Annotated in this window: 226 protein-coding genes, 8 tRNA genes and 2 pseudogenes (1 of these 236 only partly in view); 79 read left to right on the forward strand and 157 right to left on the reverse strand. The window is 56.7% G+C overall.

Going from position 1 to position 226,341, the window contains the following annotated elements; genetic code table 11:
• The 13 genes and pseudogenes from ACTQ33_RS04150 to ACTQ33_RS04210 all read right to left on the reverse strand — a co-directional run.
• A pseudogene (locus tag ACTQ33_RS04150) lies at nt 1-307 on the reverse strand (hypothetical protein); the annotation flags it as partial.
• 947 nt (nt 308-1,254) lie between these two features.
• The gene (locus ACTQ33_RS04155) at nt 1,255-1,731 is read right to left on the reverse strand and encodes a hypothetical protein (protein WP_441462472.1); all 477 of its coding nucleotides are present in this window, start codon (nt 1,729-1,731) and stop codon (nt 1,255-1,257) included.
• A gap of 1,205 nt (nt 1,732-2,936) precedes the next feature.
• Nucleotides 2,937-4,250 (reverse strand): DNA adenine methylase, encoded by a 1,314-nt coding sequence (locus tag ACTQ33_RS04160; protein WP_441462473.1) that lies wholly within the window; start codon nt 4,248-4,250, stop codon nt 2,937-2,939.
• Entirely contained in the window at nt 4,247-4,933 is a 687-nt protein-coding gene (locus tag ACTQ33_RS04165) for a hypothetical protein (RefSeq protein ID WP_441462475.1), read from the reverse strand. Before ACTQ33_RS04165 ends, ACTQ33_RS04160 begins: the two co-directional genes overlap by 4 nt.
• Nucleotides 4,934-5,462: 529 nt before the next feature.
• Nucleotides 5,463-5,720: a hypothetical protein gene (locus ACTQ33_RS04170; RefSeq protein WP_140400355.1), complete on the reverse strand. Its 258-nt coding sequence runs from the start codon at nt 5,718-5,720 to the stop codon at nt 5,463-5,465.
• A 40-nt stretch (nt 5,721-5,760) separates the two neighbouring features.
• The gene (locus tag ACTQ33_RS04175) at nt 5,761-6,072 is read right to left on the reverse strand and encodes a hypothetical protein (protein WP_087233774.1); all 312 of its coding nucleotides are present in this window, start codon (nt 6,070-6,072) and stop codon (nt 5,761-5,763) included.
• Nucleotides 6,072-6,314 carry a hypothetical protein gene (locus tag ACTQ33_RS04180; protein ID WP_087233772.1) on the reverse strand — a complete coding sequence of 81 codons (243 nt, stop codon included), beginning with the start codon at nt 6,312-6,314 and terminating at the stop codon, nt 6,072-6,074. Before ACTQ33_RS04180 ends, ACTQ33_RS04175 begins: the two co-directional genes overlap by 1 nt.
• Complete coding sequence (locus ACTQ33_RS04185) at nt 6,289-7,173, reverse strand: hypothetical protein (protein WP_087233769.1); 885 nt, start codon at nt 7,171-7,173, stop codon at nt 6,289-6,291. Before ACTQ33_RS04185 ends, ACTQ33_RS04180 begins: the two co-directional genes overlap by 26 nt.
• Nucleotides 7,170-7,733 carry a metallophosphoesterase gene (locus ACTQ33_RS04190; RefSeq protein WP_087233765.1) on the reverse strand — a complete coding sequence of 188 codons (564 nt, stop codon included), beginning with the start codon at nt 7,731-7,733 and terminating at the stop codon, nt 7,170-7,172. Before ACTQ33_RS04190 ends, ACTQ33_RS04185 begins: the two co-directional genes overlap by 4 nt.
• On the reverse strand, nt 7,730-8,974 hold the full coding sequence (locus ACTQ33_RS04195) for a hypothetical protein (RefSeq protein ID WP_087233762.1): 1,245 nt from the start codon (nt 8,972-8,974) through the stop codon (nt 7,730-7,732). Before ACTQ33_RS04195 ends, ACTQ33_RS04190 begins: the two co-directional genes overlap by 4 nt.
• Nucleotides 8,955-9,317: a hypothetical protein gene (locus tag ACTQ33_RS04200; RefSeq protein WP_087233760.1), complete on the reverse strand. Its 363-nt coding sequence runs from the start codon at nt 9,315-9,317 to the stop codon at nt 8,955-8,957. Before ACTQ33_RS04200 ends, ACTQ33_RS04195 begins: the two co-directional genes overlap by 20 nt.
• Complete coding sequence (locus tag ACTQ33_RS04205) at nt 9,314-10,033, reverse strand: metallophosphoesterase (RefSeq protein ID WP_087233757.1); 720 nt, start codon at nt 10,031-10,033, stop codon at nt 9,314-9,316. The genes ACTQ33_RS04200 and ACTQ33_RS04205 overlap by 4 nt, the downstream gene beginning before the upstream one ends.
• Nucleotides 10,034-10,187: 154 nt before the next feature.
• Nucleotides 10,188-10,571 carry a helix-turn-helix domain-containing protein gene (locus ACTQ33_RS04210; protein WP_087233754.1) on the reverse strand — a complete coding sequence of 128 codons (384 nt, stop codon included), beginning with the start codon at nt 10,569-10,571 and terminating at the stop codon, nt 10,188-10,190.
• A 158-nt stretch (nt 10,572-10,729) separates the two neighbouring features.
• Between ACTQ33_RS04210 and ACTQ33_RS04215 the strand changes: the two genes are divergently transcribed.
• Nucleotides 10,730-11,074, forward strand: coding sequence for a helix-turn-helix domain-containing protein (locus ACTQ33_RS04215; protein ID WP_441462479.1), 345 nt, complete (start codon nt 10,730-10,732; stop codon nt 11,072-11,074).
• Nucleotides 11,075-11,115: 41 nt separating this feature from the next.
• Here the strand turns inward: ACTQ33_RS04215 and ACTQ33_RS04220 are convergent, their stop codons facing one another.
• A complete protein-coding gene (locus tag ACTQ33_RS04220; RefSeq protein ID WP_087233748.1) occupies nt 11,116-11,409 on the reverse strand; it encodes a helix-turn-helix domain-containing protein in 294 nt (97 codons plus the stop codon).
• 53 nt (nt 11,410-11,462) lie between these two features.
• Nucleotides 11,463-11,774, reverse strand: a complete 312-nt coding sequence (locus ACTQ33_RS04225; protein WP_308541976.1) for a hypothetical protein — start codon at nt 11,772-11,774, stop codon at nt 11,463-11,465.
• 449 nt (nt 11,775-12,223) lie between these two features.
• On the opposite strand from ACTQ33_RS04225, the gene ACTQ33_RS04230 reads away from it, so the two are divergent.
• Genes ACTQ33_RS04230 through ACTQ33_RS04255 form a run of 6 tightly spaced genes read left to right on the forward strand, consistent with a single transcriptional unit; the run spans nt 12,224 to nt 17,709 of the window.
• Complete coding sequence (locus tag ACTQ33_RS04230; protein WP_087233742.1) at nt 12,224-12,829, forward strand: recombinase family protein; 606 nt, start codon at nt 12,224-12,226, stop codon at nt 12,827-12,829.
• Complete coding sequence (locus ACTQ33_RS04235) at nt 12,822-14,702, forward strand: recombinase family protein (RefSeq protein ID WP_087233739.1); 1,881 nt, start codon at nt 12,822-12,824, stop codon at nt 14,700-14,702. The genes ACTQ33_RS04230 and ACTQ33_RS04235 overlap by 8 nt, the downstream gene beginning before the upstream one ends.
• Nucleotides 14,703-15,488: a hypothetical protein gene (locus ACTQ33_RS04240; RefSeq protein ID WP_195450674.1), complete on the forward strand. Its 786-nt coding sequence runs from the start codon at nt 14,703-14,705 to the stop codon at nt 15,486-15,488.
• A 10-nt stretch (nt 15,489-15,498) separates the two neighbouring features.
• Complete coding sequence (locus ACTQ33_RS04245; RefSeq protein WP_087233736.1) at nt 15,499-15,906, forward strand: hypothetical protein; 408 nt, start codon at nt 15,499-15,501, stop codon at nt 15,904-15,906.
• A complete protein-coding gene (locus tag ACTQ33_RS04250) occupies nt 15,887-16,840 on the forward strand; it encodes a hypothetical protein (RefSeq protein ID WP_087233733.1) in 954 nt (317 codons plus the stop codon). The genes ACTQ33_RS04245 and ACTQ33_RS04250 overlap by 20 nt, the downstream gene beginning before the upstream one ends.
• On the forward strand, nt 16,840-17,709 hold the full coding sequence (locus ACTQ33_RS04255) for a DUF6551 family protein (RefSeq protein WP_087233730.1): 870 nt from the start codon (nt 16,840-16,842) through the stop codon (nt 17,707-17,709). Before ACTQ33_RS04250 ends, ACTQ33_RS04255 begins: the two co-directional genes overlap by 1 nt.
• Here ACTQ33_RS04255 and ACTQ33_RS04260 read toward each other — a convergent pair.
• The 13 genes from ACTQ33_RS04260 to ACTQ33_RS04320 all read right to left on the reverse strand — a co-directional run bounded on the left by ACTQ33_RS04260 (nt 17,610) and on the right by ACTQ33_RS04320 (nt 27,561).
• Nucleotides 17,610-17,969: a HipA domain-containing protein gene (locus ACTQ33_RS04260; RefSeq protein ID WP_328245458.1), complete on the reverse strand. Its 360-nt coding sequence runs from the start codon at nt 17,967-17,969 to the stop codon at nt 17,610-17,612. The genes ACTQ33_RS04255 and ACTQ33_RS04260 overlap by 100 nt on opposite strands.
• Nucleotides 17,970-18,021: 52 nt before the next feature.
• On the reverse strand, nt 18,022-18,732 hold the full coding sequence (locus ACTQ33_RS04265; RefSeq protein ID WP_087233727.1) for a hypothetical protein: 711 nt from the start codon (nt 18,730-18,732) through the stop codon (nt 18,022-18,024).
• 295 nt (nt 18,733-19,027) lie between these two features.
• Complete coding sequence (locus tag ACTQ33_RS04270) at nt 19,028-20,287, reverse strand: type II toxin-antitoxin system HipA family toxin (protein ID WP_087233725.1); 1,260 nt, start codon at nt 20,285-20,287, stop codon at nt 19,028-19,030.
• 3 nt (nt 20,288-20,290) lie between these two features.
• Complete coding sequence (locus tag ACTQ33_RS04275) at nt 20,291-20,611, reverse strand: helix-turn-helix domain-containing protein (RefSeq protein WP_087233722.1); 321 nt, start codon at nt 20,609-20,611, stop codon at nt 20,291-20,293.
• Nucleotides 20,612-20,677: 66 nt separating this feature from the next.
• Nucleotides 20,678-20,806, reverse strand: a complete 129-nt coding sequence (locus tag ACTQ33_RS04280) for a hypothetical protein (RefSeq protein WP_441462484.1) — start codon at nt 20,804-20,806, stop codon at nt 20,678-20,680.
• A gap of 36 nt (nt 20,807-20,842) precedes the next feature.
• Nucleotides 20,843-22,324: a recombinase family protein gene (locus ACTQ33_RS04285; RefSeq protein ID WP_441462486.1), complete on the reverse strand. Its 1,482-nt coding sequence runs from the start codon at nt 22,322-22,324 to the stop codon at nt 20,843-20,845.
• Nucleotides 22,281-23,186, reverse strand: a complete 906-nt coding sequence (locus ACTQ33_RS04290) for a recombinase family protein (protein WP_087233717.1) — start codon at nt 23,184-23,186, stop codon at nt 22,281-22,283. Before ACTQ33_RS04290 ends, ACTQ33_RS04285 begins: the two co-directional genes overlap by 44 nt.
• Before the next feature lie 17 nt (nt 23,187-23,203).
• The gene (locus ACTQ33_RS04295; RefSeq protein WP_087233714.1) at nt 23,204-24,745 is read right to left on the reverse strand and encodes a recombinase family protein; all 1,542 of its coding nucleotides are present in this window, start codon (nt 24,743-24,745) and stop codon (nt 23,204-23,206) included.
• Between the two features lie 193 nt (nt 24,746-24,938).
• Nucleotides 24,939-25,097 carry an SHOCT domain-containing protein gene (locus tag ACTQ33_RS04300; protein ID WP_140400354.1) on the reverse strand — a complete coding sequence of 53 codons (159 nt, stop codon included), beginning with the start codon at nt 25,095-25,097 and terminating at the stop codon, nt 24,939-24,941.
• Nucleotides 25,098-25,652: 555 nt separating this feature from the next.
• Nucleotides 25,653-26,261, reverse strand: coding sequence for a hypothetical protein (locus ACTQ33_RS04305; protein ID WP_235396398.1), 609 nt, complete (start codon nt 26,259-26,261; stop codon nt 25,653-25,655).
• A gap of 66 nt (nt 26,262-26,327) precedes the next feature.
• Nucleotides 26,328-26,576, reverse strand: coding sequence for a hypothetical protein (locus ACTQ33_RS04310; protein WP_071430685.1), 249 nt, complete (start codon nt 26,574-26,576; stop codon nt 26,328-26,330).
• The gene (locus tag ACTQ33_RS04315; RefSeq protein WP_071430687.1) at nt 26,573-27,307 is read right to left on the reverse strand and encodes an ImmA/IrrE family metallo-endopeptidase; all 735 of its coding nucleotides are present in this window, start codon (nt 27,305-27,307) and stop codon (nt 26,573-26,575) included. Before ACTQ33_RS04315 ends, ACTQ33_RS04310 begins: the two co-directional genes overlap by 4 nt.
• A 2-nt stretch (nt 27,308-27,309) precedes the next feature.
• A complete protein-coding gene (locus ACTQ33_RS04320; RefSeq protein WP_071430689.1) occupies nt 27,310-27,561 on the reverse strand; it encodes a hypothetical protein in 252 nt (83 codons plus the stop codon).
• A gap of 263 nt (nt 27,562-27,824) precedes the next feature.
• Between ACTQ33_RS04320 and ACTQ33_RS04325 the strand changes: the two genes are divergently transcribed.
• The 12 genes from ACTQ33_RS04325 to ACTQ33_RS04380 all read left to right on the forward strand — a co-directional run bounded on the left by ACTQ33_RS04325 (nt 27,825) and on the right by ACTQ33_RS04380 (nt 35,352).
• Entirely contained in the window at nt 27,825-28,247 is a 423-nt protein-coding gene (locus tag ACTQ33_RS04325) for a helix-turn-helix domain-containing protein (protein WP_071430691.1), read from the forward strand.
• Nucleotides 28,248-28,318: 71 nt separating this feature from the next.
• Nucleotides 28,319-28,834, forward strand: a complete 516-nt coding sequence (locus ACTQ33_RS04330; RefSeq protein ID WP_071430693.1) for an ImmA/IrrE family metallo-endopeptidase — start codon at nt 28,319-28,321, stop codon at nt 28,832-28,834.
• A gap of 43 nt (nt 28,835-28,877) precedes the next feature.
• Nucleotides 28,878-29,183, forward strand: a complete 306-nt coding sequence (locus ACTQ33_RS04335) for a carboxylate--amine ligase (RefSeq protein WP_071430695.1) — start codon at nt 28,878-28,880, stop codon at nt 29,181-29,183.
• The gene (locus ACTQ33_RS04340) at nt 29,180-30,166 is read left to right on the forward strand and encodes an SEC-C metal-binding domain-containing protein (protein ID WP_071430698.1); all 987 of its coding nucleotides are present in this window, start codon (nt 29,180-29,182) and stop codon (nt 30,164-30,166) included. The genes ACTQ33_RS04335 and ACTQ33_RS04340 overlap by 4 nt, the downstream gene beginning before the upstream one ends.
• 4 nt (nt 30,167-30,170) lie before the next feature.
• Complete coding sequence (locus ACTQ33_RS04345; RefSeq protein WP_071430700.1) at nt 30,171-30,587, forward strand: UPF0158 family protein; 417 nt, start codon at nt 30,171-30,173, stop codon at nt 30,585-30,587.
• A 37-nt stretch (nt 30,588-30,624) separates the two neighbouring features.
• Nucleotides 30,625-31,203: a flavodoxin family protein gene (locus tag ACTQ33_RS04350; RefSeq protein WP_071430702.1), complete on the forward strand. Its 579-nt coding sequence runs from the start codon at nt 30,625-30,627 to the stop codon at nt 31,201-31,203.
• A gap of 24 nt (nt 31,204-31,227) precedes the next feature.
• Nucleotides 31,228-31,611, forward strand: coding sequence for an MmcQ/YjbR family DNA-binding protein (locus ACTQ33_RS04355; protein ID WP_071430704.1), 384 nt, complete (start codon nt 31,228-31,230; stop codon nt 31,609-31,611).
• A gap of 27 nt (nt 31,612-31,638) precedes the next feature.
• Complete coding sequence (locus ACTQ33_RS04360) at nt 31,639-33,147, forward strand: Y-family DNA polymerase (protein WP_087233708.1); 1,509 nt, start codon at nt 31,639-31,641, stop codon at nt 33,145-33,147.
• A complete protein-coding gene (locus ACTQ33_RS04365; protein WP_071430708.1) occupies nt 33,144-33,803 on the forward strand; it encodes an endonuclease/exonuclease/phosphatase family protein in 660 nt (219 codons plus the stop codon). Before ACTQ33_RS04360 ends, ACTQ33_RS04365 begins: the two co-directional genes overlap by 4 nt.
• Before the next feature lie 14 nt (nt 33,804-33,817).
• A complete protein-coding gene (locus ACTQ33_RS04370) occupies nt 33,818-34,240 on the forward strand; it encodes a hypothetical protein (protein ID WP_087233705.1) in 423 nt (140 codons plus the stop codon).
• A 435-nt stretch (nt 34,241-34,675) separates the two neighbouring features.
• Nucleotides 34,676-34,993 carry a helix-turn-helix domain-containing protein gene (locus ACTQ33_RS04375; protein ID WP_071430711.1) on the forward strand — a complete coding sequence of 106 codons (318 nt, stop codon included), beginning with the start codon at nt 34,676-34,678 and terminating at the stop codon, nt 34,991-34,993.
• 131 nt (nt 34,994-35,124) lie between these two features.
• Complete coding sequence (locus ACTQ33_RS04380) at nt 35,125-35,352, forward strand: sporulation initiation factor Spo0A C-terminal domain-containing protein (RefSeq protein ID WP_071430713.1); 228 nt, start codon at nt 35,125-35,127, stop codon at nt 35,350-35,352.
• 64 nt (nt 35,353-35,416) lie between these two features.
• On the opposite strand, the gene ACTQ33_RS04385 is transcribed toward ACTQ33_RS04380, so the two are convergent.
• The 58 genes and pseudogenes from ACTQ33_RS04385 to ACTQ33_RS04670 form a co-directional block, all read right to left on the reverse strand.
• Nucleotides 35,417-35,656: a hypothetical protein gene (locus tag ACTQ33_RS04385; RefSeq protein WP_071430715.1), complete on the reverse strand. Its 240-nt coding sequence runs from the start codon at nt 35,654-35,656 to the stop codon at nt 35,417-35,419.
• Between the two features lie 12 nt (nt 35,657-35,668).
• Nucleotides 35,669-36,637, reverse strand: coding sequence for a hypothetical protein (locus ACTQ33_RS04390; protein WP_071430717.1), 969 nt, complete (start codon nt 36,635-36,637; stop codon nt 35,669-35,671).
• A 20-nt stretch (nt 36,638-36,657) separates the two neighbouring features.
• A complete protein-coding gene (locus ACTQ33_RS04395; protein ID WP_071430719.1) occupies nt 36,658-37,320 on the reverse strand; it encodes an SIMPL domain-containing protein in 663 nt (220 codons plus the stop codon).
• On the reverse strand, nt 37,320-37,496 hold the full coding sequence (locus ACTQ33_RS04400; protein WP_172724600.1) for a hypothetical protein: 177 nt from the start codon (nt 37,494-37,496) through the stop codon (nt 37,320-37,322). The genes ACTQ33_RS04395 and ACTQ33_RS04400 overlap by 1 nt, the downstream gene beginning before the upstream one ends.
• 70 nt (nt 37,497-37,566) lie before the next feature.
• Nucleotides 37,567-38,691 carry a cysteine desulfurase family protein gene (locus ACTQ33_RS04405; RefSeq protein WP_235821954.1) on the reverse strand — a complete coding sequence of 375 codons (1,125 nt, stop codon included), beginning with the start codon at nt 38,689-38,691 and terminating at the stop codon, nt 37,567-37,569.
• Nucleotides 38,692-38,700: 9 nt separating this feature from the next.
• Complete coding sequence (locus ACTQ33_RS04410) at nt 38,701-38,898, reverse strand: hypothetical protein (RefSeq protein ID WP_071430723.1); 198 nt, start codon at nt 38,896-38,898, stop codon at nt 38,701-38,703.
• The gene (gene brxL / locus ACTQ33_RS04415; protein ID WP_076944459.1) at nt 38,888-40,339 is read right to left on the reverse strand and encodes a BREX system Lon protease-like protein BrxL; all 1,452 of its coding nucleotides are present in this window, start codon (nt 40,337-40,339) and stop codon (nt 38,888-38,890) included. The genes ACTQ33_RS04410 and brxL overlap by 11 nt, the downstream gene beginning before the upstream one ends.
• A gap of 12 nt (nt 40,340-40,351) precedes the next feature.
• Nucleotides 40,352-42,682, reverse strand: coding sequence for a BREX-4 system phosphatase PglZ (pglZ, locus tag ACTQ33_RS04420; RefSeq protein ID WP_441462494.1), 2,331 nt, complete (start codon nt 42,680-42,682; stop codon nt 40,352-40,354).
• An 11-nt stretch (nt 42,683-42,693) separates the two neighbouring features.
• Nucleotides 42,694-46,899 carry a hypothetical protein gene (locus ACTQ33_RS04425; protein ID WP_071430727.1) on the reverse strand — a complete coding sequence of 1,402 codons (4,206 nt, stop codon included), beginning with the start codon at nt 46,897-46,899 and terminating at the stop codon, nt 42,694-42,696.
• A gap of 13 nt (nt 46,900-46,912) precedes the next feature.
• Nucleotides 46,913-49,273, reverse strand: coding sequence for a phosphoadenosine phosphosulfate reductase domain-containing protein (locus tag ACTQ33_RS04430; RefSeq protein WP_071430729.1), 2,361 nt, complete (start codon nt 49,271-49,273; stop codon nt 46,913-46,915).
• Between the two features lies 1 nt (nt 49,274).
• Complete coding sequence (locus ACTQ33_RS04435) at nt 49,275-51,764, reverse strand: hypothetical protein (protein ID WP_441462497.1); 2,490 nt, start codon at nt 51,762-51,764, stop codon at nt 49,275-49,277.
• Between the two features lie 6 nt (nt 51,765-51,770).
• Nucleotides 51,771-52,013 (reverse strand): helix-turn-helix domain-containing protein, encoded by a 243-nt coding sequence (locus ACTQ33_RS04440; protein WP_071430733.1) that lies wholly within the window; start codon nt 52,011-52,013, stop codon nt 51,771-51,773.
• 384 nt (nt 52,014-52,397) lie between these two features.
• On the reverse strand, nt 52,398-52,655 hold the full coding sequence (locus tag ACTQ33_RS04445) for a helix-turn-helix domain-containing protein (RefSeq protein ID WP_071430735.1): 258 nt from the start codon (nt 52,653-52,655) through the stop codon (nt 52,398-52,400).
• Nucleotides 52,652-54,502 (reverse strand): type IV secretory system conjugative DNA transfer family protein, encoded by a 1,851-nt coding sequence (locus ACTQ33_RS04450; RefSeq protein WP_071430737.1) that lies wholly within the window; start codon nt 54,500-54,502, stop codon nt 52,652-52,654. The genes ACTQ33_RS04445 and ACTQ33_RS04450 overlap by 4 nt, the downstream gene beginning before the upstream one ends.
• The gene (locus ACTQ33_RS04455; RefSeq protein WP_071430738.1) at nt 54,484-55,407 is read right to left on the reverse strand and encodes a DUF3991 and toprim domain-containing protein; all 924 of its coding nucleotides are present in this window, start codon (nt 55,405-55,407) and stop codon (nt 54,484-54,486) included. Before ACTQ33_RS04455 ends, ACTQ33_RS04450 begins: the two co-directional genes overlap by 19 nt.
• 12 nt (nt 55,408-55,419) lie before the next feature.
• The gene (gene mobP3 / locus ACTQ33_RS04460) at nt 55,420-57,378 is read right to left on the reverse strand and encodes a MobP3 family relaxase (protein ID WP_441462500.1); all 1,959 of its coding nucleotides are present in this window, start codon (nt 57,376-57,378) and stop codon (nt 55,420-55,422) included.
• 3 nt (nt 57,379-57,381) lie between these two features.
• Nucleotides 57,382-57,786, reverse strand: coding sequence for a hypothetical protein (locus ACTQ33_RS04465; RefSeq protein WP_071430742.1), 405 nt, complete (start codon nt 57,784-57,786; stop codon nt 57,382-57,384).
• Between the two features lie 310 nt (nt 57,787-58,096).
• Entirely contained in the window at nt 58,097-59,131 is a 1,035-nt protein-coding gene (locus ACTQ33_RS04470) for a hypothetical protein (RefSeq protein ID WP_071430744.1), read from the reverse strand.
• Nucleotides 59,128-59,385, reverse strand: coding sequence for a DUF6103 family protein (locus tag ACTQ33_RS04475; RefSeq protein ID WP_071430746.1), 258 nt, complete (start codon nt 59,383-59,385; stop codon nt 59,128-59,130). Before ACTQ33_RS04475 ends, ACTQ33_RS04470 begins: the two co-directional genes overlap by 4 nt.
• A 14-nt stretch (nt 59,386-59,399) precedes the next feature.
• Nucleotides 59,400-60,593: a hypothetical protein gene (locus tag ACTQ33_RS04480; protein WP_087233696.1), complete on the reverse strand. Its 1,194-nt coding sequence runs from the start codon at nt 60,591-60,593 to the stop codon at nt 59,400-59,402.
• Nucleotides 60,593-62,425: a VirB4 family type IV secretion system protein gene (locus ACTQ33_RS04485; RefSeq protein ID WP_071430750.1), complete on the reverse strand. Its 1,833-nt coding sequence runs from the start codon at nt 62,423-62,425 to the stop codon at nt 60,593-60,595. Before ACTQ33_RS04485 ends, ACTQ33_RS04480 begins: the two co-directional genes overlap by 1 nt.
• A 13-nt stretch (nt 62,426-62,438) precedes the next feature.
• Nucleotides 62,439-63,020 (reverse strand): hypothetical protein, encoded by a 582-nt coding sequence (locus ACTQ33_RS04490; RefSeq protein WP_071430752.1) that lies wholly within the window; start codon nt 63,018-63,020, stop codon nt 62,439-62,441.
• Nucleotides 63,017-63,418, reverse strand: coding sequence for a hypothetical protein (locus ACTQ33_RS04495; protein WP_071430754.1), 402 nt, complete (start codon nt 63,416-63,418; stop codon nt 63,017-63,019). The genes ACTQ33_RS04490 and ACTQ33_RS04495 overlap by 4 nt, the downstream gene beginning before the upstream one ends.
• Nucleotide 63,419: 1 nt before the next feature.
• A complete protein-coding gene (locus tag ACTQ33_RS04500) occupies nt 63,420-63,677 on the reverse strand; it encodes a hypothetical protein (RefSeq protein WP_071430756.1) in 258 nt (85 codons plus the stop codon).
• A 60-nt stretch (nt 63,678-63,737) separates the two neighbouring features.
• Complete coding sequence (locus ACTQ33_RS04505; protein WP_071430758.1) at nt 63,738-64,073, reverse strand: hypothetical protein; 336 nt, start codon at nt 64,071-64,073, stop codon at nt 63,738-63,740.
• A gap of 117 nt (nt 64,074-64,190) precedes the next feature.
• A pseudogene (locus tag ACTQ33_RS04510) lies at nt 64,191-66,141 on the reverse strand (DNA cytosine methyltransferase).
• Between the two features lie 98 nt (nt 66,142-66,239).
• Nucleotides 66,240-67,139: a conjugal transfer protein TrbL family protein gene (locus tag ACTQ33_RS04515; RefSeq protein ID WP_071430760.1), complete on the reverse strand. Its 900-nt coding sequence runs from the start codon at nt 67,137-67,139 to the stop codon at nt 66,240-66,242.
• Between the two features lie 95 nt (nt 67,140-67,234).
• Nucleotides 67,235-67,660 (reverse strand): hypothetical protein, encoded by a 426-nt coding sequence (locus ACTQ33_RS04520; RefSeq protein ID WP_071430762.1) that lies wholly within the window; start codon nt 67,658-67,660, stop codon nt 67,235-67,237.
• 9 nt (nt 67,661-67,669) lie between these two features.
• A complete protein-coding gene (locus ACTQ33_RS04525) occupies nt 67,670-68,017 on the reverse strand; it encodes a DUF3852 domain-containing protein (protein WP_071430764.1) in 348 nt (115 codons plus the stop codon).
• A 24-nt stretch (nt 68,018-68,041) separates the two neighbouring features.
• On the reverse strand, nt 68,042-69,796 hold the full coding sequence (locus tag ACTQ33_RS04530) for a hypothetical protein (protein WP_071430766.1): 1,755 nt from the start codon (nt 69,794-69,796) through the stop codon (nt 68,042-68,044).
• 77 nt (nt 69,797-69,873) lie between these two features.
• Entirely contained in the window at nt 69,874-70,461 is a 588-nt protein-coding gene (locus ACTQ33_RS04535; RefSeq protein WP_071430768.1) for a DUF6550 family protein, read from the reverse strand.
• An 86-nt stretch (nt 70,462-70,547) separates the two neighbouring features.
• Nucleotides 70,548-71,081, reverse strand: coding sequence for a hypothetical protein (locus ACTQ33_RS04540; protein WP_235396415.1), 534 nt, complete (start codon nt 71,079-71,081; stop codon nt 70,548-70,550).
• Nucleotides 71,078-71,473 (reverse strand): DUF4320 family protein, encoded by a 396-nt coding sequence (locus ACTQ33_RS04545; protein WP_071430772.1) that lies wholly within the window; start codon nt 71,471-71,473, stop codon nt 71,078-71,080. The genes ACTQ33_RS04540 and ACTQ33_RS04545 overlap by 4 nt, the downstream gene beginning before the upstream one ends.
• 11 nt (nt 71,474-71,484) lie before the next feature.
• A complete protein-coding gene (locus ACTQ33_RS04550; protein ID WP_071430774.1) occupies nt 71,485-72,357 on the reverse strand; it encodes a secretion protein F in 873 nt (290 codons plus the stop codon).
• A gap of 4 nt (nt 72,358-72,361) precedes the next feature.
• Nucleotides 72,362-73,291 carry a type II secretion system F family protein gene (locus ACTQ33_RS04555; protein ID WP_071430776.1) on the reverse strand — a complete coding sequence of 310 codons (930 nt, stop codon included), beginning with the start codon at nt 73,289-73,291 and terminating at the stop codon, nt 72,362-72,364.
• Nucleotides 73,288-74,784: a type II/IV secretion system ATPase subunit gene (locus tag ACTQ33_RS04560; RefSeq protein WP_071430778.1), complete on the reverse strand. Its 1,497-nt coding sequence runs from the start codon at nt 74,782-74,784 to the stop codon at nt 73,288-73,290. Before ACTQ33_RS04560 ends, ACTQ33_RS04555 begins: the two co-directional genes overlap by 4 nt.
• Nucleotides 74,784-75,590 (reverse strand): AAA family ATPase, encoded by an 807-nt coding sequence (locus ACTQ33_RS04565; protein WP_071430780.1) that lies wholly within the window; start codon nt 75,588-75,590, stop codon nt 74,784-74,786. The genes ACTQ33_RS04560 and ACTQ33_RS04565 overlap by 1 nt, the downstream gene beginning before the upstream one ends.
• Nucleotides 75,587-76,417, reverse strand: coding sequence for a Flp pilus assembly protein CpaB (gene cpaB, locus ACTQ33_RS04570; RefSeq protein ID WP_071430782.1), 831 nt, complete (start codon nt 76,415-76,417; stop codon nt 75,587-75,589). The genes ACTQ33_RS04565 and cpaB overlap by 4 nt, the downstream gene beginning before the upstream one ends.
• Before the next feature lie 10 nt (nt 76,418-76,427).
• On the reverse strand, nt 76,428-76,832 hold the full coding sequence (locus ACTQ33_RS04575) for an A24 family peptidase (RefSeq protein ID WP_071430784.1): 405 nt from the start codon (nt 76,830-76,832) through the stop codon (nt 76,428-76,430).
• Nucleotides 76,832-77,086, reverse strand: coding sequence for a DUF6133 family protein (locus ACTQ33_RS04580; protein ID WP_071430786.1), 255 nt, complete (start codon nt 77,084-77,086; stop codon nt 76,832-76,834). Before ACTQ33_RS04580 ends, ACTQ33_RS04575 begins: the two co-directional genes overlap by 1 nt.
• Before the next feature lie 143 nt (nt 77,087-77,229).
• Entirely contained in the window at nt 77,230-77,736 is a 507-nt protein-coding gene (locus tag ACTQ33_RS04585) for a YodL domain-containing protein (protein WP_441462506.1), read from the reverse strand.
• Between the two features lie 80 nt (nt 77,737-77,816).
• Nucleotides 77,817-78,176, reverse strand: coding sequence for a SpoVG family protein (locus ACTQ33_RS04590; protein WP_076944460.1), 360 nt, complete (start codon nt 78,174-78,176; stop codon nt 77,817-77,819).
• Between the two features lie 22 nt (nt 78,177-78,198).
• The gene (locus ACTQ33_RS04595) at nt 78,199-78,924 is read right to left on the reverse strand and encodes a DUF3849 domain-containing protein (RefSeq protein ID WP_071430790.1); all 726 of its coding nucleotides are present in this window, start codon (nt 78,922-78,924) and stop codon (nt 78,199-78,201) included.
• A complete protein-coding gene (locus tag ACTQ33_RS04600) occupies nt 78,917-79,360 on the reverse strand; it encodes a hypothetical protein (protein ID WP_071430792.1) in 444 nt (147 codons plus the stop codon). The genes ACTQ33_RS04595 and ACTQ33_RS04600 overlap by 8 nt, the downstream gene beginning before the upstream one ends.
• 2 nt (nt 79,361-79,362) lie before the next feature.
• Nucleotides 79,363-80,343 carry a DNA adenine methylase gene (locus tag ACTQ33_RS04605; protein WP_207738183.1) on the reverse strand — a complete coding sequence of 327 codons (981 nt, stop codon included), beginning with the start codon at nt 80,341-80,343 and terminating at the stop codon, nt 79,363-79,365.
• The gene (locus ACTQ33_RS04610) at nt 80,340-80,678 is read right to left on the reverse strand and encodes a hypothetical protein (protein WP_071430794.1); all 339 of its coding nucleotides are present in this window, start codon (nt 80,676-80,678) and stop codon (nt 80,340-80,342) included. The genes ACTQ33_RS04605 and ACTQ33_RS04610 overlap by 4 nt, the downstream gene beginning before the upstream one ends.
• Nucleotides 80,679-80,827: 149 nt before the next feature.
• Nucleotides 80,828-81,865 carry a hypothetical protein gene (locus tag ACTQ33_RS04615; protein ID WP_071430796.1) on the reverse strand — a complete coding sequence of 346 codons (1,038 nt, stop codon included), beginning with the start codon at nt 81,863-81,865 and terminating at the stop codon, nt 80,828-80,830.
• The gene (locus ACTQ33_RS04620) at nt 81,865-83,034 is read right to left on the reverse strand and encodes an antirestriction protein ArdA (RefSeq protein ID WP_328245464.1); all 1,170 of its coding nucleotides are present in this window, start codon (nt 83,032-83,034) and stop codon (nt 81,865-81,867) included. Before ACTQ33_RS04620 ends, ACTQ33_RS04615 begins: the two co-directional genes overlap by 1 nt.
• A gap of 1 nt (nt 83,035) precedes the next feature.
• A complete protein-coding gene (locus ACTQ33_RS04625) occupies nt 83,036-84,133 on the reverse strand; it encodes a DUF4314 domain-containing protein (RefSeq protein WP_139193380.1) in 1,098 nt (365 codons plus the stop codon).
• Nucleotides 84,134-85,144 carry an LPD28 domain-containing protein gene (locus tag ACTQ33_RS04630; RefSeq protein WP_071430800.1) on the reverse strand — a complete coding sequence of 337 codons (1,011 nt, stop codon included), beginning with the start codon at nt 85,142-85,144 and terminating at the stop codon, nt 84,134-84,136.
• Nucleotides 85,145-85,407: 263 nt separating this feature from the next.
• Nucleotides 85,408-86,529: a DUF6329 domain-containing protein gene (locus ACTQ33_RS04635; protein WP_071430801.1), complete on the reverse strand. Its 1,122-nt coding sequence runs from the start codon at nt 86,527-86,529 to the stop codon at nt 85,408-85,410.
• The gene (locus ACTQ33_RS04640; RefSeq protein WP_071434940.1) at nt 86,526-87,719 is read right to left on the reverse strand and encodes an antirestriction protein ArdA; all 1,194 of its coding nucleotides are present in this window, start codon (nt 87,717-87,719) and stop codon (nt 86,526-86,528) included. Before ACTQ33_RS04640 ends, ACTQ33_RS04635 begins: the two co-directional genes overlap by 4 nt.
• Before the next feature lie 2 nt (nt 87,720-87,721).
• Entirely contained in the window at nt 87,722-88,417 is a 696-nt protein-coding gene (locus tag ACTQ33_RS04645; RefSeq protein ID WP_087327425.1) for a hypothetical protein, read from the reverse strand.
• 72 nt (nt 88,418-88,489) lie between these two features.
• Nucleotides 88,490-89,182: a hypothetical protein gene (locus ACTQ33_RS04650; protein ID WP_087233670.1), complete on the reverse strand. Its 693-nt coding sequence runs from the start codon at nt 89,180-89,182 to the stop codon at nt 88,490-88,492.
• 356 nt (nt 89,183-89,538) lie between these two features.
• Nucleotides 89,539-89,615: transfer RNA gene (locus ACTQ33_RS04655), tRNA-Met, on the reverse strand.
• Nucleotides 89,616-89,832: 217 nt separating this feature from the next.
• A complete protein-coding gene (locus tag ACTQ33_RS04660) occupies nt 89,833-90,243 on the reverse strand; it encodes a hypothetical protein (RefSeq protein WP_441462512.1) in 411 nt (136 codons plus the stop codon).
• A 143-nt stretch (nt 90,244-90,386) separates the two neighbouring features.
• Nucleotides 90,387-91,661: a hypothetical protein gene (locus ACTQ33_RS04665; RefSeq protein WP_441462514.1), complete on the reverse strand. Its 1,275-nt coding sequence runs from the start codon at nt 91,659-91,661 to the stop codon at nt 90,387-90,389.
• An 83-nt stretch (nt 91,662-91,744) separates the two neighbouring features.
• Nucleotides 91,745-92,893, reverse strand: a complete 1,149-nt coding sequence (locus tag ACTQ33_RS04670) for a D-alanyl-D-alanine carboxypeptidase family protein (protein ID WP_441462516.1) — start codon at nt 92,891-92,893, stop codon at nt 91,745-91,747.
• Between the two features lie 130 nt (nt 92,894-93,023).
• Here ACTQ33_RS04670 and mtaB point away from each other — a divergent pair, with 130 nt between their 5' ends.
• The 8 genes from mtaB to ACTQ33_RS04710 all read left to right on the forward strand — a co-directional run bounded on the left by mtaB (nt 93,024) and on the right by ACTQ33_RS04710 (nt 100,992).
• On the forward strand, nt 93,024-94,316 hold the full coding sequence (gene mtaB, locus ACTQ33_RS04675; protein WP_441462518.1) for a tRNA (N(6)-L-threonylcarbamoyladenosine(37)-C(2))-methylthiotransferase MtaB: 1,293 nt from the start codon (nt 93,024-93,026) through the stop codon (nt 94,314-94,316).
• 87 nt (nt 94,317-94,403) lie between these two features.
• Nucleotides 94,404-94,479 (forward strand) — tRNA-Met (locus ACTQ33_RS04680).
• A 3-nt stretch (nt 94,480-94,482) separates the two neighbouring features.
• Nucleotides 94,483-94,557 (forward strand) — tRNA-Glu (locus ACTQ33_RS04685).
• 317 nt (nt 94,558-94,874) lie between these two features.
• Complete coding sequence (locus ACTQ33_RS04690; protein ID WP_441462520.1) at nt 94,875-95,963, forward strand: MGDG synthase family glycosyltransferase; 1,089 nt, start codon at nt 94,875-94,877, stop codon at nt 95,961-95,963.
• A complete protein-coding gene (locus ACTQ33_RS04695; RefSeq protein WP_441462522.1) occupies nt 95,960-96,970 on the forward strand; it encodes a lysylphosphatidylglycerol synthase transmembrane domain-containing protein in 1,011 nt (336 codons plus the stop codon). The genes ACTQ33_RS04690 and ACTQ33_RS04695 overlap by 4 nt, the downstream gene beginning before the upstream one ends.
• A gap of 68 nt (nt 96,971-97,038) precedes the next feature.
• Complete coding sequence (locus tag ACTQ33_RS04700) at nt 97,039-98,682, forward strand: S-layer homology domain-containing protein (RefSeq protein ID WP_441462524.1); 1,644 nt, start codon at nt 97,039-97,041, stop codon at nt 98,680-98,682.
• A 131-nt stretch (nt 98,683-98,813) separates the two neighbouring features.
• The gene (locus tag ACTQ33_RS04705) at nt 98,814-99,722 is read left to right on the forward strand and encodes an AAA family ATPase (RefSeq protein WP_441462526.1); all 909 of its coding nucleotides are present in this window, start codon (nt 98,814-98,816) and stop codon (nt 99,720-99,722) included.
• On the forward strand, nt 99,679-100,992 hold the full coding sequence (locus ACTQ33_RS04710; RefSeq protein WP_441462528.1) for a VWA domain-containing protein: 1,314 nt from the start codon (nt 99,679-99,681) through the stop codon (nt 100,990-100,992). Before ACTQ33_RS04705 ends, ACTQ33_RS04710 begins: the two co-directional genes overlap by 44 nt.
• Nucleotides 100,993-101,168: 176 nt before the next feature.
• Here ACTQ33_RS04710 and ACTQ33_RS04715 read toward each other — a convergent pair whose 3' ends face one another.
• The 3 genes from ACTQ33_RS04715 to ACTQ33_RS04725 are packed head-to-tail and all read right to left on the reverse strand — an operon-like array spanning nt 101,169 to nt 106,521.
• Nucleotides 101,169-104,522 carry an ATP-binding protein gene (locus ACTQ33_RS04715; RefSeq protein WP_441462530.1) on the reverse strand — a complete coding sequence of 1,118 codons (3,354 nt, stop codon included), beginning with the start codon at nt 104,520-104,522 and terminating at the stop codon, nt 101,169-101,171.
• Nucleotides 104,461-105,129: a DUF4194 domain-containing protein gene (locus ACTQ33_RS04720; RefSeq protein ID WP_441462532.1), complete on the reverse strand. Its 669-nt coding sequence runs from the start codon at nt 105,127-105,129 to the stop codon at nt 104,461-104,463. Before ACTQ33_RS04720 ends, ACTQ33_RS04715 begins: the two co-directional genes overlap by 62 nt.
• 3 nt (nt 105,130-105,132) lie before the next feature.
• Nucleotides 105,133-106,521 (reverse strand): Wadjet anti-phage system protein JetA family protein, encoded by a 1,389-nt coding sequence (locus ACTQ33_RS04725; RefSeq protein ID WP_441462773.1) that lies wholly within the window; start codon nt 106,519-106,521, stop codon nt 105,133-105,135.
• 302 nt (nt 106,522-106,823) lie between these two features.
• Here ACTQ33_RS04725 and ACTQ33_RS04730 point away from each other — a divergent pair, with 302 nt between their 5' ends.
• Nucleotides 106,824-107,018 carry a small, acid-soluble spore protein, alpha/beta type gene (locus ACTQ33_RS04730; RefSeq protein ID WP_441462534.1) on the forward strand — a complete coding sequence of 65 codons (195 nt, stop codon included), beginning with the start codon at nt 106,824-106,826 and terminating at the stop codon, nt 107,016-107,018.
• Between the two features lie 55 nt (nt 107,019-107,073).
• On the opposite strand, the gene hydF is transcribed toward ACTQ33_RS04730, so the two are convergent.
• Genes hydF through ACTQ33_RS04750 form a run of 4 tightly spaced genes read right to left on the reverse strand, consistent with a single transcriptional unit; the run spans nt 107,074 to nt 111,030 of the window.
• Nucleotides 107,074-108,267, reverse strand: a complete 1,194-nt coding sequence (gene hydF, locus ACTQ33_RS04735) for a [FeFe] hydrogenase H-cluster maturation GTPase HydF (protein WP_441462536.1) — start codon at nt 108,265-108,267, stop codon at nt 107,074-107,076.
• Nucleotides 108,268-108,276: 9 nt separating this feature from the next.
• The gene (hydG, locus tag ACTQ33_RS04740; RefSeq protein ID WP_441462538.1) at nt 108,277-109,692 is read right to left on the reverse strand and encodes a [FeFe] hydrogenase H-cluster radical SAM maturase HydG; all 1,416 of its coding nucleotides are present in this window, start codon (nt 109,690-109,692) and stop codon (nt 108,277-108,279) included.
• Nucleotides 109,693-109,733: 41 nt separating this feature from the next.
• Nucleotides 109,734-110,783, reverse strand: coding sequence for a [FeFe] hydrogenase H-cluster radical SAM maturase HydE (hydE, locus tag ACTQ33_RS04745; RefSeq protein WP_441462540.1), 1,050 nt, complete (start codon nt 110,781-110,783; stop codon nt 109,734-109,736).
• Nucleotides 110,776-111,030, reverse strand: a complete 255-nt coding sequence (locus tag ACTQ33_RS04750; RefSeq protein ID WP_441462542.1) for a TM1266 family iron-only hydrogenase system putative regulator — start codon at nt 111,028-111,030, stop codon at nt 110,776-110,778. The genes hydE and ACTQ33_RS04750 overlap by 8 nt, the downstream gene beginning before the upstream one ends.
• A gap of 257 nt (nt 111,031-111,287) precedes the next feature.
• Here ACTQ33_RS04750 and ACTQ33_RS04755 point away from each other — a divergent pair, with 257 nt between their 5' ends.
• Nucleotides 111,288-112,814 carry an ASKHA domain-containing protein gene (locus ACTQ33_RS04755; RefSeq protein ID WP_441462544.1) on the forward strand — a complete coding sequence of 509 codons (1,527 nt, stop codon included), beginning with the start codon at nt 111,288-111,290 and terminating at the stop codon, nt 112,812-112,814.
• A gap of 77 nt (nt 112,815-112,891) precedes the next feature.
• Here the strand turns inward: ACTQ33_RS04755 and ACTQ33_RS04760 are convergent, their stop codons facing one another.
• From ACTQ33_RS04760 to ACTQ33_RS04805, 10 genes are all read right to left on the reverse strand, one after another.
• The gene (locus ACTQ33_RS04760) at nt 112,892-113,350 is read right to left on the reverse strand and encodes a GNAT family N-acetyltransferase (protein WP_441462546.1); all 459 of its coding nucleotides are present in this window, start codon (nt 113,348-113,350) and stop codon (nt 112,892-112,894) included.
• Nucleotides 113,351-113,393: 43 nt separating this feature from the next.
• Complete coding sequence (locus tag ACTQ33_RS04765) at nt 113,394-113,840, reverse strand: GNAT family N-acetyltransferase (protein ID WP_441462548.1); 447 nt, start codon at nt 113,838-113,840, stop codon at nt 113,394-113,396.
• 110 nt (nt 113,841-113,950) lie between these two features.
• Nucleotides 113,951-115,027, reverse strand: a complete 1,077-nt coding sequence (locus ACTQ33_RS04770; RefSeq protein WP_441462550.1) for a 6-phosphofructokinase — start codon at nt 115,025-115,027, stop codon at nt 113,951-113,953.
• A 91-nt stretch (nt 115,028-115,118) separates the two neighbouring features.
• Nucleotides 115,119-115,862 carry an ABC transporter ATP-binding protein gene (locus tag ACTQ33_RS04775; protein ID WP_441462552.1) on the reverse strand — a complete coding sequence of 248 codons (744 nt, stop codon included), beginning with the start codon at nt 115,860-115,862 and terminating at the stop codon, nt 115,119-115,121.
• Nucleotides 115,859-116,629, reverse strand: coding sequence for an ABC transporter ATP-binding protein (locus ACTQ33_RS04780; RefSeq protein WP_441462554.1), 771 nt, complete (start codon nt 116,627-116,629; stop codon nt 115,859-115,861). The genes ACTQ33_RS04775 and ACTQ33_RS04780 overlap by 4 nt, the downstream gene beginning before the upstream one ends.
• Nucleotides 116,630-116,640: 11 nt before the next feature.
• Complete coding sequence (locus ACTQ33_RS04785; RefSeq protein ID WP_441462556.1) at nt 116,641-118,188, reverse strand: ABC transporter substrate-binding protein; 1,548 nt, start codon at nt 118,186-118,188, stop codon at nt 116,641-116,643.
• Nucleotides 118,185-119,015, reverse strand: a complete 831-nt coding sequence (nikC, locus tag ACTQ33_RS04790) for a nickel transporter permease (protein ID WP_441462558.1) — start codon at nt 119,013-119,015, stop codon at nt 118,185-118,187. Before nikC ends, ACTQ33_RS04785 begins: the two co-directional genes overlap by 4 nt.
• Nucleotides 119,012-119,968, reverse strand: coding sequence for an ABC transporter permease (locus tag ACTQ33_RS04795; protein WP_441462560.1), 957 nt, complete (start codon nt 119,966-119,968; stop codon nt 119,012-119,014). Before ACTQ33_RS04795 ends, nikC begins: the two co-directional genes overlap by 4 nt.
• A 93-nt stretch (nt 119,969-120,061) precedes the next feature.
• Nucleotides 120,062-120,811, reverse strand: coding sequence for a class I SAM-dependent methyltransferase (locus ACTQ33_RS04800; RefSeq protein ID WP_441462562.1), 750 nt, complete (start codon nt 120,809-120,811; stop codon nt 120,062-120,064).
• A gap of 80 nt (nt 120,812-120,891) precedes the next feature.
• Nucleotides 120,892-121,443, reverse strand: a complete 552-nt coding sequence (locus tag ACTQ33_RS04805; protein WP_441462564.1) for a phosphoribosyltransferase family protein — start codon at nt 121,441-121,443, stop codon at nt 120,892-120,894.
• 325 nt (nt 121,444-121,768) lie between these two features.
• On the opposite strand from ACTQ33_RS04805, the gene ACTQ33_RS04810 reads away from it, so the two are divergent.
• Entirely contained in the window at nt 121,769-123,166 is a 1,398-nt protein-coding gene (locus ACTQ33_RS04810; RefSeq protein WP_441462566.1) for an NCS2 family permease, read from the forward strand.
• 154 nt (nt 123,167-123,320) lie between these two features.
• Here ACTQ33_RS04810 and ACTQ33_RS04815 read toward each other — a convergent pair whose 3' ends face one another.
• Nucleotides 123,321-124,142 (reverse strand): hypothetical protein, encoded by an 822-nt coding sequence (locus ACTQ33_RS04815; protein ID WP_441462568.1) that lies wholly within the window; start codon nt 124,140-124,142, stop codon nt 123,321-123,323.
• Entirely contained in the window at nt 124,139-124,807 is a 669-nt protein-coding gene (gene rpe / locus ACTQ33_RS04820) for a ribulose-phosphate 3-epimerase (protein WP_441462570.1), read from the reverse strand. Before rpe ends, ACTQ33_RS04815 begins: the two co-directional genes overlap by 4 nt.
• A gap of 291 nt (nt 124,808-125,098) precedes the next feature.
• Between rpe and ACTQ33_RS04825 the strand changes: the two genes are divergently transcribed.
• The 4 genes from ACTQ33_RS04825 to pdxR all read left to right on the forward strand — a co-directional run bounded on the left by ACTQ33_RS04825 (nt 125,099) and on the right by pdxR (nt 129,353).
• Nucleotides 125,099-125,755: a 5-bromo-4-chloroindolyl phosphate hydrolysis family protein gene (locus tag ACTQ33_RS04825; RefSeq protein ID WP_441462572.1), complete on the forward strand. Its 657-nt coding sequence runs from the start codon at nt 125,099-125,101 to the stop codon at nt 125,753-125,755.
• 6 nt (nt 125,756-125,761) lie between these two features.
• Nucleotides 125,762-126,892 carry a toxic anion resistance protein gene (locus tag ACTQ33_RS04830; protein ID WP_441462574.1) on the forward strand — a complete coding sequence of 377 codons (1,131 nt, stop codon included), beginning with the start codon at nt 125,762-125,764 and terminating at the stop codon, nt 126,890-126,892.
• Nucleotides 126,893-126,930: 38 nt separating this feature from the next.
• Nucleotides 126,931-127,914, forward strand: a complete 984-nt coding sequence (locus ACTQ33_RS04835) for a TPM domain-containing protein (RefSeq protein ID WP_441462576.1) — start codon at nt 126,931-126,933, stop codon at nt 127,912-127,914.
• Between the two features lie 68 nt (nt 127,915-127,982).
• Nucleotides 127,983-129,353 carry a MocR-like pyridoxine biosynthesis transcription factor PdxR gene (gene pdxR, locus ACTQ33_RS04840; RefSeq protein ID WP_441462577.1) on the forward strand — a complete coding sequence of 457 codons (1,371 nt, stop codon included), beginning with the start codon at nt 127,983-127,985 and terminating at the stop codon, nt 129,351-129,353.
• A 53-nt stretch (nt 129,354-129,406) separates the two neighbouring features.
• On the opposite strand, the gene ACTQ33_RS04845 is transcribed toward pdxR, so the two are convergent.
• From ACTQ33_RS04845 to ACTQ33_RS04855, 3 genes are read right to left on the reverse strand one after another with little or no spacing between them, the layout of a single operon-like run.
• A complete protein-coding gene (locus ACTQ33_RS04845) occupies nt 129,407-129,853 on the reverse strand; it encodes an RbsD/FucU family protein (RefSeq protein ID WP_441462579.1) in 447 nt (148 codons plus the stop codon).
• A 21-nt stretch (nt 129,854-129,874) separates the two neighbouring features.
• The gene (locus ACTQ33_RS04850; RefSeq protein ID WP_441462581.1) at nt 129,875-131,680 is read right to left on the reverse strand and encodes an L-fucose isomerase; all 1,806 of its coding nucleotides are present in this window, start codon (nt 131,678-131,680) and stop codon (nt 129,875-129,877) included.
• Between the two features lie 44 nt (nt 131,681-131,724).
• Nucleotides 131,725-132,699 carry a LacI family DNA-binding transcriptional regulator gene (locus ACTQ33_RS04855; protein ID WP_441462583.1) on the reverse strand — a complete coding sequence of 325 codons (975 nt, stop codon included), beginning with the start codon at nt 132,697-132,699 and terminating at the stop codon, nt 131,725-131,727.
• Between the two features lie 379 nt (nt 132,700-133,078).
• On the opposite strand from ACTQ33_RS04855, the gene ACTQ33_RS04860 reads away from it, so the two are divergent.
• Nucleotides 133,079-133,954 carry an SDR family NAD(P)-dependent oxidoreductase gene (locus ACTQ33_RS04860; RefSeq protein ID WP_441462585.1) on the forward strand — a complete coding sequence of 292 codons (876 nt, stop codon included), beginning with the start codon at nt 133,079-133,081 and terminating at the stop codon, nt 133,952-133,954.
• Between the two features lie 250 nt (nt 133,955-134,204).
• Nucleotides 134,205-135,380: a PHP domain-containing protein gene (locus ACTQ33_RS04865; protein WP_441462587.1), complete on the forward strand. Its 1,176-nt coding sequence runs from the start codon at nt 134,205-134,207 to the stop codon at nt 135,378-135,380.
• Between the two features lie 54 nt (nt 135,381-135,434).
• Here ACTQ33_RS04865 and ACTQ33_RS04870 read toward each other — a convergent pair whose 3' ends face one another.
• The 14 genes from ACTQ33_RS04870 to ACTQ33_RS04935 form a co-directional block, all read right to left on the reverse strand.
• Nucleotides 135,435-135,902 carry a MarR family winged helix-turn-helix transcriptional regulator gene (locus tag ACTQ33_RS04870; RefSeq protein ID WP_441462589.1) on the reverse strand — a complete coding sequence of 156 codons (468 nt, stop codon included), beginning with the start codon at nt 135,900-135,902 and terminating at the stop codon, nt 135,435-135,437.
• 13 nt (nt 135,903-135,915) lie between these two features.
• Nucleotides 135,916-136,350, reverse strand: coding sequence for a 3-hydroxyacyl-ACP dehydratase FabZ (gene fabZ, locus ACTQ33_RS04875; RefSeq protein ID WP_441462775.1), 435 nt, complete (start codon nt 136,348-136,350; stop codon nt 135,916-135,918).
• Between the two features lie 9 nt (nt 136,351-136,359).
• Complete coding sequence (gene fabF / locus ACTQ33_RS04880) at nt 136,360-137,601, reverse strand: beta-ketoacyl-ACP synthase II (RefSeq protein ID WP_441462591.1); 1,242 nt, start codon at nt 137,599-137,601, stop codon at nt 136,360-136,362.
• Nucleotides 137,602-137,615: 14 nt separating this feature from the next.
• Complete coding sequence (gene fabG / locus ACTQ33_RS04885; protein ID WP_441462593.1) at nt 137,616-138,362, reverse strand: 3-oxoacyl-[acyl-carrier-protein] reductase; 747 nt, start codon at nt 138,360-138,362, stop codon at nt 137,616-137,618.
• The gene (gene fabD / locus ACTQ33_RS04890; RefSeq protein ID WP_441462595.1) at nt 138,359-139,288 is read right to left on the reverse strand and encodes an ACP S-malonyltransferase; all 930 of its coding nucleotides are present in this window, start codon (nt 139,286-139,288) and stop codon (nt 138,359-138,361) included. The genes fabG and fabD overlap by 4 nt, the downstream gene beginning before the upstream one ends.
• 6 nt (nt 139,289-139,294) lie before the next feature.
• Nucleotides 139,295-140,218, reverse strand: coding sequence for a nitronate monooxygenase (locus tag ACTQ33_RS04895; RefSeq protein WP_441462597.1), 924 nt, complete (start codon nt 140,216-140,218; stop codon nt 139,295-139,297).
• Nucleotides 140,219-140,221: 3 nt separating this feature from the next.
• Nucleotides 140,222-141,178, reverse strand: coding sequence for a 3-oxoacyl-ACP synthase III family protein (locus ACTQ33_RS04900; protein ID WP_441462599.1), 957 nt, complete (start codon nt 141,176-141,178; stop codon nt 140,222-140,224).
• Nucleotides 141,165-141,980, reverse strand: coding sequence for an acetyl-CoA carboxylase carboxyltransferase subunit alpha (locus tag ACTQ33_RS04905; protein ID WP_441462601.1), 816 nt, complete (start codon nt 141,978-141,980; stop codon nt 141,165-141,167). Before ACTQ33_RS04905 ends, ACTQ33_RS04900 begins: the two co-directional genes overlap by 14 nt.
• Nucleotides 141,977-142,840 (reverse strand): acetyl-CoA carboxylase, carboxyltransferase subunit beta, encoded by an 864-nt coding sequence (gene accD, locus ACTQ33_RS04910; RefSeq protein ID WP_441462603.1) that lies wholly within the window; start codon nt 142,838-142,840, stop codon nt 141,977-141,979. The genes ACTQ33_RS04905 and accD overlap by 4 nt, the downstream gene beginning before the upstream one ends.
• On the reverse strand, nt 142,837-144,219 hold the full coding sequence (gene accC, locus ACTQ33_RS04915; RefSeq protein ID WP_441462605.1) for an acetyl-CoA carboxylase biotin carboxylase subunit: 1,383 nt from the start codon (nt 144,217-144,219) through the stop codon (nt 142,837-142,839). Before accC ends, accD begins: the two co-directional genes overlap by 4 nt.
• Nucleotides 144,212-144,637 (reverse strand): acetyl-CoA carboxylase biotin carboxyl carrier protein, encoded by a 426-nt coding sequence (locus tag ACTQ33_RS04920; protein WP_441462607.1) that lies wholly within the window; start codon nt 144,635-144,637, stop codon nt 144,212-144,214. The genes accC and ACTQ33_RS04920 overlap by 8 nt, the downstream gene beginning before the upstream one ends.
• A 4-nt stretch (nt 144,638-144,641) precedes the next feature.
• Entirely contained in the window at nt 144,642-144,872 is a 231-nt protein-coding gene (locus ACTQ33_RS04925; protein ID WP_441462609.1) for an acyl carrier protein, read from the reverse strand.
• Nucleotides 144,873-145,945: 1,073 nt separating this feature from the next.
• Nucleotides 145,946-146,833 carry a ribokinase gene (locus ACTQ33_RS04930; protein WP_441462611.1) on the reverse strand — a complete coding sequence of 296 codons (888 nt, stop codon included), beginning with the start codon at nt 146,831-146,833 and terminating at the stop codon, nt 145,946-145,948.
• A 50-nt stretch (nt 146,834-146,883) separates the two neighbouring features.
• Entirely contained in the window at nt 146,884-147,876 is a 993-nt protein-coding gene (locus ACTQ33_RS04935; RefSeq protein ID WP_441462613.1) for a LacI family DNA-binding transcriptional regulator, read from the reverse strand.
• Nucleotides 147,877-148,170: 294 nt separating this feature from the next.
• On the opposite strand from ACTQ33_RS04935, the gene ACTQ33_RS04940 reads away from it, so the two are divergent.
• Nucleotides 148,171-149,016 carry a YitT family protein gene (locus ACTQ33_RS04940; RefSeq protein WP_441462615.1) on the forward strand — a complete coding sequence of 282 codons (846 nt, stop codon included), beginning with the start codon at nt 148,171-148,173 and terminating at the stop codon, nt 149,014-149,016.
• Nucleotides 149,017-149,136: 120 nt separating this feature from the next.
• Here the strand turns inward: ACTQ33_RS04940 and nagA are convergent, their stop codons facing one another.
• The 8 genes from nagA to ACTQ33_RS04980 all read right to left on the reverse strand — a co-directional run bounded on the left by nagA (nt 149,137) and on the right by ACTQ33_RS04980 (nt 157,763).
• Nucleotides 149,137-150,258, reverse strand: coding sequence for an N-acetylglucosamine-6-phosphate deacetylase (nagA, locus tag ACTQ33_RS04945; protein ID WP_441462617.1), 1,122 nt, complete (start codon nt 150,256-150,258; stop codon nt 149,137-149,139).
• Entirely contained in the window at nt 150,255-150,998 is a 744-nt protein-coding gene (gene nagB, locus ACTQ33_RS04950) for a glucosamine-6-phosphate deaminase (protein ID WP_441462619.1), read from the reverse strand. The genes nagA and nagB overlap by 4 nt, the downstream gene beginning before the upstream one ends.
• A 33-nt stretch (nt 150,999-151,031) precedes the next feature.
• Complete coding sequence (locus tag ACTQ33_RS04955) at nt 151,032-151,940, reverse strand: dihydrodipicolinate synthase family protein (RefSeq protein WP_441462621.1); 909 nt, start codon at nt 151,938-151,940, stop codon at nt 151,032-151,034.
• Between the two features lie 157 nt (nt 151,941-152,097).
• Entirely contained in the window at nt 152,098-152,940 is an 843-nt protein-coding gene (locus ACTQ33_RS04960; RefSeq protein ID WP_441462623.1) for a carbohydrate ABC transporter permease, read from the reverse strand.
• Nucleotides 152,941-152,952: 12 nt separating this feature from the next.
• Nucleotides 152,953-153,882 (reverse strand): carbohydrate ABC transporter permease, encoded by a 930-nt coding sequence (locus tag ACTQ33_RS04965; protein WP_441462625.1) that lies wholly within the window; start codon nt 153,880-153,882, stop codon nt 152,953-152,955.
• Between the two features lie 102 nt (nt 153,883-153,984).
• Nucleotides 153,985-155,361, reverse strand: coding sequence for an extracellular solute-binding protein (locus ACTQ33_RS04970; RefSeq protein ID WP_441462627.1), 1,377 nt, complete (start codon nt 155,359-155,361; stop codon nt 153,985-153,987).
• A 267-nt stretch (nt 155,362-155,628) separates the two neighbouring features.
• Nucleotides 155,629-156,486: a MurR/RpiR family transcriptional regulator gene (locus tag ACTQ33_RS04975; protein ID WP_441462629.1), complete on the reverse strand. Its 858-nt coding sequence runs from the start codon at nt 156,484-156,486 to the stop codon at nt 155,629-155,631.
• Between the two features lie 65 nt (nt 156,487-156,551).
• Nucleotides 156,552-157,763, reverse strand: a complete 1,212-nt coding sequence (locus ACTQ33_RS04980) for an AGE family epimerase/isomerase (RefSeq protein WP_441462631.1) — start codon at nt 157,761-157,763, stop codon at nt 156,552-156,554.
• Nucleotides 157,764-157,973: 210 nt separating this feature from the next.
• Here ACTQ33_RS04980 and ACTQ33_RS04985 point away from each other — a divergent pair, with 210 nt between their 5' ends.
• The 3 genes from ACTQ33_RS04985 (at nt 157,974) to ACTQ33_RS04995 (ending at nt 161,141) form a co-directional block, all read left to right on the forward strand.
• Nucleotides 157,974-159,347: an ROK family protein gene (locus tag ACTQ33_RS04985; RefSeq protein ID WP_441462633.1), complete on the forward strand. Its 1,374-nt coding sequence runs from the start codon at nt 157,974-157,976 to the stop codon at nt 159,345-159,347.
• Nucleotides 159,348-159,350: 3 nt separating this feature from the next.
• Nucleotides 159,351-159,989, forward strand: a complete 639-nt coding sequence (locus ACTQ33_RS04990; protein WP_441462635.1) for a YesL family protein — start codon at nt 159,351-159,353, stop codon at nt 159,987-159,989.
• Between the two features lie 213 nt (nt 159,990-160,202).
• Entirely contained in the window at nt 160,203-161,141 is a 939-nt protein-coding gene (locus tag ACTQ33_RS04995; protein ID WP_441462637.1) for a hypothetical protein, read from the forward strand.
• Between the two features lie 71 nt (nt 161,142-161,212).
• Here the strand turns inward: ACTQ33_RS04995 and ACTQ33_RS05000 are convergent, their stop codons facing one another.
• Nucleotides 161,213-162,451, reverse strand: coding sequence for a 6-phosphofructokinase (locus tag ACTQ33_RS05000; protein WP_441462639.1), 1,239 nt, complete (start codon nt 162,449-162,451; stop codon nt 161,213-161,215).
• A gap of 162 nt (nt 162,452-162,613) precedes the next feature.
• Between ACTQ33_RS05000 and fba the strand changes: the two genes are divergently transcribed.
• Nucleotides 162,614-163,582 (forward strand): class II fructose-1,6-bisphosphate aldolase, encoded by a 969-nt coding sequence (fba, locus tag ACTQ33_RS05005; RefSeq protein WP_441462641.1) that lies wholly within the window; start codon nt 162,614-162,616, stop codon nt 163,580-163,582.
• Nucleotides 163,583-163,727: 145 nt separating this feature from the next.
• Here the strand turns inward: fba and ACTQ33_RS05010 are convergent, their stop codons facing one another.
• The 3 genes from ACTQ33_RS05010 to ACTQ33_RS05020 are packed head-to-tail and all read right to left on the reverse strand — an operon-like array spanning nt 163,728 to nt 166,633.
• Nucleotides 163,728-164,927, reverse strand: a complete 1,200-nt coding sequence (locus tag ACTQ33_RS05010) for a homoserine dehydrogenase (RefSeq protein ID WP_441462643.1) — start codon at nt 164,925-164,927, stop codon at nt 163,728-163,730.
• Between the two features lie 28 nt (nt 164,928-164,955).
• Nucleotides 164,956-166,176: an iron-containing alcohol dehydrogenase gene (locus ACTQ33_RS05015; protein ID WP_441462645.1), complete on the reverse strand. Its 1,221-nt coding sequence runs from the start codon at nt 166,174-166,176 to the stop codon at nt 164,956-164,958.
• Between the two features lie 22 nt (nt 166,177-166,198).
• A complete protein-coding gene (locus ACTQ33_RS05020) occupies nt 166,199-166,633 on the reverse strand; it encodes an ACT domain-containing protein (protein WP_441462777.1) in 435 nt (144 codons plus the stop codon).
• A gap of 300 nt (nt 166,634-166,933) precedes the next feature.
• Here ACTQ33_RS05020 and infC point away from each other — a divergent pair, with 300 nt between their 5' ends.
• From infC to rplT, 3 genes are read left to right on the forward strand one after another with little or no spacing between them, the layout of a single operon-like run.
• Nucleotides 166,934-167,482, forward strand: a complete 549-nt coding sequence (gene infC, locus ACTQ33_RS05025; protein ID WP_441462647.1) for a translation initiation factor IF-3 — start codon at nt 166,934-166,936, stop codon at nt 167,480-167,482.
• A 26-nt stretch (nt 167,483-167,508) separates the two neighbouring features.
• Entirely contained in the window at nt 167,509-167,706 is a 198-nt protein-coding gene (gene rpmI, locus ACTQ33_RS05030; protein ID WP_441462649.1) for a 50S ribosomal protein L35, read from the forward strand.
• Between the two features lie 42 nt (nt 167,707-167,748).
• Nucleotides 167,749-168,102 carry a 50S ribosomal protein L20 gene (rplT, locus tag ACTQ33_RS05035; protein WP_441462651.1) on the forward strand — a complete coding sequence of 118 codons (354 nt, stop codon included), beginning with the start codon at nt 167,749-167,751 and terminating at the stop codon, nt 168,100-168,102.
• A 408-nt stretch (nt 168,103-168,510) separates the two neighbouring features.
• Here rplT and ACTQ33_RS05040 read toward each other — a convergent pair whose 3' ends face one another.
• The 5 genes from ACTQ33_RS05040 to ACTQ33_RS05060 all read right to left on the reverse strand — a co-directional run bounded on the left by ACTQ33_RS05040 (nt 168,511) and on the right by ACTQ33_RS05060 (nt 173,286).
• Nucleotides 168,511-169,500, reverse strand: coding sequence for a Gfo/Idh/MocA family protein (locus ACTQ33_RS05040; RefSeq protein WP_441462653.1), 990 nt, complete (start codon nt 169,498-169,500; stop codon nt 168,511-168,513).
• A gap of 57 nt (nt 169,501-169,557) precedes the next feature.
• Nucleotides 169,558-171,111 carry an S-layer homology domain-containing protein gene (locus ACTQ33_RS05045; protein ID WP_441462655.1) on the reverse strand — a complete coding sequence of 518 codons (1,554 nt, stop codon included), beginning with the start codon at nt 171,109-171,111 and terminating at the stop codon, nt 169,558-169,560.
• Nucleotides 171,112-171,380: 269 nt separating this feature from the next.
• Complete coding sequence (locus ACTQ33_RS05050) at nt 171,381-172,097, reverse strand: peptidoglycan DD-metalloendopeptidase family protein (RefSeq protein ID WP_441462657.1); 717 nt, start codon at nt 172,095-172,097, stop codon at nt 171,381-171,383.
• A gap of 199 nt (nt 172,098-172,296) precedes the next feature.
• The gene (locus tag ACTQ33_RS05055; RefSeq protein WP_441462658.1) at nt 172,297-172,569 is read right to left on the reverse strand and encodes a hypothetical protein; all 273 of its coding nucleotides are present in this window, start codon (nt 172,567-172,569) and stop codon (nt 172,297-172,299) included.
• Nucleotides 172,570-172,725: 156 nt separating this feature from the next.
• A complete protein-coding gene (locus ACTQ33_RS05060) occupies nt 172,726-173,286 on the reverse strand; it encodes a zinc dependent phospholipase C family protein (RefSeq protein WP_441462660.1) in 561 nt (186 codons plus the stop codon).
• A 249-nt stretch (nt 173,287-173,535) separates the two neighbouring features.
• On the opposite strand from ACTQ33_RS05060, the gene ACTQ33_RS05065 reads away from it, so the two are divergent.
• The 3 genes from ACTQ33_RS05065 to ACTQ33_RS05075 are packed head-to-tail and all read left to right on the forward strand — an operon-like array spanning nt 173,536 to nt 176,085.
• Complete coding sequence (locus ACTQ33_RS05065; RefSeq protein WP_441462662.1) at nt 173,536-174,294, forward strand: ABC transporter ATP-binding protein; 759 nt, start codon at nt 173,536-173,538, stop codon at nt 174,292-174,294.
• Nucleotides 174,287-175,102: an ABC transporter permease gene (locus ACTQ33_RS05070; protein WP_441462664.1), complete on the forward strand. Its 816-nt coding sequence runs from the start codon at nt 174,287-174,289 to the stop codon at nt 175,100-175,102. Before ACTQ33_RS05065 ends, ACTQ33_RS05070 begins: the two co-directional genes overlap by 8 nt.
• Nucleotides 175,099-176,085, forward strand: a complete 987-nt coding sequence (locus ACTQ33_RS05075; protein ID WP_441462666.1) for an ABC transporter substrate-binding protein — start codon at nt 175,099-175,101, stop codon at nt 176,083-176,085. Before ACTQ33_RS05070 ends, ACTQ33_RS05075 begins: the two co-directional genes overlap by 4 nt.
• A gap of 115 nt (nt 176,086-176,200) precedes the next feature.
• Here the strand turns inward: ACTQ33_RS05075 and dnaJ are convergent, their stop codons facing one another.
• The 4 genes from dnaJ to hrcA all read right to left on the reverse strand — a co-directional run bounded on the left by dnaJ (nt 176,201) and on the right by hrcA (nt 181,146).
• Nucleotides 176,201-177,364, reverse strand: a complete 1,164-nt coding sequence (dnaJ, locus tag ACTQ33_RS05080) for a molecular chaperone DnaJ (RefSeq protein ID WP_441462668.1) — start codon at nt 177,362-177,364, stop codon at nt 176,201-176,203.
• Between the two features lie 261 nt (nt 177,365-177,625).
• A complete protein-coding gene (gene dnaK / locus ACTQ33_RS05085) occupies nt 177,626-179,461 on the reverse strand; it encodes a molecular chaperone DnaK (RefSeq protein WP_441462670.1) in 1,836 nt (611 codons plus the stop codon).
• Between the two features lie 59 nt (nt 179,462-179,520).
• The gene (gene grpE, locus ACTQ33_RS05090) at nt 179,521-180,066 is read right to left on the reverse strand and encodes a nucleotide exchange factor GrpE (RefSeq protein WP_441462672.1); all 546 of its coding nucleotides are present in this window, start codon (nt 180,064-180,066) and stop codon (nt 179,521-179,523) included.
• A gap of 18 nt (nt 180,067-180,084) precedes the next feature.
• A complete protein-coding gene (gene hrcA / locus ACTQ33_RS05095; RefSeq protein WP_441462673.1) occupies nt 180,085-181,146 on the reverse strand; it encodes a heat-inducible transcriptional repressor HrcA in 1,062 nt (353 codons plus the stop codon).
• Between the two features lie 196 nt (nt 181,147-181,342).
• On the opposite strand from hrcA, the gene ACTQ33_RS05100 reads away from it, so the two are divergent.
• From ACTQ33_RS05100 to ACTQ33_RS05120, 5 genes are all read left to right on the forward strand, one after another.
• Complete coding sequence (locus ACTQ33_RS05100) at nt 181,343-181,942, forward strand: phosphatase PAP2 family protein (protein ID WP_441462675.1); 600 nt, start codon at nt 181,343-181,345, stop codon at nt 181,940-181,942.
• A 168-nt stretch (nt 181,943-182,110) separates the two neighbouring features.
• A complete protein-coding gene (locus ACTQ33_RS05105; protein ID WP_441462677.1) occupies nt 182,111-183,184 on the forward strand; it encodes a M24 family metallopeptidase in 1,074 nt (357 codons plus the stop codon).
• Between the two features lie 33 nt (nt 183,185-183,217).
• A complete protein-coding gene (locus ACTQ33_RS05110; RefSeq protein WP_441462679.1) occupies nt 183,218-183,889 on the forward strand; it encodes a response regulator transcription factor in 672 nt (223 codons plus the stop codon).
• A gap of 2 nt (nt 183,890-183,891) precedes the next feature.
• Nucleotides 183,892-185,256 carry a sensor histidine kinase gene (locus ACTQ33_RS05115; RefSeq protein ID WP_441462680.1) on the forward strand — a complete coding sequence of 455 codons (1,365 nt, stop codon included), beginning with the start codon at nt 183,892-183,894 and terminating at the stop codon, nt 185,254-185,256.
• A 99-nt stretch (nt 185,257-185,355) separates the two neighbouring features.
• Complete coding sequence (locus tag ACTQ33_RS05120; protein WP_441462681.1) at nt 185,356-186,513, forward strand: PepSY domain-containing protein; 1,158 nt, start codon at nt 185,356-185,358, stop codon at nt 186,511-186,513.
• A gap of 313 nt (nt 186,514-186,826) precedes the next feature.
• Here the strand turns inward: ACTQ33_RS05120 and ACTQ33_RS05125 are convergent, their stop codons facing one another.
• Complete coding sequence (locus tag ACTQ33_RS05125; protein ID WP_441462683.1) at nt 186,827-187,303, reverse strand: hypothetical protein; 477 nt, start codon at nt 187,301-187,303, stop codon at nt 186,827-186,829.
• A gap of 125 nt (nt 187,304-187,428) precedes the next feature.
• Between ACTQ33_RS05125 and ACTQ33_RS05130 the strand changes: the two genes are divergently transcribed.
• From ACTQ33_RS05130 to ACTQ33_RS05140, 3 genes are read left to right on the forward strand one after another with little or no spacing between them, the layout of a single operon-like run.
• Nucleotides 187,429-188,208, forward strand: a complete 780-nt coding sequence (locus tag ACTQ33_RS05130) for a TIGR00282 family metallophosphoesterase (RefSeq protein ID WP_441462685.1) — start codon at nt 187,429-187,431, stop codon at nt 188,206-188,208.
• Nucleotides 188,198-189,271 (forward strand): metallophosphoesterase, encoded by a 1,074-nt coding sequence (locus ACTQ33_RS05135; protein ID WP_441462687.1) that lies wholly within the window; start codon nt 188,198-188,200, stop codon nt 189,269-189,271. The genes ACTQ33_RS05130 and ACTQ33_RS05135 overlap by 11 nt, the downstream gene beginning before the upstream one ends.
• Complete coding sequence (locus ACTQ33_RS05140; protein WP_441462689.1) at nt 189,268-191,484, forward strand: ATP-binding protein; 2,217 nt, start codon at nt 189,268-189,270, stop codon at nt 191,482-191,484. The genes ACTQ33_RS05135 and ACTQ33_RS05140 overlap by 4 nt, the downstream gene beginning before the upstream one ends.
• A gap of 213 nt (nt 191,485-191,697) precedes the next feature.
• Here ACTQ33_RS05140 and ACTQ33_RS05145 read toward each other — a convergent pair whose 3' ends face one another.
• Nucleotides 191,698-192,831 carry a DUF4317 domain-containing protein gene (locus ACTQ33_RS05145; RefSeq protein ID WP_441462691.1) on the reverse strand — a complete coding sequence of 378 codons (1,134 nt, stop codon included), beginning with the start codon at nt 192,829-192,831 and terminating at the stop codon, nt 191,698-191,700.
• Nucleotides 192,832-192,987: 156 nt separating this feature from the next.
• Between ACTQ33_RS05145 and ACTQ33_RS05150 the strand changes: the two genes are divergently transcribed.
• The 6 genes from ACTQ33_RS05150 to ACTQ33_RS05175 all read left to right on the forward strand — a co-directional run bounded on the left by ACTQ33_RS05150 (nt 192,988) and on the right by ACTQ33_RS05175 (nt 198,826).
• Complete coding sequence (locus ACTQ33_RS05150) at nt 192,988-193,494, forward strand: FmdE family protein (RefSeq protein ID WP_441462693.1); 507 nt, start codon at nt 192,988-192,990, stop codon at nt 193,492-193,494.
• A gap of 430 nt (nt 193,495-193,924) precedes the next feature.
• The gene (locus ACTQ33_RS05155) at nt 193,925-195,139 is read left to right on the forward strand and encodes an ABC transporter substrate-binding protein (RefSeq protein ID WP_441462695.1); all 1,215 of its coding nucleotides are present in this window, start codon (nt 193,925-193,927) and stop codon (nt 195,137-195,139) included.
• A 177-nt stretch (nt 195,140-195,316) separates the two neighbouring features.
• Nucleotides 195,317-196,195, forward strand: coding sequence for a branched-chain amino acid ABC transporter permease (locus ACTQ33_RS05160; protein ID WP_441462697.1), 879 nt, complete (start codon nt 195,317-195,319; stop codon nt 196,193-196,195).
• 10 nt (nt 196,196-196,205) lie between these two features.
• Complete coding sequence (locus tag ACTQ33_RS05165; RefSeq protein ID WP_441462699.1) at nt 196,206-197,288, forward strand: branched-chain amino acid ABC transporter permease; 1,083 nt, start codon at nt 196,206-196,208, stop codon at nt 197,286-197,288.
• On the forward strand, nt 197,285-198,115 hold the full coding sequence (locus ACTQ33_RS05170) for an ABC transporter ATP-binding protein (RefSeq protein ID WP_441462701.1): 831 nt from the start codon (nt 197,285-197,287) through the stop codon (nt 198,113-198,115). Before ACTQ33_RS05165 ends, ACTQ33_RS05170 begins: the two co-directional genes overlap by 4 nt.
• A 3-nt stretch (nt 198,116-198,118) precedes the next feature.
• Nucleotides 198,119-198,826 (forward strand): ABC transporter ATP-binding protein, encoded by a 708-nt coding sequence (locus ACTQ33_RS05175; RefSeq protein ID WP_441462703.1) that lies wholly within the window; start codon nt 198,119-198,121, stop codon nt 198,824-198,826.
• Nucleotides 198,827-199,083: 257 nt separating this feature from the next.
• On the opposite strand, the gene ACTQ33_RS05180 is transcribed toward ACTQ33_RS05175, so the two are convergent.
• The 7 genes from ACTQ33_RS05180 to ACTQ33_RS05210 form a co-directional block, all read right to left on the reverse strand.
• Nucleotides 199,084-199,572, reverse strand: a complete 489-nt coding sequence (locus ACTQ33_RS05180) for a GNAT family N-acetyltransferase (protein WP_441462704.1) — start codon at nt 199,570-199,572, stop codon at nt 199,084-199,086.
• Nucleotides 199,573-199,801: 229 nt separating this feature from the next.
• Nucleotides 199,802-199,877 (reverse strand) — tRNA-Lys (locus tag ACTQ33_RS05185).
• A 3-nt stretch (nt 199,878-199,880) separates the two neighbouring features.
• Nucleotides 199,881-199,955: transfer RNA gene (locus tag ACTQ33_RS05190), tRNA-Gln, on the reverse strand.
• A gap of 54 nt (nt 199,956-200,009) precedes the next feature.
• A tRNA-His gene (locus ACTQ33_RS05195) sits at nt 200,010-200,086 on the reverse strand.
• Nucleotides 200,087-200,129: 43 nt separating this feature from the next.
• A tRNA-Arg gene (locus ACTQ33_RS05200) sits at nt 200,130-200,206 on the reverse strand.
• A gap of 106 nt (nt 200,207-200,312) precedes the next feature.
• A tRNA-Gly gene (locus ACTQ33_RS05205) sits at nt 200,313-200,386 on the reverse strand.
• A 109-nt stretch (nt 200,387-200,495) separates the two neighbouring features.
• The gene (locus ACTQ33_RS05210) at nt 200,496-201,563 is read right to left on the reverse strand and encodes a serine hydrolase (protein WP_441462705.1); all 1,068 of its coding nucleotides are present in this window, start codon (nt 201,561-201,563) and stop codon (nt 200,496-200,498) included.
• Nucleotides 201,564-201,690: 127 nt separating this feature from the next.
• Between ACTQ33_RS05210 and ACTQ33_RS05215 the strand changes: the two genes are divergently transcribed.
• The 5 genes from ACTQ33_RS05215 to ACTQ33_RS05235 all read left to right on the forward strand — a co-directional run bounded on the left by ACTQ33_RS05215 (nt 201,691) and on the right by ACTQ33_RS05235 (nt 207,753).
• The gene (locus ACTQ33_RS05215) at nt 201,691-202,539 is read left to right on the forward strand and encodes an HAD family hydrolase (protein WP_441462707.1); all 849 of its coding nucleotides are present in this window, start codon (nt 201,691-201,693) and stop codon (nt 202,537-202,539) included.
• A gap of 553 nt (nt 202,540-203,092) precedes the next feature.
• Entirely contained in the window at nt 203,093-205,195 is a 2,103-nt protein-coding gene (locus ACTQ33_RS05220; RefSeq protein ID WP_441462709.1) for a methyl-accepting chemotaxis protein, read from the forward strand.
• A 124-nt stretch (nt 205,196-205,319) separates the two neighbouring features.
• Nucleotides 205,320-205,463, forward strand: a complete 144-nt coding sequence (locus ACTQ33_RS05225; protein WP_441462711.1) for a hypothetical protein — start codon at nt 205,320-205,322, stop codon at nt 205,461-205,463.
• A gap of 255 nt (nt 205,464-205,718) precedes the next feature.
• Nucleotides 205,719-205,985: a DUF6870 family protein gene (locus ACTQ33_RS05230; RefSeq protein ID WP_441462779.1), complete on the forward strand. Its 267-nt coding sequence runs from the start codon at nt 205,719-205,721 to the stop codon at nt 205,983-205,985.
• Nucleotides 205,986-206,079: 94 nt separating this feature from the next.
• Complete coding sequence (locus tag ACTQ33_RS05235) at nt 206,080-207,753, forward strand: recombinase family protein (protein WP_441462713.1); 1,674 nt, start codon at nt 206,080-206,082, stop codon at nt 207,751-207,753.
• A 39-nt stretch (nt 207,754-207,792) separates the two neighbouring features.
• Here the strand turns inward: ACTQ33_RS05235 and ACTQ33_RS05240 are convergent, their stop codons facing one another.
• The gene (locus ACTQ33_RS05240; RefSeq protein WP_441462715.1) at nt 207,793-208,446 is read right to left on the reverse strand and encodes a hypothetical protein; all 654 of its coding nucleotides are present in this window, start codon (nt 208,444-208,446) and stop codon (nt 207,793-207,795) included.
• A gap of 85 nt (nt 208,447-208,531) precedes the next feature.
• Nucleotides 208,532-208,816 (reverse strand): DUF2325 domain-containing protein, encoded by a 285-nt coding sequence (locus ACTQ33_RS05245; RefSeq protein ID WP_441462717.1) that lies wholly within the window; start codon nt 208,814-208,816, stop codon nt 208,532-208,534.
• Nucleotides 208,817-209,038: 222 nt separating this feature from the next.
• On the opposite strand from ACTQ33_RS05245, the gene ACTQ33_RS05250 reads away from it, so the two are divergent.
• The 4 genes from ACTQ33_RS05250 (at nt 209,039) to ACTQ33_RS05265 (ending at nt 215,325) form a co-directional block, all read left to right on the forward strand.
• Nucleotides 209,039-210,502: an NAD(P)/FAD-dependent oxidoreductase gene (locus tag ACTQ33_RS05250; RefSeq protein ID WP_441462719.1), complete on the forward strand. Its 1,464-nt coding sequence runs from the start codon at nt 209,039-209,041 to the stop codon at nt 210,500-210,502.
• Nucleotides 210,499-211,749, forward strand: a complete 1,251-nt coding sequence (locus tag ACTQ33_RS05255) for an NAD(P)/FAD-dependent oxidoreductase (RefSeq protein WP_441462720.1) — start codon at nt 210,499-210,501, stop codon at nt 211,747-211,749. Before ACTQ33_RS05250 ends, ACTQ33_RS05255 begins: the two co-directional genes overlap by 4 nt.
• Nucleotides 211,724-212,104, forward strand: a complete 381-nt coding sequence (locus tag ACTQ33_RS05260; protein WP_441462721.1) for a DUF1667 domain-containing protein — start codon at nt 211,724-211,726, stop codon at nt 212,102-212,104. The genes ACTQ33_RS05255 and ACTQ33_RS05260 overlap by 26 nt, the downstream gene beginning before the upstream one ends.
• 149 nt (nt 212,105-212,253) lie before the next feature.
• The gene (locus ACTQ33_RS05265; RefSeq protein ID WP_441462723.1) at nt 212,254-215,325 is read left to right on the forward strand and encodes an EAL domain-containing protein; all 3,072 of its coding nucleotides are present in this window, start codon (nt 212,254-212,256) and stop codon (nt 215,323-215,325) included.
• A 91-nt stretch (nt 215,326-215,416) separates the two neighbouring features.
• On the opposite strand, the gene mgtE is transcribed toward ACTQ33_RS05265, so the two are convergent.
• A complete protein-coding gene (gene mgtE, locus ACTQ33_RS05270) occupies nt 215,417-216,793 on the reverse strand; it encodes a magnesium transporter (protein ID WP_441462724.1) in 1,377 nt (458 codons plus the stop codon).
• Nucleotides 216,794-217,288: 495 nt separating this feature from the next.
• On the opposite strand from mgtE, the gene ACTQ33_RS05275 reads away from it, so the two are divergent.
• The 7 genes from ACTQ33_RS05275 to ACTQ33_RS05305 all read left to right on the forward strand — a co-directional run bounded on the left by ACTQ33_RS05275 (nt 217,289) and on the right by ACTQ33_RS05305 (nt 223,033).
• Nucleotides 217,289-218,440 carry an alanyl-tRNA editing protein gene (locus tag ACTQ33_RS05275; protein ID WP_441462726.1) on the forward strand — a complete coding sequence of 384 codons (1,152 nt, stop codon included), beginning with the start codon at nt 217,289-217,291 and terminating at the stop codon, nt 218,438-218,440.
• Between the two features lie 10 nt (nt 218,441-218,450).
• The gene (nudC, locus tag ACTQ33_RS05280) at nt 218,451-219,308 is read left to right on the forward strand and encodes an NAD(+) diphosphatase (protein ID WP_441462728.1); all 858 of its coding nucleotides are present in this window, start codon (nt 218,451-218,453) and stop codon (nt 219,306-219,308) included.
• A gap of 6 nt (nt 219,309-219,314) precedes the next feature.
• Entirely contained in the window at nt 219,315-219,632 is a 318-nt protein-coding gene (locus tag ACTQ33_RS05285) for a hypothetical protein (RefSeq protein ID WP_441462730.1), read from the forward strand.
• Nucleotides 219,633-219,755: 123 nt separating this feature from the next.
• The gene (locus tag ACTQ33_RS05290; RefSeq protein WP_441462732.1) at nt 219,756-220,358 is read left to right on the forward strand and encodes a single-stranded DNA-binding protein; all 603 of its coding nucleotides are present in this window, start codon (nt 219,756-219,758) and stop codon (nt 220,356-220,358) included.
• A gap of 69 nt (nt 220,359-220,427) precedes the next feature.
• Complete coding sequence (locus tag ACTQ33_RS05295) at nt 220,428-220,784, forward strand: hypothetical protein (RefSeq protein WP_441462734.1); 357 nt, start codon at nt 220,428-220,430, stop codon at nt 220,782-220,784.
• 234 nt (nt 220,785-221,018) lie between these two features.
• Nucleotides 221,019-221,759 carry a LytR/AlgR family response regulator transcription factor gene (locus tag ACTQ33_RS05300; RefSeq protein WP_441462736.1) on the forward strand — a complete coding sequence of 247 codons (741 nt, stop codon included), beginning with the start codon at nt 221,019-221,021 and terminating at the stop codon, nt 221,757-221,759.
• The gene (locus ACTQ33_RS05305; RefSeq protein ID WP_441462737.1) at nt 221,756-223,033 is read left to right on the forward strand and encodes a sensor histidine kinase; all 1,278 of its coding nucleotides are present in this window, start codon (nt 221,756-221,758) and stop codon (nt 223,031-223,033) included. The genes ACTQ33_RS05300 and ACTQ33_RS05305 overlap by 4 nt, the downstream gene beginning before the upstream one ends.
• A gap of 8 nt (nt 223,034-223,041) precedes the next feature.
• On the opposite strand, the gene ACTQ33_RS05310 is transcribed toward ACTQ33_RS05305, so the two are convergent.
• A complete protein-coding gene (locus tag ACTQ33_RS05310; protein WP_441462739.1) occupies nt 223,042-223,824 on the reverse strand; it encodes a hypothetical protein in 783 nt (260 codons plus the stop codon).
• Between the two features lie 266 nt (nt 223,825-224,090).
• Nucleotides 224,091-224,516, reverse strand: a complete 426-nt coding sequence (locus tag ACTQ33_RS05315) for a helix-turn-helix domain-containing protein (protein WP_441462741.1) — start codon at nt 224,514-224,516, stop codon at nt 224,091-224,093.
• A 111-nt stretch (nt 224,517-224,627) separates the two neighbouring features.
• Between ACTQ33_RS05315 and ACTQ33_RS05320 the strand changes: the two genes are divergently transcribed.
• On the forward strand, nt 224,628-225,326 hold the full coding sequence (locus ACTQ33_RS05320) for a serine/threonine-protein kinase (RefSeq protein WP_441462742.1): 699 nt from the start codon (nt 224,628-224,630) through the stop codon (nt 225,324-225,326).
• Nucleotides 225,326-226,341, forward strand: the 5' portion of a protein-coding gene (locus tag ACTQ33_RS05325) for a right-handed parallel beta-helix repeat-containing protein (RefSeq protein ID WP_441462744.1). Its footprint extends 229 nt past the window's final position; the window shows 1,016 of its 1,245 coding nt (coding positions 1-1,016); it begins with the start codon at nt 225,326-225,328; its stop codon lies beyond the right edge, outside the window. Before ACTQ33_RS05320 ends, ACTQ33_RS05325 begins: the two co-directional genes overlap by 1 nt.

A 226,341-nucleotide genomic window follows, 5' to 3' on the forward strand; every position in this document is an offset into this window, starting at 1 on the left:
GCGGCTTGAAGTTGTGCGCTCTCGCGAAGAAATGCGCCGGGAAGCCTATGGTTTCCTGCCTGATGGGTGATTCGACAGCGCTTGCCTCAGCAATTGTGCGGTGCTGCCCTAGTGTTTCTTCCTCAATGTCCTCAGCTTCAGACACTTCTTCCGGCTGCTCTGGTTCCTCTTTTTCTGTCTCCACCATTTCCACTTCTTCCGTGGAGGCGGTTTTTTCCGGCTCATTCGGCTCCGTTTTTTCTTTGGTGCATCCCACCATGGAGATTACCAGAATGAGAATCAGAGCCAAAAGTCTCAGCTTTTTCATCTATATCTTCCTCTCATACGATCATACAGACTTCCCGACAAGGTTGCCCGCTGGGGGTGAGATGCTTCCCAGCCCCCATTGGGCTTCCCCGTCGAGATAAATAAAAGCGGTGCAGGGTAAACAATCCCTACACCGCATGGAGGTACGACACAGAAGCCCATTGCCCGGAAAGCCAACTTGCAAAAACACTGGGTTCCCGGTATAATGAGCGTGGCGCAGTTCTACTGCTGTGTGGGTGGTCACGACACCTGCATAGGGGCGTGAGATGTTGGCGCATCTCACGTCCTGCCTCTATTTATCTCGATGGCACTATTTTACTTCAATTCATAACTGAGTGCAAGCAGTATTTCGTGGTTTGGATTCGTCCAGGCCACGTTTTTTATTGCCGTATTGCAGCATTATCCATATCACGCACTCAGAGTTTCTTTCATGTGGAACAATCACCCCCAGATCTTTTTATCAACATCACTGACCACACTATTTTCCGCTGTCTTGCCTTCCTCAGAATTTTGGGATTTTTTGCAACCACGCCGAAAACACCCCAATGTATACCAGATTTTTCAAACCTGTATCACCGGTAAAAATTCCTTTGTATGGCCTATTTTTTCTTTTGTTTCAATGAAAAAATTGCCCTTTTCATTTGTTCGGCTACTGGTTTGAATTTTTCCCAAAAGCCGGATGGCGTCATGTACCCCCTATTTTTCCCCACTGTCCACCATGGCCCGTATCATACCCCTCTCACCCCCTGTCTCTCATTCTGGGACCAGTTCCAACCATTCCCACCCCCTTCTACGTTTTCACAAAGTCCCCCATAAACGGCCACTGGGCCATTGTGGCCCTACATCTTGCACACCATTTCTCCAATGTGGTTTCTTTAAGTCTTGTACTTGTCCATTCATTCAGGACAAAGTGGGCCATCCCCCATGGGTGGCCCACTTTCCGGCTCGCTATTTTTTGGCAGTCTCTTTGGTTCTCTCTTGGGTCTGCGGCTCTAATTCCCATGCACACCGGAGGGTATCACCGTCCAGGACAACACCATTGACAGCCCCCAGATCCAGAAGCGCCTTGATCTTATCGGCACAAAACGTCTGACGGCCAAACCGGGAGGAAATGACTTTGAAGTTATCGCCGTCTCTCCGATAAACGGTATACATCAGATTGGCAACCGCTGCCGGGTCGGTGCTGGTCAAGGTACCAATACCAGTTTTGACCATGATGGCATGAAAGCCCTTGGCCTCATCCAGTTTCAACGCACCATTGGCATCCAGCACCATGCCCAGCACATCCCCGGCCTTGACTGCCTCGCCCAGCTGCTTGACCGTCCTACCGATCACTTCACCGCCATTGACAGCAGCGTTAAACACCTCATACCCCGTCACACGCTGGCCCAGGTCAACCCGATTGATGACAAACTTCTTTTCCATACTGTAATACCCCTTTATTCTTGATTGTTGGTCAGGTTCTATCTCCCAACCACACCTGGATTATAACGCTGTGTTCTTACGGTGACTGCTGACGATATAGCCGGAGTTTCCATATCTGAGTTGGTGAGTGTGTCGCAATTCAACAGTTCCATATGGTATCTATCTTTCTGGCTATGAGCCATTATTCTGAGTAGAGCTATGGTATAGTCAATTTATCTATCCAGTTTTGGTTTTGGTAGCGTGTAGTATATAGGGTGGTGTCGTTTGTGCGGTACCATCCTCATTCTTTTACTGGTGATACCTGAGTTCCATTGGCATCAGCCAAACATTACTTGCCTGTCAGTGATGGAATATGAGAATATATGAAAACAGCACTGTGCCAGATCGCACAGTGCTGTCAGTTATCATCCTCATTTGTTATCCTGTTTGAAACTCACCGGTATCCCATCCAAATCCTCAACGTTATATTATTTTTATATTCATGCTACTATTATTACATTATTTGTCGCAGTTCCAATGATACTCCCCTATGAGTCATTCTTCTATGCCTTGGGGGAGTATAGTTTTGCTATCCAGTTTTGTTTTTGGTAGCGTGTAGTGTGTAGGGGGGAGTCGCTTGTGCGGTACCACTCTTTTTCTTCTATGGGTAGTTACTGAAATATGTTTTGTCTCAGCCAAACATGATCTGCTTGCAACTGATTGAATATTAGAATATATAAAAAACAGCACTGTGCCAAATCGCACTGTGCTGTATCTACTCTATACTTAAAAAGTATCACCATTATATTCACGCTACTATTATTACATGATTTGTCGCAGTTCAAATTATATTCCCCATAAGTCATTCTTGTATGCCTTGGTGGAGTATAGTTTAGCTATCCAGTTTTAGTTTTGGTAGCGTGTAGTGTGTAGGGGGGAGTCGTTTGTGCGGCACTACTCTTTTTCTTCTATGGGTAGTTACTGAAATATGTTTTGTATCAGCCAAACACGATCTGCTTGCATTGGGTTGAATATCTGTATCAATAAAAACAGCACTGTGCCAGATCACACAGTGCTGTCATAAATACCTATATATATGCTATCCTATAAAATCAACAGAACATATATACTGCTTATAGGTCGTGGCTCAGTAACTCGGTAACTCAGTAACTTTCTGGTTGCCGCTCTCTTTCTTTTACAGTAGCACAGTTGTTTCCGTTCGTCAATCAAAAGTTTTTCCAAACAATTTCTTTCCGCACATTGCCAGCCACACTTCCCACACTGGTAGTGGTTTCAAACTCATACTTCTTCCATTGCGGTGCTTTCAGATATTGGTTATATAGGGCATTGTCGTAATTGCTCACGACAATCTTGGCACGGGCATTTTGAATGGTTTTCAAAAACAGCTCGTGATCCTCCCGGCCCCAGGACAGCTTATACGTTTTCCCCAGGTTTTTTGTGTCATCCTCGGGAGCCAGATAGGAGGGATCCAGGTAAAAGCATACAGCCTTGTCATTCAAGCGGTCGGTGTTCATTAAAAACGGCAAGGCTCCTACCTGTGTGACCTGGACGCCCAGCATACGTTCCGCCACATCATACAGTTTGCAAACCCTTGTCAAATACTGCTCCCGGCTCTGAAATCTCTGGGCGGTAAATACTTCTCCCATGCCGTCCCGGCTCATGGTATAGACAATCCATGTTGCAGCAGCCAAACTGACGTCATCTGCCACCTGAACCTCGTGATGATTCCCTGCATTGGCATATGCGGAAAGATACAATTCTCTCCCATACGCTTTTTGCATTTGCGTGGCGTCGTACTTGCTCGGCGCTCCTTGTTCAATGGCCTGTATTCTCTTTTGAATCCGAGCCTTTTTATCTGTGGTAGCGTCCGCTTTCTTCATCCCAGCGGCCAGTTTTTCCAGATATGCCTCCGTCACTTCCGCTGCAATCCTGCCGCCCGACAAACGCACTGTTTCCCGACAAATTGGCTGGAAAATCTGCAAGAATTCCTCTACATCCGTCTGGAATTGCCGTAGCATGGTGATTTCCTGTTCTGACAAACCACCCTTCTGCGTAAGATCATCCAGCGGGGTAAAGTCCATTTGCTCCCGGCACTGGTTGAGGTTCCTGCGAAGCTGTTTGATCCATGGCTCTGCGTCTGGATGCCGTTTGTTCAGTTCTCCCAAATACTGCTTGAACTGCCGTTTGATTTCCTCAAAGTAATCGTCCTCTTCCAGGTTCCTGAGCCGCACAGCGGCATAAAACGTCTCGGGGGTACACTCCGTATGGCTCAGGCAGTCAATGACCTCCTGGGCCTTCTGTGGGTCGCTCATGCAGCGCATAAACGCACATAAGCCAACACTGGCATCATTGTAGAGTTCAACATGGTGCCTGGGCTTATTCAAAAGCACCCTGGCCCCACCACCAAACGGCTCAATATAAACATCTGTATGCCGATAGTCCAGCATTTCACAAATCATGGGGGACAGGGCTGCTTTGCCTCCATAGTAGGGAAAGGCACTGAGTACTTTCCTGCTCATGCTTCTGCTTCCTTGGCTGCACCCTTTATGGCAGCGTCAAACTTCTCCTGGTACAAACAGACGCACTTTTTCTTGACCTTATCGGCACCCACCGGGGCCACATAATCCAAGCAGCCACGATTGACCAGTGTATAGCCTTTCTGGAATAAATACTCCTGTATGGCCTTGGGCGTTATCTTGCTCAGCTGGCTTTGCAGCAGTTCTTCCCCAAACGTTTTAACTGGAATGGCGTAAACCTTACAGCTATTCAATTCATGGCGTGGTTTGAGCGTAATTGCCTGTATGTCACCGGCTGAAATGATACTGTCCAGTAAACCCAAAATATCCTGCCATGTATCATCATCAATGACATATCCATCATAGGCAGAAATTGGCTCAAGAGAATAGTAGTTTTCTTTGATACATCTGGCAAGATCCATGCAGTCGGGCCGTGACAGCATGACGCCATACCGGTTTAGGGTCATCAGCCCTGCTTCCATGTCAGCCGGGCTAATCTGGATTTTGCCCAACAACTCCGAGTCCTTGATTTCCCCCTCATATGCAGCAACAGAAATCTTTTCTTCGTTGTTCCCCTTGTCATTCCCTTTATTTTTAAGCCGTTGGATTTCCAGGACAAAACCTTTCCCTGTAATGGTGTGCTTTTCTGATTTATCTGTATTGTCAATCGTCCAAAATTCTGCCACGGAAACCCCTCCTGTTGTGTTGTAAAAATAACCTAGCAAGCCCTGATGATTTACTTACAATGTATCATAAGACAGACTTGTTGTCCATGCTGGCAGAAATACGTTTTCAGGCACAAAAAAGCCCCCCTTATACCCAAAGGGAGGCCGTGCGAAAAAATTGTGAAAACTTTTACCAACCGATAGCCACAATACTCAGCAGTAGTCTATCATTTCATCAGGAAGGTCCCCAGGGATTCTCCCAGCACCTTACGGAGTCCCCACTGTTCTTTCATAAGTGAAAATTCCAGAAAATACTCAAAACAAGCCAAAACCACACGTTTTCCCCCAAATAAAAAGAAGTATGGTATAGGCAATACACCTATACCATACTTGACCTTTGGAGTGTAAGACCAATAAAGATGTTTGCGAAAACCCTTTATTTGCAAGGCTTTGCGGGTCAGCGCCGCTTATTTTTTCTTTTTTTCGGCTGGGACTTGGCGGATTTTCTGCCGAAGGGGGATTTTAGTGTAAGACCAAAAAAGATATCCGCCTATTCATACTTCTTCAGCTTCTGACAGCCATCGGTGAATCGCGTCAGCCCTTCTTCTCCCTCAAGGGCATCTTCATCCTGCGGCATATCGGGAAAGAGGTGTTCATTACTCAGCCTGTAATAATTGATTGGTATACTTCCCCCACGGCTTTTTTCCTGGGATTCTCGGATACAAAGAGCAAGAAAAATCTGCTCAAATCTTTCCTTGTCTTCAGGGGATAACTGCAACATATAATCTTCATTATGGTAATGTTTCATTTCTCAGCACCAAGGTTCCGATATGAGAAGGAGATGCCGCTTAGCCCTGACATTCATCCCGGATGAAATCATATAGGGCTTCCGGCTCCTTCAGACACCATTTGGTTTTTTCGTCTTCGGTCCAGACCTCATAGTCCGGAGCGGCATCGTAAATCCACCAGCTGATGTAGTCGTACTTGTCGTTGACCGCTTCCTCCAACACATTCAGTAAGGCGGAAAGAAGCTGCGGCCCGCCCTCAAAAACGAAATGACCATCGCCCACCAGATTGAGCGCCTCACTGAATTGTGCGTCTCTTTTCCTCTGGGCTTGGATCTTCCGCAGGGCTTCGCAGAAGGTTTTCTTGGACAGCATCAGAAATCACCTCGGGGTTCGTAGCTCTCCGCTTCCAACTCAGCTTTCCATTTCAGAAGCAGCGAAACGGCCTCTTCCTGCGTGGCAGGATCGGTGCAGAATTCAAAGAAACGCACGATCAGCATTTCCGGTGTCAGACCAAGTGGTGCTATCACTGTTTTCAGTTCTTCCAACACATCCGCATCCACTTGAATCTCCACAATTTCGTACTTCTTCTCATCCATTGGATTTTTCATCTCCATTTGAATCTTCCTGCCGGAGCTCAGCAAGCCGCTGCTGAAACAACTCCAGAAGTTCTTTCCAGACCTGCGGCTTCTTGAGAGGCTCCATCGGTTCTTCCAGTTCCCGCTCCAGATCGGCCACGGCCACCGACAGCGTCTTTTCATCGAACAGGCGGTAGTGACATCGGGCATATCGGACGACCGCTTCGCTCTCCTCATCTTCCGTTCGCATGGCATAGCGGAGGGCACAGTTGATGACACAGCCAAAGTCATCCACATAGTCGAAATCGAACCAGGAGGCCGGACAGAGGACAAGATCATCCTTCCCTTCATCGGTGATCACCAGCCCGATGTTTTCACGGCTTACCCGTTCCAACACGGCATCCAGATCAGCTGCCAGCGCCTGACGTGAGATGCGCTCCATGCTTTCCAGTGATTGTAAAATCGGCATTGTTTCCTTCCTCCTGTCCTCTTGTCCGATTTCTTCAGATATGAGCAGTCGGCTGAGACTGTTCCACAGCCGGGGATATGGCTCCTGTTCTCCATATCGGTTCAGATGATATTGAATCTCCGCCGCAGCGGCGGAACGGGTGCTCTCGTCCAGGCAGCTCAGATTCCGGCAGGTGAAATCCACAGCGATGCTGGGCATATAGGTGTGCCGTCCCATACTGTACCGAATCGCCGCCAGAATGATATGCCGCAGTCCTTCCTCCCAAACGGGGGCAAGGATTCTTGCCGGAAACAGCAGTCCTGTGTTCCCCTTTCGGGATTGGAGTGGCAGGCCGCTTTCCTCGGCTCGCTCCAGCGTGTGCTGCCAGTCTCGACGAGCGATGGAACTGGCCAGAGGTTCCGCCTCATAAAATCCCTTTCTTCTTTTCACGGCTGCACCTCCGGTTCCGCTTTCTGCTGGCCTTTATGCAGGAGATTGTTGGCTTCCATCTCCTCGAAGGTGACCGGCTCGAAGCGATTGACATCCACCCCGGCATTCAGCATCCGCTCGTTTGCCTGAATGAGCGGCCAGTAGTCCGCATCGGTATTTCCGTGGATGTGACCAAAGACCATGTAGCACCGCATGATATGCGGCCAGGACATCATGGGGTAGTGGCAGAGGGTGTACTGCCGCTTTCCGTCCGTGATATACAGCAGATTGCTCACGCTTTCAAAGAATCGCTCCGTCTGACAATTCTGGACCCATCCCCGGTCGTGATTCTCAAGGATGAGATGCTTCTTTCCCCGCAGCCGCCGCAGGTATTCCTCCGGCGGCTTTTTGCTCCGGTAGATGAGGTCGCCGAGGATATAGACGGTGTCCTTCCCTGTGACCTTGCGGTTCCAGTTTTCGATGAGGGTTTCGTCCATCTCCTCAATGCTGGAGAAGGGCCGGTTGCAAAGCCGGATGCAGTTCTCGTGACCGAGATGCAGGTCAGAGGTAAAGAAAATCATGGGGATTCACCGTCCTTCTTCAACCGGGGAACCGGGATTGGCTGCCACCGGCAGTAGTTTGCAAGTTCGTCCCGGCGCTCAAGGGGCAGATTCATAAAATCGACGATACGCTCGCCTGGGAACCAGGCGTGGCAGTAGGCGGGAAGAACTCCTTCCGGCACGATGCCGATGGGCTCCTCTCCGGTCAGGCGGGCCTTCAATTCCTCAGCATTGCGGATACATACGGGAATGTCTGCCCGATGGAGTGCGAGGAAGAAGTGGATGGCCTCCACCGTCCGGGTCTCCGCAAGACCGGCCACCGCCAGATAGTAACCATGCTCATCCCGGCACACGATGCAGTCGATGTGGGTGCTGTTGCCGCCCCGGCATACCTCCCAGGGGTGGCCGATGCGTGGCCGCTCTTTCAGCCAGCGATCAAAGGCATCGGGGGAATTCCCGTCCAATTTGGACAGGCCCTCGTCCCGCCCATCCGCGTGGAGAAGGTACTGCTCCTTGTCCGGTTTCTCCGTTCCGGCATATCCCATGGCCCGGTAGCCCAGAGCGCAGGCATGATAGAAGTCGTTTGCGGTCATGGACGGGAGTCTTCTGTTTGCTTCCAGGGGATAGCCTGCCGCCGAGGCAAGAAACTCATCCACCTCCTGCCGGGAGATATTCTGGAAGAACTTCTCTTTCCATTCGGGAAAGACCTTCCACAGATCCCGGCGCAGGACGGTTCCCGTCCGATGCCAGACGGGCAGATTCCGCTCCACCAGCTTCGGATAGCTGCCATCCTCCACCGCCTGCACGGCGTCCCGCACGGCTTCCTCCAGCCAGGAGGTAAATGGGGAGATGTCATGGGGGAAAGATCTCTCTTTGCGGCAGTCCACCTCCAGCACATGGTTATGGCTCAGGAATACCGCCCGGTATCCGATCTTCTGATCTTCACCGGCGGAAAAGTGGAACCACTCCACCTCCTCCGGGAACTCGGAACGCCACCAGGCTTCAAATTCCTCGTAGCTCTCCACCTGCCCATCCTCCCGTAGATCCTCAAAACTGCCGAAGTCCTCGATGGTTCCCCGCTCGGCACGAAGCCAAAGCTCCCAGCTGTTGTGCTCCGGGTCAGGTTCCAGCCGGTAGAGCAGCCGGAAGATCCGGTCGATGGCCCCATAGGATGCCTCGTCGTAGGAGAAAGAGCAGTCGATGTTTCGGTATCCCACCCGGCCCAGCCAGCTGATATAGTGCTTAATCTCCGGTGCCTTCATGGCGTTCACCTCCTTGTGCTTGTTGCGTTTCCTCGTCCGCTCTCTCCTCAAATTGGGTTCGGAAGAGAGCAATGTGTTCTCTCACAAGAGTAGGATGTTTGTCATAGACATGGCGGCAAAGGGCCTTGTACAGAGCAAGGAATCTCTGGTCATCCCCGAAGTCCATAAGGCCGTCCATGATCCGCTCGATCTCCTGCTCCCCGGTGATCCTGTCCTTCACCACCTGTTCCACCAATTGACTGTATTGCTGGTATGCGGTATCCATCAGGCGGGAGAGCCTCTGGACGGTTTCACGGATTGCGGCAAAGCAAGCCTCCCGTTCCGTTTTTTCTTCCTCTGTCATCGTATGCTATCTCCCGACAGGAGCTGCGGCGCCGCCTCCACACTGTGGAAGAGGAAGTGCATCCGGTCGATGCGCTTGTTGATATGCCAGTGGCCGCAGAACCAGTGATTGTATTGCAGCTTCCTCTCGATCTCCTCCAGCCACTCCTCGGTAGAGGCATCCACGGTGCTCTGGTCGATCATGGGGAGGAATGCTTCCCGCGGCTCATACCGATAGGGGCAGGTGTGGGAGAGAACGGTATCCACCTGCCAGCCGCAGGCATCCAGCGTCCGGATGACCTTCTCCTTGATCTCCTGAGAAGGCTGCTCGTCCGGCCACCAGCCATATCCTCTGTCCAGCCGGTAAAACTTGTCCACGCTGTAAGCCCCGCCGATTACCAGATGGCAAAGACCCTCCAGATGAAATATCTCCCCATCAGCAGCGAACAGCAGGCGGGGGTAGGTCTCCTCCACCCAGACCGTTCCGCCGTTCCATTCCTTGGTCTGGTAGGATGGCAGGGTAGATGGGCGAACCTCATGATTGCCGTGGATGCACAGGAGCGTGGGTTTCACCTGTGTCAAAAGCTGCTTCATCTCGGCATCCCGCCCGTTCAGGAAATAATTGGCCCCCACATCCCCCAGAAGGACGAGGGTGTCCTGCTCGGTCAGCTTGTGCCGGTCACAGAACTGTACGATCTCACGAGGGTTCCCGTGGATATCGCCCGTGTAGTAGATCATGGACTATCCCACCTTTCGCCCTCCATTATACCAACTTTGGAGGCCCATATCCTGGACTTTTCGAAAACATATTCACTTTCCCAAAAACATATACACTTTTACAGGCAAAAATCGACCGGCAGTCAAAGCACATGACTTCCGGTCGATTGTTTTCTCAGAGCAGGAATGTAAAATCGGAAGCATCCGAATCGATGCACTTCTCCCGGTGTTCTCGCAGAGCTGTCTTTAAGGCTTTCATCATGTCCAGCAGAATGAGAGCCTCACAGATGGTGCAATCTGAGAGGAGCAAGGTGATCTCCTCACTGGCGCACCGTTCCGTGTCGGTGATCTGCTCCATCAACAACCTTTCCGGCGATACGCCGAGGGCATTGGCGATGAGAACAAAGGTGTCCAGGCTCATACTTTTGAGGCCGCTCTCTATGTAACTGATGTAAGAGGGGGTTTTGTCCACCGCCTCGGCGAGCATTGCCTGGGAGAGATGGTTGCGGCGACGGGCTTCGCGGATGTGTTTGCCAATGGCTTTGTAGTCAAGACTCATAATAAGACCTCCAAAAAAATTGTAGCCTTATTATAGTGTCTGGCTTATATCATCGCCTTTGCCTTATATCAATTTCACCCCAAGTTGATATACTCTTAGAAATAGATTAACTGGAGAATATATTTCAAAAAGGGGGGGAGCCGATGGAGGAACATGGTTTGAACGAGCGTCAGCTGATTGGCTCCCGCATTCGGGAGGCGCGAGTCGGCCGGCGGATGAGCCAGGCAGATCTTGCAGCCAAGGCCAATATCTCCCTGCCTCATGTCAGCGCTATTGAAACGGGAAAGACCAATATGAAACTGGAGTCCTTCATCCGGATCATCGAGGCGCTTCAGGTGTCAGCGGACTCCCTGCTTCGGCCCGATGTGCCGGAGGTGCGGAGCCTCTACCAAAGTGAGTTTGACGAGCTGTTGGCCGATTGCTCCCCCAAGGAACTGGATTCCATCCTGAAAATCGTCCGGGAAGTGAAATCCACCATGACCAGAAGAGAAGACAACGATTAAAGCGGCGAGCCGAGGAGTGTTCCAAAGGCCCGCCGCTTTTCTTATGCAGTTGGTTTTTTGGGGACGAACTCCACTTTGAGACGCATCCCCAGGCCATCCGCCAGTCTTTTCAGGGTGCGGAGAGACGGATTGCCGGTTCCGTTTTCGAAACGGCTGATGTCTGCCTGGGCGATACCAGTCACTTCCGCCAGCTGCTTTTGCGTCAGCGACTGTTCATCGCGCCCTTCCAGAATCGCTCTCATGATCTGACGCTCCGGTTCGAGGGCATCCCACTCGGCTTTGAATGCGGGATCTCGGAGCTGTTCATTCAGAGTTTCACGAAAATTCTTGCCCATAGGTCAATCCTCCTTCCTCTGCTGGTAGTCCGCTCGATAATGTCTGTCTAATGTTATAACCCATACTTGTCGACTAAAACATCCCAGCGCTTCTTCGTTTCTGCATCAGAAAGAGATGTGAAAAGGCTAATTATTTTTCCGTCCTCACTATCAAATGTAATCTCATTGTATAATATGTAATCCCAAACTAATCGTCCAGTTTTGTCCCCGAAACGAGCAGGTACGCTATCGTGGATAAATCCATGTTGCTTAGATAGTTTTTCTGCAATTGTGAAGATAAGAGGGAGAGCCGCAGTTGCCACTTTAATCGTTGAAATGAGATCTTCTTCGCCCTCAATTCGCTTTTTTTCAATGCTATTGTCCATGCCGATAACCATTCCTTCCACTTCGAATAGTCTATTAGAATGCAATTTTAAGCTGGTTAAGTACCGTCTGTCGTTTCGTAGTATTTTGCCGAGAAGTTTTCCATACCCACCGCCTTCTCTCTATGTTCATTATATGTGTTATATCACATAATGTCAATGCACATTTCGTTTTCAGGAGTAGCACGGATGGCAGTACATCCTGGATAGGATAAAGCCGAGTGGCAAAATACTGCGATCTCACTATCTTCATCGTACATATATGGTGCAGAAGACTCAATGGGGCTCGTCTTGGGGTAGAAATGGGTTTGCAGCTCGCCGGAAGTCATTGTAATCTGAATCTTTTTTTCTCGTTCATCGACCAGGAGTCAAGTTGTTGACCTCTGGTCGATTTTATTTATAGTCTGTGGCCGCTATAATAGCCCGTAAGAACATTCGCAGGGGGAGCACATATGGAAGAGCTGGCAATAAAGGGCGAAGCAATGGAGCAGGAGATCATGCCGTCCTTTGATTTTCTGCTGGAAGGAGAGGCGGAAAAGAATGCGCTTTTGGCAGAGCATCGTGCCTGGTTAAAAGGCATTCGGCGGGAGCGCCCGCTTCCGAAAAACCATCACCGGGTGGCGGTATACATTCGCTACTTCAACCAAACCCGCTATGAGGATTATCTCTCCGCCCACAAAAAGCAGTTTTTGGACACGCTGGCTCTTTGTCCGAACTGGGAATTTGTCGGTTTCTATGTGGATGAGGGAAGCACCGCACCGAACATGGAAAACGCTCCAGAATGGGCGAGACTCCTGCAAGATTGCTATGAGGGCAAGGTAGATCTGGTGATCACCCAGAAGGCAAGCAATATTTCCAAGAAACTATCGGAGCTCTCTTTCTGTGCCCGGCTTCTTGCGGCGTTGCCAAAGCCGGTGGGCATTTACTTTGTTTCGGAGGATATCTACACAATGGCTTCCTACTACCGGGAGGATCTCCATGATCCGTATTTTCTGCCCGGTCCTGATTGGACGATCCTCCCCGATCACCAGCCTGGGAGGGAAATGCTGCATGATTGACAAGGCCACCCGCAATCGGCTTGCAGAACGAAAGGAACGGGTCCGCCGCCGGATCAACACAAAGGTTGACCCGGAGAACTACGAATTCATCCCTGCCAAGAAGCCTATCGACTACTACGACAACGATATTCCGCAACGAGTCGCCGTGTATGCCCGTGTTTCCACGGACAATGTCCAGCAGACATCCTCCTATGAGCTGCAGAAGAAATACTATGAGGATTTCGTCCTGCATCACCCCAATTGGACGCTGGTTAAAATCTATGCCGATGAGGGCATTAGTGGGACTTCCCTCGTCCATCGGGACGAGTTTAATGCCATGATGACTGACTGCCGCAGCGGTAAAATCGACATGATCATCACCAAAAGCGTGTCCCGTTTTGCCCGGAATGTGGTGGACTGCATCAGCATGGTCCGGATGCTGGCGGAACTGCCCAGCCCGGTGGGCGTGTTTTTCGAGAGCGAATGTATCTTTTCCCTTAAGGATGATTCCCAGATGGCGCTTTCCTTTCAGGCCACCATGGCGCAGGAGGAGTCCCATATCCGCAGCCGGAGCATGGAAACCTCCCTGCGGATGCGGCTGGACGGCGGCTTGCCTTTGACGCCCAAGCTGCTGGGCTATTCTCACGACGGGGATGGAAACCTGGTGGTCAACCCGGAGGAAGCGCCTACGGTGAAGCTCATCTTCTACATGTATCTGTACGGCTACTCCACCAGCGACATCGCGGCGGCGCTTACCGAGCTGGGCCGTAAGACCTACCTGGGAAATATCAAATGGACCTCCAATTCCATTGTTCAGGTTCTTCGCAATGAGCGTCATTGCGGGGATGTGCTGACCCGAAAGACCTTCACCCCGAACTACCTGAACCACAAGTCCAGGAAGAATCGGGGCGACCGCCCCCAGAGCCTTTACCGGAATCACCACGAGGGCATTGTTTCCAGAGATGATTTCATTGCCGTTCAGCACCTTCTGAACAACTCCAAGTATGGACATCGCTCTATCCTCCCGGAGCTGCGGGTGATTGACAGCGGCCTGCTCAAAGGCTTTGTAACCATCAACCCTCGCTGGGCCGGGTTCAAACCTGCGGATTACTTTCAGGCTTCCGCCAGTATCCATCCTCCCGATGAGCAGGCGGAAGAAAGAGCGCCTCTTTCCAGTGTCACTCTGGCTCCTGGGGATTTTGACATGAGGGGTTTTGAGATTACCCGCAGCGAGTTCTTTGATAATTACCACCGTCCTTATGTTCAGTTTCAGGATAAGAGGATCAAATTCAGCACAGCTTGTGTTCGTACATTTGGGAAAGACAACCATGTGGAACTACTGGTCAACCCAGTGGAGATGAAGTTTGCTGTCCGCACGGCGGAAAAAGGCAACCGCAATGCCGTCCTGTTCTCCAAACTGGTGGATGGGAAATACCAGCCCAGAGAGATTGCGGGTGCGGCCTATATGGAAACGCTGTTTCAGCTGTTCGGCTGGAGCCCGGATTTAAAGTATCGGATTGCCGGGCGGCTCTTTCAAAGCCAAAGTGAATCAGCGTATATTTTCGATCTCAATGACGCAGAGGCGTTTATCAAATCTTATCTGCTCTCCGGTCAGCAAGGCGAGCAGGATTCCCATGATTCTGTGCAGCCGCTCTCCATCTCTGGCAAGCGGGTGCGCGCCGTACCGGAGGAGTGGATTCATTCTTTTGGAACGCAGTATTATCTCCACCAGCAATCTTTCCAGCAGGTTCATGACCAGAGCGAGGAGGATTGGAAGATTCGCATAGAGGGGCAGCTTTACGAAACCGGTCAAAAACTCCATGTGACCGGTTTTGAGGAACTGAGAGACTATATCCGCCAGGAATTCAACCGGCGCGGAAAGGAGGAACCATAATTGAGCGAGGAGAGAGGCGAAAAACCCGGTGGTGTGATTGCCGGGATGCTCCGTTCTCTGGAAGGGGAGCAGACGGCCGGGATTGCTCCTGTCATGCCGGAGATGGAAGTGGACGTTCATCAGGCAGGTCATGAAGGCGATGATGTTCTGGAGACGGAGCGGGAATTCAATTACGAGGGCTACCAGGTGGTACGCCGGGAATTCTTTGCCCATATCAATGAGCCATCCGTGACCTTTAACAACTATAAATTCTATGTAAATGCTGCCTGCCTGAATCGATTCCCGAAGGTAGATTATGTGCAGGTGCTGGTCAATCAGGAAAGCAAAATATTGGCGATCCGCCCCTGTCAGGCAGAAGACCGGGATGCCTGCGCCTGGTGTACCAATGGCTCTGGCAGACGAAAGCCGAAGCAAATCACCTGCAAGATCTTCTTTGCCAAGGTGTTTTCTCTGATGGGATGGAATCTGGACTATCGATACAAGCTCCTCGGACGGGTGATCCACGCCAAGGATGAATGGCTTATCGCATTTGACCTGACTGCCACCGAAGTATACCAGCGGGTTCTGAAGGATGGCGAGAAGCCCAGAGCCTCCCGGACGCCGGTGTTCCCGGAAGGTTGGAAAACACAATTTGGCCTGCCGTTCCGGGAACATCAGAAATCCATGCAGGTTGATATTTTTGAAGGATATGCGGTGTATGGGCTTCGGGATCGTGCCTCTACGCCAGAAACGCCTATTGCGGAGGCTCCCATACCGGACGGAAGCGAAGAACAGAATCCATCATAGGAGGCAGAATATGAGTCGAGAAAATCAACCGCAAGCCTCGCTGACCCTTGATCCATTTCGCAATCGAATCCGCATCCACAAGAAAACCATACGCCGCCTGGGCAGTCCTGCCTATGTGCAGTTTTTAGTGAATCCGGAAGAACTTTATATCGCCGTTCTTGGCTCGGACAAGCCTATGATTGGGGGAACGGCAAATAAGGTTCGATTGTCCAGTGTCAGCTTTCACACCAACCAATCCGTAGAGTTTTATAGTTCTACCTTGCTGAGCAATCTGTCGGAGATTGTCGGTGGCTTCGATCTGCGGTTCAATTATCATTTGACAGGAGAGATCGATTCGGTGAACCGGGTCGCCTATTTTTCCCTCCAAACCGTGAAACCGCAGGAGCGCAGGAGGCAATATGGAAGAGAAGGGGTTTAGGGAACTCAGGATCGATCCGGAATTCAAAAACCTGATTCGACCTCTCCGGCGGGAGGAATACCGGCAGCTGGAGCTGAATCTGGTGATGGAGGGCTGCCGGGAGGCCATCGTTGTTTGGGACGGTACCATTGTAGACGGACATAACCGATACGAGATCTGCAATAAATTGAAAATCCCTTATGGCGTAAAAGAACAGGTTTTTCCAAACCGGGATGCGGCAATCGCCTGGATCTGCTCCAATCAACTCGGTCGCCGCAACATTTCAGAGGAGACGAAGAAGTATCTGATCGGCAGGCAGTATGAGGCGGAAAAGAAAGCGCACCGGAATGAGAACGGCTATAATCAGTACTGCCCAAATCCCCTCGCCACAGTTGGAAGAGGCCGTCCGGTAGAGGAAGAGAGCAGTCGACGAACCGCCGCCCGTCTGGGAAAGGAGCATCATGTGTCTGGAGCAACGGTCCAAAAATATGCAAAATACAGCGTGGCGCTGGATGCGATTGCAAAAACCGCGCCGGAATTGATTCCCCACATCCTGTCGGGGACATACAAGATATCCTTCGAAAACATTGTGGCACTGGCGGAGATGGCCCCTGCGGAGCTGAAGGAACTCAGTAAGAAAATCGGGAACAATCCCTATGCCTTTGCCCGATACAGCGATTCACGGCGCAGCCTCTCCACCGAGGCGTCTTCTAAGCCCGGCATACAGGCGGCGGAGCAGCCTGCCATCAAGACGATGCCCGCCTATGATCCGGATGCGGAGGTGGCTGGACTGACCCTCACCATTCCCTCCTGGATGAGCTCCATCGAGCGAACCAGAAATATGGCGCATCTCGCATCCATCTCTCCCGCAGCCAAGGAGAACTTGCAGGCAGCCTTAACAGCGCTGGGAGAAAAGGTGCAGGAGATGCTCGCGGCAATTGAGGAGGATTCCTAATGGCTGATTTCAGCATGTTTGTACCCAATGTCCATTTCGAGCAGATCCCCATTAAAAATCTGGTGTCCAACCAGGAGTATCAGCGAAACATATCCGAACAGCATGTACTGAATGCGGCAGCCCACTTTGATCTATATCAGATCAATCCGGTCAAGGTAAGCCGACGAAACGGCGTCAACTATGTGTTCAATGGGCAGCACACGGTGGAGATCGTCGCGCTGGCCTCCGGTTCTCGGGACACGCCGGTCTGGTGCATGATCTACGACGATCTCAACTATGAGCACGAGGCGGATATCTTCGCCAATCAGATGAAGTTCGTGAAACCCTTAAAGCCCTATGAGGTGTTCATGGCAAATATCGAAGCCGGAAATCAGAAACAGCTCATTATCCGGGATCTGGTGGAGTCCTACTCGCTTTCCATTGGCCAAGTCAGAAACTATGGGGTGGTTTGCGCTGTGTCCACGTTGGAAAGCATCTACGACAAGTTCGGCTATCATGTTCTGGACCGGACACTTCGGCTCTGTGTGGGCACTTGGGAGGGCGATATGAATTCTCTCTCCGCTAATATGCTCAACGGCATTGCCCGCCTGGTCCATACCTTTGGAGATGCGCTGAAGGATGAAAACTTCAAGGAAAAGGTGGGCGAGATGTCGGTAAAGCTGCTCTCCAGAACCGCCAAGGAGCGGCGGCCCGGCTCCATGGGGTATGCCGAGGCCATGCTTATTGCCTACAACCGAAAGTGTAAATATCCGCTTAAGTGGACCAGGCTCTACGAGAAGAATGTGGGGAACAGTGAAGGGCTGGACATTGATACAGATCTGGATGAGGAGGAGAACGAGGACTCCTTCGGAGATAACCCCGAGGAATAAACAAGCGGACGACTCCCCAGGGAATCGTCCGCTTGTGATTTCATGGCCGGAGGGTAGATGAACGCCGCCAGATCCAGATAACTGCTCCCGTCCGCCGCAGAGGCTCTATCGGTTTTTCTCAGTAGTGTCATAGCGGAGGCGAAGTGGATGCGGAGGCGACCGTTCCTGTCAAATTGCTTGACCTGGAAGGTACTGCCGACCTTGGAGAAGGTCTTCGGGCTGGATTCCGGGACATCTAATCCACAGCCGCCCCAGATTATGCGACCTTACCCCATTCGCCGTTGGTAGATACATCGTTCATGCTTAAAAGATTTATGTATTTATAAGGTCGATTGCTGTTGCAAGCAGAATTGCAATGACTTCATCTTCAGAATTATCATACTCCATAACGAATTTATCGGCATAGCCATCCTTAAGATTTAAAGGACAATCATGCAGAGTAGCTACCTGCTTACCCTTATATTGGATTTTGAAACTCTTGCCTTCCTGGTGTGTGATTTTGACACTACCTTCAAGAACCTCGAACTCCAGATTACCAAATGACACATATTTTTTTAGCAATGCGATTTTTTCTTTACCCAAGAATACCGTGCATTTCTTCACCTCTTTTTCAAACAACGGAACACCTGTAGAAATCAGATGCTCTTTAACATAGCCGATTTTATTTCCGTTTGCATCAAACAAATCCAAGATTTCACGGTCGGTGATAGTGTTCTCAGCGTTAGATTTATACTTGAGCGTACCATTGCCGTCAACAATTTGATAACGCCCAAGATAATCATTCATATCAGGCGTTTTCCCAGTAAAGAGGCCGACCATCGTGCCTATGGAATAGGACTTTGATTTGATAACCAGGAAATTTTTCTTGATTCCCTGGATATGTTCGGCCGCAGTTTTCTGCCCTGTGGCTTGACCGAGTTTATTCAGCACGGAGTTTACCACCCCATCTACCGATCCTTTCGGTATGACTTTTTCGGCGATTTTAGCACCAGCTAAAGCTGTGAGTTTACCTTTTAAACTCATAAGCGCACCTCCTATCGTGTTCTGTAAGAGAACTTGTAAATTTCGCGGATAATTAATCCATGCTGCCACTATCTTTATTTCCGCCGAACTCGCAGCCGCGTACATGGTCATGTCCATAATACCATCTGCAGTATCGGTAACCACTGTGAGGGAGACAATTGGTGCAGTCCCCCATTACAATGTCTTTGCCTTTGATTTGGATGCGATGCCAACACACGCTATGACTGTAAAGCGTATTCCGAAGAAACCTAACTTCGATGGAGACGGTTCCTGTGGGAATGGTCCATTTTTAATTTCATGGCCGGAGGGAAAAGGCCGGGCGCATATATTCCACAGCGCCCCGACTGAGGCCATACTGTCCGGCCAGCTGCTCCCAGTGTCCGGATACGGTTTTGCAGATCTCCTCCGCCGCCTGCTGAGCCTCCTGGGGAGATAAGCCGAAGTAGTCAGCGACCTCCAGCGCCAGATCCAGGTCGATGGTGTTGTCGTACTCGCTCACATTGAGGGAGAGACGGTCGCCTGTGGGGACTGGGTTTACATCGTAGAGCGGAGCCAGTCGCCAGCCGGTGAGAGTCAGGAGGAAACCGTGGTTGCGCAGGTGGTCGTCGGTGTTGGACACCGCCATACTGAATACGATCCGTTTCCACAGCTCAGCCAGATCCTGCCTGGGAGCCGCCCCATTGGCGCGGATGAACGCCGCCAGATCCAGATAACTGCTCCCGTCCGCCGCAGAGGCTCCGTCGGTTTTTCCCAGCAGAGTCATGGCGGAGGCAAAATGGATACGGCGGCGGCCATCCCGGTCAAATCGCTTGACCAGGAAGGTGCTGCCGGTCTTGGAGAAGGTCTCCAGCCTGGATTCCGGGACATTCAATCCGCACAGCCGCGCCAGGTCATGCACGACCTTCTCCCATGCGCCGCTGTTGGATTCATCGTGCTTAGACGGAAACTTGGCGATCCACAAAGCGCCGTCCGCTGCCTGCACCGTGGCCTTGGGCCTTGCTCCGCCCAGAGAGGAACCGGGGGCCAGAAGCTCCCGCAGCCATGTTTCGTTCAGGCCGCTTTCGTCATTCTCAAAGGCGATAGAGGCGTTTTCCAGTGTCCGAAGATGAACCCAGGGCGGCGTTGCGAAGGACTTGTCGTTGGAGAGAAAGTCTCCCCCCTCTTCCAGGCTGAACCGCAGTGCCCCCATGCGGGATTCATCGTAGACCCCCAGCAGGAAATCGCTTTCTGTGAGGTTTCGGGGCTTTCGGTCTTCTTTTCTGGCGTCAATTGCCTCCTTGCGCCGCATCAGCAGGCGGCCCCAGCGGTCCGGGCAGGAGTCGGCGAACAGCCCGAAGAGCCGCTTGTCCAGCGGCACATACTGCCGTCCCCGGTAGAGGGCCAGATCCGGGTCCAGAGAGAAGGAACTCTCGGCGGATGTCAGCCAGGCGGGGTCATACTCGAAGGAGAAGGTTTCCTGCCCCCGGATAAAGCTGCAGCGGAGCCGCCCCATCAGGGTGGGGGTCTCTCCACGCCAATTTTCATATACATAGATGGTCTTTTCGTCCTGCGCCATGGGCTACTCTCCTTTCTTGGGCGCCCGCCGTCTGGTAGGCAGCGCCAGGTCTTGCAGCTTCCTGCCGAATTCATCATCTTTGGCAATAAGCAGCAGGTCGCTGTCCATATTGTTCAGTGCGTGCAGCACGGCGGCATAGGAGCCGATGGATACCGTGGGCGCACCCTTCTCGATGGAGATGAGGGTGGCCCGGCTGATCCCCGCCCGCTCCGCCACCAGTTCCAGACTCAGCTTCCGGCGCAGGCGGGCAAGGCGGATCTGCTCACCCATCTGCTCCAGAATCTTTCTTGTCTGCGGCATGATGACCGCCGCTCTTTTGCCCATACATCATCGCCTCCTAACATACATTATAGTATATTACCTTGGCGATTATGTCAATTATATTTGAAGTTATTTGTTTTCCTCATTGAGCGCTTCCTCGATGAGATACCCGCCGCCGAAGATGATGTCCAGCCTGCCGTCGGGATATACCTTTACGCACTCGATCATCTGGTGGACGATGGTATCGTCGTACTCCATCTTTCTCGACGCACGATCTGCGATGATTTGCTGCAGCTAGAGGATGCGGCCATCATTCCCCTGGTCCGAGAGGAGGGCGTCCTCCAGCTTTTTGATTCTCCCTTGCAGGAGTTCGATGGTATCGGAAAGCTCCTTGAATTCCGCCTCATGGCTTTCAATGCCCTCGCCGCTCTCTACGCTCTCATTGATGAGGGACACCATTTTGCGGTTCAGACCATCGATTTTTCGGCGAAGCAGGTCGATTTCATCGCTGTTCCCGTTCAGCCCGATGGCCTCCCCAATGGTCGCCCTCATAAGTGCCAGATAGGTGGCCTCGTCTTCCTCATTGAAGCGGTTGACCGCCCGGACGATAGCAGCATGGAGCGCTTCCTCGTCTACTGTAGGGGAGGACTTGCAGTACCGCTTTCCGTAGTCCAATCGATTGATGCAGCGCCAGACCACCCGCTTTTTCCCACGGGATGTCCAGGTCACGCGCTTGTATCGGCTCCTGCATTCGGCGCAGATCATCACATTGGACAGCGCATACCGGGAGTATTTTCCGGTGGCCGTAGTGGCTGCTTTGGTGGAGTTTGGCTCCCGACTCATCCGCCTGGCGAGTTCTTCCTGCGTTTTGTGAAAGAGCTCTCGGCTGATGATACCAACATGGCTATTCTGTACATAGTACATGGGTGCCTCACCCGTGTTTTTGCGACGGACCTTGCCAATACAGTCAATTGTGACCGTCTTTTGAAGGATGCTGTCCCCGCAGTATCGTTCATTCCGGAGAATACCCTTAATCATGCTCGCAGAGAAGGAGAATCGTTTTCCTGGTATCTGGAGATTCTCTTCTCTGAGTTTGGTTGAGATCCGGTTGATGGTTTCACCTGACAGGTACATATTGAAGATTCTCTCCACGATGGATGCCTCCTCCGGGACGATCTCCGGTTCTCCGTCCTCGCCCTTTCGGTATCCAAGCAGGCACTTATAATTGAATACGGGCTTGCCGTCCTGGAATCGCTTCCGAAAGCTCCATGTGACATTCTTGCTGATGCTTTCGGATTCAGACTGTGCGAACCCTGCGTAGATGACCAGATAGAGCTCGCTGTCGATTTGCAGTGTGTCTATATTTTGCTCCTCGAAGTAGATGCCAATCCCTCTTGCCCTGAGCATACGCACATGGTCCAGGCAGTCAACAGTGTTTCTGGCAAATCTGGAGACCGACTTGGTGATGATATAGTCGATTTTTCCTGCCAGGCAGTCGTTGATCATCTTTTGGAACTGGGGCCGTTTATCTGCTCGAGTTCCTGAGATGCCCTCATCAGCGTACAGGCCGGCAAATTCCCACTCCGGCTTGGCGGCAATCATTTCGGTGTACACTTTTTTCTGGTTGGTGTAGGAGGTAAGCTGTTCCTCGCTGTCAGTGGATACCCGGCAGTAGGCGGCAACCCGGCGCTGGTGATATTGCTCCTTGTTGACGATCAGCGAGCGCTTCGGCTCAATGACCGATATGGTCTTTTTCGGTATCCTGGTTACATTCATTTTCATCCCCTCCGATCTCTACGTCGGTCTTGGTATGTAGGATCACCTGTCCTCCGCTTCCCAGCGTCAGATAGGCGACGATGTCACTAAAGTAGGCCGGACTGAATTCCTCCTGGGGCGTCATCATGCGCACACGTTTTCGGGCGATGGATGCGGCGATCTGCAGATGTGTATCGCTCTCTGCGTACAGCTGCTCCGCCATCTCAATTGTTTTGGCGATGACCAGGGCGTCACTGGGATTATCCCGCTCCAGTTCGGCATCGATTTCCCTGTTGATTTGCTGAGCCTCTGCCGACAACTCCCTTCGTTTTTTGGGGCGGGGTATGAGCAGGTGGCTGTTAGCGATGATGCGGTTCATCAGGATCGTCACCTTTTCCAGCAGATGCGTATCGGAAATTCGTATGCGCTGTCCGCAATCCGCATTGGTGCATTCCCAGCTTTCCCGAATCCGGTGCCTGTTGCTTACTCTCCTCCGCATTGGCGCCCCGCATTCCGCGCACCGGACCCGGTTCCGGAGCAGGTCGATCCCCTCCAGATTTTTCTCGAAGGTGTTCCGCTGGCGGGCTGTCCGCACCGCAGCAGCCTCCTCATACTGCTCCTCCTCGATGATGGGGTCATATTCTCCATCTCCGAGGTATTTGGCGTTTCCTATGATTCTTGCGATACGGGCTTTATCCCACACATCCGTCCTCTCGCTGTAGGGGATCTTCCTTTCAGTCAACAGTTCGGCAATGCTTTGGAGGGAAGCGCCGTTGATGTAGGCGCTGAATATCTCACGGATGACCATAGCTTCATCCTGTGCGATGACTGTCCTTCCGTTCCGCATAGTGTAACCGTATGGGATATAGCGTATCTTCTTCATTTTGAGGTTCCTCTCCGTCAGAGCATTTCTGTAAATCGCAGCCCGCCGATGAGGGTGACCGTCATTTCATCCCGGCGGGTGATGCGGATGGCCTGGACAATCTCGGCAAACAGCTTTTCATCGAATCGGTCCAGGGGTTCTTCCAACTCCTCCAGCAGTTTTTTCAGCCGTGTCACTTCCTCGATTATATCGGTGATGCCCGAGGAGAATTCACACTGGCGCTCACGCTTCAGTTGGCGCAGTTGGTCGTTGATATCCTGCACCTGAGCTTTGTGGACCTCGTCTTTGAGGTATCCTTTTGCATGGAGCTGTTCCACCATCACCAGCTTGGCATTGAGATCTGCGATGCTCCGGCTGATCTCCCTTGCGGCTGTGTTTTTCCGCTTTTGTTTCAGCTCGGCGGATTCCAGGCGGAGCAGGGTTTGACCCAGAATGTCGTATTCGGAGAACCGAAGCTTGTTGACCATGGCGATGAAGGCATCATAGATCCGATCCTCACTGTAGTAGTTCGAGTCGCATTGGGTGCGATCCTGAATGTGTTTGGAACATCCCCACTTGGCGGTCCCGGAAACCTGCCGCCTGCGAAAATACGAGCCGCACTCAGAACACTGAATGCGGCTCGTAAGAGGATAGATATTTTGCGCTGTGGATTTCCCAAAGATATCCTGACGCTTTTTCAGGAGGGTCTGGACCTTGTCGAAGGTTTCTCGGTCAATGAGCGGAGCGTGGGTCATGGAGGCGTAGAACATATCCTCCTGGCCTCGATTTCGGAACTGTTTGAACGGGACTGTGGTGTCACGGTAGGTTTTCTGGTATTTGCAATCGCCGCAATACCGTTCATTCCCAAGGATGTACGCCACCTTGGTGGAGCGCCAGAGGGATTTCCCGGTCTTAGTTTTGATGCCGCGGCTGTTAAGGTCGCGGGCGATCTCCGATGTAGACTGGCCGCTCAGGTAGTTTTCAAACATCATGCGGACGATGGCCGCCTCCGGTTCATAGACCACCAGTGCCTTTTCCACCAGCCGGAAACCGTATGGAGCGTTGCTGTCCACATACTCACCCGATTGCATCCGTTTCACGATGGAAAGCCGCTGGTTCTGGGAAATAGCCTTGGACTCCTCCTGCGCAATGGCAGAGAAGGTATTGAGGAGCATTTCATCCCCGAGGGCCAGAGTGTAGATTCCCTCTTTCTCGAACTGCACCCCCACGCCGAGCAGCTTCAGCTTCCGGACATATTCCAGAGACTCCTTGGCGTTTCGGGCGAAGCGGGAGACGGACTTGGTGACGATCAGGTCGATTTGGTGCTGTTCGCACATCTTGATCATTCGCTGGAATTCGGTTCGGTTCTGCGCTTTCATGCCAGACAGCCCTTCATCCGCGAAGATCTCCACCAGTTCCCACTCTTTTTTTCTCTGAATGAGGCTGGTATAGACCCGAATCTGGTTGGCATAGGAGTTCTGCTGATCTGCTGAATTGGAAGATACCCGGCAGTAGGCAGCGACTCGGACTTTCCGAATTTCCTGTCTGGTGATGGGCGAGATGAGTTTGGCCTGTGGCATCAGCAGAATCCCCTTTCTGGCTGAATTTTGGATTGTACTACATTTTGGTACAATCCACTTTTACGGTTCAAGCAACATTATATTCAAGAAGAAGATAAAATCCATTGAATAAATGCAGATCAGGAAATTTCTACATAGTCAACAGACTGCGCCGTGCAAACTCCATCAGATTAGACGATGCCGTCCTGACATCCTAATCCGCAATAACAAGATCCGAGCCGGTAAGCTTCTGGTAATATCGCTTGGCTCGCTCGTATTCAGCGGCGGTGATCACACCGCTGTTCCGCATCGATTTCAGCACGACCACGATAAACAGATAGTTTGCACTTTTGGTTTGTGACATGGTAATCATGGTGTGATCCCTCCTAACTGCAAAATTGAATTGATACCACAAAAATAGGGGCCACCCCGTCTGGTTGCGGCAGTGTTGGCTTACTTCGCTACATAGTGGGTGACCCCCATTGCTTCTGATATCAAGACGATTGTTCGTCTTTTTTTGCCTGTATTCGACACTACTTCCCCAGGCCAGGGCGGACATCTAAACTGCGGCGGGCGCCGCACTCCGGGAATCGAACCCCTCCGAGGATCTCTCCGAGCTGCCCCCATTGCTTGAGACTGTGGCTGGGCAGGGGTACCATTGTAGGCGGATGAGGTCTTGACGAAACAGACTGCCACGCCTGCTTTTGGATCGGTGGACCCGCTGGGCACCTTATTGGCCGTCATTGATAGAAGAGAAAGAGGGCTTTGCCCCTTTCTCCCCTACAGGTGGTCATCGCGCACCGTCCGCATCGCTCGCTCATCCGCTGATGTTATTTAGCTGCCGGATATTCAGTTGAAAAGGTTCAATGAAGGCGTCCGAAGAACCCCTTCACTTTACAACGGACATTTTTTCAGCAAATCACAACCATCACCCAAAAATATTTTTCGCTTTTTTCTGAATGAGTCGGATTGCATTCTGGACGCTCTGATAACTGACTCCCATTTGATCCGCATAAGCCTTGTAACTGATCCCATTCAGAATGCAAGCCTGGTAAATTCCATATTGGGTAGGAGTCAGGCTCTCTCGCAGTCTTTGTTCCAGCAGCTTCGTGGAGATTTCTTCTGTGTAATCGACCGTATCAGCCAACCAGTTGGAGTCTGTCACATCTTCAGGGAGCACATCCAGCGATAGAATCGTTGGTTTGGATATGCCGTCTCTATCCGCTTCCTGATCCAGTGACATTGCTCGACGGAACCGCTTTTCCTCCGAACGCAACACCTGCATCACAGTGCGCTCCACCTCTGTTACCTCGCCAGTAGCCTTGATCCGCACCATGCACTTGCCGTCCTCCGTTGTCCAGAGGTCATAGTCGAACTCGACTGGGGTTTTCGGGATTCCTTTCATTGCTTCGTCCTTTCCGCTGGTGCGAAGCAGCGGAATGACGAGGCAACAAAAAGAGCCGCATGACGGTGAGCGTGTAATTCCATACCGATAAATCAGGTGTTTCCATTTTGGAAACATCTGATCATGCGGCATTAGGAAGACTCACCAGTCAGCGGCTCCACAGCACAGCTATCAATATTTATTTGTTAATCTCTGCCCTTATCGGTCTTGATAAAAGCGAAGTTTTAACCGTCTCATACTGAGGACATTAAAGACGGTCTCCTGTCCACAGCGTTTGCACTTTGCTTGGACATGGCCTCTGGTGTCCTCAAATACAGCGATTGAATTGTGTCCACAGAAGGGACATTTCACCATCCTTGTTTTTTGGTTTGCGATGGCATGACGCGCTTTTCGGATCTTCTCCATCATTTCCTCAGACGGCTCAGAGATGCGGATATTCTTTTTCATGCCCACACCTCCAAGGGATCTGAATATTCCCGGTACGGACGATCCTCAATGTAACCGAGATGTCTCAGCCGGATTACAGCCGCCGACTTCGACACGGCAAACTGCCTACACAAAAGAGACAGTGATAACTTGTCACGATATGCGAACACCCCCTCGTAATTGATTAACTTCTTGCCACCGGCAAAATACCACATGGCAAGATCAATTTCTTTTTGCGGCATAAGGATGGCCGCGCCAAGGACATTAGCCTGCCATTCATTCCAGTCCTCGCGAGTCTTTAAGTCGCGGAGCGAATACACTGTCCGTGCCGAGTATTTCTTTGCATAGGCTGACTGCGCAGTTTCACTTTCCATCTGGAACAAAATCTGATGTGCGCACTCATGGGCAAGGGTAAAGCGTCTCTTGCCGCAGAGCTTTTGGACTTGTCCGGGTTGAATAAAGCTGGTGTCCATCAGAATTTGATTTTTCCTGAGTGGGATGGTTCGCTTCACGCCCATCTCTTCCGTGATATACTCGGTATCCGCATAGGCGGTCAGACCACAGATGCTTCCATCCGGGGAAAGATGGGCAAACGACACTTCCAAGCCAAGGTATTCCTTGGCGAACTGGTCAATCGGTGTCCCTCGTGCCATTCGTCGGATGTCCTTGGTTTCGCTGCCGAAAAAGAACTCATTGAAATCCTTGGTTACGGCTACTGCAATTTCTTCGATTTTCTTCTGGGATAAGATCATCGTTAGGTCTCCTTTGCTTCAACAAACCACTTGCTGCCCTCCTGAAACAGATAGGATTCTCTGCCACGGATCAGCACCGTATAGCGAATGCCGCCGCCACCCACCTTTTTGGAAGAGGCACGGCACTTATAGAGTACCTGATCGATCTGAAAAATTAGGCCGTTTTTCCACCGGATGAAGCGCGGATGGAATACGCCCTCCTGATCCACATCCAGATTGACCGAGACATAGGCTTTCCTGCAGTGTGCACTCATGTTTCTCACTCCTTGCTACACATAACGGGCACCGGCAACTTTCTCGTTGCCCGGTGTCCGTTACCAATTTCAGTCCAAACGAAAACGAACATCACATTTTGGTCTGCGCACTCTTGACGGGACACGCAAACCGATATACAATAAATGCGTAAAGCGATTGCGTATTATCATTATATGTAAACGGATTGCTTGTGTCAAGCACTTTTAGGCGGAAAACGCAAATAGATTGCATATTATCACGCTTACAGGTAGGAGGATATACTATGAGGTTCGGAGAAAAGCTCCGCGTACTGCGCAAGGAAAAGGGACTTACTCAGGCGGAACTTGCGAAACTGGCGGGAGTAGGACTCAAGACGATCACCAACTATGAAAAGGGCAGCACATACCCCCAGAACCGCGAGGTGTATGGCATTCTTGCCCGGATTCTCGGCTGCGATGCAGACTATCTGCACAACGAGGGCGACGATTTCATCGCAATGGCGGGGCAGCAATATGGCTATCGGGGCAAGAAGGGCGCCGAGCGACTGCTAAAAGAAGTAAGGGTAGCCTTTTCCGGAGGCGAGATGGCAGAAGAAGATATGGATGAGATGATGCTTGCCATTCAGGAAGCCTATATCGATGCGAAGAAGCGAAACAAGAAATACACGCCCCAAAAGTATCTGAAACAGCAGGAAGGAACGAAGTAAGCCCGCTCTATGGGACTTTTCATCTGTTATATTGAAACAGTACCATTCTGCCCGGAAGGGGTGATACCACTATGCTGATTCGAGCGGAGGAAGCCATTCAAAAAGCCAACCGTATTGTGCGGCAATGCGGCACGAGAAATGCTGACCGGATCGCAAGGGAGCTGGGGCTGATCGTCATGTCTCGTGATTTCTCCCGTCAAAAAGGCGCATACATGGTCATTGAACGAAACCGCTATATCTTTATCAATAAACATCTCGACCCCGTGATGCACGACATTGTTCTGCTCCATGAGATCGGCCATGACCGCCTCCACCGTAAAGATGCAATCCGTGCCGGCGGACTGCAGGAATTCAATATCTTTGACATGAGAGACAAGCGCATGGAATACGAGGCAAATATGTTTGCCGCACAGATCGCCCTTCCAGACGAGGAAATTCTGGAATACATATACGGCGGCTACGATGTGGGCCAGATTGCGCGGGCAATGTCTTCGGACATCAATTTGGTGGCGCTCAAGGTCTCAGAGCTGAACACGAGGGGGTATCGCTTCCGTGAACAGGAACACCGAAGCGATTTCTTAAAATGAACGAGATGGTTTTGCCGGGACAAGCGAAAAGGAGAAAATCAAGATGAAATATTTGCTGTATCGTTCCTTCGGGAATCTGGACAAGGATGTGAAGAAGCACGAGCTGGTGGCTGTGGAGTATGGAAAAGACATCTACGATGTGACCGACGCACTCATCAAGGCAGCTGCGGATGACCTTGCCGGTCTGTCGGAATACGAAAAGTATGAGACCGCCGCCTTCGCTCCGGAGCGGACAAAGGATTTCCGTAAGACCAAGCGGTACGCCTACGAGATGACCGGCATTGTCTATCCTACCCATGCTGACAAGAATATTCTCATTGACTTTGGAATCGTGGAGGAAGCGGAATGAGCAGAGAGGAACCCTATTATATCCCGATGCCGGAGATATACGGGCGAAGAAAACTGAACGCCCTCTATCGGGAGATCCCGCTGAAGGACGCCACTTCCCGGCTCCTGCGGAAGTATTTTAATGCCGCCGCCAATCTGTACGGCATTATCCCCCTGCACAAGCTCTATGGGATCATCGCCTCCCAGAATAAATCCCTTGTAACCAGGGAGGAGTTTCTGGCCTTTGCCGAAATCGCGCGGCATGAGTGTGAGGACTACTACATCCTCGGCAAGTCTGAACTCTATTACGACGGCCCCGAAACGGAGCTGATGGAATATGAGGTCATCGACGTGCAGCTGATCGACGAGGATCTTGATCCCTATCACGAGGTCTTACGGGGCCATCAGGGAAAACCCTACTATGTGCCGGACAAAAAGGAGCTTCTGGCCTACGACAATCCCTTCTACTGGGAGAACACCCCAGAAGCGGAAGCATTCCGCACCTTCCTCCTGACCAAAACCACCGTGCCGGAGGACAAGATGGAAGCGGTTTTCGTAGACATCTACTATGGCCTCCACTGCATGAACGCCGGATTGGAGGATGTGCTGAACCGGTTGGATGAGATTGGCGTGGAGTTCCGCCGCAAAGTGGATGTAGGCGATTTTGCCGAGGTCTATACCCCCTTTCACAACCATGTGCGGATGCAATGCAACCGAGGGCATACTCCTGATGAACTTTTTGCCTTACTTCCCCCGGAAGAACGCATCCCCAAATCCCTTTCCTTTGGTCCGAACATCCGTCAGGCCATTGCGGACGGAACCATGAATCCCGAAGAGTTGCGGCAGGGGATCTTGACGATGGATATGCCAAGTGAAGAACTGCGTATGAGTTTATTGAAAGAGATTGCAGCGGCTCAAACTGCTGCTAAGCCGAAGAAGGTGGGGCGGAATGATCCCTGTCCCTGCGGCAGCGGTAAGAAGTTCAAAAAGTGCTGCGGACGGTGAGCATATGAAAATCAAGCTGCAAACAGTCATAGACGCAATCGAACAGGCCAGCGATGCCTACACGATGCTCTACGACACCAAAACCAACGAAACGGTTTATCTGCCCGATGCGTGGGTCACTGGTGAGACCGACGAGGCGCTTGCCGCTCTGGTTGAGAACGAACCGAAGCGGTTCCTGCATTTTCCGACAAAATATGATATCCACGAATACAGCATCATGGACTCCTTTGTGGACTACCTCCCGCCGGGAAGGATGAAAAACGAACTCGGCGCAGCGATCCGGGGCAGGGGTGCATTCCGGCGCTTCAAGCAGACCATCCGCTTCCACGGCATCGAGCAGCTGTGGTACGACTATCAGGCGGATGCCTACCGGGAGCTGGCAGAGCGCTGGTGCCGGGACAACGATGTGGAGTACGAATAAATTGGAAGCTGTATCAAGAGCAGAAAAGAGGTTCCGGATGAAAAACATTCTCATTATCCAAGGGGGCGGCAGACCCAACGGAAATACTGCCCAGTTGGTGGAACACTTTGCCCGTGGTGCGAAAGAAGCGGGGCATACCGTAGAAGTTATTTCACTGAGAAAACAGGAAGTAAAGGGCTGCATGGGATGCAACGCCTGTCGGTATGGAAAGCCTTGCGTACAGAAGGACAGCTTCAACGAGCTTGTTCCCAAAATTAAGGATGCAGACTGCATTGTCTTTGCCTCACCCTTACTGTTCTGGACGATTTCCGCTCAGCTAAAGGCGCTGATCGAGCGCTTTTATTGCATCGCAGAGGAAGATCCCAACCCGCCGTTGGGACGGTATGAGAAATACCCCTCCAAAGACTGCGCCTTGCTGATGACCTCCGCTGACAATTTCTTCTGGACATTTGAGCAAGCGGTTTCTTACTATCAGTTTACCCTTGTCAACTACATCGGATTCCATGACAGAGGGATGCTATTGGCCGGAGGCTGCGGCGACACCAACGGCAAGCCACAGATTGACAAGACCGACCATCTGCAAGAGGCATATGAATTTGGAAAACACATCTATTGAGCAATGCAGCGGGAGGTTTGCAGAATGAATCGGGGACAGTTCAAGCAATATATTCTTGAAACCTATCCCTGTGAGGCAAACCACCCGTGGATAAAATACCCCAACAACGAGGTTTTCCGGCATCCGGGCAACCGCAAATGGTTTGCCCTTGTGATGGATGTTCCCAAAAACAAGCTGGGTCTGGCAGGCTCGGATGTTATTGATGTGGTAAACCTCAAATGCGACCCGATCCTCATCGGCTCACTGCGGAAAGAACCCGGCATCTTTCCGGCTTACCACATGAACAAGGCAAACTGGATCTCGGTTGCCTTAGACGGCAGTGTGCCGGACGAACTGATCAAAATGCTGCTGGATATGAGCTATGGCGCAACAGCGCCCAAGAGGAAAAAGAAAGCCAAGAAAAGCTGATGCCGCTGAAAGGAGGCGTACCGAAGCATGAAGCAGCGCACTTACATCGCAATCGACCTCAAGAGTTTCTACGCTTCGGTGGAATGCCGGGAGCGCGGGCTTGACCCCATGGACACCAATCTTGTTGTGGCGGATGAAAGCCGCACTGACAAGACCATCTGCCTTGCCGTCACCCCAAGCCTCAAAAGCTATGGCATTTCCGGCCGGGGGCGGCTCTTTGAGGTCAGGCAGCGGGTCAGGGAGGCCAACGCCGGACGGCGGCACGACGCTCCGGGCAGAGTGCTGGAGGGCAAGTCACACTTCATCTCTGAGCTGCAACAAAACCCGAAGCTGGAAATCGACTTCATCATCGCCCCGCCCCGCATGGCCTACTACATGGAATACAGCACAAAGATCTACGAGGTCTACCTGAAATACATCGCCCCGGAGGACATCGTGGTCTACTCCATCGACGAGGTATTCATGGATGTGACCGACTACCTGAATACCTACAAGCTGTCTGCCCATGACCTTGCCATGAAGATCATACTGGATGTCATTGAGACAACAGGCATCACGGCCACGGCGGGGATCGGCACCAACCTCTTTCTCTGTAAGGTGGCCATGGATATTGTGGCGAAGCATATCCCAGCGGATGAAAACGGGGTACGCATCGCCCAGCTGGACGAGATGACCTACCGGCAGACCATGTGGTCGCATCAGCCTCTCACCGACTTCTGGCGGGTAGGCCGTGGCTATGCAAAGAAGCTGGAAGAGCATGGGATGTTCACCATGGGCGATGTGGCGCGGATGTCCGAGCGCAACGAGGACCTACTGTATCAACTCTTTGGGAAAAATGCGGAGTTGCTCATCGACCATGCGTGGGGCTGGGAGCCGACCACCATTGAGGCGATCAAGGCATACAGGCCAAGCTCCAACAGCTTAGGCTCCGGGCAGGTGCTTCACTGTCCCTACAATGCGGAGAAGGCACGGCTTGTCCTGCGGGAGATGGCCGATATGCTCTCGCTGGATCTGGTGGACAAGGGGCTTGTCACCGATCAGCTGGTGGTGACGGTGGGCTATGACATCGAAAACCTCACCGACCCGGCCAGAAAAGCAAAGTACCACGGTGCGGTTGTGAAGGATCATTACGGACGCCAGATCCCCAAACACGCCCATGGCACCATCAATCTGGACGGACACACATCATCTACACGCAAAATAATGTGCGCTGCGGCAGAGTTGTTTGATTGCATTGTAGGCAAAAACCTTCTCATCCGAAGGCTGAATGTGGTGGCGAACCATGTCCTTCCGAAAGAGTCTGCGCCGGTGAAAAACGGGGGCTTTGAACAGCTCGACCTGTTTACCGACTATGCCGCACAACAGGCGCAGCAGGAACGGGAAAAGCAGGAATTGGAGCGGGAGCAGAAAATGCAGACGGCTATGCTGACCATCAAGAAGAAGTTCGGCAAGAATGCGATCCTCCGGGGAATGAATTTGGAAGAAGGGGCAACGGCCAAGGACAGGAACGGGCAGATTGGAGGGCATAGGGCGTGAAAATTGCCACATGGAATGTGGAGCGGCTCAGGCACAAAAAACAGCTCGACCAGATACAAGGCTTATGTGATGGCATCCATGCCGACATCCTTGTGCTGACCGAGACAGACAAGCGGCTGCATCCCGATTATGCCTTCTGCTGCGAGACCACATCATTGATGGGAGATAAGACCATTCCCTATGCCGTCACAGAAAATCGCGTCTCGCTTTACACCAACTATCCCGTTGTTCGGCTGCATCAAACCTATGATTCGCGTACCGCCCTCTGTGCTGAGCTAAAGACGGAAAAAGGGAATCTGCTGGTGTATGGGACAATCATAGGTACGCTGGGCAATCGTCATTCTTCCTTCATGGAACAACTGCACCGGCAGTGTGATGACATTCGCCGCCTGTCCGAATTGGGCGATGGGATATGTGTCTGCGGAGATTTTAACTGCTCCTTCTCGGATAACTACTGTTTCACACAGGCCGCAAGGACAACGCTTCTGGATTTGTTTCGTGATACAGGATTGACCCTTTTGACCGAAAGACAGACAGAGTGCATTGACCACATTGCCGTGTCAAGCAGTATGGTTACCACCAAACGGCCAGTTCTGGAAGAATGGAATGTGGACAAGCGTTTATCCGACCACAAGGGAATTGTGGTCACCTTTTGAGGGGGGCAAAAATCATGAAAACACAGTATGATGACATCATCCATCTGCCCCATCATGTCTCCAAAACAAGGCCGCAGATGTCCATGCTGGACAGAGCGGCACAGTTTTCCCCCTTCGCCGCTCTCACCGGCTACGAGGATGCCATCCAGGAAACCGGACGGCTGACAGATACAAAAGTGGAGATTGGGGAGGAAGTGCGGGAGGAGCTGGACCGGAAACAGCAGTACCTTCAGGACATCATAGCAGACCGACCGGAGATCACCATTACCTACTTCGTCCCGGATGAGAGGAAGGCCGGAGGCTCCTATACATCCCACACCGGCAGTCTGAAACGGATTGACTATTATGAGCGAGTATTTGTTCTGACCGATGGGACGAAAATCCCACTGGATGAGATCGCCGATATCGAGAGTGAATGCTTTCGAGGAATTTTGTGATTACTGCTTTCCCTGCGACCAAACCGAAGAAGAGTCCTCCTATATGGCTGGGAATTTCTGTTCTTTGGCACCAGTATCGATGCGGTGGAGACTACAAGGCATTCGGGCATCGGGGCGGATCGTGTTGTAAACTATTACTGCGGCAGCGCCAGGACAGCTCGACCATGAGGTCTTGCGTGAAGCCATCTGCACTGTTCGAGTCAGTGCGCCGCTGGATGCAGATTGAAAAAAACGATTGATTGGTGCGTGCTATCAAAAGCGCAGTCAATCAATACTGCCTTACCTGATACTCGATTTTTCTATCTTTGCTGAAAGTTATCCGCGTAAACAGTTCTTTAGAATTATACCTCGTTCTTTGGATTCTGTATGAATCAGGCCATCACCACTATACTATTCTTTAGAACAAAAGCGAGTTCTAAAGGAGGCGGTGGCAGGATGGATGCAAGAGCAGTTGGACAAAGAATCAAGGCTGCAAGGGAGAAAAAGAACATGACACAAGAAGATCTTGCCGCCTGCATTGACATTAGCCCGACCCATGTGAGCGTGATTGAACGCGGAACCAAGATTCCGAGGATGGACACTTTCGTAGCGATTGCAAATGTGCTTGGCGTATCTGCGGATGACCTTCTGGTGGATGTGGTGGATCGAGCGACTGCCGGAGTTGCTTCGGAGCTTTCTGCCGCCATCGAGGCGCTCCCTCACGAAGAAAGGATGCGGGTCTTAAAAGTAGTGTCTGTATTGGTAGATAGATGAGTGTGGAAGAGCTTTCGGCTCTTCCACGCTTTTTCTTTTTCCTCTGTCAAAATGTGAGTGATTTCGACATTCTTATGATGTTATACTTGCGCCAAAGAACAAGAGAAAAGTCTAAAGACGGAGGAATATCCATGAAAAACTTTGAAGAGATTATTGCGAAAATTGCCAGGGAGAACGGAACCACGCCAGAAAATGTACTCCGTGAAATGCAGTTGGCTATTGATCATGCTTACGATCACCATGACAAGGAGGCGCAAAAGTTATGGGATATGATGTCATTCAAAAGCGACAGACCGACACCGGAAGAGTTCATCTTTCAGGTGGCAATGATGCTGGATAAAAACGGATCATTACATTAAATTGGATGCTCTGACCATGTTGTAGCGGGTTTCCCTCTGCTATCTTCTCGGTGGCTTTATAGCCTTAGTCATTGAACAAGGCATCGTATTCCTTAATTCGATCTATCCAATCCAGTTCCCTTTGCCGCTTTGCATTATCATCTATGACAATCGCCTCGGGATAAACCTTCAGGATTGCCTCCTTCATCTTGCGCTGTTCCGCCTTTGTGGTAGGAATCCGTTTCTTGCCGCCATACCAGGTTTTCTTCAGCTTTTGCGTCACATCGAAGGCCGGCGCAGGAGCCTTTTTCTTTTTTCCAAACATCAATGCACCTCATCAATCCATGCTGCCATCGCCTTTGTTACCTCCAAACTCGCAGCCGTATTGATGACCGTGGCCATAGTACCATCGTCCATAGCGATACCCATAGTGGGGAGGGCAGTTGGCGCAGTCCCCGTTACAATGTCCGTTATGCTGGTGTCGTTCGCTGTGCCGGGAAACTGCATTGATTCCGGCAATCGCAGCGAATAGCGTTCCCCAAAAGCCCAATCGAGGTGCTGCGGATTCCTGATAAGATATGTCCTCGTAGATGGGCTCATTGTGAAGTTCCAGATGATGCTTTTTCGCAATCTTCAAATATGTATCGTCTGGGAGTACATCATACAACTCCTCAGCTTGATTGGCATCAAATGTCCCTTGGGCGGTCAGCGACATTTTTTCAATGAGGGATTCCGAAATTCCAAAATCGAGCCACTCCATGATTTGCTGCGGAGCGAACCGCACCTTGCCCTGTAACGATTTCTCAATCAGAGTCTCGATAGTTGCCTGGTCAAGATAATCCCTCAAAATATCAAGCTGCTCAGCGTCAAAGCATCCCGTGACTTTCATTACCATCGTTTTGAAGGTCTCTTCATCTGCGCAGTCAACCAACTCCATAATCGTTGCCGGTGCATATTGGTCGCTCGTAGCCTTTTTCAGAAGTGTCTGGAATACTTCATCATCCATGCAGCCGGTGAGGGTATCCAACGCTTCATCGGAAAGTGTTCCTTGGACGGAGGAAACGACACGCTTCATCGTCGCTGTATCCACGCAGCAATTCAAATCCTCAATATTCTCGACTTGAAAGGTGACACCGGCATCCAAGGCTCTGTTTATCAGCCGACTTGCGGCCTTTTCATCACACAATTCCATAGCTACTTCGGTGACTTCAGCCGGGGAGCCATAGGAGGTGAGGGCGGAAAGCCGTCGAATCTGTGTACTCGTCGCCCAGTCATAGAACTTTTCGTAATATTCATCCCAAGTCATTTCCGCACCTCACATTCTGATTATCGAATCTCCCAGACGAAAGTGGCTGTGTCGCTTACATCAATGTCATCCGGTTCGATGTCCATATCGGCCATGGCTCCCATCGGCATCGCCAAGCACTTTTCATCAAGCATATATTCAGTGCGTGAGACAACATTGAGTTCGCCCCAATTATAGTCGATGGCGAGCAGATCTCCCAGCGCCACATTCGAGGCTTCGCAAAGAATTTCCGCTTTTTCCCGTGCGTTGATCGTTGCGGATTTCAAAAGCTTCTTGTTGACCGCAGACGGGTCTTTTACTGTGAAGGCGATGGACAGCTCTGGTTTGGCAAGACATTTTGAGATTGCGGAAAGGGACTGCGCCAGCCGCCTTGTGTCGAAATCAAATTCAACTTTGAGCCGGTGATTGCAGATATATCCGTTGAATACGCTTTTATAGTTGCCGTTTCTGTCTTTTACTCGTTCATAGTCTGTGCGAACATTGAAATTCACGGTTTTTACAGACTTCTTCTTAAATCCGACAGATTCCAGCGCCTTGTTTAGATAGTCAATCTGGAGTGCGGCCTGTTCCATCGCTTTTTCGTAGTTCGTATCCTGCGCTTCAAGGCTCATGGAGATGACGATGTAATCCGGCGGAGTGGAGACTCTGCCAACTCCTTTTACGGTTATCGTCCTTGACATCATCACACCTCTTTTCTGTTTTCCTTGTCACGCTCTGCTTTCCACCGTTCAAATTTCTCAACATTCTTGGGGTCGGAATAGAACTCCCTGCAAGATTGCAGCAGTGTACGGCAGAGGGCTTTCATTTCATATTCTGGGATTTGGCTAAAATCAATCAGGGGTTGTTCTTCGCTCATCATGACACCACCTTACAGGGACTTCATCACATCCAGCAAGTGCTGATGATTGTTATCGTATTCAATAGAAGCTCTACTTCAAAATTCGCAAAAGTGCATCAACGATTTCGTCGATATCGCCTTCTGTATTGTTCTTTCCTAACGACAATCGTATTGTTCCCTTTGCCAGTTCTGGCTCCAGTTTAATCGCCTGCAACACATGGGATATTTGTGTTTCTCTGCTATTGCAGGCTGAACCAGTAGAGACACAGATTCCCATCAAATCCAATCGGTGCAAGAGGGCTTCACCACTGTAGCCGGGGAAAGAGAGACTGATGTTCCCGGGGATATGTGCTGCGCTCCCATTTCTGGAAAATCGTACATTCGCATCTGACAAGCCCATGATTAGTTTGGTTTCCAGCCGAGTTAAATGCTCCGCTGTATCTTTCAGTCCATCTACACATTTTTTTAATGCAGCCGCCATACCTACAATAGATGCGATATTCTCTGTGCCCGCCCTCATGTGGTTTTCCTGACTGCCGCCACTTGCGTATGGAGCCAGCGGCGTCCCTTTTCGGACATACAGGAAGCCGATACCTTTGGGACCATGGAATTTGTGGGCGGAAGCAGAAAGCATATCTACACCAAGATCGTTCACATCTATTTTGATATGTCCAACCGCCTGAACAGCATCGGTATGAAACATTGCGCCAACGGAATGAGCAATGGCAGCTAACGCTGGAATGTCCTGAATGGAGCCTATCTCGTTGTTGGCGGCCATAATAGAAACCAGCCGAGTATCCGGTGCAATGTGTTCTGACAGCGTTGCGGTATTTACTTTGCCGGTAGAATCTACCGGCAGATAAAAAACGGGATAGCCCATTCTTTCAATATCAGCGCACGGACGCAAAATCGCATGGTGCTCAATGGCTGATGTTATAAATCCGTGTTTTTCCGGGTCGAGAAATGCAGTTCCCTTTATTGCCCAGTTGTTGCTTTCCGTACCACCTGAAGTGAAAAATATTTCGTCAGGTTGAGCGCCAATACACTGGGCAATGATTTCCCTCGATTCCCGCAGAGCTTTTTTGGGCGCTCTCGCAAATGAATAGGGCTGCGAAGCGTTTCCGTATTCTTCTAAAAGATATGGTTGCATCGCCTCAAACGCATCAATATCCAGTTGTGTTGTGGCTGCATTATCCGCATAGATAAAACGCTTCACAATCCCACCTCATTCAAATAATTTACAGCCTTCCTCTTTGAACTCCTCGATTTTATCAAGCAATTCCTCAACAGTACACCCAAGATATTCGGCAAGGCAATCCATACAGTAGAAATTCTCCATGTCTTCGCCCAATAGTTTTTTGTTAATACCGATGGTGTTCTTGTTAAGATTATTTTTACCGCAGATGATACAATCAATTTTCATAAGGAATCTCCTTCAGCGAGAAAGAAGGCACATCCTTACCCTTGAACTCCACATCGAGAATCCCAAGCTGCCGTTTGATGATTTTACGCATACGGACAGCAGGACGAAGGCAATATTGCTGGAATCCCTTTGGATTGATGTCCCGTGCGCTCCGCACATTCGGGAACAACAGCTTCAAATATGCTGTTGCAATGCGCTTTACGGCCTCCGTGTCACGGGTATCTGCCCTATCAGGAACATCAATAATTTGATCAACAATCGCTCTATAACTCACATCATTGCGAAGCTCGTGCAAAATGGTGCAGAAGTATTCTGAATTTAACGCCCAGCCGGACAGCTTCAAATCATCATTCATTCTTGGTATATCCCAACCCTTGATGAAACCATGGATTCGGTCTACCAATGCACTTTCTTGAAATAGTGAGGGCAGCTCGGAGAACATATTCTGCCACTCATCCATATTATCCTGTGCGATGTTACCCAGGAAGATGATGCCTGCATCAGATTTCCCCTCGTAGCCACCGATGTTAAACTGTCCATACTCCATATATCCCTGCATGATAGAGCGCATTTCGTTCACATCGCCAAACTGCACCAACTTTACCTCATCTATTGCGATAAAGTCGTGGCCGGTAACAAAGCCGGGAGTCTTCCGAGCGGTATCATAAAACATTTTTGCCCGAGTTACCTTTCCGCCATCTGTTAGAAGACCATATTTACTCACATGGCCAAATACATAGGACTTGCCAGTTCCTTTGGGTGCAAGCTCTATCAGATTGAGGCGTTTCTCCACAAAGGGAAGAATGCGTGTCAGCATGGAAAGCTTTTGTTCCTCACTTTCATACCCGCCCGCATTGTAATCTATGGCCCCTAACAGCACATCAATCCACTCGGAAGTTGTAAATTCATTCCGAACATCCTTGTAATAATCAAGGTCAATAGTATAAGGGCAGAAATTTGTAAATCCAGTAAGGCGAATTTTCCCTGGAATTTTAGGCTTCGCAGTGTCATCCGGGGGTCGATAGCCGAGCTCGACCACACCCCAGACCTCCTGCCCACTGATAAGCTCTCCACGATACTGATCCCATGTAGACACATCAATCATGGTTTCTTTATTTGTCAAACCGAAGTCGGGCAATGAAAAGGTGATTTCTCCGGTTTTTATGCTTATATCGACAGAAATCTTGGTCAGGAGTTTGACACGCTCGTTATCGTTAATGATTCTATCTTTGATTCTGACCCATTCTTCTTTATTCGGAAGATAGGTGCGGATAAAATCCGTAAGTTCGTCTATGTCCAGATTACCTTCATCATCAGCAAACTTTTTGAGCAGCCAGTCTCTCAAAAACGATGGCAGACCTAACGCAGAAAAGAAGTTGCTTTTCTTCAAATCCTTGTAGACGACCATTTCATCGAAACAATCCCGAAGTTTTTCGGTCACGAGTATCCCTCCTTACAGAATGTTCTTTTCGCTGCCGCTTTCTTTTTTCACTCGAAGTGGCAGGCCAGTGGCAACAGGCATTCCACCGGCAAATACATCTACGCTGTATGTCTTGGCACGACGAATTTCAGTCATTTCCTCAACAACATAGAAATTATCAGCAGTCGGTTTTGCTTCGTAGGTATGACCGTCTATTACGACGCTGACATCCACCAACTTTTCCGTAGAAAATACTTTAATGGCAGCTTTCTTGCGGAAACTAACGAAAATTTCGGGGATACCCGTAAATGTTGCAGTTGAATCAATCGGCATTATTTTAACTTCAACGGCATCGTTAAGATACGAAATCTCGATAATCGGTACGGTAACTTCCTCCAATGTTGCGCCGCCATGAACCTCAACATTCGCTTTCCGGCTTCCCTTAAAACGGTCATAATTGGCAAGCGCCCAGAAATCTTCCGCATCCGTGGCACTGTCCGGCCTCTCATCGACCTCACTTTTCGGACAACATCTCCCAGAGTGCTTCCCGCTTAATTGCATTTCCCATAGATTTTCGGTTCCGTGAATTACAGCAAGCCGACTGGCACCATGGTCTGCAATTAAGATGGCCTTTTGATAGTCGCCGTTTGTGAGGTTTGTTTTGATTTTCTTCAGGAGTTCATCAATCAGCTCCAGTTCACGAATCAAATGAATCGGGAGCTTACGATCCTCTCGACTATAATCATAGCCTTCCTCACCGTGATGCTTGATTTTATCTATCTTATCAACAGAGATGATGGGGAATCGATCTGTGGATAGGACATCCCAAAATTCCTTGTTCCGACTGGTGATGGATGGAAGCTCACATCTGCACACAGTAACTTTCGCCATGAGTTTAAGTGCATGACATCTGGACATGATATAGCCAAGATACTCCACGCCCATTGCATCTGTAAAATAAGTCTGGGTATCCGTTACATCAATTCCTTCTATCACAGAACTGCGTGGCGGGAGAATTCTGTTATAATCCCGATCGACTGCTTGCTTTTCGACAAGTGTCATGAAGTCCGGGAAAATCTTATTGACAACCTTCTGATATTTGTACTCCTGGAAATAGTTATCAAGCAGTTCACTTTTGAAATGGTACGCTGTCAGATACGCCCGAAGATCAGGATAAATTCGCTCCAATATATCAAGAAGTTCTGCTCTCCCGAAGTCCTCACTGTATCTATCCAACAGCTTGAAAATAAGCTCCTTTTCCTGAAGGGTATTGTCTGTCAGGTAGCAGAGCGCATATTTCCCCTTGCTTTGGACTATCTTGCAAAATCCACTGACCTCATCAAGTGGGTTTTCAATGGAATTCAAAAGGTCTTTTCTTTGTCTATATTGGGAAATAAAGTCTTTGTCGGTCGGATCTTCCTCTAAGATAGTACGATACAAGCTGTGAATCAGCCCGGATGGGGAAGTAGCCGTTTCTATTGCCTTGTTGAAGTAGGAGTTGTTTCCCGCATGGAACAGTTTGAGCCCGATAAAGTACAACCAAAGCCATTTCTTGTTAGAAGCTTTTTGTTTGTAAGTAGAGATAACAATATCCAAATTGTTGACGCTCCCTATTTGGGCGGAAATCAACTGTTGCCAAGAAGAATATTTCCGAAACTCTGTCAAAGCATACTGCCAGTTCTCTTCATCTCCGTAACTTTCTGGCAGTACAGATGTCATTGCGTCCAAATGACACAATACTTCATAAGGATTCTTCAAATCTGAGATCGTATAGAGCGAAAACGGATACTGATCCTTGCTTTTTGCAGTCTCGATGTATAGAATCTCTGCTGCGGCTGATTCCACCGCCTTGGCCATGCCTCGAAGCCCTTTTACCAGCGCACTTGCGTCCGTAGGTTGAATGCCCTCTGCGGTAAAAATCAGCTTAGGACGAGCGGATGGTATCCCCTCTAAAACGCAAATTCTGCTATCAAGGCGCCTGTCATTTTTAATAAGGGTATGCAAGTATTCCACACATTGAAAGGTGAGGATAACTGCATGGCCCTCAGTGCTCATAGATAGAAGTTCTTTTAATTCTTGCACCAAGGCCTTTTCGCCTTTTAACTTGAGGAAGCTCGTGATCTCACTGACAAAAAAGTTGGTATTCTCATGAGCAAGGCGTTCAAGAATGTTGGGGATGACAGGGAATTCATCAGGTTTGCAAAACGTCGCATCAGAGGCACAAAGAAAGACATTTTGGGGCAATTGATAGTGGAGCATGATGGCTTCCAAATCTGCCTTGTTTTGAACATCTACGATAAGAGGCTCGACATTATCTTTCTTCAGATAGCGGTCAATTTTTTTAATGACTTCTTGGATGGTCATTTTGCACCTCCTCAGTTCCCTTTGATAATCTCCATGCCAACAACCATGTTATCCCGAATGAGGTCCTTTAGATACTTCTTCACATCAGCAATATCCATCTCATCGATCTTGGCGAGGGCACGTTCACAACCACCCTGGTTATATTTCGCCTCTGCCATTTGACGAAGCTTCTTTTCAATTTCGGGAAGGCCGAACCACTCAAACGGCTCTGCTGTGATGTGAGAGTCAAGGTAATCTTTCACTTCCTGAATATTTAGAAGCATAACCGCATAGTTTCCGATGATACTGTCTCTAAACGCTTTGTCCAAAGCGGCACTATCATCCAGAAGGTCAAAGAATTTTGCAGACGCAAAATATTCCATGGCACGGTCGATTGCCTGTTCATCCGCTTTGGCACGGTTGACAGCTCCAAATGCAGCTTTTGCTTTTGCAACCTCGTTGTCAGGGATAAGACACAGAATAGGCATCTTGTGTTTTTTCGACCAGTCACGAGGAGAGTCAGTCCCAGTTTTCTCTCTCCACAGTTTCTTTAACTGTGTGTTTTTCTGGCCTTCCTTATAGGCCCCAACCTTCGCTTCAACCTGATTCAGATAGTCTGCTTTTTCGTAGGTGAATGAGCCAGCAGGCATCGTGTCAAACACATCCTTGATTTCGTCTTCTGAAAGCCCATCAAGATAGTATCCGCACACACGGTTGAACAGATCAACCTGGTTGTTGTAGAAGTTGCGGAATGCGCTTCCGTTTGCCTGAACAAGTTCCAGGAAAGACTGCTTCTGGGAATCCAGCAGCGTTCCTGCTTTTTTCAGGTTATAGAGCATTCCGAGGAATGGCCCAAGTTCATCAAGATAATTTTTTGCAGCTGCATAGGAGATGCGAATATATCCGCACTTGTCACACCACTCCCGTATGGTCGCATCATAGGAGATGCTTTTGGAGATAATCTTATTGCTTTCTACAATGATTTGATACTCCAGAATAACCTCACGGATTTTCTGCTGTGCGGTTTCGACATTCCAAACCCAATTCGCCGCATCCGCATCAAACTTCCTGCGGAGAACATTGAGGTATTGACCGCCATCGCCAACTGTTTTAGCAAGAGAGACAAGCGTACCATTTTCAAAGGTTTCAAGGTAGGCAGCCATACCCTGGGTACACTTTTCCTTGGTCAAAATCGTTTGCAAATCTTTTGCGGCATCTGGATTGGAAAGGGCAAGATTTCCGATTGCCATGGCAATATCGCTATCGCTCTTCGCTGTACCCATGTTATTGCTGTTGGCAATTCCACAAAAAGAATCAATGATTTCGGACAACACGGAGGTTTCCGTCTGAAGCGATTCTTTGTCCAGAATATACTTCAAAGTCCAAATCGGGAAGGAGAATTCCTTCATCTTGTTGCGGATGCGTTCTCTGGTGTTTGGAACCGAAGTACACATATTAAGCGGAATCCCAAATGCCACAGAAGTAATTTCGTTAAAAGCCTTCTCTGCGGGGGTCATCGCAACGATATATTTATCCTTATAGCGAGGATTCGGCGTGATTTCAAGGCGAATAACTTCGTCAATCATTTCCTTGAGTTTGCCAACATTCAAAATGTCGTTGGTAAGCCCATCGCTCCAGCTATATGTCCCAGAGGCGTATTCCTTCAGCACAAAGCCCATAATAAATGCAGACAGATTACAGGGCATAAAACCATAAGGTGCCGCCTTCAAAACGTCATAGATTTGCTTGATAGATACACGGCCACCACCGTTCTGGAAGCCATCGTTTACAATTTCATCAACACACAGCTTGATTTTGGAAATCAAGAGATGAGGCTTGGAAAGCCAGTATTCGGGAACCTTCCATGCGCCGTCAAGAGCGATTTCCAACTTTGTGGCGGGACTGCCGGACAGGAAGGTACCAGCTGTTTTCTCATTGAATGCGCACTCAACACCTTGCTTCAAGCTGCTCGGTGTATACATATTGGCAATGACATTGTAAGAGCCCTCAAGGCAGGACACGAACTTTTTCTTGTTGATTTCTGCAAGAAGGCCGTACAGAGCGTCCAGCGTAGTAGCACGTTCCCCATCCGGCTTATCTGCGGTGTGAACCATAAACTCACCGCCTGCAATGCGGGTTTTCCATTTCTTCAGAGAATCTTTTGCATTGTTGGCATATTGAGTAACTAATGCAGGGTCTTTTCCTTGCTGGGACATAGATAACGCCATATCGTGACGATACACGCCATAGCCATCCGCACCAAACGGAGTACGGCTGGCATCAATGAAAATCATGTTGTAGGTGCCAGCAGCAAGGGCGTCATGTATTTTCTTGCCCAGAACCACACTTTCTGCATCATCTTTCGCAAAGCATACAACAGCAACGATCTTATTTGCATACTTTTCTTCCGTGTTGCGAAGCTGCTTGATTGTAGAATCAAAGTCGGAAGACGAAACATAGCGCAGTTCATAGCGAAGCTTCAAAGCTCCACCAAGGCTGATTGCATCCACGATACGAGTTCTGTCAGCAAGTTCCTCTGTGATAAAAGCCGAGGTGCTCTTGCGGTCGATCTGTTCCTCAAAAGGTGTTACATCAATTTCGTTTTCATGGTTGTAAGCAGCATACTGGAATTTTCCACCGCCAAGGGACTTGGAGAACAACACCTTTTCTCGAACAAGCTGATCCGCACATCTCGCTGCGGAGCCTTCCATATCAGTCCCTTCAAAAGCGTTGTCAAGGTTCTTTTCGTTGGGAATAAACAGCTCAACAGAGTCGCCGGCATATTGAGAAATTGCCTGCAACAGAAGAACCGTTTTGAGTACACGTTTTTGGTCAGAATCAAGGCGCTGATTCCCAGCACGATTGTAATAGTCCAGAATAGAGCGAATATCATGCGATAGATATTCTTTTCCCTTATCATAGAAGAATTCCCAAAGCATATCGACGGAAAGCAGCGGGTTGTCGTCCTCTGGCCCGAAATTGTCAATAAACCACTGGAACCCCTTGATTTCATCGCCACGGTCATTTTTAATAAAGTCAAACATACTGCGCTGGTTGGAATCAAACGCAGAGGAAATATGCTTGAGAAGCAGGGCGGCATAGGGATGTATCGGGAGAATATCGATCATCTCTTTGTCGGTGATCCGAGCCACCGACTTCACCAGCTTACGGGATGCCTGTGTTCTATCAGTCAGGTCGCCAAGGGCTACCTCCCAATCTGCCAAAACAACTTCGTCCTTATTCTTCTCCATGGCTGCACCCATGAGTTGGAATGCAATATTTTCAGGCAGGCTGATTAAACTGTGCGGACTGACAAAGCGTCCGTTCAGCTTGATGAAGTCCTGGTCGCGCTCATGGAACAGGCCCTGGGTCACATGGGTCACCAGCACAAAATAGAAGGGATCGGTTTCGCTGATTTCACAAAGCTCCTGAAATCCGGTGAGATTGCGGGCGTTGTTGTAGAAATATTCGGTAAACTCGTCCCACATAAAGACAATCGCCTTCAAACTGTTTGCCCGGATGACCTCACGAATCCAGTTGCCCAAATCGGTCACGCTCAGCGACAGAGCTTTTACCTGACGCTCATCGGCTACCTTGAAGATATTGTCCATAATCCTTGCCAGCGCCTCGCCGGAGAAGGTGCGCAACTTCTCAATCACCGTATCGGCGTCATCTCCGCCAAAGAGGTCAGAGTAAGTGCCAGTGATCAGTCCGTTGAAGTAGTTTTTGTTATCCTTGTCAGAGAGCCATGCAATGGTAGCATCCTTCAGCGCATTCCCGCCCTTGTTTTCAATTCCGGCATCAACAAGCGCCTTTTCAATGCTTTCCTGGATGGCAAAGACAAGATTATGGTCGCTGCGGATAGAAGCGGAACCATAGCGGTGAACGGTCAAGATACGACCGCTGGACTTCACGGCCTGGAAGCGGTTGTACAGGTCGTTGTCCATTTTATGTCTCTGGAAGTATTCACGGGTTTCTTCTTCGCTGGAATCCAGCAGCTTTTTGAGCGTGTGAACGGCATGGGATTTACCGGTTCCGTAGGCACCTTCCACCCATAGACAGAGCTTCTGCTTGCGCTCCAGGACGCTGACCGTGTTCTTCAGAAGTTTCACGAAGGTCTCGTGGGGGAAGAATTTTTTCCACACTTCCGGGTTCTTCGTGATGACCGCCTCGTTCACGGCGGGGAAATAATCCGGATCAATATTGAAATAATGACGGTATTTTTCCAACATCGGCATAGCATCTTCCTCCTTAGAACAGATTCAGCACATCCTGAGATGTCTTTTCGCTGTTGAGAGTGATATTATCCAGGTCCAGTGTAAAGCTGGCGTTGAGGAAATCTGGATAGTTGATAGTCAAACCATTCAAAATCTTTTCCATCTGATTGCGGTCAAGACCAAAAATCTCAGTAGGACTAACACCGTCACTTTCGAGGTCATGGTTTAAGAGGCGGGACAATGTAAACTGGTGGTAATCCCCGCAAGCCTCTGCAAATTTATATAAGCTGTAAAGAATGACAAGCGGATTCGGATTTTCCCAGGGGATGCGAACCACGCTATTCCAAAAACGCTTTCCGTTTTTTAGCGTGTAGTCACAGACACCCAGGCCGATTTCATTGCTTAATTGAGGAATAGAAATCAGGATGTTTTTATATGCGGAGACAATGTGTGAACGAGAATTTTTACTCATTGAGTCATCCAGCATTGCATAAATGGTATCAGGGGTGTGCGTTGTGGAAAAATCAATGTTTTTGACCCACCAATTAAACTCCGATGTGTATGTCAAATTGCAAAGAATCAATGCCCAAGCGTCGGAATTCTCTATTCCAATATTATCAATAACTTTACCAAAGGGTGCAAATTTAGATTTAGCAGTAACTTCGGCATCGTTCAAGAAGCTCTTGAGATTTTTAACCATGTTGGTTCCAAGGCTGTGAGGAGAAGTCCAAAATTCATCCTTTAATTTGAAATACGATCTAACCCAATCGAGTTCAATGCCCATATTTCCATACCTGTCAATGCTCCCCATTTTCTTTTCTCCTTTCGGCAATCGCAACGAGTTGGCTACTAAGCAACCATGGAATACATCGTGACATTTTTTGCATTTTACGCATCGGTCATCGATTGTTACATGGCCATCCTTCATAGAAATAAACCCATGCGGACAATTCGCCTCGCATACTCTACAGCCAATGCAATATGCGGTTTTTCTGAACACAGTCTTCAATTCTGACATAAAATAAATGTCTTTCTGGGTATTTTTCCCTATCACAACTGTAGCAGTTAGTCCGTTGGTATTTTCGGCAATCTCAATGTGATACAACTTATCTCTGCAAAGCACTTCGACATTACCATTCTCCAGAAAGGTTACATTGCCAATTGTTTTAATCCACTGCTTCCAATCAGTTTCTATACGGGATACTTGAATTGTAAGTACACCTTGTTCAAATGATTCATTTGTATAACTTTTGGCGAATGATAATTCTTTTCCACTTCTTCGTGCTTTCCATCCACCAATGTCCATAAACTCCTTGACGGCGCTCGGATTAGACAACTCTTTGGAGGTTGTTTCCAGAATAATGTTATTGAATGTTGTGGTTGTCCGATATCCCTCATCACTAAAGCTGTATGCTTGTTCCTTAAAATACATATTTTTCGATGTGGCTAACGGGCACACAAGACATCCTGCACGGCTATTTCCTTTTTTATAGGCATCATTTATCAAGAGTTGTCTCTCATAGATATAGGAAAACAATTCGGCGGAGTTCCATTCAAGGATTGGGTGGCAGCTATATTGTCCACGAACTTTCTCTCCGTGACTAATACCTTCGTATTCACTTCGAGAAGCACTTTCATCTCCTCGGATTCCTGTGAAGGCCATTCCCCTAAAATGAGGATTATTGGTATACTCTCTCAGTAAGATGATTTGAGGCGCAGTTTTATGCACACTACAACACCATCGCATCGTCTGCGCTGGCGGTCCAAATTCCCTCCATGTGACTTTCGGGTCGAAGTCAGACTTTGCTCTTAAAAATTCAATCTTTGCGTCTTTACAGTGCTGTTCAATCTCTTCGACTATTTTATATGTATCCGGGAATTCCATTCCCGTATCGCCAAATAGCACTTTGAATTTATTGTGCGGCAAAGCACGCTGCACCAGATCGAGGGCTACTACACTATCCTTGCCGCCACTGAACGCCACATAGAAGACATCGACCCGATCCATGTATTCAACATAAATGTTGTATATTTTCTTTATTGTTTCTGCGGCCAGTTTCTCCAACAAATCCCGGTTCTTTTCGACCATAGCGGGAATATCAACAAAGCGGAGAGGTTGTCCATCGGGCTCTGGCTCGTCCATAATCACAATTTCAGGTGGGGTATAAAGACTGCCGCCTTTGGTCTTGGCAACCTGCCGTCCCCGGTAGAAATAATTGTTGGCTTCCGCCCACATATAGGGGTAGGAGTCATTCTTTGCATAATTCCAATACCGGTCAAATCCAAGAATATCCAGTTCTTTGTAATACACCGGACGAGGTTCCTTACTGAAGGAAAGCGGTGAGCTGTTCAGCAGCAGTCCGCCCGTCTCGGCATCCCAGGTATATGAGTACATATTAGTCGGTGTCCTTCCTTTGCCTCTGTGCTTTTGCTCTGATAATGAGCGATTCTATTTCTGAGTATCTACGGCGGGCAAGATATCCATTGTCACTCAGATATTGAAGCACGGGGGCTTTTTTCATCTCTATTTGATTGTTGTTGGCCAGCAGGTCAATGATCAAGTCATCAAAGCTGCCGATGCCTGCGGAACGCTTCACAATTGCACCGGCGCATTCAGTTCCATTAAAGCTGCTATGTAGGAGCAGATATTTCTGACTGTAACTTGCCACATAATGTTCCAACAAGAAGCTGTTCCAGGGAAATCCCACATAGGGGAGTGCGCCAAAGTTCGTTACTTCCGGCAAGGGAATATACTTTTCCGTACAGATTCGGTCCAGCACCTCATCTATGTCAGCAACGGGGAACTGGGCCGCTGCTTTCGATACAAATTGATCCCGGCTGATTCTCAGGCTGTTTTCGTAAACGGTATCAAAGTATATGGTCGTAGCGAGGCTATCCGCCAATCCCTGAAGCTCAGACAGCGTGAAACTATCATGACTTCTTGCATATTTTGCAAACACATCCACCATCGAGATTTCCTGACCCGAGCGGCTGATGATATTTCCTTTGAACGAAAATTTATCACCTAATTTTGCCTTTAGTGCATCCCGGAACCCATACACGGAGAGGGTGTGATTTTCCTCTATGATATAGGGATATTTTGCCCGGATTGCATCATAAATCTCATTACCACCAATGAAATCCCTTTCGTCAATGGTCCTCTGGATGATTTCAGCAATTCCATCCAATTCTTCATCAGACAAATGGACAATACTTTCGTGGAAGTATTCGCTGCGGCCATTGTTGACGAATTCAACATTGCTGGCAAGGATCAACTTTATTTTACTCTGTGGAAGATGCGGCAGTGCAGCAAAAAGCTCATCATAAGTCGCCGGTCTTCCAAAGTTTTGCAAGCAAGAGCGAACTTCCGATAGCGGGTCCATGCTGACATCGGGCGTTTTCGATATAAAACTTCTGTTGATGAAAAATCTTCCGTTTCCGATAGAGGTCAAGTACGCTTTCAGCATATCGGCATCGTGAATATGGTAGTCCAAGAACACATCAGAAAATTCGGCAAAAATCGCTTGATAATAAATAGCTGCTTTCCCGTCTGCAAAGGCGCTCTCGATGTAATCCAGCAGTTCTTCCTTTCGATCTTCGCTCAACATGACATCTGGGAGAAAGGCTTTCCCCTCGTAAAGAATGCATAGTTGCTTGATTTTGTTGCTGATGTCATCATCAGAGTCAGTCAGCTCTGTGGCATGGGTTGCTGTGTAATACCTCTTAAATTTGCGTATCTCAAGAGGCGAATCCATACGGAATCCCTTCATGAAATATTCTCTGAGCACTTGCTCATAACCTTCATTCCTGTAAGGACTCGCAGAATCTATGTCCGCTTTTGTAGGAACAGTCTGTTGCGGCTCAGCCCCAATGAACATAAGAAACTTCTGCAAAGCCGCTCGGAAGCGATTATGCTGCCTCGCATTGTAACTCAAAAAATCCGCATCGTTTAAGAGTAAGCGAATCGTTTCCTGCGCAGCTTGCCGATCAGAAGTGTAAAGTTGCCAAGAAGGCAGTTGGTGTTCTCTTGCAAACACCTCACAATTATTTATTGCCGAAGAATAACTCCGACTGGTAGCATCGGCCATTTTCAGTGTTTCCGACAGGTATCGAGAAAAACTTCTGCTGTTTATCTCATCCGACTGTTCACTCGCAACAGATTTTGACATTGTATCGTTTGCGATATTATGTGTGTGTTGTGGCTGAAATGTCTGAGTGGCGGTGTTGGATTCCTCAACTGCTGTTTCCTCAATGCCAATACGAGAATAGAGCCCTTCTTTTATGTAGTTGTAGTAATATCGCCCTGCAGCAACAATTTTATTGATCTGCTTTCTGCGGGTTATTCTGAAGAATTTATTTTGTTCAATTGTGCGCTGAACTTTCTTTATGGTTTCGATGTCTGTTGTCTGGAACAACGGTTTTTGCAGGACTTTTATTTTCAAGCAAAAGGTTTCGATTTCAGAATAACAAATATAAAAGTCAGAAAGCTGGGCAGGAGACACTTGTTCGGCAAGATACCGCATGAAATCATCTTTAACGGTTTTTCCATCGATTATCATTGCTCTTGCCTCCTTCAGTAATTTTTGATACTCGTCATGGGAGTCATGATACAAACTTGCAACCCCTGTAAAAAGTCTGGTAGCCGGTTTGAAAACTGTGCGTCCCAAATATGCTGACTCCATGCTTTTCATTTGAAATGAGATTCCGTTTGTATTACGATACACCGCATCAATTTCTATGCCCCGATGAACTGCCATTGCTCTTAAATCGTGAGATACTGCCTTAACTGCGTCTGAGCGTGTGAGCTCGCCTTTCATAGAGGCAAGGATCCCTTCTAACAGGATAGCGGCTTCATATTTATCCCAGGACGGTTGCCTCTCTGCCATATACAACTACTCCTTTGAAGATGTTTGCGTGTTTGAACTATTTTTTGATTCTTTTACATATTCCATAATATCGCCGAAATCACAGTCGAGGGTCTCACATATACGGCCCAAAATAGCGAGATTTACCGTTTCATCTCGCCGTAGCTTTGTCATTGTATTCGGCGCAATATCTGCGGCTTTTCTCAAATCCGCTTTGCTCATTTTCTTATCTACAAGTAACTTCCACATACGGTTATAAGAAAGCGCCATGTACTCTCTCCTTCTTCCAGATAATACAGATATTTTGTAAGGTGATTCTCAAAGAACGGGCCTTAATGCACACTTGACTTATATTTTACCGCTAATCTCTATTATCTTCAAGAGCGTATCGCAATTTTATGCGAACGCACAATCTCTCCGGCAGAAGAAAAGCAGGGACTTGCCGGGAGCGCATTGCCGACAAGTCCCCGCCGTTCTTCCGTTAGTTTCTTTCTCTGCATTAAATCTCAGTTAGAGTGAGTCCTTCTGGGCGGTTCACAATGAACCGCCCCTGGGTCCAGCACATGAGCGCAGCCTCCCCTTGGTGGAAGGTTTTAAAAATTCGATTCCTTCAAAAGTGGTTTGTACAACTTTTTGGTACAAACCACTTTCTCTTTATTTTACAGTATAGAGATTGGAGGTACTGCTGCCGTTGGGACGGTATCGGGGGGCTTTGACCAGATATCCGGCTTTTTCCAAATCGGATACAGCCCGCTTGACCGTGGAGCGGGACAGCTTCATGTCCGAGGCGATGGTCTTGATGCCGGGCCAGCACTTGCCCTCAGCGTCTGACCGATCCCGCAGGTACATATAAACTGCCCTTGCTCTGGAGGGCAGTTCGGTGTCGGCGTAGATGGTTCCAAAGTAGCTCATGTGTTTTCTTCCTCCATGGATTTGATACTTTTACCCCGCTTTCGGGTTCTCTCCTGTACTGGTTCATGCGCCATACCGCCGTGTCCGGACACCGCATAGCCCCGGTGTTCCGCTGCTTCCTCTGCCTTGGCAGACTTCGGAAGATTCCGTTCCAGATCCACACGATTGGCATAGGCCACCGCTCGGTTTGCCCGCTCCGGCACAGTGTACGGCTCCCCGAAGGTGATGCCCCAGTTCAGGAAGAGCTGGAGCCGGGTCCGCATGGGATGGGTACCGGTTTTCATGACAATGAAGCTGCCCTTGGGGATGGATTTCAGCTCGTCAGGGGTGAGTAGTGCCCGTTCCATCATCTGCAGGCTCTGGCTGGGATCGTTCTTCCCTCGGCTCACCGAGCCGGAGAGGACGGTGCGGCTGCCCAGGGCTTTGGACAGGACTTCCGCAGTCTGGCTGTTGGGGGCGAAACCGCCGAAGATGGTGTCCTGGCAGTTGTCCTGAATGATTTCGCAGCCTTCCTTGCCGTAGTTTTTCTCCAGCTGCGCCAACGACTGGATGATGGGTACCAGCGTCAGCCGGCGAGATCGACCGGCGGAGAACAGGGGCAGAATATCAAAGGGCGGCATGGTTCCAAACTCGTCGCAGAACAGCACCACCCGGTTTTTCAGCTTGCCGCCGTTCTCATCGGCCACGGCAAACAGCTCCCGGCTGAGATTCTGAATCATCAGACCGGCCATAAAGTTCTTGGTGGTGTCCTCCTCCGGCAGGATCAGGAAGATGGCGGACCTCTCCGACGCAAACTTCTCGGCGTCGATGGCGCTGTCAAAGCACAGGATCTGCTCCAGTTCGCTGTCCAAGAAGGCATTCAGCCGGGACAGGACCGTGGACATGACGGAGGCCATGGCCTGCTCGGCGCTGTTGAGGGCGGCTCCGGCGAACCACCGCGCCTTGTGGTCCGGAGGCAGCTTGCCCATCAGAAGCTGGAAGTGGCTCTTGCCCTTGACGCCACTGGGTTCCAGAAGATCCTGCACCAGCTTGAACACGGAGACGATGTGTCGGCGCTCCTGGGGATGGTCTTCGTCGGGCGGCAGGAACTCAGCCAGCATCAGGATGACAGAGGTGAGCAGACCTTCGGCGGCATCGTAGAAGAAGGCGTTTTGCCCACGGTTGCTGTCATCGCCGTCCGGGTTGACAATGGTCTTGGACAGGATCTTGGCGTATTTTTCTGCTTTTGCGCGGGCCGCCAGATTCCCCGGCTCCTTTCGGGCGATATCCATGTACCGGTTGACCAGCGTCAGCAGATTGTTGCCATCCGAGCGGGTGGGATTACGCAGGTCGATAACAGAGATATTGTACCCATAGCACTCCTTGGCGATGGTTCCGTAATTCCGGGCAAGGTCGCCCTTGCTGTCCAGCGCCAGCCAGCTCATGCCGCTGGCACAGGCATATTCCAGATTGGGATAGAGGAAATAGGCTGTCTTGCCGATGCCGGAAGCGCCGATCATGAGGCAGTGGATATCGTCGCTGTCCACCAGAGCGGTAAGCTCGCCCTTCTTGCCCTTGCACCCCAGCACCAGCCCCTGCTCCGCGGGGCGGTTGTGGCCGCTGCGCCAGTCCCTGACCCGGAACGGGACATGGGCATAGATCTTTTTGATCTCCTTTGCGGTGGCCCACCTCGCGGTACCGTGCTGTCCGTCGCCCACCGTCCTGGACTTGATGCCGCTCAGGGTGTAGCAGTGGGACAGCGCAGCAAGTCCTCCGATGACAAGAAACATTCCGGCGCCGGCCAGAATCAGGAGAGCCACCTTTGACTCCTTGAGCTGCTCCAACAGAGTTATCCAAAACTCTGGCATAATGTGTTCACCTCGCATTTCTGTTCTCTGACTGTAGTCAAGTCATCGTTCCAGTCCTTGTTCTCCGGAACGAGCCGTTCCACGGTGTAGTCCGCTTCCAGCTGGGCCATCATGCGCTGGTTGGCCAGGTGGCCAGCCTCGTCGTTGTCCAGACAAAGCAGCACGGTGTGAATCTGGGGCATCCGCTCCAGCATCTTCGCCACCGGCTGGATGGAGGTGCCGCAGCAGGCCACATAGCTGTGGCGCTGCCAGTCCTCCGGATGGAGCGTGATGTAGGAGAGCATATCGATGGGCGCCTCGAACACATAGAGGCTTTCGTCTGTTCCCATATGGTGAAAACTGTAGCGGGGATTGCAGCCCTCCACATTGAGCCGGAAGGCTTTTCCGTAGCTGTTGGTACTCCGTTTGTGGGCGTGACGCGGGACGCCTTCCTCATCTGTGCCCACAAATACTGCATTGTGGTATTTCGCATCTTCGTACAGGAGCCTTTCCCTGGCGAAGTGGGCTACCACACTTCGGTCAATGTTCCGATGCTTCACCAGATAGGCATAGACCCTGCGCATATCGGAGTGGACCGGCGGCAGGACAAAGGGCTTTGGCGGCTCCACCACCCGCTCTGCGGCAGAGGGGTAGATGGTACCCACTTCTCCGCCCAGCAGCATGGTCACCGCTTCGGGATAGCTGAGGTTGTAGAAGCGCTGCACAAAGCTGACGGCGTGACCGCCCCTCTCCTCGGCATGGTCGTACCACTCGTTTCCGCGGACGGTGACGCTGTGGTCCTTGGCCAGCCGTTTCTCTCTGCCGGACGGAATCAGCTTCTCGCCACGGAACCGGAGGAACTCCTCCAAGTCCACAGCGGCGGCACGCTGCCTTTGCTCTTCTGTAAAGTGAATATAGGTTGACATGGTTCCCTCCTGTTACATGGTCTGCTGATACGACACCTGCTCCTCGTGATCGTCTGCCTTGTGGCCTATGGCCATACGTTTCTCCATCAGGCGTGTGCGCCGTTTGGAGTCAATGCGGATTCCGGCCGGGTTATGAGGCGGTACAGAATTATCCCGGAAGATCCGGCTCATGTGATGGAGCAGCTTGGTTGCCGCCAGCATCACGGACGGATCACGGAACTGGTCGAAGCGGTCGAGGAAGAATTGAGCGTACTGGTTGCCCTGGGCGGCTGAGCGTGTGAACCACTCCCTGGCCTGCTCCCGATCCTGCTCCACATCCCGGCCCAGGAGATACAGCTTGCCCAGGGTATATTGGGCAAAGGAATTTCCCTGTTCGGCGGCAGCGGTCAGGTACTCCAGAGCTTTTCTCACATCCTTCTTTACAGACTCGCCGGCGAGGTAGAGCTTTCCCAAACGATATTGGGCAAACTGGTTTCCATGCCCGGCAGCCTTATCCAGCCAGCGCAATGCCTCCGCTGTGCGTTTCTGAGAAAGGAGCAGTTTCCCAAGGGCGTATTCCGAGAAGTCATTTCCGGCCTCTGCGGACAATCGAAACCACCGCTCGGCTTTTTCATGATCCCGCATGGTGGAGAGGTCGTCCCGGTAGAACTTACCCAGCTGGTGGGCTGCCACCGTATATCCCTCTGCCCAGAGCTGCTCCAGCTCCCGAACCGCTTCCGCGTGTTCCTCATCCAGCGCATAGACATCCTGCAGCACGGATTTGGCGGCACGGTAGCGCTGTGCCTGATCGTATACGCTGGTGGATCGATGTTCCTCCTGTGCTTCCTCCGGCTCAGGCTCGTCCTGCAGTGCTTCATCTTCAAAAGTTGGGAGGCCGAGACGAATGTTCTCGGCCTCCCGGATGATGTCGTTCTTGATTCTGCGAAACTCCCTCTGCTGGGAGAGCGGGAGATGCTCCCGTGGTGTGCGGCTGCCGTAGCACTCGTTCAGCTCGTCCCGGATCTGATTCCAGATTTCGTAGCACTGCGCTACTTCCGGCTGTCGGGACAGCTCATCCACGATGGTGTCCACCAACGCTTTCAGTGGCTTTTTCAAATAGCCATACTGCTTTTTCCCGGTGGTGGTTTCCAGAGCCTGCACCAGCTGGCTCATCTGCTCCTCGATGACGGGGTTGTCGCAGAGCTGGTGATTCATCCTGTGGATCAGCTCCCGCATGGTGTCCTGGGCTGTCTCGACCAGATCTTTGTAGGCTACATCCTTCCGCTCGTAGATCTGATTCATCTCATCCCGGAAGATAGTGTTGGTCAGCTTGGAGCGCATGGCCGCAATGCCTTCTCTGGTCAGGAAGCCCTCCTTGGGATTGTCCGACCAGACCATCATGTGGATATGGGGGTGATGTCCCTCATTGTGGAAGGCCGCATACCAGCGGAAGTGATCCACCGGTATCCGCATAGCCCTGGCCAGATCCTGTGTGTGCATCATGAGCAGAGTGCGCCACGCATCCGCGTTGTCGTATTCCAGGCGGGCGGCATCTTCCCGGCGCAGGGAGTAGATGATGGTCCACACATTTCCTTCATGGGCCTCCAGCTCGGACATGGCTGCATTCAGGTCAACTGCCGGAGCGGAGCTGAACAGGCCGTGTGCGCCGTGACGCTCCACACGAGGACGGGTGGCAATGTAGGACATGTATCCGCTCTCTGAGTTCATCTCATGAAGGTTTGCATCCAGCGCCATGGTGATGAATGCGGAGGCAGTTCCAAGCGTTGGGGTCTTGCAGTAGTCCTCGTACTCGAACAGCTCCGCAGCATCGGGAAAGTCATGGAGCAGCTTTTGGATCAGCTCCCGCTGGCCTTTGGTAACCGGACCGTTTCCGGACAGCTTCTCCACGCCTTCACGGGTGGCGATGTACTTCATGTACCCGCCGGCCTTGTCCGATTGGATATAGCCGCTTTTCTGTACGAGCTTTGCCATGGGTTACACCGACTTCTGGAAGTCCAGTGCGTCCTTGAAGGAGATGCGCCCGTTGGTGCGCTTCATATCCCGGATGGCTTTTCCGCGCAGGCGCTGGTATTCGCCTTCGTCGATGTCGGTGTCGTAAGCGATGATCTGTCCCAGCACATGGAGATCCACGCCCTGCTTGAACAGGAGCGAGCCCATGCGCCCGGTATAGTAATCCAGTGTGCCGGTCATCATGGCAGAGAGTGCTTCGGGCAGAAAGGCGCCGGCGTTCTTGGTATGCAGATAGCCAAGATAGAATTCCACTGCTTTTTCGATGAACTCACTTTGGGTTCTACAGTTATCTGACCGATAGGTGTCCTCAATCTGCTCCTTCACAGATGGGGTCATCCATACAGTTACCTTCTGTTTTCCTTTTACCATAGTACCTCCTTGTTTGTTGGAACCGCTGTAAAACCCTTGGTACAGCGGCGTTCTCGTAAAATGGAGCGTTCCTGCTGCTGTTTAGGCTCAAAAGGAACGGCCTATCCAAAAGCCTGAAACTGCCCGCACTGCGGGCAGTTGTGAATGGCTCGGCGCACAAGGAGCGTCGGGCCTTTCTCCTGCTTGCCTTTCGTCGGCCTCCACCTCCCTCGAAAAGCGGCACAAACCCCGCCTGTTTCCCCAGGGCGGGGTACTCGGTCGGTCAGCCGCTGAAAGCCGCACACAGCGGCCCACAGGGGGCAACACGGCGCTACATCTGCATCTCCGGGGATGCCGGACTCTGCTCCGACAGATAGTTCGCACTGCACTCCTCCAGACTTTGGCCCCAGTACTCCTGACAGTAGGTGTTCATCCTGGGGAGGAGCAGGGCCTGTTCCTCGGCGCTGAGGCGATACTTAAACGCCTCCTCATCGCCGTTGCCCCGCTGCAGATACACCTCCAGCGTGTCACAGACACGGCGGGCATCCAGATCGTAGTTGGCATAGATGTTCAGCCAGTCATCGTTCTCGGTGGTACAGACGTTGGTTCCGAACACCTCGTCCGCATGGAACGATACTTCCATGTAGAACTCCAGCAGGTTGTCGTTCTGAATAATATCCTCCGCAAAGGAGATGTCCTCTGCGTGGAGCGTCCGGATACCGGTGAGATACTGGGGCTCCGTTTCGTATGTGATCTCTTTTCCCTGCAGACGATCCAGGAAGGTGCGCCACTGTTCGTCCGGTGACGCGGCGCTTTTCTTCGTGGCGAAGTAGACGGCGGTGCTGACATCCTGAATGCGGAATCGCTTCCAGCCGTCCATGATGTTGAGGGCATCGAGGTAGCCGCTGTCCAGGTCAATGTCGAATGCACCGACCACTCTGCCGGTGTTATCCAGCCGCTCCGACACATATGTTTCGAACTGCTCACGGGACAGTTTCTCTCCACGGGGAAACATTTCAGTGAAGTGTGCGGGGGCGTCGCCGTCTGCCTTGCGGATATAGCTGCGAAGGCGTCGGGCAGTTTGCAGGAACTCCATATGTTCTTCCGTCAGGAAGTAGTCGGCACTGCCGCCCTCCGTGACATGGAAAACGGCGAAGCGCCGTGTGGCCTCCCGAGCCTCCTTCTCCGCCTGCTGCTCTGCCCAGAGCTCGTGGCTGATGCGCTCGTACTCCCGCTGAGGAAGCTGGTTGCACATTTCATCAAGGACATTCTCCAGATGCTCCTCCAGCGTTTCATCTTTCAGATGCTTGCTGAGGGCGTCGTACCAACGCTCGTCAATCCAGAGGGTGATGTCTTTGCTGTTCACTGCGACGCCTCCACTTCTTCTGCGGGTTTGGGCGTGACAGGCTTCGGGCTGCGGCGGGACTTGTTCGGAGCAGCGGCGTTTACATCGCTCTCGTCGATGTATTCACGCACCGGAGCGGGCACATATTTTTCATAGAGTTTCACCAGCGCATCCGTCATCTCACGGTCCAGGTCAAGCTCCTTCTTGCCCATGTAGCGTTTGAGCGCCGAGAGCTTCTCCTCATCGAAGGTGATGGTCAGGTTCACTTGTTTCATTGGCACTTCCTTTCTCAGTTGTAGTTGATGTATTCGATCTCCAGCCAGTGGGTCCAGCCGCGGCCTTCCAGCTTGGTCTTGACCACACCGTACTTGGTGCCCATGGCCTCGATGACCTCGCCGTTTCCGATGTAGACGCCGATGTGTCCGTCGTGCCAGACGGCAAGGCCGGGAGTATCCGGCATGGTATCAATGGGACCGGACACCGATGCGGAGTAGTACATCTGGTTTGCTCCCAGGTCGGGCATGCCGTTGGTGGCATAGTCAATGGTGAGGGTTTCGGGATTCAGCCAGCCATAGCCTTTGATGAGACCGACGCAGTCCGTTGTCCGTCCTCCCAGCCAGTTGGCCCGGATGAAGTCTGCGTAGGTACCAACGCCATCCGGATACTGCTCCAACTTATAGGCGAAGAGCGAATCGGTGAGGACACTGCCGTAGGTTCCCCAGACATAACCCCAGCCGGACTCCCAGGCATGGATGGCGTAGGTCACAAGGTCAGCGGCATTCTTGGTGGTGGGATCGGTGAAGGTGGAGATGTCCAGCTCAATGCTGCTCCCATCCCCTCGGAGATACTCGCCGCTGTAGCTGCCGCCACCCACGGCACCGGCTATCATGGTATAGATGTGGTCGATGTTGCTTTTGTCATCCTCCGTGATTGCTCTGCCCAGATGGGCTTCCAGATTGGCGTATGCCTGGTACAGCGAGATCGGCACCGCGACGGTATATTCTTCTTCCTCTGTACTGGTAGTCCCGTCCTCCAGAGTCACTTCCACGGTTCGGGTTCGGGTTTCGGTGGTGTAGAAGCACCCCACGAAGCTGTTCGCCGCCCGTGTGGACGGGGCGTCCTCCCCAAAGCAGAGGGCATAAAAAACAGCCTTGACACGGATGGGGTCAAGGCTGTTGCCGCTGTCCATCTGCCCATTGGCAGAGGACACCGCCGAGTCCAGAAGAGAAAAGGCCGAGCGCATCTCCTCAATGTGATACCGGAACTCCGCAGGGACTTCGGCGGAGAACTCGCCTCCATAGAAGCACGCCTCCACCGAATAGTTGTTGTGTTCTGAACCGCCGGAACCAATGGCGCAGAGCAGGGCGATCAAAAGAATGACCGGTGAAAAGACTGCCACCAGAATCCAGCCCACACCTTTTCGGGTCTTTTCATTGGTGAGGAGCATGGCGGCGGCTTTTGCGATTGCCGCAGGCACAGCCATCAGCGACCACCTGCCGATCCGAAGAGTTTCTCCTTGTAGGACGGAGCATGAACCTCCAGCAGGTATCGCTCATTGCCGCACTTATACAGGCAGACGCCCCTCTGAGGAAACTTGATGAGGTTGTATTCCGACTCCTCCAGCTGAAGCATATCCATGTAGGATCGCTTGTCGATGGAGCCGGCGTTGAACAGGAACTGGTGGGGCGGGATGCTGAACAGGGGCTTTGTCATCTCACGGACGCCTTCCTGGTCAAAGTCCTCCAGATTCTGACTGGCCAGAAGCATGGCGGATTCTTTCTTTCGCACACGCTTCAGGCAGTTGCGGATGTACTCGATAGCAGTGGGGTTGGACAGCCAGATATACAGCTCGTCCAGAGCCGCCACGGTATTGCCCACGGTCAGAAGCTTGTCGGACATGAAGGACAGCACATTGAAGAGCATGGCGTTGCGGACATTCTTGGCGGCACTGAGCATCCTTTTCACGCCGAACACCAGAAAGCGGCTGGAGGTGATGTTGGTGTGTCCGTTGAAGAACTGGGCGTCGGCCCCCTTGCACATGGAGTGCAGGCCAAGCAGCACCTCCTGCAGGAGCTTTTCAGTATAGAGCTGGTGCTGACCGGCATCGTAGTTTTTGAATTCCTGCTCGATGAGGTCGTACAGATCGGAGAGAATGGGATAGTCCTCCGGACGCATCCGGCTGAAGTTGGTGCGCTCGGTGATGCCAAACTTCTGATACAGCTTGGACAGCATGATCTCAATGGTATCGATATGCGCGTCGCTGAAATCCTTATAGGCCCGGAAGAAGTCCTTCAGGAAGGAGATGTGCTGGGCCAGCAGGGTGCTTTTGCGAAAGGCCTCCGGCGCGTCGGTGGCATTGGGATCGCCGCCGTCATCCCAGCACTTGGGTTCCAGCACATTGATGATGTACTGTCCGGCCATGAGGTCGGCGAAGCAGCCGCCCACCGCCTCGCACATCTCCTGCTGTTCGTGTTCGGCGTCCAGGGAAATGATGGACTTGCCGGACTCCAACAGGTTCAGGATAAGCAGCTTCATGAGGTAGGATTTGCCCTGACCGGAGTTGCCCAGGATCAGGATGTTGGCGGAGGTCTTATCCTCGTCCCGCTGGTCGAAGTCCACCAGAATGTTGCTGCCGTATTTGTCTTTGCCAATGTAGAAGCCCTTGGGGTCCAGTTTGCCGGAGTAGTTGAAGGGATAGAGATTTGCCACGCTGGAGGCGGGCAGCACCCGTTCAAACTGGACGCCGAAGGCATTGTGACCGCTGGGATTGACACAGCGGAAGCCCTGCTGCTGGCGGAGCAGGAGCTTGTCGACATTCAGCTTGCTCCGTACCAGCTCCGTCAGCACATCGGTCTGGAGCAGCTTGAGGGTGTTGTAGTCCGAGGCGGTCAGCTCGATATAGACCGCACAGTGGAGCAGCGGCTCACGGTTGCGGTGCATGGCGGCCACCAGGGTCGCCACATCCTGCAGGTTGCTCTCGGCGGTGACCGTCTGCTGCAGGTCATTGGTGTTGGAACTGTTCATGCGGTTTTTGTTGGCTGCGTTCTGGATGATTCGCTTTTCCTCTGCGGGCGTGACCTGCCGGGTGTAGATCCGCAGGGTGATGCCGTCCTTTTCTCCCAGGTGGCGGAGGATGGCCTGCTCGTCCGTGCTGGTGGGGTATTCCCGAAGGGCCCAGACGCAGCGGTAGGTGTTGCCGCAGATGAAGTGGTCCGGCATGAAGCTGACCACTGAGGGAGCGATCATGTCCAGGAAGGACTTGATGTTCGCCTCCTCACGGCCCTGAGGTGCGGGGTTTACTCGTTTCTTTGCCATGGAATTCCTCCCTTTATTCGCCCACAATGACCCAGCGGTCACCGTCGTAGTCCTCGTACTGCTCGGTGGTCACATTCTGCTCGAAGTAGACGCCCAGCATCCGTTTGAGATCCTGCTCGGCGGCCCGGCGGGTGGTGAATCCGTTGTCATTGATGCTCTGCTCGATGCGGCTGAGGTACGGAAACACATCCGTATCCTTTTCCTTCCGCAGCCGGATGATGATATAAAACTCCCGGCTGGAGGCCATCAGCACCTGAATGCGGTCCAGGTGTGTGCTGTCCTGCTCCAGAAGCCTGCGTATGGCAGGGAGCTCCTCGCAGGTCTGCCGTTCCTGATAGAAGGTCTTGTTCCGTTCAAAGGACTCCTTGGAGTTGAGCGCCAGCATCTCGATCTCGGCCTGTCCCTTGACCACATTCAGCAGAGCGTAGATTCTGGCGCTGATGCTGGAGTCCGGCAGGACGCTGATGTTGGTGGGCTTGATGATGAAGAATACCAGGTCGCCCATGCGGGTGGCGATGCAGTAGTCTTTGACGCTGTCGATCCCCATGAGCTGCCGGGTAGACTGGGCCGACTTATCTTTTTTCTTTCTGCTCATACTGTGATCCCTCCTTTGGAAAAGAGCGCCGGAAACAGGCCGGTGCAGCGGATGGTGACGCGGCAGGTCACCGTCTTGGGGTGCTGGCGGAACCAGTATTTTGCCCGGACATTTCTCGCACCATCGCAGCGGGAGCTTTCACACAGGCGTCCGCCCACATAGCTTTTCAGAAGGGCCCGCAGACTGCGGAAGCCGTGATAATATCTGCCGTCCTCACTGCGGCAGCACCACTTGTTTTGGGACTCGTGCCAGAAATACGCATTGTCACACTCCCAGCGTCTGCGTTTCCGGCTCCACCGAAGGGTCAGCGAAGCAGACAGATCTTTTTCTTCGTATCCTTCGGTTTCCTCAAAAGAGAAAGGAGGCGCCGTACCGAACATGGTTTCGTCATAGCTCATATCACATTCTCCATTCATAAAATTGCTGTCTGGTGATCAGGAAGGCCACCGCATACCGGATAAAGTCCAGAATGCTGGTGCCGTCAAACCGGATGCTGAGGAAGGCGTAGACCGCCGTCAGCACCAGCGGAATAAAAATTCCGGTCTGGGTCAGCGCCAGGACGGAGAGCAAAAGCCCTACGCCGATGACGCCCACATCCTTGAGTTCCCAAAGCCACAGCATTGCTTTGGCGGTCAGGTTATCGGGATAGATGTACAGGATAGTTCACCTCCAAGAAAAAAGCCGCCGGGGTTCATTCCCCGGCGTCCATGCGGTATCTCATTCGTTGGTCGTTTCCTCGGTCTGGTTCTGCGCCTCATATTCGGCCAGCGCCTGTTCGATGAGTCCGATGACGAACTCCTTCTGGCTGATCTTCCGGCCGCGCTTCTTTTCGGCGGCGATGAAGTTCTTCAGCCGCTGATCCAGTTCCTCAGAGATTTGGAATGCCAAGGTTTTGGTTGCTGCCATGATCGTTTTTCCTCCTTCGAAGTGTTCTTTGAGTACCAGTTCCACATATTCTCCCAAGGTGCTCAGCGCCAGCTGCTCTTTCTCCGCAATGACCTTGGCGTGGAGGTCTGCGGGAATCATTGCACAGAGATTCTTTTTCGCATTCATGGAGCGTTCTCCTTTCTGTATTTTGCAGGCAAAGCATACTGCACCCAAGGACAAATAGCTATTCACACAACCCAACAAAGAAGCAAGCGTAAACGAAGCAGAAGCAACAAGGCACATTCAGCTTGCCAGAAGCACCAGCGAAATGCCATGGAGAACATAGTCCACGCACGGAATGGCAACGGAATTGCCCAGTGCTTTGTAGCGGGCTGAGTCCGAGGCGCCGGGGATGGCTGTCCAATTGTCCGGGAAGCCCTGAAGGCGCTCACACTCCAGTGGGGTCAGCCTGCGAATCAGCTTTGGCCGGCCTGTCCCTTGCAGCACAAGATCTGTGGCATCCTTATGCTGACGGGCACTCTGGGTGCTGACCACCTCGCCGTCCTTGAACACATCCACCCGCTGCCTGCTGAATACCGCATGGTGGTCGGTTGCGGTCAAGGTATAGGCGATGTCCTGCTGATAGCCGATGCCGTTCCCACCGTTTTTGGGTTGCCTGTCGATGGCGTTGCCGGTGATGCAGAATACCGGTTCCTGCTCTACCAACGGCACATTGTTGCCGCCGGTACCGTACCGTGCGGACATGGTGGGAGCGACCCGATGCGGACCGGTGTAGCGGGAGTCGATGCCGTGGTTCTCATAGACCAGCGGCTGGTGTCCGTGTTCCTGGGCTCGGAGAGTCCCTGTCACATTTTCACTGCATTCCATGACGCTGCCGCCCTGGTCGTTGAGGCACAAAACCGATGGCATGCAGTTCCCGCCAGCGCTGCCCTTCAGCGTGGGGGCGAGTTCTTCGCCATAGCCGATGCCTCCGGCGGATGCTCCTGCACCGGCAGAGAAACCGGCAGTCAGGACGCAAGGGTAGCCCTGTCCGGCCTGACCGCCCCCTGCACTCAGGGATGTATGGCGCTCCGGCGTCAGGAAACAATCGCCGTTGCCCTTGGCCACTACACCTTCCGCAATGAAGGTTTGCTGCTTCATTCCCGGTTGGGCGCCCAAGGCTCCGGCCACATCGTGCAGATCCCGGACTTCATCTCTCTGATTTGCCGCAAAGGCAATCGGCTGGAGCAGACCGTTTCGGCCTGTGGACATCCCGCAGTTTACGCCAAGCGTTGCCGCAACATCGCCGGTCAAATCGCCATTGTACCCATCAAAGCCTTCCACATCATCCTTGTCTGGCTGTGTGACAAAGGTCTGCATTTGCATATTGTTAGTGGCCATTAGGGCGCCGGACACTCCGTGCAGGTTGATACCTTCATCCCTCTGGTTGATATGGTACGCTTCCAACTTGGTGGCGTCGCCGTCCGGTGGAGCGACTCCAGATTGGATTTCCAGCGCCCGTTTGAGCTTCTTGGGGAGCTCTTTTCCTCGCTCAAGGGCCCGGCGCAGGATACCCAGGCAGGCTTTCGGGGTCAAATAGTATTTGTCCGGCGGATCGTCCTGCAAAATCTGCGACAAGGAAGATTCTTTTTCTTCTCTGGGGGACACCCCAGTATTGAGCGTCAAGGCATCGCCACGCCAGGGAGAAATCAGTTCCCAATACGATTCGCCCAGCAGATTCCCAGCGCCCGGTGTCAGGTCGAGGGACTGAAACACCACCGACTTTAATTCGGACGATCTCCTCGAGGACGATCCGGAAGTCCTCTCCTTTGGGAGTTCCGCTGGAGAAGGCTCCGGGAACATTCTCCCACACCATAAATCGAGGTCGTATATAGAGAGCTGTTCTGTTTCGTAATCGTTCTGCATTTCTCATCTCCTTTACAAGTCTGACCTGTTCCATGAACAAGCCGGAGCGCGCGCCGGAGAGACCGGCGCGGTTTCCGGCCACAGACAAGTCCTGACAGGGAGAGCCGCCGCAGATGATGTCCACCGGCGGCAGCTCCGCACCGTCAAGCTTTGTGATATCGCCTACATGGACCATATCGGGAAATCGAAGCCGGGTCACCTCTATCGGGAATGCTTCGATCTCGCTGGCCCACACAGGAACGATGCCGTTGTGAATGGCGGCCAGCGGGAATCCCCCGATCCCGTCAAACAGGCTGCCCATCGTCGGCGCAAGTTTCGCATCGTTCATTTCCGTGCGGACACGAAAATTCACTCGCTCCGCTGCGCCTCCTCTCCCCACACAAGCCGCGGTATCGGGCTTGTGCGGGGGCCCCATGCTGTTTGTTCTCATTTGGCTACCGCCTGAACGATGGTTCTTGTGGTGGAGACTGCGGCCTGGGCGGTGTAGACCGCAGACATGATGTTGGCTCTTGTGGTGGTATCCAGGCCAAAGGCTCCGGCGATACGGGGGATCTCACCGGCGGACAGCATCAGGCCAAGGCCCAGAAGCGCATTATCTTTAAACACCATCAATCCGGCTATCAATATGGTGGATTGCAGGAAAGCGGTCAGGCACAGGCCGATGATCTGCTTGCACCACTGGATGAAGCCGTCGGTATAGCCGCGGGGCACGCTGAACATATAGAGACTGCCTACCGCAATTTGAATCAGAAGGATACCGCCGCGCTTCAGGTTTGCAAAGAATACCTTGATCACCGCATAGGCCATCAGGATAATACAGAACAGCAGCATGATCGGGCTGGTGATGGATGCAAACCCAAAGTATGAGCCGGATGTCATGCCTGTCAGGGAATCCACTCCGCTGAGCGTATCGACAATCTCGGTCGCCACCTCGCCAATGGAGGTCCCATATCCGGTAATTCCGGCGGTGAGGCTGGCCTGCAGCGTGACAGAGAGTTCATAGAGCCGAACCGGCACCACGGTAAACAGGCTTACCGCCATAAAGCCCTTGATGGCGTTGAGGGCGATCTCCTTGACATTTCCTCTGCCGGAGGAGTATTCAATGCCGCATTCAAAGCAGGCCACCACCAGGCCGGTGCCGTAGAGCGCCCAGGCCAGATAGGAGAAAAACAGTACCACGCTCTGCACCCAGCTCATCTCGAACAGCTCAACGCCCATGTTCCCCATCTCGGCAAAGAAGTTCCCGAGGAAGCCCATGACCTGGCCATAGATCCAGTCAACGATCTGTCCGAGGATGGTGTCGGCAACAAAATCCCAAATAAACAATGGTTCGCTCACCTCTTTTCGGGGCGAGGCCGCACCAACTGCCTGGGATAAAGGGCCGGGGGCCGCACAGCTGGTACGGCCCCTGGGTCACTTACTTACATGGTCTGCTGCCACTGAGGGTCAGCCGTCTGGGTCTGCTCCTGAAATACCTCCAGGTAGTCGGAAACCGCCTCCGTGAGCTGCCGGTAGTCCCGGCTGTTGGGATGGTAGACATACCAGTCCGCTTTCCCGTAGTCATCCCAGATGTAGGGGGTGATCCCGTTTTTGAAGTTCGGGTTGTTGGTCTGCTTTTTCCCGAGGATGTCGGAAAGGTTCAGGAGCAGCGCATCCACCTGGCCTTCGTTCCGGTTCAGAATGGAGATGCGAAGGGCATGGTATTGATTTGCCACAATTCCAGTGACGAACTGGATCTTTGCCCGGTTCAGCTCATTCAGACGCACATAGCAGGCCCGGCCTACATAAGTGGCATCAGGGTACTTCGGGGCAACGATCCTGTGAAGCTCTTGCTCAAAAAAGTTCATATGCCCTCCTCAGATGCCCACGATGTCCCAGAGATACATGGGAGCCGTCAGAGTAAACACCAGGCAGGCAAAGAGGATGGCCGGAGCCGCCCACTCAAACTGACCGGACTTCCGATACTCGAAATAAGCGGTACCCAGCTTGGCAAAGAAGAACACCGCCAGGATCAGGTCAATGGCGGGAAACACCACGTTGTTGACCACAGTCTTGATCTGAGCGGATGCGGTGGTCCAGGTACTCTCCACGGCGCCGGCCACATCCCCGGTCCCTGCGGCAAAGGCCGTGGTTGCCGTCAGGCAGACCATAGCCAGCACCACGATCATCATAACAATCAGGCGTTTGCAGTTATATTTACGCATAGATGAACCTCCATTGTGAGTTTGTTAATTTGCGGGGGCGATATGCCAGTCTTCCCATAGGTCGCCCGAAATCCGAATGGAATCCGTTAGGTTCATGGACAGCATGCCTGCCGGCGTCCAGCAGTCCAGGAGCCAGGTGTACGGCGTATAGCTTCCATCGGGATACCAGATGGGGGTGAAATGGGTCGGCCTGTTATATGTGCTGTAGGGATTATTCTTGAAGGCGAAGGCGGAGCGTTTGCCGCTGACGCTTCGATCCAGAAGCCGCCAGAATCCTTCGTAGTTGAACTCCGGGAAATAGGTCACGGCATTTTGCGCCGCAGTCACGGCAGAGCTCTGGGTCGTGCTGACATTGGCAGTCACAGTCTGCTGGATGCCGTAACCGCTTTTGGCGGTCGTGGCGCTTGCTGTGGGGGACATGCTATCCGGCGTAATGGCCATGGAAGCCGACAGGCTGGCGGAGTAGCCGCTATAATCAAACTCCCACCAGCCTTGATCCTCCCACCAGCCGTTGTCCACCCAGTGGTACCAGCGGTCCGTGTGGGATTTGCCCTCGCTGTCCGTCCACCGGTCCGTGTGCCAGCACTTCTCCCAGTTTTCAACCCACACCCAATTCTCCTGCCACCAGGGAGACCAGATGCCCCAGGAGGCAGAGGTCACTTCCTCTTTCTCCGGGATGCTCACCAGGGTAAAGTCATCGTTTCGGTCATCGGCCACGGGATTGGGGGGATCGTTCCCGTCCAGATCAACGATATTGGCAGTGATGGTGCTTTGGGCCGTGCCGCCGCCCTGGACTCGGACCCGGATGGTGCAGACACAGGGTTCCTCCGGCGTATGCCATTTCACCCAGACCAGCTGGCTGTCTCCCTCCGGGTAATAGACATTGCTGACCGTATAGGTGCTGCCTTCGATCACAAACTGCACGGTGACCGGGTTGTCCGGGTCAGACTGACCGCCGGACACCTCCACGGAGGTGATCACATCTGTGTCCACCCGGTATTCGTAGTCAAACTCGTCGATCTCCGGCGGCTCCAGCTCGTCGTTGAACCGGACAATGCCAATGCCCAGAGAGGAGATGATCTGGTCGTTGCTCACCTTGCTGGTGGTGCTGCCCGACCAGGCGGGATACCCCAGGTCTGCTTCCTCCAGAAAGATGGCCAGCGGCAGGTTCTGATGGGTCAGCGAGCCCATCCAGTATCGAAGATCACCGTCAACTGTCTTATCATAAAGGGCAGCTTCGGTTGCGGTCATAGCGTAGTTGGCGCCGCCGTAAACCAGGTATGCAATCGGCTCAATGACGATTTTATAATCACCGCAAATCAGGGTGTCAAAATCCATCCCAACATACCCGGCAATGGCCCGAATGACCTGTTCATCCGTAAAATAACTGCGGATGGCATCAATGCTGGCCGGATAGCTGCCGGAGGAGATAATGCGGGGAAGGCTTTGGGCTGGACGTATGCAAGTATATCCGCCTACAATTGGCCGTAGAGATGCACCGCTGTTATAAGATAGCTTGCTTATCTTTCCAAAGTGGATCACATTGGTACCCGGCATTTTGTTGCTCCAATCTATCGTGTTTCCTATGACCGCATGGCTACTTGTTTCAACAACAGAAATGCGGACGCCGTCCATGCCGGGGTTCCAATAGCTGGTGGATGTTCCGTTGCCCAGATTGCCTCCGCCGCTATCAATATTCTCATCGCCAATGGCGTAAGCAGGCACAGCGATTCCCAGCATCAGGACGACGGAAAGAATAAGCGCAAGAATTCGCTTCATAGAGGACCTCCTTTCGGATTTTTGGGCAAAAGAGAAGGCGCAGTCGGGATTGACTGCGCCTTCTTTACAATAATTGGTTAGTTTCCGCCACCCATTGTGCCGATTTTATTACCGTTTTCGTATATATCATTTCCTTCGATGACGGTGTTCTCGCCGCTGTTCTCCACATAACCGAAGCCGGGCACATAGACCTGACCGGCGCTGTTGGTGCTTCCGGCAGCAGGCTCTGTTTCGGTGGGGGTGACTGTGGGCGGCTCCTCATAGGTGGGCGGCTCCTCGTCCTCGGTCCTGCGTTCCTCCTCCGGCACATCTTCTGCGTCGTGGTTCTCCGGCAGTGTCGAGGTTCCATCTGGGGCTTCCGGCTTTTCAGGCTGCTCCGGTTTGACCGGGTCGGCCTGGATGGTCTGCTCCAAACCGCTGGAGTCGGCGCCCTGGGCGGGATCGGTTTCGGATGCGTCCGGCACCTCCACCTGGATGTCCACATCCGTCTGCCCGTCGCTGTTGATACTCACATCCGGGTCGCCACTTTGCGCCGGCTCATCGGATACCACACCGGAAGGAATCTCGGCTTTGCCGCCAAACCGGGCGGCGATTCCAATCGCAACGGCCGCACAGAGCAGGCAGCCGATGGAGATGAGGATCATTTTCTTCGTCTTTTCTGTCATAGCGCATACCTCCCTTGAACATTTTTCTTGTTAAGTGGACAATACCACATCTTTTCGCGGAAGTCTATTGCAAAGGAGAAACCTTTTTAGAAGAGCGGGATATACTTCGCTTCCGTGTGCAAAGTCATGTTGGCAGAGGGCAGAAGGTTTCCGAGAAAGCGTACCGGAACCTCCAAGTGAATCTCCACCACAGCGGTGTAACCCTCGCTCTGACCGGAACTGAGGCCGTTGTTCTCCAACTCCACAGACAAACCGGAGATTATGTACTCGATCTCTCCGCCTGAACGCTTCTGGTACCCCTGTGCCGTATTTTCCAGGCCCAGGGTTTCGGAAAGCTGACCGTATACATCGCCGGTGTCGATGCTCTCATCCCAGCGGCCTGTGCCGTCCGGATACCATCCGGCGGCATAGCCCTCCCGCACGGCGTGGTACACATCGTCATAGTTGTCATTGACGGTGGAGATCACTGCCTGCTGTGCGGCTTCCTTCACGCCCTGGGCGATGATCCATAACCGGCAGAATTCCGCCACGGCACAGAACAGCATCAGCAAGACCAGCACAATGGCCAGGATCATGGGGGCGCCCTCGCCGGAGCGACGGCGAAAAATAGCCTTTCTCACTTCCAGTACACCTCCGACTTTCCTGTGGCCTCCGCAGTCAGCGTAATAGGGAATGAGCCCAGCCCCCCGAAGAGGCCGATATCCGTTTCCAGCGTCAGGGTCACAGTGACCTCATCGTTGAGTTGGATGCGTCCGGTGGCGGACCACCGGATGTCAGGGTCAAGCCCGGTGCTGTCGGTAAGCGCCGCCGCACGGCGAGTGGTTTCCGTACCGACCCGGCCGGCAATTTCCGCCTCACGCACCAGCTCCACGGCATAGGTGTCCAGCTGCTGTTTGGTGATATAGACCGGCAGCACACGGACCACCAGCGCCAGCACCAGCATGGCGCATACCACCAGGACGCAAACATCGATATAGCCTTCGCCGGAGCGCCGTTTCAGTAATTTTCTCATGGCGACCTCCTTTAGAACAGGCTCCCCAGGGAGTTGACGATCTGGTACACGATGATGACGATATAGGTCATCATAAAGCACAGGAGCATGATAAAGCTGAATACCCGGATCTTGGGCGGGATCTTGGCGGCCTTGGCTTTGAGCCGCTGCAGCTCCTGTGCTTTCAGATCATGGGAGAGCATCTGAAAATACATCCTGCCATCGTCGCCCCGGAGGATGCCGATGAGGCCGCGGACGATGTCTGAAATGATGGCTGAGCCCATTCTGGCCTCAAAGCGGATGAGCGCCGCCTCGTAAGAGGAGGACCGCATATCCGCAGTCAGCACATCCAGCTCACGACCAAAGTCAGGCCCGGCGTGTTTCTTGTAGTTTTCCAGAATCCGCAGCACATCCCGGCTGGCAGCCAGCTCCTGATGGATGGTGGCGACGAACCGGGGCAGCTCGCCTTCGATCAGTTCCATTCTGGCCTTGACCAGCTCGTCAGCACGGCGGCTCTCCTTGAACCAGGTCAGAACGGCCAGCACCACGATGAGGGGGCTCAGGATGGGCAGGATCAGCAGGCACGGGATGATGCCGAGCAGGATGAGGCAGGGCTTCAGAATTGAATAAGCCGAGTAGACCTGGGGCGTCATATCCAACCCTGCCGCCGTGAGCTTGCTCTCCAGACGGCGGTATTTGTATTCGTCCATTCGGATCAGCGGAGCCAGCTTCAATGCCCAGCCGAGGATCAGCGCCTCCAGAGATTTGACCAGACTGCGTTCCCGCCGCCCAGCAGAGATGAGCGCCCGTTCCGCAGCCAGCCGGGGAATTTTCAGCAGGTCGGCAAGGACAAAATACAGTCCGGCGGCCAGTGCGGCGCCGAACAGAAATAAAAGTGCGCCCATTTCCTCACCTCCGATACTCGATGGGCTGCGTCAGCTTCACCACAAAGGCAAAGGACACGAATACAGCTGCGATGCAGACGGCGATGACCATCTGGCCGGGGATGGTGTCCACCAGAGTGTGATACCAGTCCGTGTTGATAAACCGCACCAGCGGGATATTGATCAGCACCAGGATCGCCATGGTGACGAATTCCTTGCGGGGGCCGAAGACCAGATTTTCCAGTTCTCCGTTGACTACCCGCATATCCGACAGCTTGCTGACGATGGGAGTCAGGGTGCTTTTCAGGCTGCGGTCTGTCTGGCAGGCGGATACCGCCTCGCACCACTCCTGCCATACCTCGTTGTCGATGGCATATTTCAGGTCATGAAGCGCGGCGTCCATGTCCGGGTCAATGTGCTTGATGCGGGTGAGAAACCGCTGGAACACCTCCTGCACCGGGTGGTGCAGGTACCGGACATTTTCCTCCACCGCCTGCTGGAAGTTTTCCGTGCGCAGATAGGCGGTGGTGATGACCGACAGCGCCGTTTCCAGCTCGGCGGCCACATCCTTTTTGAAGCCTCCGGCCGTCAGCTTGACATACCAGAACGGCATCAGCATAAAGCCGACGGCCAGTACGGGGACGAGGAAGGCGTTCCCGGCAAGAATGGCGATGCAGGCGCCCAGGGCAAACAGCACCAGAGATGCCATGCACACCATGGGGAATTTTCCCTCCCGCCCGGATGCGGCCAATACCGCCTGGGCTTCTGTGATCTCCCGGCGAAAGAAACCGGCCTTTTTGCGCTTGGTCGTCTCATTGATGTCCGCCCGGATGCTGCCGGGGGCGGCAGTCAGCCGGGAAAAGATGCTGTCGCTCATTTCTGCGGGGGAGATCCCCAGCACCATAAAAAGCCCGGCGATCATGCCCACGCAGGCGATCAGTTGGATCGTTGTCATGCAGTTTCCTCCTTCCTCTGGATAAACTGCTCCAGCTCACCGTGGGGCATGCCGTTTTCGATGAACCGGCGCTGCAGGCTCCCGGACATCTCCTCACACTTCTGGTGATGTCCCTCGATGATAAAACGGTCGCCCTCCAGACGGTTTTCCGTGATGTTGTACTCATAGAGCTTATGAAGCCTGCGGCTTCCGTCTGGCAGGATCTCGCACTCGGAGATGTTGGTGATGCGGCGCTGCTTGTTCTCCAGCTGGCGGCAATAGACCACGATGGGATAAGCCTCGGTGACATAGCCCATGAGCGTATCGTCGGGGGTGTCCACGGCCCGCTTGCACAGGGACACCATGCGCCGATAGGTACCCTCACTGGAGCTGGAGTGGATGGTGGTGAGAACGGCCACACCCACACGGGCGGCTTCCTGGGCAGCATTGGCCTCCGGGCCGCGCATCTCACCAACTGCGATGATGTCGGGGTTGAAACGAAGGGCAATGTCCAGCAGTGCGATCTGGTCGATGCGCTGCCGCTCATTCTCGCTGTCACGGGTCTGGGTATGGACGACGGAATTGACCACCCTGCCGTTCTGCTCCCGGATGAGCTGAAGCTCACGGGAGCCGTCCTCAATGGTGAAGATCCGCTTGCGGTCGGGAATGGTGGACATGAGCCAGCCCGCCACGGTGGTTTTGCCGGAGCTGGTGGCGCCAGCCACACAGATGGACACGCCATAGCGCAGGCAGGCGGACAGAAAGTCCAGCATTTCCTCCGTAGCGGTTCCGCTGCCCACAAAGTCCTCCTTGGTCAGATTCTTGGGATTGACGATTCGGATGGAGGCCGCAACACCTGCGTCCTCGTCCAGCACGGGGGTCTTAATGACCGAAACACGGATGTTTTTGGCCAGACGGGAGGTGATGATGGGACTGGCGTTGTCCAGCACCTTGCCGGAGTTCTGCAGCATACGGCGGATGACATTGGCCGCATGGTCCGGCGAGTCAAAGTGTTCCTCCAGCTTGACGGTGCGGCCGTCGGAATATTGGATCTCGATGTCCCGCCAGGAATTGATGTCGATCTCCTCGATGCCGTCTGCAAAGATGTACTTGGTGAGGAAACCGTATTCGGCCATTTCCGTGTACAGAGCGTCCACCAGCTCGCCCTGCGTCATGCCGTCCACAGCCATTCGGTTGTCCTGCAGATACCGGGCGATGCGGCGCTTCATCTGCTCCTTGGCCTCATCCCCGCTGTCGGTAATCAGGGTGGCATAGGCGCCGGAGAGGTAGGACTGCACCTGACTGAGTACCTCCCCGAAGGGCATCCCCTCGGCCTGGGGAGCGAAGAAGACTTCGCTTGCCTTGGGGGCGACCTTGGCTTCCGCAAAGATGGACCGTCCGGTATCCTCCTCAAAGGCGATATCATGCACCTCGGCCGGTTCTGGCCTGGCTTCCACCGGGGCGGCGACCGGGTGCGCAGCAAATATGGAATTGCTTCTCTTGTCGCCAAGCATCAGAACACCTCCTTGCAGATTTTCTCGATCTCCCGGCGAAACGCCTTGCTGTCCTTCATGGAGAGGTCATTCAGGAGCGTCCCCTCCAGATACTGCTCCTCCAGTTCCTGAGAGTACGGCAGCTTGAAAGCAACGCTGCCCAGCACTTGACCGATACGGTCGGCAGCCTGCAGAGGCTTGATATTGGACGCAGCTTTATACTGCTTGTCCTCGTCCCAGTGCAGTTCCCGGAGGAGCGGGAGCTGGCTGGACAGGTACCCGATGGACTTCAGATCGCAGTTGGCCAGCCGGAGGACGCTGTCGGCCTCCATGAGCGCCACGGCGGAGAGGATGTCATTGGCGATATAGCTGGAGCAGTCGATGACCACATAGGGGGCGATCTCACGCAGACCGCGGATGAGTTCCTCGGCCTGCTGCTTGGTGCAGGCCGCGTAGGTATACTCGTTCTCGCCCTTTCGCAGCCCCAGTATGGTCAGATAGGACAGCTTTTTGTGGGTGGTCAGGTTGTGCTTGATGAGGTTGACGGAGATGCGCTGGGCCGCAAAGATGCTGCCCAGGGATTTATCGCACTCCAGCTCGGAGGGCGGGCAGATGCAGGGCATCATGGGGGCGGTCATGTCACAGAGCAGCAGCGCCACATTTTTCTTCTGGGAGGCCAGATGCTTTGCGATCTTCACCGCGGTAACCGTTTTACCGCAGCCGGGGCTTCCCCACACGGCGAGAACGCCACCGCCGGACTCCACAACAGGTTCCAGTTCCTCCGGCTCCGTGTTTCGACGAAACAGGCTTCCTTTGATGAAGTTCATTCTCCAGCCGCCTCGCTCTCTGCGGCAGGATCAGCGCCCTCGCTTTCCTCGGTTTCAGCGCTTTCCGCATTTTCAGCGCCCTCCGCCGCCTCAGCCTCCGGCTCGGCGTACAGTTCCTCGATCAGAGCGTCCTGCGCCGCGATAAATTCATCGGCATTCTCAGGTGCGCCGCGGTAGACCAGGGCCAGATGCAGCTCGCTTTCCTGTTCCAGTCCGGCCAGCACCTTGGCCTGCTCGGTGGTCACCAGAAGCGTTACGGTAGAGGGAAGCTCTTTTTCATCCTCAACAGCCTCGCCGGTGTTGGCGTCGTAACCGGAGGAAGCGGTGACGGAGATGACCTCTACATACTGCAGCTCAGGCGGGATCACGGTTTCGCCCATACCCTTGTAGTCGGCCACAAGGACGGAGACGATGTCTCCGCTCTCCAGCTTGCCGGAAAGGCCGGTGGCAAAGCTCTTGATAGTGACCGAGATGGCCTGTTTGTTCCCGTCCAGACTGTACAGATAGGCGTTCTCAGCGGCGGGCTCATAGGAGAGCTTGCTGTCCAGAATGTAGTCGCCCATCTTCAGGTCGGCGGTGGCATACTTGCCAATGACGTCATCCTTGTCTGTCATAATGCCGGAGGGCAGGTTATAAGCGCCCACCTCCACGGTCTGCACCATCTCGGCGGTGATCTCGTCGCCCTCCTTGATGTCGGCGGTGACGCGGACGATTTCAGTCTTCTCGCTGGCGCTGCGGCTGAACAGGGGCGTCACCCCAAAGCAGATGAGGAGCGCAAGAAGGATACACAGCACACCGACCACGGTGCGGTTGCGAAAGATTTTCATATGAGCCTCCTTATAAGAAATATGCGGGGATGAAAGCCACCGCGAAATACGGAACCAGCGGCTGCTTTGCCGATGCGCCCTCCCGCAGTGCCGGGATCACCCGCATGGCAAAGGAAACGAAAAGGAGCGCAGCGGCCATAAGACACAAGCCGGTGATTACCCGGTCAACTCCCAGAACAAATCCAACGGCGGCGGCTAACCGCCAATCGCCGCCCCCCATCAGGCCGAGACCTGCACAGAGGTAAAATGGGGCCATTGCCAGCAGCGCCCCCAAAAGGGAGGCGGGGCTGATGGTGATCAGCCCCGCCGCAGCAATGATGATACAGACGATGTCGCAGACCGTTCTGGTTTTCAGGTCATCCACGGCGGCATAGATGAGACCGCCGCAGAAGACCAGTGCCTGTACCCAGAGCATCAGCCCGCGTAGTTGAACATCTCCTGAATCCGCTGGGTGACGGTGGGCATGACGGTGTCGTCCAGCACAGCGTACAGACCGGCCAGCACCAGGGCGCCCAGAACGACGGCGATCAGCACCTTGACGGCGGTATCGATGTAGCCCTCGCCGGCGTTGCCGCTGACAGCCCGGCTGTGGAAGGCGGCGATGGAAGACTTGTAGCTGGCGGCGGTGGTCTTGGCGGTGTTGGCGATGTTCTTAAACAGCTTCTTCATGAAAAATACCTCCTGTAAGTAAATCAATTTTGATTGTTTGTGGATGGCTTGATGATGTAGGTTCGGTCACAGTCTTCCTGATGCGGGAGGGCAGCGGCTACGCCCTGACAAGGTAAAGGCCGGACGATGGGCAAACGTCCGGCCTACATGGTCATTTCAATACATTCTGCTTGCTCCTGACTCTGGCTGAACTGGATGGGACGAAAGCCCACCCGGTCGCAGTAATAAAACTCGCTGCCGGAAGCGTCGTAAAGCTCCACCACATCGGACAGTGCCATTCGGTATCCCCGGTATCCGGGAGGAGGGCTATCCCTGCAGATGGCATAGATCCGCTCCAGATCATTGGTTCCCAGATTCCCTTCGAATGCCTGGGTATAGTTGCCGGCATCCGGTTCTCCGAACTTTTTGACCAGATCCTCATATCCGATGAAACGCATGGTGACATCCACATCTTTTCGGAGCTGCCAGATGCGGCAGCCCTTCTGCGGCTGACCCAGCTCCTCACCGGGTACCTCACCGGCAGTCAGGCGGTCGAATACGCCCTCCTCCCACTGGGGAGCCAGGTTCATTCTGGCCAGATAACGGGACAGCTCATCGGTCTGGAACATTTCGTCCACAACGGCGGTGCTGTCCTTTACATAGCCCACCATATTGCCATAGAAGATCAGGCGGTTTTGGTTGTCTACTGTGAAACGAATCAGGGTGCATCACCTCCTTCCGGACAACCGGTTTACATCTGCTGACTCATAGCCTGCTCGGGAGCGTCGCTTTTCTGCTCCTGCTGCTCCTGGAGCTTCTGCTCGTAAGCGTCGTTGACCGCCTCCACCAGCGCGGTCCGTGCCTCGGCGGTAATGGCGTGGAAGGTGTCGTTGTATTTGGTTTCGCCATTTTTCTTGTAGGACTCCTGGGGCATGGAGATGAAGCGCCCCTTGTCGGACTCAATGACCCGGATGCCGTGGACGGCAAAGGCGCCGCCGATGGTGGCGCTGGCATAGGCTTTGGTCTTGAAGTCCCCATCCACCATACGGTCGATTCGCGCCTCCACCTGGGGCGTGGGGGTTTCCTGCTGCTTTTTCTTCTGTGTTGCCATGTGACAAATCTCCTTTCTTTCTTTACATGGATGGATGACTCATTTCGAGACCGGCGGGCGATTCCTGCCGGAGTTGCTCCAGCCGCTCTCTGGCCCAGTCGGGCAGATGCTCCTCCCGGAGAATGCCGATAAAGTCGCTGCGGTTCCAGCGTGTCTGCTCTCCATCGCCAAGACAGGTGGCGTATACCGCTCTGCCTGCGGCGGTGGGGACGCAGCCAAAGCCGCCGGTGGCCAGCCAGAGCTGATTTTCCGGCGCCCAGCAGGACTCCTTCAGTGTGAACGGACTCATGACCAGCACCTTGCCCTCCAGATTTTGGCCGGTCATATCGTCGCACTGGGAGCCGGTGAACAGCTTCAGCTCTGCCTGTGCCTTGCGGAAGTCGTTGACGAAGCCGTCCAGCACGGCGGGGTGGCTCTCCACGGTAAACTCATAATTGCGGTCGCTGGGCGGGATGAAGGTGGAGGCGGCCCACGCTTTGTTTTGCGGGCTGAATCGTCCGTCGTACTGCTTTTGCTGAAGCGTGGCGGACAGCACCCACCCCACACGTTTGAATCCGAAATTATCGATGACACTTCTGGCGCAGTCACGGTCCAGGTGCATCCCATCAAAGCCCCGGCGGATGGATTCCTCGATGGCCTGCTTACAGGCGATGTTCTCCAAGTGGCTTGCCCGCCAGAGGGCCACCTCGTTTTGCCGTTTGGCCTCGGCGAAGGAACTGAGATAGAGGTAGGCGTGGTCTTTAGTCATTGGCTTTCCCACTTTCAAGGATCGCCTTGGTCAGCGCATCGCTCCATGTGGTCTTGTGGTCATCGGATACCACCAGAACAGCGCCGTCCACGCTGAACACACAGAGGTTATCGTACAGGATGCCGGCATCCGCAAAGGCTTCGGCGGGGATGGGGAGCATATCTTCATCGCAGCCGTGGCAGCCGTCGCACATATCCCCATCGTCCTCCTGGGCCTCCCAGTCGGCCAGCATATCCTCCATCAGGCTGTGGGCCAGTCGCAGCAGAGTTGTCGTGGCGGCAGCCTTCTCCGCAGGCTCCATCTCCTGCTTGAGCAGGACGATGGCGTTTTCCAGGGTGTGCAGCTCCAGCGTTTCCTCCCTGTCCAGCCCGCTTAAGGTCAGGGCGGCGGGCTGGATGACGGCCTTGCCGTCGCTTGTGTACTTGATAAATGTCATGTTCATTCCTCCTGTTTGAGTTCTTTTGTGGGTTCATGGATCAGGGTGTATTTTCCCTCCTCCTCATCCGCGGCAGACAGGTTGAAAAGGTTGAGCTGCCAATGCCTTGCGGAATTGTGGCGGCGGGGGTCGTAATTGGTGATGACGATCTCCTCATACTCGCTTCCGGCCTTCTGCGACATGCTGTTGGGGCGAGTGGTGTGGAAGATGTAAAACTCCTTGTACAGCTCCACGATGAAGGGGCAGTAGTTGTAGGACACCATCACATACCCCTGGCACTCCAGAAGGGCGTCGTGGAGGCGCTGATGATCTTCCTTGGGAAACACCGCCGCATAACAGTCCTCCGCATCGTAATAGGGCGGATCAAAATACAGAAATGCGTCTGGCCGGTCGTACTGACGGGCGACCTCCACACAGTCCTTGTTTTCGATGACGACATTTGCCAGCCTGCGGGAGCACTCCCAAATCAGGTAGAAGAAACGGCGGATGTCGCAGGATTTTCCGGCAAAGGACTTGGCACCGCCGCTGAAGCTGTATCGGATCAGCTTGAAAAAGTCGGCGGCCCGCCGCACATCGCCGCGAGGCGCCCGTTCCAGCATCATCCTTCGGATGGTCTCGGCATCCGGCGGCTCCAGATACCGCTCCGTCAGCTCCATCTCCTCGTCCAGATAGTCATCGGTGAATTCCTCTTTGGAGAAGAACTTATACAGCACATTGAAATCGTCGCGTGTATTCAGCGGCAGAAAACCCAACTCCAGCAGAAGCGCCATGGTCCTGTTTTTGACACAGCAGAACAGGTTGGTCAGGTCACTGTTGAAGTCGTTGTAGACCTCCATACATCCCGGCTGGATGGGGCGGCTCAGGGTCACTGTGCCGCTGCCGCCGAACACATCAATAAACCGGGAATACCGCGAGGGAGACAGCTTTCGGATCAGCCACAGCAGCTTGCTTTTACCGCCCACCCAGGGGATGAAGCTTTTCAAGCGGTATCACCGCCCTCCAGCGGAAGGGATATCTGTCCGCTGTCGATGGATTGCTCCAGCGCCTTGGTGAGACCGCGTTCCGCGTGGGCGATCTTCTTGATCCGGCTCCGGAGCTGCCGGATCGTTCTGCGCAGTTCTTCCTCAGTACCGGCGTAATAATAGCCGGAAGCCGAGCTGCAGATGGGGACGCCATCCCCACGCAGGCTGTTGATCAACCGGCGCAGGTCGGGGCCGCGGATCTGGAAAGCTGCCTCCAGCTCCCGGCTGGATACGACCCTTTCCGCTCCCTTGTGATAGGTCTTCAGGTACGCAGCGATGGGGTTTGTCGTGGTCATGCGGGCTCCTTTCCGGGGCTGTCACCCGAAAAGAGCGCAAAAAATCAGGGGCCGTTTGTCCCTTTCGGGTAACGGCCCCTGTGGTGTTCAGGCTATTTCATTTCTTATTTCATCACCTCCGTTGCGGCGGCTGGTCTGTGGGTGGCTTTTCACATGGACATGGTCGGCTCCATATCCGGCTGACTGTACTCATAGACCAGCTCTGTGCCGTTCCAGGATACGAAGCCATGCGCAGCGGCGGACAGACCCATGTTCTTCATCCTCTGGTTGGCATACCCCTCCGCATCAAAGCAGGAGGCAAGCAGCTCGTCCCTGGGGTATACGCCGTCCCGTTTCGCCAGCTCTTTTCCGAAATCGGCGAGTTCCATGTCACGGGGCATGAAGTGATAGCAGTGGAGGTTCTGTGCCAGATCCAGGGCGTAATCCAGACGGTGGCAATCCTCCAGCTCCATCACAGCCTGCCATTTATCCAGCCACTGGGGTCCTCCCTGCCCCTGTTCCGCCCAGACATAGCCGAAGTCGATGGCGTGACGGACGAGTTCCGCTGCGGAGCCGTACTGAGAGAGGATGTCCTTCAGCTGCGGGAGGCAGCAGCCCACATCCACAGCAATGCACTCGCTCAAAGACTCCACCTCCAGTGCGTCCAGCGCCAGGAGAAGCTCGTCCGGGTGTGCGGCATCCATATACTCGCCGGTGTCCGGGAATCCCACCCACACGCCGTCCGTATTGAAGCGGCTTGCCAGCCTGACTCGGATACCGTAGTCGCCTTTGTCGGGATTCAGCGTCGGGGCGCCATCCAGAAACGGATCGATCAGGGAGGTGACCCTGATGAAGTGCCCGTCGCAGAAGGTGTTCCCACCTTTCTGGCGGTAAGCTGCCCCCACTTTCTCCGGGTCAAGAAATGCACGTGCCTGGGAGGCAGGGCGCTGGATCTGTTCCATGATAAATTTGCCAAGTCGGGCATCGTCCCCGGCGCCGTAGAACAGGTCGTAGTGATCCAATTGACTGGCAATCAGCATCACATCGCAGGTCATCCTCGGCTGCTCGATCTGCATGGCCCCTCGGAACAGGAGACTTTCTTTGACCGTCATGTTCTCGAACCGCCGCTCCAGCCAGTCGTGCTGGGACTTGGTCATTTCAAAGCCGTCCAGGAGATCAAGGAGCCGCCTGGTTTGCCGATTTGCCATCACATCATCTCCATTCCGGCCTTCTCTGCCTGCATTTCTTCGCTGCGGATCGGCTCGCCATCCCTGCGCTGGACCAGCCCATAGGGGGTCAGCAGTGCGTTGTTTGACGCCATGACATCCTTGCCGTAGCTGTAGAGGACAATGTGCTTTTGCAAAATAGACCGGGAATGCTCATCCACAATGAAGCGAAGCTCCTCTACGGCCACCTCCTCGGGGGTCCGCTGATCCGGCTCGATCAGGTAGTCATCCAGATTTTCCGCAATTCGGACAGCGGCAGCGATATCGTGACAATCCGCCGCAAGGATAACCGCCTTGTATGTGGAGAGGTCTCCTTGCGCGACCATCTCCTTGAAGCATTTGGCCAACTCGTTCAGTTCGTGAACATCATTGCAGTCCATGCTTTCCAGAAGCGCGGGCATCGCGCTGTCCTCCACCTGGACAGACATTTCCGACCATGAGGCGCCTCCGTAAGCCTCCAGAACAGCGTCCAGCCGTTCCTGCGTAGCGGGCAGATCCAGGCACATCCTGTTGTCCGGCTGCTCATCGGAGTGGGAGGGACACTTGCCGACCGTCAGGCGGATGCCATATTCCGGCGCTTCGGGGATCAAGGCCAGGCTGTCATATACCTGCTTCAGCTCGTTGTGCTGCGTGACATAACCACCGTTTGCAAAGACGCCGCCCTCCTCAAATCGGGCGTTTCTGCCGAGCTTCTCAAAGTCCAGGTACTCGAAGATGGGGTCGGGGACTTTGTCAAGTGCGGGGATGAAATCATTCTCGGCGTAGAATCTGCCCAGCTGCTCATCCGTTGAGGCGTTGACCACGTGGCAGCAGTCTGTGCTGTAGGCCAGATCGATCATGGTGGCAACACTGATGGGGCCGTACTTTTTGGCCACCTCCATGTTGAACAGCCCTTCAAAGGCAGTCTTTTCTCTGCCGTTCATCTGTCCCAGACAGGTTGCCAAAGCGTTAAGCTGATAGAGATCGCATTCATGGGCCAAATGGTCTTGCAGGAAGACAAAGCCATGGTGTTCGAGGAATTCCCATCTCGGCTTTTCGCCCAGCGTCATCTGAAGCTTGTCCAGCGCATCCAGAAGGCCGTAGTAGGTAGCCGGAAGCTCCAGCTCGCACCACCGGTTCGTCTTCTCCCCGAACAGCTCCACACGAAACACTTTATCCAAGGGTCATCCCTCCCATCGTCGTTCCATGCTCCATATCATTCGCCTCGTCCGGGGGACAAGGCTCACTCATTTTGCCGGAACTCCTCTCCCCACCGAACCCGCTGTGCCGGGCTTCGGCGGGGGCCCCGGTTTGTACATAGTCTTCCTGGTACTTGGCGGGGTCAGCGCCGGGGGCATCCCAGCCGCACATACTGCCCACCTCCATGGCCTGCCGCTGAATGGGGCTGACTCCCAGTTTTTCGTTCAGCTCGTCCGCCAGCTCCACATTTTTCTCCTTGTCGCCGGTGTCCCAATCGGAGGGGTAGTAGCCGGTCTCGCCCCGGCGGATGCAGATGAGATCGCCGGTGGACCTGAGGGTGGAGAAGCACATCTCCGGCAGGCCGTCTGCCACTCTGGGCGCGAACTGCTCCGCCTCGGTTCGGATGTCCCAATTGTCCTCCATGCTCCACAGGTGGACATACAGCTCGTCGTCGCCGACGCAGATCTCCCGCTGTTCGAAACCCTCGCCCCAGCCATCCGAGGCCTGGCCGGAGACGTACTCCTTCAGGGTGGTCAGATCTTCCGGGGTGAGGGCGCCGACCACCCGGCACTCAGCCACGCCCCATAGCCGGCCGTTCCGCTCCTCGACGGTGAACACGGCGGATTTGACCTTCTGGTTGACGCTGTCATCCTTGCCATACCAGTGCATGATGCCGCTCTCGGCTTCTTCCGGCATCCGGTTGTTGATCAGGGCTCTGAGGATCTCGCCCTCATAGCACCGCAGCAGCCTTCCGTCCAGCGGGGTGCTGTCGTCCTCCATCTCCCCATACTCGTTGCGGGTGTAGAGATCGGCGGTCAGGGGCATATACAGCTTCAGGGTGGTGGGCTCGGGCGGCAGAACGGTGAAGCTGTCCTCACCGATGATCAGCGCCAGGGTTCTGCCGTTGTCCCACTTCATGTGGAACTGCCCAGCATCGTCGATGTAGTCCAGAGTCCCTGTGCTGCCCGGCTCCAGCGGGGCATACGGGTCTTTCATCTCTCTGAGCTTGATCCTCGAACCTGCGGGGAACTGTTCCCGCAGGAAGTCCAGCCATTCTTTTGGTGCTGACATTTACATTCCTCCCATATTCATATTTTGGCCGGGATTGTTTTCATAGTCCGCAAGAGAATGGGGATTTTCTTCGCCATAAAGGTCGAAGAGGATGTCATCCACCTGTTTGCGGACAGCCGGGTCATCCGTCAGAGTCTCATACCGGAAACCCGTCACATCCCGATACGGCAGTTCCTGCCGGATGGCAGCCAGATAGGTTTGGGGATCGTGATACTCCCGCTGTTCCCCATTGGCAAAGGTCGCACGCCCCACGGCCCTGTTCTGCTGGGCCATCTGCTGCTGACGCAGGTCATAGCAGTAGAGATACCCCTGGTAGTCGCCGGGAAACGGGGTGCAGCGCAGGCAGTAGCGGTAATGCTCCGTTTCTGCGATGTAGCCATAACTCCGGCCGTCCTCGGTGATGGCCCCGCCGTTCCGATAGCAGTAGGCTCTCATCGATGCCAGGTCCTTCAACGGGCCATCGGCACGAAGGGTGTCCACCACTTCCTGAAGGTCATCCTTAAATTCCCCGGTGTTGAATTGGTCTTCGTTATGGGGCCACCAGGAATGGTGAAATCCTTTTCCGGAAGAACCGAAATCCATCCGCACATGGCCCACTGTACCGGCCTGAAGGTCCCGTTCTTCTTCCACCTGAGAATAGAACAGGCCCGCCTCCTCACGGGAAGCGGGCCTGAGTTTATATTTGGGTGGAGTCTTCAACCCATACTGTTTGCAAAATTCCGTGAGTGTGATCTCATCGCCGAGAAAATCCAGCGCATCACCAATCTCACGGTAGTCCTGATTATCCGGAAAGGAAATCGGTTCCGGCACAACGATAGAACCAGCGTGATTAACCACAACCAGAATTTCCAGCGTACAGGGTGAGCCCGGATCATTGTCACTGCCTCGCAGATCATATACATGCCAACCGTCCGGCACAGTGTGGGTGTCTACTCGCGCATTGGTGAACAGGGCAGGCTTCCCAAATAGCTCGATATGCTCATACTCCTCAGTCATCGCATTGACGCTCATTATTTCACCTCTTTCCCCTTGGTATAGCTACACAACATACCACAGCTCAGCGGAAATGGCTATGGCCAAAAGGCATCTTGCCGGAAAAGTGGAGATACCCGGCGACAGCGGCTCCCAGTGCCGCCATAGATGCTATTGTGATCATTATTTTCTTCTTCATTCACATTCCTCCCAATCATTGGATCGTGTTGTTCAGGTCACCTGCATATCGAGGAGAGAATACGCCGCCAGCTTTACGCAGAGCAGTTCGGTTTCGTGGGGCATCAGGAAAGCCCTTCCATCTCCATCGCCTGCGTTTCCTCAGCAAAGGGGCTGCTGCACCGGCGAATCAGGCCAAATTCCGTGCGCCGGACTCCGTCCTCCACCATGGCGTCCTCGCCCAGCTTCTCGAAATCCATATACCCGTCGATGGTATCGATCAGTTCATCATCGGCACCGATGCGCCGAAGGACCGTTTGCCCGTATTCATAGGCGTCCTCCGGGATGCGCTCGTAGTCGTCCAGATTCATGGCATAGCGGAGCGCCTCCTGCATGGTCCCTGGCTGTTCCACAGAAAGAACCGACAGATATTTCAGCAGCTCACCATCGTCACACTGCATCCCCTCAATGGCCCAGGCCAATTCGTTTGCGTCTTCCACGCAGACCCCTGTAGTGGGAATATGCTCGTCCATATAGGGAACAGAAAACGACACTCTGGTGATTGCTGCCTCGGCAAAACAATCGATGCCCAGTGTTCTTTTTACTCGCTCCAATTCCTCTTTCGTTGCCGGAAGGCAGACGATCGCTTGCGCCTTAGCGGAGGAGAGGTCGAGCTGGACCTTCGACTTTTTCTCTCTGACAAGCGCATCATCCTGCTTGCGGAGCACATAGCCTGCATGGGTATAGGCGCCGCCATGGTCGGCATAGTATTCTGCGCCGATCTTCGCAAAGTCCAGGTAGGGCCAGGCGGCTTCAGGGAATCTGGGATCGCCCTGAATCTGGCCTGCAACAGCGACATAACGGCCAAGTGTCACATCTGAATTGACATTGGGAATGAGGATGTAGTCCGGCACCTGTTCCGCCACACGAATCATATCACTCAGGTCATTGATGCTGCTGCCATCCAATGCGCCGGCATAGATGTTCCGTTCACGGGAGTCCATTTTGGCAATGATGCTGGAAAGCTGATTCAGCTGTGCAAGCTGCGTTCTGGAATCGGGGTCAAGCCCGCTGAGGTACGACGGCAGATTAGCGATCACGCTTTTGATCTCGACGATCTCTGTTTTGCCCGTTCTGCTGGCCTCATCAAGCCGGCTGACCGCTTCTGTCATAGCGTCATGCGATGCGGGAAAATGGAGCGGGACAATGGCCGGACTGCCGCTTCGTTTCATGAAGAGTTGGATCATGCCATTCCCCCTATCTGAAAGTCCTGTTCCCGCTGATAGGCTTCTGCCGGGTCATCCGCCATCAGTTCCTCCAGACTCAGCGCACCCTGGTAGGCGATATAGCCGCGGTCAGTAAACACGCCGGACTCCTGATCCATGTGCTGCAGGCCATACCGCTCGTAGTCATAGAACTCGTCCAGATTGGGGTCATACTCAAAATGACCGGATTTCTGGATCATGTATTTTCCGTATTCCGCAGGGGTATGTGCGCCGGGGGCAAATGCAAAGAGATCCAGGTTTTCCGCCAGATGCCGGATCTGACCGGCGCACTCCGGCTTGGCCATGCTGACTGCGGCCCCCAGCTTCTCACGGGCGTCATATGAAAGCTTGTCCATGACCAGCGCCAGCTCATTGAGCTCGTGTATGTTTTCGCACCGGAAGTCCAGTACCACATCCACTTCCTCGGGAAATGAGCTTTCACTCATCCAAAGACACCTATTCTCAGGCGCAATGCCGCTGCGCTGCATGGCGCGTTCAATCTGGCCTTTGGAGGCAGGGAGGTATATCCAGGTGACATTTTGGGTGTTCTCCGGTTCCTGTCGGGAAGATATTCCGATAGCGGTCAGATCGGCCTCATAGTGATAGCAGGGCAGGTGCTTTCCATCGTAGAGCTGCGAGAGCTGCATACCGTTGTCATAGACCACACCGTAGCGGGTGATGGTTCCCTCGTTGCCCTCAATCAGCAAGATGGCGGTTTCCTCTCCGTCCAACTGCTCCAGTTCCTCCATGCTGGCACACCCGCCATGGATGTTCATGTAGTGATCACGGCCAACCTCTTTCAAATTTGTGAAGTCCGTAATCACCGTTGCCTGCTGGCAGCAAAAGGTCAGGTTGATGAGATCCTTCATGCTGGTGAGCTGCAGTTTTTCGGCCATGGCCTGAAATTGCGAAAACTCGCCCACATCAAAGCTGTCCAGCCGCTTAGCCAGATAGTCCAGCTCGTCCAGATTGACCCTGGCACCTTCCAGCCGATACAGCACAGGCCAGGCGCTGTCGAGTGCGTCCACATGGCAGTCGGCATCCGATACATGGCCGATTTCCAGTGACTCCAACAGCGCAACGCAGTGGTCGTATTGATTTCTGGGAATGGGCAGGGGGATCGTCGCAACACCATATTCCGGGTGGTCGGCGTTGCTCAGAACTGCTTTCATGATCAATTTGCATCACCTTTCTTTTTCTCAAAATTCAAAATCGCATCACCGTACTTGGCCAGAAGCAGAGCGCAGATAATCAGGTGGAACGCCTCATCTGTGACCAATTCGGGGGATGCGAGATCGGCAATGGTAATGTTTTGGCTGCCGGTGGAAATGGCTTTGGCCGCCTGATAAACGCTGTAAAGCTCCGGCTGGATGCCGGCCAGCCGGAGGGACTGGAAATCAAATCCGCAGGCATCAAACTTCCAGATCATCCTGCGCCAGATATCGTCGTAGGCTGTCAGGAGAAACAGTGCGGCCTGGTTGCGCTGCGACAATCGGCGGCAACGTGTTCGCCAGTGCATCCAACGGCTACGGTGTTCGTCAGAATGGAAGGCTTGCAGAGGATATGGGTAGATCTCCTGTGCCAACCGTTTCCAAAGCCTCATTCTCAGCTTGCCACGGAGGCAGTCCTCAATTACTTTCGCAAGGCTGAGCGACCCGGTCTCGATTCGTTCCCCCAGGCAAGTGCATTCACACAGCGGGCAGGGATTTTCCTTTGAGTAGTTTGTGCAGTACTGGCAATCGACATCTTCAGACTGATAGTGAAATGTAGGTCGGCGTAGGCCGTGACCTCTGGGCTTGAAATGGGGCGGGGTCATCATCATCTGCTCCATCTGGTATAAGGGGGTATCTCTCATGAAGTAGCGCGTCATGGGTGGTGTGCTCCTTTCGGTGAAATAAAAAAGCGCCGGAGTCTTATTTCTAAAACTCCGGCGCTCGGTGTATTACATGGTCAGTTCCTGGCTTTGAGAATCCAAGGAGTGCTGCTCCTGCTCTCGCATGCGCTCCAGGATGTTGGGCATTCCACGTAGGATCTGTTCCTGAACACTTTTAATGCATTGTTCCTGGTCGACAGTCAAATCAACTCCGGCATCCAGTGTGTCGGTGCAGCATCGATAGATTTCGGTGAGCTGTGCTTCGTTAAAAATCAGCTGTTTGGAGACGAGACCGGCACGGATGGCGAAGTCCTGCTTGGCTCCCGTATAGTTATCCTGAAAGTAATGGCCTTGGTTGAGACCTGTGCGGTCACAGCTCCAGTCCCATGTGACGAAATGGACGCCAAGCCGGGTGGGGTGGGCAGCCAGCACTGTGCCGTTGAAGTCGGCCAGCAGGCGGTAGTCGCCGGTCAGGCTTTGGGCCTGCAGGGGCGGAGCCTGTTCCAGCAGCGTCATGTACTCCCGCACTGTGCAGGCCAGATCAGTGACTCGCTCACAGGCTCGTTCCCGTTCCGCCGTTGCCACATCCTCCTGCCAGTAGCGAACCCCTCCGCCCTCTGTGATCCGGCAGAGGGGGAGACCATCCCATTCCACCGGGAGAAGATCATCCTGCTCCGGCTGCGTGGTGAAGCCTTCCCGGCCAAGCACCGTGCAAAGTTCTCGGTAAAATTGTTCTCTATCCATCTTGTTGTGATGCTCCATCAGAAAGACCTCCAGTCATTTCAATTTATACGCCCGCGCAAATAAAAAAAGCCGCCACCTGAATATAGGTGACGGCCACAGAACTTCAGAACGAAGTGGATTGTACTACATTTTGGTACAATCCACTTCGTTCACAAAAAATTAACAAAATATTTTTTGGAGAACACGAATTATTTCCGTATTTTCACCTCGAAAGCGGGCTGAAAAGCGCCGGGATTTAGTTCAAGTCCTCACCCCATAGGGGAAAGGCTGGATGATATCTTTTTCTTGTGCAGTAAAATTTGGACACGAAAAAAGCCCGGAAACCGCATGGTTCCGGGCTTTTTCGGTGCGATATCTTTTTTGGTCGCACAATGTGGTTGCGGAGGCCAGATTTGAACTGACGACCTCCGGGTTATGAGCCCGACGAGCTACCAGGCTGCTCTACTCCGCGATATTTCGTTGCACTCTCTAGTGCTCCATTATTCTACCACGACAAACGTAGTCTGTCAACCCTTTTTTTATATTTTTTTGGCGGCTGCCTTCGACAAACTTTGCAGGAACAAAAGCACGACCGAGAACAGCCCCTCCTGGGTCGGCTGGGCTGATCTCGGTCGGTGCTACAGCAGAGCACGCAGCGCGTCTCCGCATTCCTTCCAAATTAGATCGGCTCAGAAATACTTCTTTACGCCCTCAGGCATTTTCTCGGGTTCGTCGGAAATGACGACGGTGAACTTCATGTTGTTGATCTTACCGAACTCGTTGCACCAGTTCAGGAACTCCTCCGTCTCGGCCACATCGTCGCTGCCGGTGATCTTGTAGAGGCTGTCAATAAACACGTGGGTGATATCAAAGTTGCCGGCATGCAAGCCGCTGATGAATCCCTTGAGGAAGGTGACACTGCCCATCTGATACTCGCCGGCCTCGATCAGACGCACACGATAATCGATATCAAACGTCAGCTTATTGCCCTTCTCAATGCAGACCATGCTGCCGGATTCCGTGGCAATGGCTTCGTTAATGGCATTGATGAGATTCTTCGTCTTGCCGGAGCCCTTGAGACCCACAATCACTTTAACCATAGGAATACCTCCTTTTGCTCGGACCGTATCTCGTTGTCCGTGGCATTATTTTAACAGTTTTACACAGAATATGCAACTGTCACATTGGCCAAAACTGTGCATACTTTTCTGGAATGCAGTACGATAGTGCGCCAACTTCCAGATTATTCCTCCGGCCGTCCCAGGAGCCGCGCCATCTGTTCGGACCACCGGGAGGGTCCTTCGCTGATGTAGACGTCCCGGCCCAGCATACCGGCGCAGAGGCAGGAGGTCAATTCAAAGAAGTACAGGAGCTGTCCCACATCTCCCGGCTCCATGCGTCCGCAGTCCACCTGGAAAATGGGCACACCATGGTCGGCCCCCACGGCGATGACCGCCGCCATGGCTTGTTCCTGGACATAATCCAGGGTGAACCCCTCCAAATAGTTGTACCCATCCTGATTCTGCCAGTCCATTTCCACGGCCACCTTCTGCTCCGGCGGATCGAAGCGCAGCACCGTCTGGACCAGGGGCTGGGCGCCGTCGCTGAACATTCCGTGCATGGTGTGCAGGTCTCCGGGAATCTCCGCCAGGGCAGGCAGCAGCCCCTCTCCGTTGGCGCAGGCCCGGCTGCCGAAGAGCTGCTTCCACCAGCGTCCCAGTGCCCCGGCATCGGGTTCCAGCATGGTCAGATATTCCGTCACCTTGCCCTGGCTGCCCAGAATGGTTCGGCCCGCCGCGTAGAGCCAGGCAGGATTTTCAAAAGAGCGGATTTCCATGGCCAGCCGGGCCGTCAATGCCCCGTCCAGCAATTTCCGGATATCGATACCCGCCACCGCCGCCGCCAGCAGCGCGCCGGGGTCCAGGACGCTGGCGTGGTCTCCCACCGTGGGCAGCAGATTGAACGTTTTGTATCCTTCGGCGGCGGCAATCTCCCGCAGGGGACCGATGACCGGGTCCGTGCTGACATACACCCGCTCCCGGGCCTTTTCCGTACCGTAGCGCCGCTCCAGCATCCAGCGCAGCGCCCGGGTGGTCACCGCCGACTGCACATCGGCGCCGTCCCGGCCCAGCAGGTGTACACAGAAATCCCGCTTTTCCAGAAGCTCGGCCAGGTGCTGCCAGGATCGGGTGGACAGGTCGCTGCCGGCAAATACAATCTGTGTGCCGGGGCGCAGATTGTGGTTCCGGCCCCGCAAAAGCTCCACCACGGCCCGGACGCCTGCCACCGCGCTGTCGCTGCCCACGACCACCAGAATCCCCGCCTGGGCGCGGATGGTCCGGGCGGCCTCCTCCACCTGTTCCAGAACGGCGCTGTTATCGCCGTCCAGCCACGGCAGAAACGCGGCGGCCTCGCCGTCCATGAGGGCGGCATGGGCGGCAGAAATCTGCTGTTCGCTCTCCAACAGCATGGGCAGCGTCACACTGCACCAGATATTTGAAATGTCAACATTGACCATGGAAACACCTTTCTTTCAGCCGAAGGCCATAGATACCAAATTAGATTTAGTATACTACAGTTCGACAGAAAATACAATCATTCTCAGAAGGTGACCCACATGCCCCGCAGGATTTCCACGGTCATCTGCCACCAGGTCAGACGCTCCACCCGCTCCGGCGCCACAATGGGCATTGTGGCCACCACCTGGCCTCCGGCGGTCACCGTCAGCGTGCCCAGTTTCTGGCCCTGCTCCACGGGGGCCTCCACCGATTCCGCCAGTTCCACCGTCGTCTCCACCTGGGTTTGCAGCCCCTTATCCAGGAGAATCGGCTGGGGCGTTTCCAGCACCGGTGTGATGGTGTCCACGGTCCCCAGCACCACCGGCACCGTCCCCAAATCCTCCGGCACCTGGGGCGTCACCAGGGCGTAGTTGGCAAAGCCGTAATCCAGCAGCGCCTTGGCCGACTCGAACCGCTCGCTGGAGCTTTTGCAGTTGAGCACCACGGCGATCAGTTCCAGGCCGTCCCGCTCCGCCGACGCCGACAGACAGTGGCCCGCCGAGGAGGTATAGCCCGTTTTCAGACCCGTGGCCCCCTGGTAAAACCGGATCAGCTTGTTGGTGTTGGACAGGCCGAACTGCCCATCCCGCACCGTGTCCATCCAGATGGTGGTATACTCCTTGATCTTCTCATGCTGCAACAGCTCCCGGGACATGACGGCGATGTCGTAGGCCGACGTCAGATGGCTCTCCGCCTCCGGCTCGTCGTCCAGGCCGGTGCAGTTGACAAAGTGGGTGTCCTCCATCCCCAGCTCCACGGCCCGCTCGTTCATCATTTCCACAAACGCCGCCTCGCTGCCGGCCACGGCTTCAGCCAGTGCCGTGGCGCAGTCGTTGGCCGAAGAGACCACCACGGATTTGAGCATTTCGTCCATGGTCATCTGTTCGCCCTCTTCCAGATAGACCTGGCTGCCGCCCTTGGCCGCGGCGGCGGCGCTGGCCGTCACCGTCTGGTCCCAGGACAGCCGCCCCTGGTCCAGCGCTTCCATGACCAGCAGCAGTGTCATAACCTTGGTGACGCTGGCAGGCCGTAGCCGCTCATGGCTGTTCTTTTCATAGAGGACCTGCCCCGTGGCCGCGTCCATCAGAATGGCCGACGGCGCCGCCACCTCCGGCCCGGCAGCCCGGACCGCAGGCAGCAGGGAGACCGTCAGGCAGAGGCAGACCAGAGCCCCGCACAGTCGTTTCCACATATCCATCCATCCTTCCTTTTTACATCGGTGGTACAACCTATGCGTGTCCCCTGGCAGGTATGCCCTCTGTACAAGACGCGGTTTGTTGGATATAATGGAGGTAACTTTTATAGAAATACGGAGAATCCCTATGAAATTTGCCTTTTACACCCTGGGCTGCAAGGTCAACCAGTACGAGACCCAGGCCATGGAGCAGCGTCTGACAGCTCTGGGCCATGAGTTGGGCGACTGGACCGAGCCCTGTGACGGCTTCATCGTCAACACCTGCACCGTTACCGCCGTCAGTGATAAGAAGTGCCGCAATATCATCCGCCGGGTGCGGAAAGCCAATCCCGACGCTGTGGTGGGCGTCTGCGGCTGTTACGCCCAGACAAAGCCCGAGGAGGTCCAGGCGCTGGAGGTTGATGTGCTGGCCGGTACCGCCGACCGCATGGCATTTCTGGACGCCGTGGTGGAGGAAGCCGCCCAGCGCATCCGCCAGTCCCGGCAGTTCTGGGAGAAGGCCACGGCCCACCGGGAATTTGAACGGCTCCCCGCCGGCGGTCTGGCCGCCCGGACCCGGGCCATGCTGAAGGTCCAGGACGGATGCTGCAACTACTGTTCCTACTGTATTATTCCCTACGCCCGGGGACCCATCCGTTCCCTGCCCCTGTCGGAGGCTGTGGAACAGGCCGCGGCCCTGGCCGACGAGGGCTATCGGGAACTGGTGGTCACCGGCATCGAGATTTCCTCCTGGGGCGTGGAGTTCCGGGACGGCAGCAGTTTGAAAGACCTGCTTTCGGCCCTCTGTGCCGCCGTCCCGTCCATGCGGGTGCGGCTGGGTTCCCTGGAGCCCCGGACGATTACAGAGGACTTCTGCAAAACTCTGGCCCCCTTTAAAAATCTCTGTCCCCAGTTTCATCTGAGTTTGCAAAGTGGATGCGACACGGTGTTAAAGCGCATGAACCGCAAATACGACACCGCACGCTATTTGGAGAGCGTGACCCTGCTGCGGCAGTATTTCCCCCACTGTGCCATCACCACCGATCTGATTGTGGCCTTCCCCGGCGAGACGGAAGCGGAATTCCAAGCGTCGCTGGACTTCCTGAAAACCTGCGCCTTTGCCCAGGTCCATGTGTTTCCTTATTCCCGGCGGGAAGGCACCCCGGCGGCGAAGATAGACGGCCAGCACTCCAACGACGAAAAGGCCCGCCGGTCCAACGAGGCGGGGGCCGTAGCTGATGCCCTGGCCCAGCAGTACCGGCAGGTCATGGTGGGCCGGACCTATGCCGTACTCTTTGAACAGCCCGAGGGCCGCGACTTCACCGGCCACGCGGAAAACTATGTGAAGGTTTATGTGGAAGCCGACGGTCTTCACAATCAGGTGCTGCCGGTGGAAATTGTGTCGGTGGAGGCCGATGGGGTGCGCGGACGGCTGGTGTAAAAAATTTTTTCGTTTTTTGAAAAAAACCGTTGACAAAACGGCCTCATGCCGCTATAATCATTCTTGCCCTGTTGATGACGGGCACATGGCGGCATAGCTCAGTTGGTAGAGTATCCGGTTCATACCCGGCTTGTCACTGGTTCAAGTCCAGTTGCCGCTACCAAACGGCCCGTTGGTCAAGTGGTTAAGACACCGCCCTTTCACGGCGGTAACATGGGTTCGAGTCCCGTACGGGTCACCATGAAAAGCACATCTCTGCAAAGAGATGTGCTTTTTGTTTTTTCAGCCTTTGGCACCATGAACCGTGGAACCGGATGGTTTTGCAAGAACCAGAGGATGGTTACTGCATTCCTGTTGGCGTGTACATTGCCTGTCAAACTTCGTTGTCGTTCCATACGCTTTTCCCGCGCGCTGTGTCGGCAGGGCGCTGTTTTTGTGGCTATTCCTGTTCTTAAAGAAAATTTAATGGTTTCCCTTCTTTTTTCTAAAAGGTGTTTTTGGGTACAATAAAGGCACAGAAAGAAATTGGAATCATACGAAAGTTTTGGAGGGATCGCCATGAATACCACAATTACTGCTTTGCGGCCGCTGCGGGTCATCGTTCTGACCGGCCGGTTCGGCATGGGCCATTGTGCCGCCGCCGAGGCCGTCCGTCAGGAGATCCTGGCCGGCGACCCCCAGGCCCAGGTCCGGGTGGTGGACGTCATCGACGAACTGTTCCCCAACGCCTCCCGTCAGATTTACCGCGGCTTCGGCTTCCTGGTCCGCCGCTGCTCCTGGGTCTATAATCTGCTCAACCACACCGCCGGCGCCAAGACCTCCATGCCCCTGCAGCGGACGGTCCTCAAGCGTCTGGATGACCTGCTGCGGGATGTGGACCTGATTGTTGCCACCATGCCCGTCTGCTCCCAATACATCGCCGCCTATAAGCGGCAGCGGGACTGCCACATTCCCCTCTACACCTATATCACCGATGTCAGCGTCCACGATGAATGGATCGCCCCCGGTACCGACCGGTATTTTGTCGCCTGCGAAGAGACGCGGCAGACGCTGCTCTCCAAGGGCGTGGACGACGCCCACATCGTTGTCAGCGGCATTCCCGTCCGTCCGGGCTTCCGTCAGGCGCCTCAGGTCCGTCCCGTGGGACGCCGGGTGCTGCTGATGGGCGGCGGCCTGGGCCTGATCCCCCAGGGCATTCTCGACGCCCTGTGCAGCCGCGACGACATCCATGTGACAGTCATCACCGGCCGGAATGAGTCCCTGCTGGCTACCCTGCGCCGCCGTTACCCTTCCGTGGAATCCATCGGCTTCACCGACCGGGTGGATGAGTATCTGCGCCGCGCCGATCTGGTGGTCAGCAAGTCCGGCGGCCTCACCACCTTTGAGGCCATCCACACCCGGACGCCCCTCTTCGTCCTGCGTCCCTTCCTGACCCAGGAGGTGGGCAACGCCCGGTACATTGAAAACCACGGGCTGGGCTATGTGGACTGGCAGAAAGATGAATCCGTTACGGCAGAGGCATTGCTGGCCCTGCTGGACGACCCCGACGCCCTTGCCGCCATGGGCCGGAACATGGCGCTGCTGCGGGAGAGCTGGCGTTCCTCCTCTCCCCTGGCGTACTTCTATCCCATGGTGCAGCCGGCATGAAAAAGGCATTGCGCGACGGCGCCATTTTTCTGGGCATCACCGCCCTGGTCTGGTTTGTGGTGCTGCGGCAGGTCTCTCCGGCAGAGATCCGCGCTGCAGCCGCCGGAGCCGACGGCCGCTGGCTGGCCGTGGCCGTTGGGGCCATGGCCCTATACTTTTTCTGTGAAGCCTGGAACACCCGCCGGGGCCTGCGCCATCTGGGCTACCAGCCCCGGTTTGTCCACTGTCTCCAATACTCTGCCACGGGCTTTTTCTTCAGCTCCGTGACTCCCTCCTGCACCGGCGGCCAACCCATGCAGCTGTGCGCCATGCACCGCCACGGCGTCTCCCCGGCCCACGGCGGCCTGGTGCTGCTGCTGGAACTCTGCTGTTGGCAGGCCGTGGGCGCGGGGCTGGGCGTCTTTGGCCTGATTTATCTGCGCCACCACCTGGCCGGTGTGACGCCCGGCGTCAAGCTGCTGGCCCTGATCGGTATCCTCCTGAATCTCCTGGCCCTGTCCGTGATCACCGCCGCCGTGGTGCGGCCCGGCTGGGCCATGGCATTGGGCGCCAAGGTGGCAAAAAAACTGGAACGCCGCCCCCGTGCCGCCAAGGTCTGGGGCGCCATCCAGCATCAGCTGGAGCAGTACGCCCTCAGCGCCCCCCTGCTGCGGCGGGAACCAAAGCTGGTGGCCCTGACCTTTTTTACCACCGCTTTGCAGCTGCTGGCCCTCTACAGCGTCCCCTATTGGGTCTTTCGGGCCATGGGCCTCAGCGGCGTGGCCCTGACCAGCGCCATCGCCGCCCAGGCCGCCGTCAATTTCTCTGTGGGCGCCATGCCTCTGCCCGGCTCCATGGGTGTGGGCGAGGGCGGATTTCTGGCCATGTTCCGGCTGCTGCTGCCGGCCCAGCTGCTGGGCGGCGCCATGGTCCTCAGCCGGGGCGTCAGCCTCTATCTCTGCGTCATCGTCACCGGCTTGATTCTGCTGGTGCTCCAGCTGATCCGCCGCTGCCGCACCGCCGCGTGAAAGCCTTGTTTTTTGACGGCACATCTGTCATAATAAAAGGTACTTCACACGGAAGGTAGGGATTTACTATGAAATCGTGCAAACAGACCCTTGGCCGCCTGTTTTTGCTGCTGGCGGTCACGGTGCTGCTGACCCTTGGCGTTTCCGCCGCCCAGCGGCAGGCCGCCGACGCCGACGCGTTTTACGCCGCCATGGACGCGGAAATCCGTGCCCAGTCCACGGAATTTTCCATTGACTATACTGGAGATCGCAGCGACCTCAACAGCACCAACGGCGCCCTGCTGGCGGAGCTTCTGCGCTACATGATGGCCCGGTCTAATGACGGTCCCCAAAACGGCGACTATCCGGCCCTGAACATTGAAGAGGGCCTGGTGCATTGGGATGACGGTATCTGTTCGTTCCAGCTCTCCTATCTGGACACCCAGACGGAGCTGGCCTATGTGGACCAGCAGGCCCAGGCCATTGTGGACAGTCTGGACCTGGAGGGCGAGGACGATTACACCAAAATCAAGTTGATCTATGAGTACATCGGCACCCACTTCGTCTACGACCATTCGCTGACCAAATATTCCGCCTACGACGGATTGACCACCGGTTCCATGGTATGTCAGGGCTACGCCCTGCTGACCTACCGGACCATGTGGGACGCCGGTATCCCTTGCCGCATCATCACCGGCCGCAGCGAGAACCAGAACCACGCCTGGAACATCGTCCTGCTGGACGGTCAGTGGTACAACCTGGATATCACATGGGATTCGGCCACAGAGCCGGGCGGCGCCATGTCCTGGAACTTCTTCCTCAAGGGTGAGGAGGATTTTGACGGTCACATTCGATTCCAGGCCTTCACCACCGACGACTATGTTTCCGCCCACCCCATGGCCGCCGTCAGCGCACCCCTGCCCAGCATTCAGGTGTTGGTAAACGGCGGCAGCGTTGCCAGTCTGGCGGTCCGTGTGGGCGTAGAGATTCAGCTGGAGGCCGTTCTGGCCGATGGGACCCTGGCCGATATCGTCTGGACCAGCTCGGACCCGTCCCTGGTCACCGTGACCCCCGACGGACAGGTGTTGGCCCACGGCACCGGCGAACTGGAACTGACAGCTGCCGTGGTCGGTGACCGGGGCGTGATCTCCGCCGTAGTCCCCACCACCTCTGTGGACCTGACCGCCGCCGCCCCATGGGCACAAGAGGCAGTCAACGACTACTATCTGGCCCAGCTGCTGCCCATCTCCCTGTGCAGCGGCTTTGAAAACGACCTGACCCGGGCGGAGCTGGCCCGGCTGTGCTGGCAGCTGGTGCAGCAGTCTGGCCTGTGGAAGGCGCAAGAGCTGGTGAACCCGTTCAGCGACATTTTGGACAGCCCCGACGCCGCCGCCATTCTCGCCTGCAACTCCCTGGGTCTGATGCAGGGCACCTCCGCCACCACCTTCCATCCCGACGCCCCCGTCACTCGGGAGCAGGCTGCTGTAGTTCTGTTCCGTCTGATGATCCTGCTGAACGGCCAGGCACCGGCCACCGGCCCCTTGTCCTATCACGACGCCACCTCCATCAGCGATTGGGCCGCCGGCCCTGTCAGCGGCGTCACCGGCGCCAAGGTGTTCTATGGCAGCGACGGCTTCTTCCGTCCCGCCGATCACATAACGTTGCAGGAAATGATTGTGGCCCTCTGGCGCATTGCCCAGCCCCATGTGGAAAGCGCCGCAGCCGCCGCCTGACCCAAACCGAAATCCGTCAAAAGCCGAGGCAGTTTTGCCCCGGCTTTTGGCAATGGTACCCAATAGACGCACCCTTTTCCCTATGATATCATAGGAGTAACAATTATCATAGAAACAAGGTGGAATTTCCTATGACGCTGGACGAATTGAAACAAAAACTGGACGAAGCCAACTATATTTATGATGATACCCTGGCTACGGTGCTGGCCGTTTCCCTACAGTTGGGCCGCCCGCTGCTCATTGAGGGCGCGGCCGGTGTGGGCAAGACGGAGATTGCCAAGGTCATGGCCTCGGCCCTGGGCCGGGACCTGGTGCGGCTCCAGTGCTATGAGGGTCTGGACGAAAGCAAGGCCCTGTATGAGTGGAACTATCAGAAACAGCTGTTGTCCATCCAGGTCAATATGAACAGCGACGACAAGGACGCTCTGACCCGCAGTCTGTTCAGCGATGAGTACCTGCTGGAGCGGCCCCTGCTCCACTCCATCCGGTCGGAAAAGCCCGTGGTGCTGCTCATCGACGAAATCGACAAGGCCGATGAGGAATTCGAGGCGTTCTTGCTGGAGCTGCTGTCGGATATGCAGGTGTCCATCCCCGAAATCGGTACCATTCCGGCCAAGACCATTCCCTTTGTGGTGCTGACCTCCAACCGGGCCCGGCCCCTGTCGGAAGCCCTGCGCCGCCGCTGCGCCTATCTGTACATTCCCTATCCCGATCTGGACAAGGAGCTGGCCATTCTTCGGGCCAAGATGCCCCATCTGGATGATCAGCTGCGGCTCCAGGTGGCCAAGGCCGTCCAGAGTCTTCGCAACAACGAAGCCATTTTGAAAAAGCCCTCCATTGCCGAAACGCTGGACTGGGCCGCTGCCCTGGATGCGCTGGGCGTCCGGGAGCTGACCCCCGACGCCATCCGCAACACCGCCGGATTCCTGCTGAAAAACACCGAGGATATCGAGTGCATGCACGACACCGGCGATGCTGATTGCGGCTGCGGCGGACATGACCACCACAACTGCGGCTGCGGAGGCCATCACCATGGTTGAGCCGGGCGTCTACCTGGAAAAGCTGTCGTGGTTTTCCCGACTGCTCCGGGAGGAAGGGCTGACCGTCGGCACCCAGGAGACGCTGGACGCCGGTAAAATCCTGGTGGCGTTGGGCGTGGAGGACCGGGAGCAGGTCAAGACGGCCCTGCGGACCGTCTACGCCAAATCCCGGGAGGAACAGAACCTCTTTGACCGGGTCTTTGACGGCTTCTTTCTCTCAGAAGAGCGGATGCGCCAGCTGGCCAAGGAGTATCTGGAACAGCAGCAGCGAGAGCAGCAGATTCAGGAGCAGGCCCGGGAGGATTTGGAAGTCAACGGCAAGCCCATGGAGCTGACAGAAGAACAGCGCAGCATCTATATGACCATGCCGGAGGAGGCAAGGGAGAAACTGCGCCGGTTCCGGGAGACTTTTCAGGACACAGCCGAGCGGAGCCCCAAGCTGTATGATAACTTTATCAAATCGGTTTTTGTCAAAACGATTTTGGAAGAGCAGCTGCGTATGGAGGACGCCGGGCTGGGCTGCATGGCTGCCGATCCGGAAATCGGTATCCTCTATCGGGATATCTCCCGGTTCCGGGACACGGAGATTCCCAAGGCCATCACCATCATTCAGTCCATTTCCCAGCAGATCAACGGCGAGCTGTCGGCCAGCCGCAAGCATCGGGGCCACAGCGGCAAATTGGATTTCCGCCGCACCATCCGCAAGGGTTTGGAAACGGGCGGCAGCTTTTATCATCTTCACTACAAGAAAAAACGCCAGAGAAAAAAGCATCTGGTGCTGCTCTGCGACGTGTCCGGTTCCATGATGCAGTTTTCGGAGTTCGCCCTGCGGTTCATACAGTCATTGAACCATGTTTCGGAAAGCTCCCGGGCCTTTGTGTTCTCCGAAGCGCTCCATGAGGCCGACGCGTTCAGTTTACAGAATATGGACCTGTTCCGGTCCTCCATCCGGGAATCGGGCCTGTACGGCAAGGGTACGGACCTGGGCAGCGCTTTGGAGGAACTGCTCACGATGCAGCCGGCCATTCTCAACCAGTCCACCACCCTGATCATCCTGTCGGACACCAAGACGGTGGACCAGCCCCGGGCCATCCGGGCGCTGCTGGAGGCCAAACGACAGGCGGGCCGGGTGTTGATTCTCAATCCCATTCCTGAGAGCAAATGGCCCTATCTCAAGAGCGCCCAGGCATTTGGCGCCGTGTGCTCCATGGTGTCCTGCTCTACGCTGAATGCTTTGGCCGCCGCTTGCCGCCGCCTTTCCGATACGTAAGCGCGGCAAAGAATTTCGCCTGTTGCGACGGGCGACCGGGGCGCCGCCCCTGGACCCCGCGATTTTTGAAAAATCGAGTAAACTTTTATCGCTTTGTGCTGCAAAACCATAAAGTCTTATACCACAGAATAACAGCTGACCCCCGCTGTACCGTTTGGTACGGCGGGGGCGGTTTTTTATTCTGCCCGTTCCTTGCTGTAGGGCAGAATCTGCATCCGATATTTGTCCTTGCACACCAGGAGCGTCCGGTCGGCTTCCGGCATAATATCCGGCAGCTTATCCGGCGGCGTACAGATGATGGCCTGCAATCCCATCTTCCGCAGCAGGCGAATGCTCTCCACAATGCGCTCGCTGTCCATTTTGTTGAATGCCTCGTCGAAGATCACCAGACGCACCGTGTTACCCAGGCCCGACGGGTCGTTGACCCGATACAACTGGGCAAAGGAGGCCAGCACCGCAATATAGAACGGTGTCTGGGTCTCGCCGCCGGACTTGGTGTTCAGCGTCCTGGACAGCAGCTGGCGGTTGCCGTTGCCGTCGGTGGTCTCCAGATCAAACCGGAGGTACGTCCGGAAATCCGTATACCGTTCAATATTCTGCTGGAGCTCGCTCTGCTGCCGGGCGTTGTGCTCCGTATCGTCGGACCCGGCAATACGGGAAAACAAATCCTCAATCAGCGGCCCGTACTTCTGCTGGAACGGCAGAGCGAACAGTCCCCCCTCGCCCTCCATCAGTTCCGGCGACAGGATCATATCGTAATATTCGCCGTAGTCGGGGTTCCGTTCCACCAAAAAGCGGTAGCGGTCTGTTCCAAACTGAGCCCGTTCCAGCGCCCGGTTCAGATTGCGCACCTGCTCCTGAACCTGATCGATGCTGGATTTCAGTTTCGCCAGAAAATCATTCTGGAACTGCTCCAAAGCGCTTTCCCGGGCCTTGCGGATTTTTTCCCGGTACTGGGGCAAGGCACTGTCGGCCAAAAGCTGCCGTTCGGCCTCAAATTCATCGTTGTGGGCCGCATCCACGGCAAAGGGACAGGGCCGGTACTGCTGGACGTACTCCCGCCGCAGCCGCAGCAGCTGTTCCCACTGCTGGGCCGCGTGGGCCTCCGTCTCCGGGGCCTGGTCCCGCAGCTGCCGCAGAATGGCGGCGGGTTTTTTCAGTCGGGCCAACGCCTCCCGGTACCGGGGCAGCCCCACGGCTTCCCGGTCCTCCGACGGATAGCGGCCCTCGATGGTCCGTTCCGTCTCCGCCAAAAGCTGCCGCGTCTGGGGCAGTTTTTCCTCCGTCAGCTGCTGGAGTCGGTTGGTCAGCAATCCGCCGTTGCGGTCCTCCTCCCGGAGGGTTTTCCGCAACTGGACGATCTCGCCGTCCAGCCGGGCCATCTCCCGGTCCAGGTCCTCCAGCCACAGCAAATCCAGCCCCTCCAGCTGGGCCTCGATTTGTTCCAGCTGGCCATCCAGCTCGTCCCGTCTGGCGGCGTCGGCCTGCCGCTGGGCCATCTCCTGACAGAATCGGGCGGTGAACAGAACCTCCCGCTTCCGCTGGTCCTCCAGCAGCTGTTCCACCGGCCGCAGCCGCTCCACGGCCTCCTCCTGACGGCGCAATTCTGCCCGCAGTTTTTCCATCCGCAGTGCCACGGCCTTGCGGCCCAGAAAGGCATCCTCCATCCGCTGCCGGGGAATGGGCCGGGCCACATATCCCTGGTACACCATGCCGTCGGCGGTGATGGCTGCTCGGTGCTCCCGCAGCTGTGATACCGTTTCACAGCAAATGACACGGCCCAGGAGGTAGTTTACATAACTTCGAGCCAAGTCGTTATCGGTCTCCACCTTCCGGGCCAGACTGCCCTCCTGGGCGTCGGTCTGCTCCCGCTGGCGGATTTTACCCACGTCCACCAGGCCGTAGGTCTGGCGGCCGTTGCCTTTGAGCGCATCATACAGGGCCAGGGCGTCATCGTAGACTTCCGGCTCCACCAGCAGATAGAACTTCTGGGTATTCAGAAAGCCCTCTACGGCACCGCGCCACGCTTCCTCCCCGTCGGCAATTTCCAGCACATCGGCCAGGATTTCCACCGTGGCGCCGGGGTGGTGGTCTTGCAATCCATCGGTCATCTGCTGTTTCAATTGCAGAAGCCCCGCCGGGTAGTCCTTGACGTTCTTTTGCAGCAAGGCCAGCGTCTCTTCCGTCTCCCGCCGGGTCGTCTGGCTCTGACGGGCCGACGCCGACAGGCTGTAGGCCGCCTGCTGCAACCGGTGGGAAAATTCAGCACAGGCCGCCTGGGCCTGCTCCAACGGTTCCAGGGAACCGGTCAGCAGGGACGCCGCGTTTTCCAGCAGCGGGGCGCAGGCCCGCTCTACTTCCTCCCCCTGCTGCCGCAAAGCGGAGACGGCCTCCAGTTCCGGCCACTGGTCCATCCGGCGGCACAGGTCCGTCAGCTGGGCCGCTTCCTTTTGAATCTCTTCCAAAGCGGCATCAATGTCCCGGCTCAGGCGGCGGCGCTCCTGCTGAAGCCGCCGCTGCTCGGCCTGGAGACGGTGCTGCTCCCGGTAGATGTCGCTCTTTTCCCGCTGAGCCTGCAAGCCGCTTTTCCGCTGCTCCCGGTCAGCAATGGACGCTTCCAATTCCCGGCACCGCTGGGCCGATTCCTCCATGTCCCGGCGGCAGGACGCCTCCTCCTGACGCAGCTGGTCCAACTGCTGGGCCTGCTGTTCCCGCTCGGCCCACAGGCCCAAAAACCGCACCTGCCGCAGCTCTTCGGAGGCTTCCAGCCACCGCTGGTACTGCCGTCCGATGTTGTCCAGCGCTTCCAGCTTCTTTTCCTGCTGCTCGGCCAGCCGTTCGTGGTGCTGATAGTCCCGAATGGTCTGCTGCATGGCTTCAATATCAGGTTTTTCGGGGATATCACAGATATTTTCCGTGATAAACTGCCGGATATCCACAATGGGCCGGAAAGACACGGCCTTTTTCAGCATCCGGCACACCTGATCGGTATGGACGTTCCACTTGCTCAGCAGTTCCTCCCGATACCGCCAGTTGGTGTCAAAAAGCTGTCCGTGGCTGTCAGGCATACTCTTGAGCCAGGCCCGCAGGGACGGAATGCTCATGGTCTGCCGGTTTTCCACAAAACAGTGGCCGGGAATGACGCCGTCATAGAGAAAATACTGCTGGCGCACGGTGCCGTCGTGGCGGCAGTCGAAGACGATGCCCGCCACAAAATCCGCGTCTGCCTGGTCGTCGTGAAATTCACAGGCAATGTAGGACGAAAAATCCTTACCCCGGCGGGATTTGGGGCTGCTGTCGTCCATATCGGCCCGGAGATAGCCCTCCAGGGTCCGCTGGGAACTGTCGTTGGCGGCCTTGTTGAAGTTCCGGGGACTGGTCTCGCCCAGCAGCACAATTTGCAGGGCGTCGATGACGGTGGACTTGCCCGCGCCGTTTTTGCCGGTGAGAAAGTTTACATCGTCGACTTCAATCAGCTGTTTCCCGAAGTACAGCCAGTTCATCAGCAGAATCCGTTTCAGCTTCTTCATCCCGGTCCTCCTCTCTGCCGTTTTGCAGCTGCTCCACGGCAGCTTCCACCCGCTCCGGCGACACCACCGTTAAAATGGTAGGCAGGATGGTGAATTTACAGTCGTTGCGGCTGAAGGTGCCCTCCACCCGCTGAATGACACAGTGGTGTTCAAACAGATTCATGGCCCGGCGCACCAGCCGGACGCTGGGCCGCACCGGCAGCACCGCGTATTCAGTCACCACCAGGTCCAGCAGCTCCCGGACCGTACACAGAACATCCTGTTCCAGTCCGGCCTGCTCCCGGTGCTCCTCATAGTAGAGCCGCAAGGCCAGCAGCAGGGCCGTCTCCTCCCGGGTCAAGACGCAGCGGTTGATCTCGTCGGGATGCTCCACATAGAAGTAGCCGTAGACCTCCTCCTGGTGGAGCCGCCAGCCCATGACGCCCAGATAGTCGGCCACCAGCTGATGGTGAATGGTCAAAAAGGTATAGTCCGGGTCCTGGAACCGGCCCCGATCGGGCAACGTTTGGGTCCGGGCCACATAGGTGCTGCTGAGCAGCCGGTTACACACACGCTGGAACTGTTCCAGCTCCCGGGCCGACAGGGATTGTATGGCTTGCAGGTCCATGGCTTACTCCTTTCTCACAAACCGCAGCTGCGGCAGGGTATATCCGTTCTTGGCGTATTGGCCCTCCAGCCGTTCCACCTCATAGGCGCTGTCCCGGTCGCTGCCATGGAGGGCCGCCAGCAGGCTCAGCACATACTCCCGGTCGTCCCGGAGGGGCAGGTCGTCACTGGTGCAGCCGGTTTCTCCATCCATCCGCGCCAGAACATACGATTCCACGGCTTCCCGGCTGTAGGCCGATTGCAGCAGTTCCGCCGCCTGGGCCTTGGCCTCGTCGCTGACGGTCTCCTCCTCCATCTCCACCGGATGGGTCCGGGGCCGGACCGGCACCCGTTTCCGTTTCCACAGGCTTTTCTCCGTCAAACTCTCCTGGCAATAGAGGGCAAAGCCCAAATCCGACGGCCCTTTTCCGGCGGCCAGGCCGTCCAGCAGCAGCCGCAGGTTGCCGCCCAGGTTCCGGTCCAAATTGCTGAGTGTCTCCAGCTTTTGGGTGGTGGCACGGGTGTAGCGGCGCACCTGCCGGTCGATTTCCGTCAGATAGTCGCTCTCCATGCGCTCGTACTGTTCCTGAATCCAGTAGAGCTTCTCCAGCAGGTCTCCCCGGCACGCTTCCAGCGTGTCGCCCCGCCGGTCCTGGAAGGCCGCCTGGGCCATGGCTTCCAACACCGCGTCGTCCTCCAGCCACTGACTGAGCATCTGCCGGATGGGCACCCGGTATTTGGGGACGGAATCGCGGATTTTCAAAGGCCGGATGTACGCCTCCATGACCCGCTGGCCAAAGTCGTCAAAGTGGGCCGCCAGCACGTCGTTGACGTCCTGCATTTCCATCTGCATACGAAAAAAGCCCTTGATGTTGTGATAGACGGACTTCAACGCCTTGATGAGGGCCATGGTATTGTCGTAGGCGCTGTAGAGGGCCAGCATCTTCTCATAGGCGCTGTCCCCCTCCCGGGCCACTTTCAGCGCAGAATACGTACTGAATACATAGGAATAGCCTCGCTGGGGCGCGTCCTCCCGCAGCTGGTGGAGCAGTTCCAGCAAACGGCTGCTGTAGCCGGGAACAATGAGATATTCCTCAAAGCTCCGCTCCGTCTTGCCCCGCTCCTTTTCAAACCAACCGCGGCTGCACAGTTTACGAATCAGAAACCGGGCCTTGCCGGAGATGTCCCGCAGTTCCTCCTCGTCGATGTCCTCGCCGTCGAAGGTGGCGTCGGCCAGCTGCCGTTCCATCCGGTTGCGCAGAATGGAATAATAGAGCTGCTCCGGAATTTTCAAATGGTCCCGGTACGTCTCATACAGCACCTCCAGCGCCTCGGCATACAGCGCCCGGTTGGGCGACGCCAGAACGGAAAACAGGTCCCCCGGCACGGCTTCAAACAGCTGCAACGACTCCACCTCCCAAATGGTCAAACATGGAAAAAACCGGCTGTAGCAGCCGGTTTTTTCTGCGAACTTCTGACATTATACCTGATATTATCGAATGTTTCAACCCTGCTTCGATTTTTCACGCCACCACATGGCCCCATTTCCGTTGCTTTCCGCTGTTCTCTTTGTCTCTATGCATCCGAAAACCGTGTCTCTCTATTTTTAAAACGGTATCTGTTAAATTGTCCAAAATTTCCCCTGCATATCTGTACAAGCCGCTGGCAATGCTATGACTGTCCGATGGACAAAAGAAATGAAGGAGGAACTTTGTTATGAAGAGCAACAACAACGCTGTCATTCCCGAAGCCCGTGAGGCCCTGGACAAGTTCAAGATGGAGGCCGCTTCCGAGGTCGGCGTCGACCTGAAGCAGGGTTACAACGGTCATCTGACCTCCCGCGAGGCCGGCTCTGTCGGCGGCCAGATGGTCAAGAAGATGATCGAGGAATACGAGCGCAACATGAAGTAATTCCTCCCCAAACGCACAAAGCACCCGGCAGTCTCGGACTGCCGGGTGTTTTGCATTATGGCAGCAGGGCAGCCAATGCCGGAAACGGCGCCAGGGACCGTTTCAGAATCCCGTGGACCTGGGCGATGGCTGTGCCGTAATTGGTGAAGGGTACACCGGCATCGGCGGCACATTTCCTCCGATAGTCCAGTTCCCGGCCGTTGAGCATGCAGCCGCCGCAATGGACCACCACCCGATAGGGCGACAGGTCCTCGGGGAACTCCCGTCCGGAGCAGGTTTCAAATTGCAGGTCTGCGCCGCTGTAGTCCCGCAGCCAGCGGGGCAGCTTGACGGTGCCGATATCCTCGCACTGGCGATGGTGGGTACAGCCCTCGGCAATCAAAATCCGGTCGCCGTCGTGCAGCGCATTCAATGCGGCGGCGCCACGGACCGCGTCCTCCAGAAAGCCCTTATACCGAGCCATCAAAATCGAAAACGACGTCAGTCTCAGTTCCGGCGGCGTCGCCTTGGACACAAAGCCAAACACCTGAGAATCTGTCACCACCAGAGCGGGCCGTTGGCCCAACCGTTCCAGCGCCGTGGGATATTCTGTTTCCCGGACCACCAGCGGCATGGCCCCGGCCTCCAAGGCATCCCGGATCACTTGCTGTTGGGGCAGAATCAGCCGTCCCTTGGGGGCCGATTTGTCGATGGGCACCACCAGAACCAGAAATTCCCCCGGCTGCACCAGATCGCCCACCAGTTTTCCGGTCCGCTCCCCGTTTGGAACCAGTCGGGCAATGCGCTCTTTCAGTTCCCACACACCGTCGCCGGTCAGGGCGCTGACAACCAGGCCGTCGTCCTCTGCCGTGGCTCCCAGGTCGGCCTTGTTATAGGCCACGACATAGGGGATATTTTTCTCCACAAGCAGTGCAACAATCTGTTGATCGATTTCCGTTTTTCCCACGGTGCCATCCACCACCAAAACGGCGCAGTCCACCCGATTCAGTGTCCGTTTCGTCTGCTTGACCCGCAGTTCGCCCAGCTGCCCCTCATCGTCAAAGCCCGGCGTGTCGATGATGACCACCGGCCCCATGGGCAGCAGCTCCATGGCTTTCTGGACCGGGTCGGTGGTGGTACCCTTGACCTCCGACACCACCGACAACTGCTGACCGGTCACGGCGTTGACCAGACTGGATTTTCCCGCATTTCTCCGGCCGAAAAATCCGATGTGGACCCGCTCCGCGGCGGGCGTGTCGTTCATACTCATAGGCCCACCTCAGAACCGGAAGTCCCGGATACCCTGCTCGATTTTTTGCAGGTGGTCGGCACAGATCTCCCGGACCTTGTCCTTGGGGATGTTTTGGAGCTCCGCCTGAATCAGCGCTTCGCCGATGGCTCTTGTCTCCGGGGCGGCATAGTCCATAAGATATTCCTTCAGCGTCATCAGCGCATTGGGATGGCAGCAGTTTTGAATCTGTCCGGCCTTGCAAAGGCTCATAAACCGGTCGCCAGTGCGTCCCTCCCGATAGCAAGCCGTACAGAAGGACGGGATATAACCCAGCTCCATGAGCCAGCGCACCACCTCATCCAACGTTCTCTGGTCAGACACGTCGAATTGCTCCGTGTCCGTGGGCCGCTCCTCCTCCTCGTAGCCGCCGACGGAGGTACGGGAGCCGCCGCTGATCTGGGACACGCCCAGGGGCAGGACCCGTTCTCTTACGGCTTGACTCTCCCGAGTGGAGATGATCATGCCCGTATAGGGTACGGCAATGCGAATCAGAGCGCACAGCTTGGCAAAGGTGTCATCGCTGATGCCGTTGTCAAAGGCGCTGGGGTCAATGTCGTCGGCGTGCTTGATCCGGGGCACGCTGATGGTGTGGGGGCCCACGCCGTGGACGGCCTCCAGGTGCTCCGCGTGCATCAGCAGACCCGCAAACTCATAACGATACCGCTCCAGTCCAAACAGAACACCCAGGCCCACATCGTCAATGCCGCCCTCCATGGCCCGGTCCATGGCTTCCGTGTGGTAGTCATAATCGTGCTTGGGGCCGGTGGGATGCAGCTGCTCATAGCTCTCCTTGTGGTACGTCTCCTGAAACAGGATATAGGTGCCGATACCGGCCTCTTTCAGCATCCGGTACTCCTCCACGGTGGTGGCGGCAATGTTGACATTGACCCGGCGGATGTCGCCGTTTTTGTGGTGGATGGAATAGATGGTTTTGATGCACTCCAGGATGTACTCGATGGGGTTGTTTTTGGGGTCCTCACCGGCTTCGATGGCCAGCCGCTTGTGGCCCATGTCCTGCAAGGCAATGACCTCCTTAGCCACCTCCTCCTGGGTCAGCTTTTTACGGCCGATGTGCTTGTTTTTGGCATGGTAGGGGCAATAGACACAGCCGTTGACGCAGTAGTTGGACAGGTACAGGGGCGCAAACAACACAATACGGTTGCCGTAGAATTTCAGCTTGATCTCCTTGGCCAGATCGTACATCCGCTGGAGCCGCGTCTCGTCCTCACAGGCCAGCAGCACCGAGGCCTCCCGATGGCTCAGACCCTTACATTGGGCCGCCTTGTCCAGGATGGCGTCCACCAGCTCCAGATCGTCCTTGTGGGCGTCGGCATAGGCTAAGGTGTCGAGAATCTCCTGGTGATCGATGAATTCCGTCGCTTTCAGGGAATGGGGGTTGTACATGATACATTCCTTCTTTCTTGCGGGTCAGACCGTCTTTCCCGTCAGAGTGTAGGGGCGTCGCCCCGGGCGACAACGGCTTCATAGCCGATGGCTTGTAAATTGTTTCGCAGCTGGTTTAACCCGTTGGCCGATTCGGCCCCGGTGGCCAGCTTATCATGGTACAAAAGATATTTGCTCCGCACGTCGGCGGGAGACAGATTGGGCATGACCACGTTGGCGCCATGGAGAATGCCCCGCTCCCGTCCCCCCTCCAGGGCCGTACCCAGGGCCGTGGTGGCAGGCAGCAGGACCTTGGGCAGCAGCAGCCGCACCATGGACAACAGGTACAGCGTCAGATCCGCCGAACCGTCCGGTTCAAAAGCAAAGGGGGTGTCCCGATGGCGCAGAAACGGACCCATGCCCACCATATGGGGCTGCAATTCCTGTAAGAACCGCAAATCCTCCACCAGGTTCTCTAAGGTCTGGCCCGGAGACCCCACCATCATGCCGGCGCCCACCTGATACCCCAGCTCCTTGAGGTCGTACAGGCAGCGGATGCGATTTTGCAGCCTCAACTCCGGCGGGTGTAGACGACGGTAGTGGTCGGCGTTGGCCGTCTCATGGCGCAGCAAATACCGGTCGGCCCCGGCCTGTTTCAGTGCGGCATAGCTGTCCCGGCTCCGCTCGCCGATGGACAGGGTCACAGCACAGTCGGGGTGGTTTGTTTTGATGGCGGTGATCAGGTTGCACAGTTTTTCATCGGTCCACCAGCCGTCCTCGCCGCCCTGGAGGACGAAGGTCCGGAACCCCAGGTCATAGCCCGCGTCGCAGCAGGCCAGAATGACCTCTGGAGACAGACGGTACCGTTCCGCCTTATGGTTGCTGCGGCGGATGCCGCAGTAGTAGCAGTCGTTTTTGCAGTAGTTGGTAAATTCGATGAGGCCTCGGAGATAGACCCGGTTGCCGAAGGTCCGGTGTGCCGTCTCCACGGCGGCAATCCGCAAAATCTCCGCCGATTCCGGCGTCCGCTGCTCCAGCAGTTCCAGCAGTTCCCTGTCGCTCAGGGCCTCCCCCGCCGCCAGACGGCGGGCCAGGTCTGCGGCCTTACCCACGGCCGCCTCCGGCATAGGCCGTCTTGGAGCTGACGCCGGGCAGTTTGCCGATTTTGCCGGACAGAGCCGAGATCACGTCCTGGGGCGCGTCCACGGCAATACTCATGATACTGACCTGTTTTTCCCGGTAGGGAATGCCCATGCGGCCGATGATATGTTGGCGGTACTGGTGCAGAATGTCGTTGAGAGCTTCCACCGACGATTCATTTTCCACCAGAATGGCCAACAGCGCAATGCGTGTTTCCATGGTTTGTCCTCCTTGTGAATCGCGCCAAACAAAAAAGCCGCACCCGGAGGGTACGGCAAACAGCGCCCACCCGCTGCCGGGTGTGCGTCGAAAACACCGAACCTTCCATCGCAAAGGGCTTTTTGATGTCAGGATCTTGTTACACAATTTCATGATATACGATACCATATTTTTTGTCCATTGGCAATCCCCTTGTCTTTTCCATGGGTTTGCGGTACCATACTATAAAAATAACCATACAGAAATGGGGACTTTGGATGCAACATCCTTGGATACAAAAACGATGCCTGCACATGACGGACCTGGATACAGACCGCACCGATGACGTCCAGCGCTGTCTGGACGCCCTTTCGGCCCTGGGTCTGGAGGCCCGTCTGCCCCTGGAGCTGGTCCAGTCGTCCTATGAGACGCTGCGCCTGGAACAATTCACCGTGACGTTGGTCCGCAATGGCCGCCACTGGGATGTGACCCGGGTAGAACCCGGCGACACCACCCTCTGTGCCTACGGCGCCGCCGTGGATTTGGGCAGCACCACTGTAGTCATGCGTTTGATGGATTTTACTTCCGGCAGCGTTCTGGCCGAGGACACGGTCCGCAACGGCCAGCGGGCCTACGGCGACGAGATTCTCAGCCGGATTTTCTATACGAAGGACAACCCGGAGCACCGGAAAGAATTGCAGGCCGTCACTGTGGATACCCTGAACACGCTGCTGGATACCGTCTGCGGCGAAGCGGGCGTCGATCCGGAGCAGGTCTGCACCATGGTCATCGGCGGCAACACCACCATGATTCACTTTCTCCTGGGGCTGGATGCTTTCTGTATTTTCCACACGCCGTTCCGGCCCGTCGTCACATCGCCGGGTCTGGTGAGCGGTCCTGCCCTGGGCCTCCATGTCCGGGGGCCGGTCTACTGCTTCCCGGCCACAGCCAACTATCTGGGCGGCGATATCATCAGCGGCCTGCTGGCCACGGGATTGACCCAGCGGGAGGAAACTGCCCTGTTTTTGGACATCGGCACCAATGGAGAAATGGTGGTGGGCAACAACACCTATCTCATCGGCGGCGCGGGCGCAGCGGGTCCGGCGCTGGAGGGCGGCATCAGCCGCAGCGGTATGCGGGCCAGGGCCGGCGCCGTGGACTCCATCACCATCCGGGACGGCGTTCTGACCTGCACAACCATCGAACAGGAAAAGCCGAAAGGCATCTGCGGTTCCGGCATTGTGGATTTGCTGGCCCAGATGCTGCTGGCCGGATGGATGGACCGTCAAGGCACGTTGCAGCCGGAAAAAAGCAGCCGCATTCGCCGGTTTGAGGACCAGTGGGCCATTGCCTACGCCGACGAGTCGGAGAGCGCCACCGGTGAAGCCCTGGTGTTTACCCAGGAGGATATCCGCCAGTTTACAGAGACGAAAGCCGCCGCCCACACCATGGTGGCTGTGCTGCTGAACACCGCCGGTCTGACGCTGGACGACATCGACCGGATTTATCTGGCCGGAGCCTTCGGCCGCCATCTGGATTTGGAGTCGGCCATCACCATCGGCATTTACCCCGACGCCCCCAGAGAAAAATTCCGCAACGTGGGCAACAGCTCCCTGGACGGCGCCTGCGATCTGCTCTGCGGCCGGGTGACGCCGGAGGAAGCCGACCGGGTGGCAAAGGAAATTTACTACCTGGAATTTGCCATGCAGGAGACCTTTGTGGAGGAAATGCGGGCTGCCAGCTTCTACCCCCACACCAATCTGGAACAGTATCCCACGGTTGCCGCCAAGCTGCAACAGCCATAACTAGCAGAATCCCCCCTTTTGATGGACAAAACTTCCCATCAAAAGGGGGGTTTATGCGTTCTGTCGACGGAACCCCGCTACAGCGCCATCACATAAATCTGGCACGGATTGCCCTCGTCCCACAGGGTGGGAAACACCTCAAACTCCCGAAACCCAACGGACTGATAAAACCGGTTGGTGCGGTCGTACACCTCGTATTTCCCCATTTGCACCGTCTTGACTTGCAAAAAGGAACACCCCTGTTCCCGCGCCATGGCTTTTGCCAATTCCAGCAGGGCTGTTCCGATTCCGGCGCGCTGTGCTTCTTTTCGTACCCCCATGGCGGCGATTTCCATGGTATCTTTGCCGGTCTGTTTCAAGTACAAAAATCCCACGGGTCCATTGTCCTGCTGGGCGCAAACATATGGCGCTCCGGCGCTGTCCCGTATATATGCCTCCCGCGCCTCGGGAATTCCAAACCACTCGGGCAGCGCCTCCAGAATCTCCCGTGTAATCCGCGTTTGTTCCTGCCTGTCTGTGATCTTCCTGATCTGCATATGTTTTCCTCCACAGAGTCCCTAAAAACTGTACCAAACGGAATCACTTTTGACAGAGCCGAAGTTCCAGCTCATACAAACCGCCGGTGTGCTGCACGGTGTTTCCCGTTGGCTGAAAGCCGTTTCGCTCATAAAGCCGCTTTGCACCGGTATTGGTGTTGAGAATCCACAGGGTGGGACAGTCCGTACACTGCTGTATGGCAAATGTTAGCAGTTGCGTCCCATATCCCTTATTCTGTTCGCTAGGCAGAACATAGAGATTCTCAATGCGGCTGTCATGGACGGAAACAATCCCCACGGGCTTCTCCTCTGTCAGCAAATAGAGCCGCGCCCCTTTGTCCATCTCAGACGCCAGATACCGCGCCTGCCGTTCCGGCGTATGGAGGGCCAGAAACTCCGGGGTGCAGATCTCCCGGTGGGATGCTTGCCAGCTCTCCGCATGGATAGCCGCGGCCTGCATCAGATTTTCCGGCGTTACCGGTTGAATCATGGTTCTCCCCCTATCCAATTCTTTTAAAAAATTACAGATGGGAAGGGCGCTCCCAGGGAGACGCCCTTCCCATTTCCATACCATCAAACTTGCCTTTTGAACACTGCCGGTCAGCCCAGGCACAGGCCCATACGGCGGGCCACATGGATCATGCCGTGGTCTTCGGGGACCAGACGGCTCTTGCCCGCAATATCCTCGAGCCGGTTTGCCACCACCTGGTTGTTGTTCATGGCCACGGTGACTCCGTAGACCTCCTCCTCCACCAGCTTGGCGGCATAGGTGCCGAACTGGGTCGCCAGAACCCGGTCATAGGGCGACGGACTGCCGCCGCGCTGCATGTGACCGGGAACGCAGAACCGGGTCTCAAACCCTGTCATCTCCTCGATCTGATGGGCAATGCGGTGGGTAGCCGTGGTGATGCCCTGCTCGGCCCGCTTGGCCGCCCGCTCCTTCTTCTTCATCTTGGCTTCCTCCACGTCGTAGACGCCTTCGGCCACAGCCAGAATGGAGAAGTTTTTGCCCTGCTCAGCCCGCTTGGTGATGGCAGCGCAGACGTTTTCAATGTTGTACGGCATCTCCGGAATCAGAATGATATCGGCGCCGCCGGCAATGCCCGCATACAGGGTCAGCCAACCGGCCTTATTGCCCATCAGCTCCACAACCATGCAGCGGCTGTGACTGCCGGCGGTGGTGTGGACCCGGTCAATGGCCTCGGTGGCGATGTCCACAGCCGTGTGGAAGCCAAAGGTCACGTCGGTGCCGTAAATATCGTTGTCAATGGTCTTAGGCAGGCCGATGACATGGAGCCCTTCCTCCGACAGGAGGTTAGCCGTCTTGTGGGTGCCGTTGCCGCCCAGGCACAGGAGACAATCCAGCTTCATCTCTTTATAGTTTTTCTTCATGGCGCTGACCTTGTCCACCTCGTCGTCACCAATGACGCGCATCAGCTTAAAGGGGGTGCGCTTGGTGCCGAGGATGGTGCCGCCCACGGTCAGAATGCCTGAAAATTCGTAGGGCTGCATGACGCGGTAATCGCCGTTGATCAGGCCCGAATAGCCGTTGGCAATACCGATGATCTCCACATTATTGCCCATGCGCTGATACAGCGCCTTGGCCACGCCGCGGATAGTGGCGTTCAGGCCGGGGCAGTCGCCGCCGGAGGTGAGAATACCAATGCGTTTTTTCATAATGAGTACCCCCTTGTATAGACTACCTTTAGAGTACCGATTTCCGGGGCCGTTGTCAAGACAGCAGACCAGTTTGTGGAAAAACTTTCCCTTAAAACGACGCTTCCACCAGCCGTTGGGTATAGGGGGACCGGGGTTGGAGCAATACCTGGTCGGTATCGCCCAATTCCTCCACCACGCCGCCCCGCAGCACCAGAACGCGGTTACAAAACTGCTGCACCAGGGACAGGTCATGGCTCACAAAGACAAAGGCCATGCCCTGCTGCCGCAGTTCGTTCAGCAGCTCCATAATCTGGGCCTGTACCGTCACATCCAGAGACGCTGTGGCCTCATCGCACAGCAGCAGCCGGGGCTGTGGGGCCAGCGCACGGGCAATGGCGGCCCGTTGGCACTGGCCGCCGCTGACCTCATGGGGATAACGGCTCGCCAGCTCCGGCGGCAAGCCGCAGCGCTCCAACAGAGATGCCGTCTCCTCTGCTGCCCGGTTCCGGGGCACGCCGTAATTGACCAAAGCCTCTCCGATGGCCCCGCCCAATGTCTGGCGGGGGTCGAAAGAATCCTGGGGCATCTGAAAGACCATCTGCATGGTCTGCCAGACGGCACGGCGCGGCATGGTCTCCAAGGGCTTGCCCTCCAATAACACCTGTCCCAACGAAACGGGCAGCAGTCCGACCAATGCACGCAGCAGCGTCGTTTTGCCGCTGCCCGACTGGCCCACCACCCCCAACGCTTCGCCGGGGGACAACGTCAGGGACACATGATCCAGGGCCGTCACCATCTGCCGTCCCCGGCGAAAGGTCCGGCACACGTCTTGGGCTTCCAGCAGCGGCGTCATAAGTTCCTCCTCAATCGCGGCACGGCGGCCAGCAGCCGCCGGGTGTACTCGGTTTGGGGTGTGGTGAGCACCTGGGCGGCGCTCCCCTGCTCCACGGTCCGGCCATTCTTCAAAATCAATACCCGGTCAGCCACCGATTCCAGCAGGGCCAGATTATGGGTCACCAGAACCATGGCCGTGCCCCGGTCCCGGCGCAGATGTCCCAAGGTCTCCATGACCTCCCGCTGGACCAGCACATCCAATGCCGAGGTGGGTTCGTCGCACAGGAGCAGCTCCGGCTCCAGCAGCATCGCCAGCAGCAGGCCCACCCGCTGGCACATACCCCCGGACAGCTCCATGGGGTAGCTCCGCAGAACGCGGACACCCTCCGGCAGACCCAGCTGTTCCATCAGGGGCAGGGCCAGCCGTTCCGCCTCCCGGCGGGAGACACCCCGGCCCAAGACCTGCCGGACCAGGGCCTCCACGGTGCGGACCGGACAGAGGGAGGCCCCGCTGTTCTGGAAGACCATCCCCATACGGTGGCCCCGTAAGGCCCTCCACTGGCGTTCGGTGGTCAGCACCGTACCGTCAAAGGCCATGGTTCCCCCGATAACAGCCCCGCCGTGGGGCAGCAGCCCCAGCACCGCCCGCAGAATGGTGCTTTTGCCGCTGCCGGACTCTCCGGCCACCCCCAGAATTTCCCCCGGCTCCACGGTAAAGGACACATCCTCCACCACCGGGCGGCGGTCATAGGCGATATGGAGTTGTCGGACCTCCAGCAGGGCCATGGAACCCCCTCCTATTCGCCCACGCTCAGCTGGGCTGTAATCTCATAGTAATCCGAGGGATGGGCCGTAAAGCCCATCACCCGGTTGTTCATAACAAAATTCATCCGCAGATACGACGCGAAAAAGTAGCCGCAGTCGTCCAAAATGGTCTGGCTCATTGCCGTACCCAGGGCTGCCCGCTCCGCCGGGTCAAAGGTCCCGGCCAGCTGCGCCGCCTGGGCTTCCAGTTCATCACTGTGGTACCCGCCCCGGTTCTTGGCGGAGCTGTCAAGACAGTGGGTGGTGAAAAAGTAGGCTGGGTCGCCGGTGGGAGCCGCCACAAAGGCGCTGACATACACATCCCAATCGCCGGACTCCAGAACCCCCAAATGGTTGGCCGTGGAGTTGATCTCCACCTGAATGCCCACCTCCTGCAAAGTGGCCTGGGCCGCTTCGGCCAGCAGCGGCAATTCCTGCCGCCCCGGATACGTCAGCCAGCGGATGGTCAACGTCTGGCCGTCCTTGTCCACATACCCGTCACCATCGCTGTCGGTCCAACCGGCTTCGGCCAGCAGGGACCGGGCAGCCTCCGGGTCATAGGCCGACGCAGTTACACCGTCGGTATCAAAGGAGAAGGGACCCACGGCGGGGGTGCCGTTGCCGTGGAGCAGCACCTCTGTAAAGCTGTCCCTGTCAATCGCCATGGCGATGGCCTGCCGCACCTGGATATCCTGCAAGGCAGGCGTCTCATAGTTATAGGCCCCGAAAAACACACGGGAGGTGTCAGCGGAGGAAATGGTATACTGGCTCTCGTCCGCAAAAAGTTCCAGACTGGCATAGGGCAAGCCCTGGACCGCATCCAGCTGTCCAGCCTGCAGCGCCATGGTCAGCGTGTCGCCGTCGGTGATGGAGCGGACCTCCACCCGGTCCACCTGGGGCACGCCGCCCCAGTACGTTTCGTTTTTGTTGAGATAGATGTGGTCATCAGCCACCTCATAGGCCACAAAGGGGCCGGTACCGGCCACATTCCGGGTCTCGTCCACACCATCGGTGCCGTAATCCATATCAATGATGGCCCCATAGGGGTCGCTGAGGTAGTTGGGCAGCGCCGGGTTGGGGGCGTTGCAGGTGATGGTTACGGTCTGGCCGTCGGCTTCGATGGCGGCAATGTTCAAATCGCCGGGAGCCCGGTCATGGACGGCAACCAGATGGTCCAGGCACTCCTTGACAGCCTGACCGTCCATAGTCCGGCCACTGGAAAAGGTGACGTCGTCGCGCAGGGTGATGGATAAGGTGGTGTCATCCACCCACTCCCAGCTTTCCGCCAGCCACGGCTCCAGCTCCATGGTCTCGCTGAGACGGAACAGCGTCTCTCCGACGCCGTAGCGGACCGCCGACCAGCCGGAGTAGGCTTCGTGGGGGTTCAATCCCGCGTTGGCCATTTCCGGGCCATAGGCCACGGTACCATAGCGGAAAACCGTCTCCCCCACTGTCTGCTCTGTGGTTCCGGCGGTAGAGCCGCAGGCGGTGAGGGTCAGGGCCAGCAGCAGGGCCGCCGGAATCGCTTTAGAACACTTCATGTGGTTTGCTCCTTTTTCCGGGCTCTGCGGCGGGGGTCCAGGTGGTCCCGCAGGCTGTCGCCCAGCAGATTAAAAATGAGTACGGTGAGGAAAATGGCAACGCCGGGGCCCAGAATGGTCCAGGGGGCCGTCTGAATCAGACTGCGGCCCTTGCTCATCATGGAGCCCCACTCCGCCGTGGGCGGCTGGGCTCCCAGGTTCAGGAAGGACAGGCCCGCCAGCTCCATCAGCATGGTGCCGATGTCCAGAGACGCCGTCACCAGCAAGGGACCCGCGATATTGGGCAGGATGTGGCGGGCCATGAGCCGGACTGGGCCGTTGCCCGCCATGCGGGCGGCGGTCAGATAGGGTGCGCCCCGGACCGTCAAGGTCTGGCTGCGCGCCAGCCGGGCATATTTGGGCCAGGACACCAGCGCAATGGCCAGAATGGCGTTGCCCATGCCGCCGCCCAGCAGTCCCGCCACGGCCAGCGCCAGCACCATGCCGGGAAAGGCCAGAAACAGGTCTCCCAGCCGCAGCAGCACCGTGTCCAGCCATCCACCGAACCAGCCGCAGGCAATGCCGACGACGCTGCCGGACACAGCGGACACAGCCACCAGAATCAGCGCCGAGAAGACGCTGGTCCGTGCGCCGGCGATGACACGGGACAGGACATCCCGGCCATGGGAATCGGTGCCCAGCCAGTGCTCCGCCGACGGCGGCTGCAACGCCGCCGCCATGTCCTGGGCATTGGGATCATAGGGCGTCAGCCACGGCGACAGCAAGGCCAGCAGCACCACGGCCAACGCCAGAGCGGCGCAGAACCGAACCCGCAGTTTGGTACTCATGGCCGTCCCTCCTCTCCCAGCCGCACCCGGGGGTCTAGGCGGCAGCACAGCAGGTCCGCCGCCAGATTCAGCAGCACATAGAGGACCGCCGTCCACAGGACGTAGGCCAGAACCACCGGCGCATCCCGCAGGGCAATGGAATCCACGGCCAGTTTGCCCACGCCGTCCCATAGAAAAATGGATTCCACAATGGCGGTACCGCCCAGAAGACTGCCCGCCGACATGGCCAGCAGGGTAACTATGGTACCCATGGCCGCCCGCAGCACATTGGAAAACAGGACGGTTTTCCGTCCCACGCCCCGGGCCAGGGCTCCGGTCACATAGTCCTGTTCCAATTCCTCCAACACGGCGGCCCGAATCTGCCGGGTGTAGCGGGATGACATAGCCAGGGCCAGAGTCACCGACGGCAGCACCAGACTGCCTCCGCCGCCCAAATCAATCACCGGCAGCCACCGGAGCTTAACGGCAAAAATCAGCAGCAGCAGCAGGGCCGCAAAGAAGTTGGGCAGAGAATTTCCCACAAAGCTGACGGCCCGGATGAGGTAGTCAACCCACCGGCCATGGAACACCGCCGAGACGATGCCCAGAGGCACGGAAATCAGAATGGTCAGCCCCAGGGAAGCCCCCGTCAGCAGCAGGGTAGCCGGGACCTTGGACAGAAGCGTGGGCAGCACCGGCACACCGGAGACGTAGGAAGTACCCAAATCGCCGTGGAGCAGGTCCCACAGCCAGCGGCCGTACTGCACGAAAAAGGGTTGATCCAGCCCCAGTTCCGCCCGCTTGGCGTCCAGAACCGCCTGGGAAACGCTGGTACCCAGATTTTCATAGAGCAGTTCCACGGCGTCACCGGCGGCGAAGCGCAGCATGGCGAAGGTCAGCAGCGTCACACCCAGCAGCAGCGGAATCAGCTGCAACAGCCGCCGTATGATATAGGAACCGGCGGAACGGTTCACGGCTCAGCCTCCTTTCCCATCACACCATCCCCCTTGGGGGGATGGTCAGAAAAACGGCGGTGCTGTCCAGGACAGCACCGCCGGGTCCATTCGTTACTTGTCAGCACAGATCATAAAGCCGGGGGTGGCTGCGAAGTTGACCTTTTCCTCATTGTCCCAGGTTAGCTTCCAGACCTCCGTGTCGGTGTAGATGCGATGGTAGCCGCAGCGCAGCAGCGTCTGAATGTCCCAGTCGGGGCGGTTGACGCGGCCCATGGGCAGCAAAAGAGAGATCTGCTCCATTTCGTCGGCTTTCTCGTAGGCGTTGTAATCGGTGCAGCCCTCCTGGCGGACATTATCCCGGTCCTGGGCCACGGCCACCCGCTTTTTCTCGTCAAAGAGGTAGCCGTACCAGTCGGCGTCGAAGTTGATCATCCGTCCGCCGGGCTTCAGCACCCGGAACCACTCGCGGTAGGCCCGCTCCGGGTCCGGCAGATTCCAGGTCAGGTTGCGGCTCACCACCACGTCAAAGGTGTTGTCGGGGAACTCCAGGGCTTGGGCGTCCATCTGGCGGAACTCGATTTGTTCAGCTAATGCCCCGGCGTTGCGCCGGGCCTCCTCCAGCATGGCGGGAGTATAGTCGGCGGCGGTGACCTGGTGGCCCATCTCCGTCAGCAGAATGGCAAAGAAGCCGGGTCCGGTACCGATGTCGAGAATGCGCAGGCAGTCTCCCTCGGGCAGGTGATGTAAAAGGGCATTGCGCCACATTTCGCGGCCGCCGTGGGCGATATTCGTTTTTACGTCCGCCGTATAGGAGGGGGCGCGCTCGGTCCAGTAGGCTCGGTTTCTGACGGCAAGATCCATACGGTAATACCTCCGGTTAAGTCTGACACGATAGTACCAGACCGCAACCGCCGCCGCAAGCCCCCTAGGGGGATGTTTTTTTAGAGAATATTTCCCTGGCTGTCAAAGACCGGCAGCTTCTCCAGATAGAGGATGTCATCCCGTTTTTGGGCCTCGCCCTCCGCCAGAATGGCCATGCGGCCCGCCACAATGCCGCCGGCCGCCTCCACCAGCCGCTCAATGGCCAGCAGGGACTCGCCGGTGGAGATCACGTCGTCCACAATGAGAATGCGCTTGCCCCGCATTTTGGCGGCGTCCTCGCCGTCCAGATAGAGGTGCTGCTCCTTGGCGGTGGTGATGGAACGGACCGCCACATCCAGCACGTCGCGCATGTAGAGTTTTGGCCCCTTGCGGGCCAGAATATAGGTGTTGCGGCCGCTCTGGCGGGCCATCTCATGAATGAGCGGGATTCCCTTGGCCTCGGCGGTGATCATATAATCAAATTCCGGTGCCTTCTCCAGCAGCGCCTTGGCGCTGGCACAGGTCAGCTCCACGTCTCCGAAAATCACAAAGGCCGCGATCTGCAACTCGTCCGTGACGGGACACAGGGGCAGGTCCCGCTTCACACCGGCAATGGTCATTGTATGATACATAGTAGTTCTTCTCCTTTACACACCACGGTGTCACAGGGCGTTTTTTGTACAATTCATTATAAACCGCCCGGTAGTTCTTGTCAATTCACCGGTCATACCGCAAAATTTGTTTGCCATTCTGACTAATTTTGCATCCGTTTTTTGAGCAAAAAAACAATGCCCAATCTATTGTATTTTCGTGACCAGTCGATTATACTGTTCATAGAATCTTAACATGTGGCCCGCAGGGATGGATCAGACGTCGGAGGAATCTGTAGCAGAACAGGTGTACAGCAGGCGTTTGGTCCTTTTTTCACTGTGGGTCCCGGAAACGGAGGGTAATGCAATGGAGCAATTCTTTAAACTGAAGGAGCACGGCACCACAGTCCGCACCGAGCTTGTCGCCGGCTTCACCACCTTTATGGCCATGGCCTATATTCTCATGGTCAATGCCGGCATGTTTGCCGAGCTGGAAGGCCAAGTCACCTACAACGCCGTGTACATTGCTACGGCCATCTCCGCCGTCATCGGCACGGTGCTCATCGGTCTGCTGTCCAACCTGCCCCTGGCCCAGGCCTCCGGCATGGGCCTCAACGCCTATTTCGTCTACACGGTCTGTTTCAATCTGGGCCTCAGCTATGCCAACGCGCTGGTCCTGGTCCTGGCCGACGGCATCATCTTCATCCTGCTGACCATCACCGGCCTGCGCAAGAAGATTTTTGACGCCATCCCCTCGGCTGTCCGTATGGCCATCCCCGCCGGTATCGGCCTGTTCATTGCATTCCTGGGCCTCCAGAACGCCGGTATCGTCGTGGACAGTTCCACTCTGGTGGGCCTGGCCTCCTTCAACCTGTACTCCGGCACCGCCACCTGGGGCACCATCATGCCCATGCTGGTCACCATCTTTGCCGTCCTGGCCATTGCCATCCTCACCAAGCGCGGCGTCAAGGGCGCGGTCCTGTGGGGCATCCTGGGCGGCGCTGTGGCCTACTATGTCCTGGGCTTCACTGTTCCCGGCTTCTATGACGGCTTCTTTTCCGGCATGAGCTTCAACCCCTTCACCGCTTTCCAAGAGTTTGCCGAGCTGTCCCTGTTCAAGGTCTTCACCGAGGGCTTTGACTTCTCCGCCTACATCGCTGCCAACGGCACCGGCGGTTTCATCGTCATGTTCCTCACCACGGCCCTGGCCTTCTGCATGGTGGATATGTTCGACACCCTGGGCACCCTCTACGGCGCCTGCGCCCGCGGCAACATGCTGACCAAGGAGGGCGACGTTCCCAACATGGACAAAGCCATGCTGGCCGACGCCGTGGCAACCACCTGCGGCGCCATCTGCGGCACCTCCACCGTCACCACCTTTGTGGAGTCTTCCGCCGGCATCGGCGAGGGCGGCCGCACCGGTCTGGCCTCCATGTTCACGGCCCTGTTCTTCTTCATCGCCATGTTCCTGGCGCCTCTGGCCCAGCTGATTCCCACCTACGCCACTGCGGCGGCGCTGATCTATGTGGGCGTGCTGATGATGAACTGCGTCCGCGACATTGAGTGGACCACGCCGGAAATCGCTGTTCCCGCCTTCCTGACCATCGCCATGATGTCGTTTACCTACAGCATTTCCTTCGGCATCGCCTTTGGTATTATCTCCTGGACCATCATTGCCCTGTTCACCGGCAAAGCCCGGGAGATCAAGGCGGCCACCTGGGTCATCGGCATTCTCTTCGCCCTGACCTTCTTCCTGACCCACTGATATTTAGTATGCAGCGCAAGCCGGGGCAGCGTCAGCTGCCCCGGCTATATACTCTGTCAAATTGGGAACGCCCCGCTGTTTTCTTTGTCAGAAAACAGCGGGGCGTTCCCGGTTTTTCAGGAAATGGTGCCGCAGCAGCCTCTCCTTGCAGCATTCACATGGGATATCCGCCGCCGTAGCTGCGGCGCAGGTCCTCCAGACGATCTCGGTCCAGGGTCTGGAGCCAGTTGAAAGCGTGGGCCTGTGTGGCGTTCACATACGCCATGGCCAAGGTCTGCAACACCAGTGTGATACCCTGATAGAGACCATATACCGTCCAGTAGCCCCGGACTGTATAAGCGCCCACCGGCAGGAAACCATAATTATAGGCCATGACCACCATCTGCACCAGGAACAGCGTACCATGGTACCAGAAAAACCGCAGGTCCAGCATCAACAGTTCCAGTTTGTGTCCGTAGGTCAGCCGGGAGGAATAGGACAGCGCTTGCAGCGGTCCCAATTCCGGATCATCCAGCACAGCAAAGACGGCCATCCGATAGCGGTACATGGCCACCAGACCCGGCAGCAAAAACAGCATGGACCAGGCGGCAATGAGCATGGATTGGAGCACAATCACCGCCAGGACTCTGGTCACCAACCGGAACCCCTGGAAGAAATCTCGGAATGATGCCGGGTGTCCCCGGCTGATGCGCAGCGCAAACCAACTGTAGCCCGCGTTCCAAAGTCCGCCCACAACGCTGAGCCCCACCATGGACAGGACATTGAACAAATCCGCCTGATTTTGCAGCGCGATGGTGCCGAAGCCCGTCTCCTGTTCCAGACGGCGTTCCAGATAGAACGACACCAGATCGCAGAGCAGCGACAGACCCAGGAAGCACAGAAGGAACAACAGCGTCAAACGGCGGTAGGGGGTGTGGCTGTCCCGGAGACAGCGCCGCGCCGCCTGTTTGAGGCCCCGGTAGTGCATGGCCTTCATGTGCGCACCGCCAGGCCGTGGAGAGCTTCCACAAAGGCAGCCGGTTCGGCGGCCTTGAAGAAGGCGCTGCCGGCCACCAGCACATTGGCGCCGGCGTCGGCGCAGAGTTTGGCCGTGTCCAGGGCCACGCCGCCGTCCACTTCCACCTCGCACTCCAGGCCCGCCTCGGTGATATAGCGGCGAATGGCCGTGACCTTGGGCATCATGTCGGCCATGAAGGACTGACCGCCGAAGCCCGGTTCCACGGTCATGACCAGCACCATGGAGCACAGCTTCAGGAAGGGCAGCACGGCCTCGGCGGGTGTTTTGGGCTTGACGCTGACGGCGGCCCGCTTGCCGCAGCCGCGAATCTGCTCCAGAGCCTTGCGGGTATTCTCCTCCGTGTCGGCCTCCACATGGACCGTGACGATGTCGGCGCCGGCCTGACAGAACCGCTCCACATAGCGAACCGGCCGGTCGATCATCAGATGGACGTCCAGCACCATGTCGGTCTCCTTGCGGACCGACTCCAGCACCGGCAGGCCGAAAGAAATATTGGGGACAAAGATGCCGTCCATGACGTCAAAGTGGAGATAGTCGGCGCCGGTTTCCCGGCAGCGGGCGATGTCTTGGCCCAGGCGGTTGAAGTTGGCCGACAAAATGGACGGTGCGACTTTACACTGCATAGATGGAACCTCCAGAAAAACATCGAATGGTGTCACAATGGCGGGAGTTCCATCATAAACTTGAGTATGCGGCCACCATGGCAGGTAGGCTCTCGACTCCCGCGCAGGCCCTGCCGGCCGCTTCAGATAGGGGCCGTCCATCGGACGGCCCCATGGGGTTGTGTTCATTATATCCTGCCCATTCTCCCCTGTCAACGACAGATACAGTTGACACCGGGGCCTGGAATGGGTAAGATGAACCTATAGCATTTTGCCGGGAAACCGCATTCCTGTAGTAAAGTTGGTGTGCCTATGATGCAATCTGTCCGCAAGCCGTCGGTGGTTCCCATCTATACCATTGCCGCCGTCTGGCTGGTCTATACCCTGGCCACGGGGCTCCACCGCCTGTTGGACGTGGTCCTCTGTGCCGTTCTCTCCGTAGGCGGGTACTTCCTTATGCGGACCTTCTTCCCCGGTACCACCGTCCAGGTGGAGGTGCCGGAACCGGAGCCGAACACCGGCGATCCGGCGCTGGATGAGGTCCTTCGGCAGGGCCGGGCGTCCATCGCTTCCATCCGCCGTCTCAACGAGCAGATTCCCGACGAGGACATCTCCAAAAACCTGTCGGCTCTGGAAGACCTGACCCGTAAAATTTTCGCCCGTCTGGAAACGGACAAGCAGTACCTTCCGCGCTGCCGCCAGTTTCTCAACTACTATTTGCCCACCACCATTGAACTGTTGGAACGCTATGTTGCACTCCAGAGCCAGGGGCTGGACAGTGGAGACGTCCGGGAGGCCATGGGCCGCATTGCCGGCATGCTCTACACCATCCGCGAGGCCTTTACGCGGCAGCTGGACAGTCTTTTTGCCCAGGATGTGGTGGATATCAACGCGGAAATCACTGTTATGGAACAGATGTTGCAGGCCCAGGGCCTGCGGGATACCAAGGATTTTACAACGAAGGAGTAATGCAGTATGGATGAGAAAATTCCCCAGTTGACCCTGACCCCCGAGCTGACCCTGGAGCCCCAGGAGCCCGCCAAGCCAGAGCCCGCACCCCAGGCGGACGACGAATTGCAAAAGCTCAGCGCCGCCGAGCAGGAGGCCGTCCATACCTTCGCCCAGCAGATCGACCTGACCAACTCCGCCCAGATTCTGCAATACGGTGTGGCGGCGCAGAAAAATGTCACCGATTTTTCCGAGAGCGCCCTGTCCTCGGTCCGGACCAAGGACCTGGGCGAAGTGGGCGATATGATCAGCTCCCTGATGGTGGAGCTCCGGGGCTTTGACGCCGAGGAGGAAGAAGAAAAGAAGGGAATTTTCGGCTTTTTCCGCAAGGCGGGCCGCAGCATTGAGACGCTGAAGGCAAAGTATGAAAAGGCGTCGGTCAATGTGGACAAGATCACCGGCCAACTGGAAAAGCACCAGATCACCCTCATGAAGGATGTGGCCATTCTGGATCAGATGTACCAGAAAAATCTGGAATACTACAAGCAGCTGACCATGTATATTCTGGCCGGCAAGGAGAAGCTCCAGCAGGAGCGGACCACCACCTTGGCCCAGCTGCAACAGAAGGCCCAGGCCAGCGGCGCCGCCGAGGACGCCCAGGCGGCCAATGATTACGCCAATCTCTGCCAGCGGTTTGAGAAGAAGCTCCACGATCTGGAGCTGACCCGGGTCATCTCCATTCAGATGGCCCCGCAGATTCGCATGATTCAGAACAACAACACCATCATGACCGAGAAGATTCAGACCACCATCATCAACACCATTCCTCTGTGGAAGAGTCAGATGGTGCTGGCCCTGGGCACCCACCACACCCAGCAGGCCATGGAAGCCCAGCGGCAGGTTACCGACATGACCAATGAACTCCTGCGGAAGAATGCCGACAAGCTGAAACTAGCCACCGTGGAGACGGCCCGGGCCTCTGAGCGGGGCGTTGTGGACATCGAGACGTTGCAGCACACCAATCAGAGCCTCATTTCCACCCTGGATGAGGTCCTGCAAATTCAGACCGAGGGGGCGCAGAAGCGCCGGGAGGCCGAAGCTGAACTGCGCCGCATCGAAGGCGAGCTGAAGCAGAAGCTGCTGGAGGTCCGCGGCTGAGGTCCCCTCTCTTTTTTGACAGTTAGGACGGTATACGGATGAAACTACTGAACAACCGCGTTTTTGCGAGTTTGCTGACGGCGGCGGTGGTGTTGGGCTGCTGTGCCTACGGCTTTTTTGGGAAGCCCAATGAGACGGCAGCAGACCAGACGGCCCTGGAATACGGTCGGGAGCATTACAGCAGCTATCTGGATTGGATTGCCGACGAGGCCGATCTGCTCAGCGACAATACAGAGCGGACCGTGGCGACCTATCTGGGCGCGTTGGACCACGGCTGGGGCAGCATTGTGGCCGTGGTCACCGAGGACAGCGGCGGCGCGGACCTCCAGACCCGGGCCAAAGACTGGGCCGCCCGCGGCAATCTCAGCGGCCGGGACATGGTACTGCTGCTGGACGCCGCCTCGGGCCATTGGTATCTACAGCCCGGCGCCGACATCGGTCCCTATGTGGACCAGAAACTAACCACCACCGTGACAGCCTGTTTTGACGGCCGCAGCGTCACCGGGGACGCCGATGAAATTCTGGCGGAGCTGTTTCCGGACCTCTATTCCTGGTACGAAGACACCTTGACGGCCCAGGAGAACGACGGCTTCCTCCCGATTCTGCTGGCCTTCGGCTTTGTGGCCCTGCTGATTCTGGTCATTGCCATCGCTTCGGCAGCCAGCCTGGGCCGTGGCAGACGGGGCGGCGGTGGACCCGGCAGCGGGTTTGACGATACGGTGCGGCGTCGCCGAAACGGCCCCACCATCTTCTGGGGACCCACCGTTTTCTTTCCCGGTCGCTTCGGCGGTCCCTTCGGTCCGCCCCATGGACGGCCCGGACGCCACAGCCATCCTAACCACCATGGTAACCCCAGCCGCAATGGAGACGACTGGCCCTTTGGCGGCGGCGGGGGATTCGGTGGCGGCTTCGGCAACGGCGGGTTTGACGGCGGTGACCGAGGCGGCGGTTTTGGAGACTTCGGCGGCTTCGGCGGCGGCGGTTTCAACGGCGGAGACCGGGGTGGCGGCTTCGGCGGCTGATAATCATACAGACGTAGCGCGGGTGCCGAGGAACTTCGGCACCCGCGTTTTAGAAAGGAACAACGGTTATGCTTCTCTTGTCCGATCAGGACGGTCCGCTCTACCTGTCCATCTACCGCCAGCTGCGGGAACAAATCCAGAGCGGCCAGCTGGCCGCCGGGACGCGGCTGCCCTCCAAACGCGCCCTGGCCAATGAGCTGCAAGTCAGTATCAACACCATTGACGGCGCTTACGGCCAACTGCAATCGGAGGGCTTTGTGGAGTCCCGGCCCCGCAGCGGCTACTATGTGCTGGGCATCGAGAGCTTGCAGAATTTGTCTCTGCCCCACCGGACGGTAGCAGCCCCGTCGCCCCGCGTCCAGGTCCCGCTCATTGATTTTCACCCCGGCGGCGTGGCAAAAGAAAAATTTCCCTTTTCTGTGTGGCAGCGGCTCCTCCGGAGCGCGCTCAACGAGCCGGACGCCCTCCGGCGGACCGAAGCGCAGGGGGAACCGGGGCTTCGGCAGGCCGTGGCCGACTATCTCTACGCCGCACGGGGCGTCCGCTGCACCGTGGAACAGGTGGTACTGGGAGCTGGTACCGACGCCCTGTTGAGCATGCTCAGCTATATTCTCCCCAACGAATGTACCATGGCCGTGGAAAATCCCGTCTACAACCGGGGATACCGGCTGTTTGCCCGGACGGGCCACGGGGTTCTCCCGGCGGAAATCGACCGTCAGGGCGTCATGGTGGAGCCGTTGGAAGCCCTGGACAATGTGCTGCTGTACACCACACCCTCCCACCAGTATCCCTTGGGCTTATCCATGCCCATGGGACGCCGGACCAAGCTCTTGAACTGGGCAGGACAGGGCCGCTTCCGCTACATTCTCGAGGACGACTACGACTCGGAGTTCCGCTACGACGCCCGGCCCATGCCGTCGCTGCAAAGCATCGACCCCAACGACCGGGTCATCTATTTGGGCACCTTCTCCCGCAGCGTGGCCCCGGCACTGCGTCTGGCCTATCTGGTGCTGCCGCCCCAGCTGCTGGCCCTCTACCGGCAGGAATACAGCGGGTTTGCCTGTCAGGTGTCCACCATGGAGCAGCTGGCCCTGCGGGAGTTTCTCATACGGGGCCACTTTGAGACCCATTTGAACCGGATGCGGGTCTATTACCGGGCCCGGCGCAAAACCCTGGTCGAAGCCCTTGCCCCTCTGGAACACACCATGCGGATCATCGGTGAGGCCGCCGGCCACCATCTGACGCTGCAATCCATAACCGGCCGCACGGAATCCGAACTATGTCAACTGGCCTTAACCCATGGTGTCCGGGTCTACCCCATTTCCCCCTATTTTATGGGTCCCTGTCCCTATGACGGCAAGGTGCTGCTGGGCTTTGCCGATCTCAGTGACCGGCAGCTCCTAGAAGGCGCCGCCGCCCTCTGCAAAGCTTGGAAATAAGACGCAAAAACCCGCGAAAACCGATGGTTTTCGCGGGTTTTGTATGGATATTCTTACTTGATAACGCCCTTTTGCAGCATGATATTGGCGTAGATGGCCTCCTCGCCGGTCTGCACGATGCAGTAGGACTTCTTGGCCTGCTCGTAGAACTCGAAGCGCTCATAGGAGCCGAAGGCCTTTTCGCCCCGCTCGTCATGCTTGGCCACGATCTTCTTGTACTCGTCCCAGACGGGGATTTCCAAATCCTTGTCACACTCTGCGGTTTCCATCAGATGGACCGGGTGCTCCACATAGGCGTCCAGGGGAATCATGGTCAGAATGGCGTCCAGCAGCTCCGGCACACCATGGCCGTCGCAGCGGAGGAACTTGCAGTTGCCCTCATGGGCGAAGCGGTCGCCGGGGAAATTGCCGTCACCCAGCACGATGACATCGCTGTGACCCATCTCGCACAGGGTTTTCAGCAGTTCCGGGGAGAGAATCTTGGGAACGTTGTTCAGCATGGTAAAAGGACACTCCTTTGATCAACGAATGTTGCGGTACATGGGACCGTAGGCAGCACAGGCACGGTAGTCCTGGCCCTCTTTGTCCATACCAAAGGCATTCCAAGCCGCGGGACGGAAGATGTCCTTCTCCGGCACGTTGTGCATGCAGACGGGAATCCGCAGCATGGAGCACATGGTGATGAGGTCTGCGCCGATGTGGCCATAGGAGATGGCGCCGTGGTTGGCGCCCCAGTTGTTCATCACATCGTAAGCGGTGCAGAAGGGGCTGCCCTCCACGCCGTCGCAGCGAGGCGTGAACCAGGTGCAGGGCCAAGTGGGGTTGGTGCGCTCCATCAGGGTATCGGTGACCTCGTCGGGCAGCTGTACCGTCCAGCCCTCGGCAATCTGGAGCACCGGGCCCAGACCCTTGACCAGGTTCAGACGAATCATGGTGACCGGCATCTCCGCACGGGTTACGAAATGGCTGGAGTATCCGCCGCCGCGGAAGTTGTCGAAGCCGGCCTCGCACCACACGGTCGCATCGGTCATCTTCTTGATATCCTCATCGGTGACTTCCCACCACTTCTTCATGACGGCGTTGCCGTTCTCATCGCGGCATTCGCCGCAGGCATCCAGGCAGGCGGCACCGGAGTTCAGCAGGTGGATAATGCCGCCGTTCTCCTTGGCCTTTCCCTCCAGATCATAGCCGGTGACCCGCTTGGTAGCTTCCGGCGACCAGAAGGTACGCACATCGGCAAAGATCTGCGCCCGGTTGGTCAGCTGCTTCATGAACAGCATGCCAAGACCGTTGAGCACATCATTCTCGGTTGCCAGAATCATGGGTTCCTTCTTGCCCTCAAAGTCAAAGGAGGAGTTGAGAACCGCTTCGGGGTAGTCGCAGTTGGGCCAATGGTCCGTCCACTGGCGCTGGCCCTGGAAGCCGGCGGCAATGGCGTTGTGGCCGACCTTCTCTTCCTCAAAGGCGTCCGGCAGATTGGGGTTGCCCCGCATCAGGTCCTTAATGATGCAGTACATCTTGATGGTGAACTCCCACTGCTTATCCTTTTGCTCCCGGGTGAAGCGGACAAAGTCGGGGTTGTCGTCGCGGCCTTCCTTGCAGTGTTCCTTGGTCCAGGCCAGAGCCTTTTCATACTCTTCCTGATTGTAGATGCCTTCCTCCATGCGGCGCAGGATTTCCACCTCGTCCACGGATTCCACGCGCAGGCCCAGATACTCCTCCATGAACTGATGGTCGATGATGGAGCCGCCGATGCCCATGCACATGGAGCCGATCTGCAAGTAGCTCTTACCGCGCATGGAAGCCACGGCCAGGGCAGCGCGGCCAAAGCGCAGCAGCTTTTCCTTCACATCCTCGGGGATATCGGTGACCTCGTCCACATTCTGGACCTCATGGCCGTAAATGCCGAAGGCCGGCAGGCCCTTCTGGGCATGGGTGGCCAGCACGGAGGCCAGATACACCGCGCCGGGACGCTCGGTGCCGTTAAAGCCCCAGACACCCTTGATGGTCATGGGGTCCATGTCCATGGTCTCGGAGCCGTAGCACCAGCAGGGGGTCACAGACAGGGTGACCGCCACGTTTTCCCGCTTGAACTTGTCGGCGCAGGCAGCGGACTCCGGGACACGGCCGATGGTGGTGTCGGCGATGACCACCTGCACCGGCTGGCCGTTGGAATAGCAGAGATTCTCTTCAAACAGCTTCTTGGCGGCCTCGGCCATGGCCATGACCTGGGGCTCCAGGCTCTCGCGCAGCTTCATGGGGCCGCGGCGGCCATCGACAATGGGACGAATACCAATCTTGGGCATATCCATTTCAAAACGGTTCATAGTTGATAAGCTCCTTTCAAAATGACAGTGAACTTGTAAAAACATCAGACATGGCTCAGCTTGGATTTGAGCCGCAGCAGCTGGGGCGGCTCCTTGCCGCCGTCAAGACGCTGCAACACAATGCGGGCGGCCTCCCGGCCCATCTCCTCCATGGGCTGTTCCACAAAGGGCAGGGGCGGCGTCACCACCTGACACAGGTCAATGTTGTCAAAACCGATGAAGTCCACCTGCTCCGGCAGGGCGATGCCCCGCTCATGGGCGGCGGTGATAGCTCCCACCGTCATGTCGTAGTTGGTGACGCAGACGGCGGAGGGCGGCTGCTCCAAATCCATCAGGGCGTTGAACAGCCGGTAGCCGGACTCCAGATCGTAGTTACCCACCTGGATCAGTTCCTCATCCACCGGGATGTGGTAGTCCTCATGGACCCGGCGATAGCCGATGAGCCGTTCCCGGGCCGTGGAGATATCCTGGGGACCCACAATCAGCCCAATGCGGCTGTGCTGCTTGCGGAACAGTGCCTCCATGGCGCTGTAAATGGCGTTGAGACTGTCGGCCACCACGGCGTCACAGCGATAGTCGGGGATGGCCCGGTCCACCAGCACCACCGGCACGTTCTGCACAATGGATGTAAGGGTTTCAGCTTCGATCTGCTGGGGGACGAACACAATGGCGTCCACATTGATATTCACCAGCAGCCGCAGCTGCTCCCGCTCCAGCTGGGGGTCAAAGTCATAACTGCACACGATGGAATGGTAGCCGCACTGGCGCAGCCGTGCATCCATGGCCGCCACCACCCGGCCGAAAAAGGGACTGGAGATGGTGGGCAGCAGGACGCCGACGGTCATGGACCGGTTGGTCTTGAGCCCCCGGGCAAAGTAATTGACCTTGTAGTCCAGCTTGGTAATGGCCGCTTCGATCCGCTCCCGATTCTGGTCCAGGACGTGTCCGCCGTTGAGATATTTTGAGATCGTCGCCAGAGAGAGCCCTGTCTCCCGGGCGATATCCTTGATCGTAGACATAGACGCCTCCATCCAAAAGTCAAAGATTAGAACGAAACGTTTAGCTTATTGTACTCCCATTGGCTGTCACCGTCAAGGTGTCCCAGGGTTTTTCCTGCATTTCGGCCATTTTCACAATTTTTTAGGAGTGACTTTGGAAGCCTTCGCAATGCTCGGTAAACTTTTCACACAAAACAACATGTATCCAATAAAAAACGCATTTATTTTTCCGTTGTTTCAGTGGTTTTTAGAATTGTGCAGTTTTGTATCTTCCAGATTTCTCCTGCCTTGCAGTCCCTTGGATTCCATGGTAGAATATAGATATCCAAATTTGCGCATTTCCGGCCGCATTATCGCGAAACGTTTTGAGCTATTATTGCAGCAAAGGAGCTATTCAGTTATGATCGATATGACAAAATGGCAGGAACTGGCCAAGCAGAACATTCACAAGCGCCCCGCAGGCACCGGCCGTCTGGCCGGTAAAATCGCCATTGTCACCGGCTCGGCCCAGGGCTTCGGCAAGGGCATCGCCGAGGAGATGTATAAGGAAGGCGCTTCCGTGGTCATCGCCGATATGAACGAGCCGTTGGCCAAGCAGGTGGCCGCCGAACTGGGCGAGCGCGCCCACTTCATCGCCGTCAATGTGGCCGACGAGGAGAGCGTGGCCCATATGGTCGCCGAGACCGTGGAATATTTCGGCGGTCTGGACATTATGCTGTCCAACGCCGGTGTGGTCCGTTCCGGCCCCATTGCGGAGATGGAGAAGAAGGATTTCGACTTTGTCACCAACGTCAACTACACCGGTTGGTTCCTGTGCGCCAAGTATGCCGCCATCATCATGGAGGCCCAGCACGAGGCCGATCCCCAATGGACCGGCGATATCATCACCCTCAACTCCAAGTCCGGCCTGGAGGGCTCCAACAAGAACTTTGCCTATGCCGGTTCCAAGTTCGGCGGCATCGGCCTGACCCAGAGCTTCGCCCTGGAGCTGTGCGCCTACAACATCAAGGTCAACGCCATCTGCCCCGGCAACTTCCTGGACGGTCCCCTGTGGATGGACCCGGAGCGCGGCCTGTTCGTTCAGTACCTCAAGGCCGGCAAGGTGCCCGGCGCCAAGACCGTGGAGGACGTCAAGGCCTACTATGAAGCCAAGGTACCCATGAACCGCGGCTGTCTGCCCGTGGACGTGGCCCGGGCCGTCTTCTACTGCGTGGAGCAGAAGTACGAGACCGGCCAGGCCATCCCTGTCACCGGCGGTCAGGTCATGCTGAACTAATTAAACATTTTCCTCGATTTTTTTCAAAAATCGCAGGGTCCAGGGGCAGCGCCCCGGTCGCGCCGCGCACGGCGCGAAATACTCCATCGTCTCCAGCGCCATCCGCAGATGGCGCAATCCCCGGCCGCAGGCCATGGTCCCAGTCGCCGCCCCTGCGGGGTGGACGGCGGGGACCATATCGCATATCGGCAAACTACGCCGGGTTGCGTTTCCCTGCTCTGTATATACCCCAATCCTTGAGGTGAAAACCATGATCGATCAGAAGATTTTAACGCTGCTCAACGCCCCTACCCGGCAAGAACGCATTGCCAATCTAAAAGAAGTGCTGAAAACGGCGGAGTTCCCGCCCATGGTGGATCAGTACATCAACAACCACATCCACACCACCTATTCCTTCTCCCCCTACTCCCCCACCGCCGCCGTCTATGCGGCCCGGGCCGAGGGGCTGTGTACTGCCGGTATCGTGGACCACGATTCCATCGCCGGTGCGCCGGAGTTTCTGGAAGCCGCTGCCCTGGTCGGCATTCCCGCCACCGTGGGGATGGAGTGCCGGGCTTCCATGGATGGCACCCTTCTGGAGGGTCGCCGCACCAACAATCCCGATCAGGTGGGCGTCAGCTATATGACCATCCAGGGTGTGCCCCACGACAAAATCGACGATCTGAACCAGTGGTTTGCCCCCTACCGGGCAGCCCGGGACGTCCGCAATCGCAAGATGATCGACAAAATCAACGATTTGCTGCCGGGTATTTCTCTGGACTATGACCGGGATGTACTGCCTTTGAGCCAGCACGCCGACGGCGGCGGCGTCACCGAGCGTCATCTGATGTATGCCCTGGCTTTGGCTATGGTGAAGCAGAATGGAAAGGGCCAGTCCATGGTGGATTATCTGCAATCCATCGGTCTGAGTCTCAGCGACAAGCAAAAGGCCCAGATGCTGGATACGGAATACCCCTTCTACGAGTACGACCTGCTGGGCCTGTTGAAGTCGGCCTTTGTGCCCAAAATCTACATTGACGCCACTGACGAATGCCCCAACATTCGCGATGTGGTCAAGCTGGCCAAGGACGTGGGAGCCGTCCCCTGCTACGCTTACTTAGGCGACGTGGGCGACAGCGTCACCGGCGACAAGAAGGCCCAGAAGTTTGAAGACGACTATCTGGACGACGTGTTCACATGTCTCAAGGACATCGGTATGCCCGCCGTCACCTACATGCCCACCCGCAACACTCAGCAGCAGCTGGAACGGCTGCGGAAGCTGTGCGACGACAATGGCATTTTCCAGGTGTCCGGCGAGGATATCAATACCCCCCGGCAGAGTTTTGTCATCCGTGCCATGGAAAACCCCATGTTTTCCAATTTGATTGACGCCACCTGGCGATTGATCGATTACGAAACCGGTAAACGTCCCATGGACCTTTACTGAGTTTTGCAATAAAAACAGCGTGTGCAGGAGATACCCACTGCACACGCTGTATTTTTATTCCCTTGCATCTTCCGGTTTCCCGTGGGAGATATCCACCTCCGGCATCAGCTCCCGGCCGATGACATCCAGCATCTGTTCCAGCTTCCGGCAATCCTCTGGAGAAAAGCGGGTACGGACCCGTTCCATGACCTCCATAACGTAGCCGTTGCCGATGTTGTAGTATTCCAGATACTTTTCCGTCACCTGCAAGTGGTATTCCCGCCGGTCGTTTTGACTGCGGACCTTGCGCAGATACCCCTTGCGGATCAGGCTGGCAACCTTATAAGCGGCATTGGGCGGGGAGATTCCCGCAAAGGTGGCAAATTCATTGACCGTAGGCTGCCCCAATGCCTGGATGGTCTCCATGCAGTAGGTCTCCACCGTGGTCAGGCTGGCCTCCCGATTCTGGAACTGCCGGAAGATCTGCTGATAAAAATGCAGCTTGAATTTGGTGTAGACATCCCACACCACCCGTTCCAGCATGACAAACCTCCCCTTACGGGTTGTCCACCAGCATAAACGTCAGTTCCGCTGTAACAGCGGTCTTGCCGTTGACCGTGGCCACGGCCTTGCCCACGCCCACGGGGCCTTTCTGCTTGATGATCTCACAGGACAGCTCCAGCACATCGCCGGGAACCACCTGCTGGCGGAACCGGGCCTCCTTGATGCCGCCGAACAGGGCCAGTTTTCCCTTGTTCTCCGGCACGGACAGGGTGCAGACAGCGCCCACCTGGGCCAATGCCTCAATCATCAGCACACCGGGCATCACTGGATTGCCGGGGAAGTGGCCCTGAAACTGTGCCTCGTTGGCCGTGACACACTTGATGCCCTTGGCCCACTGACCCGGCTCCATATCCAAAATCTTATCCACCAGCAAGAAGGGATACCGGTGGGGAATGATTTCCTGAATCTGGCGGTTGTTCAGCTCCATTGCCATACCTTATTCCTCCCACTTGCGCAGGGCCACGGTGGCGTTGTGGCCGCCGAAGCCGAGAGAGTTGGACAGGGCGCAGCGAATTTCCGCCTTACGGCCCTCGTTGGGAACAATATCCAGGTCACACGCCTCGTCGGGGACCCGATAGTTGATGGTGGCGGGCACAAAGCCGTCCCGCAGGCTCAGGGCCGTGATGATGGCTTCCACCGCGCCGGCAGCGCCCAGCATGTGGCCCGTCATGGACTTGGTGGAAGAAACCATCAGCTTGTCCGCATGGCTGCCGAAAACCTTGCGGATGGCCATAGTCTCACCGGCGTCATTGAGGGGCGTGGAGGTGCCGTGGGCGTTGATGTAGTCCACATCCTCCAGCGGAATGTTGCCGTCGGCCATGGCTTCGGCCATGGCCCGTGCGCCGCCCTCGCCGTCGGGGGCGGGAGCGGTGATGTGGTAGGCGTCGCAGGTGACGCCGTAGCCGACGACCTCGGCGTAGATCTTGGCGCCGCGGGCCTTGGCGTGCTCCAGCTCCTCCAGGACCAGGATGCCGGCGCCCTCGCCCATGACGAAGCCGCTGCGCTCCTTGTCAAAGGGAATGGAGGCCCGGTTGGGGTCCGTGGCAAAGGTGACAGCCTTCATGGAGGTAAAACCACCCATGCCCTGGGGATGGACCGTGGCTTCCGCGCCGCCGCAGACCATGACCTCGGCGTAGCCGTCACGGACATAACGGAAAGCGTCGCCCACGGCGTTGGTGCCGCCGGCACAGGCGGCCACGGGGCAGGCGCACATGCCCTTGAGACCGTAAGCGATGGCGATCTGACCGGCAGCCATATTGGCGATGGCCATGGGGATGTAGAAGGGAGAAATCCGGTCAAACCCCTTGGTCAGGCCCTTGGAATGTTCCTCCGCCGTGGTGGCGATGCCGCCGATGCCGCTGGAAACGACGGTACCGCAGCGGGTGGCGTCCTCCTGCTCCATGTTGAGGCCCGAGTCCTTCATGGCCTCTTGGGCCGCCACCATGGCAAACTGGGTAAAGCGGTCCATGTGGCGCAGCTCCTTCTTGTCCAGGAACTGCTCCGGCTGAAAGTCCTTGACCTCGGCGGCCAGCTTACACTTGTTGTTCTCCGTATCGTAGAGGGTAATGGGGGCCACGCCGCATTTGCCCTCCCGGATGGCAGCCCAGAAGGCGGGAATATCGTTGCCGACCGGCGTCACAGCGCCCAGGCCGGTGATCACAACGCGTCTTTTGCTCATACTCTTCCTCCGTCTCACATGGCCATGCCGCCGTCCACGGACAGGACTTGTCCCGTCACATAGGCGGCCTCGTCGCTGGCCAGAAATGCCACGGCGTTGGCCACATCCTCGGGCTTGCCGAAGCGGGCCATGGGGATTTCTCCCGCCATGGTGGTTTTCACATCCTCCGGCAGCTTGGCCGTCATGTCGGTTTCAATGAAGCCGGGGGCGATGGCGTTGACCGTGATGCCGCGGGAAGCCAGTTCCCGGGCCATGGATTTGGTCATACCGATGACGCCGGCCTTGCTGGCGCAGTAGTTGGCCTGACCGGCGTTGCCAATGAGGGCCACGACGCTGGCCATGTTGATGATCCGGCCGCTGCGCTGCTTCATCATCGGGCGGCACACGGCTTTCATAGTCAGGAACGTGCCCTTGAGGTTCGTCTCAATGACTTGATCAAAGTCCTCTTCCTTCATGCGCATAGCCAGATTGTCCCGGGTGATACCGGCGTTATTGACCAGAATGTCAACGCGGCCGAATTTCTCCAGCACAGCATCCAGCAGGGCCGTCACGGCCTCGCTCTTGCCCACGTCGGCCTGCATAGCCAGAACTTCCACACCATAGGCGCGGCAAGCCGCTTCCGTCTCCTGGGCAGCAGCGGCGTTGCCCGCATAACTGAACGCCACATTGGCCCCCAAAGAGGCCAGCTTTTCACAGATGGCGCGGCCAATGCCGCGGCTGCCGCCGGTGACCACGGCGATTTTACCCGTCAGATTGATCATTGGGCCGCTCCTTTCAGCTCTGCCACCACGGACTGCAAATCCTCCGCGGTGGTGATGGCATACGTCTTGATGTCAGCCGCCGTCTTTTTCACAAAGCCCGACAGGACTTTGCCAGGGCCGATCTCCACGATGGTGTCCACACCCAGCTCGGCCATACGGCGGATGGTATCCTCCATGTAGACGCTGGACATGACCTGCCGCTCCAGCAGGCTCTGGATGGTGGTATTGTCATCCTTGACGTTGCCCAAACAGTTGAACAGCACCGGGAAGCGCATTTCCCCAAAGGAAATGGTTTTAAAATAGTCGTGGAGGGCACGGGAGGCGGGCTCCAGCAGCTTGGTGTGGAAAGGGCCGGAGGTGTTCAGGGGCATGCAGCGGCGAGCGCCCAGCTCCTTGGCATACACGGCGGCCTGTTCCACAGCGGCCTTCTCACCGGCGATGACCAGCTGGCCGGGGCAGTTGTAATTGGCAATCTGCACCACGCCCAGATCGCTTGCCTTGTCGCAGGCCTCCTGGAGCTTGTCCCGGTCCAGATTGAGGACCGCCACCATGGCGCTGTCAATGCCTTTGGCGGCCTCGGTCATGGCATTGCCCCGGAAGGCGGCCAGGGAGATGGCCGTGGGAGCGTCCCACACCCCGGCAGCGCACAGAGCCGAATACTCGCCCAGGCTCAGGCCCGCGGCCAATTCCGGTACGATGCCATTCTCGTTCAAAACAGCCGTCACACCGGCGGCAAAGGCCACCATGCAGGGCTGGGTATATTTTGTCTCGTTGAGGTGATCGCCCTCGAAGCAGGTCTTTTTCAAATCGAAGTCCACGGGGGCGTTGTCCAGGACCTGCCGGAACGCCGGATAGGCTTCGTACAGATCCTTGCCCATGCCGGGGGCCTGGCTGCCCTGCCCGGCGTACAAAAACGCAAGTTTCATCGGCTTTTACCCCAGGTGCTTGATGCACTCGTCGCAGCCGGCCACCAGTTCTTCCAAAATCTGGCGGACAGGCTTGATCTCATGGAGCATACCGGCCACCTGACCGCACATGACGCTGCCGGTGGACACGTCGCCGTCGAAGACGGCCCGGCGCAGGCTGCCCAAGGTATAGTGCTCCAGCTCCTCCTTGGTGGCGCCGGCGTACTCCTGCTGGACGTATTCTCTTGCCATCTTATTTTTAATGATGCGGACGGGAGCGCCCACGCTGCGGCCGGTGACGGTGGTGTCCCGGTCCTTGGCCTTGAGGACGGCCTCCTTGTAATTCTGGTGAACGGGGCACTCGACACTGGTCAGCAGGCAGGTGCCAACCTGTGCGCCGCAAGCGCCCAAAGCGTAGGCGGCGGCCAGCTGACGGCCGTCGGCAATGCCGCCGGCGGCGACCACGGGAATGGAAACCGCGTCCACCACCTGGGGTACCAGGGCCATGGTTGTGGTCTCACCGACGTGACCGCCGGACTCAGTACCCTCGGCAATGATGCCGTCGGCGCCCGCCCGCTCCAGCATCTTCGCCAGAGCCACGGCAGCCACCACAGGGAAGACCTTGATTCCGGCAGCTTTCCACTTGGGCATATACTTGGTGGGGTTGCCCGCGCCGGTGGTCAGGAACTTGACGCCCTCCTCAATGACCATGTCGGCCATCTCGTCGGCACAGGGGTTCATGAGCATCAGGTTGACGCCGAAGGGCTTGTCGGTGAGGGACTTGCACTTGCGGATTTCGGCCCGCAGCTGCTCGGTGTTCATGCCGCCGCAGCCGATGAGGCCCATGGCGCCGGCATTGGAGCAGGCGGCAGCGAATTCGGCGGTGGCAATATTGGCCATGCCGCCCTGGATGATGGGGAATTCAATTCCCAGAATCTCATTGAGTTTCATAGTTTACGAAATGCCTCCAATCTCAATCAGGCAGCCGCCCCAGGTGAGACCGCCGCCAAATCCCACGCACAGGACGCGCATACCGTCCCGCAGCTGCCCCGCTTCGTACAGGTCGTTGAGGGCAATGGGAATACAAGCCGACGACATATTGCCGTACTTTGCAATGTTTTTAAAAGCCTTTTCCGGCGGCATCTGCATTTTTTTCACCGCGTGGTCAATGATGCGCTCATTGGCCTGGTGCATCACCAGCCAGTCCAGGTCCTCCACGGTCTTCCCGGCCTGGTCCAGAATCCACTGGATGCACCGGGGAATGATGTCCACGGCGAACTTGAAGACGGCCTGGCCCTCCATATGGATGTAGGAGGGGCCTTCTTCCGTGGAGCCGTCGATATACAGCACCGGCTGATTGCTGCGGGAGCCCAGAACGGCGCAGATGTCCGGCGTGTCCTCGCTGCCCTCCACCACCACGGCGCCCGCGCCGTCTCCGAAGAGGACGCAGGTACTGCGGTCGGTGAAGTCCGTCAGACGGGACAGCGCTTCACAGGACACCACCAGCGCGTAGGGGCGCTCCTTGGTGACCAGTCCCTGGGCCAGCTTCAGCCCGTAGGGGAATCCGGCGCAGGCGGAATTCATATCAAAACAGGCGGTGTTTTCCTCCAGCCCCAGGGCCGCCTGGAGCATACAGGCACAGGTGGGGGTGATGTAGTCGCCGCCCAGGGTGGTGACGATACAGGCCGCGATTTTGCTGCGGTCGATGTTGGCCCGCTCCAGGGCCTGTCTGGCGGCCGCCTCCGCCATAGTCTGGTGGGTCTCGCCCTCGCCCAGATAATGGCGGGTCCGGATGCCGGTGCGCTTGACGATCCACTCGTCGCTGGTATCCACAATTTTACTGAGATCATCGTTGGTGACAACCTTGCTGGGGAGATAGCTGCCGGTGGCGATGATTTTAATTCCCATCATAATATCCGTTGCCTCCCATGGCTCTGAATTTCTTGTAGCGCTGACCGGCGATGCTGATATCGCTGATCTTTTGCAGGCTGTTCAGCGCTGCCGTCAGCGCCTGGTCCACAGCGGCCATCTGGGCTTCCACGTCCATATGGGCGCCGCCCTCCGGCTCGGGAATGATGGCGTCGATGACCTTCTGTTCCAACAGGTCCTCCGCCGTCAGCTTCATAAGGTCGCAGGCCTCTCCGCTGCGGCTGGAATCCTTCCAGAGGATGGAGGCAAACCCCTCGGGGGACAGAATGGAATATACGGCGTTTTCCAGCATCAGCACCGTGTCGGCCACACCCAGGGCCAACGCGCCGCCGCTGTTGCCCTCGCCGGTGATGACGGCCACAATGGGCACCGACAGCTGGCTCATTTCAAAGAGATTCCGGGCGATGGCCTCGCCCTGACCTCTGGCCTCGGCCTCCAGGCCGGGGTATGCGCCGGGGGTGTCGATAAAGGTGATGATGGGCCGTTCGAACTTCTCGGCCTGCTTCATGAGCCGCAGGGCTTTACGGTATCCCTCGGGGCCGGGCATACCGAAATTGCACCGGAGATTTTCCTGTAGGTTCTTACCCTTGCGGGTGCCGATCACTGTCACAGGCTTGCCGTGGAACAGGGCAATACCGCCGAGAATGCTGGGGTCCTCCCGGCACTGGCGGTCGCCTTTCTGCTCAAAAAAGTCGGTAAACAGGTGCTCGATGTAGTCGGCCACGCCGGGACGGCCCTCATGGCGGGCAATGGTCACCCGCTGGGCGGGCGTCAGATTGCTCATTGGGCGGCACCTCCTCGATAGTGGAGTGTCAGCAGCTGGGCCAGCACGGCGCGCATCTGCTTGCGGGGCACAATCTGGTCCACAAAGCCGTGTTCCTCCAAATATTCGGCTCTCTGGAAGCCCTCGGGGAGCTTCTGGCCGATGGTCTGCTCGATAACCCGGGGACCGGCAAATCCAATCAGCGCCCCCGGTTCGGCCAGGGTGATATCGCCCAGACTGGCAAAGCTGGCCGTGACGCCGCCGGTGGTGGGGTCCGTCAGGACCGAGATAAAGAGACCGCCCTTCTGGCTGTGCCGGGCCAGAGCGGCGCTGGTCTTTGCCATCTGCATCAGGGACAGAATGCCCTCCTGCATCCGTGCGCCGCCGCTGGCGGAGAAAATCACCACGGGCAGACGGTTGCGGGTGGCATGTTCGATGAGCCGTGTGACCTTTTCGCCCACGGCGGCGCTCATGCTGCCCATGAGAAAGCGGCTGTCCAGGACTGCTACAGCCACCTTGCGGCCTTCGATGCGGCCCGTGGCCGTGACGACGGCTTCGGACAGGCCCGTTTTCTGTCGGCACTGGTCCAGCTTCTCACCGTAGCCGGGGAAGTCCATGGGATCGGCGGACGTCAGGTTCTCATCCAGTTCCCGGAAGGAGCCGGAATCGAGAATCAGGCTGAGGCGAAAGTATGCGCCGATGGGAAAATGGTGGCCGCAGTTGGGGCAGACATACTGGTTGCGGCTCAGCTGCTGCCGGGCCGTGGCGGTCTGGCACTTGGGGCAGGTGACCTCCACGGGGCTGGCCGCCGGAATCTGTCCCTCCCGCATGGCCTTCATGGCCAACATATGTTTGCGGCGCTTGTTGAATACGGGGATCATGCTTCACTCTCCTCTATGCGGGCCATCCACTCCAGCATGGTCTGCAAATGCTCTTCCAGAAAGGCGGTGGTATAGTTGCCGCGGACAAAGACAGGATGATAGAGAATCTGGTGCATCAGTTCGGCATTGGTCTGGACGCCGTCAATGGTCAACTCCTCCAGGCAGCGGCGCATCCGTCGGATGGCCTCCAGCCGGGTGGGGGCCCAGACAATGATTTTTCCAACCATGGAGTCATAGAACGGCGGAATCTCATAGCCGTTGTACATACAGGTATCGATCCGGACGCCGGGACCGCCGGGGAAATAGAGGAAATCGGCCTTGCCGGGGCAGGGTGCAAACGCTCGGGCCGGGTTCTCGGCGTTGATGCGGCATTCGATGGCGTGGCCCCGCAGCTCCACTTCCTCCTGGGTCCGGCTCAGCTTGAGACCGGCGGCAATGCGGATCTGCTCCCGCACCAAATCCATGGAGGTGACCATCTCCGTGACCGGGTGTTCCACCTGGATGCGGGTATTCATTTCAATGAAATAGAATTCCTTGTTGGGGGTCAGGACAAATTCAATGGTACCGGCGTTCTCGTAACCGGCAGCCTTGGCCGCCCGCACAGCGGCGTCGCCCATGCGCTTGCGCAGGTCCGGCGTCAGGGCGTGGGACGGCGTCTCCTCCAGGAGCTTCTGGTTCTTCCGCTGGACGGAGCAATCCCGCTCGCCCAGCTGGATCACGTTGCCGTATTTGTCGGCCAGAATTTGAAATTCAATATGGCGGGGGTTGAGAATCAGCTTTTCGATATACATCTCGTCGCTGCCGAAGCAGGCCATGGACTCGGCCATGGCCTCCCGGAACAACTCCCGCATTTCCGACGGCTCGTAGACGCGGCGCATACCGCGGCCGCCGCCGCCGGCGGCGGCTTTGATGAGCACCGGGTAGCCGATGCGCGCACCGACTTGAACAGCCTCGTCCTCGTCCCGGACCAGACCGTCGGAGCCGGGCACCACCGGCACGCCCACGGACTGCATCAGCGCCCGCGCGGCGGATTTGTTGCCCATCTTGCGGATGACGTCACCGCTGGGGCCGATAAAGGCGATACCGGCCTCCCGACAGGCGTCGGCAAAGGTGTCGTTTTCCGACAGAAAGCCGTAGCCGGGATGGATGGCGTCGCATCCCGTGGCCTTGGCCACCGTCAGGATGGCATCCATATTGAGGTAGCTGTCACCGGCCCGGGGGGGACCGATGCAGACGGACTGCTCGGCAAAGAGCACGTGGAGGGAATCGGCGTCGGCGGTGGAGTAAACGGTGACGGCCTCGATGCCCATTTCCCGGCAGGCCCGCAGAATCCGCGCGGCGATTTCGCCGCGGTTGGCAATGAGGATTTTCTTAAACATGGCTGTACCGGAGAATGGGGGCGTCGAACGCCACCAGAGCGCCGTTATCCACCAGAATCTCCTCCACCAGGAGATCGCAGGGGGCGGGAATTTCATTCATGGTTTTCATGGCTTCGATGAGGCACAGGGTCTGACCCTTTTCCACCCGGTCGCCCACCCGGACATAGGGGGCGGCGTCGGGAGAGGATGCGGCGTAGTAGGTACCCACCAGGGGGGCCTTTACATAGAGGGCATTGTCCACGGCGGGAGCTTCCACCGCAGCCGGGGCAGCGGCAGCCACGGGAGCGGCGGCGGGAACGGCCATCACCGGAACGGGCTTTTCCAGTTCCAGGGTAAAGTCGCCGTCCTGCAATGCCATGCGCTGCAAGCCGCTGCGGGCGAACCGGTCCATCAATTCAAACAGATCTTGCTTCTCCATAATTTCACTCCGTATGTTCCTTTAAGTATTGCAGAATATCTCCGACGGTCAGCATTTGGGGCAGCCGTTCGTCCTCAATGGTGACGCCGGTAGCCTCTTCCAGGGCCATGCACAGCTCCACCGCCGCCAGGGAGTCGGCGTGGAGATCTTCCCGCAGCCGGGCCTCCTCGGTGACGTCGCTGAGGTCGCAGTTGAGCGTCTCCACGATCACGTCCCGTACCAGATCGAACTTCATTGAAATTCCTCCGTCTGTTCTCGACAATAGTTAAAAATTTTTAAATATTTAATCTTTCTTATTTTAGCACCTGGGAACCATAAGTCAAGGAAATTTTTCCGACAAAGTGGTGGGAATGTCGAATATTTGGGCATAATGACGAACAAATTGGGGCGATACTCCCATCGTCACGCAAGGAGCCATAGAAGAAACGCCATCAAAACTACGCGTCAAAAACAATGCCGTGGCGTGCGGACCGACGCCCAGAGTGCTTCTCTTGGCTCCTACAGACAAATGGCGTCGTCCTGCTGCACCTTGCCGGACAACGGGAAACGGCCCGATGCCGGGGAAGCATCGGGTCGGGGCTGCTGCCATTGGCCGCAGCCCCCCTACGCTCCCAGGCGGGAGCGGCTTGTTTGATTGAACGCGCAGGGGGCCTTGCCCCCTGCACACATCCCCCGCTGCTCTGTCGTTGTTCCACGTTCCGTGATAGGCCATCTCGCCGGACAACGGGAAACGGCCCGATGCCGGGGAAGCATCGGGCCGTTTCCTTGGAAAAAAGAAAGAGAAAGAAAAGAGGGGTTACCAGAACCGTGAGCCGAGGGGGCAGCTCTCGGTTCGGATGGTGTCAGTATACGGTACAAATTTGAACAAGGTGTTAATATTTCAGAAAATTTTTGAAAACCTGTTTCAAATGGGGTGTTCAAGGCTGTCACGCAGCGGGCCGCCTTCCCACGAAATCCTCCGCGGGTTCCCGCTGTCCCCTGCCTGGAACACTTACGATTGTAAGTGGCAGATTTGAACAGGGTATGAAGCAATCGCAAAGAATTTGGAAACATCTTCTGGTTCTTTTCCGGACAGAGTGCGCGCCCGGCGGAGTATCTCCGTCGGGCGCGTGTCGTGTTTGAAGAAAGAGAAAAGAGGAGAATAAGATGAGTCAAAGAGGAAGTCTACCGTCGGCTCCCCGGTCAATGCTGTCCGGGCCGGTAAACTGTATTTCCTTTTGACACCCTTAGTATAGGCCGCAATTTTGAATGAATCGTGAACGATTCCAAAACAATTTTTGAATTTCTCCCACGGTCTTTTCCGCTTCTTTACCGGGCCAGCGCTTCCAGGACCTCCTGCCGGTACGGGATGGACGGCGCCGCGCCGGGCCGGGTGACGGCGATGGAGGCGGCCTTGGCGCTCATGCGCAGGACCTGGGCCATGTCCATCCCCTCGGCCAGTCCCGCCAGAAAATACCCGGTGAAGGTGTCGCCGGCCGCAGTGGTATCCACGGCCTGCACCTTGAAAATGGGCTGGAACAGTTTTTGATGCTCATCCTGATAGATGGCGCCGTCGCTGCCCAGCGTCAGGACAATTTTCGCATGGGGGAACCGCTGCCGCATACCGGTCAGAATGTCCTCCGGCTCCGTTTTTCCGGTGATCTGATTGCCCTCCACCTCGTTAAGGAGGAAAATGGAGATTTTCGTCATGTCCACAGCGTTCAGCTTTTCATCGTAGGGCGAGGGATTCAGCGCAATCTGCATCCCCCGTGCATAGGCGGCATCCACAATATAGGGCAGCAGATTGACCTCATTTTGCAGCAGCAGAATGTCTCCGGCGTCAAAATGGCTTAACGTCTCGTCAATGTACTCTTTGGTCAGCTTCTGGTTGGCGCCGCCAAACAGAAGAATGCAGTTTTGGGCATTGCGGTCGATCTGGATGATGGTGTGGCCCGTCTCGCCGGGAATCTGCTTCAGATAGTCGTCGTGGATGCCGTATTCCTTGCAGGCGTCCAGAAAGGGCTGGCCGTCCTGGCCGATCATGCCGCCGTGGTAGACCTCCACCCCGGCTTTGGCCAGGGCCGTGGACTGGTTCATGCCCTTGCCGCCCAGAAAGTGGTTGAGGCTGGAGCTGGACTCCGTCTCGCCGGGCATGAGGATGTGGTCCACATTGTACACATGATCCAGATTGAGAGAGCCGATGTTCAATACCTTCATGACGTGCGCTTCCTCCTTATGCTATATGCGGTATGGTGGGCGGCCATGCGTTATCGGGACACCCTGGTTTTGGTGGTCTCTCGGGGAACCAGGGAAACAGGAAAACTTTGCTGCCGTCCCTCCTTGGGCAGATGCCCCTCGTTGAGAATGACCTCCACCGCCCGGCGGCCCATGGCGGTGATGGGCTGATGGATGGTGGTCAATTCCGGCGAGATCAGGCTGGACAGGTGAATGTCGTCGAAGCCCACCAGCTGAATCTGATCCGGCACCGCAATATTCCGCTTGTGAAGCATCTTATAAACCGAAATGGCCACCATGTCATTACAGGCAATGATGCCATCCACTTTGGGAAACCGCTCCAGCAGCGCTTCCGTCATGGACAGCCCTGCTTCAAAATCGTAGTCACACTCCACCACCTGCTCCGGCAAACCATGCTCCCAGCAGTAGTCCCGGTAGCCCTCATAGCGTGCCTGGGCCGTATAAATCCCCTGGACGCCGCGAATGCACACCAGATCGCGGCAGCCGCAGGCGATCAGGTGTTCCGCCGCCAGCCGTCCGCCCTGGTAGTAGTCGCAGTAGAGGTAGGCGTTGACCGCTTTCGTCCGAAACAGGGCGTCCACCACCACCACCGGCATATTGTAGTGGGCCAGCTCCTCCTGGAGCGCCTCGTTATTGGACGCCACAATGACGCCGTCGGCATTGGCCGCCGCCAGCATTTGCAGCGCCGCCCGCTCCTGGTCCAACTCGTGATGGACATTATATAAGACGATGTGATATCCCCGTTTCTTGGCCGCTTCATCAATGACGTCGGCCAGTTGGGTAAAATAGGGATTGCGAATGCTGGGAATGATCACACCAATGGTCTTACTGGACTTCTTGAACAGGGACCGGGCCACCTCATTGGGGACAAAGCCCATCTCATCAATGGCCCGCAGCACCCGCTCCCGCTTGTCGGCAGCCACCGGCGTCGTGCCGTTGATCACCCGGGAGACGGTGGCGGGCGACACACCGGCCCGGCGGGCCACATCGCGGATACCTGCCATGCAATCACCTCCACACTCTGAAACCTATTCCATTGAAACCCGTTTCATTCCTAAAAATCATACCTTTTCCACAGTTTCCTGTCAAGCAAAGTCCCGAAAATTGTAGATTCTCGCCAGATATGCTCTTTGGGTTTTGTGCAGATAGCCGGGGTTTTGCCCTTTTACATCCCGTTTTTTGTATTTTGCAAGAAAAATTGCAAAATATCTTTCTTTTTTGCAAGTCCTGTGTTATACTGTTTCCGCAAAGACGGAGCAGCTCCTCCGCCCAAGAAACAGAGAAAGGGGTATTCTCCCATGAAAGCCAAGGCACGGGAAGTGCTGCTGCTGATCCTGGGCACCGCATTGGTAGCCCTGGGCGTCTACTTTTTCAAATTTCCCAACAACTACTCCACCGGCGGCGTCACCGGTATTGCCGTCATCCTGTCCTCCCTGTTCCCCTCCGTCAGCTCCTCCACATTTACTTCGGTCATCAACATTGCCTCCCTGGTTTTGGGCTTTGTGTTTCTAAACCGAGGCTTCGGCATCCGCACGATCTTCTGTACGCTCCTGTTCTCCGCCATGCTGGCCGGGCTGGAATGGCTGTATCCCATGACCCATCCCCTGACGGACCAGAAGATGCTGGAGCTGTTTTTTGCCGTCATCCTCCCCTCTCTGGGCGCGGCCATCCTCTTCAATCTGGACAGCTCCACCGGCGGCACGGACATTTTGGCTATGATTCTCAAAAAGTACACCAGCATGGACATCGGCAAGGCGCTGCTGTATGTGGACGTTCTCATTACCGCCGCAACCCTGGTGGTCATCAACATTGAGACGGGCCTCTATTCCCTGCTGGGTCTGGTCCTCAAGTCGGTACTGGTGGACATGGTCATTGAGTCCTTCAACCGCCGCAAAAGCTTTATGCTGGTGACCTCCTGCCCCGACGCGGTCTGTACCTATATCACTCACCAGCTGCATCGCTCGGCCACCTACTGGAAGGGCGAGGGTGCCTACAGCCACCAGGATAAATGGGTGGTGATGACGGCGCTGAGCCGCGCCCAGGCCGTAGCCCTTCGACGGTATCTCAAGGGCATTGACCCCCACGCTTTTATGCTGATTACCAATTCCAGCGAAATCTTCGGCAAGGGATTTCTCCGCGCATAACATTATACATATAATAATATACAGCAAAAGCCCACCGGCGCGGACGCCGGTGGGCTTTTGCTGTATGGATTGGAAAAGCAGGATATTGGAACGCGGCGCAAATACGCCGGTTTGAGCAAATTACAGAGCGCCGTGGACCACGCTGCCCCGCAGAATCACGGCCCGAATGTTCAGGTCCTGGTCCAGGACTACAGCATTGGCCGCTTTCCCCACCTCTAGGCTGCCGTACTGGTCGTACAGGCCCAACGCCTTGGCCGGGTTGACGGCGGCAGCCGTCACGGCGTCCGCCAGGGAAATGCCGAAAGACACGGCAGTTTTCATACAGGCCATCAAATCGGTGGCGCTGCCGGCAATAGTGCCGTCGGCCAGAGTGGCCTTATTGCCCACCACGGTCACATCCTGGCCGCCCAGGGTGTATGCGCCGTCGGACATACCGGCGGCACGCATGGTGTCGCTGACCAGAATCATCCGGTCCTTGCCCATCATGCGGAAGGTGGCCCGGATGACAGCCGGGTGAATGTGGACGCCGTCGCTGATGATCTCACAGTAAACGTGGTCGCAGTCTGCGGCAGCGCCGATGACGCCGGGCTCCCGATGATTGAAGGGGGGCATGGCGTTGTAGGTGTGGGTCAGGTGGCGCGCACCGTTGTCAAATGCCGCCTTGGCCGTGTCATAGTCAGCCGTGGTATGGGCCAGGCTGACCACTACCCGGTCGCTGACAGCCTTGATGAAGTCCATGGCGCCATCCAGCTCAGGGGCAATGGACACCAGCTTCACCAGACCCTCGGCGCAGTCCATCAGATGCTCCAGCAGTTCCACGTTGGGATTTTGGAGCCATGCGCCGTTCTGGGCGCCCTTTTTGGCCATGGACAGGAAGGGACCTTCCAGGTGGATGCCCACCAGCTCCGCACCGCTCTTGCTGTGCTTGCGGTGTTCGGCGCCCATGCGGCAGATTTTCTCCAGCTGCTCCGTCTCCAGCGTCATGCCGGCGGGGCAGATCTGGGTTACGCCGCGGGACAGCTCATAGTCGGCCATGGTCTGGAGACCTTGGGGGTCGCCGTCGGAGAAGTCCGCGCCGCGGCAGCCATGGAAATGCAGGTCCGTCAGGCCCGGAATGACATAGCACCCGGAAACGTCCACTGGGCCGTCGGCCGCTTCGACGACCTTGCCGCCGTCGAAGCAGACATCCCGTTCCACAAAGCCGTGGATGGGATCAAAGACTTGTGCGCCGGTCAGTCTCATACGAGACCCTCCTCCTTCAGGCCGGCCAGGGCGGCCTCGTCACCCACGATGGTGACATTGGGATGGAGCTGCAGGATGGAAGCGGGCACCTCAGGGGTAATGGGGCCGCAGAAGGACTTGCGGATGATCTCGGCCTTGTCGGCGCCGCTGACCACCATCAGAATGGCGCGGGCCTGCATAATGGCCTGCATGCCCATGGTCAGGGCCTCACGGGGCACATCGTCACGGTTGGCGAAGAACCGGGCATTGGCGTCGATGGTCATGTCGGTGAGCTTCACGCAGTTGGTGCCGCAGGAGAAGTGGTCGGCAGGCTCATTGAAGCCGATGTGGCCGTCATGGCCGATGCCCAGCAGCTGCAGATCGATGCCGCCGAACTCCTGGATGCGCTCATCGTAGGCAGCGCACTCGGCTTCCACATCCTCGGCCATGCCGTTGGGAACGAAGGTGTTCTCTTTGTCGATGTCGATGTGGTCGAACAGGTTGGTGTTCATGAAGTAGCGGTAGCTCTGGTCATGGGTGCCGGGCAGGCCGCGGTACTCGTCCAGGTTGACGGTGCGCACGTCGGCGAAGGTCACATCGCCCTGCTGCTGCCATTTGGCCAGCTGCTGGTAAGCGCCCACAGGGGTGGAGCCGGTGGCCAGGCCCAGGACACAGTCGGGCTTCAGGATCACCTGAGCGGCAATGACGTTGGCGGCCTGACGGCTCATGGCGCTATAATCGGGGCAGACAATGATTCTCATGATTGATTTCCTCCTTGGTGACTTCAAAAGCGGTTAGCAATATTTGGCCACGGCAGCGGTAATAGCAGCCACGGTCTCGTCGACAATGGAAGCGTCGCTCTCGGCCAGAGGGGCCAGGGGCAGACGGACGGAACCGCAGTCGGGACCGCCCATCTTGACAATGGCGGCCTTCATGACGGCATACAGATTACCCTTTGCGGAGCACATCTTGTAGATGATACGGCAGCACTCATTCTGAATTTCCCGTGCCTGCTCCATTTTGCCCTCCAGGAACAGCTCCCGGATGCGGATGTACAGCTTGGGCATGACGCCGTAAGTACCGCCAATGCCGCCGATGGCGCCGGTGGCCAGACCGGCCAGCAGCTGCTCGTCAGGACCGTTGAACACGATGGCGCCGGTATCGCGGAACATCTGGATGTCCTGCACCGGCATGGAGGAGTTCTTCACGCCGATCACGCGGGGGTTCTTCTGCATTTCGGCCAGCAGAGAACCGGTGAGCGCCACGCCGGCCAGCTGAGGAATGTTATAAATGATGAAGTCGGTGTTGGGAGCGGCGTCGGAGATGTCGTTCCAGTACTTGGCAATGGCATGCTCGGGCAGATGGAAATAGATGGGAGGAATCGCAGCAATGGCATCGACGCCCAGGGATTCGGCATGGGCTGCCAGCTCCCGGCTGTCGGCGGTGTTGTTACAGGCCACATGGGCAATGACGGTGAGCTTGCCCTTGGCCTCGGCCATCACCTGCTCCAGAACCAGCTTCCGCTCCGCGACGCTCTGGTAGATGCACTCACCGGAGGAGCCGCCCACATAGACGCCCTTGACGCCCTGTTCGATGTGGTAACGGGTCAGGGCCCGGACGCCCTCAGGGCTGATGTTGCCTTCCGCGTCATAGCAGGCGTAGAATGCGGGGATGATGCCTTGATACTTGGTAAAGTCTTTCATGGTTATACAACGCTCCAAAGTATAATATTACGGGTTCTGCTGGAGAACCTTAAAGACGATATGGAATTGACGTTCGGAATCCGTGCCGACGCCATGGGAAGCGCCGGCACGGTCTCAGATCATACAGCCACAGCAGGCAGCCGCTTGGAACGGTTTATCATCCCTTGACAGCGCCCATGGAGATGCCCTGGGTGAAGTACCGCTGGAAGGCGATGAAGATGGCCACAATGGGTACGGCGGCCAGGGTGGCGCCGGCCATAATCAGGCCGAAGTCATTGGACATTTCGCCCTGCATACGGGCAATGCCCAGGGGCAGGGTCCACTTGGCCTCGCTGTTGAGCATAATCAACTGCATGAAGTAGTCGTTCCAGGTGTTGACAAAGGTGAAAATGGCCAGGGCACCGACGCCGGGCTTGATCATGGGGAACACCACGGAACAGAACGTGCGCACTTCACTGGCGCCGTCCACCCGGGCCGCTTCCAGAATTTCTCCCGGAATGGTCTCGGAGAACTGCTTCATCAGGAACACGCCAAAGGGCCAGCCCACGGTGGGTAGAATCACGGCCCACAGGGTGTCATGGAGGCCGATGGCGCTCATCTCCTGCAGCAGAGGGATAACAATGACCTGCTTTGGCAGCGCCATGGCGCAGGTAATCATACCAAAGAGGAACGCCCGGCCGTAAAAGCGCTTCTTGGCCAGGGCATAACCGGCCAGGGAGGCGGTAAGACAAGTCAGGACCATAGCGCCCACGCAGATGACGACAATGTTCAGCAGCCACTGGAGGGCGGGACGGTCAAAGAGCTTGACGTAGTTGGCAAGGGTGGGGGTCAGGGGAAACCACTGGGGGTCCGCGGCAATGATGGTCTTATTGTCCTTAAAGGAGCCCGTGATAATCCAGTACAGGGGGAAGATGAAGAAGATGGCCAGAAGAATCAGTACGACAATGGTAAAAATCCGGTAGCTCAGCGGGGTATCGGACAGACGGTTTTTTGTTTTCATCTTCTCACCTCCTCAGGTTTCAGACTTGGCGAGCTTGAACTGCACAGCAGAGAAGATCGCGATGATAATGGCAAGGATGACGCCCATGGCGTTGGCATAGCCGAAGCGGTGATACTTGTAGGCCATGTCGAAAATGTAGTACATGATGGTGTCGGTGGCATGGTTGGGGCCGCCGCTGGTCAACAGCTGAATCAGTGCGAAGCACTGGAAGGAGTTGATGGTGGTGATGACCAGGATGTACAGGGTAGTGGGCATGATCTGGGGCCACTTGACCTTCCAGAAGACCTGGAATTTGGTGGCGCCGTCCACCTGGGCCGCCTCCACCAGGGAGTGGTCCACGTTGCCCAGGGCCGCCACATACAGAACAATGGGCTGACCGATGGAGGTGGTGAACAGGATCATAATGATACAGGCCAGGGCCGTAGAGGAGTTACCCAGCCAGTTGAAGCCCACGGAATCGAAAATCTGATTGATGAGGCCGTTGTAGGGATTGAACATCCACTTCCACACCACGGTGACGGCCACGGTGCCGGTGACCACCGGCAGATAGAACACACAACGGTAGAAGGAACGGGTAAAGGCCTTCATCTGGTAGATGGCCGAGCTGACCCACAGGGAAAAGGCCGTGACGGTGGGCACAGCCACCACCACAATGATGACGGTGTTGAGGAAGCCTTTCCGGAAAATGGCGTCCTGGAACATTTCCAGGTAGTTTCCGATCCCTATAAAGGTGGCTTCGTCCATATTCAGGCCCATGTCGAAGAAGCTGTATACCAGACACATGACCATGGGCGCGACCACAAAGCCCAGGAAAAAGATGAGACTGGGTAACAGGAACAGGTAGGCCGACAGAGTCTCTTTCCGGGCCAAGACTCTGCTTCTCTGATGGATGCTGAGTTTCGGCGGTTGTTTGGAGGCGGCCGCATTGGATCGTTGCGTCATGGATCTCTCCCTCTCTAGTAAAATAATGGCGGGCAAAATCCGTGCCCACCCCCTCGCAAGGGAGCGGGCACGGTGCGAAGTCAGATTCGGATACCAGTGCGCTTACTTGATGTTGGCGTTCGCGCTTTCCACAAAGGTATCGGCAGCGGTCTGGGCGTCGGTGCCGGAGAAGACCTGCTGCAGCATGTTGAACCACAGGGTACGCTGCTCGGTCCAACCGCCGGTCACGTTGTAGTAGTCACCCAGATAGGGCATCAGGGTCAGGAACTCGGTGGCGTCGGCCTCGGTGTCGGTGCCGGCATAGACGTTGCCCAGGGAAGCACGGACGGGGAAGAAGCCGGTCATCTGGACGCTGGCAGCAGCCTGGGTCTCGTCGTCGCAGACGAACTGGATGAAGGTCTTGGCAGCGTCGATGCGGGCCTGATCGCCGTTGTCGAAGATGCCGAAGCCCCAGATGCCGCCGCACAGCTCGGGCACGCCGTCATCGGAGGGGAAGGCCATAGCGAAGGGAGTGAAGGAAACGTCCGCAGCGTACTGGGCCTTGTTGGAGGCGTTCCAGCAGAAGGTCATGGCAGCGGTGCCGTTGGCAAACTGCTGCAGCTCGTCGGCAGCCTGGGCGGCGGGGTCAGCCACCAGCAGACCGTCATTGACCAGGGTCTGGAGCAGGGTCAGAGCTTCCACGTTCTCGGGGGAGTTGGCGGTGTAAGCGGTGTGCTCGGCGTTGGTGTAGGTGCCGGAGAACAGGTTGTTGACGAGAGCACGGGTGCCCTGGTCACCGCCCTGGCCGCCGCAGTAGACGATGCCGTTGACGGCGGTAACACCGGCGTCCTTCAGGGCCTTCAGAGCGTTCTGGAAGTCCTCGGTGGTCCAGGTGCGGGTCTCCTCGTCGATGTACTGCAGAGCACCGGCAGCCTCAAAGGCCTCGTAGTTGATGGCCATGGTGTGGGTGGTCATGCACAGGGGATACTCATAGTACTTGCCGTCCAGCTGGCAGGCGGAGACAACAGAGGGGCTGGTGGCCTCAATGTCGGCCTTGGCCTCGTCGGTCCACAGGTCGGACAGGTCCACCATCTTGCCGGCGGCGCCCCAGTTGGTCACGAGACGCTCGGGGCCTTCCATGATGATGTCGGGGGTGGTGCCGGCGGTGATGGCGCCGGTGACCTGGGTGTCACCGTTGGTGTAGTCCAGCAGCTCCAGGGTGACGGAAATCTCGGGATGTACCTCGTTGAACTTGGCAATGAGCTCATTGACAGAGTCTCTGTCGCCGAACTTGCCGATGGGGTAGGTCCAGATGGTGATGGCGGTGGTGTCGCCGGTGGTCTCGCCGCCCTCGGCAGTGTCGCCGGTATTAGCGGTGTCGTTGGTCTCCGCGGCACCGGTGTCGGTGGTCTTGTCGGCGTCCGTGGTGTCCTTGCTGCCGCAGGCGACCATACCAAAGGTCATGATCATAGCAAGGAGCAGTGCAAGAAGCTTTTTCATAGAATTTGCCTCCTCAAAAAATTTACCAGGTGTTAACACAGTTTGTAACGTTTCACCTAGATGGATTATCTGTATGATAGCCTTGATTGGTGACAATGTCAATAGATTTTTGAAAATTATTTTCAGCGGTTTTGAAAATTAGATATTTTTTTCCGTTGCTGTATGAAAGTAATTTTCACCAAAAGGCAACGTTTTCCCACGGAATCTTACAGAATCCATGGGATACCGGCTGATGAAATCGGTTTCCCCGTTTTCTTCCCTCCACCGTCAAATATGCCGCTCCGCCAGGGCCGCCGCCACCCGTTCCCGGTTGTTCCTGGCCCTGGTTCCGCTGATGCGGCACACCTCGGCAAACAGCACGTCAATGAGGAACAGCTGCGCCATCCGGGCCGGTACGGACCCCAGCTGCAAGGGCGCCTCATTGGCGCCACACTGGAGAATCACATCGGCGCAGGCTGCCGCCGGGGATTTGGGGAAGCGGGTCACCAGGATGATCTTGGCCCCCTGCTCCCTTGCCACCTTCAGCAGTTCCAGAATCTCCTGGGTGGAGCCGGAGTAGGAAAAGAACAGCACCGCATCGGCGGCGGTCAGGGTGGCGGCGGAGATGATCTGCAAATGGGAGTCATAGACCGGCATATAGCCGGGAAAGGCTGTGGAAAACAGATGGGCCGCTTCCATGGCCATAATCATGGAGCCGCCCTGCCCCATGCACAGCACACGGGTGGCCTCCGACAGGATTTTCCCGGCCTTGGCCATAGCCTCCGGCCGTACCAGCGCCATAGTCTGGGCCAGGGCGTCGGCGTCGGCCGCATAGAGCTTTCGGCAGACCTCCGGAATGGTGTCCGGTTCTTCGGTCTGTCCCACCACCGGAGGATGTCCGGCGTGGCGGGCCGTGGAGTTGGCCACCGCCAGTTTGAAGGCGTTGTAGCCCTTGTATTGCAGGCGGCGGCAGAAGCGGGACACCGTGGCTTCGGCCACGCCGCAGGCTTCGGCCAGATCGGAGATCGACATGAGCTGGGTATCCCGCTGATGGGCGATGACGTAGTCGGCCACCTTCCGCTCGGCCGTGGTCAGTTGGTAATATTCGCTGCTGATCTTGTCAAATACGTTTCCAGTATCCGGCATTGTCTCTCCCCTTTCATTATGCGGATGGATTGGGCGGCCCCGGTCAGGGCCGCCCGCAGCCAGTCTTATGCCCGGTCCAGAATCTGGCCGATCATGGTGTCCACCATCATCAGCATTCTGGGCAGATGGAACGGGCCTTTAAACGTGGAGCCCTTGGCGGCAGGCATGGTGGGCTTGCCGTCGCGGCGCAGATAGCCGTACCACTCGCCGAATTCGTCGTCGGCGAAGTACGTCTTGCAGTAATCCAGAGTCTTGTTGAACCACTCCAGATACTCCTCACAGCCGGTGTCGCGGTAGAGCATCATGGACGCGATCATAATCTCATTGTGGGGCCACCACAGCTTCATATCATGCTCATAGGACTCCGGAGGATTGCCCAGGCAGTCGATGAAGTACAGCAGACCGCCGTACTCCTTATCCCAGCCGGCGTTGATGGCCAGATCAAAAATCTTCCGGGCCGTGTCAAACTGTTCTTTGTTGCCGGTGCGGTTGGCATCCTCCATGAGGAACCAGGAACACTCAATGTCGTGGCCGGGGTTGACGATACGGCCCTCGGTGACCTCGCCGCGGAATTCGCCGTTGGGACCCACGTTCTCCAGCGTGCAGCCCAGCTCCGGCTTGAAGTGGTATTTGAAAATCTCCTCCACGCACTTGGCGGCTCTTTCATTATAAATAGCCTCCTGCTCCGGGTCCACGCGGCGCAGGACGGAGGTGATGTTCAAATAGATCATGGGGTTGGCCAGGCCGCGGCCGCTGCGGGTCTCGGGAATGGTCTTGGGACCCAGGCCCGTGGGGTCCTGGATCAGACCCTGATTCAGCTTCCAGATCAGGTCGTACGCCGCTCTTGCCCGCTCCAGGCAGACCTTGTCGCCGGTGACGCCGTAATATTCAGCGTTGGCAATGGCGTAAAAACCCTCGGAGAAGCAGTAGCGGCGCTGACGCAGGGGCTTGCCGTCGCCGGTGACCGTGAAGTACATGCGGTTGCCGGCGGCACGGTTGATGCAGAACTTCTCCAAAAAGTCCAGGCAGCTCTTACTGGCGGCCAGCCACTCCTCCTTGACGCCGTAGGTGGCGCAGAGGGCCGCAAAAGTCCAGGCGCAGCGGCCCTGCATCCACACGCTCTTGTCGGTGGAATAGACCTTGCCCTCCCGGTCCAGACAGGTATAGACGCCGCCGTTGACGGGGTCCATGCCATGCTTGAGCCAGAAATTTACACTCTTGTCCAGTTGATCCCGGACCCATACGCGATGTTCCGTCAATAATTCCTTGGTATTCATGGGTATATAACTCCTTTTCATTCCAAAAAACTCCAGGCGGCCCCCATGGCCGTCGTATTGGTGCATCCATTTTACCACTGTCGAAAGATTTTTTCAACAAATATTATTTTTTGAAAATAATATTCTGTTTTATAGTGACAAACTGGAAAGAACGTGGTATACTACCGTAAAAACCAAGGGCTTTTTGCCGTCATTTGGAGGTTTTATACAATGAATTGCTATGGTATTGAAGTTGCCCCGCGCCACATTCCGGCACTGGACCCCAACTATGCGCCCCTGGGTCTGTTCAACCGGGCCTTTCTGAAAACTGCCCGCAAGCCTCTGGGCCTGGCGGTGGAGCGTTCCAACGGTCAGGTGGCCGTCTGTGAGACGTTCATCCACGGCACGCCGGACATGGCCGAGGCCGACCGCTACTATGTGGACCGTCTGGTGAAGACGCTGCTCTGGATGAAGGGCGGCTTCCGCGTGTATGTCCGCGGCGATGAAACCGTGTATGAAACGCTGAAGGCAGCCTATACCGCCGAGGGCTCCCGTGCCTTTGACGCCGACTTTATGGCCCGGGTCTACGAGCGGCCCTTTGAAGTTGTTTCCTGCGACACGCTGCCGGAGGAGAAGAACAATCCCCAGGCCATCGGCCGCCATCTGAACGGCTGCCGCATCGGCTTCGATGCCGGTGGTTCTGACCGCAAGGTGTCCGCCGTTATCGACGGTGAGAGCGTCTACTCTGAGGAAGTGGTCTGGTTCCCCAAGACCACCGCGGACCCCGACTACCATTACCAGGGCATTGTGGATGCCATGAAGGCCGCCGCCGCCCATATGCCGAGAGTGGACGCCATCGGCGTTTCCTCCGCCGGTGTGTACATCGACAACCGCACCATGGTGGCCTCCCTGTTCCTGAAAGTGCCCCAGGACCTCTTCGACGCCAAGGTGAAGGATATCTACCTGCGGGCCGCCAAGGAATTCGGCGACGTGCCCATTGCCGTAGCCAACGACGGCGACGTGACAGCCCTGGCCGGCGCCATGAGCCTGGAGGATAACAATGTACTGGGCATCGCCATGGGTACCAGCGAAGCCGTTGGTTATGTAGACAGCCACGGCAACATCACCGGCTGGCTCAATGAACTGGCCTTTGTCCCCGTGGACGCCAACCCCGCCGCCATGGAGGATGAATGGTCCGGCGATATCGGCTGCGGCGTCAAGTACTTCTCCCAGGACGGCATTATCAAGCTGGCCCCCGCTGCCGGTATTGAGCTGGACGAAAGCCTGTCCCCCGCTGAGAAGCTGAAAGTGGTTCAGGGTCTTATGGAGGAGGGCGACAAGCGCGCCGCCGCCGTGTACGAGTCCATCGGCGTGTATCTGGCCCATGCCCTTTCCTATTATTATGAATTGTACGGCTACAAGTACGTGCTGCTGCTGGGCCGCGTTATGTCCGGCAAGGGCGGCGATTTGCTGCTGTCCACCTGCAAGGACGTTCTGGCCGATGAGTATCCCGAAGTCAGCAAGGCCGTGCGCCTGACGCTGCCCGACGAGAAGTTCCGCCGGGTGGGCCAGTCCGCCGCCGCCGCTTCCCTGCCGGAGCTGTAAGCCATGGCCTCCCTCTTTGATCCGGAGCGGCCCCTCTGGCGGGGGCTGGGAACGCTGGCCGATGTGCTGGTCCTCAGTGCCATGTGGTTCACCGCTTCCCTGCCCCTGTTTACCCTGGGCGCATCCACCACGGCCCTCTATGACGCCGTCTCCCACTGTCTGCGGGGCGGCGACTCGGGTCCATGGCGGCGATTTCTCCGGACCTTCCGGCGGGAGCTGCTTCCCTCCAGTCTTTTGACGGTGGTCTTCGGTTTCCTGCTGGTTCTGCTGTACCGGGGCCTTGCCCTCCTGTGGCGGGGACAGGTGGCCGGAATATCCGGCGCGCCGGTGATGCTGGCCGTCTATGCCGTGGCCCTGGTTATCCCCACGGGGATGTTCCTGTGGATGTGGCCCTTGCTGTCCCGGTTCACCTTTACGCCTTTGGCGCTGGTGAAGACAGCCCTCCAGTTCACCTTTGCCCATCTGGTAGGCACGGTGATTCTGGTAGTTGTGACCCTTTTTTCCGTGCTGGTGACGGCATGGCTCCTCTTTCCCATGCTGTTTCTCCCCTGTCTGACAGCTCTGGTGTGGACCGTGCCCGTGGAACGGGCCTTTCGCCGCCATCTGCCGGCAGAGGACCAGGACAATCACGAAAGCAATTGAGACAAAACCCGTGTGCGCCCCTGTGGGCTCACACGGGTTTTACATTGCTGCAAGCGACTTTATGAAAGTTTTGACTACAGGTAATTGTGGACTTGATACTTGCGTCATCTCCGATTATTATCCGTACAGGATGACAAGTATGGACAATTTATGCTATACTACAATAAATTCCCAACTATGTAACAATACATAAAAGAGATACGGAGTAAAAAAATGGATATTGACATATTAAAAAAGCTGCCATACGAAGAGCTACAACAAGTTTATACCACTTATCTAAAATCGCAAAATCTATCGCAGAATACTATTGCAACCTCAAGAAATGATGCATTCTATCTTTTAAAAAACGATAGTTCTATTGATTTTTGGGCTTTATTATCAGATGCCAATTTTGAGCAAATTTCCAAAGCCCATCTGCGTACTACATTGACTCGCAGATCTTCGGGGAATATAGAATCTAATTTGAGTAGCTATATGTCCCATCTCCGAAGATTTCGCAGATTTGTTTTTTCAGACCAGCCTTATGTCCATGTAACGCCAACGCCTGGTGTACACCCTTGTAATAAAACTCCTGATATTCCAACTCCTTGCAAATCAGAACTTGAATTCTATCTCAGGCAATGGGAGCAAACAGATTCCTATCACTCCCAAGAAGACGCGCTCAATCGATTATTTTTGAAATATGCTCCTAGAAACACGGATATTGCCGACATTCTTTTGAAAGTAGCCGTGTTGAATGATTTCTACAGCACCAATATTTTTTCTGTTTATCCAGTAGCAAAACATATTCTTTCCTTAAACATAGATTCCCGTTTACAAGCTGGTGACATATCGCTTATTAATGATATAAAACGTGTAGAAATTGCTGGAAAAGTTAAAAACTTCTATTCTTTTGCCACAAAGTATTGCAGTCATCATAACCCTGATAATTATCCAATTTATGATAGTTATGTTGATGATATACTTATTTACTTCCGAAATAGAGATCATTTCGCAATGTTTTCCAGTAGCGACCTCAAAGACTATAAAATCTTTAAGGAAATACTAATCCGCCTTCAGGCGTTTTATTCTTTGTGTGAATACTCGCTGAAACAGCTTGACCAGTATCTATGGCAATTGGGAAAGGCATACTTTCCGAAACAATATAAATAAAAAAGGTCACGGTCCAGCTCTCAAGAGCTGAATCCGTGACCTTTTCACATGTGTTTGTCAAAAACCAGTTTTTACTTGGCAAAGACCTTCTTCAGGTTACAGAAGCGGGGCAGGCCGTCCTCCTTGACCATGGGGGTCTCACCCTGGATCAGAGGCAGGCAGTAGTTGATAAAGTCCTCGGTGACATAGTTGCCCTCGGCGTTGATCCACTCCTTGGGGAACTTCTTCTCAAAGTTGGCCACCTTGTCCAGATCGAACAGCTTGGTCTTGCAGGTGTAGCCGTTGGTACGGTCACACTCGAAGCCCACCATCTTGCCGGTCTCACCAGCCACAGCGGCCTCAACAGCGGTCTTACCGGAGTTGAAGGACTCCTGGATGTCGTTGCCGGAAGCGCAATGGGCGGCGCAGCGCTGCAGCAGGCTCAGCTCGATGCCGCGGACCTTGGCGCCGGTCTTCTCCTTGATGACGTTGGCCAGCAGAGCAGCCAGGCCGCCCAGCTGGGCATGGCCGAAGCCATCGGTGCCGGAGGTCTTGGCCTCGGCAACGAAGGTACCGTCGGCGTAGTGGACGCCCTCGGAGACAGCCACAATGCAGTTCTTGTTCTTCTCATAACGGGCGGAGACATCGGCCACGAACTTGTCCATGTCGAAGTCCACCTCAGGCAGGTAGATGAAGTCGGGGCCATCGCCCTTGATGCCGGCCAGAGCGGCAGCGGCAGTCAGCCAGCCGGCGTGACGGCCCATGCACTCGATGATGGTGACCATGCCGGTGTCATAGACGTGGGCGTCACGGCTGACCTCCATAAAGGAAGTGGCGATATACTTGGCGGCGGAGGAGAAGCCGGGGCAGTGGTCGGTGCCGAACAGGTCGTTGTCGATGGTCTTGGGCACACCCATCACGCGGCACTCATAGCCAACCTTGGCCATGTAGCGGGAAACCTTCTCACAGGTATCCATGGAGTCGTTGCCGCCGTTGTAGAAGAAGTAACGGATGTTGTACTTCTTGAAGATCTCCAGAATGCGCTTGTAATCGGTCTCATCCTCATCGGGATCAGCGATCTTGTAGCGGCAGGAGCCCAGGGCGGAAGAGGGGGTGTACAGCAGGCGCTCCAGCTCCGCCGGGTCCTCCTGGTCCATGATCATCAGCTCGTCATTGAGCACGCCCTTGATGCCGTGGTGGGCGCCGTAGACGGTGGTGATGTTCTCATTCTCCAGAGCGGTCTTGATGACGCCGTATGCACTGGCGTTGATGACCGAGGAGGGGCCGCCGGACTGGCCGATGACGCATGCGCCCTTGAGTACAGTAGACATAATAATGTTACCTCCTAAACTCTTTCACAGTTGGCTGTGAAAATTACACAAATCTTGACAGATATACTATAGCACATCGTCTGAGAATTGTAAATTCATCTATTGCACTTTTCCTCGGATTTTGGTAAAATAAACGAAGATTACTAGTAAGGAGTGTTACCAATGCCTCTTGTTACAACCACCGAGATGTTTAAGAAGGCTTACGAGGGCGGCTACGCCATCGGCGCTTTCAACGTCAATAACATGGAGATCGTCCAGGGCATCACCGAGGCCTGCCGCGAGGAGAAGTCTCCCGTCATCCTGCAGGTTTCCAAGGGCGCCCGCGCCTACGCCAACCACACCTATCTGGTGAAGCTGGTGGAGGCCGCTGTTGCCGAGTGCCCTGAGATTCCCATCGCTCTGCACCTGGACCACGGCCCCGACTTCGAGACCTGCAAGGCCTGCATCGACGGCGGCTTCACCTCCGTCATGATCGACGCTTCCTCCAAGCCCTTTGAGGAGAACATTGAGATCACCAAGAAGGTTGTCGAGTACGCTCACGACCACGGTGTTGTGGTCGAGGCCGAGCTGGGCACTCTGGCCGGCATTGAGGACGATGTGAAGGTCGCCGCCCACGCCGCTTCCTACACCCGTCCCGAAGAGGTCGAGGAGTTCGTCTCCAAGACCGGCTGTGATTCCCTGGCCATCGCCATCGGCACCAGCCACGGCGCTTACAAGTTCACCGCCGATCAGTGCACCCGCAACGAGAAGGGCATTCTGGTCCCGCCTCCCCTGCGTTTCGACGTGCTGGAGGAAGTCTCCAAGCGTCTGCCCGGCTTCCCCATCGTGCTGCACGGCTCCTCTTCCGTTCCCCAGAACTACGTGAAGATGATCAACGACAACGGCGGCAAGATGCCCGACGCCGTGGGTATCCCCGAGGAAGAGCTGCGTCACGCCGCTCAGCTGTCCGTCTGCAAGATCAACATCGACTCCGATCTGCGTCTGGCCATGACCGGCACCATCCGTGCCTTCTTCAATGAGCATCCCGATAAGTTCGATCCCCGCGAGTACCTGAAGCCCGCCCGTGCCAACATCAAGGAACTGGTTCGCCACAAGCTGGTGAACGTTCTGGGCTGCGCCGGCAAGGCCTAATTGTCCTTTGTATCAAACAGGAGTACCGCAGCAGCGGTACTCCTGTTTCGTATGTAATGGGGCAATGCTCCCCTTTCCCATGCTGTCCGCAAACGCCGAGCGCCCCGGATTCCAGCAGAATCCGGGGCGCGCTCGTTTCGGTTGGTCAGTCGAGAACCGGGATGGCCGACAGAATCGAAAATCCCTTTTCTTGCAGTTCGTCCAGCTTGGCCTTGGACACGGGGCCGGTCACATAGGCGCCGGTCTGGCCGGGTACGGCTTCCACCGGACCCAGGGCCGCCGCCACGGCGCCTGCCGCCGCGTCGGTGCGCACCAGCCACCGCAGTTCCAGGGTTTCAAAGGGTACGACTTCCTCGCCGCTGCCCGCTTCCCAATCGATGGCGCGGCGCTTCTCCCGGTGGAGAATGCAGTCCACCACGTCGCCCACCACGGCGCTGGCCGTGGGCAGCTTGCCCGCGCCGCGTCCGTAGAACATGGTCTCGCCCACGGCGTTGCCCCGGATCATGATGGCGTTGAACACACCCTCCACGCTGGCCAGGGGTTTGTCGTTGGGAATCAGATGGGGCGAGACGTACAGGGCGATTTTTCCCTCTTCCGTCAGGAACGTGCGGCCAAACAGCTTGATCTGCATGCCCAGGGCGTCGGCACAGGCCACATCCTGGGGCCGAATACCGGTGATGCCGCAGGTATAGACCTGCTCCGGATACACATGGATGCCATAGGCTAGGGCCGCCAGAATGCAGATTTTCCGACAGGCGTCCTTGCCCTCCACGTCGTCGGTGGGGTCGGCTTCGGCGTAGCCCTTCTCCTGGGCCCGCTTGAGAACATCGTCAAACTGCTCGCCGTCGCGGATCATTTTGGTGAGGATATAGTTGGTGGTGCCGTTAAGAATGCCGCAGATTTCCTCGATGCGGTTGCCAGCCAGGCAGAAGGCCAGGGGCCGCAGGACGGGAATTCCGCCGCCGACGCTGGCTTCAAAGAGGAAGTTGCGGCCCTGCTCCTTGGCCAGAGCCAGCAGTTCCAGACCGTGGGCAGCCACCAGGGCCTTGTTGGAGGTAACCACATCCTTACCGGCCAGCAGGGCCCGACGGGTGAAGTCCAGGGCCACGCCGCAGCCGCCGATGCACTCCACCACCACCTGAATGTCCGGGTCCTGCTCGATGATGGAGAAGTCGTGAATCACCAGATGACCATAGGGGCTGTCGGGAAAATCCCGGGTATCGAGAATATATTTCACCGTGACCGGCTCCAAGGTCCGGCGGCGGATGGAATCCTGATTGTTGTGTACGACCTCCGCCACGCCGGAACCGACGGTGCCGAAGCCCATGATTGCAATGTTCGCCATTGGAAATTCCTTCTTTCTCTGAAATCCGTTATTGCTCAAACGAGAGTTTGCGCCGTTCGTTGGCGGCGGTATAGATGGCCAGCATATCCTCCTGACTCAAAACCATAAAGGTGCCGATGGTCCGGGTGCCGCCGTAGCTGCACTGGTGGGCCAGTTCTGCCAGCGTCTCCCCGTCCAGGACGCGGCCCACCAGTTCCTCCAGACAGGTGGGCATGCCCAACGCCTGGAAATAGCTTTCCGTGGCGGCGATGCCGCCCAATGCCAGCTCCATGTCCCCCATGGTCCCGCCATCCATATGCCAGACGTTCCGGGCATACCGGGCAAAGCGCCCCACATTGGCGTCCCCCTTGCAGGTGTACCGGGCCCAGGCGCCCCAGATGGCTGCCAAAGTGGCACCGTGGGCCTTGTCGAACATACCGCCCAGGGCGTGGCCCAGCTGGTGGGGCGCGAAGTCCTTGCGTCCGCCCAGGCCCGTCAGACCGTTGTGGGACAGGCTCCCCGCCCACAAAATCTCGCTCATGGCCTGCTGGTTCTCCGGGTCGCTGAGGACCTTGAGCCCGTTGTCAATAACCACCCGCAGCAGCGCCTCGGCGATCTCGTCGGTGAGCTGGTTGTCCATATCCGGGTTGAAATACCGGTCTAGGGTGTGCATCATGATGTCCGTCACGCCGCAGCCCAGCTGGAACGCGGGCAAGGTGGCGGGCAGCTTGGGGTCCAGAATGGCAAACACCGGACGGTTCAGCTGGGTGTTGAGGCCTCGCTTCATGCCGCTGTCGCCGTCGGTCAGTACCGCCGAATCACTGGTCTCGCTGCCGGCGGCGGGGATGGTCAGCACCGCGCCCACGGCCATGGATTTCTTTAAATTGGCCGGTTGCAGCCAGATGTCGTTCCACACATCCAGATTGGGATTGGCCGCGCCGTGGGCCACGGCCTTGGCCGTGTCGATGACGCTGCCGCCGCCCACGGCCAGAATGAAATCCGCTTCCATGGCCAGGGCTTTTTGTACGCCCTCTCTTACCAGAGCCACTCTGGGGTTGGGCTGGACGCCGCCCAGGGTTTCCACCGTCAGGCCGTCGTCCCGCAAGCCCCCACAGACCCGGTCCAGCAGGCCCGAGCGGACGGCGCTGCCGCCGCCGTAGATCACCAGAACCCGGCTGCCGCCGTATTTTTTCACATACTGTGCCGCCTGCAAGTGGGTGTCCGCGCCGAACACCACCTCGGTGGGCACTTGATACGTAAAGCTATGCAACGATATCGATCTCCTTTTATGGTTATCCTGCCACAATCTCAGCCTTGACCACGCCGTTCTCAGCGGAAATTTCCTTGAGGAGTTCTTCCACGGAGCACACCAGGTCGGTGGTCTCTGCGGAAATGGTCACCATGGCCGCGCCGCTGGTGGGGATGGACTGATTGATGGTCAGAATGTTGGCGCCGCTGGAGGCAAAAATGGACAAAATAGCCGACAACAGCCCCGCCTTGTTGATGAGTACCAGCTGGAACGTGATGATCCGGCCGGCCATCAGGTTTTGGAAGGGGGCGATGCTGTCGCGGTACTTGTAAAAAGCGCTGCGGCTGATCTCCACCGCCCGGGCTGCCTCGTTGACTGTGGCGGCCTCGCCGGTCTCCAGCATTCGCTTGGCTTCGGCCACCTTCAAAAAGACCTCCGGCAGGGCCTGGGCCTCCACGATATAGTATTTGGGAGCCATATTCACAGCGTTCACCTCGTATGTCTTTGTAGGATGCGCACATGTGCGCGGGATACGGTAATGGTATCATGTTTTTTACTACATTGCAAGGGGAAAGTATTATAATTTTTGAAAAATCTTTTGGATTTTTGGTTGACAACAGGAAGAATCCTCGCTATAATACTTTGGTAACAACAAAGAAGGAGCGGAAGCACGCGCCTCACCTTCGGCGAATGAGCCAACAGGTCAACACAGCGTATCACCGCCTCGCAAGAGGTGGATTTGTTTGTGTGCGGGTGCTCTTGGAGCTCCCGCTCATTTTTGTTTCTTTTGAATTGGAGGTGCTTTCCCATCGGCAAACTAGATCATCAGCTCAACGAGGAGATCCGCGACAAGGAAGTTCGTGTGATCGGTGCAGACGGCACGCAGCTGGGCATTATGTCCTCCACGGACGCACTGAATATGGCCTTTGAGAAGGATCTGGACCTGGTCAAGATCTCTCCCAACGCCGTGCCCCCCGTGTGCAAGATCATGGACTACGGCAAGTTCCGTTTTGAGCAGGTCAAAAAGGACAAGGAAGCAAAGAAGAACCAGCGGGTCGTGGAGATCAAGGAGATCCGTATGTCTCCCAACATCGACGTGGCCGACTTCAACGTCAAGCTGAAGAACGCCCAAAAATTCCTGGCAGACGGCAATCGTGTCAAGGTCACCGTCCGGTTCCGCGGACGCGAAATGGCCCACACATCCATCGGCGAGGACCTGCTGAAGAAGTTCGGCGAATCCTGTACCGAGGTTGCCAATGTGGAGAAGAATCCCAAGCTGGACGGACGGCATATGTCCATGTTCCTCAGCCCCAAGAACGCCAAGTAAACCATTTTCGGAAGGAGAACCCACCCATGCCTAAGATGAAAACCCATTCCGGCGCCAAGAAGAGATTCAGCCTCACCAAGTCCGGTAAGGTCAAGAGAGCCCACGCTTACAAGAGCCACATCCTCACCAAGAAGACCACCAAGCGCACCCGTGGCCTGCGTCAGACCGGCTACGCCGATGTGACCAACGAGGCTACCTGCAAGAAGCTGATCCCGTACAAATAATTCGGGTGTACTGTGTATCTTTAATAGGAGGATTTTTGAACTATGGCAAGAGTTAAAGGCGCAATGATGACGCGCAAGAGAAGAAACAAGACCCTGAAGCTGGCCAAGAGCTACTGGGGTTCCAAGTCCACCCACTTCAAGATGGCCAAGCAGGCTGTCAAGAAGTCCGGCGTGTACGCCTATGTGGGCCGCCGCCTGAAGAAGAGAGACTTCCGTCAGCTGTGGATCTCCCGTATTTCCGCCGCTGTGGCTCCCTTCGGCATCAACTACTCCCGCTTCATGTACGGTCTGAAGAAGGCCGGTGTGGAAATGAACCGCAAGGCCCTGAGCGAGCTGGCCATCACCGATGCCGCCGCTTTCGCCTCCCTGGTTGAGGTTGCCAAGAAGGCTCTGTAATTGACAGATTGTCTCCCGGCTGCTTTCTCACGAAAGCAGCCGGTTTTTTTGTTGCACGGAACAAGAAGGCCGACGGCCTCCACCCCCTTGGGGGGGCGGGGCCGTCGGCCTTGCGGCTTTGCCGCAGGGATTGCGCCATCTGCGGATGGCGCTGGGGACGATGGGGTGTTTCGCCCCGTGCGCGGCGTGACCAAAGGCTCTGCCTCTGGACTCCACGATGCAGGGCAACGCGCCGTCGGTTGGCAAGAGGTGTCGGCGAGGATTTTTGTGTCAGAGCAAGGTGCAGGTTCACCGCCATACTGGCTGTATGGCAAGAAGCTACACCGCAGCTATGGCGCAAAAGGCCCGGCGACACCCGCAGACACATCGGCGGTAAGTTGCCCCATAGAAAAAAATCGAGTAAAACTTTTAATTGAGGCCTTCGCAGGGATAGCGCACGGCCATCTGCGCACGCAGGGCGTCCATAACCTCCATCATATGGATGGTCTCGCTATGGGGCATGGAGGGGCACTCCAACAGGCCCTCGGATATACACCGGGCCGTTTCCAGTACCTCGTACTCGTAGCCTGTCAGCTGGGCCGGGCAGTCCATACTCTGTACCAGCTCATAGCGGTCATTGTAGACCTTGAGCCCCTGGGGATTGTTGATGTTGTCCACCACCATGTAGCCCTTGGTGCCGTAGACGATGCCGAACCGGTCCGACACACAGGTAGCCGCCGCGTTGAGCACCGCCACCCGGCCATCGTTCCACGTCAGCGTCATACTGTCGGTCATGTCCACGCCGTTCTCGTTCTTGGTGCAGCTGCCCTGGAGACCGTCGGCATGACCGAACACCATTTCGGCAAAGTTCAGCGCGTAGATGCCCACATCCAGCAGCGCACCGCCGGCCAGTTCCGGCAACACCATCCGTTCCTTATCGGTAATGGCATAGCACAGGTTGGCCGTCAGCATCTTGGGCTGGTCGATGACGCCGGAACCCAGGACCTCGTTGATGGTCTGCCGCATGGGCTGATACCGGGTCCAGATGGCTTCGGTGACCAGCACGCCCTTCTCCTTGGCGTAGCGGATGGCGTCGTCGGCCTGCCGGGCCGTAACCGTAAAGGCTTTCTCACAGAGAATGTGCTTGCCGTGGTCGGCACATAGCTTGATGTGCTGATAGTGGTGGGAATGGGGCGTGGCGATATACACAAAGTCCAGGGCCGGGTCCGACAGCATGGCCTCGTAGGAGCCATAGGCTTTTTCCACGCCATTGTCAGCGGCAAATCGCTGAGCACGGTCCAGGTCCCGGGCTGCCACCGCGTACAGCTTCACGTCGTGGTTCCCGCTTTCATTGAGCTTCCGGACCGTCTCGGCCATGGTGACGGCAATGCGTCCCGCACCCAAAATACCCAGATTCATAACAGAGTCCCTCCTAAGTTGTGTTTACCTCCAGTATACTCCACGGGGTCTCTGCTGTCAAAGGGTCCCGGCGTACCGTCCCAGCAGCGTCACCGCCTGGGCGCGGGTGGTGCCGGTCCGGGGCAGCAGCTTCCCGCCGCTGCCTGTGAGAATCCCCTGCTCCACAGCCCAGGCCATGGCCGGTTTCGCCCAATCGCTGACGCTTCCGCCGTCGCTGTAGTCTCTCAACACGTCGCCGTCAATCTCGGGAGACTCGGCGGCCCGGTAAAGCATCAGGGCCAGCTCCTGCCGGGTCACCGGGGCGTCCGGGGCAAAGATACCCGCTCCCCTGCCCTCCACCAGTCCGGCGGCCGCAGCGGCGGCAATGTCCGCCTCAGCCCAATGGCCCGCCGTATCGGTAAAGGCCGCCGTTCCGGCGGGCAAATCCAGCAGACGGGCCAGCAGGGCCGCCGTCTGCGCACGGGTCAGGGTGCTCTCCGGGGCAAACCGGTCCTCATCCACCCCCCGGACCCAGCCCTCGTGGACCGCCTGGGCCACATGGTTCCGGCTCCAATGGCCCACCAGATCGTCAAAATACGCTCCGTGGAGCCACAGACTGTAATACGCCCAGGTATCGGCGGTCTCCTGGCCCAAACTCCAGCTGCCTGCCCCCAGCAGGTCGTACGCCTCCACCAGCTTTAGAATCTCCTTCCGTCCCTGGGCGCCGCTGTGCCAGATAGTATACTCTCCTGCCAACAGGGGCACCCCGGCCACATTCACGGTGGCTGTCTCCGGGATGACCAGAGTGGACACGGTGGCCGCCGCTGTTTTATCGTAATCTGTACCGGTGCCGTATTGCTCCAAAAGCTGAGCAATCTGCACCTCCCGAATCCCCACACCGCGGACATCCACATTGTCCTTGCCCCAAATGCGGCCGTAAAACGCCACACCCAGAACCAGCTGTTCTGCCGGGACCCGCTCCAACGCATAGCGGATACTCTGTTCCACAAAGTTCACCGACGCCACCGGTCCGGCCTCGCCGCCGCGGTAGTGCTCATCGTAGGTCATCAGCATCAGATAATCGGCCCACTCCGCCAGACCCGCATAATCATAGGAAGCATGCCAGCCGGTGGTGAAATTCCGGGGATTGGCCGCCACTGCTACGGCAATCTGTTTACCCTCCGGCAGCTTTTGCCGCAGAAGCCGCACCATGTCCGTATACGCATCGGCGTGCTCGCCGGTCATATTCTCCAAATCCAGACTGATGCCGTCCAAATCGTAGTCCCGGACCACCTGCGCCAGCTGATCCGTCAAGACTTCCCGATTGTCCAGCGCTGCCTGCCCCAATGTCCGGTCCCAGTGATTGGAAAGGAACGGCAGCACGGCCATGTCCTGTTGGTGCATCTCCTCCACAAAGGACCGGCTGGCCCCCGTCAGCCGCAAACTGCCGTCCGGATTCAGTTCCAGCCAGGCAGGGCTGACCTGATTCAAAGCCCCCTGGGCCGACGATACGGCAGAGGCGGAACCGGGGCCGTTGATATAGGAAAGGCTGACCCGCGCCTGGGCAGGCGCGGCCAGCACAGCGGCGCACAGCAGTGCCGCCGCCGTCCGAAATATGTACTGATGGTGCAAGGGAATATCCTCCTATTGATGGCAATATGCTACATTTTAAGTGGAAAATCCCCAAAAATCCAGTGGAAAAATATGTTGAACGGCCCTGTCCGTCACCCCTGCACGGGGTGGGGACGGGGCCGTTTCGGGTTTGTCGCAGGGATTCTGTCCACTGCGGCAGGTGGTTGGGGGAGGATGGAGTATTTTGCCCGCTGCGGCGGGCGTGGCCGGGGGCTTTGCCCCTGGAGCCCGGAATTTTTTGTAAAAACCTTGATTTCTTGTGAATTTCCTTATGCACCGGCCAGGAATTGCTCCGGGTCGGCGGTCTGGCCGTTGTGGTAAACGGCAAAGTGCAGGTGGCTGTCTTCGGCCAGTTCCACCGTTGCCGTGGTGCCTACCGTGCCCAGCACATCGCCGGCATCCACCACATCGCCCACGGCCACAGCAGGCTCGGCGTTCAGACTGGCGTAACGGCTCTCATAGCCGTCGCCGTGGTCCACCACCACCGTAGTACCAAAGGCGTCGTCCTCATAGACGGCGGATACGGTGCCTGCCCGGGCGGCTACCACCTCAGTACCGGCGGCGGCGGCAATGTCGATTCCCTCATGGGTTCTCCAGTCCTGCGTGGTGGTGTTATACGCCAGAGCGTCCACAGAGTAGTTGCCCACGGTGTCTCCCTCCAGGGGCCGCACCGTAATGGTCTTGACCTCCGGCTGCTCCTCCTGGACCGTCTCCATGTTGTCCTCCGTCAGGGCCTCGGCCCCGTCGGTGGCAACCACGGGCCGCTGGTTGGCCTGGGGCTTGACGGTTTCTTCGTCCTTCTCGGTAGTCAGGGGTACCGACAGGGTGGGCTGTTCCCCCACAGGCTCCGTATCCGACGCCGTCCGTACAAACAGATAGCCGGACACGCCGACGGCGGCCACGCACAGGGCCAGTACCATGTAGTATCCCTTATCCTTGAAGAACTTCACAATGGCTTCCAATGGTTGTTTCGGTTGATTTTGCATGTTTTGCACCTCCGGGGATAGAATGCCCGAATTTTCCAGCTTCTAAACCAGAAGTGCATAAAATTTCACGCACTTTCAGCGCACCATGAAACCGTTCCATCATAAAATGCGCAGCAAGCTTTCGTACATCATGTTCGGTTGCCCCACAGAGGCGAGAAAATGGTATCTGTTCTGTTTTGCACAGCAAAAAACGGCAGCATCACCGCTGCCGCTGATTGTTGAGTTGTCGCAGGAGCATCTCCCGTGCCGCCGCCGCCGTCTTCTGGGCTGCGGAATCGTGAAACAGATAGGTAAGCGCATCGTTCCACTGGCGGAGCTCACTCTCATCCGCCTTTACAGGCTTCAGAGCAGCGCTCAGATTTTTCCGCTGCTGTTCTGTTAGCTGACGCAGATCGGAAAGATATTCGCAGGATATCTGTCTGGCCATCCAGTCCAAAAGAGATTCTCCATTCTGTCGCAGAGCCAATTCCAACACTGTCACCTCGATTGCCTTGGATGTGTCATATCATACCACGCTTATAGGAACGTGTCAATGCAAAGTATTGTAAAATTCCTGTAACTTTGCGGAGATTTGAAATTGTAAGATTTGTAAAAAACGAGGATGCTGTCTCCAGCATCCTCTTGTTGATTATGCCAATTCTGCGGCGGCCTCGGGCAGCAGCTGCCGGAAAATCCGGTTGGTCATCTCCAGAATGTACTGGCAGTCCCGATGCACATCGGCGCTGACCTCCAGATACTGGTTGTGGAGATTGCGGAACACTTCGTTGATATCCCGCATGCGGGCCTCATGGCGAACGCGGAATTCCTCCATCCGCTGGAAGAACATCTGCTGCAGTTGGTTTTCATAGGCCAAATGCTCGCTGATGGGTTCGTTGAAGCAGTTGTTGTGGACGTAGGTAAAGGCGTCGGAGGTGTAATGAATCACCAAACCGAGGCGGTAGTAATCAAAGAGGTTCCAGTTGCTCTTCTTTTGAAGACGGCGGATGGTCTTCTCAATCCAGCGCTGGGCATTTTGATAGTTGTGACCGTAGAACCATTTTGCACGGATCGAACCTTTCAGGTAGGTAAAGGGGTTGCGGTCTGGCTCGATGCACCCAATGAGGAATGCTTTGGCATGGCGGCGCTTGGGCTGGTTGTCCAACTGCTCGATCAGATACCGGCCCAGTCGACGATGGCTCTCTTGCTTCATCCGGTTACCTCCATCTAACTTAGATTTAAAAATGAAATCGGTAAACCCGATTACTGTTATTCTATCACAGGATACGAAAAAGTGGTACAGAATTTCGCCAAAAACGTGCCGAATTTCTCGGAAATCACCTCTGTATTTTTTATGGAATCTGCACAATTTCAGAAGGGTTTGCACACATTTTACCAAAAGTCATAGGATGGGTCATGGAGCGTTCCTGCTCCAAATCGACGGAAGGAGCCATGAATCGGCATGATCGTGCAACTGGATCAAATCGATCTCACATACCAATCGCCCGACGGCCAGGTGGAGGCTCTGCGGGACGTCAGCTTTTCCCTGGCCCAGGGGGAGTTTGTCAGTCTGGTGGGGCCGTCCGGCTGCGGGAAATCGACGCTGCTGTCGGTAATCGCCGGGCTGGAGCAGCCCTCCGGCGGCCGGGCTCTGGTGGACGGCGAAGCCGTGACGGGGCCCTCGCAGAAAATCGGATATATGCCCCAGAAGGATCAGCTGTTCCCCTGGCGGACCATCTGGGCCAACGTGACGCTGGGCCCGGAGCTCCACCGGACCGGGCGGAAAGAAGGCATGGAACGGGCAAAGGACCTGCTGGACCGGTATGGTCTGGCGGAATTTGCCCACAAGACGCCGTCTCAGCTGTCCGGCGGCATGCGGCAGCGGTGCGCCCTGATCCGCACTCTGGCCACGGACCCCAAAATCCTCCTGCTGGATGAGCCCTTTTCGGCGCTGGACTATCAGACACGGCTTTCGGTATCGGCAGACATCTACGCCATCATCCGTCAGGAGGGCAAGACGGCCCTGCTGGTGACCCATGACATCTCCGAGAGCATCAGCCTGTCGGACCGCATTGTGGTCCTGTCCAACCGCCCCGCCACCGTCCGGGCCATCTACGACCTGGCGGAACTGCGCCACCTGCCGCCCCTGGAACGGCGGGACCACCCGGCGTTTCGCTACTATTTCAACGCCATCTGGAAGGAGCTGGACACCCATGGATGAGCAGGTTTTGTCGCCGCAGCGGCAACTGTACTTAAAAAAGCGGAAGCAACGAAAGGCGGCCGTGCTGCTGCTGCGCATCGGGCTGTTGCTGGCCCTCTTTGCCGCTTGGGAGGGAGCGGCCCGAACCGGTCTGATCGACGCCTTTATTTTCAGCAGTCCCAGCCGTGTTTGGGCGACGCTGGTGGACCTGGCGGTGTCCGGGGAGCTGCTGCTCCATGTGGGCACCTCTGTCGGCGAGACCGTGGCGGGCTTTGTCCTGGGGACGCTGCTGGGTACCGTCATTGCCATTTTACTCTGGTGGAGTCCCTTTCTTTCCAAAGTTTTGGACCCCTATCTGGTGGTGCTCAACGCATTGCCCAAGACGGCCCTGGGGCCGGTGTTTATCGTGTGGATGGGAGCCGGTCCCGGCTCCATCATCGCCATGACCCTGGCCATTTCCCTGATTGTGACCATTTTGGAAATGCACAACGGCTTTCTCTCCACGGACCCCCAGAAAATCCGCCTCATGCGGACCTTGGGGGCCACCCGGCGGCAGATTCTCTTGAAACTGGTACTGCCCGCCAATTTTACCACCATGATCAACGCCCTCAAGGTCAATGTGGGTCTTTCCTGGGTTGGCGTCATCATGGGTGAGTTCCTCGTGTCCCGGGCCGGACTGGGGTATCTGATTGTCTACGGCTCCCAGGTCTTTCAGATGGACCTGGTCATGGCGACGGTACTGCTCCTGGCCGCTGCGGCTGCACTGATGTACTGGTGCATCCTGTGGCTGGAAAAGGTGCTGAAAAAATATATGGGAGTGACAGTATGAAACGAATTATCATGGGAATGACGGCCCTGGTGCTGCTCTTGAGCACCCTGGCCGGCTGCGGCAAGAAAGAGGACCTGACCACCGTATCGGTCAACGAAGTGACCCATTCGGTATTCTACGCCCCCTTCTACGCGGCCTTGGAGCTGGGCTTCTTCGAGGAGGAGGGGTTGCAGCTGGAGCTGACCAACGGCGGCGGCGCCGACAAGGTCATGACTGCCGTTCTGGCGGGTCAGTCGGACATCGGCCTGGCCGGGCCGGAAGCCTGTATCTACGTCCATCTGGAGGGCCGGGAGGACGCGCCGAAGATCTTCGCCCAGCTGACCAAGCGGGACGGCTCCTTCCTGGTGGGCCGCACCGATGAGGAATTTTCGTGGGAGAATCTCAAGGGTACCACCATCCTCGGCGGCCGCAAGGGCGGCGTCCCGGAGATGACGCTGGAATACGTCATGCGGCAAAACGGCGTCATTCCCCATGAGGATGCCGTGGTGGACACCTCCATCCAGTTCAATATGATGGCGGGGGCCTTCACCGGCGGCACCGGCGACTATGTGGCCCTGTTTGAACCCACGGCCACCCAGGTGGTGCAGGAGGGCAAGGGCTATATTCTGGCCTCCATCGGCCAGGAGAGCGGCGAAATTCCCTACACAGCCTTCTTTGCCAATGAGAGCTACATGGAGGAACACCCGGAGATCATTGAGTCCATGACCCGCGCCATTGCCCGGGGCCAGGAGTGGGTGCTGACCCACACGGCAGCAGAGATTGCCGAGGCCATTGAGCCCCAGTTCCCCGACACCGATCTGGATGTTCTGGAAACCGTATGCCAGCGCCATCTGGATATTGACGCCTGGAACGCCACGCCGGTCATGGAGCCGGAGTCTTTGGACCGCCTCATGGACGTCATGGAGCAGGCCGGAGAGCTGAGCGAACGGGTGGCCTTTGAAGACGTGGTGGATAATTCCTGGGCCGAGTCTGTCGCAGAATGATATCCTCCATATAGAATTTTATGGCCGCGGATTCCATAAGAATCCACGGCCATTGAACGTTTCACTCAACTTTGTCAAAGAATTGCCGGGGTATAGGGCACCGCCCCACAGGCGCTCAACTTTCAAAGTTATCCTTGAGCTTCTCAAAGAACCCTTTTATTTTGGACGGCTCCGCGTCGTCGTCGGGGGCATTCTCCAGCTGGCGCAGCAGCTCCTTCTGGGCCTTGGTCAGCTTGGTGGGCGTACGGACCACCACGGTCACATACTGGTCGCCGCGGGTCTTATAGCCCACATTGTACATACCCTTGCCCTTGAGGCGGAAGGTGGTGCCGGTCTGAGTACCCTCGGGGATGTGGTAGCGGACCTTGCCGTCCAGGGTTTCCACATCGATATCGGCGCCCAAAGCCGCCTGCGTAAATGTAATGGGGATTTGACAGAGGATGTTGGCGCCGTCGCGCTCAAAGAATTTGTGGCGCTGGACGGCCACAGTCACCAATAGGTCGCCTCTGGGACCGCCGTTGGAGCCCACGTTGCCCTCGCCGCGGATACGGACGCTCTGGCCGTGGTCGATACCGGCGGGAATCTTCACCGTCATTTTCTTGTTGCGGCGGACCTTGCCCTTGCCCTTACAGGTGGGGCAGGGGTTCTTGATGATTTTGCCCGTGCCGCCGCACTTGGGACAGGCCGACTGCTGGGCAAAGGTGCCGAAGGCCGTCTGGCGGGTGGTGCGGACCGTACCGGTGCCGTTACAGGTCGTACAGGTCTCCGGCGCGCTGCCGTCGGCACAGCCGGAGCCGTGGCACTTGGCGCACTCCTCGATGACAGGCACGGTGATCTCCTTTTCGACGCCGAACGCGGCTTCTTCAAAGGTGATCTCCACCTGGGCCATGATATTCTGGCCCTTCTGGGGCGCGTTGCGCCGGGCGGAACTGCTGCCGCCGCCGCCAAAGCCGAAGAAGTCACCGAAAATATCGCCCAGGTCGCCGAAGCCGAAGCCACCGCCGCCGCCAAAGCCGCCGCCAAACCCGCCGGGGTTGAAGTTGGGGTCCACACCGGCAAAGCCGTACTGGTCATAGCGAGCCTTCTTGTCCGGGTCCGACAGGACCTCATAGGCCTCGTTGACCTCCTTGAACCGCTCCTCGGCAGCCTTGTCGCCGGGGTTCTGGTCCGGGTGATATTTCATGGCCAGCTTGCGGTAAGCCTTTTTCAATTCGGCGTCGGATGCGCTCTTTTCTACGCCCAGCACCTCATAATAGTCTCTTTTGTTCTCGTTTGCCATGGGGATTCACCTCTTATCTGGTGATAATATTGTTACGGGAAGCCAGCCCCCGGGCCGGGCCGCGGGGGCTGGAAAAATCCAATTTACTTGTCGGGCTGCGCCGCACGATTTGGCAAGAGCACTGGCTGCGTCTATTTTGTTCCAAATGAAAGTTTGGAAATCGCCGGAATACTGGATGTATTTCAAGATTTGCAAACTGCACAGTTGGGGCAAAAGAGCCAGCCAGGGCCGCAGACACAATCGTGCGGGGTTGCCCTTTTATTACTGGTTGTCGTCCACGACCTCGTAGTCGGCATCCACAACGCCGTCATTGTTCTGACCGGCGGCAGCACCTGCGTCGGGAGCGCCCTGCTGCTGGGCAGCGCCGGCAGCCTGGTAGATCTTCTCGCCGATGGCCTGGAGGGCCTTCTGCACATCGTCGGTGGCCGTCTTAATGGCCTGGACGTCGGAGCCCTTGACGGTCTCCTTCAGCTTCTCCACAGCAGCCTGGACAGGCGCCTTGTCGCTGTCGGTGAGCTTGTCGCCCAGATCGTTCAGGGTCTTCTCGGTCTGGTAGATGACCTGATCGGCGGTATTCCGGGTGTCCACCTCGTCCTTACGGGCCTTATCCTCGGCGGCATACTGCTCGGCCTCCTTGACGGCCTTGTCGATGTCCTCCTTGGACAGGTTGGTGGAAGCGGTAATGGTGATCTTCTGCTCGGCGCCGGTGCCCAGGTCCTTGGCGGACACGTTGACAATACCGTTGGCGTCGATGTCGAAGGTGACCTCGATCTGCGGCACGCCGCGGGGAGCGGGAGCAATGCCGGTCAGCTGGAACTTGCCCAGGGTCTTGTTGTAAGCGGCCATCTCACGCTCGCCCTGCAACACATGGACCTCAACGGAGGGCTGGTTGTCGGCGGCAGTGGAGAAGATCTGGCTCTTCTTGGTGGGGATGGTGGTGTTCCGCTCAATGAGCTTGGTGAACACGCCGCCCATGGTCTCGATGCCCAGGCTCAGGGGGGTGACATCCAGCAGCAGCAGGCCCTTGACGTCGCCGCCCAGCACGCCGCCCTGAATGGCAGCGCCCACGGCCACACACTCATCGGGATTGATGCCCTTGAAGCCTTCCTTGCCGGTGATGCTCTTGACAGCCTCCTGCACAGCGGGGATACGGGTGGAGCCGCCCACCAGCAGGACCTTGTTCAGATCGCTGGCGGTGATGCCGGCGTCGGCCATGGCCTGACGGACAGGGCCCATGGTGGCGTCCACCAGACGGGCGGTCAGCTCATTGAATTTGGCCCGGGTCAGGGTCACATCCAGGTGCTTGGGGCCGGTGGCGTCGGCGGTGATATAGGGCAGGTTGATGTTGGTGGTGGTGACGCCGGACAGCTCGATCTTGGCCTTCTCGGCGGCCTCTTTCAGACGCTGCATGGCAACCTTATCGTTGCTCAGGTCGATGCCCTCGGCCTTCTTGAACTCTGCAATCAGGTACTTGATGATCTCTTCGTCGAAGTCATCGCCGCCCAGATGGGTGTCGCCGTTGGTGGCCAGAACCTCAATAACGCCGTCGCCGATCTCCAGGATGGACACATCGAAGGTGCCGCCGCCCAGGTCGTAGACCATGATCTTCTGGTCGCTTTCCTTGTCCACGCCGTAAGCCAGAGCCGCAGCGGTGGGCTCGTTGATAATACGCTTGACCTCCAGGCCGGCGATCTTGCCGGCGTCCTTGGTGGCCTGACGCTGGGCGTCGTTAAAGTATGCGGGAACGGTGATAACCGCCTCGGTGACGGGGCCGCCCAGGTAAGCCTCGGCGTCTGCCTTCAGCTTCTGCAGGATCATGGCGCTGATCTCCTGGGGGGTGTACTTCTTATCGTCAATGGTCACACGGTAATCAGAACCCATGTGACGCTTGATGGACGAAATGGTGCGGTCGTGGTTGGTGACGGCCTGGCGCTTTGCCACCTGGCCCACCATACGCTCGCCGGTCTTGGAGAACGCCACGACAGAGGGAGTGGTGCGGTTGCCTTCGGCGTTGGCGATGACAACGGGTTCGCCGCCTTCCATAACGGCGACGCAAGAGTTAGTCGTACCGAGATCGATACCGATAATCTTAGACATAATCAATTCCTCCTACTATATAAAACCTAGTATTTACAAATTCAGTGACGGCAATTCCGTCAGTTGGCCACGCGGACCATGGCGAAGCGGACGACCTTTTCGCCGATGCGGAAGCCCTTCTGGAACACTTCGCACAGAACATTCTCCGCGAAGTTCTCGTCTTCACAGTGCATGACGGCGTTGTGCATATTGGGGTCGAAGGTGTCGCCCACGTTGCCGAAGGACTCCACGCCCAACTTTTCCAGCACTTCCATCAGGCCGGTCATGGTCATTTCCACGCCCTTTTTGTACGCCTCGTCGGCGGTGGGCTGGTTCAAGGCCCGCTCCAGATTGTCGTAGACCGGCAGGAACTTGGACACGGTCTCCACCCGGATGTCGGTGTAGAGATTGTCCTTTTCCTTCTGGCTCCGCTTGCGGAAGTTGTCGTACTCGGCCAGGAGCCGCAGGTATTTATCCTGCTCCTCCCGGAGCTGCTGTTCCAGCTGCTGCCGCTGGGCGTCGGTGTTTTCCGGCTCCTGGGCGGTTTCAGCCGTCTCAACGGCTTCCTCCACTTCCTGCTCCTCCGGCTCCTGGGCCTGGGGATTCTGCTTGGTTTCCTTTGCCATGATGGTGATACACATCCTTTATTCCGTACCGCCGTCGGACTCTTTGGCCGGCGGTAATTCATTCTTTCCAAACATACGGCCGAGACCTTCTGCGAAATAGCTGAGTCGGGCCGTAACCTGGGCGTAATCCATGCGGGTGGGTCCCACCACGCCGATCATGCCCTGCATGCCGTCGCCGATGTCGAACCGGGTCATGACCACGGACGTATCTTTCAACTCCTTGGCGATGTTTTCCGGTCCCACGAGAATCTGTACCGGCCCGTCGGTGGGAGCCGGAAGATTGGCGATGACCTCTTCGTCCAGGGTGGACAGCACTTCCTGGGCCTTTTCCACATCCCGGTATTCGGGCTGGCCCAGCAGCTTCATCTGTCCTGTCAGATACACGTCGCTGTGCTGCTGCTCCTGGAGGACCCGCACCGTGTAATCCACGATGATGGGCACCAGATCGGCGGCGGCTCCGGCGGATTTTCGGATTTTGCTCAGAATCTCCGGTGTGATCTGCTCGGCACTCAAATCGGTGAGGCTGGCGTTGAGAACCGCCGACAGCAGCTTCAAATCCTGTTCCTGAATGTTCAGGGGCAGCTTGATGAGCTTGTTCTTAACGGTCTCCGTGTTGGTCATGACCACCAGGATAAAGCTGCCGGTGTCGGCGCTGAGAATCTCAAAGTGCTTGACCGTGGGCAGCCGCCCCACTCTGGACGTCACGGCATAGGCCGGGAGGTTGGTCCAGTTGGAAACCATCTTGCCCACCTGGCTCATGACCTTGTCGAACTCCTGGAGCTTCAGCTCCATGGCCTCGTTGAGGCTCTGGGTCTCGTCGATGGACAGCCGGTAGCCCTCCATCAATTCGTTGACGTACAGCCGGTAACCGGCGGGCGAGGGAATGCGTCCTGCCGACGTATGGGGCTGTTCCAGATAGCCCATCTCGGTCAGGTCCGCCATCTCATTGCGGATGGTGGCCGAGGAGACGTCCATGCCCGGCATGGACGCGATGGCCTTGGAGCCCACCGGCTCCGCCGTCTGGATGTAGCAGTCCACGATGGCCCGAAGGATTTTCTTTTTCCGCTCGGTCAATTCCATGTCCTGCGCCTCCTCACTTCTTTTAGCACTCACCATCCTCGAGTGCTAACTGTACTTTACCACTCTCCCCCGCAGTTGTCAATAGGTCTTTTTTGAAATATTTATGAACTTATGCCAAAAAGGATATGCGGTCCTTGTGCATGGCGCAAAAATACGGTACAATGGGCAAAACCCCTCGAAAGGAGCCTTACAACCTATGGAACCTACGACCGCAGCCCTGTGGCTGGATTCCGCCCTGCTGGACTTCGACACCGCCGTACTGAAAGCGGTCCACGCCCTGCAGCAGAGCGCCGCCGACAGCGTACTGGGCCCCTTGGCTCGAGGTCTGGACCTCTTTGGCGCCGCCGGTGTGGGCCTGATTGCGCTGGGCCTGGTATTGACCATCCTCTCCAAAACCCGCCACTACGGTGTAGCGGTGCTGTTGGCCATCGCCATCGGGGCCTTGTTTACCAATGTGGCGTTGAAGCCGCTGGTGGCCCGGGAGCGGCCCTACGCCGATGACAGCCGCGTTATCTATCAGTGGTGGCAGGAGGCCGGCAGCGAACTGGAGTCGGACCACTCCTTCCCCTCGGGCCACACCACCGCCGCCACGGCCGCCATGGTGGCACTGTTTCTATTGAATAAGCGGCGGCTGTGGCCGTGCCTCATCGCGGCAGGGCTTATGGGCCTGTCCCGGATGTATCTGGTGGTCCACTACCCGTCGGATGTCATCGCCGGATGGCTGGTAGGACTGGCGGCGGCCTTCCTGGCCGTGTGGCTGGTACACCATATCCCATGGTTTCACTTTCAGACATAACTTTTTTGTACGGACGCTTTCCGGCCTGAAACGGGCGGTCCCGGCGCCACCTCCATGGATGGCAGCCGGGACCGTTCTTTTTGCGGCGCTCCACAGCTGGGACTTGCTCCCAGACGGTTACAGTGGTATACTGAATCCTATCAGATTATAACTATGGAGGCATTTCCCATGAATCATATTGCAGCCATTCAGAAGGCCCTGCCCGACGCCGGTCTCGACGGCGTTCTGCTGACCTGCCGGGCCAACCGCTTTTACGCCGTGGATTTCGACTCCTACGGCACCGACGGCGCGTGTCTCATCACCCCCGATCACGCCTGGTACTGGACCGACAGCCGTTACATCGAGGCCGCCGGTAATCGCATCACCGGCGCGGATGTGGGCCTGACGGACCGGGCCCATCCCTATAAAGAATTGTTCGCCCAGGTCATTCGTGACCACAAGATCGAAACGCTGGGCATTGATGAAGAAGCGATGACCCTGGCCGACCACGACCGTTACGCCGAGGCCCTGCCCTGTGTGCTCACCGGCGCTTCGGCCATGATGAACCGCCTGCGCGCCGTCAAGGATGACGAGGAGGTGGCCCGGATGATGCGGGCCCAGCGCATTGCCGAACAGGCCTGGGTGGAGCTCCATAACGACATCCGTCCCGGCGTCACGGAAAAATTCCTGGCGGCCCGGCTGGTGTTCCTCATGTTGGCCGGCGGTGCGGAAAACGTGTCCTTCGACCCCATTGTGGTCTCCGGTCCCAACGGCTCCATGCCCCACGGTGTGCCGTCGGAAAAGACGCTCCAGGACGGTGAATTTGTCACCTTCGATTTCGGCGCGCTCTATCAGGGCTACTGCTCCGATATGACCCGGACCGTGGCCATCGGCCATGCCACCGACGAAATGCGGCATAGCTATCAGGCTGTGCTGGATGCCCAGCTGGCCGCCATCGGCGCATTCAAGGCCGGTACCCCCGGCTGTGACGTCCACAATGCCGCCGTGGCCGTGCTGGAGGAGCGGGGCCTGGCCCAGTATTTCACCCATGGTCTGGGCCACAGCGTGGGCATTGAAATCCACGAAGCGCCCAACGCCAATCCCAACAACGAAAAGCCCCTGCCCGAGGGGGCCGTGGTCACCGCCGAGCCCGGCATCTATATTCCCGGCTCCTACGGCATCCGCATTGAGGACATGGTCCTGGTGCGCAAGGACGGCTGTGCCAATCTGACCCTGGCCCCCAAGCAGCTGGAGATTCTTTAAGTTTTAAAAAGAGAAGAGAAAGGAAGCGGTATTATGCGGATTCTGGTGGCAGAGGACGAGCAGGACCTGAACCGGCTGATGGTACAGGCATTGGAACGGGCCGGGTACAGTGTGGACAGCTGTTATGACGGCGCCGACGCCCTGGAGTACGCCGCCGGGGCCGACTACGACTGCATCCTACTGGACATTATGATGCCCAAAGCCGACGGCCGCACCGTGCTGCGCACATTGCGCAGCCGGGGCTGTGCCGTGCCGGTGATCTTTCTGACGGCCCTGGACAGCGTCCAGGACCGGATCGACGGCCTCGATCTGGGCGCCGACGACTATCTGGTGAAACCCTTCGACATGGCGGAGCTGCTGGCCCGCATCCGGGCGGCCACCCGCAAGTACGGCGGACAGAAAACCACCGTACTGACGGCGGGCGACCTGAGCCTGGACACGGTGACCCATACGGTGACCCGGGCCGGACAGACCATCAGCCTGTCGGCCAAGGAGTACGCCATTCTCGAATACCTGCTGCGGAACAAGGGGGCGGTGCTGTCCCGGTCCCAGCTGGAAAACCACATCTGGAATTATGACTACGCCGGGGGGTCCAACGTGGTAGACGTCTATATTGCCTATCTGCGGAAGAAAGTGGACGCCCCCTTTGATAAAAAGCTCATCCACACTGTGCGGGGCGCCGGGTGGGTGCTGCGGGAGGAATGACCATGTCCGTAAAAGTCAAACTGACGGCGTGGATCACGGCGCTGCTGCTGGTACTGGTGGCAGCGTCGTTGCTCTTTCTCATGTCGGTGACCAGCACCGTTGTCACGGAAAACGCCGCCAACCAGCTGGAAACCACCGTCCGATCCAATCTGACCGCCGTTTCTCAGGCCGAGGACGGAACATTATCCATGGGCGAGGGGTTTTCCTTTGTCCGCAGCGGTGTGTACACGCTGCTCTACAATGAGAGCGGGGCGCTGCTGGCCGGTCAGCCGCCGTTGGACAGTCCCGACAATGTCGCCTTTGAAAACGGCAGTCTCCGGACAGATTACGCCGCTGACGGAGACGCATACTATATTCTGGATTTCTGGCTGCCCTTCGGCTGGGATGACGGACTGTGGGTCCGGGGCTTGATGCAGGTGCCGGAATCCACCGGCGTCACTGAGGATCTTCTGGAAATCTCCCTGGTGCTTCTGCTGCTGATGGTGGCCGTGGGCGGCGTGGGCGCCTATGTGGTGGTGCGTTCGGCATTCCGCCCCTTGGGAAAAATTGTTTCCGCCGCCGAGTCCATCGGTGAGGGCCGGGACTTGTCCCGGCGCATTGGACTGAAACCGGGCCGGGATGAGGTAAGCCGGTTGGCCACCGCCTTCGACTCCATGTTTGCCCGGCTGGAGCAGTCCTTTGAAGCGGAAAAGCAATTCACCTCCGACGCCTCCCATGAACTGCGGACCCCCATCGCCGTCATTCTGGCCCAGTGCGCCGAGGCCAGCCACCACGACACGCCGGAGGAACACCGGCAGGACATCGCCGTGATCGACCGTCAGGCCCGGAAAATGCAGGCTCTGGTCCAGCAGCTCTTGCAAATGACGCGGCTGGAACAAGGGACCCAGCGGGCAACCTTTGAAGAGGCGGACCTGAGTGAATTGGTGTCGGTTCTCTGTGAGGAGCAGCCGGGACTGCCCGAAGGCACGACGCTGCACACGGACATTCAGCCCGACGTGACGGCTGTTTTCGATGTGATGCTGCTGAGCCGCCTGCTGCAAAATCTGATGAACAACGCCATTCGTTATGGCCGGAAAAACGGAAATATCTGGGTCACCCTCCGGCGTATGGATGGAGAAATCCTCCTCAGCGTCCGGGACGACGGCATCGGCATTGCACCGGACCGGCTGGACAAAATTTTTACCCGCTTCTACCAGGCGGACCCATCCCGCAGCGGCAGCAACGGCACCGGTCTGGGGCTGACCATGGTCCGGCAGATCGCCCACCTCCACAGCGGTGAGGTTACCGTAGAGAGCGCTGAGGGCAAAGGCAGCTGTTTTACCCTTCGCTTCCCCGCCACACTGACCGCCACGCTGGAAGAAAAATAATCCCACTGTTTTAATGTTGTTTTAATTTTGCCCGCCTATGATAAGGCTACAAAGAAACAACGACAACAAAAAAACTTCTTCCCGAAAGGTGTGTTTTCTATGAAAAAGACTCTGACCATTGCTCTTTCCGCCGCCGCATTGACCCTGGCCCTGGCCGCCTGCGGCAGCTCTCCCAAGACCCAGGCCCCCAGCTATGTGGGCATGGACGCCGCCAAAAACGCCGCCCTGGCCGACGCCGGTGTGTCCACCACCAACGCCGTTTTTACCACTGCCGAGCTGGACGACAAGAACGGCACCGCCTACTATGATTTGAAATTCTCCGACGGTACCGCCGAATATGAGTACGACGTGGACGCCCTGACCGGCGTAGTCATCGAGGGCAAAAAGGATGACACCCTTCGCAACAATGGCATCGTCAATTCCGGCTCCGGCAACGCCGCTGACATCAGCACCACCGCCACCAGTACCAGTACCGGCACCACCACCGGAACCTCCATCGATGAGAACAAGGCCAAGTCCATCGCCCTGGCCGACGCTGGGGTCAAGGAAGCCGATACGTCCTATCTGGTGGTAAAGCCCGACTTTGACAACGGCGTGGCCGTCTACGACGTGGAATTCTATGTAGCCTCCACCAAACTGGAGTATGACTACGAGATCGACGCCGCCACCGGCGATATCCGCAGCATGGACCAGGATATTGAGGGCTATACTCCCAGCGGCAGCACGACCAGTAACGGCACGGCCGCCGGCACCACCAGCGGCGGCACGACTTCCGGTACCACCAGCGGCAGCACCACTACCGGCGCTTCCACCGGTACAGACATTGGCGAGACCAAGGCCAAATCCATCGCCCTGACCAACGCCGGCGTGAAGGAAGCGGATACGGGCTATCTGAGAGTCAAGCTCGACTATGATGACGGCATCAAGGTCTATGAGGTGGAGTTCTACGCAGGCGGTATCGAATACGACTATGAGATCAACGCCGCCACCGGTGAAATCCGTAGCATGGACCACGATGCCGAAGGCTATACGGCTCCCCAGACCGGCTCTGCCAAGTCCGAGGCCGACATTCAGGCCATTGCCCTGGCCAAGGTTCCCGGCGCTACCGCTTCCAACCTGCGGATGCACCTGGACTTTGACGATGGCCGCCAGACCTACGAGGGCAGCATCTATTACAACAGTATGGAGTACGAATTCACCATTGACGCCTACAGCGGCGCCATTCTCGAATGGGAGTCTGAATCCATCTACGACTGAACCTTTCCCTTCCCCCACGAGCAATCGCGCCGGGACGCTGACGGGTCCCGGCGCGATTGCTTAGATTGTCGAAGAACTCCTGTTTTCATGAACGGTTTCTTTTCGCTGGGCATATAATTTCTTGCCCTTGGCTTGCCCTTGGACAGAGTCGCACAGTAGGTGCGTTTTCCGTCCTTTCTTGTATCCTTTCTCCACTATTCCATATAGTACACCCCCCGTATCTGGTACCTTTTTTTCCAGATACGGAGGTGTTTTAAAAGTGTTTGACAGTCCGAACCGGGACCTGCGGGTCCCGGTTTTTTGCGCGCGGTTTTTATGTAAGCCGCTTGCAGATCATGGTGCGGATGGCCTTGCTGTGGCAGTCTTCGTCGGCGGCCATGGAGTAGAATTCATCCGCCATGGCGGGCCAGCGCTCGGCGGCCTGCTCATAAATCCGCTTGGCCTGCCGCTCCCCCTGGTACGCCGCCCGCAACGCTTCGCTGACACAGGTGGTACACTCGGCCCGAGCCGCCTGTACCTGGACACAATGGCCTGTCAGCAGATAGTACATGGCGTGGAGCTTGCGGAAATGACACAGCTCCGTCTCCGCCATTTTCCGCAGCTGCGCCGACTCCTGGCCGCAGGTTTTGCAGGCCAGATAGCGATATCTGGCCCATGCGTCTTTCTCCACCTGCATCCAGGCCAGAACCTCCTCCGCCGTCACCACGGTCTCTCCCTCCTGGGCATCCTGTTCGGCCCCCAGCACCCGGTTCCACACGGCCGATTGCAGTTTGGGATCGATGGTTTCCATTGCAATCACCTCCTTCTTCTTCACAGTATGAAGAAGGGGGCGGATTGGTGCGCCGGACAGTTGTTTTTTGACCGGAAACACGGTATACTGACTGTAATGAACTGTATAAGGAAAGCGAGAGACCTATGGAACTGAACATTCTGGCCGTGGGCGATGTGGTATCCCCCGCCGGCGTCAAATATCTGCAAAAAACGCTGCGCAAACTCAAGCAGCAATACAAGGTGGACTTCTGCGTGGTCAACGGCGAAAACGCCGCCATGGTGGGCCTGACGCCCGCCCATGCCGACGAGATTCTGGACGCCGGAGCCGATGTCATCACCCTGGGCAACCACACCTGGAACTGTCGGGACATCATCCCCATGATCGAAGACTGTCCCTATCTGCTGCGGCCCGCCAACTTCCCGCCCCAGCAGCCGGGCCGGGGCTGGGGCGTCTTTGAGACAAAAGCCGGACCCGTGGCCGTGGTGAACCTCATCGGCCGCTGCGACATGGCCTTCGGCCCCGACAATCCCTTTCTGCTCATGGAAAAGCTGCTGCCCCAACTGGATACCAGGCTGATTCTGGTGGACTTCCACGCCGAGGCCACCTCGGAAAAATTGGCCATGGGTTACCATCTGGATGGCCGCGTCAGCGCCGTCTGGGGTACCCATACCCACGTTCCCACAGCGGACTGTCAGATTCTGCCCCAGGGTACCGGCTACATCACCGACCTGGGCATGACCGGCCCGGCCCGCTCCATTCTCGGCGTCCTGCCGGAGCAGTCCGTGGCTGGCTTCCGGGGCGAATTGACGTCCCGCTTCAAGGCCGCCCCCGGTCCCTGCAAGCTGGAGGGGGCTGTCTTCACCATCGATACGGCCACCGGCCGCTGCGTCCACGCCGAAGGAGTGCGCATCCATGAGGATTAAATTTCTCCACGCCGCCGACCTGCATCTGGACTCCCCCTTTGCGGCCCTGCCGCCGGAACAGGCCGCCCGCCGCCGGAGAGAACAGCGGGAACTGCTGGGACAGATTGTGGAGCTGTGCAACGGGGAACAGTGCGACCTGCTGCTATTGGCCGGTGATCTGTTCGACGGGGCCACGGTGTACCCGGACACGCTGGAGGTGTTGCAGCGCCAGCTGGCCCGCTGCCGGGCACTGGTTTTCATCAGCCCCGGCAACCACGACCCCTACGGACCCGGCAGCCCCTACGCCCGGAACGACTGGCCCAAAAACGTCCACTTTTTCACAGAACCGGCCATGCAGGGCTTTCAGCTGCCCCATTTAAATCTGGAGCTGTGGGGCGCGGCTTTTACAGGTTCCTCCGCCCCATCGCTGCTGGAGGGCTTCCGCGTCAGCGGCGAACGGCCCGCCATCGTCCTGCTTCACGGCGACGCCCAGAACGCCGCCAGTCCCTATAACGCCATCACCATGACCCAACTGGAACAATGTGGCGCGAACTATGTGGCTCTGGGCCACATCCATACCCCGTCGGGGCTGCTTCACGCCGGAAAAACGGCCTACGCCTGGCCCGGCTGCGCCATGGGACGGGGCTTCGACGAGACGGGGCCCCGGGGTGTCTATGTGGGAACCCTCACCGACGAGGGCTGCGACCTCCAATTCCACCCCCTGGACAGCCGCCGGTACTTGATCCTCACGGTGGAGGCTGGAGCGGACCCGCGCCAATCCATTGTGGACGCTTTACCGGCGGAGACGGAAAACGACATCTACCGCATTGTGCTGACCGGCCCCAGCCCCCGGCTGGATGTGGTCTCTCTGGAGGAATCGCTGGCTCCCCGCTTTTTCGGTCTCACCATTGTGGACGAAACCTACGCCCCGCGGGACCTGTGGGAGGCCCGGGGCCAGGACACGCTGCGGGGCCTCTTTTTGCAGGCCCTCTATGAACGCCGGGCCGAGGACCGGGAACTATATGAGATGGCCGCGCAGCTGGGGGTGGCGGCCCTGGACGGACGGGAGGTGCCGGAACTTTGATTCTCAAACGCATGACCGCCACCTTCGGTAAGCTGGAACGGGAACAGCTGGACCTGAAACCGGGTCTCAACGTCATTGAAGCCCCCAACGAGTCCGGTAAATCCACCTGGGCGGCCTTTTTATTGTCCATGCTTTACGGCATCGACACGGCCCAGCGGTCCTCCCGGACCAATCTGCCTGATAAAACGAAATACAAACCCTGGAGCGGCCAGCCCATGGAGGGCAGTCTCGAACTGCAATGGCAGGGCCGCCCCATCACCATTCAGCGCACCGGCTCCGACCGGTCGCCCATGCGGGAATTTTCCGCCTTTGACAGCGAGACGGGCAATTCGGTCCCGCTGACAGAGAGTACCTGCGGCCAAACCCTCATCGGCGTGGAGCGCAGCGTCTACGAGCGCAGCGGCTTTCTCAGCTTCCGGTGCATGGCCATCAGCGGCGATCATGCACTGGAGGCCCGTCTCAACGCGTTGGTGTCCTCCGGTGAGGAGTCCTTCAGCTACACTCAGGTGGAAAAACGGCTGCGGGACCAGCGAAACCGTCTGCGTCACAACCGTTTGGGACTGCTTCCCCAGGCCGAGGAGGAACTGCGGCAGGTTCGGCAGCAGATGGAGACCTTGGAGACCCTCAACCGGGAATACCGAGAACTGGAAGTCCGTCGAGAAGGTCTGACGGAGCAGGAGAAGCGGCTGTCGGAACAGCTGTCGCGGCTTCAGGCCCAGGCCCTTTCCGGAAAGCGGCAGCAGTTGGAAGCCGCCCGCCAGGACTGGGAAAAAAAATCCGCCTTTCTCCGGCAGAAGGCCGAAAGTGTGGCCGCTTTACCTCCCCTGGAAACGCTGTCGGCCACCCAGGGGCAGCTGGACGCCACGGTGGACGGTCTGCGGCAGCTGGAATCCATGGTGGATTTGCGGCAGCCCATGACGCCGTTGGAACCGCCCCAGTGTCCGCCGGGCTTTGAAGGCCTCACCAGTGAACAGGTCCACGAGACCGTGGAGGCCGAATGCGCCCGACTGGAACGGCTGCGGTGTCCGCCCCTCTACGACGGCAGCGCGCCGGGCCGCATGAGCGGCGTGGCTGTGGTCATGGGCGTGCTGGCCGTCCTGGGCCTGTTTTTGAAGCTGTGGCCCATGGTGGCCTTTGGGTTGATACTGGCCGTTGTCTTTGCCGTCCAGGCCGGAACCCGGGCCAACCGCAACCACCGGGCCCGGATGCAATACCGCTCCATCCTGGACCGCTATGATGTGGATTCCATGGATGATTTGCTGGACTTGTGCGACAGCTGGCGGGAGACGCTGGCGGAGTACAGCCGTCAGACGGCAGAATTGAAGCGGCAGCGCAACGCCTGGGAGATTCAGATGACCCATCTGGGAGAGCGGATGACGGAGCTCATGGCCGCCGTCCGGGCCTTCGCACCGGAGGTCGTCGATGTGACGCAGGCCAAAGCCGCCATTCAGCGGGCCATCCATTTACAGCAGTTTTACGCCGCCGCCCAGCGGGAAGAGCAGAACGCCCGGTCCCGGTATGAAGCGTTGCAGGAGGCCATCGGCCCGTTGCCGGAACCGGCCGCCGACGGCAGCGAAGCGGACGGCGACCCGGAGGAAGTGGCCGGACAGTTGGAGGCGGTGCGGCAGGAATTGGCCGAGGTCCGGTCTCAAATGGACCTGCGGCGGGGCCGCATGGAAGCCGATGGAGACCCCGCCCAGTGGAGCGCCAAGGAATCTGTGCTAACTGCTAAAATCGCCCGGATGCAGCGGCGGCTGGACGCGCTGAATCTGGCATTGGACGCCCTTTCCCAGGCCAATGAGACGTTGCAGACCCGGTTTTCCCCCCAACTGAACCGGCTGGCGGGGCAGTATATGGCCCGGCTCACCGACGGCCGTTACGATCAGGTGCTGTTGGACCAGAATCTACAGGTCACGGCCCGCCCGGCGGGACAGGCCATCAACCGCCCCTTGCAGGCGTTGAGCAGCGGCACCGGCGACCAGCTGTATCTGGCCGTCCGGCTGGCCATCTGTGATCTGGTGCTGCCGCCGGAGGCTCCATTGGTTTTGGATGACGCCCTGGCTGTTTTTGACGACGAGCGTATGGGGGCAGCCCTTTCCCTGCTGCGGGAGCTGGCGCAGAAACGACAGATTCTACTGTTTACCTGCCATACCCGCGAAAAGGCCTGGCTCGATGCCCACCCAGTCGAAACAGCAACTTTCCCCGCAAATTAAAGTTTTTACTCAATTTCTTGTAAAACAATTGCAGAATCCAGAGGATCTTCCTCTGGTCGCCCCGTGCGCGGGGCGACATGCCCGTCGTCCGCAGCCGGCGGGATACCCCATCGTCCCAAAGCGTCCGCCGCAGCGGACGCAACCCCCGTCGAAGCCGAAGGCCGCCGTCCCCACCCCATCGGGGGTGGCGGACGGCGGCCTTATCCATCTGTGTTACTCTTGGATGTGAATATTGATGCCGTTGACTTCCACGGAGTCATCGGCCCGGACCAGGATGTACTTGGCGCCGTCGATGACGCGGGTCTCCACCAAATCCTTCCGCTCCGGGTTGACCTTGATGGTCACATCGGGGGTGTTGACCTGCATCTGCTTGGCGTCAATGAGATTGGCGGGGCTGAGAATGGCGTCGGCGCCGAATTCATCGTCAAAGCGCTTGTCGAAGCTCTCCAGCTCTGCCGCCTCCACGCCGCAGGATTCCAGAACCTGCTCCACCTGCTGTTTCGTCAGCACCAGGGGTTCCGGGTCGTGGTTGGCCTTGTGGTCGGCAATCAGGTCGCTGAGATGGCTGTGCATGGTCTGCACCACGTCGTAGCTACAGGATTCCTCCAGGGAATCCGACAGCATCAGCTGGAACGTCTCCTTCTGATCGGCGGCAGCCATGGGCGGCTCCGTCCGGAACACGGCCTCAATGAAATCCTCGTGGACATTGTCGGCGCTGCGGGTGTAATAGAGGGCATTATACAGGTTGGTACTGCGGCTGTCAAAGGCCGGGAAGAGAAAGCCCAGCTCCGGCGCGGCCACTACAAAATCCTGGGTCTGGAGGTGGAAGGTCTGCTCGTGGGCGTCAAAGCACAGATTGGGCTTGGTCAGCTTGACAGGGCAGATACTGCACACAATGTAGGAAAATTGCGTGTCGGAGCCGTCGGACATACGGCCGCCGTCCCGCCCCTTGTAGGGCACGTCGTAGACGTCGTGGGCCAGCAAAATAACGTAGTTGGTCTCCATGGCCAGGGCCTGGACCACGGTCTCAAAGAACTGGTCCAGCACCGACTCGTTCTTGAGGCCTGAGTCCCGCAGGTTCATCAAAAGACGATGCTCGTCGCTGTCGGCCACCTGGGCCGTCTGGAAAGTGATGTCCAGCAGATTCTTGCCCTGGCCGCCGGAAAGGGATCGTTTCAGCAGGGCCATGTACTTTTCCCGTTCGTTTTCCGTGGCTAGGGCCACCGACTGATCGAAGCGGGCAATGATCTCCCGGTTGTCGCTGACATAGCAGCCGACAATATGCGTGATATTGGTCCGGTCGGGGCGGAACCGCCGCCGGATCTCAGAAATTTCCTTATCGGTCATGGTATGCACTCCTGTTCTTTCAGTTCTTCCCTAGTATATCATAAATATCCTGCAATTTGTAGCATTTTTCCCATCGATATCACCTTGCATCCCGTCCCAGGATTTGATATAATGTGCCCAAACTGTCCACAGTGTGACGGTGAGGAGAGAAAGACTATGGAATTTGAAAGAGCGTGGGCGCGGGCGGTATCATTCCACGGCTGCGCCTGTCCGGCCCTGGCCATCGGCGCAAGGGCCACGGCCTATGTCATGGAGCAGTTCGGGCTGGAGGAAGGCCCCTGCGACGTGGTATGTACGGCGGAGAGCTTTTCCTGTGCCATCGACGCCATCCAATCGGTGCTGGGCTGTACCATCGGCAACGGGAAGCTGCGGGTCCAGAGCCGCCGCCGTATGGCCTTTCGCTTCTGCGATCCCCGGACGGACCGGAGCATCCATCTGGCGCTGCGGCCCTGGCTGCGGGACCGGCCGGGTCTGACGGAGAAGCTGCTGGCCATGCCCCTGGAAAAGCTGTTCCAGGTCACAGAGGGCAACGAGGTGCCGGAAAAGGCCCCCAACTGTATCCTGTCCTCGGCCTGCATGGTCCGCAATCCCCGCCCCGTGGTCACGCCTACGTTGTTGCCCTCCGATGACCTTTACGACAGCGACGGCGACCGGGATTGGTAAAACTGCTGCATACCTGAACAAAGGGCGCGTCCGCCGGGACGCGCCCTTTTTGTGTCAACCGCGCCGGACGGACACAACAAAACCGCAGGAAATTCCACCCTTTTCGCACAAATATCCGCTCTGCAAGGACATTTTGCGGTTGAATTTTAGGGTATGAACGAAGTATGAGCATTTATAATACTGGTATGAATAAACAAAATAGAGCGTTTTCACTTGTGCATTTTGTAGAAAATGTGCAAGAACATTTGGTGAATCCATATTCACTATTTGCATTGACTTTACAGAGGAAAAAGCATAGAATGAAGTCACGAAATTCGATATACCACAATTTTTTGTGGGAAATCACCGGAAAAGACAGGCCAAAACCGAGGATGGCCTTGTTTTTTTCCCGCACTGCTTTCGTAATCTAATGCAAAAGGAGAAACTGAAAATGAAGAAAATCCTCTGCCTTCTGCTGGCCATGACCATGACCTTCGGTTGCCTCACCGCCTGCGGCAGCAAAGACACCAGTGAGCCTGCCGCCGACGGCGCTACCACCGGCGATACCGCTACCGGCGACACCGGCAGCTCGGAAGCCGTTGAGGGCGCGTTCAAGCTGGGCGCGATCGGCCCCCTGACCGGCGACGCCGCCATCTACGGCCAGGCCGTTGTCAACGGCGCACAGATTGCTGTCGACGAGATCAATGCCAGTGACAGCGCCGTCAAGTTTGAACTGAATAAGCAGGACGACGAGGCCGACGGCGAGAAGTCCAAGAACGCTTACAACACCCTGATGGACTGGGGTATGCAGATTCTGGTTGGTCCCACCACCTCCGGCGCCGCCACGGCCGTGGCCGCTCAGGTCTACACCGACCGCACCTTTATGATCACCCCCTCCGGTTCCTCCACCGACGTCATCGACGGCAAGGACAACGTTTTCCAGGTCTGCTTCACCGACCCCAACCAGGGTACCGGCGCTGCCGACTACATGGCCGAGAACATGGCTGACGCCACCATCGGCATCATCTACCGCAACGACGATGCCTACTCCCAGGGCATCCGCGACACCTTCGTGGCCGAGGCCGAGACCAAGGGCCTGACCGTTGCCTATGAGGGCACCTTCACTGCCGACACCGCCACCGACTTCTCCGTCCAGCTGGCCGGCGCCCAGTCCGCAGGCTGCGATCTGCTGTTCCTGCCCATCTACTATCAGCCCGCCTCCATCATTCTGAGCCAGGCCAACGCCATGGGCTACGCGCCCACCTTCTTCGGCGTGGACGGCATGGACGGCATCCTGACCCTGGAGAACTTCGACACTTCCCTGGCCGAGGGCGTCATGCTGCTGACCCCCTTCTCTGCCGATGCCACCGATGACCTGACCAAGAACTTCGTCGCCAAGTATCAGGAAGCCTACGGTGAAATCCCCAACCAGTTCGCCGCCGATGCCTATGACGCTGTGTACATTGTCAAAGCTGCCATCGAGGCCGCCGGCTGCACCGCCGACATGTCCAGCACCGACATCTGTGAGGCTCTGGTGGGCGTGATGACCAGCCTGAGCTACAACGGTCTCACCGGTCAGAACATGACCTGGCAGGCCACCGGCGAGGTCTCCAAGGCTCCCATGGCCGTCGTCATCAAGGACGGCGTCTACACCCTGCCCAACTAAATATCCGGCCGGGATATCCCGATTTTGGCCGTCGGAGAGGGCCTGTACCCTCTCCGGCGGTATCCGCATCTTTTCTGCTGTGGTAGAAACAGTGGCAGCAGCCGGGGGCTATGCCCCTGTTTCTGCCACAGAATGATCGTGATTTGATATTCGAGTAAAAAGAGGTGTCACCCAATCATGGAATTTTTGTCCTACCTCATCAGCGGCATCAGCCTGGGCAGCGTCTATGCCATCATCGCCCTGGGCTACACCATGGTCTACGGCATCGCCAAGATGCTGAACTTCGCCCACGGCGACGTCATCATGGTGGGCGGCTACATCTCCTTCTGCGCCACCACCTACCTGGGTCTGCCCGCGGTGGTTTCGATTTTGTTGGCTATGGTCGTCTGTACGGTCCTGGGCATCGTCATTGAGGGTCTGGCCTACAAGCCCCTGCGGGCCGCTCCCTCCCTGGCGGTCCTGATCACCGCCATCGGCGTCAGCTACCTACTGCAAAACTCCGCCCTGCTGATCTGGGGCGCCGCCGCCAAGAGCTATACCCCCATCATCTCCGGTACCTTGCAGCTGTTCGGCGGCAAGCTCAACGTTCAGTACATCTCCATTCTCACCGTCATCGTCTGCCTGGTCATCATGGCGGGCCTGACGCTGTTCACCTCCAAGAGCAAAATGGGCAAGGCCATGCGGGCCTGCTCCGAGGACAAGGGCGCGGCTCAGCTCATGGGCATCAACGTCAATCAGACCATTTCCGTGACCTTTGCCATCGGCTCGGCACTGGCCGCCGTGGCCGGCGTCCTGCTGTGCTCCTATTCCCCCTCCCTGATGCCCACCACCGGCTCCATGCCCGGTATCAAGGCCTTTACCGCCGCCGTTTTCGGCGGTATCGGCTCCATCCCCGGCGCGTTTCTGGGCGGCATTCTGCTGGGCGTCATTGAGGCCCTTGCCAAAGCCTATATCTCCATGCAGCTGGCCAACGCCATTGTCTTTGCCGTCCTCATCGTCGTGCTGCTGGTGAAGCCCACGGGCCTTCTGGGCAAGAAGGTTATGGAGAAAGTGTGAGGTGAGTGGAATGAAAATCAATCTTCGCAACAAACGCACCCGCACGGATTTTCTGACCTATGCCGGTGTAATCATCGCCTTCGTCATCATGACAATCTTGCAGAACCAGGGCGCCATCAGCCGTTCTCTCAGCGGCCAGCTGGTCCCCATCTGCGCCTATGTGACCATGGCTGTCTCCCTGAATCTGACCGTGGGCATCCTGGGCGAGCTGAGCCTGGGCCACGCGGGCTTTATGAGCGTCGGCGCATTCTCCGGCATCATCGCCGCCATGTCCCTGCAATCGGCCATTCCCTCCGATGCGGTCCGTCTGGCCGTGGCCATGGTCCTGGGTGCGTTCTTCGCCGCCATCGCCGGTTTCCTGGTGGGCACGCCCGTTCTGCGGCTTCGCGGCGACTATCTTGCTATTGTGACCCTGGCCTTCGGCGAGATCATCAAGGAGCTGGTCAACTGCCTGCTGGTCGGCTACGATGAAAACGGCCTGCACATGATGTTCAATCTCAACGGACAGAAGACTGTGGCCGATCTGGGCCTGACGGAAAACGGCATCGAGATCATCAAAGGCGCTCAGGGCGCCACCAGCACCACCACCATCGCCACCTTCACCGCCGGTTTTATCCTGGTCATGGTGACGCTGATTGTGGTCCTCAACCTGATCCGCAGCCGTTCCGGCCGCGCCATCATGGCCCTGCGGGACAACCGCATCGCCGCCGAGAGCGTAGGCATCAACATCACCAAATACAAGCTGATGGCCTTTGTCACTTCCGCCGCCCTGGCCGGTGCTGCCGGTGCGCTGTACGGACTCAACATGGCCTCTCTTCAGGCCACCAAGTTCAACTTCAACACCTCCATTCTCGTGCTGGTATTCGTGGTTCTGGGCGGCCTGGGCAACATCTGGGGCTCCATCATCGCCGCCACCCTGCTGACGGTGCTGCCGGAGATGCTGCGCTCCTTCGCCGAATTCCGGATGCTGGTCTACGCCATCGTGCTGATTCTGGTCATGCTGGCCACCAACAATCCCACCATGAAGCTGTTTTTCGAGCGCATTCGCTCCCGCTTCTTCAAAAATCCTGCCAAGGAGGTCCGTGGTAAATGAGTAAGCTCGTTTCTGTCCAGAGAGAGGCCCGCATCCCCGAGCGCGACGCCGACAAGTCGCCCATTCTCGAGTGCATCGGCCTGGGCATCGATTTCGGCGGTTTGACCGCTGTGGACGACTTCAACCTGACCATTGGCCGTACAGAGATCGCCGGTCTCATCGGACCCAACGGCGCCGGTAAAACCACGGTGTTCAACCTGCTGACCAAGGTCTACCAGCCCACCCGCGGCACAGTGCTGCTGGGCGGCATCGACACCCACGGCATGAACACCGTCCAGGTGAATCAGGCCGGTATCGCCCGTACCTTCCAGAATATCCGCCTGTTCTCCTCCCTCACCGTGGAAGAGAACGTGAAAATCGGCCTGCACAATCAGCTGCCCTATTCCATGTGGTCCGGCATTCTGCGGGCTCCCAGCTACTGGAAGCAGGAGAAAAAAGCCCACGAAAAGGCCATGGAACTGCTGTCCATTTTCGATATGCAGGATTTGGCCGACCATCGGGCCGGTTCCTTGCCCTACGGCGCCCAGCGCCGGTTGGAGATTGTCCGTGCTCTGGCCACCAACCCCGGCATCCTGCTGCTGGATGAACCCGCCGCCGGTATGAACCCCTCGGAGACGGCGGAGCTGATGGACAATATCCGCAAAATCCGCGACATGTTCCACATTGCCATTATGCTGATTGAACACGATATGAGTTTGGTCATGGGCATCTGCGAGGGCATCTGCGTCCTGAACTACGGCAAAATCATTGCCAAGGGTACGCCGGAGGAAATCCAGTCCAACCCCACAGTCATCGAGGCGTACCTCGGCAAGAAGAAGGAGGCGTAAGGTATGGAGCTTTTGAAGGTCGACAATATCAATGTGTACTATGGCTCCATCCACGCCATCAAGGATGTTTCCTTTACGGTCAACGAGGGCGAAGTGGTAACGCTCATCGGCGCCAACGGCGCGGGCAAGTCCACCATCCTCAACACGGTTTCGGGACTGCTCCGCAGCAAGACCGGCACTGTGGATTTCCTGGGCCAGTCCATCAACCATGTGCCGCCCCACAAGATCGTGGCCATGGGCATGGCCCACTGCCCCGAAGGCCGCCGCGTCTTTTTGCAGATGTCCGTCCGGGACAATCTGGAAATGGGCGCTTACACCCAGCCCAACAGCGGTGTGGACGAGGACATCGAGAAAATTTATAAACTGTTTCCCCGCCTGAAGGAACGCTACAAGCAGGTAGCCGGTACTCTGTCCGGCGGCGAGCAGCAAATGCTGGCCATGGGCCGGGCTATGATGTCCCACCCCAAGCTGCTGATGCTGGATGAGCCCTCCATGGGCCTCGCCCCTCTGCTGGTAGAACAGATCTTCGACATCATCCGGGAGCTTCACGCCCAAGGCACTACCATTCTTTTGGTGGAGCAGAACGCCTCCATGGCGTTGGAGGTAGCCGACCGGGCCTATGTCCTGGAGACGGGCCGTGTGACCATGTCCGGCACCGGTAAGGAAGTGGCCGAAAGCCCCGCCGTCAAGGCCGCTTATCTGGGCGGCTGACGCCGGAGGGGACTGCCTTCCGGGGCGCTGCCCCGAACCCCGCGATTTTTTGAAAAAAATCGAGTAAAACTTTTAAAAGCCCCGGATTCCCATGGAATCCGGGGCTAAATTATTATGGTACTATAGGAAACTACCCATCAAGCAGAGACCGCTATTCGCAAAAGTAAGGGCTTGCAAATGAGCAAAGTCATATAGTTTTCTTGAGGAGCAGGCCCGATCTGGTCTCATATTGTCTGGAAGCATTACGGAAATGAGCACTATTGCTTAAGCTCCATATAGACTACGTCATACCCTTCTTCCTGTTGTGCTATGTGAGCAGGCGGTTCTTTCGCAACAAACCCCAAGCGCTGATACAGAGCAACCGCTTTTACATTCTGCGGGTCAGGATCAACCCAAACTGTTTTAGCTCCATTTGCAAAAGCTTCCTTGATGGCATGCTTTAGGCCAGCTGTACCAATTCCTTTGCCTCGCGCAAAAGAAAACAACTTAATATCAAGAGCTGCACTATCATTATGGTCCATATCAATGGAATAAAAAGACTCTCCACAGTAAATCCCATCGTCAAACAGCGAATAGTGGTTTCGGAGCGGTTTGCCTTGCTCAATCCAGGAAAGCCATTTTTTCATATTTTCGTCTGTTTCGTGTAAGCCATCTGGAAACCCAACAAACTTCATGACGTCCCCATCAGCCCAAAGCTTTTGCACATCCTTAAGGTCTCTGGACGTTGTTTCCCTGATTAATATCATTGTAGCAGTACCTCCTCTATGTCCTCTTCAAACGGACCCCTCTACTTCTGCCCTCCAATAATCCCGAGAACACGGAAGATAGGAAAGACGGCAAACATGAAAAATACTCGAGCAAATCCACTTTGCCCGAGCATCAAAATCAAGTGGTTGGAGGCGGCCTTGGGGCCGCTGCCTTGTTCAAATCCATTTGTTTTAAAAAAAAAGCATCCCTTTGTAGGGATGTCTTTTTTGGTGACCCGCCGGAGATTCGAACTCCGGACCCATTGCTTAAAAGGCAATTGCTCTGCCAACTGAGCTAGCGGGTCGTTTGGCTGGGATGGCAGGATTCGAACCTACGAATGCCAGAGTCAAAGTCTGGTGCCTTACCGCTTGGCGACATCCCAATATACGGAATATTGCAAATCCTTCGGTATTGGGCCGCCTACGGAAATTGTAAATGGGGTGGGTGAAGGGATTCGAACCCTCGACCTCCAGAGCCACAATCTGGCGCGCTAACCAACTGCGCCACACCCACCATATGAAATTTCCACAAGCTGCCGGAGCGCCGTCCTTGAAAATGGCACGCCAGGAGGGACTCGAACCCCCGACCTACTGCTTAGAAGGCAGTTGCTCTATCCAGCTGAGCTACTGGCGTATGCTGCACTGCCGTGTGACAAGCGGCACCGCCTCTCGCACAGGCCATTCCGCAGGAGACCGCAGTCCACCTGGAAAGCAAACAGACAGGCTGCTTGCTTTGCAGATGGAGCGGGTGATGGGAATCGAACCCACGCGACCAGCTTGGAAGGCTGGGATTCTGCCATTGAACTACACCCGCATCGGACAGTTCCGACAGAAAAAACCGCAAGCGGCCTTGTCAGCCACAACATCATAGCATATTTTACACATGGTGTCAACAATTTATTTGCCCATATTGAAAATTTTCTTTACCGGCGCCGCAGAATTTTTAGAATGACCACCACATCGGCCACCAGGAACACCGCCGCGCCCCCCAATGCCAGCCACCAGGGCGAAAACGGCAGCTTCCAAGTCCCCCCTTGTTTCTGTTCCGGTGTTTCCGCCGCCGGTTCCTCCGCGGACGGTTCCTCCGGCTGGACGGGTTCCGGTTCCGTATTGTCCGTGGTTTCCGGCGTCTGCGTCGGCTCCGACGGTTCCGGCTGTTCTGTCACGGCGGAGGGTTCCTCCGGTTCCGGTTCGGGCACGTATTGGGATACGGTATACTCCGTCAGCACCTCCGCCGCCCGGCCCAGGACCTCTGCCCCGCCGGGGGCGTCACTGGTGTACACTGCCAGCAGGAAGGGCTGCGGCGTGTAGATGATGCCCGTATCATTGATGGCCGTCACGCCGTCATCCACATAGTACCCGTACTTGTGCGCCACCTCATAGTCGGTGACATACATCTTGAAATACTCCCCGGGCTGGGCCTGTTTCATATAGCCGATCATTTCAGCGAACTTGTCGCCGCCTTCATAGAGGTGCTTCAACGTGTCCAGCATCATCGAGGTACAGTAATAATTATCGACATAGTAGATGTAGTCAATTTCCTCATCCGGCATGGTAAAATACTGCTTCATGGTATTTTTATATGTGCGAAAATTGCCGAGGTTGTACAGCATGTCGATGGAAACGTCGTTGTTGGACCACACCAGGCTCTGATAATGGGCATCGGCCAGGGTGGTGGCGCCGATCATGGCGGCGGAGGAGATTTCTCCAGCGGCTTCCATCTCATAGTAGTGCATATTCAGCGGCAGTTTGTAGGTGCTGGCCGCAATCATAAACTTGGTATCGTTGTAGCGGTACTCCTCACCGGTGACGGTATTGTAGTAGCAGAGAGAAAAGTTTCCCTCATTCAGGCCATACTCCGTCCGGAAGTCGTCCATCAGGGCTGTCAGGTCCTCGGAGGCCGGCTGCGTCTCCACGGCGGCAGCCGCCGGTACGGTCCACAGGGTCAGGCCCAGCAGCAGCGCCGCCAAACGGCGCACGGGATGTTTCATGGAGATTCCTCCTTTCTCTCTCCTGCTATGGTAGAGAAAAAATGTGAACAAACCATGAACGAATGGACAAATCCGTCGAAACACGGTATACTGGAGAAAACTTCAAGATCAGAATCGAGGCAGTACCATGACAGATTTTTCCCACATTCTCCTGGTCAGCGACTACGACCGCACCATGACGGCCTTTGACGGCACGGTGCCCCAGGCCAATCTGGACGCCATCGCGGAATTTACGGATCGGGGCGGCGTGTTCACCATTGCCACCGGCCGGTCCAGGCCCATGTTCCGTAAGCCCGTGGAGCAGCTGCCCATTTCCGTGCCGGTGATCCTGGCCAACGGCGGCGCCCTCTGGGAGCCGGACACCGACCATGTGACGGTGTTCCACCGGCTCAGCGACGAGGCCATGGCGGCCGTCCGGGACATCACCGGCCGGTTTCCCCAGCTGCGTCTGGAGCTTCAGGGGCTGGAACGTCATCGCTGCATGGGCCATGACGCCATCCGGGACGCCTATCTGGCCCGGTATGGCCTGGAGCCGGACTACGGCGGCTGGGACGATCTGCGGGATATCATGTCGGTAGCCTGTCTCTACGCTCCGTTCCAGAAGGCGGCCCACGCCCGGCCGGACGAGACCAGCCCGGAGGAGGAATTGCCCTTCGATGCCATCGAAGCCCTGGTGGCGGAACGGTACAGCAATCTGCTGGAAGCCGTGCGGTCCATGCCCCGGATGATTGAGCTGCTGCCCAAGGGCTGCGGCAAGGGCAACGCCGCCCGGGAGCTGGCCCGGCGGCTGGGCCGGACGACGCTGCTGTGCGTCGGCGACGCTCCCAACGATCTGGACATGCTGGACAAAGCCGACGAGGCGTTCTACCCCACATCCGCGGAGTCGTCCCTCCGCAATCGGGGATATACGCCCCTGCCCGTCAGCTGCCAGGAGGGCACCATTGCCGCCCTGGTGGAACTGCTGAAACAGCGGTAATCCATCATTTTTAGTTAGTAAGACGCGCCCCGGCGGTTCGGGGCGCGTCCTTTCTCAGCTGTTCTTCATGAGACCGGCAGCCTGGAGGTTTGCCAGCAAGGTATTGAACTTTGTGACGACATCATTGGTACCGGTGGCATTGGCCACGAAGGCCGCCGCCGTAGCCGACGGACCGGTAGGGCCGGTGGGGCCCGTTGCGCCGCTGGGGCCGGTGGGACCCGTCGCGCCGGTAGCCCCGCTGGGGCCAGTCGGACCCGTCTGGGCGATGTTAAAAGGAAAGAAATAAACTATTTCAGCTGATTGCTGTCACTGCATTCTAAGGCTGACCGGATTGAAAGGAAACATCCTGATTGGCAAAATAGGAGGGGACATACCATGATCTTATTTTGTAGAAAAATGTCGGTGCAGATTTTATAAAAATAAAAAAATAAGACTTGTGTAATCATTGGAAAAGGTTCATAACGAAGAGGCAACAATATTGGATTCAAAATCCATGCCTTTCCGGGTGGTCCGAACGGCCCTTCGGAAGCAAAGAAAGAAAGATGGTGGACTTGTGAAACTCGGTATTGTACAAAAGCTTTTGGTGGGAATCCTCCTGCCTTTAGTGCTGGTCTTGGGATTGATCGGTGTATTGCTTGGCGTGCAAGTCTCTGGTACCGTGAAGCAGATGATGACGCAAACCTTGACATCACAGACAGAGACGGCAGCTGAGGAAGTGGATGCCTTTCTGTCTCAGTACTTTGGCGCAGTGGATGGACTGCTTCAGTCTAATGTGGTACTTAATGTGGCCACGGACCCCAATAAGGTGATTCTGGATGACGCGGCAGAGTTTTCCCGTCTGTTGAGTGAACTGCGCAGCATGCAGCAGACCTATCAGGACAATGTGCTCAATGTCTGGTATATGGACGTTACGGCCAATGAACTGGTGCTGCAGGACAACAGTCGGCTGCTGGGGTCCGAGGTGGATTTTACCCAACGTGAGTGGTACATCCAGTGTGCGGCGCAGAAGAAGACCATCCTTACAAGCGCCTATGAGGATGGTCGCACCCATGAAATGGTCGTAACGGTGGCTGGACCGGTCATGTCCAATGGGCAAATGCTGGGCGTGATTGGAATTGACGTCAGCTTGGAGGAATTGAGCAGCACCCTGAATGCCATTTCCATCGGTGAGGGCGGTTATGTTGTGCTGATCGACTCTGCCAATTTGATTCTGGCCAGCCCCGACGCCTCCCTGGTGGGGTCGGATGCCACACAGGTGGGATGCTCCCAGAATATGATGGACGTGCTGCTCAATAACCAGACCGTGGAGGGATTGCCATATACCCAGAACGGCAGCTCCTACTACGGCAGCACCGTCTACCTCAGCGATTTCGGCTATGAACTTTTGGGCGTTCTGCACGCTTCGGAATATGATGGGCACGTTGCCAGTACTGTCCGAGTGGTCGTGATCGGTTTTGTGCTGTGCGCGTTGATCTTGGCCGCTATTGTCACTTTGCTGGCTGTATCCATCATCCGTCCGCTGAAAAAGCTGAGCAATGTGGCGGAACACCTGGCGGATGGAGAGTTGGATGTAGACTACCAGGCCAAGGGCAATGACGAGGTGGCGGCACTGGGAGTGTCCATTTCCCGTATCGTGGAACGCCTGAAGACTTACATTCAATATATCGGTGAACTGTCGGCTGTGTTGAACCAGATGGGTCAGGGAGACCTGGTATTTCAGCTGAAATACGACTATCAGGGAGAGTTCGCCAAACTGAAGGATGCCCTGCTGGACATCCAGCGCAATATGTCTAACACACTGTCCAGCGTTTCCCAGGCCGCCGTTCAGGTGAATATGGGGGCCGATCAGATCGCTACCGGCGCGCAGGCTCTGGCTCAGGGCGCCACCGAGCAGGCCTCCGCCGTCCAGGATCTGTCCAATACCGTTCGGGAACTGGAAGAGAAGGTCACTAATGGCGCGCAGCAGGCCAACACCATGATCACCCGTCTGGAGCAGGTGAAGGACGAGGTGGATGCCAGCAATGGCCAGATGCAGGAGATGCTGGTAGCCATGGGCGACATTAGCCGCCACTCCAGCGATATTGGCAAGATCATCAAAACCATTGACGACATTGCCTTCCAGACCAACATTCTGGCCCTCAATGCAGCAGTGGAAGCTGCCCGGGCCGGGGAAGCCGGCAAGGGCTTTGCCGTGGTAGCCGATGAGGTGCGCAGTTTGGCAGGGAAAAGTGCCGCCGCCGCCCAAGAGACCAATGAATTGATCGAGCGGTCGGTCACAGCTGTCAAGCGGGGCGAGGGAATCGCGCATTCCACGGCCGACGTTCTGGCCTCTGCGGCCAGCAAATCCACCGAAGTGGTTGAAGCCATTGAGCAGGTGACCCGGGACTATCAGGAACAGGCAGATCATTTGAGAGACATTGCCACTGGTGTGGACCAGATTTCCACCGTCGTACAGACCAACTCGGCCACTGCAGAGGAGAGCGCCGCTGCCAGCCAGGAGTTGGCTGGACAGGCCTCCTATATGCAGGGAGAAATCAATCGGTTCCATCTGCAAAATACAGACGCGGAGCGTCGTCCTGTACCGGCGAAAGAGCCTATGCCCGATGATATGCCGTCTGTTTCGTCCTCTGCCCAATTTGGAAGCGAGAAGTACTAATGTCTTAGCGCATCGGCGGTCAAACTAGGTTTAGCTGATATCGGAGCCGCAGCGCATTGTCCCACACAGAAACCGTATCGAACAGAAGCAGCCTATGGCTTGAAGGGCCATAGGCTGCTTCTTTATGTTAGGAGAGCAACCACCGGCCTTGCCGGTGGAGGTTCCCATACAAAACTTTGGCTGCAAATATCGAGCGGAGCAGGTTATCCGTGGTGAACGACTTTCCTTAGAACAGCAGCTGCCCAGTTATAAGCTGCGGGACCAGTGACATCAGTGAAATAAAATTCCCAGCCTGGAGGATGTTCTGAACGAAGTATTTGTTGCGGACAAGCGGCAACGTTGTCTGTGACCGCCGATTTTCTTCCAAAGACATGCGGTGCATACGGCGGATATCTAGGAGGTTTTGACTTCTGCGGTCTGGAGGAAGCCCAGCAGCGCTATGAAAACGTTGGTGCCCTTGCTTGCTTTCTCATAGGACAAGTCGGCAACCGCATAAAAATGTTGGAAAGGAGGCGTGTGTTTGATGAACAATCCGCAGTTTCATATCTCGGCGCTGGCAAGCGTTGATACGCAGGAATTACACAAGGATGACTTGGTGGATGTGAGCGGCCTGACTCTTGATCCCCATATCCCCCAGGCGCTTCGGGCAGGCTATATTTTAAACACAACGGGAAATCCCTATTGTTTCCGCGTGGGCGGCTTGGGTGTCAAGCTGGAGTTTCGGGACGGCGCACCGTCTTTGCAGGATGCCCTTTCCGACTTCTTTCAGAGAAAAAAGAGCGGACTTTAATCTCTTTCCCGACTGCTGTCCAGAGGTGGAGATATCCCTTGTGTATCCCTGGAGCAGGAGCACAATATCGGTGTAATGTGGGAGGGAGGTTCGCATGGCACGCAAAAGCCGGGCTATGGGTGAAACAGGAAATTCACGGATTCGGGTATGGAGAATTGCCATCTATATCCGCCTTTCCAAAGAGGACGCTCGGTGCTTGGACGAGTCCGAAAGCGTCACCAATCAGCGGGCAATCATTACCGATCATATCGCCGGGTTTAACGACGGCGACGAATACATCATTGTGGACGAATATGTAGATGACGGCATTTCCGGCACAACAGACGACGAGCGCGATGACTTCCAGCGGATGCTGGCTGACATCAAACGGGGACGCGTGAACTGTGTAATCGTCAAAGACCTGGCCCGTTCTTTCCGTAATTACAGCGATCAGGGCTATTATCTCGATGACTGGTTCCCCCGCTACAATGTCCGATTTATCTCGCTGTTCCATCAGCCCCTGGACAGCTACAAAGACCCCCAAACGATGCGGAGTATCGCGGTCCCTATCCAGGGAGTGCTCAATGAAAACCATTGTGCGGAAACCTCTGACAAGGTGCGGGAGGTATTTGACATGAAGCGCCGCAACGGGGAGCACATCGGCTCCTTCGCGGTCTATGGTTATATCAAAGATCCCAACGACAAAAACGCCTTAATCGTAGACGAGGAAGCCGCTGCTGTTGTCCGGGAGATTTTCTCCATGTTTCTGGACGGTATGAGTAAAAATGCCATTGTGCGCTATCTCAATGATCACGGTGTTCTCTGTCCCGCCGCCTACAAGCGGGAACGCCTGGGGCTGAACTACCAAAACCCCAGCGTTGATCCGGCGAAACGGCCCTTGTGGTGTGCAACGTCGGTGAGCACGATTTTGAAAAACCGCATGTACTGCGGGGATATGGTGCAGGGCCGCTACCGCATGAAAAGCTATAAGGTGCATATTCAAGAGGTGGTTCCCAAAGAGGACTGGTACATTGTGGAAAACACGCACGAGGCAATTATTGACCGGGCCTCGTTTGAAAAGGTACAGTGTCTTTTGAGCCGGAACACCCGCACAGGCCCTCAGCAGAAAAATCTGTATCTGTTCAGCGGTTTTCTGAACTGTGCCGACTGCGGCAAGGCCATGAGCCGGAGCAAGGTGGGCAGCGTGGTGTACTACTACTGCCGTACTTATAAAGACCAATCCAAGAGCGCCTGTACCAAGCACACGATCAAACAGGACCAGTTGGAAGCTGCCGTTCTCTATGCCATTCAACAGCAGATCTATCTGGCGGTAAACTATACCGAGTTGATGGACCGGCTCAGCCGGACCCCGCTGGTAAACAGCCGGTCCAAAAAGCTGATGGAGGCCATCGAACAAAAAGAACGGGAGCTATCAAAACTCTCCCGTTACAAGCAATCGATCTATCAGGACTGGAAAGACGGCGAACTCAGCCACTCGGATTATCGACATCTGAAAGAGGACTATGCGCAGCAGGCCCAGTCTCTGGAGGAAGTGCTGCAAACCCTCCGAGCCGAACAGGCGGAGCTGGAAAACGGCGTGGATGCCGAAAATCCAATCTTGACTGCGTTCCGCCGGTATCAGAATATCGACAAGCTGACACGGAATATTCTGATTGAACTGGTGGATCACATCAAGGTGCATGAGGGCGGCAATATCAGCATTGTGTTCCGCTTTGCCGACGAGCTGCGCCGAATCAAAGAGGTGATTGCGCGCAATCCCCATCCATAACGAGGCGGTTTGACAAAAAACCGCGTTTTTACGGACCGTTTACTTTCCTATCGAGAGCGCCCCGGTCGCGCCGGTGGGACCGGTGGGACCACTGGGGCCGGTGGGACCCGTGGCACCGGTAGCGCCGCTGGGACCGGTGGGACCCGTGGCACCCGTTGCGCCGCTGGGGCCGGTGGGGCCCGTCGCACCCGTTGCGCCGCTGGGACCGGTGGGACCCGTGGCACCCGTTGCGCCGCTGGGGCCGGTGGGACCCGTAGCCCCCGTTGCGCCGCTGGGACCGGTGGGACCCGTCGCACCCGTTGCGCCGCTGGGGCCGGTGGGACCCGTCGCACCCGTTGCACCGCTGGGGCCGGTGGGACCCGTAGCACCGGTGGTGCCGCTGGGACCGGTGGGACCCGTCGCGCCCGTTGCGCCGCTGGGGCCGGTGGGACCTGTGGCACCGGTAGCGCCCGGTGCGCCTACAGGACCGATGAACCCTGTTGCGCCGGTGGCGCCCGTGGGACCGGTGGGACCAGTGGGGCCGGTTGCTCCGGTGGGGCCGGCCGGCGGGCAGGGAGGCGGACAGGGCGGCGGACAGCAGCAGGACGGCTGACAACAGCCGTCACCACCCTGGGTATGGCGGCGCGTCTCCGGCGTAAAGCTCAGTTCCTCACCGCGGCAGTCCTGGGGTGGCATATGAAAAAATTGCGACATACGTTTCGTTTCCCCTTTCGCGCGGCCGGATGATTCCTGGGCCGCACACCATCCTATGCCGTCGTCGGGCCGGAGGTGTGCCGCTTTAATTCTTGCAGTGCTGTTCCAAAATGGTCTGGAGGGCGCTGAGACTGCTGCTGTGGGATCGGGCAATCACCGTATTGCCTCGCCGGGCCTCACACATGGCGCAGTTGACCATCTTGTGGGAGACGGTATTGGTGAACAGAATCATTAAATCCGGGCTGCCGATTTTCCGACGCAGCTCACTTTTCAGGTGCAGAAAAATCTTTGCCTTACATCCATAGGCCTTGCAGGTGTCCTGGTACAGCCGCTCCATGCGGTCGTTGCCGCCGATGATGACCACGCTCATTGTTTGCGCCTCCTTGATTTTTGCGGTTAGATATAACTAACTTCCATTGAAAAAGAAAAGCGGTCCCCCGCCTTTGTCGCATTGAGTTATATATGGCTAACTCATTTGTAGGATACCACAGGTCTTCTCTTCTGTCAAGGGTCTTTTCCGGTCAGTTGACACAGGGAAGCCGCCGTCGTATCATGGAGGAAATGAGATTCTACTGTAAAGGAGTGACCATCCATGGACCGTCCACTGGATATCACCATCATCGGCGCCGGCGTCATCGGCTGTGCCGTGGCCCGGGAGCTGAGTCGCTACCATCTGCGCGTGGCCGTGGCCGAGGCCCATCCGGACCTGTTCGGCGGCACCAGCGCCCGCAATTCCGGCGTCATCCATGCTGGATTCCACAATGCTCCCGGCTCCCTCATGGCCAGGCTGTGCGTGGAAGGCAACCGGCTGTTTTCCGATCTGACGGCCCATTTGGACGTACCCATGCGCCGCACCAGCAAACTGGTGGTGGGGTTTGACGACGAGGACCGGGCCCATCTGCTCTCCATGCTGGAGCGGGGCCGCCGGAACGGCGTACCGGGGCTGAAGCTCATCGGCCGGGATGCGCTGCGGAAGCTGGCCCCGGCCGTGGCCGGAGAGTTTGCCCTGTATTCGGCGTCCACCGGCATTGTGGACCCGTTCCAATGGACCTGGGCCTTGGCGGAAAACGCCGCCCACAACGGCGTCCGGTTTCTTTTTTCCAGTCCCCTGACCGCCGCCGTCCGCCGGGACGGTCTGTGGGCGCTGACCGTAGGAAGCCGCACCCTTTACAGCCGCTGGGTCATCAACTGCGCCGGGCTGTTCTCCGACAAGGTGGCGGCGTTGTTAGGCTTGACGGGTTATCAAATTTACCCCTGCCGGGGCGAATACTTTCTGCTGGACGAACGGCTCTCCTCCCTGCTGCCCCTGCCAGCCTATCCGGTGCCCAACTACCGCACCGGCGGCCTGGGCATCCATCTGACGCCCACATTGGAGGGCAACATTCTGATCGGTCCCAGCACCGAGTACATCGACGGCCCCACAGACTGGCGCACCACGGCTCCGACACAGGACATGCTTCTGCGGGAGGGGCGTCGGATTTTCCCCAGTCTCAGCCGGTCCGACTGCATTCGCGCCTTTGCCGGTGTCCGGCCCAAGCTGACCGGCCCCGACCGGGGCGGCTACGATGATTTCGTCATCTGCCGCCGGGAGGACGTGTCTCCCCGGGTCATTCATCTCATCGGCATGGAATCGCCGGGCCTGACGGCCTCCGTACCCATCGCTCGGGAGGTGATTCGGCTCCTGGGCCTGACGGAGCCCCTGGTAGAACGGAGCGACTTCGACCCCATCCGGGAACGGCCCACCGCCCTGCGGCATCTGGGTCCGGCGGCCCAGGCCCGTCTCATTGCCGGCAACCCGGACCACGGAGAAATTGTCTGCCGCTGCCGCACCATCACCCGGGCCGACGTGGCGGCAGCCCTGTCCGGTCCCTTGCCCGCCCGGACGCTGACGGGGTTGAAGTACCGCTGCGGGGCCATGATGGGCCGCTGCCAGGGCGGCTACTGCCAGACCCGTCTGGTGGCGCTGATGGAAGAGCTGGCCGGGATTCCCAGAGAACAGCTGCTCTACGGCCCGGCCGGTTCCCGACTGTTTCCAGGAAAGGTGCGTGACGTATGAACGAACCCATTATGAAAGATGTGGTCATCCTTGGCGGCGGCCCGGCCGGTTTGGCCGCGGCTTTGGCCCTCCGGGAACAGGGCGTCCGCGACCTGGTGATTCTGGAGCGGGAGCCGGAGGCCGGGGGCATTCTGCGCCAGTGCATCCACGACGGCTTCGGTCTGACGCGGTTCCACGAACCCCTCACCGGCCCCGAGTACGCTCAGCGGTTCCTGGACCCGGTCTGGGCGGCAGGCATCGAACTCCACACCGGCACTACAGTTACGGAGCTGACGGCCCAACGGCTGGTGACCGCCGTATCCCGCCGGGGGCTGACGCAGTATCAGGCCCGGGCCGTGATTTTGGCCATGGGCTGCCGGGAACGGGCCGCCGGGGCCTTGCCCATCTGCGGCACTCGGCCCGCCGGTGTATTTACCGCCGGTGTGGCGCAAGCCTATGTCAATCTCTATAACACCATGGTGGGCCGGGAGATTGTGATTCTCGGTTCCGGCGACATCGGTCTGATTATGGCCCGGCGGCTGACGCTGGAGGGCGCCCACGTCCTGGGAGTCTATGAAATTCTTCCCCATCCCAGCGGCCTGCCCCGGAACGTGACCCAATGTTTGGACGATTTCCACATCCCGCTCCATCTGTCCCATACAGTGACAGAGCTCCACGGCGCGGCACGGCTGGAAGCCGTCACGGTCTGCGCCGTGGACGCTCAGCGCCGCCCCCTGCCGGAGACGGCGGCGCGGATTCCCTGCGACACGCTGATTCTCTCCGTGGGACTGATTCCTGAAAATGAACTGAGCCGCATGGCCGGGGTGCAGTTGGACAGCCAGACCGGCGGACCCCTGGTGGACCAGTTCCTGCAAACCACGGTCCCCGGCATTTTCGCCGCCGGAAATGTCCTCCACGTCCACGACGTGGCCGACGACGTTTCCGCCGAAGCCGAATTTCTGGCGGCCCAGGTGGCCCGGTATCTGGCCGGACCTCTGCCCCCCTGCCCCATTGCCGTCACGGGCCGCGGCTGCGGCCATGTGGTGCCCCAGCGGCTGTGCCGGGGCGAAGCCGCCGTTCTCTCGTTCCGTCCCGCCGCGCCCCGGCGGCAGCTGGTGGTGGTGGCCATCCAGGACGGACAAACCCTCTGCCGCCGCACCATTCCCTATGCCACCCCGGCCCAGATGGTCCATCTGCCCATTCCGGACCTGGCCGACGGGTCCCCTGTGGAGGTATGCTGTTATGACGACGAAAACCCTGCTGTGTAATCTCTGCCCCAACTGCTGCGCCCTGACCGTGACGCTGGAGGGAGACGCGGTCACCGGCTGCACCGGCAATCTCTGCACCCAGGGGGCCGATTTTGCCCGACAGGAGCTGACCATGCCCCTGCGGAATGTGACCACCTCCGTAGCCGTCTCCGGCGGTTTCTATCCCCTGTGTTCCGTGCGGCTGTCGGCCCCCATTCCCCTGTCCCGGCTGACCGAGGCCGTGGACCTGCTGCACAGCCTCACTGTGACCGCTCCGGTGGCCATGGGCCAGGTGCTGCTGGAGGACCTGCTGGGCCTAGGCGTCCAGGTCCTGTCCACCCGCTCCGTCCCCGCACTCCGGTTCTGCAAAGACTGACCGTTCCCATTCTCAACGGCATTTATTCGCCAATCTGTGACAATTTTCCTTTCTTTTGGATTTTCAGTGGCCTTTCCTGGGATTGTATGGTATATTAAGGGTATCTAACGATATCAGCATCGGCAAGCAGGAGAAAAAGAGGCGAAGCAATGCAATTCAGCTGTGAGTTTTTTGAGAGTCTCAACGAGGATGTCTACATCTCGGACATGAAGACCTATGACTTACTCTATGTCAACGCGCATCTGCGCAAAATGCTGGGATTGGGGTCCCATGACGCATACCGCGGCCAAAAATGCTATGCCCTGCTGCAAGGACTGGAGGAGCCCTGTGCGTTCTGCACCAACTCCAAACTGCGTGCCGGAGCGTTTTATGAATGGACATACCACAATCCGCTGTTAAAGCAGAATTACAGCATTAAGGACACCATTTTGGACTGGGAGGGCCGTCCCTGCCGTATGGAGCTGGCCGTTGAATCGGGCCACAGCTCCTCCGTGTCGGACACCCACCACACCCCCTATCTGACCAAGCGCGATACGGTCATCGACGAGTGCTTGCAGCAGGTCTACGCCTCCGCCAATGTGGACGATGCCCTCATGCAGCTGTTGGCCTACATCGGGCGGGAATTTCATTGCGGCCGGGCGTATATTTTCGAGGACAACGGCGACGCCGCCTTCGACAACACCTACGAATGGTGTGCGCCCGGCGTGACGCCCCAGAAGGACTACCTGCAAAATGTGCCTGTGGAAGCCATCGACTGGTGGATTGGGCTTTTTCAGAGCCATCAAATTGTAGTCCTCAACAATCTGGAGCACATCCGGGAATACAGTCCCTTGGTTTACGACGCATTGAAGCCCCAGGAGGTCACCACACTGGTGACCGGTCCCATCTATCTGGATCAGCGGCTCATCGGCTTTTTCGGTGTGGACAACCCGCTGCCGGAATCGCTGCCGGTGCTGAAGCCGCTGTTGTATGCCATCGGATATTTTTTCGCCTCGGTGCTCAAGCGGCGCAACCTCATCCAGCGGCTGGAGGACCTGAGCTTCCGCGATGCCCTCACCGGCGCCCTCAACCGCAACGCCCTGGCGGAGCTGGATGCCATCTTTCCGTCCATGGACACCCTCGGCGTCCTGTACTGCGACATCTCCGGACTGAAACAGATCAACGACACCCTGGGCCATGACGCCGGTGATGAACTGATTATCCAGTGCTATCACACCATTCAGAAAGCCGTGGGAAACCACAACATCTACCGGGCCGGCGGCGACGAATTTGTGGTGGTACTGCCCAACATTTCACAGGCCGAGTTCATCCAATATGTGGAAACATTGAAACAGACGATTGCGGACAGTGACCAGCACATTGCCGTGGGCCACTCCTGGACGGACCGAAAGCCGTTCCATCTGCAATTGCTGGTGGCCAATGCCGACAAGATCATGTATGAGGACAAGCGAAAATACTATGAAAACAGCGTGTTTCTCATCGACAAAACCCGGCCTCACCGGCAGGATATTCCCACTCTGCTGCGGAACACGGCCTTTCATCAGTTTATCCATGCCAACTTTTTTGACGCCGAGACATTGTTTCGTTCCATCACCTCCATCAACCGTTCCCAGTTTCTCTTCTTTGGCGACCTGCAAACCAATTTGTTTTTTATTTCCGACAACATGCGCGATGCCTTCGGCTTCCCCAGCAATGTGGTGCCGGACCTGCTGAACACCTGGATCAAACGCATCTGTTCACCGGAGGATCAGCAGTTGTATTGCCGGGACATTGCCGATATGATGGCCCACAAGCGCACGGTGCATGATCTGCGGTATCAGGTCCGCGACTGCTTCGGCAACCATATGTGGGTCCACTGCTGCGCCCTGCTCCAGTGGAACGACGCCTATACCGTACCCCTGTTTTTCTCCGGCTGTCTTTCCACCCAGGACGCGGAGTTTATGGTGGACCCCGTCACCCGGCTGCTCCAGGAATCCGCCGCCGTGCAGAAGCTGCTGGAGCTCCATGCCGGAGGGCAGCCCGTGCCGATCATTGTGTTCAGTCTCAATGGTTTTACGGAGATCAACCGCATCAAGGGCCGTCAGATGGCCAACCAGATGCTGCGCTCCATTGTGACCATGCTGACCAACCGGTTCAACAACACCCTTTCCTTTTTCCGTCTGGACGGTATGCGGTTTATGGCGCTGGTGTCGCCCAACTGTACCGAGTCTCCCGAGACTCTGATCGAAGACATCCGCAGCGCTGTTGCGGAGTCCTACCGGTCCTCCAGCGTGCTGCTGCGCTGCCCCTGTTCCGTTGGTCTGCTGCAATATCCGGCAGACGGCGTCACACCTCAGGTGCTGGTGGAGAACGCCATTGATTTGATCGCCACAGCCAAGTCCATGCCGGACCGTCCCTATGTCGTCCATTCCCAGGAAGACCGGCTCACCCAGAAGGAACTGGCCGCCATGGCCATCCAGCTGAACCGGGATATCTACAACAACATGGCCAATTTCCGGGTGGTGGTACAGCCCATCGTATCGGCGCAGACCGGCGAGATTTGCGGCGGTGAAACGCTGCTGCGCTGGCGCTACGGCGGAAAGGATATCTCCCCCACCGTCTTTATCCCCATTCTGGAGCGCAGCGGGCAGATCATCGGCGTGGGCCGCTGGGTGTTTGAACAGGTGGTCCGTTGCTGCAACCGACTGCTGTCCTCCGGCTCTCAGATTCGGCTCTCCTTTAACGTCAGCTACCTGCAAATCATGGACGACGAGTTTGTACCCTTCCTCCGGAAGACACTGCACAAGCACCATGTGGACGGCAGCAATCTGACGGTGGAACTGACGGAGACCCACTTCGTCGATTCCTTTGAGCGATTGCAGCAGTTTATCAAAGGCTGCCATGAACTGGGGCTGCATATGGCCCTGGACGATTTCGGCGCGGGGTATTCCTCCTTGTCTCTGCTGCTGCAATTTCCCACGGGTATTATCAAGCTGGACCGCTCTCTTTTGACGCAGATTACCACTTCCCCGGAGATTCTCCACTTTATCCAGAGCATCGTCTACGCCTGTCACAGCTTCGGGCAGCGGATTTGCGCCGAGGGCGTGGAGACGGAGGAACAGGCTGCCATCCTGCGGGACATGGGGTGCGAACTGATTCAGGGATTCCATTACTACGAACCCATGGAGCTGCGGGACCTGTACGAACTGGCGGCACGGAATATCCATGCCCAATCGCTCTAAAACTGATAAAAACCGGGCGCGCTGCCGACAGCAGCACGCCCGGTTTCCATTGTTTTTGTGGTTGTTATGCCGGAACCGCCGGATTTTGCTATTATAGGCCCAGCAGCATGGAGGCAATCTGGAAGTACACCAACAAAGCGATGGCATCCACGATGGTGGTAATAAAGGGGCTGGCCATCACCGCCGGGTCGAAGCCCAGCCGCTCAGCCACAATGGGCAGGGTGCCGCCCACCAACTTGGCACACAGCACCGTGATGGCCAGGGTGATGCACACGGTCATCATCACGCCCAGGGTGATGCCCTCTTCGCCCAGCAGCATACTGTCCACCAGGAAAATCTTGAGGAACGCCGTAAGGCCCAGCGCAATGCCGCAGAGGATGGCCACGCGGCATTCCTTCCAGAGAATCCGTGGCAAATCCCGCAGGGCGATTTCACCGATGGACAAGCCGCGGACGATGGTCACCGACGTCTGGGAGCCGGAGTTGCCCGCCGTATCCATCAGCATGGGAATAAAGGACGTCAGCACGATCTGCTTGGCCAGGGCGTTCTCAAAGTAGTTGAGAATCATACCGGTGAAGGTGGCCGACACCATGAGGAGCATCAGCCAGGGGATGCGGTTTTTAAAGACCTCAAAGGTCGACAGGCGCATATAGGGCTTTTCCGACGGCAGCATGGCGGCCATCTTTTCCATATCCTCCGTGACCTCTTCCTCGATGACGTCCATGGCGTCGTCGAAGGTCACGATACCCACCAGCCGGTTTTCCGCGTCCACCACGGGCAGGGCCAGGAAGTCGTACTTGGAGAACAGCTGGGCCACGTCCTCCTTGTCCTCCAGGGTGTTGACGGAGATGACGTTCTCCTCCATGATCTCGGAGATGACCTCCTCATCATCCTCACACAAGAGCAGGTCCTTGACGGTGGTCAGGCCCAGGAGTTTCCGATCTTCGGTGACGTAGCAGGTGTAGATGGTCTCCTTGTCGATGCCCGTCCGGCGGATGCGCTTGATGGCCTCCTCCACGGTCATGTCGGGCCGCAGGGTGACGCACTCCGTGGTCATGATGGAACCGGCGCTGTCCTCCGGATAGCGCAGAATCTCATTGATCTGCTTACGCATTTCCGGATCGGCCTGGCCCAGAATCCGGCGGACCACATTGGCGGGCATCTCTTCCACAATGTCCACGGCGTCATCGACGTACAGTTCGTCGATGACCTCTTTCAGCTCGCTGTCGGAAAAGCCCCGGATCAGCAGTTCCTGGGCCTCCGGGTCCATTTCCACAAAGGTCTCCGACGCCAGCTCCTTGGGCAGAAGCCGGAACAGCAGCGGCAGCCGGTCCTCCTCCAAATCGTCGAAAATGGCGGCGATATCCACCGGGTTCATGGTGGCCAGAATGTCCCGCAGGGACAGGTATTTTTTACTGTTGAGGAGCGCCAGCAGCGTCTCCTTCATCATAACGGTATGTTCTGCCATGGTTTCCTCCTCCTAATACTATTATCCCATAAAAATGGTTCCTTTTTATGGGATAGGCATCGCCTTGCGGCGTTGCCCTTTTGCGGTAAAAACCGCAAAAGCCGTCTCATAAAGTTTTTGATAAAACGCTTTCACAGCATTGTATCAAAAACTTGTATAAATTGATACGGTTTAGGAAGCACAAACACACGGTACGGACCGTCACAAACGGGAAACAACGGCCACAAAAGCGGCTGGTTTCCCGCGGCGACTTCGGCCCGGGCCTGTGCCGCTGCCACTTCCTGTGTCCATTGATTTCACCCCTTTGGCTGCAAAAATTCATCTTTTGGGTCCAAAACCCCATACTACATTAGTTTATGCTACCCAGCACCATTTGTCAACCGCGCAACCCCCGATTTTACGAGAAAAACCCGGTCTTTTCACAAGGGTTTTCCTATGGTATGATAAACTGGTATAGATCAACGGGACTTCCCGCGGAAAACGAGGTTTTTCACCATGGAGCAACAGGCACTTTTTTACCAGGACAGCCATCTGCGGCAGTTTACGGCCCGGGTGCTGTCCTGTACCGCCGACGGCGATGGATATCTTGTGACCCTGGAGCAGACGGCCTTTTATCCCGAGGGCGGCGGCCAGCCCTGCGACACCGGCCTGCTGGGCGGCGTAGCCGTCACCGACGTGCGCCGCCGGGACGGGCAGATCGTCCACCGCTGCGCCGGTCCCCTGACCGTGGGCGACACGGTGGAGGGCATCATTGACTGGGACCGGCGGCTGGACCTCATGCAGCAGCACAGCGGCGAACACATCGTCAGCGGTTTGATTCACGCGGCCTACGGCTACAACAACGTGGGCTTTCATATGGGCCACGACGTCATCACCATTGATTTCAACGGCGAGCTGACCATGGAGCAGCTTTCCGACATCGAGCGCCGGGCCAATGGGGCCGTATGGGCCAACACCCCGGTCCGCATCTTCTATCCTGACGCGGAGGCCCTGGCTTCCCTGCCCTATCGCAGCAAAAAAGAGCTGACCGGCGATGTGCGTCTGGTGGAGTTTCCCGGCTGTGATTTGTGTGCCTGCTGCGGCACCCATGTGAAAGCCACCGGCGAGATCGGTCTGATTCGGCTGCTCAGTGTGGTTCGGTTCAAGGGCGGCGTCCGCATTGAGATGGCCTGCGGTGGCCGGGCTTTGGAGCATACCCGGGCCGTATGGGAGCAGAACCGCCGCATTTCCAATTTGCTGTCGGCCAAGCCCCTGGAGACCGCAGCCGCAGCCGAACGCATGGCCCACCAGTTGGAGCTGGCCAAATACCGGATGGTGGAACTGGAAACCCATCACTTTGCGGCGGTCGCCCAATCCATGGCCGGTGCAGGCAGCGTTCTCCACTTTGAGGACGGTCTGACCCCTGACGGCGTGCGGCGTCTGGCCATTGCCATAGGCGAGGTCTGCGGCGGCCGGGCCGCCGTGTTTTCCGCCCAGGATGGCGGCGGCTATGCCTACGCCCTGGGTGAAACGGGCGGCGATCTGCGGCAGCTGAGCCGCGCCATGAACGACGCCCTCCAGGGCCGCGGCGGCGGCAAGCCCAATTTTGTCCAAGGCTCTGTCCGGGCGGACCGGGCGGCCATTGAAGCTTTTTTTGCATCGCTGTGAGGTGACGGATATGGTACAGGATATCTTTCCCCATCATTTTGAAAATACATTCATGCACCGGCCGCCGCGGCCGGAAGATTTTGTATTGGCCTATGACGGAGATCGTCTGCTGATGGCCCACGACGGCGGCATCACCCTGCCCACGGCGGCCCAAATCCCCGGTCCCCTGCAATACCTCTTCACCCTGGACGACCGGGGGTATTATCTGCTGGAAGCGCCGGCTCCGGCGGCTCCGGCGGGCTTTGCCTTTGAGGGCAGCCGGGATTATCGAAGCTGGGAACCGGCAGAGACCCGCTACGCCTGTGCCGTGGCCGAAAGCCTCCACCGCTGGTACCGCGGCAACCAATTCTGCGGCTGCTGCGGCCATCGTATGGAGAAGAGTCCGACGGAGCGGGCCATGGTCTGCCCCGACTGCGGCAATACGGTCTATCCCAAAATCTGCCCCGCTGTCATTGTGGGCGTCTGCGACGGGGACCGGCTCCTTTTGACCAAGTACAACGGCCGGGTGACGAAGCAATACGCCCTGGTGGCAGGCTTTGCCGAAATCGGCGAGACCATTGAGGAGACGGTGCGCCGGGAGGTCTTTGAGGAGGTGGGGCTGAAGCTGGGGCAGCTGCGGTTCTACAAATCCCAGCCCTGGGTTTTCACCGACACCCTGCTCATGGGCTTTTACGCCCAGCTCCACGGCGACGACGCCATCCGGCTTCAGGAAGAAGAGCTGTCCCTGGGCCAATGGTTCCACCGCAGCGAACTGCCCGACGATCACTCCGGCATCAGTCTCACCGGCGAAATGATTGAGACATTCCGCCGGGGACAGGACCCGTTCTCCCTGGCCCTGCACAGTCAACAACACCCCCTGGAGGTATAAGAACCCATGAATCACAAGAAAAAAAGTCCCGATACCCGCCGCGCCATTCTCTGGGGCGTGGGCGGCGCCTACATTCTCTATCTGGGTTATACCCTGCTGCAAAGCTACCTTTCCGGTGAGGCCACGGCACAGAAGGACGTACTGCTGTGCACCATCGGCGGCGGCGCGTTTCTGCTCATCGGCGTGGTGCTGGTGATCCTGGCTCTGCGCCAGGGCATGGCGGCCCTGCGGGCCCAGGCCGCCGAGATGGACCGTGTCGAAGCCGAAGAGCGGGCCGCTTTGGAATCGAAAACCATGGAAGACGAGGACGATCCCCAGGCATAAGCGTCCCCCGGCGGGAATATATTCTCCCATACAAAGGCAACGCCCCCACAATTCGGACCGTGGCCCTGACCGGCCGTTTGGTCAAGCTGTGCGGCGCTGCTCAAACGACAATGAGGTGGGAGAATGGAACAGGTATCCAATCATATTATTTTGCGGGGTGTTTTGGCCGGTGCACCGGTCTTTTCCCATGAGAATCACGGACGGCGGTTTTACCGCTTTCCGCTGGAAGTAGCCCGACTGTCGGGCACCGCCGATGTTCTGCCGGTGGTGGCCGATGAAAGCCTGCTGGCAGACACAGTCCTGACCGACGGGACCCTGGTGGAGGTGACGGGACAGGTGCGCTCCTGCAACTGCCGCAGCGAGACGGGCCGCCATCTGATGATCTCCGTCTACGCGTCCACCCTGGGCCTGTGCGACGGGGAGCCGGAAAACACGGCCACCCTACAGGGTGTGATCTGCAAGGCCCCGGTCTACCGGCGGACGCCCCTGGGCCGGGAGATCTGCGACGTGATGCTGGCCGTCAGCCGCCATTACCGCCGCACCGATTATCTGCCCTGCATCCTGTGGGGCAAATCCGCCCGGGAGGTGGCCTGTCTCTCCGTGGGCGCACCCCTGCACCTGACGGGACGGCTCCAGAGCCGCGGCTATACCAAGGTGGTGGACGGCGTACCCCAACAGCGGGTGGCCTATGAGATTTCTGCCATGGAGTCCCTCTGCCCCGTTTGACCCTTGCCAGACGCGGCAGGATTTGGTATGATGGGAGCAGAATTTTGTACACAGGAAAGGACGTTTCCCATGGATACCAATAGTATGTTTGCTTTTTTCGATATGATTTCTTTGGCCGCCGGCGCCTATGTGCTGTACGTCTGGTACCGGCTCCAGGCCGTGGGACGGCTTTTTGAAAACTCCCTGCTGATTCCCAAAGACTACCGCATCAAGGATTGCGCTGACCCCGACGGTTACATCCGATATCTCAAGCCCCGTCTGTTGATCCTTGGCCTGTATCTGGCCCTCTATGGCATTGTGGCTCTGATCAACAGCAACCTGCAACTCTACAACAACACCGTGTCCATGGTACTCAACAGCGTGGCGCTGGCCGTCATCATCTGGTACGCCGTATGCAGTTCCAAGGCTGTGAAGCGGTACTGGTAACGTCTGCCGCAAGTTCCGGTCCGCACAAGTTGAAATTGTGTTTAAAAAAACTCCCGTTTTCGCTTTGTGAAAACGGGAGTTTTTTCCGGTTCCTCCATGGCCGCCCCTTGACGATGGTTGTCTTTAATGCTATCTTATGTGCATAGAACCGACAATATTTTAGGTAATTGTGCAAAATTTACATATATTTGTTCCAAATCTGTCGTTGCAATCAGAAAGGAGGCGCAACGAGTTATGCTGCGGATTGCCGTTTGTGATGATATGGACACCCAGCGGAAGCAAACAACGGCGCTGCTGACGCACTATCTGCAATCCCGTCCCGATCTGTACGGGCAAGTGGAGACGTTTTCCAGCGGCGGCGCGCTGCTGGCCCAGACGGAGGCCCGTGGCGGCTTTGACCTCTACATTCTGGACATCCTCATGCCGGAGTTGAGCGGCATTGAGACCGGCCGCCGTCTGCGGGCGCTGGGGAATGGCGGGGAGATTATCTATCTCACCCAATCCAACGATTTCGCCGCCGACAGTTATGATGTACACGCCTTTTTCTATCTGCTCAAACCGGTGGACCGGGCCAAATTCTTTCAGATTCTCGATGGTGCCGTGGAAACGCTGCAACGGCGGAGGAACTGCGCCACTGTGGTACAGACGCCGGAGGGGCCCCGGCGGATTTTGCTGGACCACATTCGATATGTGGAGCGGGTGGGGCGCTGTATGCGCTATGACTGTACCGACGGCGTTGTGGTATCCCAGACCATCCGCATCCCGTTTCGGGAGATGGCCGCCCCGCTTCTGGCCCACCGCCGGTTTTTCCTGTGCGGGGCCAGCTTTGTGCTGAATTTCCAGCATGTGACCGGCGTCAACGGACAGGCCGCCCTGCTGGACAACGGCCAAACCGTCACCCTGCCCCGAACGGCGGCTTCGGATTTCAAAAAAGCCTGGGGCAACTACTGGCTGGAGAAGGATGGATTGCCATGACGGACGTAACCTTTTTAATATTTCGCGCTTTTTTCATCACCATCATGACCATTGGCATGATGGCAAGCCTGACCGACTTTCGTTTCGGATACAAAAAGCTGTTGTGTATTCTGGCTGTCTACAGCGTCTGGGTCGTCGGTTCCAGTGCGGCTTTGCTGTGGCTGGGTGGAGAACTGCTGCTGCTTCGTCTGTTCTACTTTACCATTTCCATTCCCGCCATCCTTCTGACCTACTGGACCGCCAATGACACGCCCACCCAGGCGGTTTTCAACTATATCACCCAAATCCTTTTGTCTCTGTTGATGGTTTCCATGATTCGGCTGTTGACGGATACCCTCCGCCTGCCCGATTTCCTGAATATTCTGTTCATGGGAATCTTCTATTGCACAATCATCTACCTGGAGTGGCGTTTTTTGCGTCGGCCTTTTCGTATGTTGGTCAAGGTGATTCCGTCGCGCTGGGGCATCCTCACGTTCATTCCCTGCGTGTTTTCCGCCTACCTCATTTTCCTCGCGTCCTGGCCGGACAGCTATCTTTACAGCACCACCCAACGAATGTATCTCTACGCGGCCATTGTTCCGCTGGTCATCGTATATGTTGTCGTGTTCAAAAGCCTTATCGCACAGTATCACATTCAGATGGAGCGGCAGAGCGCCACACTGCTGTCGGTACAGATTACGGCTTTGAAAGAAAAACTGCAAAAGGTAAAGGAAGTGGAAGACCGCATCCGAATCCAGCGTCACGATCTGCGCCACCAGTTCCAGACCGTCGCCGAATTGGTGGCGCGGGGAGACCGGGAGGCCGCGCTGGACTTTCTGGACGCCGCCCAACAGCGGCTGGACGACCATAAGGAGGTCCGCTGGTGCCGTCCGCCGGTGCTGGACGCCGTGTTTGCCTCTTACTTCGATCAGGCACAGCGGCAGGGCATCCGGGTGGACGCCAAACTCTCCCTGCCGGACACGCTGCCGGTGGAGGAGGGCGAACTGGCCATTATCCTGGCCAATGCGTTGGAAAATGCCATCCATGCCAATTTGGAGCTGCCCCAGGACCAGCGGGAACTTCGCTGCAAATTGATGGGAACCCCCAGCATTATGCTGGAGCTTTCCAACCCCTGCACCGGGGACATTTCCTTTGATGCTGACGGTTTGCCGGTGGCCCGGCAGGAAGGGCACGGCCTGGGCTGCCAATCCATCTCCGCGTTTTGCCGAAAACATGGAGCCGTCTGCCAGTTTACACTGACAGACGGCTGGTTCCGACTACGCCTCATTCTATAAACCGGCGGTCACACAGTATAATATTCGGTCTGCTCCTGGAGCCACTCCCGCAGATCGGTCAGCATTCCGGTACACTGGTCCCGTTTTTGCAGCGTGACAATGACTTCGTCGGTGATGGGCAGCAGCAGGTCCTTTGTCTCCAGAATCATGGTCATTTCACTATAGGGAACCCGGCGGTTCTCATTGGCCGCCGCATGAGTTACCACCATACCATCGGCATCGAACAGCACCCGCAGGACCCGGAGTTCCGGGTTTTCCCTGCCCTCCAGCAGCTTACCCGCCGCCCGGTCATAGGGGTCCCGTGGGGCCCGTCTTCGGGTGACCAGCGCGGCGGCTCCCAGAGCCAGCAGAATCAGCGAAAAAATCATAAAGCTGCCCAGCGTTTTCGGGTTGTTACACGCGCCGAACAGCAGTAGCAAACCCAGCGGCAGGCTCAAAATAGCCAGAACCCCCCGCAGATTGCGCCAGAGGATAACTGTACCGATGGCGAAGCAGGCCGCGCCCACCAGCAGCGGCGTAAACAGCGCCTGCGGCTCCATTAGGCCCGGCAGCAGCAGCACCAGACTCAGCAGCCACTCCAGCAGGCCCAACACCGTCCGGCGGCGGCGGCGCTTGTCCGAGACGGCCTGGGGCACCTTTTTGACACTGTTGATCTTATCGGTTAGCTCCCACATCTTGGGATGCTGCCGGCGGGACAGGATCTCCGCATAGCGTTCCAGAGCGTCGCGGACCTGAGGCCGCAGATATGCCGTGTCCATCGGCGATATAGAAAAAGAATAGGTCCGTTCCATGGAACTGCCTCCCGAATCAGATACTGCTATGGTTTTCAGCTGCCCCGTTGGCGGTGGAGCACCACAGCTTGCACTGGATATACAATTGCTCCTGTGCGGCTATTGTATCATAAACCCGGCGGTAAAATCCATCTCTTTTCCCTCGCGATTTTCTTTTCCCACACCCCACAGCGGCCGCCGGACCCACTCTGGTTTGGAGTAGGTCCGGCGGCCGCTGTCAATTTTTCTGCTCCCTGCCCATAGGGCAGCAGAAACCGGGGCCGTGCTTAGCGCAGCGGCGCTTCTCCCAGGTCTTCCAGTGTCTGGTCCATCTGAGCCAGCGTCAACCGGTGAGTCACACCATAGATCACCACGGCGTCCCGCCGGGACCGGGGCCACAGGGTGGCGCTGACGGCCACCCGCAGCAGATACTGCGTCTCCTCCAGAGAGGCCCCCAGGCCCAAGCAGAGACACAGCAGCCGGTCTCTGGACGGCGTCCGCCGCCCGGCGAATACCTGGTGGAGATAGACCTGGCTGACGCCGCTGCGCCGGGCCAGTTCCGCCTTGGACATGGTCCGTTTCCGGTACAGCGCCGTCAGCACCGACGGCACCGTATCCCGGATAAACAGCCCTTCCCGCCGCCGGATGCAGGCGGCCGGATCGTCGGTGCAGGTCAGTTCCCGCAGCAGTTCCACAGTGGTTTCCTCCGCCATGACGCCGCCTCCTTTACTTTCCAATCGGAATGATTTATACTGATAATATGCAATATTTACGTACAAAATGCAATATGCTGGGTGCATAGTGTACCCATTGGGGGAATTTGAATGTACACTTGGTTTTCTGAGGCCCTGGCGCGGGAGTACGATACGGAGCGGGTGCTGAAAGAAAGTCCACGGGGCAGTGTGAAGCTCCTTCGCCATCGGGCCAGCGGCAGGCGGTTTGTACTGCGCCAGTTCCAGGGCAACAGCGATGTCTATCGGAAACTGCTGCAATACACCTGTCCCAATCTCCCGGTGATCTATGAGGCTGTGACCGATGGTGAGCATGCTCTGGTGTTGGAGGAGTACATTCAGGGGGATACGCTGGGCTTTTTGTTACAGGACGCCTGCTTCTCCCAGGAGGAGACGCGGCGCATTGTTATGCAGGTGTGCCGCGCCCTTTGGGTACTCCACTCCCTGGGGGCCGTCCACCGGGATGTGAAGCCGGAAAACATTATTCTACGGGGCAATGAAGCGGTGCTCATCGACTTTGACGCCGCCCGGCTCCACAAACCGGAGCACGACAACGACACGCAGATTTTGGGTACCAACGGCTTCGCCGTGCCGGAGCAGTACGGGTTGACCCAGTCGGATATCCGCAGCGATATCTACTCCCTTGGCATTCTGATCAACGTCATGCTGACCGGGCAGCATCCGTCGAAGCATCTGGTGGAGGGCCGCATGGGCCGCATTGTGGATCGCTGCACCCATGTGAATCCCCAGCGGCGCTATCAGAACGTTCTGCGGCTCATGGAGGCACTGTGATGGACCGAAGCTGCCCCCACTGTGGGAAACCGCTGCCCGACGGCGCCTCCTTCTGCCCCTACTGTGCCCACGGTCTCAACCGGCGGCAACCGCTGGAGCCGCCCCGATATGTGGGCGGACAGCTGCGGCGGGCAGCGCGGGTATTGGGCCTATTGATCCTGGGGGCAGCGCTGCTGCTGGGACTGTCCAACGCCCTGGGGCCAAAAATGTATACCGGACAGGGCGGGCTGACCTACACGGACCGGGACGGCGTCTATGAACTGGTGCTGGGCGATAACGGCGACCGGTTTGCGCCGGTGGCGGAATATCGTGTCTGGACCCCTTTGGACGAGGAACACGCCCGGTTTACCAACCTGTTTATCAATGAGGCAATGACCGGCGGCGACGTTACAGAGCTGTTTATCCAGACCAAGGTATCGTCCTGGCATGTGGAGGTGGTGCCAGACACGCCCATGGACCACGGGGTGACCTGCGGCGAGCCGCAGCTGGTCGCCGTATCTGGTATGGGAACGGCCTTCCAGTGCAATCCCCGCTGGACCGGCCGCAGCCCGGATGTGACCATTCGATGGACGCTCAATCTGAAAAACGGCGATACTCTCTGTCTGGACCAACGGCAGATCGTCGAACCCCTGGAGCTGCGGCGGTATACGGCGGAAGACCTGCCCATGGACACCATGCAGCAGCTGCAAACGAGCATTGACCGTCTGGCGGAGGAGTTGCCGCCGGACGTTACGCCGGAACTCTGTCTGCCGCCGGTGGAGTATGAGGGGACGCTGATCCTGTCCGGATTGCCTGTTCGCCTGTACGGTTCTGAGGTGGACGGACAGCGTACCACCATCCGGGGCGGCATCCGCGTCACGGGCCGGGGCTATAACGCCACGAGACTCTGTGACATTGCCTTTGCGGGGCCTGGTATCGGTCTATGGGCCGCCGCGCCGCTGAAGGTGTCGGGATGCAGTTTCCGCGGCTACGAAACGGCGGTGACCTGCCGGGGCAGCGACTGGATTGAGCTGTA

This window comes from Candidatus Avoscillospira sp. LCP25S3_F1 (assembly GCF_052117125.1).
In the GTDB taxonomy this organism is placed as follows: Bacteria; Bacillota; Clostridia; order Oscillospirales; family Oscillospiraceae; genus Avoscillospira_A.

Bases quoted from the DNA above. Each gene is read 5' to 3' on its own strand.
- ACTQ33_RS04155 (WP_441462472.1), bottom strand. From the start codon at position 1,731: ATGGAAAAGAAGTTTGTCATCAATCGGGTTGACCTGGGCCAGCGTGTG.
- ACTQ33_RS04160 (WP_441462473.1), bottom strand. From the start codon at position 4,250: ATGAGCAGGAAAGTACTCAGTGCCTTTCCCTACTATGGAGGCAAAGCA.
- ACTQ33_RS04170 (WP_140400355.1), bottom strand. From the start codon at position 5,720: ATGAAACATTACCATAATGAAGATTATATGTTGCAGTTATCCCCTGAA.
- ACTQ33_RS04175 (WP_087233774.1), bottom strand. From the start codon at position 6,072: ATGCTGTCCAAGAAAACCTTCTGCGAAGCCCTGCGGAAGATCCAAGCC.
- ACTQ33_RS04180 (WP_087233772.1), bottom strand. From the start codon at position 6,314: ATGGAGATGAAAAATCCAATGGATGAGAAGAAGTACGAAATTGTGGAG.
- ACTQ33_RS04190 (WP_087233765.1), bottom strand. From the start codon at position 7,733: ATGATTTTCTTTACCTCTGACCTGCATCTCGGTCACGAGAACTGCATC.
- ACTQ33_RS04195 (WP_087233762.1), bottom strand. From the start codon at position 8,974: ATGAAGGCACCGGAGATTAAGCACTATATCAGCTGGCTGGGCCGGGTG.
- ACTQ33_RS04200 (WP_087233760.1), bottom strand. From the start codon at position 9,317: ATGACAGAGGAAGAAAAAACGGAACGGGAGGCTTGCTTTGCCGCAATC.
- ACTQ33_RS04205 (WP_087233757.1), bottom strand. From the start codon at position 10,033: ATGATCTACTACACGGGCGATATCCACGGGAACCCTCGTGAGATCGTA.
- ACTQ33_RS04210 (WP_087233754.1), bottom strand. From the start codon at position 10,571: ATGAGTCTTGACTACAAAGCCATTGGCAAACACATCCGCGAAGCCCGT.
- ACTQ33_RS04220 (WP_087233748.1), bottom strand. From the start codon at position 11,409: ATGGGCAAGAATTTTCGTGAAACTCTGAATGAACAGCTCCGAGATCCC.
- ACTQ33_RS04225 (WP_308541976.1), bottom strand. From the start codon at position 11,774: ATGGACAATAGCATTGAAAAAAAGCGAATTGAGGGCGAAGAAGATCTC.
- ACTQ33_RS04230 (WP_087233742.1), top strand. From the start codon at position 12,224: ATGGAAGAGCTGGCAATAAAGGGCGAAGCAATGGAGCAGGAGATCATG.
- ACTQ33_RS04235 (WP_087233739.1), top strand. From the start codon at position 12,822: ATGATTGACAAGGCCACCCGCAATCGGCTTGCAGAACGAAAGGAACGG.
- ACTQ33_RS04245 (WP_087233736.1), top strand. From the start codon at position 15,499: ATGAGTCGAGAAAATCAACCGCAAGCCTCGCTGACCCTTGATCCATTT.
- ACTQ33_RS04250 (WP_087233733.1), top strand. From the start codon at position 15,887: ATGGAAGAGAAGGGGTTTAGGGAACTCAGGATCGATCCGGAATTCAAA.
- ACTQ33_RS04255 (WP_087233730.1), top strand. From the start codon at position 16,840: ATGGCTGATTTCAGCATGTTTGTACCCAATGTCCATTTCGAGCAGATC.
- ACTQ33_RS04265 (WP_087233727.1), bottom strand. From the start codon at position 18,732: ATGAGTTTAAAAGGTAAACTCACAGCTTTAGCTGGTGCTAAAATCGCC.
- ACTQ33_RS04270 (WP_087233725.1), bottom strand. From the start codon at position 20,287: ATGGCGCAGGACGAAAAGACCATCTATGTATATGAAAATTGGCGTGGA.
- ACTQ33_RS04275 (WP_087233722.1), bottom strand. From the start codon at position 20,611: ATGGGCAAAAGAGCGGCGGTCATCATGCCGCAGACAAGAAAGATTCTG.
- ACTQ33_RS04280 (WP_441462484.1), bottom strand. From the start codon at position 20,806: ATGGAGTACGACGATACCATCGTCCACCAGATGATCGAGTGCGTAAAG.
- ACTQ33_RS04285 (WP_441462486.1), bottom strand. From the start codon at position 22,324: ATGAATGTAACCAGGATACCGAAAAAGACCATATCGGTCATTGAGCCG.
- ACTQ33_RS04290 (WP_087233717.1), bottom strand. From the start codon at position 23,186: ATGAAGAAGATACGCTATATCCCATACGGTTACACTATGCGGAACGGA.
- ACTQ33_RS04295 (WP_087233714.1), bottom strand. From the start codon at position 24,745: ATGCCACAGGCCAAACTCATCTCGCCCATCACCAGACAGGAAATTCGG.
- ACTQ33_RS04300 (WP_140400354.1), bottom strand. From the start codon at position 25,097: ATGATTACCATGTCACAAACCAAAAGTGCAAACTATCTGTTTATCGTG.
- ACTQ33_RS04305 (WP_235396398.1), bottom strand. From the start codon at position 26,261: ATGCCGCATGATCAGATGTTTCCAAAATGGAAACACCTGATTTATCGG.
- ACTQ33_RS04310 (WP_071430685.1), bottom strand. From the start codon at position 26,576: ATGAAAAAGAATATCCGCATCTCTGAGCCGTCTGAGGAAATGATGGAG.
- ACTQ33_RS04315 (WP_071430687.1), bottom strand. From the start codon at position 27,307: ATGATCTTATCCCAGAAGAAAATCGAAGAAATTGCAGTAGCCGTAACC.
- ACTQ33_RS04320 (WP_071430689.1), bottom strand. From the start codon at position 27,561: ATGAGTGCACACTGCAGGAAAGCCTATGTCTCGGTCAATCTGGATGTG.
- ACTQ33_RS04325 (WP_071430691.1), top strand. From the start codon at position 27,825: ATGAGGTTCGGAGAAAAGCTCCGCGTACTGCGCAAGGAAAAGGGACTT.
- ACTQ33_RS04330 (WP_071430693.1), top strand. From the start codon at position 28,319: ATGCTGATTCGAGCGGAGGAAGCCATTCAAAAAGCCAACCGTATTGTG.
- ACTQ33_RS04335 (WP_071430695.1), top strand. From the start codon at position 28,878: ATGAAATATTTGCTGTATCGTTCCTTCGGGAATCTGGACAAGGATGTG.
- ACTQ33_RS04340 (WP_071430698.1), top strand. From the start codon at position 29,180: ATGAGCAGAGAGGAACCCTATTATATCCCGATGCCGGAGATATACGGG.
- ACTQ33_RS04345 (WP_071430700.1), top strand. From the start codon at position 30,171: ATGAAAATCAAGCTGCAAACAGTCATAGACGCAATCGAACAGGCCAGC.
- ACTQ33_RS04350 (WP_071430702.1), top strand. From the start codon at position 30,625: ATGAAAAACATTCTCATTATCCAAGGGGGCGGCAGACCCAACGGAAAT.
- ACTQ33_RS04355 (WP_071430704.1), top strand. From the start codon at position 31,228: ATGAATCGGGGACAGTTCAAGCAATATATTCTTGAAACCTATCCCTGT.
- ACTQ33_RS04360 (WP_087233708.1), top strand. From the start codon at position 31,639: ATGAAGCAGCGCACTTACATCGCAATCGACCTCAAGAGTTTCTACGCT.
- ACTQ33_RS04370 (WP_087233705.1), top strand. From the start codon at position 33,818: ATGAAAACACAGTATGATGACATCATCCATCTGCCCCATCATGTCTCC.
- ACTQ33_RS04375 (WP_071430711.1), top strand. From the start codon at position 34,676: ATGGATGCAAGAGCAGTTGGACAAAGAATCAAGGCTGCAAGGGAGAAA.
- ACTQ33_RS04380 (WP_071430713.1), top strand. From the start codon at position 35,125: ATGAAAAACTTTGAAGAGATTATTGCGAAAATTGCCAGGGAGAACGGA.
- ACTQ33_RS04385 (WP_071430715.1), bottom strand. From the start codon at position 35,656: ATGTTTGGAAAAAAGAAAAAGGCTCCTGCGCCGGCCTTCGATGTGACG.
- ACTQ33_RS04390 (WP_071430717.1), bottom strand. From the start codon at position 36,637: ATGACTTGGGATGAATATTACGAAAAGTTCTATGACTGGGCGACGAGT.
- ACTQ33_RS04395 (WP_071430719.1), bottom strand. From the start codon at position 37,320: ATGATGTCAAGGACGATAACCGTAAAAGGAGTTGGCAGAGTCTCCACT.
- ACTQ33_RS04400 (WP_172724600.1), bottom strand. From the start codon at position 37,496: ATGATGAGCGAAGAACAACCCCTGATTGATTTTAGCCAAATCCCAGAA.
- ACTQ33_RS04410 (WP_071430723.1), bottom strand. From the start codon at position 38,898: ATGAAAATTGATTGTATCATCTGCGGTAAAAATAATCTTAACAAGAAC.
- pglZ (WP_441462494.1), bottom strand. From the start codon at position 42,682: ATGACCATCCAAGAAGTCATTAAAAAAATTGACCGCTATCTGAAGAAA.
- ACTQ33_RS04425 (WP_071430727.1), bottom strand. From the start codon at position 46,899: ATGCCGATGTTGGAAAAATACCGTCATTATTTCAATATTGATCCGGAT.
- ACTQ33_RS04430 (WP_071430729.1), bottom strand. From the start codon at position 49,273: ATGTACTCATATACCTGGGATGCCGAGACGGGCGGACTGCTGCTGAAC.
- ACTQ33_RS04435 (WP_441462497.1), bottom strand. From the start codon at position 51,764: ATGGCAGAGAGGCAACCGTCCTGGGATAAATATGAAGCCGCTATCCTG.
- ACTQ33_RS04440 (WP_071430733.1), bottom strand. From the start codon at position 52,013: ATGGCGCTTTCTTATAACCGTATGTGGAAGTTACTTGTAGATAAGAAA.
- ACTQ33_RS04445 (WP_071430735.1), bottom strand. From the start codon at position 52,655: ATGAGCTACTTTGGAACCATCTACGCCGACACCGAACTGCCCTCCAGA.
- ACTQ33_RS04450 (WP_071430737.1), bottom strand. From the start codon at position 54,502: ATGCCAGAGTTTTGGATAACTCTGTTGGAGCAGCTCAAGGAGTCAAAG.
- ACTQ33_RS04455 (WP_071430738.1), bottom strand. From the start codon at position 55,407: ATGTCAACCTATATTCACTTTACAGAAGAGCAAAGGCAGCGTGCCGCC.
- mobP3 (WP_441462500.1), bottom strand. From the start codon at position 57,378: ATGGCAAAGCTCGTACAGAAAAGCGGCTATATCCAATCGGACAAGGCC.
- ACTQ33_RS04465 (WP_071430742.1), bottom strand. From the start codon at position 57,786: ATGGTAAAAGGAAAACAGAAGGTAACTGTATGGATGACCCCATCTGTG.
- ACTQ33_RS04475 (WP_071430746.1), bottom strand. From the start codon at position 59,385: ATGAAACAAGTGAACCTGACCATCACCTTCGATGAGGAGAAGCTCTCG.
- ACTQ33_RS04480 (WP_087233696.1), bottom strand. From the start codon at position 60,593: ATGGCTGTGCCTGCGGCAATCGCAAAAGCCGCCGCCATGCTCCTCACC.
- ACTQ33_RS04485 (WP_071430750.1), bottom strand. From the start codon at position 62,425: ATGGCAAAGAAACGAGTAAACCCCGCACCTCAGGGCCGTGAGGAGGCG.
- ACTQ33_RS04490 (WP_071430752.1), bottom strand. From the start codon at position 63,020: ATGAGCAGAAAGAAAAAAGATAAGTCGGCCCAGTCTACCCGGCAGCTC.
- ACTQ33_RS04495 (WP_071430754.1), bottom strand. From the start codon at position 63,418: ATGAGCTATGACGAAACCATGTTCGGTACGGCGCCTCCTTTCTCTTTT.
- ACTQ33_RS04505 (WP_071430758.1), bottom strand. From the start codon at position 64,073: ATGAATGCGAAAAAGAATCTCTGTGCAATGATTCCCGCAGACCTCCAC.
- ACTQ33_RS04520 (WP_071430762.1), bottom strand. From the start codon at position 67,660: ATGAACTTTTTTGAGCAAGAGCTTCACAGGATCGTTGCCCCGAAGTAC.
- ACTQ33_RS04525 (WP_071430764.1), bottom strand. From the start codon at position 68,017: ATGCGTAAATATAACTGCAAACGCCTGATTGTTATGATGATCGTGGTG.
- ACTQ33_RS04530 (WP_071430766.1), bottom strand. From the start codon at position 69,796: ATGAAGCGAATTCTTGCGCTTATTCTTTCCGTCGTCCTGATGCTGGGA.
- ACTQ33_RS04535 (WP_071430768.1), bottom strand. From the start codon at position 70,461: ATGACAGAAAAGACGAAGAAAATGATCCTCATCTCCATCGGCTGCCTG.
- ACTQ33_RS04545 (WP_071430772.1), bottom strand. From the start codon at position 71,473: ATGAGAAAATTACTGAAACGGCGCTCCGGCGAAGGCTATATCGATGTT.
- ACTQ33_RS04550 (WP_071430774.1), bottom strand. From the start codon at position 72,357: ATGGGCGCACTTTTATTTCTGTTCGGCGCCGCACTGGCCGCCGGACTG.
- ACTQ33_RS04555 (WP_071430776.1), bottom strand. From the start codon at position 73,291: ATGACAACGATCCAACTGATCGCCTGCGTGGGCATGATCGCCGGGCTT.
- ACTQ33_RS04560 (WP_071430778.1), bottom strand. From the start codon at position 74,784: ATGCTTGGCGACAAGAGAAGCAATTCCATATTTGCTGCGCACCCGGTC.
- ACTQ33_RS04565 (WP_071430780.1), bottom strand. From the start codon at position 75,590: ATGAACTTCATCAAAGGAAGCCTGTTTCGTCGAAACACGGAGCCGGAG.
- cpaB (WP_071430782.1), bottom strand. From the start codon at position 76,417: ATGAAAATCTTTCGCAACCGCACCGTGGTCGGTGTGCTGTGTATCCTT.
- ACTQ33_RS04575 (WP_071430784.1), bottom strand. From the start codon at position 76,832: ATGCTCTGGGTACAGGCACTGGTCTTCTGCGGCGGTCTCATCTATGCC.
- ACTQ33_RS04580 (WP_071430786.1), bottom strand. From the start codon at position 77,086: ATGAAGAAGCTGTTTAAGAACATCGCCAACACCGCCAAGACCACCGCC.
- ACTQ33_RS04585 (WP_441462506.1), bottom strand. From the start codon at position 77,736: ATGGTGGGCTATGTAAAGGACAGCACCGCCGTTGTGGACGAAATGTTC.
- ACTQ33_RS04590 (WP_076944460.1), bottom strand. From the start codon at position 78,176: ATGGCAACACAGAAGAAAAAGCAGCAGGAAACCCCCACGCCCCAGGTG.
- ACTQ33_RS04595 (WP_071430790.1), bottom strand. From the start codon at position 78,924: ATGACTAAAGACCACGCCTACCTCTATCTCAGTTCCTTCGCCGAGGCC.
- ACTQ33_RS04600 (WP_071430792.1), bottom strand. From the start codon at position 79,360: ATGACATTTATCAAGTACACAAGCGACGGCAAGGCCGTCATCCAGCCC.
- ACTQ33_RS04610 (WP_071430794.1), bottom strand. From the start codon at position 80,678: ATGACCACGACAAACCCCATCGCTGCGTACCTGAAGACCTATCACAAG.
- ACTQ33_RS04615 (WP_071430796.1), bottom strand. From the start codon at position 81,865: ATGGCAAATCGGCAAACCAGGCGGCTCCTTGATCTCCTGGACGGCTTT.
- ACTQ33_RS04625 (WP_139193380.1), bottom strand. From the start codon at position 84,133: ATGTCAGCACCAAAAGAATGGCTGGACTTCCTGCGGGAACAGTTCCCC.
- ACTQ33_RS04630 (WP_071430800.1), bottom strand. From the start codon at position 85,144: ATGAGCGTCAATGCGATGACTGAGGAGTATGAGCATATCGAGCTATTT.
- ACTQ33_RS04635 (WP_071430801.1), bottom strand. From the start codon at position 86,529: ATGATCCAACTCTTCATGAAACGAAGCGGCAGTCCGGCCATTGTCCCG.
- ACTQ33_RS04640 (WP_071434940.1), bottom strand. From the start codon at position 87,719: ATGAAAGCAGTTCTGAGCAACGCCGACCACCCGGAATATGGTGTTGCG.
- ACTQ33_RS04645 (WP_087327425.1), bottom strand. From the start codon at position 88,417: ATGACGCGCTACTTCATGAGAGATACCCCCTTATACCAGATGGAGCAG.
- ACTQ33_RS04650 (WP_087233670.1), bottom strand. From the start codon at position 89,182: ATGGAGCATCACAACAAGATGGATAGAGAACAATTTTACCGAGAACTT.
- ACTQ33_RS04660 (WP_441462512.1), bottom strand. From the start codon at position 90,243: ATGGTTAAAGTGATTGTGGGTCTCAAGGGCTCCGGCAAGACGAAGAAT.
- ACTQ33_RS04665 (WP_441462514.1), bottom strand. From the start codon at position 91,661: ATGGTCAATGTTGACATTTCAAATATCTGGTGCAGTGTGACGCTGCCC.
- ACTQ33_RS04670 (WP_441462516.1), bottom strand. From the start codon at position 92,893: ATGTGGAAACGACTGTGCGGGGCTCTGGTCTGCCTCTGCCTGACGGTC.
- mtaB (WP_441462518.1), top strand. From the start codon at position 93,024: ATGAAATTTGCCTTTTACACCCTGGGCTGCAAGGTCAACCAGTACGAG.
- ACTQ33_RS04690 (WP_441462520.1), top strand. From the start codon at position 94,875: ATGAATACCACAATTACTGCTTTGCGGCCGCTGCGGGTCATCGTTCTG.
- ACTQ33_RS04695 (WP_441462522.1), top strand. From the start codon at position 95,960: ATGAAAAAGGCATTGCGCGACGGCGCCATTTTTCTGGGCATCACCGCC.
- ACTQ33_RS04700 (WP_441462524.1), top strand. From the start codon at position 97,039: ATGAAATCGTGCAAACAGACCCTTGGCCGCCTGTTTTTGCTGCTGGCG.
- ACTQ33_RS04705 (WP_441462526.1), top strand. From the start codon at position 98,814: ATGACGCTGGACGAATTGAAACAAAAACTGGACGAAGCCAACTATATT.
- ACTQ33_RS04710 (WP_441462528.1), top strand. From the start codon at position 99,679: ATGACCACCACAACTGCGGCTGCGGAGGCCATCACCATGGTTGAGCCG.
- ACTQ33_RS04715 (WP_441462530.1), bottom strand. From the start codon at position 104,522: ATGAAGAAGCTGAAACGGATTCTGCTGATGAACTGGCTGTACTTCGGG.
- ACTQ33_RS04720 (WP_441462532.1), bottom strand. From the start codon at position 105,129: ATGGACCTGCAAGCCATACAATCCCTGTCGGCCCGGGAGCTGGAACAG.
- ACTQ33_RS04730 (WP_441462534.1), top strand. From the start codon at position 106,824: ATGAAGAGCAACAACAACGCTGTCATTCCCGAAGCCCGTGAGGCCCTG.
- hydF (WP_441462536.1), bottom strand. From the start codon at position 108,267: ATGAGTATGAACGACACGCCCGCCGCGGAGCGGGTCCACATCGGATTT.
- hydG (WP_441462538.1), bottom strand. From the start codon at position 109,692: ATGTACAACCCCCATTCCCTGAAAGCGACGGAATTCATCGATCACCAG.
- ACTQ33_RS04750 (WP_441462542.1), bottom strand. From the start codon at position 111,030: ATGGAAACACGCATTGCGCTGTTGGCCATTCTGGTGGAAAATGAATCG.
- ACTQ33_RS04755 (WP_441462544.1), top strand. From the start codon at position 111,288: ATGCAACATCCTTGGATACAAAAACGATGCCTGCACATGACGGACCTG.
- ACTQ33_RS04760 (WP_441462546.1), bottom strand. From the start codon at position 113,350: ATGCAGATCAGGAAGATCACAGACAGGCAGGAACAAACGCGGATTACA.
- ACTQ33_RS04765 (WP_441462548.1), bottom strand. From the start codon at position 113,840: ATGATTCAACCGGTAACGCCGGAAAATCTGATGCAGGCCGCGGCTATC.
- ACTQ33_RS04770 (WP_441462550.1), bottom strand. From the start codon at position 115,027: ATGAAAAAACGCATTGGTATTCTCACCTCCGGCGGCGACTGCCCCGGC.
- ACTQ33_RS04775 (WP_441462552.1), bottom strand. From the start codon at position 115,862: ATGACGCCGCTGCTGGAAGCCCAAGACGTGTGCCGGACCTTTCGCCGG.
- ACTQ33_RS04780 (WP_441462554.1), bottom strand. From the start codon at position 116,629: ATGGCCCTGCTGGAGGTCCGACAACTCCATATCGCCTATGACCGCCGC.
- ACTQ33_RS04785 (WP_441462556.1), bottom strand. From the start codon at position 118,188: ATGAAGTGTTCTAAAGCGATTCCGGCGGCCCTGCTGCTGGCCCTGACC.
- nikC (WP_441462558.1), bottom strand. From the start codon at position 119,015: ATGAGTACCAAACTGCGGGTTCGGTTCTGCGCCGCTCTGGCGTTGGCC.
- ACTQ33_RS04800 (WP_441462562.1), bottom strand. From the start codon at position 120,811: ATGGATCTTGCCGTCAGAAACCGAGCCTACTGGACCGAGCGCGCCCCC.
- ACTQ33_RS04805 (WP_441462564.1), bottom strand. From the start codon at position 121,443: ATGTATCATACAATGACCATTGCCGGTGTGAAGCGGGACCTGCCCCTG.
- ACTQ33_RS04810 (WP_441462566.1), top strand. From the start codon at position 121,769: ATGGAGCAATTCTTTAAACTGAAGGAGCACGGCACCACAGTCCGCACC.
- ACTQ33_RS04815 (WP_441462568.1), bottom strand. From the start codon at position 124,142: ATGAAGGCCATGCACTACCGGGGCCTCAAACAGGCGGCGCGGCGCTGT.
- rpe (WP_441462570.1), bottom strand. From the start codon at position 124,807: ATGCAGTGTAAAGTCGCACCGTCCATTTTGTCGGCCAACTTCAACCGC.
- ACTQ33_RS04825 (WP_441462572.1), top strand. From the start codon at position 125,099: ATGATGCAATCTGTCCGCAAGCCGTCGGTGGTTCCCATCTATACCATT.
- ACTQ33_RS04830 (WP_441462574.1), top strand. From the start codon at position 125,762: ATGGATGAGAAAATTCCCCAGTTGACCCTGACCCCCGAGCTGACCCTG.
- ACTQ33_RS04835 (WP_441462576.1), top strand. From the start codon at position 126,931: ATGAAACTACTGAACAACCGCGTTTTTGCGAGTTTGCTGACGGCGGCG.
- pdxR (WP_441462577.1), top strand. From the start codon at position 127,983: ATGCTTCTCTTGTCCGATCAGGACGGTCCGCTCTACCTGTCCATCTAC.
- ACTQ33_RS04845 (WP_441462579.1), bottom strand. From the start codon at position 129,853: ATGCTGAACAACGTTCCCAAGATTCTCTCCCCGGAACTGCTGAAAACC.
- ACTQ33_RS04850 (WP_441462581.1), bottom strand. From the start codon at position 131,680: ATGAACCGTTTTGAAATGGATATGCCCAAGATTGGTATTCGTCCCATT.
- ACTQ33_RS04855 (WP_441462583.1), bottom strand. From the start codon at position 132,699: ATGTCTACGATCAAGGATATCGCCCGGGAGACAGGGCTCTCTCTGGCG.
- ACTQ33_RS04860 (WP_441462585.1), top strand. From the start codon at position 133,079: ATGATCGATATGACAAAATGGCAGGAACTGGCCAAGCAGAACATTCAC.
- ACTQ33_RS04865 (WP_441462587.1), top strand. From the start codon at position 134,205: ATGATCGATCAGAAGATTTTAACGCTGCTCAACGCCCCTACCCGGCAA.
- ACTQ33_RS04870 (WP_441462589.1), bottom strand. From the start codon at position 135,902: ATGCTGGAACGGGTGGTGTGGGATGTCTACACCAAATTCAAGCTGCAT.
- fabZ (WP_441462775.1), bottom strand. From the start codon at position 136,350: ATGGAGCTGAACAACCGCCAGATTCAGGAAATCATTCCCCACCGGTAT.
- fabF (WP_441462591.1), bottom strand. From the start codon at position 137,601: ATGAGCAAAAGACGCGTTGTGATCACCGGCCTGGGCGCTGTGACGCCG.
- fabG (WP_441462593.1), bottom strand. From the start codon at position 138,362: ATGATCAATCTGACGGGTAAAATCGCCGTGGTCACCGGCGGCAGCCGC.
- fabD (WP_441462595.1), bottom strand. From the start codon at position 139,288: ATGAAACTTGCGTTTTTGTACGCCGGGCAGGGCAGCCAGGCCCCCGGC.
- ACTQ33_RS04895 (WP_441462597.1), bottom strand. From the start codon at position 140,218: ATGAAACTCAATGAGATTCTGGGAATTGAATTCCCCATCATCCAGGGC.
- ACTQ33_RS04900 (WP_441462599.1), bottom strand. From the start codon at position 141,178: ATGATGGGAATTAAAATCATCGCCACCGGCAGCTATCTCCCCAGCAAG.
- ACTQ33_RS04905 (WP_441462601.1), bottom strand. From the start codon at position 141,980: ATGAGCAATCTGACGCCCGCCCAGCGGGTGACCATTGCCCGCCATGAG.
- accD (WP_441462603.1), bottom strand. From the start codon at position 142,840: ATGATCCCCGTATTCAACAAGCGCCGCAAACATATGTTGGCCATGAAG.
- accC (WP_441462605.1), bottom strand. From the start codon at position 144,219: ATGTTTAAGAAAATCCTCATTGCCAACCGCGGCGAAATCGCCGCGCGG.
- ACTQ33_RS04920 (WP_441462607.1), bottom strand. From the start codon at position 144,637: ATGGAGAAGCAAGATCTGTTTGAATTGATGGACCGGTTCGCCCGCAGC.
- ACTQ33_RS04925 (WP_441462609.1), bottom strand. From the start codon at position 144,872: ATGAAGTTCGATCTGGTACGGGACGTGATCGTGGAGACGCTCAACTGC.
- ACTQ33_RS04930 (WP_441462611.1), bottom strand. From the start codon at position 146,833: ATGAAGGTATTGAACATCGGCTCTCTCAATCTGGATCATGTGTACAAT.
- ACTQ33_RS04935 (WP_441462613.1), bottom strand. From the start codon at position 147,876: ATGGCAGGTATCCGCGATGTGGCCCGCCGGGCCGGTGTGTCGCCCGCC.
- ACTQ33_RS04940 (WP_441462615.1), top strand. From the start codon at position 148,171: ATGAAAGCCAAGGCACGGGAAGTGCTGCTGCTGATCCTGGGCACCGCA.
- nagA (WP_441462617.1), bottom strand. From the start codon at position 150,258: ATGAGACTGACCGGCGCACAAGTCTTTGATCCCATCCACGGCTTTGTG.
- nagB (WP_441462619.1), bottom strand. From the start codon at position 150,998: ATGAGAATCATTGTCTGCCCCGATTATAGCGCCATGAGCCGTCAGGCC.
- ACTQ33_RS04955 (WP_441462621.1), bottom strand. From the start codon at position 151,940: ATGAAAGACTTTACCAAGTATCAAGGCATCATCCCCGCATTCTACGCC.
- ACTQ33_RS04960 (WP_441462623.1), bottom strand. From the start codon at position 152,940: ATGAAAACAAAAAACCGTCTGTCCGATACCCCGCTGAGCTACCGGATT.
- ACTQ33_RS04965 (WP_441462625.1), bottom strand. From the start codon at position 153,882: ATGACGCAACGATCCAATGCGGCCGCCTCCAAACAACCGCCGAAACTC.
- ACTQ33_RS04970 (WP_441462627.1), bottom strand. From the start codon at position 155,361: ATGAAAAAGCTTCTTGCACTGCTCCTTGCTATGATCATGACCTTTGGT.
- ACTQ33_RS04975 (WP_441462629.1), bottom strand. From the start codon at position 156,486: ATGCCGGATACTGGAAACGTATTTGACAAGATCAGCAGCGAATATTAC.
- ACTQ33_RS04980 (WP_441462631.1), bottom strand. From the start codon at position 157,763: ATGAATACCAAGGAATTATTGACGGAACATCGCGTATGGGTCCGGGAT.
- ACTQ33_RS04985 (WP_441462633.1), top strand. From the start codon at position 157,974: ATGAATTGCTATGGTATTGAAGTTGCCCCGCGCCACATTCCGGCACTG.
- ACTQ33_RS04990 (WP_441462635.1), top strand. From the start codon at position 159,351: ATGGCCTCCCTCTTTGATCCGGAGCGGCCCCTCTGGCGGGGGCTGGGA.
- ACTQ33_RS04995 (WP_441462637.1), top strand. From the start codon at position 160,203: ATGGATATTGACATATTAAAAAAGCTGCCATACGAAGAGCTACAACAA.
- ACTQ33_RS05000 (WP_441462639.1), bottom strand. From the start codon at position 162,451: ATGTCTACTGTACTCAAGGGCGCATGCGTCATCGGCCAGTCCGGCGGC.
- fba (WP_441462641.1), top strand. From the start codon at position 162,614: ATGCCTCTTGTTACAACCACCGAGATGTTTAAGAAGGCTTACGAGGGC.
- ACTQ33_RS05010 (WP_441462643.1), bottom strand. From the start codon at position 164,927: ATGGCGAACATTGCAATCATGGGCTTCGGCACCGTCGGTTCCGGCGTG.
- ACTQ33_RS05020 (WP_441462777.1), bottom strand. From the start codon at position 166,633: ATGGCTCCCAAATACTATATCGTGGAGGCCCAGGCCCTGCCGGAGGTC.
- rpmI (WP_441462649.1), top strand. From the start codon at position 167,509: ATGCCTAAGATGAAAACCCATTCCGGCGCCAAGAAGAGATTCAGCCTC.
- rplT (WP_441462651.1), top strand. From the start codon at position 167,749: ATGGCAAGAGTTAAAGGCGCAATGATGACGCGCAAGAGAAGAAACAAG.
- ACTQ33_RS05040 (WP_441462653.1), bottom strand. From the start codon at position 169,500: ATGAATCTGGGTATTTTGGGTGCGGGACGCATTGCCGTCACCATGGCC.
- ACTQ33_RS05050 (WP_441462657.1), bottom strand. From the start codon at position 172,097: ATGCAAAATCAACCGAAACAACCATTGGAAGCCATTGTGAAGTTCTTC.
- ACTQ33_RS05060 (WP_441462660.1), bottom strand. From the start codon at position 173,286: ATGAAGCAAGAGAGCCATCGTCGACTGGGCCGGTATCTGATCGAGCAG.
- ACTQ33_RS05065 (WP_441462662.1), top strand. From the start codon at position 173,536: ATGATCGTGCAACTGGATCAAATCGATCTCACATACCAATCGCCCGAC.
- ACTQ33_RS05070 (WP_441462664.1), top strand. From the start codon at position 174,287: ATGGATGAGCAGGTTTTGTCGCCGCAGCGGCAACTGTACTTAAAAAAG.
- ACTQ33_RS05075 (WP_441462666.1), top strand. From the start codon at position 175,099: ATGAAACGAATTATCATGGGAATGACGGCCCTGGTGCTGCTCTTGAGC.
- dnaJ (WP_441462668.1), bottom strand. From the start codon at position 177,364: ATGGCAAACGAGAACAAAAGAGACTATTATGAGGTGCTGGGCGTAGAA.
- dnaK (WP_441462670.1), bottom strand. From the start codon at position 179,461: ATGTCTAAGATTATCGGTATCGATCTCGGTACGACTAACTCTTGCGTC.
- grpE (WP_441462672.1), bottom strand. From the start codon at position 180,066: ATGGCAAAGGAAACCAAGCAGAATCCCCAGGCCCAGGAGCCGGAGGAG.
- hrcA (WP_441462673.1), bottom strand. From the start codon at position 181,146: ATGGAATTGACCGAGCGGAAAAAGAAAATCCTTCGGGCCATCGTGGAC.
- ACTQ33_RS05100 (WP_441462675.1), top strand. From the start codon at position 181,343: ATGGAACCTACGACCGCAGCCCTGTGGCTGGATTCCGCCCTGCTGGAC.
- ACTQ33_RS05105 (WP_441462677.1), top strand. From the start codon at position 182,111: ATGAATCATATTGCAGCCATTCAGAAGGCCCTGCCCGACGCCGGTCTC.
- ACTQ33_RS05110 (WP_441462679.1), top strand. From the start codon at position 183,218: ATGCGGATTCTGGTGGCAGAGGACGAGCAGGACCTGAACCGGCTGATG.
- ACTQ33_RS05115 (WP_441462680.1), top strand. From the start codon at position 183,892: ATGTCCGTAAAAGTCAAACTGACGGCGTGGATCACGGCGCTGCTGCTG.
- ACTQ33_RS05120 (WP_441462681.1), top strand. From the start codon at position 185,356: ATGAAAAAGACTCTGACCATTGCTCTTTCCGCCGCCGCATTGACCCTG.
- ACTQ33_RS05125 (WP_441462683.1), bottom strand. From the start codon at position 187,303: ATGGAAACCATCGATCCCAAACTGCAATCGGCCGTGTGGAACCGGGTG.
- ACTQ33_RS05130 (WP_441462685.1), top strand. From the start codon at position 187,429: ATGGAACTGAACATTCTGGCCGTGGGCGATGTGGTATCCCCCGCCGGC.
- ACTQ33_RS05135 (WP_441462687.1), top strand. From the start codon at position 188,198: ATGAGGATTAAATTTCTCCACGCCGCCGACCTGCATCTGGACTCCCCC.
- ACTQ33_RS05145 (WP_441462691.1), bottom strand. From the start codon at position 192,831: ATGACCGATAAGGAAATTTCTGAGATCCGGCGGCGGTTCCGCCCCGAC.
- ACTQ33_RS05150 (WP_441462693.1), top strand. From the start codon at position 192,988: ATGGAATTTGAAAGAGCGTGGGCGCGGGCGGTATCATTCCACGGCTGC.
- ACTQ33_RS05155 (WP_441462695.1), top strand. From the start codon at position 193,925: ATGAAGAAAATCCTCTGCCTTCTGCTGGCCATGACCATGACCTTCGGT.
- ACTQ33_RS05160 (WP_441462697.1), top strand. From the start codon at position 195,317: ATGGAATTTTTGTCCTACCTCATCAGCGGCATCAGCCTGGGCAGCGTC.
- ACTQ33_RS05165 (WP_441462699.1), top strand. From the start codon at position 196,206: ATGAAAATCAATCTTCGCAACAAACGCACCCGCACGGATTTTCTGACC.
- ACTQ33_RS05170 (WP_441462701.1), top strand. From the start codon at position 197,285: ATGAGTAAGCTCGTTTCTGTCCAGAGAGAGGCCCGCATCCCCGAGCGC.
- ACTQ33_RS05175 (WP_441462703.1), top strand. From the start codon at position 198,119: ATGGAGCTTTTGAAGGTCGACAATATCAATGTGTACTATGGCTCCATC.
- ACTQ33_RS05180 (WP_441462704.1), bottom strand. From the start codon at position 199,572: ATGATATTAATCAGGGAAACAACGTCCAGAGACCTTAAGGATGTGCAA.
- ACTQ33_RS05210 (WP_441462705.1), bottom strand. From the start codon at position 201,563: ATGAAACATCCCGTGCGCCGTTTGGCGGCGCTGCTGCTGGGCCTGACC.
- ACTQ33_RS05215 (WP_441462707.1), top strand. From the start codon at position 201,691: ATGACAGATTTTTCCCACATTCTCCTGGTCAGCGACTACGACCGCACC.
- ACTQ33_RS05225 (WP_441462711.1), top strand. From the start codon at position 205,320: ATGTTAGGAGAGCAACCACCGGCCTTGCCGGTGGAGGTTCCCATACAA.
- ACTQ33_RS05230 (WP_441462779.1), top strand. From the start codon at position 205,719: ATGAACAATCCGCAGTTTCATATCTCGGCGCTGGCAAGCGTTGATACG.
- ACTQ33_RS05235 (WP_441462713.1), top strand. From the start codon at position 206,080: ATGGCACGCAAAAGCCGGGCTATGGGTGAAACAGGAAATTCACGGATT.
- ACTQ33_RS05240 (WP_441462715.1), bottom strand. From the start codon at position 208,446: ATGTCGCAATTTTTTCATATGCCACCCCAGGACTGCCGCGGTGAGGAA.
- ACTQ33_RS05245 (WP_441462717.1), bottom strand. From the start codon at position 208,816: ATGAGCGTGGTCATCATCGGCGGCAACGACCGCATGGAGCGGCTGTAC.
- ACTQ33_RS05250 (WP_441462719.1), top strand. From the start codon at position 209,039: ATGGACCGTCCACTGGATATCACCATCATCGGCGCCGGCGTCATCGGC.
- ACTQ33_RS05255 (WP_441462720.1), top strand. From the start codon at position 210,499: ATGAACGAACCCATTATGAAAGATGTGGTCATCCTTGGCGGCGGCCCG.
- ACTQ33_RS05260 (WP_441462721.1), top strand. From the start codon at position 211,724: ATGACGACGAAAACCCTGCTGTGTAATCTCTGCCCCAACTGCTGCGCC.
- ACTQ33_RS05265 (WP_441462723.1), top strand. From the start codon at position 212,254: ATGCAATTCAGCTGTGAGTTTTTTGAGAGTCTCAACGAGGATGTCTAC.
- mgtE (WP_441462724.1), bottom strand. From the start codon at position 216,793: ATGGCAGAACATACCGTTATGATGAAGGAGACGCTGCTGGCGCTCCTC.
- ACTQ33_RS05275 (WP_441462726.1), top strand. From the start codon at position 217,289: ATGGAGCAACAGGCACTTTTTTACCAGGACAGCCATCTGCGGCAGTTT.
- nudC (WP_441462728.1), top strand. From the start codon at position 218,451: ATGGTACAGGATATCTTTCCCCATCATTTTGAAAATACATTCATGCAC.
- ACTQ33_RS05285 (WP_441462730.1), top strand. From the start codon at position 219,315: ATGAATCACAAGAAAAAAAGTCCCGATACCCGCCGCGCCATTCTCTGG.
- ACTQ33_RS05290 (WP_441462732.1), top strand. From the start codon at position 219,756: ATGGAACAGGTATCCAATCATATTATTTTGCGGGGTGTTTTGGCCGGT.
- ACTQ33_RS05295 (WP_441462734.1), top strand. From the start codon at position 220,428: ATGGATACCAATAGTATGTTTGCTTTTTTCGATATGATTTCTTTGGCC.
- ACTQ33_RS05300 (WP_441462736.1), top strand. From the start codon at position 221,019: ATGCTGCGGATTGCCGTTTGTGATGATATGGACACCCAGCGGAAGCAA.
- ACTQ33_RS05305 (WP_441462737.1), top strand. From the start codon at position 221,756: ATGACGGACGTAACCTTTTTAATATTTCGCGCTTTTTTCATCACCATC.
- ACTQ33_RS05310 (WP_441462739.1), bottom strand. From the start codon at position 223,824: ATGGAACGGACCTATTCTTTTTCTATATCGCCGATGGACACGGCATAT.
- ACTQ33_RS05315 (WP_441462741.1), bottom strand. From the start codon at position 224,516: ATGGCGGAGGAAACCACTGTGGAACTGCTGCGGGAACTGACCTGCACC.
- ACTQ33_RS05320 (WP_441462742.1), top strand. From the start codon at position 224,628: ATGTACACTTGGTTTTCTGAGGCCCTGGCGCGGGAGTACGATACGGAG.